Origin of the sequence: Halorubrum aethiopicum, from assembly GCF_001542905.1 — an archaeon.
Lineage (GTDB): Archaea > Halobacteriota > Halobacteria > Halobacteriales > Haloferacaceae > Halorubrum > Halorubrum aethiopicum.
Genome location: NZ_LOAJ01000001.1, coordinates 165,285 through 386,534, shown reverse-complemented (window position 1 = coordinate 386,534; position 221,250 = coordinate 165,285). Strand labels below are relative to the sequence as shown.

General features: G+C 69.8%; 221 protein-coding genes, 6 tRNA genes and 7 pseudogenes (2 of these 234 running past the window's edge). 102 read left to right on the top strand and 132 right to left on the bottom strand.

Going from position 1 to position 221,250, the window contains the following annotated elements:
- The 6 genes from AXA68_RS01905 to AXA68_RS01880 all read left to right on the top strand — a co-directional run.
- Positions 1–377, top strand: the end of a protein-coding gene (locus tag AXA68_RS01905) for a V-type ATP synthase subunit B (protein WP_066412065.1). Its footprint begins 1,048 nt before the window's first position; the window shows 377 of its 1,425 coding nt (coding positions 1,049–1,425); the start codon falls outside the window, past its left edge; the stop codon is at positions 375–377.
- A gap of 133 nt (positions 378–510) precedes the next feature.
- Positions 511–2,172 (top strand): PAS domain-containing protein, encoded by a 1,662-nt coding sequence (locus AXA68_RS01900; protein WP_066412063.1) that lies wholly within the window; start codon positions 511–513, stop codon positions 2,170–2,172.
- Between the two features lie 89 nt (positions 2,173–2,261).
- Positions 2,262–3,011, top strand: a complete 750-nt coding sequence (locus AXA68_RS01895) for a bacteriorhodopsin (protein ID WP_394326466.1) — start codon at positions 2,262–2,264, stop codon at positions 3,009–3,011.
- Between the two features lie 207 nt (positions 3,012–3,218).
- A complete protein-coding gene (locus AXA68_RS01890) occupies positions 3,219–4,052 on the top strand; it encodes a lycopene cyclase domain-containing protein (protein ID WP_080505135.1) in 834 nt (277 codons plus the stop codon).
- Positions 4,053–4,155: 103 nt separating this feature from the next.
- The gene (locus AXA68_RS01885; RefSeq protein WP_066412058.1) at positions 4,156–4,857 is read left to right on the top strand and encodes a V-type ATP synthase subunit D; all 702 of its coding nucleotides are present in this window, start codon (positions 4,156–4,158) and stop codon (positions 4,855–4,857) included.
- Between the two features lie 57 nt (positions 4,858–4,914).
- Entirely contained in the window at positions 4,915–5,304 is a 390-nt protein-coding gene (locus AXA68_RS01880; protein ID WP_066412057.1) for a DUF6276 family protein, read from the top strand.
- A gap of 27 nt (positions 5,305–5,331) precedes the next feature.
- Here the strand turns inward: AXA68_RS01880 and AXA68_RS01875 are convergent, their stop codons facing one another.
- Positions 5,332–5,733 (bottom strand): PLD nuclease N-terminal domain-containing protein, encoded by a 402-nt coding sequence (locus tag AXA68_RS01875; protein WP_066412054.1) that lies wholly within the window; start codon positions 5,731–5,733, stop codon positions 5,332–5,334.
- 200 nt (positions 5,734–5,933) lie between these two features.
- On the opposite strand from AXA68_RS01875, the gene AXA68_RS01870 reads away from it, so the two are divergent.
- The 3 genes from AXA68_RS01870 to AXA68_RS01860 all read left to right on the top strand — a co-directional run bounded on the left by AXA68_RS01870 (position 5,934) and on the right by AXA68_RS01860 (position 8,980).
- A complete protein-coding gene (locus AXA68_RS01870; RefSeq protein WP_066412053.1) occupies positions 5,934–7,328 on the top strand; it encodes a M28 family peptidase in 1,395 nt (464 codons plus the stop codon).
- Positions 7,329–7,436: 108 nt separating this feature from the next.
- On the top strand, positions 7,437–8,489 hold the full coding sequence (locus tag AXA68_RS01865) for a succinylglutamate desuccinylase/aspartoacylase family protein (protein ID WP_066412052.1): 1,053 nt from the start codon (positions 7,437–7,439) through the stop codon (positions 8,487–8,489).
- A gap of 116 nt (positions 8,490–8,605) precedes the next feature.
- Complete coding sequence (locus AXA68_RS01860) at positions 8,606–8,980, top strand: DUF192 domain-containing protein (RefSeq protein ID WP_106388659.1); 375 nt, start codon at positions 8,606–8,608, stop codon at positions 8,978–8,980.
- A 35-nt stretch (positions 8,981–9,015) separates the two neighbouring features.
- On the opposite strand, the gene AXA68_RS01855 is transcribed toward AXA68_RS01860, so the two are convergent.
- The 3 genes from AXA68_RS01855 to serA form a co-directional block, all read right to left on the bottom strand.
- Positions 9,016–10,515 carry a PAS domain-containing protein gene (locus AXA68_RS01855; RefSeq protein ID WP_080505134.1) on the bottom strand — a complete coding sequence of 500 codons (1,500 nt, stop codon included), beginning with the start codon at positions 10,513–10,515 and terminating at the stop codon, positions 9,016–9,018.
- 96 nt (positions 10,516–10,611) lie between these two features.
- Positions 10,612–13,251, bottom strand: a complete 2,640-nt coding sequence (locus tag AXA68_RS01850) for a DNA topoisomerase I (RefSeq protein ID WP_066412050.1) — start codon at positions 13,249–13,251, stop codon at positions 10,612–10,614.
- Between the two features lie 137 nt (positions 13,252–13,388).
- Positions 13,389–14,993 (bottom strand): phosphoglycerate dehydrogenase, encoded by a 1,605-nt coding sequence (serA, locus tag AXA68_RS01845; RefSeq protein WP_066412048.1) that lies wholly within the window; start codon positions 14,991–14,993, stop codon positions 13,389–13,391.
- 351 nt (positions 14,994–15,344) lie between these two features.
- Here serA and AXA68_RS01840 point away from each other — a divergent pair, with 351 nt between their 5' ends.
- Positions 15,345–16,628: a hemolysin family protein gene (locus AXA68_RS01840; protein ID WP_066412046.1), complete on the top strand. Its 1,284-nt coding sequence runs from the start codon at positions 15,345–15,347 to the stop codon at positions 16,626–16,628.
- Between the two features lie 9 nt (positions 16,629–16,637).
- Here AXA68_RS01840 and thpR read toward each other — a convergent pair whose 3' ends face one another.
- The 3 genes from thpR to AXA68_RS01825 form a co-directional block, all read right to left on the bottom strand.
- Positions 16,638–17,243: an RNA 2',3'-cyclic phosphodiesterase gene (gene thpR, locus AXA68_RS01835; protein WP_066412044.1), complete on the bottom strand. Its 606-nt coding sequence runs from the start codon at positions 17,241–17,243 to the stop codon at positions 16,638–16,640.
- Between the two features lie 118 nt (positions 17,244–17,361).
- Positions 17,362–18,441 (bottom strand): hypothetical protein, encoded by a 1,080-nt coding sequence (locus tag AXA68_RS01830; RefSeq protein WP_066412042.1) that lies wholly within the window; start codon positions 18,439–18,441, stop codon positions 17,362–17,364.
- Entirely contained in the window at positions 18,438–19,442 is a 1,005-nt protein-coding gene (locus AXA68_RS01825; RefSeq protein ID WP_066412040.1) for a S49 family peptidase, read from the bottom strand. Before AXA68_RS01825 ends, AXA68_RS01830 begins: the two co-directional genes overlap by 4 nt.
- Positions 19,443–19,588: 146 nt before the next feature.
- Between AXA68_RS01825 and AXA68_RS01820 the strand changes: the two genes are divergently transcribed.
- From AXA68_RS01820 to AXA68_RS01810, 3 genes are all read left to right on the top strand, one after another.
- A complete protein-coding gene (locus AXA68_RS01820) occupies positions 19,589–20,467 on the top strand; it encodes a tetratricopeptide repeat protein (protein WP_066412039.1) in 879 nt (292 codons plus the stop codon).
- A complete protein-coding gene (locus tag AXA68_RS01815) occupies positions 20,468–20,767 on the top strand; it encodes a DUF424 domain-containing protein (protein ID WP_066412038.1) in 300 nt (99 codons plus the stop codon).
- A gap of 98 nt (positions 20,768–20,865) precedes the next feature.
- Positions 20,866–21,567: a TMEM165/GDT1 family protein gene (locus AXA68_RS01810; protein ID WP_066412036.1), complete on the top strand. Its 702-nt coding sequence runs from the start codon at positions 20,866–20,868 to the stop codon at positions 21,565–21,567.
- 99 nt (positions 21,568–21,666) lie between these two features.
- Here AXA68_RS01810 and AXA68_RS01805 read toward each other — a convergent pair whose 3' ends face one another.
- Both AXA68_RS01805 and AXA68_RS01800 read right to left on the bottom strand, forming a co-directional pair.
- Positions 21,667–22,884: a DUF2157 domain-containing protein gene (locus tag AXA68_RS01805; RefSeq protein WP_066412034.1), complete on the bottom strand. Its 1,218-nt coding sequence runs from the start codon at positions 22,882–22,884 to the stop codon at positions 21,667–21,669.
- Between the two features lie 84 nt (positions 22,885–22,968).
- Positions 22,969–24,081, bottom strand: a complete 1,113-nt coding sequence (locus AXA68_RS01800; protein WP_066412032.1) for a pyridoxal-phosphate-dependent aminotransferase family protein — start codon at positions 24,079–24,081, stop codon at positions 22,969–22,971.
- Between the two features lie 154 nt (positions 24,082–24,235).
- Here AXA68_RS01800 and AXA68_RS01795 point away from each other — a divergent pair, with 154 nt between their 5' ends.
- Positions 24,236–24,505, top strand: a complete 270-nt coding sequence (locus AXA68_RS01795; protein WP_066412030.1) for a DUF7533 family protein — start codon at positions 24,236–24,238, stop codon at positions 24,503–24,505.
- Positions 24,506–24,571: 66 nt separating this feature from the next.
- Here the strand turns inward: AXA68_RS01795 and AXA68_RS01790 are convergent, their stop codons facing one another.
- From AXA68_RS01790 to AXA68_RS17225, 5 genes and pseudogenes are all read right to left on the bottom strand, one after another.
- Positions 24,572–25,618, bottom strand: coding sequence for a BGTF surface domain-containing protein (locus tag AXA68_RS01790; protein ID WP_066412028.1), 1,047 nt, complete (start codon positions 25,616–25,618; stop codon positions 24,572–24,574).
- A gap of 84 nt (positions 25,619–25,702) precedes the next feature.
- Positions 25,703–27,189: pseudogene (locus AXA68_RS01785) on the bottom strand (M24 family metallopeptidase).
- Positions 27,186–29,030 carry a UvrD-helicase domain-containing protein gene (locus AXA68_RS01780; RefSeq protein WP_066412026.1) on the bottom strand — a complete coding sequence of 615 codons (1,845 nt, stop codon included), beginning with the start codon at positions 29,028–29,030 and terminating at the stop codon, positions 27,186–27,188. Before AXA68_RS01780 ends, AXA68_RS01785 begins: the two are co-directional and overlap by 4 nt.
- 278 nt (positions 29,031–29,308) lie before the next feature.
- Positions 29,309–29,467, bottom strand: a complete 159-nt coding sequence (locus tag AXA68_RS16995) for a DUF7563 family protein (protein ID WP_179234043.1) — start codon at positions 29,465–29,467, stop codon at positions 29,309–29,311.
- A gap of 88 nt (positions 29,468–29,555) precedes the next feature.
- Positions 29,556–29,735, bottom strand: coding sequence for an HVO_0416 family zinc finger protein (locus AXA68_RS17225; RefSeq protein ID WP_066412020.1), 180 nt, complete (start codon positions 29,733–29,735; stop codon positions 29,556–29,558).
- A gap of 155 nt (positions 29,736–29,890) precedes the next feature.
- On the opposite strand from AXA68_RS17225, the gene AXA68_RS01770 reads away from it, so the two are divergent.
- The gene (locus AXA68_RS01770; RefSeq protein ID WP_066412018.1) at positions 29,891–30,181 is read left to right on the top strand and encodes a PRC-barrel domain-containing protein; all 291 of its coding nucleotides are present in this window, start codon (positions 29,891–29,893) and stop codon (positions 30,179–30,181) included.
- A 49-nt stretch (positions 30,182–30,230) separates the two neighbouring features.
- On the opposite strand, the gene AXA68_RS01765 is transcribed toward AXA68_RS01770, so the two are convergent.
- Positions 30,231–30,773, bottom strand: coding sequence for a CDP-2,3-bis-(O-geranylgeranyl)-sn-glycerol synthase (locus AXA68_RS01765; RefSeq protein ID WP_066412009.1), 543 nt, complete (start codon positions 30,771–30,773; stop codon positions 30,231–30,233).
- A gap of 146 nt (positions 30,774–30,919) precedes the next feature.
- On the opposite strand from AXA68_RS01765, the gene AXA68_RS01760 reads away from it, so the two are divergent.
- Together AXA68_RS01760 and AXA68_RS01755 are read left to right on the top strand one after the other, a co-directional pair.
- Positions 30,920–31,759, top strand: a complete 840-nt coding sequence (locus AXA68_RS01760) for a proline dehydrogenase family protein (protein ID WP_066412006.1) — start codon at positions 30,920–30,922, stop codon at positions 31,757–31,759.
- Positions 31,760–31,883: 124 nt separating this feature from the next.
- Positions 31,884–32,621, top strand: a complete 738-nt coding sequence (locus tag AXA68_RS01755) for a DUF502 domain-containing protein (protein ID WP_066412003.1) — start codon at positions 31,884–31,886, stop codon at positions 32,619–32,621.
- Positions 32,622–32,698: 77 nt separating this feature from the next.
- On the opposite strand, the gene AXA68_RS01750 is transcribed toward AXA68_RS01755, so the two are convergent.
- The gene (locus tag AXA68_RS01750) at positions 32,699–33,628 is read right to left on the bottom strand and encodes a branched-chain amino acid transaminase (RefSeq protein WP_066412000.1); all 930 of its coding nucleotides are present in this window, start codon (positions 33,626–33,628) and stop codon (positions 32,699–32,701) included.
- 187 nt (positions 33,629–33,815) lie between these two features.
- Between AXA68_RS01750 and AXA68_RS01745 the strand changes: the two genes are divergently transcribed.
- Complete coding sequence (locus AXA68_RS01745) at positions 33,816–34,262, top strand: hypothetical protein (protein WP_066411997.1); 447 nt, start codon at positions 33,816–33,818, stop codon at positions 34,260–34,262.
- Between the two features lie 246 nt (positions 34,263–34,508).
- Here the strand turns inward: AXA68_RS01745 and ribB are convergent, their stop codons facing one another.
- Together ribB and AXA68_RS01735 are read right to left on the bottom strand one after the other, a co-directional pair.
- Positions 34,509–35,273, bottom strand: a complete 765-nt coding sequence (gene ribB, locus AXA68_RS01740; protein WP_066411995.1) for a 3,4-dihydroxy-2-butanone-4-phosphate synthase — start codon at positions 35,271–35,273, stop codon at positions 34,509–34,511.
- The gene (locus AXA68_RS01735) at positions 35,273–36,034 is read right to left on the bottom strand and encodes a DUF120 domain-containing protein (protein WP_066411992.1); all 762 of its coding nucleotides are present in this window, start codon (positions 36,032–36,034) and stop codon (positions 35,273–35,275) included. Before AXA68_RS01735 ends, ribB begins: the two co-directional genes overlap by 1 nt.
- Positions 36,035–36,281: 247 nt before the next feature.
- Between AXA68_RS01735 and AXA68_RS01730 the strand changes: the two genes are divergently transcribed.
- From AXA68_RS01730 to AXA68_RS01725, 3 genes are all read left to right on the top strand, one after another.
- Positions 36,282–36,353: transfer RNA gene (locus AXA68_RS01730), tRNA-Ala, on the top strand.
- A 353-nt stretch (positions 36,354–36,706) separates the two neighbouring features.
- Entirely contained in the window at positions 36,707–37,468 is a 762-nt protein-coding gene (locus tag AXA68_RS16585) for an HNH endonuclease signature motif containing protein (protein WP_157884768.1), read from the top strand.
- Between the two features lie 292 nt (positions 37,469–37,760).
- Positions 37,761–38,324 carry a pyridoxamine 5'-phosphate oxidase family protein gene (locus tag AXA68_RS01725; protein ID WP_066411990.1) on the top strand — a complete coding sequence of 188 codons (564 nt, stop codon included), beginning with the start codon at positions 37,761–37,763 and terminating at the stop codon, positions 38,322–38,324.
- Between the two features lie 46 nt (positions 38,325–38,370).
- Here AXA68_RS01725 and sugE read toward each other — a convergent pair whose 3' ends face one another.
- Positions 38,371–38,694 carry a quaternary ammonium compound efflux SMR transporter SugE gene (sugE, locus tag AXA68_RS01720; RefSeq protein WP_066411988.1) on the bottom strand — a complete coding sequence of 108 codons (324 nt, stop codon included), beginning with the start codon at positions 38,692–38,694 and terminating at the stop codon, positions 38,371–38,373.
- Between the two features lie 27 nt (positions 38,695–38,721).
- Complete coding sequence (locus tag AXA68_RS01715; RefSeq protein ID WP_066411980.1) at positions 38,722–40,431, bottom strand: sensor histidine kinase; 1,710 nt, start codon at positions 40,429–40,431, stop codon at positions 38,722–38,724.
- A gap of 129 nt (positions 40,432–40,560) precedes the next feature.
- Between AXA68_RS01715 and AXA68_RS01710 the strand changes: the two genes are divergently transcribed.
- The 8 genes from AXA68_RS01710 (at position 40,561) to AXA68_RS01675 (ending at position 53,001) form a co-directional block, all read left to right on the top strand.
- Positions 40,561–41,877: an MFS transporter gene (locus tag AXA68_RS01710; RefSeq protein ID WP_066411978.1), complete on the top strand. Its 1,317-nt coding sequence runs from the start codon at positions 40,561–40,563 to the stop codon at positions 41,875–41,877.
- Between the two features lie 60 nt (positions 41,878–41,937).
- A complete protein-coding gene (kynU, locus tag AXA68_RS01705) occupies positions 41,938–43,377 on the top strand; it encodes a kynureninase (RefSeq protein WP_066411976.1) in 1,440 nt (479 codons plus the stop codon).
- A gap of 455 nt (positions 43,378–43,832) precedes the next feature.
- A complete protein-coding gene (locus AXA68_RS01700) occupies positions 43,833–46,745 on the top strand; it encodes a DEAD/DEAH box helicase (protein WP_198530009.1) in 2,913 nt (970 codons plus the stop codon).
- A 313-nt stretch (positions 46,746–47,058) separates the two neighbouring features.
- Entirely contained in the window at positions 47,059–48,810 is a 1,752-nt protein-coding gene (locus tag AXA68_RS01695) for an ABC transporter substrate-binding protein (RefSeq protein ID WP_106388641.1), read from the top strand.
- Between the two features lie 94 nt (positions 48,811–48,904).
- A complete protein-coding gene (locus AXA68_RS01690) occupies positions 48,905–49,888 on the top strand; it encodes an ABC transporter permease (protein ID WP_066411974.1) in 984 nt (327 codons plus the stop codon).
- Positions 49,889–49,892: 4 nt separating this feature from the next.
- Positions 49,893–50,873 carry an ABC transporter permease gene (locus tag AXA68_RS01685; RefSeq protein ID WP_066411971.1) on the top strand — a complete coding sequence of 327 codons (981 nt, stop codon included), beginning with the start codon at positions 49,893–49,895 and terminating at the stop codon, positions 50,871–50,873.
- Positions 50,870–51,910 carry an ABC transporter ATP-binding protein gene (locus AXA68_RS01680; protein ID WP_066411968.1) on the top strand — a complete coding sequence of 347 codons (1,041 nt, stop codon included), beginning with the start codon at positions 50,870–50,872 and terminating at the stop codon, positions 51,908–51,910. The genes AXA68_RS01685 and AXA68_RS01680 overlap by 4 nt, the downstream gene beginning before the upstream one ends.
- Positions 51,907–53,001 carry an ABC transporter ATP-binding protein gene (locus tag AXA68_RS01675; protein WP_066411966.1) on the top strand — a complete coding sequence of 365 codons (1,095 nt, stop codon included), beginning with the start codon at positions 51,907–51,909 and terminating at the stop codon, positions 52,999–53,001. The genes AXA68_RS01680 and AXA68_RS01675 overlap by 4 nt, the downstream gene beginning before the upstream one ends.
- Positions 53,002–53,074: 73 nt before the next feature.
- On the opposite strand, the gene AXA68_RS01670 is transcribed toward AXA68_RS01675, so the two are convergent.
- The 7 genes from AXA68_RS01670 to npdG all read right to left on the bottom strand — a co-directional run bounded on the left by AXA68_RS01670 (position 53,075) and on the right by npdG (position 59,684).
- A complete protein-coding gene (locus tag AXA68_RS01670; protein ID WP_066411963.1) occupies positions 53,075–54,535 on the bottom strand; it encodes a metallopeptidase TldD-related protein in 1,461 nt (486 codons plus the stop codon).
- A gap of 85 nt (positions 54,536–54,620) precedes the next feature.
- Positions 54,621–54,863, bottom strand: coding sequence for a hypothetical protein (locus AXA68_RS01665; RefSeq protein WP_066411962.1), 243 nt, complete (start codon positions 54,861–54,863; stop codon positions 54,621–54,623).
- Positions 54,864–54,941: 78 nt separating this feature from the next.
- The gene (locus AXA68_RS01660; protein WP_066411961.1) at positions 54,942–55,196 is read right to left on the bottom strand and encodes a glutathione S-transferase N-terminal domain-containing protein; all 255 of its coding nucleotides are present in this window, start codon (positions 55,194–55,196) and stop codon (positions 54,942–54,944) included.
- A 147-nt stretch (positions 55,197–55,343) separates the two neighbouring features.
- Positions 55,344–56,723: an NCS2 family permease gene (locus AXA68_RS01655; protein ID WP_066411958.1), complete on the bottom strand. Its 1,380-nt coding sequence runs from the start codon at positions 56,721–56,723 to the stop codon at positions 55,344–55,346.
- A 143-nt stretch (positions 56,724–56,866) separates the two neighbouring features.
- Entirely contained in the window at positions 56,867–57,580 is a 714-nt protein-coding gene (locus tag AXA68_RS01650; RefSeq protein WP_066411956.1) for a phosphoribosyltransferase family protein, read from the bottom strand.
- A gap of 126 nt (positions 57,581–57,706) precedes the next feature.
- Positions 57,707–58,549, bottom strand: coding sequence for a polyprenyl synthetase family protein (locus AXA68_RS01645; protein WP_066411953.1), 843 nt, complete (start codon positions 58,547–58,549; stop codon positions 57,707–57,709).
- Between the two features lie 466 nt (positions 58,550–59,015).
- The gene (npdG, locus tag AXA68_RS01640) at positions 59,016–59,684 is read right to left on the bottom strand and encodes an NADPH-dependent F420 reductase (protein ID WP_066411950.1); all 669 of its coding nucleotides are present in this window, start codon (positions 59,682–59,684) and stop codon (positions 59,016–59,018) included.
- 163 nt (positions 59,685–59,847) lie between these two features.
- Between npdG and AXA68_RS01635 the strand changes: the two genes are divergently transcribed.
- A complete protein-coding gene (locus AXA68_RS01635; RefSeq protein WP_066411948.1) occupies positions 59,848–60,153 on the top strand; it encodes a MazG-like family protein in 306 nt (101 codons plus the stop codon).
- 19 nt (positions 60,154–60,172) lie between these two features.
- Here AXA68_RS01635 and AXA68_RS01630 read toward each other — a convergent pair whose 3' ends face one another.
- From AXA68_RS01630 to cheB, 9 genes are all read right to left on the bottom strand, one after another.
- Positions 60,173–61,195: a carbohydrate kinase family protein gene (locus AXA68_RS01630; protein WP_066411945.1), complete on the bottom strand. Its 1,023-nt coding sequence runs from the start codon at positions 61,193–61,195 to the stop codon at positions 60,173–60,175.
- Positions 61,180–62,136, bottom strand: a complete 957-nt coding sequence (locus AXA68_RS01625) for a ribose 1,5-bisphosphate isomerase (protein ID WP_066411943.1) — start codon at positions 62,134–62,136, stop codon at positions 61,180–61,182. The genes AXA68_RS01630 and AXA68_RS01625 overlap by 16 nt, the downstream gene beginning before the upstream one ends.
- A gap of 79 nt (positions 62,137–62,215) precedes the next feature.
- On the bottom strand, positions 62,216–62,875 hold the full coding sequence (locus AXA68_RS01620) for a class II aldolase/adducin family protein (RefSeq protein WP_066411938.1): 660 nt from the start codon (positions 62,873–62,875) through the stop codon (positions 62,216–62,218).
- The gene (locus tag AXA68_RS01615; protein WP_066411935.1) at positions 62,872–63,585 is read right to left on the bottom strand and encodes an HAD family hydrolase; all 714 of its coding nucleotides are present in this window, start codon (positions 63,583–63,585) and stop codon (positions 62,872–62,874) included. Before AXA68_RS01615 ends, AXA68_RS01620 begins: the two co-directional genes overlap by 4 nt.
- A 239-nt stretch (positions 63,586–63,824) precedes the next feature.
- Positions 63,825–64,697 carry a CheF family chemotaxis protein gene (locus AXA68_RS01610; RefSeq protein WP_066411927.1) on the bottom strand — a complete coding sequence of 291 codons (873 nt, stop codon included), beginning with the start codon at positions 64,695–64,697 and terminating at the stop codon, positions 63,825–63,827.
- On the bottom strand, positions 64,698–65,906 hold the full coding sequence (locus AXA68_RS01605) for a HEAT repeat domain-containing protein (RefSeq protein WP_066411925.1): 1,209 nt from the start codon (positions 65,904–65,906) through the stop codon (positions 64,698–64,700).
- Positions 65,906–66,709 (bottom strand): CheR family methyltransferase, encoded by an 804-nt coding sequence (locus tag AXA68_RS01600; RefSeq protein WP_066411918.1) that lies wholly within the window; start codon positions 66,707–66,709, stop codon positions 65,906–65,908. Before AXA68_RS01600 ends, AXA68_RS01605 begins: the two co-directional genes overlap by 1 nt.
- The gene (locus AXA68_RS01595; RefSeq protein ID WP_066411916.1) at positions 66,706–68,943 is read right to left on the bottom strand and encodes a chemotaxis protein CheA; all 2,238 of its coding nucleotides are present in this window, start codon (positions 68,941–68,943) and stop codon (positions 66,706–66,708) included. The genes AXA68_RS01600 and AXA68_RS01595 overlap by 4 nt, the downstream gene beginning before the upstream one ends.
- Positions 68,943–70,031: a chemotaxis-specific protein-glutamate methyltransferase CheB gene (gene cheB, locus AXA68_RS01590; protein ID WP_232745040.1), complete on the bottom strand. Its 1,089-nt coding sequence runs from the start codon at positions 70,029–70,031 to the stop codon at positions 68,943–68,945. The genes AXA68_RS01595 and cheB overlap by 1 nt, the downstream gene beginning before the upstream one ends.
- 102 nt (positions 70,032–70,133) lie before the next feature.
- Between cheB and AXA68_RS01585 the strand changes: the two genes are divergently transcribed.
- From AXA68_RS01585 to AXA68_RS01570, 4 genes are all read left to right on the top strand, one after another.
- Positions 70,134–70,625 carry a chemotaxis protein CheW gene (locus AXA68_RS01585; protein ID WP_066411912.1) on the top strand — a complete coding sequence of 164 codons (492 nt, stop codon included), beginning with the start codon at positions 70,134–70,136 and terminating at the stop codon, positions 70,623–70,625.
- 86 nt (positions 70,626–70,711) lie between these two features.
- Complete coding sequence (locus AXA68_RS01580) at positions 70,712–71,407, top strand: RAD55 family ATPase (protein ID WP_066411910.1); 696 nt, start codon at positions 70,712–70,714, stop codon at positions 71,405–71,407.
- Complete coding sequence (locus tag AXA68_RS01575) at positions 71,407–71,793, top strand: hypothetical protein (protein WP_066411907.1); 387 nt, start codon at positions 71,407–71,409, stop codon at positions 71,791–71,793. The genes AXA68_RS01580 and AXA68_RS01575 overlap by 1 nt, the downstream gene beginning before the upstream one ends.
- 43 nt (positions 71,794–71,836) lie before the next feature.
- Complete coding sequence (locus AXA68_RS01570) at positions 71,837–72,445, top strand: DUF7504 family protein (RefSeq protein WP_066411904.1); 609 nt, start codon at positions 71,837–71,839, stop codon at positions 72,443–72,445.
- Between the two features lie 58 nt (positions 72,446–72,503).
- On the opposite strand, the gene AXA68_RS01565 is transcribed toward AXA68_RS01570, so the two are convergent.
- On the bottom strand, positions 72,504–73,115 hold the full coding sequence (locus AXA68_RS01565; RefSeq protein WP_066411902.1) for a hypothetical protein: 612 nt from the start codon (positions 73,113–73,115) through the stop codon (positions 72,504–72,506).
- 133 nt (positions 73,116–73,248) lie between these two features.
- On the opposite strand from AXA68_RS01565, the gene glmM reads away from it, so the two are divergent.
- Positions 73,249–74,610 carry a phosphoglucosamine mutase gene (gene glmM, locus AXA68_RS01560; protein ID WP_066411900.1) on the top strand — a complete coding sequence of 454 codons (1,362 nt, stop codon included), beginning with the start codon at positions 73,249–73,251 and terminating at the stop codon, positions 74,608–74,610.
- A gap of 361 nt (positions 74,611–74,971) precedes the next feature.
- Here glmM and AXA68_RS01555 read toward each other — a convergent pair whose 3' ends face one another.
- The 6 genes from AXA68_RS01555 to AXA68_RS01530 form a co-directional block, all read right to left on the bottom strand.
- On the bottom strand, positions 74,972–75,715 hold the full coding sequence (locus AXA68_RS01555) for an Sjogren's syndrome/scleroderma autoantigen 1 family protein (RefSeq protein ID WP_066411897.1): 744 nt from the start codon (positions 75,713–75,715) through the stop codon (positions 74,972–74,974).
- An 83-nt stretch (positions 75,716–75,798) separates the two neighbouring features.
- Positions 75,799–77,367, bottom strand: coding sequence for a methyl-accepting chemotaxis protein (locus tag AXA68_RS01550; RefSeq protein ID WP_066411896.1), 1,569 nt, complete (start codon positions 77,365–77,367; stop codon positions 75,799–75,801).
- Position 77,368: 1 nt separating this feature from the next.
- Complete coding sequence (locus AXA68_RS01545; protein WP_198530008.1) at positions 77,369–77,734, bottom strand: hypothetical protein; 366 nt, start codon at positions 77,732–77,734, stop codon at positions 77,369–77,371.
- A 134-nt stretch (positions 77,735–77,868) separates the two neighbouring features.
- Complete coding sequence (sufU, locus tag AXA68_RS01540; RefSeq protein WP_066411893.1) at positions 77,869–78,294, bottom strand: Fe-S cluster assembly sulfur transfer protein SufU; 426 nt, start codon at positions 78,292–78,294, stop codon at positions 77,869–77,871.
- Positions 78,295–78,429: 135 nt separating this feature from the next.
- A complete protein-coding gene (locus AXA68_RS01535; protein ID WP_080505275.1) occupies positions 78,430–78,957 on the bottom strand; it encodes a response regulator in 528 nt (175 codons plus the stop codon).
- 378 nt (positions 78,958–79,335) lie between these two features.
- Entirely contained in the window at positions 79,336–80,613 is a 1,278-nt protein-coding gene (locus AXA68_RS01530) for an aminotransferase class V-fold PLP-dependent enzyme (RefSeq protein ID WP_066411890.1), read from the bottom strand.
- Between the two features lie 775 nt (positions 80,614–81,388).
- Between AXA68_RS01530 and hemC the strand changes: the two genes are divergently transcribed.
- The 4 genes from hemC to AXA68_RS01510 all read left to right on the top strand — a co-directional run bounded on the left by hemC (position 81,389) and on the right by AXA68_RS01510 (position 84,812).
- Entirely contained in the window at positions 81,389–82,531 is a 1,143-nt protein-coding gene (gene hemC, locus AXA68_RS01525) for a hydroxymethylbilane synthase (RefSeq protein ID WP_066411888.1), read from the top strand.
- Positions 82,524–83,375 carry a uroporphyrinogen-III C-methyltransferase gene (cobA, locus tag AXA68_RS01520; protein ID WP_066411886.1) on the top strand — a complete coding sequence of 284 codons (852 nt, stop codon included), beginning with the start codon at positions 82,524–82,526 and terminating at the stop codon, positions 83,373–83,375. Before hemC ends, cobA begins: the two co-directional genes overlap by 8 nt.
- Complete coding sequence (locus AXA68_RS01515; RefSeq protein WP_066411884.1) at positions 83,372–84,181, top strand: uroporphyrinogen-III synthase; 810 nt, start codon at positions 83,372–83,374, stop codon at positions 84,179–84,181. Before cobA ends, AXA68_RS01515 begins: the two co-directional genes overlap by 4 nt.
- A 229-nt stretch (positions 84,182–84,410) precedes the next feature.
- A complete protein-coding gene (locus tag AXA68_RS01510; RefSeq protein ID WP_066411882.1) occupies positions 84,411–84,812 on the top strand; it encodes a hypothetical protein in 402 nt (133 codons plus the stop codon).
- 57 nt (positions 84,813–84,869) lie between these two features.
- On the opposite strand, the gene AXA68_RS01505 is transcribed toward AXA68_RS01510, so the two are convergent.
- Both AXA68_RS01505 and AXA68_RS01500 read right to left on the bottom strand, forming a co-directional pair.
- Positions 84,870–85,856, bottom strand: a complete 987-nt coding sequence (locus AXA68_RS01505) for a bile acid:sodium symporter family protein (protein WP_066411880.1) — start codon at positions 85,854–85,856, stop codon at positions 84,870–84,872.
- A 118-nt stretch (positions 85,857–85,974) separates the two neighbouring features.
- Positions 85,975–87,291 (bottom strand): 5'-deoxyadenosine deaminase, encoded by a 1,317-nt coding sequence (locus tag AXA68_RS01500; RefSeq protein ID WP_066411877.1) that lies wholly within the window; start codon positions 87,289–87,291, stop codon positions 85,975–85,977.
- 127 nt (positions 87,292–87,418) lie between these two features.
- On the opposite strand from AXA68_RS01500, the gene AXA68_RS01495 reads away from it, so the two are divergent.
- Positions 87,419–90,187, top strand: coding sequence for a GAF domain-containing protein (locus tag AXA68_RS01495; RefSeq protein ID WP_066411873.1), 2,769 nt, complete (start codon positions 87,419–87,421; stop codon positions 90,185–90,187).
- 85 nt (positions 90,188–90,272) lie between these two features.
- On the opposite strand, the gene AXA68_RS01490 is transcribed toward AXA68_RS01495, so the two are convergent.
- Complete coding sequence (locus tag AXA68_RS01490; RefSeq protein ID WP_066411871.1) at positions 90,273–90,716, bottom strand: SHOCT domain-containing protein; 444 nt, start codon at positions 90,714–90,716, stop codon at positions 90,273–90,275.
- Between AXA68_RS01490 and AXA68_RS17550 the strand changes: the two are divergent.
- Positions 90,679–91,119 (top strand): annotated as a pseudogene (locus tag AXA68_RS17550) (non-canonical purine NTP pyrophosphatase); the annotation flags it as partial. The gene AXA68_RS01490 and the pseudogene AXA68_RS17550 overlap by 38 nt on opposite strands.
- Before the next feature lie 254 nt (positions 91,120–91,373).
- Positions 91,374–91,526 carry a non-canonical purine NTP pyrophosphatase gene (locus AXA68_RS17545; protein ID WP_394326465.1) on the top strand — a complete coding sequence of 51 codons (153 nt, stop codon included), beginning with the start codon at positions 91,374–91,376 and terminating at the stop codon, positions 91,524–91,526.
- Positions 91,527–91,548: 22 nt separating this feature from the next.
- Here AXA68_RS17545 and AXA68_RS01480 read toward each other — a convergent pair.
- A pseudogene (locus AXA68_RS01480) lies at positions 91,549–92,162 on the bottom strand (DUF7384 family protein).
- Positions 92,163–92,494: 332 nt separating this feature from the next.
- On the opposite strand from AXA68_RS01480, the gene AXA68_RS01475 reads away from it, so the two are divergent.
- Positions 92,495–92,914, top strand: a complete 420-nt coding sequence (locus AXA68_RS01475; RefSeq protein ID WP_066411869.1) for a DUF7475 family protein — start codon at positions 92,495–92,497, stop codon at positions 92,912–92,914.
- Between the two features lie 88 nt (positions 92,915–93,002).
- On the opposite strand, the gene AXA68_RS01470 is transcribed toward AXA68_RS01475, so the two are convergent.
- Both AXA68_RS01470 and AXA68_RS01465 read right to left on the bottom strand, forming a co-directional pair.
- Complete coding sequence (locus tag AXA68_RS01470) at positions 93,003–93,758, bottom strand: CDP-alcohol phosphatidyltransferase family protein (protein ID WP_066411867.1); 756 nt, start codon at positions 93,756–93,758, stop codon at positions 93,003–93,005.
- Positions 93,759–93,868: 110 nt separating this feature from the next.
- A complete protein-coding gene (locus AXA68_RS01465) occupies positions 93,869–94,981 on the bottom strand; it encodes an NAD(P)/FAD-dependent oxidoreductase (protein WP_066411860.1) in 1,113 nt (370 codons plus the stop codon).
- 355 nt (positions 94,982–95,336) lie between these two features.
- Here AXA68_RS01465 and AXA68_RS01460 point away from each other — a divergent pair, with 355 nt between their 5' ends.
- Positions 95,337–95,720 carry a 6-pyruvoyl trahydropterin synthase family protein gene (locus AXA68_RS01460; protein WP_066411858.1) on the top strand — a complete coding sequence of 128 codons (384 nt, stop codon included), beginning with the start codon at positions 95,337–95,339 and terminating at the stop codon, positions 95,718–95,720.
- A 387-nt stretch (positions 95,721–96,107) separates the two neighbouring features.
- On the opposite strand, the gene AXA68_RS01455 is transcribed toward AXA68_RS01460, so the two are convergent.
- The 9 genes from AXA68_RS01455 to AXA68_RS01420 form a co-directional block, all read right to left on the bottom strand.
- Positions 96,108–97,115 carry a zinc-dependent alcohol dehydrogenase gene (locus AXA68_RS01455; RefSeq protein ID WP_066411855.1) on the bottom strand — a complete coding sequence of 336 codons (1,008 nt, stop codon included), beginning with the start codon at positions 97,113–97,115 and terminating at the stop codon, positions 96,108–96,110.
- A gap of 159 nt (positions 97,116–97,274) precedes the next feature.
- A complete protein-coding gene (locus tag AXA68_RS15830) occupies positions 97,275–97,910 on the bottom strand; it encodes an IS6 family transposase (protein ID WP_080505132.1) in 636 nt (211 codons plus the stop codon).
- A 108-nt stretch (positions 97,911–98,018) separates the two neighbouring features.
- Complete coding sequence (locus AXA68_RS01450) at positions 98,019–98,564, bottom strand: hypothetical protein (protein ID WP_066411853.1); 546 nt, start codon at positions 98,562–98,564, stop codon at positions 98,019–98,021.
- Between the two features lie 71 nt (positions 98,565–98,635).
- Positions 98,636–100,117: an ABC transporter ATP-binding protein gene (locus tag AXA68_RS01445; protein ID WP_066411850.1), complete on the bottom strand. Its 1,482-nt coding sequence runs from the start codon at positions 100,115–100,117 to the stop codon at positions 98,636–98,638.
- A complete protein-coding gene (locus AXA68_RS01440) occupies positions 100,110–101,219 on the bottom strand; it encodes an ABC transporter ATP-binding protein (RefSeq protein WP_066411843.1) in 1,110 nt (369 codons plus the stop codon). Before AXA68_RS01440 ends, AXA68_RS01445 begins: the two co-directional genes overlap by 8 nt.
- A complete protein-coding gene (locus tag AXA68_RS01435) occupies positions 101,216–102,481 on the bottom strand; it encodes an ABC transporter permease (RefSeq protein WP_080505131.1) in 1,266 nt (421 codons plus the stop codon). Before AXA68_RS01435 ends, AXA68_RS01440 begins: the two co-directional genes overlap by 4 nt.
- Positions 102,474–103,430, bottom strand: coding sequence for an ABC transporter permease (locus AXA68_RS01430; RefSeq protein ID WP_066411841.1), 957 nt, complete (start codon positions 103,428–103,430; stop codon positions 102,474–102,476). Before AXA68_RS01430 ends, AXA68_RS01435 begins: the two co-directional genes overlap by 8 nt.
- 16 nt (positions 103,431–103,446) lie before the next feature.
- Positions 103,447–105,216 (bottom strand): ABC transporter substrate-binding protein, encoded by a 1,770-nt coding sequence (locus AXA68_RS01425; RefSeq protein ID WP_066418292.1) that lies wholly within the window; start codon positions 105,214–105,216, stop codon positions 103,447–103,449.
- Between the two features lie 298 nt (positions 105,217–105,514).
- Positions 105,515–106,348, bottom strand: a complete 834-nt coding sequence (locus tag AXA68_RS01420) for a DICT sensory domain-containing protein (protein WP_066411840.1) — start codon at positions 106,346–106,348, stop codon at positions 105,515–105,517.
- A gap of 125 nt (positions 106,349–106,473) precedes the next feature.
- Here AXA68_RS01420 and AXA68_RS01415 point away from each other — a divergent pair, with 125 nt between their 5' ends.
- A complete protein-coding gene (locus tag AXA68_RS01415; protein ID WP_066411838.1) occupies positions 106,474–107,544 on the top strand; it encodes a hemolysin family protein in 1,071 nt (356 codons plus the stop codon).
- Positions 107,545–107,561: 17 nt separating this feature from the next.
- On the opposite strand, the pseudogene AXA68_RS17220 reads toward AXA68_RS01415, so the two are convergent.
- From AXA68_RS17220 to AXA68_RS01400, 4 genes and pseudogenes are all read right to left on the bottom strand, one after another.
- Positions 107,562–107,846: pseudogene (locus AXA68_RS17220) on the bottom strand (type II toxin-antitoxin system RelE family toxin).
- Positions 107,839–108,120 carry a ribbon-helix-helix domain-containing protein gene (locus AXA68_RS01410; protein ID WP_066411837.1) on the bottom strand — a complete coding sequence of 94 codons (282 nt, stop codon included), beginning with the start codon at positions 108,118–108,120 and terminating at the stop codon, positions 107,839–107,841. The pseudogene AXA68_RS17220 and the gene AXA68_RS01410 overlap by 8 nt, the downstream one beginning before the upstream one ends.
- A gap of 355 nt (positions 108,121–108,475) precedes the next feature.
- Positions 108,476–108,547, bottom strand: a tRNA-Thr gene (locus AXA68_RS01405).
- A gap of 73 nt (positions 108,548–108,620) precedes the next feature.
- Positions 108,621–109,286 (bottom strand): DUF7114 family protein, encoded by a 666-nt coding sequence (locus tag AXA68_RS01400; RefSeq protein ID WP_066411835.1) that lies wholly within the window; start codon positions 109,284–109,286, stop codon positions 108,621–108,623.
- Between the two features lie 227 nt (positions 109,287–109,513).
- Here AXA68_RS01400 and AXA68_RS01395 point away from each other — a divergent pair.
- Together AXA68_RS01395 and AXA68_RS01390 are read left to right on the top strand one after the other, a co-directional pair.
- Positions 109,514–109,584: transfer RNA gene (locus AXA68_RS01395), tRNA-Gly, on the top strand.
- 257 nt (positions 109,585–109,841) lie between these two features.
- The gene (locus AXA68_RS01390; protein ID WP_066411832.1) at positions 109,842–111,017 is read left to right on the top strand and encodes an inorganic phosphate transporter; all 1,176 of its coding nucleotides are present in this window, start codon (positions 109,842–109,844) and stop codon (positions 111,015–111,017) included.
- A 35-nt stretch (positions 111,018–111,052) separates the two neighbouring features.
- Here the strand turns inward: AXA68_RS01390 and AXA68_RS01385 are convergent, their stop codons facing one another.
- Positions 111,053–111,661: an undecaprenyl diphosphate synthase family protein gene (locus AXA68_RS01385; RefSeq protein ID WP_066411830.1), complete on the bottom strand. Its 609-nt coding sequence runs from the start codon at positions 111,659–111,661 to the stop codon at positions 111,053–111,055.
- A gap of 75 nt (positions 111,662–111,736) precedes the next feature.
- Here AXA68_RS01385 and AXA68_RS01380 point away from each other — a divergent pair, with 75 nt between their 5' ends.
- The 7 genes from AXA68_RS01380 (at position 111,737) to AXA68_RS01355 (ending at position 117,703) form a co-directional block, all read left to right on the top strand.
- Positions 111,737–112,282 carry a hypothetical protein gene (locus AXA68_RS01380; protein WP_066411828.1) on the top strand — a complete coding sequence of 182 codons (546 nt, stop codon included), beginning with the start codon at positions 111,737–111,739 and terminating at the stop codon, positions 112,280–112,282.
- 8 nt (positions 112,283–112,290) lie between these two features.
- Positions 112,291–112,761: a DUF5812 family protein gene (locus tag AXA68_RS01375; RefSeq protein WP_066411827.1), complete on the top strand. Its 471-nt coding sequence runs from the start codon at positions 112,291–112,293 to the stop codon at positions 112,759–112,761.
- A gap of 82 nt (positions 112,762–112,843) precedes the next feature.
- Positions 112,844–113,728: a protein translocase subunit SecF gene (gene secF / locus AXA68_RS01370; RefSeq protein ID WP_066411825.1), complete on the top strand. Its 885-nt coding sequence runs from the start codon at positions 112,844–112,846 to the stop codon at positions 113,726–113,728.
- The gene (locus AXA68_RS01365; protein ID WP_066411823.1) at positions 113,728–115,362 is read left to right on the top strand and encodes a preprotein translocase subunit SecD; all 1,635 of its coding nucleotides are present in this window, start codon (positions 113,728–113,730) and stop codon (positions 115,360–115,362) included. The genes secF and AXA68_RS01365 overlap by 1 nt, the downstream gene beginning before the upstream one ends.
- A gap of 74 nt (positions 115,363–115,436) precedes the next feature.
- Positions 115,437–115,946, top strand: coding sequence for a metallophosphoesterase (locus AXA68_RS01360; RefSeq protein WP_066411820.1), 510 nt, complete (start codon positions 115,437–115,439; stop codon positions 115,944–115,946).
- A gap of 447 nt (positions 115,947–116,393) precedes the next feature.
- On the top strand, positions 116,394–116,522 hold the full coding sequence (locus tag AXA68_RS17415; protein WP_262488572.1) for a DUF7859 family protein: 129 nt from the start codon (positions 116,394–116,396) through the stop codon (positions 116,520–116,522).
- Positions 116,523–116,524: 2 nt separating this feature from the next.
- Positions 116,525–117,703, top strand: a complete 1,179-nt coding sequence (locus AXA68_RS01355) for an inorganic phosphate transporter (protein WP_066411818.1) — start codon at positions 116,525–116,527, stop codon at positions 117,701–117,703.
- A 307-nt stretch (positions 117,704–118,010) separates the two neighbouring features.
- Here the strand turns inward: AXA68_RS01355 and ygfZ are convergent, their stop codons facing one another.
- From ygfZ to AXA68_RS01340, 3 genes are all read right to left on the bottom strand, one after another.
- Positions 118,011–119,162, bottom strand: coding sequence for a CAF17-like 4Fe-4S cluster assembly/insertion protein YgfZ (ygfZ, locus tag AXA68_RS01350; RefSeq protein ID WP_066411816.1), 1,152 nt, complete (start codon positions 119,160–119,162; stop codon positions 118,011–118,013).
- Between the two features lie 74 nt (positions 119,163–119,236).
- Positions 119,237–119,536: a DUF6432 family protein gene (locus tag AXA68_RS01345; RefSeq protein WP_066411814.1), complete on the bottom strand. Its 300-nt coding sequence runs from the start codon at positions 119,534–119,536 to the stop codon at positions 119,237–119,239.
- Between the two features lie 75 nt (positions 119,537–119,611).
- Positions 119,612–120,133, bottom strand: coding sequence for an archaemetzincin family Zn-dependent metalloprotease (locus tag AXA68_RS01340; protein ID WP_066411799.1), 522 nt, complete (start codon positions 120,131–120,133; stop codon positions 119,612–119,614).
- 39 nt (positions 120,134–120,172) lie between these two features.
- Here AXA68_RS01340 and AXA68_RS01335 point away from each other — a divergent pair, with 39 nt between their 5' ends.
- Entirely contained in the window at positions 120,173–120,637 is a 465-nt protein-coding gene (locus AXA68_RS01335) for a UPF0146 family protein (protein ID WP_066411794.1), read from the top strand.
- 81 nt (positions 120,638–120,718) lie between these two features.
- Complete coding sequence (locus tag AXA68_RS01330) at positions 120,719–121,588, top strand: TIGR01548 family HAD-type hydrolase (protein WP_066411783.1); 870 nt, start codon at positions 120,719–120,721, stop codon at positions 121,586–121,588.
- A 32-nt stretch (positions 121,589–121,620) separates the two neighbouring features.
- Here the strand turns inward: AXA68_RS01330 and AXA68_RS01325 are convergent.
- The 3 genes from AXA68_RS01325 to AXA68_RS01315 all read right to left on the bottom strand — a co-directional run bounded on the left by AXA68_RS01325 (position 121,621) and on the right by AXA68_RS01315 (position 122,373).
- A tRNA-Ile gene (locus AXA68_RS01325) sits at positions 121,621–121,696 on the bottom strand.
- A gap of 44 nt (positions 121,697–121,740) precedes the next feature.
- Positions 121,741–122,205, bottom strand: a complete 465-nt coding sequence (locus AXA68_RS01320; protein ID WP_066411774.1) for a group I intron-associated PD-(D/E)XK endonuclease — start codon at positions 122,203–122,205, stop codon at positions 121,741–121,743.
- Positions 122,206–122,265: 60 nt separating this feature from the next.
- Positions 122,266–122,373: transfer RNA gene (locus tag AXA68_RS01315), tRNA-Asn, on the bottom strand.
- A 123-nt stretch (positions 122,374–122,496) separates the two neighbouring features.
- On the opposite strand from AXA68_RS01315, the gene cca reads away from it, so the two are divergent.
- Positions 122,497–123,918 carry a CCA tRNA nucleotidyltransferase gene (gene cca, locus AXA68_RS01310; RefSeq protein ID WP_066411773.1) on the top strand — a complete coding sequence of 474 codons (1,422 nt, stop codon included), beginning with the start codon at positions 122,497–122,499 and terminating at the stop codon, positions 123,916–123,918.
- A gap of 76 nt (positions 123,919–123,994) precedes the next feature.
- Here the strand turns inward: cca and AXA68_RS01305 are convergent, their stop codons facing one another.
- The 4 genes from AXA68_RS01305 to AXA68_RS01290 all read right to left on the bottom strand — a co-directional run bounded on the left by AXA68_RS01305 (position 123,995) and on the right by AXA68_RS01290 (position 126,346).
- Entirely contained in the window at positions 123,995–124,324 is a 330-nt protein-coding gene (locus AXA68_RS01305) for a hypothetical protein (RefSeq protein WP_066411770.1), read from the bottom strand.
- An 84-nt stretch (positions 124,325–124,408) separates the two neighbouring features.
- On the bottom strand, positions 124,409–124,774 hold the full coding sequence (locus AXA68_RS01300; RefSeq protein WP_066411767.1) for a fluoride efflux transporter FluC: 366 nt from the start codon (positions 124,772–124,774) through the stop codon (positions 124,409–124,411).
- The gene (locus AXA68_RS01295; protein ID WP_066411765.1) at positions 124,771–125,118 is read right to left on the bottom strand and encodes a fluoride efflux transporter FluC; all 348 of its coding nucleotides are present in this window, start codon (positions 125,116–125,118) and stop codon (positions 124,771–124,773) included. The genes AXA68_RS01300 and AXA68_RS01295 overlap by 4 nt, the downstream gene beginning before the upstream one ends.
- A 40-nt stretch (positions 125,119–125,158) precedes the next feature.
- Positions 125,159–126,346 carry an ATP-binding protein gene (locus AXA68_RS01290; protein ID WP_080505130.1) on the bottom strand — a complete coding sequence of 396 codons (1,188 nt, stop codon included), beginning with the start codon at positions 126,344–126,346 and terminating at the stop codon, positions 125,159–125,161.
- A 567-nt stretch (positions 126,347–126,913) separates the two neighbouring features.
- Here AXA68_RS01290 and AXA68_RS01285 point away from each other — a divergent pair.
- Complete coding sequence (locus AXA68_RS01285; RefSeq protein WP_066411758.1) at positions 126,914–127,396, top strand: DUF7382 domain-containing protein; 483 nt, start codon at positions 126,914–126,916, stop codon at positions 127,394–127,396.
- Positions 127,397–127,400: 4 nt separating this feature from the next.
- On the opposite strand, the gene AXA68_RS01280 is transcribed toward AXA68_RS01285, so the two are convergent.
- From AXA68_RS01280 to AXA68_RS01255, 6 genes are all read right to left on the bottom strand, one after another.
- Positions 127,401–128,195 (bottom strand): protein-L-isoaspartate O-methyltransferase family protein, encoded by a 795-nt coding sequence (locus AXA68_RS01280; protein ID WP_066411754.1) that lies wholly within the window; start codon positions 128,193–128,195, stop codon positions 127,401–127,403.
- Positions 128,196–128,268: 73 nt separating this feature from the next.
- The gene (gene pcm, locus AXA68_RS01275; protein ID WP_066411751.1) at positions 128,269–128,949 is read right to left on the bottom strand and encodes a protein-L-isoaspartate O-methyltransferase; all 681 of its coding nucleotides are present in this window, start codon (positions 128,947–128,949) and stop codon (positions 128,269–128,271) included.
- A gap of 600 nt (positions 128,950–129,549) precedes the next feature.
- On the bottom strand, positions 129,550–129,990 hold the full coding sequence (locus AXA68_RS01270) for an Hsp20/alpha crystallin family protein (protein WP_066411748.1): 441 nt from the start codon (positions 129,988–129,990) through the stop codon (positions 129,550–129,552).
- A gap of 110 nt (positions 129,991–130,100) precedes the next feature.
- A complete protein-coding gene (locus tag AXA68_RS01265; RefSeq protein WP_066411745.1) occupies positions 130,101–130,571 on the bottom strand; it encodes an Hsp20/alpha crystallin family protein in 471 nt (156 codons plus the stop codon).
- 69 nt (positions 130,572–130,640) lie between these two features.
- On the bottom strand, positions 130,641–132,152 hold the full coding sequence (locus AXA68_RS01260) for a stage II sporulation protein M (protein ID WP_066411744.1): 1,512 nt from the start codon (positions 132,150–132,152) through the stop codon (positions 130,641–130,643).
- Between the two features lie 48 nt (positions 132,153–132,200).
- Positions 132,201–132,827, bottom strand: coding sequence for an MBL fold metallo-hydrolase (locus tag AXA68_RS01255; protein ID WP_066411741.1), 627 nt, complete (start codon positions 132,825–132,827; stop codon positions 132,201–132,203).
- A 130-nt stretch (positions 132,828–132,957) separates the two neighbouring features.
- Between AXA68_RS01255 and AXA68_RS01250 the strand changes: the two genes are divergently transcribed.
- Positions 132,958–133,140 (top strand): DUF5786 family protein, encoded by a 183-nt coding sequence (locus tag AXA68_RS01250; protein WP_066411739.1) that lies wholly within the window; start codon positions 132,958–132,960, stop codon positions 133,138–133,140.
- Between the two features lie 25 nt (positions 133,141–133,165).
- Positions 133,166–133,813, top strand: a complete 648-nt coding sequence (locus AXA68_RS01245) for an endonuclease dU (RefSeq protein ID WP_066411737.1) — start codon at positions 133,166–133,168, stop codon at positions 133,811–133,813.
- Here AXA68_RS01245 and AXA68_RS01240 read toward each other — a convergent pair.
- Positions 133,805–135,466, bottom strand: coding sequence for a molybdopterin-dependent oxidoreductase (locus tag AXA68_RS01240; RefSeq protein ID WP_066411736.1), 1,662 nt, complete (start codon positions 135,464–135,466; stop codon positions 133,805–133,807). The genes AXA68_RS01245 and AXA68_RS01240 overlap by 9 nt on opposite strands.
- Positions 135,467–135,624: 158 nt before the next feature.
- Here AXA68_RS01240 and AXA68_RS01235 point away from each other — a divergent pair, with 158 nt between their 5' ends.
- The 6 genes from AXA68_RS01235 (at position 135,625) to hisH (ending at position 141,486) form a co-directional block, all read left to right on the top strand.
- Positions 135,625–137,034 (top strand): glycerate kinase type-2 family protein, encoded by a 1,410-nt coding sequence (locus AXA68_RS01235; protein ID WP_066411733.1) that lies wholly within the window; start codon positions 135,625–135,627, stop codon positions 137,032–137,034.
- Positions 137,035–137,075: 41 nt separating this feature from the next.
- On the top strand, positions 137,076–137,756 hold the full coding sequence (locus AXA68_RS01230; RefSeq protein WP_080505129.1) for a uracil-DNA glycosylase: 681 nt from the start codon (positions 137,076–137,078) through the stop codon (positions 137,754–137,756).
- A 135-nt stretch (positions 137,757–137,891) separates the two neighbouring features.
- On the top strand, positions 137,892–138,932 hold the full coding sequence (locus AXA68_RS01225; protein ID WP_066411731.1) for a PhnD/SsuA/transferrin family substrate-binding protein: 1,041 nt from the start codon (positions 137,892–137,894) through the stop codon (positions 138,930–138,932).
- A 23-nt stretch (positions 138,933–138,955) separates the two neighbouring features.
- Entirely contained in the window at positions 138,956–139,768 is an 813-nt protein-coding gene (locus AXA68_RS01220; RefSeq protein WP_066411729.1) for a phosphonate ABC transporter ATP-binding protein, read from the top strand.
- Positions 139,765–140,733 carry a phosphonate ABC transporter, permease protein PhnE gene (gene phnE, locus AXA68_RS01215; protein WP_066411728.1) on the top strand — a complete coding sequence of 323 codons (969 nt, stop codon included), beginning with the start codon at positions 139,765–139,767 and terminating at the stop codon, positions 140,731–140,733. Before AXA68_RS01220 ends, phnE begins: the two co-directional genes overlap by 4 nt.
- A gap of 93 nt (positions 140,734–140,826) precedes the next feature.
- A complete protein-coding gene (gene hisH, locus AXA68_RS01210) occupies positions 140,827–141,486 on the top strand; it encodes an imidazole glycerol phosphate synthase subunit HisH (RefSeq protein ID WP_066411726.1) in 660 nt (219 codons plus the stop codon).
- Between the two features lie 446 nt (positions 141,487–141,932).
- Here the strand turns inward: hisH and AXA68_RS01205 are convergent, their stop codons facing one another.
- From AXA68_RS01205 to AXA68_RS01185, 6 genes are all read right to left on the bottom strand, one after another.
- Complete coding sequence (locus AXA68_RS01205; RefSeq protein ID WP_066411724.1) at positions 141,933–142,946, bottom strand: aldo/keto reductase; 1,014 nt, start codon at positions 142,944–142,946, stop codon at positions 141,933–141,935.
- A gap of 85 nt (positions 142,947–143,031) precedes the next feature.
- Entirely contained in the window at positions 143,032–143,478 is a 447-nt protein-coding gene (locus AXA68_RS01200; protein ID WP_066411722.1) for an acyl-CoA thioesterase, read from the bottom strand.
- Positions 143,479–143,527: 49 nt separating this feature from the next.
- Positions 143,528–144,964 carry a cryptochrome/photolyase family protein gene (locus tag AXA68_RS01195; RefSeq protein ID WP_066411720.1) on the bottom strand — a complete coding sequence of 479 codons (1,437 nt, stop codon included), beginning with the start codon at positions 144,962–144,964 and terminating at the stop codon, positions 143,528–143,530.
- A gap of 127 nt (positions 144,965–145,091) precedes the next feature.
- Positions 145,092–145,262 (bottom strand): hypothetical protein, encoded by a 171-nt coding sequence (locus AXA68_RS16990; protein ID WP_198530007.1) that lies wholly within the window; start codon positions 145,260–145,262, stop codon positions 145,092–145,094.
- Positions 145,263–145,347: 85 nt separating this feature from the next.
- Entirely contained in the window at positions 145,348–148,479 is a 3,132-nt protein-coding gene (locus AXA68_RS01190; RefSeq protein ID WP_066411718.1) for an FAD-binding and (Fe-S)-binding domain-containing protein, read from the bottom strand.
- A 66-nt stretch (positions 148,480–148,545) separates the two neighbouring features.
- Positions 148,546–149,463, bottom strand: coding sequence for a hypothetical protein (locus AXA68_RS01185; RefSeq protein WP_066411715.1), 918 nt, complete (start codon positions 149,461–149,463; stop codon positions 148,546–148,548).
- A gap of 158 nt (positions 149,464–149,621) precedes the next feature.
- Between AXA68_RS01185 and AXA68_RS01180 the strand changes: the two genes are divergently transcribed.
- Complete coding sequence (locus AXA68_RS01180) at positions 149,622–151,535, top strand: type II/IV secretion system ATPase subunit (RefSeq protein ID WP_394326464.1); 1,914 nt, start codon at positions 149,622–149,624, stop codon at positions 151,533–151,535.
- Here the strand turns inward: AXA68_RS01180 and AXA68_RS01175 are convergent.
- Entirely contained in the window at positions 151,532–152,221 is a 690-nt protein-coding gene (locus AXA68_RS01175; protein ID WP_066411712.1) for a hypothetical protein, read from the bottom strand. The genes AXA68_RS01180 and AXA68_RS01175 overlap by 4 nt on opposite strands.
- A gap of 1,042 nt (positions 152,222–153,263) precedes the next feature.
- Here AXA68_RS01175 and AXA68_RS01170 point away from each other — a divergent pair.
- The 6 genes from AXA68_RS01170 to AXA68_RS16575 all read left to right on the top strand — a co-directional run bounded on the left by AXA68_RS01170 (position 153,264) and on the right by AXA68_RS16575 (position 157,566).
- Positions 153,264–155,813: a phage/plasmid primase, P4 family gene (locus AXA68_RS01170; protein WP_066411709.1), complete on the top strand. Its 2,550-nt coding sequence runs from the start codon at positions 153,264–153,266 to the stop codon at positions 155,811–155,813.
- Positions 155,810–155,992, top strand: a complete 183-nt coding sequence (locus AXA68_RS01165; RefSeq protein ID WP_066411706.1) for a hypothetical protein — start codon at positions 155,810–155,812, stop codon at positions 155,990–155,992. Before AXA68_RS01170 ends, AXA68_RS01165 begins: the two co-directional genes overlap by 4 nt.
- A 53-nt stretch (positions 155,993–156,045) precedes the next feature.
- Complete coding sequence (locus AXA68_RS01160; RefSeq protein WP_066411697.1) at positions 156,046–156,378, top strand: hypothetical protein; 333 nt, start codon at positions 156,046–156,048, stop codon at positions 156,376–156,378.
- The gene (locus AXA68_RS16580; protein ID WP_157884767.1) at positions 156,375–156,740 is read left to right on the top strand and encodes a hypothetical protein; all 366 of its coding nucleotides are present in this window, start codon (positions 156,375–156,377) and stop codon (positions 156,738–156,740) included. Before AXA68_RS01160 ends, AXA68_RS16580 begins: the two co-directional genes overlap by 4 nt.
- A gap of 187 nt (positions 156,741–156,927) precedes the next feature.
- Positions 156,928–157,194, top strand: coding sequence for a hypothetical protein (locus tag AXA68_RS15820; protein ID WP_080505127.1), 267 nt, complete (start codon positions 156,928–156,930; stop codon positions 157,192–157,194).
- A gap of 189 nt (positions 157,195–157,383) precedes the next feature.
- Positions 157,384–157,566, top strand: coding sequence for a hypothetical protein (locus AXA68_RS16575; protein ID WP_157884766.1), 183 nt, complete (start codon positions 157,384–157,386; stop codon positions 157,564–157,566).
- Positions 157,567–157,969: 403 nt separating this feature from the next.
- Here the strand turns inward: AXA68_RS16575 and AXA68_RS15815 are convergent, their stop codons facing one another.
- The 5 genes from AXA68_RS15815 to AXA68_RS01145 all read right to left on the bottom strand — a co-directional run bounded on the left by AXA68_RS15815 (position 157,970) and on the right by AXA68_RS01145 (position 161,272).
- Entirely contained in the window at positions 157,970–159,238 is a 1,269-nt protein-coding gene (locus tag AXA68_RS15815) for a lamin tail domain-containing protein (protein WP_080505126.1), read from the bottom strand.
- Between the two features lie 61 nt (positions 159,239–159,299).
- A complete protein-coding gene (locus tag AXA68_RS17215; protein ID WP_232745037.1) occupies positions 159,300–159,947 on the bottom strand; it encodes a site-specific integrase in 648 nt (215 codons plus the stop codon).
- Positions 159,944–160,390, bottom strand: a complete 447-nt coding sequence (locus AXA68_RS17210) for a site-specific integrase (protein WP_232745036.1) — start codon at positions 160,388–160,390, stop codon at positions 159,944–159,946. The genes AXA68_RS17215 and AXA68_RS17210 overlap by 4 nt, the downstream gene beginning before the upstream one ends.
- Positions 160,383–160,832, bottom strand: coding sequence for a hypothetical protein (locus AXA68_RS01150; RefSeq protein ID WP_066411695.1), 450 nt, complete (start codon positions 160,830–160,832; stop codon positions 160,383–160,385). The genes AXA68_RS17210 and AXA68_RS01150 overlap by 8 nt, the downstream gene beginning before the upstream one ends.
- Before the next feature lie 2 nt (positions 160,833–160,834).
- On the bottom strand, positions 160,835–161,272 hold the full coding sequence (locus tag AXA68_RS01145; RefSeq protein WP_066411693.1) for a hypothetical protein: 438 nt from the start codon (positions 161,270–161,272) through the stop codon (positions 160,835–160,837).
- A gap of 40 nt (positions 161,273–161,312) precedes the next feature.
- On the opposite strand from AXA68_RS01145, the pseudogene AXA68_RS01140 reads away from it, so the two are divergent.
- Positions 161,313–161,999 (top strand): annotated as a pseudogene (locus tag AXA68_RS01140) (secretion system protein); the annotation flags it as partial.
- Positions 161,996–164,014, top strand: a complete 2,019-nt coding sequence (locus AXA68_RS01135) for a type II secretion system F family protein (protein ID WP_066411683.1) — start codon at positions 161,996–161,998, stop codon at positions 164,012–164,014. The pseudogene AXA68_RS01140 and the gene AXA68_RS01135, both read left to right, overlap by 4 nt.
- A gap of 66 nt (positions 164,015–164,080) precedes the next feature.
- Here AXA68_RS01135 and AXA68_RS01130 read toward each other — a convergent pair whose 3' ends face one another.
- On the bottom strand, positions 164,081–164,533 hold the full coding sequence (locus AXA68_RS01130; RefSeq protein WP_066411682.1) for a pyridoxamine 5'-phosphate oxidase family protein: 453 nt from the start codon (positions 164,531–164,533) through the stop codon (positions 164,081–164,083).
- A gap of 90 nt (positions 164,534–164,623) precedes the next feature.
- On the opposite strand from AXA68_RS01130, the gene AXA68_RS01125 reads away from it, so the two are divergent.
- A complete protein-coding gene (locus AXA68_RS01125; protein WP_066411673.1) occupies positions 164,624–165,154 on the top strand; it encodes a thioredoxin family protein in 531 nt (176 codons plus the stop codon).
- Between the two features lie 98 nt (positions 165,155–165,252).
- Positions 165,253–166,905: a globin-coupled sensor protein gene (locus AXA68_RS01120; RefSeq protein WP_066411671.1), complete on the top strand. Its 1,653-nt coding sequence runs from the start codon at positions 165,253–165,255 to the stop codon at positions 166,903–166,905.
- A gap of 80 nt (positions 166,906–166,985) precedes the next feature.
- Here the strand turns inward: AXA68_RS01120 and AXA68_RS01115 are convergent, their stop codons facing one another.
- Positions 166,986–168,119 carry a hypothetical protein gene (locus AXA68_RS01115; RefSeq protein WP_066411662.1) on the bottom strand — a complete coding sequence of 378 codons (1,134 nt, stop codon included), beginning with the start codon at positions 168,117–168,119 and terminating at the stop codon, positions 166,986–166,988.
- Positions 168,120–168,244: 125 nt separating this feature from the next.
- The gene (locus tag AXA68_RS01110) at positions 168,245–169,318 is read right to left on the bottom strand and encodes an asparaginase (protein ID WP_066411653.1); all 1,074 of its coding nucleotides are present in this window, start codon (positions 169,316–169,318) and stop codon (positions 168,245–168,247) included.
- 266 nt (positions 169,319–169,584) lie between these two features.
- Here AXA68_RS01110 and AXA68_RS17205 point away from each other — a divergent pair, with 266 nt between their 5' ends.
- From AXA68_RS17205 to AXA68_RS01095, 3 genes are all read left to right on the top strand, one after another.
- Positions 169,585–169,941, top strand: coding sequence for a hypothetical protein (locus AXA68_RS17205; protein ID WP_232745035.1), 357 nt, complete (start codon positions 169,585–169,587; stop codon positions 169,939–169,941).
- 146 nt (positions 169,942–170,087) lie between these two features.
- Entirely contained in the window at positions 170,088–171,764 is a 1,677-nt protein-coding gene (locus AXA68_RS01100; protein ID WP_066411650.1) for a DUF255 domain-containing protein, read from the top strand.
- Positions 171,765–171,897: 133 nt separating this feature from the next.
- Positions 171,898–172,704, top strand: a complete 807-nt coding sequence (locus tag AXA68_RS01095; RefSeq protein ID WP_066411648.1) for a TrmB family transcriptional regulator — start codon at positions 171,898–171,900, stop codon at positions 172,702–172,704.
- Positions 172,705–172,740: 36 nt separating this feature from the next.
- On the opposite strand, the gene AXA68_RS01090 is transcribed toward AXA68_RS01095, so the two are convergent.
- The 5 genes from AXA68_RS01090 to AXA68_RS16985 all read right to left on the bottom strand — a co-directional run bounded on the left by AXA68_RS01090 (position 172,741) and on the right by AXA68_RS16985 (position 175,872).
- Positions 172,741–172,998 carry a DUF7542 family protein gene (locus tag AXA68_RS01090; protein WP_066411640.1) on the bottom strand — a complete coding sequence of 86 codons (258 nt, stop codon included), beginning with the start codon at positions 172,996–172,998 and terminating at the stop codon, positions 172,741–172,743.
- 152 nt (positions 172,999–173,150) lie between these two features.
- Positions 173,151–173,366, bottom strand: coding sequence for a CbaC protein (locus AXA68_RS01085; protein WP_066411638.1), 216 nt, complete (start codon positions 173,364–173,366; stop codon positions 173,151–173,153).
- Entirely contained in the window at positions 173,363–175,183 is a 1,821-nt protein-coding gene (locus tag AXA68_RS01080; protein ID WP_066411636.1) for a b(o/a)3-type cytochrome-c oxidase subunit 1, read from the bottom strand. The genes AXA68_RS01085 and AXA68_RS01080 overlap by 4 nt, the downstream gene beginning before the upstream one ends.
- Entirely contained in the window at positions 175,180–175,692 is a 513-nt protein-coding gene (locus AXA68_RS01075) for a cytochrome c oxidase subunit II (RefSeq protein ID WP_066411634.1), read from the bottom strand. Before AXA68_RS01075 ends, AXA68_RS01080 begins: the two co-directional genes overlap by 4 nt.
- A gap of 6 nt (positions 175,693–175,698) precedes the next feature.
- Positions 175,699–175,872 (bottom strand): hypothetical protein, encoded by a 174-nt coding sequence (locus AXA68_RS16985; protein WP_198530006.1) that lies wholly within the window; start codon positions 175,870–175,872, stop codon positions 175,699–175,701.
- A gap of 97 nt (positions 175,873–175,969) precedes the next feature.
- Here AXA68_RS16985 and AXA68_RS01070 point away from each other — a divergent pair, with 97 nt between their 5' ends.
- Positions 175,970–176,182: a hypothetical protein gene (locus AXA68_RS01070; RefSeq protein WP_066411632.1), complete on the top strand. Its 213-nt coding sequence runs from the start codon at positions 175,970–175,972 to the stop codon at positions 176,180–176,182.
- Between the two features lie 53 nt (positions 176,183–176,235).
- Positions 176,236–178,800 carry a heavy metal translocating P-type ATPase gene (locus AXA68_RS01065; protein ID WP_066411626.1) on the top strand — a complete coding sequence of 855 codons (2,565 nt, stop codon included), beginning with the start codon at positions 176,236–176,238 and terminating at the stop codon, positions 178,798–178,800.
- A 12-nt stretch (positions 178,801–178,812) separates the two neighbouring features.
- Here the strand turns inward: AXA68_RS01065 and AXA68_RS01060 are convergent, their stop codons facing one another.
- The 5 genes and pseudogenes from AXA68_RS01060 to AXA68_RS01040 form a co-directional block, all read right to left on the bottom strand.
- The gene (locus AXA68_RS01060; protein WP_066411625.1) at positions 178,813–179,448 is read right to left on the bottom strand and encodes a hypothetical protein; all 636 of its coding nucleotides are present in this window, start codon (positions 179,446–179,448) and stop codon (positions 178,813–178,815) included.
- Positions 179,449–179,554: 106 nt separating this feature from the next.
- Entirely contained in the window at positions 179,555–179,797 is a 243-nt protein-coding gene (locus AXA68_RS01055; protein WP_066411623.1) for a SelT/SelW/SelH family protein, read from the bottom strand.
- Between the two features lie 64 nt (positions 179,798–179,861).
- Positions 179,862–181,285: pseudogene (locus AXA68_RS01050) on the bottom strand (heme o synthase).
- 130 nt (positions 181,286–181,415) lie between these two features.
- A complete protein-coding gene (locus AXA68_RS01045; RefSeq protein ID WP_066411621.1) occupies positions 181,416–181,844 on the bottom strand; it encodes an adenylyltransferase/cytidyltransferase family protein in 429 nt (142 codons plus the stop codon).
- Positions 181,841–182,362: a Mov34/MPN/PAD-1 family protein gene (locus AXA68_RS01040; protein ID WP_066411619.1), complete on the bottom strand. Its 522-nt coding sequence runs from the start codon at positions 182,360–182,362 to the stop codon at positions 181,841–181,843. Before AXA68_RS01040 ends, AXA68_RS01045 begins: the two co-directional genes overlap by 4 nt.
- Before the next feature lie 176 nt (positions 182,363–182,538).
- Here AXA68_RS01040 and AXA68_RS01035 point away from each other — a divergent pair, with 176 nt between their 5' ends.
- The gene (locus tag AXA68_RS01035) at positions 182,539–184,485 is read left to right on the top strand and encodes a DHH family phosphoesterase (protein WP_066411616.1); all 1,947 of its coding nucleotides are present in this window, start codon (positions 182,539–182,541) and stop codon (positions 184,483–184,485) included.
- A gap of 28 nt (positions 184,486–184,513) precedes the next feature.
- Here the strand turns inward: AXA68_RS01035 and AXA68_RS01030 are convergent, their stop codons facing one another.
- On the bottom strand, positions 184,514–186,259 hold the full coding sequence (locus tag AXA68_RS01030) for a phospholipase D-like domain-containing protein (protein ID WP_080505125.1): 1,746 nt from the start codon (positions 186,257–186,259) through the stop codon (positions 184,514–184,516).
- A 100-nt stretch (positions 186,260–186,359) separates the two neighbouring features.
- On the opposite strand from AXA68_RS01030, the gene AXA68_RS01025 reads away from it, so the two are divergent.
- Positions 186,360–186,554 carry a cold-shock protein gene (locus tag AXA68_RS01025; RefSeq protein WP_066411613.1) on the top strand — a complete coding sequence of 65 codons (195 nt, stop codon included), beginning with the start codon at positions 186,360–186,362 and terminating at the stop codon, positions 186,552–186,554.
- Between the two features lie 247 nt (positions 186,555–186,801).
- Here the strand turns inward: AXA68_RS01025 and AXA68_RS01020 are convergent, their stop codons facing one another.
- Complete coding sequence (locus AXA68_RS01020) at positions 186,802–188,280, bottom strand: HEAT repeat domain-containing protein (protein WP_066418283.1); 1,479 nt, start codon at positions 188,278–188,280, stop codon at positions 186,802–186,804.
- A gap of 255 nt (positions 188,281–188,535) precedes the next feature.
- Here AXA68_RS01020 and dpsA point away from each other — a divergent pair, with 255 nt between their 5' ends.
- On the top strand, positions 188,536–189,084 hold the full coding sequence (gene dpsA, locus AXA68_RS01015) for a DNA starvation/stationary phase protection protein DpsA (RefSeq protein ID WP_066411609.1): 549 nt from the start codon (positions 188,536–188,538) through the stop codon (positions 189,082–189,084).
- Between the two features lie 60 nt (positions 189,085–189,144).
- Here the strand turns inward: dpsA and AXA68_RS16980 are convergent, their stop codons facing one another.
- The gene (locus AXA68_RS16980; RefSeq protein ID WP_198530005.1) at positions 189,145–189,306 is read right to left on the bottom strand and encodes a hypothetical protein; all 162 of its coding nucleotides are present in this window, start codon (positions 189,304–189,306) and stop codon (positions 189,145–189,147) included.
- Between the two features lie 142 nt (positions 189,307–189,448).
- Between AXA68_RS16980 and AXA68_RS01010 the strand changes: the two genes are divergently transcribed.
- The gene (locus tag AXA68_RS01010; RefSeq protein ID WP_066411606.1) at positions 189,449–190,534 is read left to right on the top strand and encodes an NADH:flavin oxidoreductase/NADH oxidase; all 1,086 of its coding nucleotides are present in this window, start codon (positions 189,449–189,451) and stop codon (positions 190,532–190,534) included.
- Between the two features lie 64 nt (positions 190,535–190,598).
- The gene (locus AXA68_RS01005; protein ID WP_066411604.1) at positions 190,599–191,441 is read left to right on the top strand and encodes a DUF7547 family protein; all 843 of its coding nucleotides are present in this window, start codon (positions 190,599–190,601) and stop codon (positions 191,439–191,441) included.
- Between the two features lie 9 nt (positions 191,442–191,450).
- On the opposite strand, the gene AXA68_RS01000 is transcribed toward AXA68_RS01005, so the two are convergent.
- From AXA68_RS01000 to AXA68_RS00985, 4 genes are all read right to left on the bottom strand, one after another.
- The gene (locus AXA68_RS01000) at positions 191,451–192,200 is read right to left on the bottom strand and encodes a sugar phosphate isomerase/epimerase family protein (RefSeq protein WP_066411601.1); all 750 of its coding nucleotides are present in this window, start codon (positions 192,198–192,200) and stop codon (positions 191,451–191,453) included.
- 56 nt (positions 192,201–192,256) lie between these two features.
- Positions 192,257–192,844, bottom strand: coding sequence for an NAD(P)/FAD-dependent oxidoreductase (locus tag AXA68_RS00995; protein WP_066411598.1), 588 nt, complete (start codon positions 192,842–192,844; stop codon positions 192,257–192,259).
- A gap of 132 nt (positions 192,845–192,976) precedes the next feature.
- On the bottom strand, positions 192,977–194,050 hold the full coding sequence (locus tag AXA68_RS00990) for a methionine synthase (RefSeq protein WP_066411596.1): 1,074 nt from the start codon (positions 194,048–194,050) through the stop codon (positions 192,977–192,979).
- Positions 194,050–195,063 carry a 5-methyltetrahydropteroyltriglutamate--homocysteine methyltransferase gene (locus tag AXA68_RS00985; RefSeq protein ID WP_066411593.1) on the bottom strand — a complete coding sequence of 338 codons (1,014 nt, stop codon included), beginning with the start codon at positions 195,061–195,063 and terminating at the stop codon, positions 194,050–194,052. The genes AXA68_RS00990 and AXA68_RS00985 overlap by 1 nt, the downstream gene beginning before the upstream one ends.
- A gap of 122 nt (positions 195,064–195,185) precedes the next feature.
- On the opposite strand from AXA68_RS00985, the gene AXA68_RS00980 reads away from it, so the two are divergent.
- On the top strand, positions 195,186–196,133 hold the full coding sequence (locus AXA68_RS00980; protein WP_066411590.1) for an ABC transporter substrate-binding protein: 948 nt from the start codon (positions 195,186–195,188) through the stop codon (positions 196,131–196,133).
- Here the strand turns inward: AXA68_RS00980 and AXA68_RS00975 are convergent.
- The 6 genes from AXA68_RS00975 to AXA68_RS00950 all read right to left on the bottom strand — a co-directional run bounded on the left by AXA68_RS00975 (position 196,102) and on the right by AXA68_RS00950 (position 200,202).
- A complete protein-coding gene (locus AXA68_RS00975; RefSeq protein WP_232745034.1) occupies positions 196,102–196,668 on the bottom strand; it encodes a HemK2/MTQ2 family protein methyltransferase in 567 nt (188 codons plus the stop codon). The genes AXA68_RS00980 and AXA68_RS00975 overlap by 32 nt on opposite strands.
- Entirely contained in the window at positions 196,665–197,822 is a 1,158-nt protein-coding gene (locus tag AXA68_RS00970) for a mechanosensitive ion channel family protein (protein WP_066411587.1), read from the bottom strand. Before AXA68_RS00970 ends, AXA68_RS00975 begins: the two co-directional genes overlap by 4 nt.
- A gap of 51 nt (positions 197,823–197,873) precedes the next feature.
- On the bottom strand, positions 197,874–198,773 hold the full coding sequence (locus tag AXA68_RS00965) for a 16S ribosomal RNA methyltransferase A (RefSeq protein WP_066411586.1): 900 nt from the start codon (positions 198,771–198,773) through the stop codon (positions 197,874–197,876).
- Positions 198,774–198,857: 84 nt separating this feature from the next.
- Entirely contained in the window at positions 198,858–199,463 is a 606-nt protein-coding gene (locus tag AXA68_RS00960) for a DUF655 domain-containing protein (RefSeq protein WP_066411584.1), read from the bottom strand.
- Positions 199,464–199,553: 90 nt separating this feature from the next.
- Positions 199,554–199,910, bottom strand: a complete 357-nt coding sequence (locus AXA68_RS00955; protein WP_066411581.1) for an RNA polymerase Rpb4 family protein — start codon at positions 199,908–199,910, stop codon at positions 199,554–199,556.
- Position 199,911: 1 nt separating this feature from the next.
- On the bottom strand, positions 199,912–200,202 hold the full coding sequence (locus tag AXA68_RS00950) for a 50S ribosomal protein L21e (protein ID WP_066411578.1): 291 nt from the start codon (positions 200,200–200,202) through the stop codon (positions 199,912–199,914).
- 100 nt (positions 200,203–200,302) lie between these two features.
- Here AXA68_RS00950 and AXA68_RS16570 point away from each other — a divergent pair, with 100 nt between their 5' ends.
- From AXA68_RS16570 to AXA68_RS00925, 5 genes are all read left to right on the top strand, one after another.
- Complete coding sequence (locus AXA68_RS16570; RefSeq protein ID WP_066411576.1) at positions 200,303–200,779, top strand: hypothetical protein; 477 nt, start codon at positions 200,303–200,305, stop codon at positions 200,777–200,779.
- A 115-nt stretch (positions 200,780–200,894) separates the two neighbouring features.
- The gene (mptA, locus tag AXA68_RS00940; protein ID WP_066411573.1) at positions 200,895–201,821 is read left to right on the top strand and encodes a GTP cyclohydrolase MptA; all 927 of its coding nucleotides are present in this window, start codon (positions 200,895–200,897) and stop codon (positions 201,819–201,821) included.
- Positions 201,822–201,967: 146 nt separating this feature from the next.
- A complete protein-coding gene (locus AXA68_RS00935) occupies positions 201,968–202,210 on the top strand; it encodes a sulfurtransferase TusA family protein (protein WP_066411571.1) in 243 nt (80 codons plus the stop codon).
- A 1-nt stretch (position 202,211) separates the two neighbouring features.
- Complete coding sequence (locus tag AXA68_RS00930; RefSeq protein WP_066411569.1) at positions 202,212–203,357, top strand: NAD(P)/FAD-dependent oxidoreductase; 1,146 nt, start codon at positions 202,212–202,214, stop codon at positions 203,355–203,357.
- Between the two features lies 1 nt (position 203,358).
- Positions 203,359–204,069, top strand: a complete 711-nt coding sequence (locus AXA68_RS00925; RefSeq protein ID WP_066411568.1) for a DUF1641 domain-containing protein — start codon at positions 203,359–203,361, stop codon at positions 204,067–204,069.
- Positions 204,070–204,169: 100 nt separating this feature from the next.
- Here the strand turns inward: AXA68_RS00925 and AXA68_RS00920 are convergent, their stop codons facing one another.
- Complete coding sequence (locus tag AXA68_RS00920) at positions 204,170–204,757, bottom strand: DsrE/DsrF/DrsH-like family protein (RefSeq protein ID WP_066411566.1); 588 nt, start codon at positions 204,755–204,757, stop codon at positions 204,170–204,172.
- Between the two features lies 1 nt (position 204,758).
- The gene (locus AXA68_RS00915) at positions 204,759–205,013 is read right to left on the bottom strand and encodes a sulfurtransferase TusA family protein (RefSeq protein WP_066411557.1); all 255 of its coding nucleotides are present in this window, start codon (positions 205,011–205,013) and stop codon (positions 204,759–204,761) included.
- Between the two features lie 267 nt (positions 205,014–205,280).
- Between AXA68_RS00915 and AXA68_RS00910 the strand changes: the two are divergent.
- The 4 genes and pseudogenes from AXA68_RS00910 to AXA68_RS00895 all read left to right on the top strand — a co-directional run bounded on the left by AXA68_RS00910 (position 205,281) and on the right by AXA68_RS00895 (position 207,998).
- Positions 205,281–206,482 (top strand): annotated as a pseudogene (locus AXA68_RS00910) (MBL fold metallo-hydrolase).
- 108 nt (positions 206,483–206,590) lie between these two features.
- Positions 206,591–207,115: a YeeE/YedE family protein gene (locus AXA68_RS00905; RefSeq protein WP_066411555.1), complete on the top strand. Its 525-nt coding sequence runs from the start codon at positions 206,591–206,593 to the stop codon at positions 207,113–207,115.
- Positions 207,116–207,132: 17 nt separating this feature from the next.
- Entirely contained in the window at positions 207,133–207,570 is a 438-nt protein-coding gene (locus AXA68_RS00900; RefSeq protein ID WP_066411553.1) for a YeeE/YedE family protein, read from the top strand.
- A gap of 50 nt (positions 207,571–207,620) precedes the next feature.
- Positions 207,621–207,998, top strand: coding sequence for a thioredoxin family protein (locus AXA68_RS00895; protein WP_066411552.1), 378 nt, complete (start codon positions 207,621–207,623; stop codon positions 207,996–207,998).
- A gap of 491 nt (positions 207,999–208,489) precedes the next feature.
- On the opposite strand, the gene AXA68_RS00890 is transcribed toward AXA68_RS00895, so the two are convergent.
- The 5 genes from AXA68_RS00890 to AXA68_RS16975 form a co-directional block, all read right to left on the bottom strand.
- Positions 208,490–209,047: a class I SAM-dependent methyltransferase gene (locus tag AXA68_RS00890; RefSeq protein WP_066411550.1), complete on the bottom strand. Its 558-nt coding sequence runs from the start codon at positions 209,045–209,047 to the stop codon at positions 208,490–208,492.
- Between the two features lie 101 nt (positions 209,048–209,148).
- Positions 209,149–210,267, bottom strand: a complete 1,119-nt coding sequence (locus AXA68_RS00885) for an aminotransferase class V-fold PLP-dependent enzyme (protein ID WP_066411547.1) — start codon at positions 210,265–210,267, stop codon at positions 209,149–209,151.
- A gap of 61 nt (positions 210,268–210,328) precedes the next feature.
- Positions 210,329–210,676: a thioredoxin gene (gene trxA, locus AXA68_RS00880; protein WP_066411545.1), complete on the bottom strand. Its 348-nt coding sequence runs from the start codon at positions 210,674–210,676 to the stop codon at positions 210,329–210,331.
- A 103-nt stretch (positions 210,677–210,779) separates the two neighbouring features.
- Complete coding sequence (locus AXA68_RS00875) at positions 210,780–211,880, bottom strand: sulfite exporter TauE/SafE family protein (protein ID WP_066411542.1); 1,101 nt, start codon at positions 211,878–211,880, stop codon at positions 210,780–210,782.
- Positions 211,877–212,038: a DUF7512 family protein gene (locus AXA68_RS16975; protein ID WP_198530004.1), complete on the bottom strand. Its 162-nt coding sequence runs from the start codon at positions 212,036–212,038 to the stop codon at positions 211,877–211,879. Before AXA68_RS16975 ends, AXA68_RS00875 begins: the two co-directional genes overlap by 4 nt.
- A gap of 404 nt (positions 212,039–212,442) precedes the next feature.
- Here AXA68_RS16975 and AXA68_RS00870 point away from each other — a divergent pair, with 404 nt between their 5' ends.
- Positions 212,443–212,667, top strand: a complete 225-nt coding sequence (locus AXA68_RS00870) for a hypothetical protein (protein ID WP_066411539.1) — start codon at positions 212,443–212,445, stop codon at positions 212,665–212,667.
- A gap of 132 nt (positions 212,668–212,799) precedes the next feature.
- Here the strand turns inward: AXA68_RS00870 and AXA68_RS00865 are convergent, their stop codons facing one another.
- The 3 genes from AXA68_RS00865 to AXA68_RS00855 all read right to left on the bottom strand — a co-directional run bounded on the left by AXA68_RS00865 (position 212,800) and on the right by AXA68_RS00855 (position 215,547).
- Positions 212,800–213,483: a cyclase family protein gene (locus AXA68_RS00865; RefSeq protein WP_066411531.1), complete on the bottom strand. Its 684-nt coding sequence runs from the start codon at positions 213,481–213,483 to the stop codon at positions 212,800–212,802.
- Positions 213,484–214,110: 627 nt separating this feature from the next.
- The gene (locus tag AXA68_RS00860; protein ID WP_066411529.1) at positions 214,111–214,509 is read right to left on the bottom strand and encodes a helix-turn-helix domain-containing protein; all 399 of its coding nucleotides are present in this window, start codon (positions 214,507–214,509) and stop codon (positions 214,111–214,113) included.
- Between the two features lie 186 nt (positions 214,510–214,695).
- A complete protein-coding gene (locus AXA68_RS00855; protein WP_066411525.1) occupies positions 214,696–215,547 on the bottom strand; it encodes a universal stress protein in 852 nt (283 codons plus the stop codon).
- 141 nt (positions 215,548–215,688) lie between these two features.
- Between AXA68_RS00855 and AXA68_RS16970 the strand changes: the two genes are divergently transcribed.
- On the top strand, positions 215,689–215,850 hold the full coding sequence (locus AXA68_RS16970) for a hypothetical protein (RefSeq protein WP_198530003.1): 162 nt from the start codon (positions 215,689–215,691) through the stop codon (positions 215,848–215,850).
- 86 nt (positions 215,851–215,936) lie between these two features.
- Complete coding sequence (locus AXA68_RS00850) at positions 215,937–216,848, top strand: 1,4-dihydroxy-2-naphthoyl-CoA synthase (RefSeq protein ID WP_066411522.1); 912 nt, start codon at positions 215,937–215,939, stop codon at positions 216,846–216,848.
- A gap of 464 nt (positions 216,849–217,312) precedes the next feature.
- On the opposite strand, the gene AXA68_RS00845 is transcribed toward AXA68_RS00850, so the two are convergent.
- Both AXA68_RS00845 and AXA68_RS00840 read right to left on the bottom strand, forming a co-directional pair.
- Positions 217,313–217,397: transfer RNA gene (locus AXA68_RS00845), tRNA-Leu, on the bottom strand.
- Between the two features lie 60 nt (positions 217,398–217,457).
- Complete coding sequence (locus tag AXA68_RS00840; RefSeq protein ID WP_066411519.1) at positions 217,458–217,841, bottom strand: ferredoxin; 384 nt, start codon at positions 217,839–217,841, stop codon at positions 217,458–217,460.
- A 162-nt stretch (positions 217,842–218,003) separates the two neighbouring features.
- Between AXA68_RS00840 and AXA68_RS00835 the strand changes: the two genes are divergently transcribed.
- A complete protein-coding gene (locus AXA68_RS00835; protein WP_066411517.1) occupies positions 218,004–218,375 on the top strand; it encodes a 30S ribosomal protein S8e in 372 nt (123 codons plus the stop codon).
- A 300-nt stretch (positions 218,376–218,675) separates the two neighbouring features.
- Complete coding sequence (rnhB, locus tag AXA68_RS00830) at positions 218,676–219,338, top strand: ribonuclease HII (protein ID WP_066411514.1); 663 nt, start codon at positions 218,676–218,678, stop codon at positions 219,336–219,338.
- Between the two features lie 26 nt (positions 219,339–219,364).
- Here the strand turns inward: rnhB and AXA68_RS00825 are convergent, their stop codons facing one another.
- A complete protein-coding gene (locus AXA68_RS00825; RefSeq protein WP_066411511.1) occupies positions 219,365–220,348 on the bottom strand; it encodes a replication factor C small subunit in 984 nt (327 codons plus the stop codon).
- A 65-nt stretch (positions 220,349–220,413) separates the two neighbouring features.
- Positions 220,414–221,250 carry the 3' portion of a DUF5995 family protein gene (locus AXA68_RS00820; RefSeq protein ID WP_066411507.1) on the bottom strand. 105 nt of this gene lie beyond the right edge of the window, so only the last 837 of its 942 coding nucleotides appear in the window; its start codon lies beyond the right edge, outside the window; its stop codon occupies positions 220,414–220,416.

Genomic DNA, 221,250 nt, shown 5'->3' with positions numbered 1-221,250 from the left:
TGCTTCCCAGCCTCTCGCGGCTGATGGACGACGGCATCGGCGAGGGGCTCACCCGCGCCGACCACGGCGGCGTCTCCGACCAGATGTACGCGGCGTACGCGGAGGGCGAGGACCTCCGCGACCTCGTGAACATCGTCGGCCGCGAGGCGCTCTCCGAGCGCGACAACAAGTACCTCGACTTCGCGGACGCCTTCGAGACGGAGTTCGTCGACCAGGGCTTCGACACGAACCGCGAGCTCGAGGAGACCCTCGAGATCGGCTGGGACCTCCTCTCGATGCTGCCGAAGGAGGAACTCAACCGCGTCGACGAGGAGTACATCGAGGAGTACTACCGCGAGGAGGACTCCGAGCGCGAAGTCGTCGAAGCCGCCGACTAACCTTCGACCCCTTTTCCTCGTCGGTGCGGTCGCGAGCGGCCGCGCCGTCCGCCGACCCATCGACCGCATCGTCGACGAGGAACCCGCGGCGTTCGACCCCCCACGTTTTGGTCGTCCAATGCCATGTAACCACATGACACGGTCGGAGCACCCGGGAGGCGACCCGGAGCCCGAACGAGTGACGCGCGAGGCCGCCCGGACGACGTCGGCGAGCACCGAGGCCGTCGACGAGGCGTTGAAGACGCGGGCGATGGACGAGGCTCCGGTCGGGATCACGGTCGCGGACGCGACGCGGCACGACATGCCGCTGATCTACGCGAACGCCGCCTTCGAGCGGATCACGGGGTACCCGCCGTCGTACGCGGTCGGCCGGAACTGTCGGTTCCTCCAGGGAGAGGCGACGCGCGACGCGCCGGTGGATCGAATGCGCGCCGCCATCGAGGAGGGCACGGCCACGACGGTGGAGCTGCGGAACTACCGGCGGGACGGCGAGCTGTTCTGGAACGAGGTGACGATCGCGCCGCTGCGGGACGAAACCGGCGAGATCGCCTACTACGTCGGCTTTCAACAGGACGTCACCGCTCGGAAACACGCCGAGCGGGCGGCCGCGAACCGGGCGGCGCGGATCGAACGCGAGCGGCTCGCACAGGAGCGCCTGCTCGAGCGGCTCGACGGCGTCGTCGCCGACGTCACCGAGGCCGTGGCTCGCGCGTCGTCGCGGGCGGAGCTCCGGGAGGCGGTCGTCGAGAGCATCGCGAACACGTACGTCGGCACGTGGATCGGCGGGTACGATCCCGCGACCGAGACGGTCCTGCCGGAGGTCGCGGGGGGAACGACGGAGCCGGACGTCGAGGACCGGGCGGTGGCGGTCGACGACCCCGGCGACCGGACGGTCGACCGCGTCGTCGCGGAGGCGGTGGACGGCCGGGCCGTCCGTCTCGAGTCGCTCTCCTCGGAGGGGCCCGAGGAGGCGGCCGCCGTCGCCGGCGTGCCGCTACACTTCGGCGAGGCGACCTACGGGGCCGTCGCCGTCTACGTCCAGACCGAGGAGTTCCGGGACTACGAGCGCGACGTGTTGGCTGCGCTCGGACGGGCGATCGCGATCGGGATCAACGCGCTGGAGAGCCAGCGGACGCTCCGTGGCGACGAGGTCGTCGAGTTCCGGCTGGAGATCGGCGACCACCCGCTGGCCGCGTTCGGGGAGGCGCTCTCCCGTTCGCTCCGATACGCCGGGACCGTCGGCGACCGCGAGGAGCGGTCGTTCCTGTTCGAACTCGACGACGGCGTCGACGCCGAGACGATCCGCGCGGCCGGGAGGGACTCCGGCGTCACGGTACACGCGGTGTTCGCGGCGGCGACCGAGACGCCGGTCGTCGAGCTGTCGGTCGGCGAGTCGCCGCTCGAAGAACTGCTCAGGGAGTACAGCGGCGAGCTGTGCGGCTGGAGCGTCGAGGGGGGCGTCGCGGTCGCGACGGTCGAGGTCGGTCGGGAGGCGCTCGCCCGCTCGCTCGCGAACGACGCCCTCGATCGGTTCGAGAACGCGGACCTCCGCAGCTACCGCCGGCGGGAGCGACGCCACGAGACCCGCCGCGAGTTCGTCGCCGAGATCGAGTCGCGGCTGACCGACCGCCAGCGGGCCGCGCTGCTCCGCGCGCACACGAGCGGCTACTTCGAGTGGCCGCACAGGACGACGGGCGAGGAGCTCGCCGACTCGATGGGCGTCAGTCGGTCCACGTTCCACCAGCACCTGCGGGCGGCGTACCGCAAGATCGCGACGGCGATCTTCGACCGGTGACCGGCCCATGATCGCCGGGGTCGGCCCGGGTTACCAAACTGGTTGTGTACGCTGCTTAGTATTCATTAAATCATATATACAATTGGATCATGATGGCAACACCCGGAGGCGAAGCGCTGTGGCTGTGGATCGGGACGTTAGGCATGTTCCTGGGGATGTTGTACTTCATCGCCAGGGGCTGGGGAGAGACCGACAGACGGCGTCAGGAGTTCTACATCGTCACGATCTTCATCACCGCGATCGCGTTCGTCAACTACCTCGCGATGGCGCTCGGGTTCGGGCTGACGACGGTGACCCTCGGCGGCGAGGAGCTGCCCATCTACTGGGCCCGGTACACCGACTGGCTGTTCACGACGCCGCTTCTGCTCGTGGACCTCGGGCTCCTCGTCGGGGCGACGCGGAACCAGCTCGCCTCGCTGGTCGGGCTCGACGTGTTGATGATCGGCACCGGCGCGATCGCGACGCTGTCGACGAGCGCGGCCGTGCTCTCGGCGGGCGGGACGCGGCTCGTCTGGTGGGGCGTCTCCACCGGCTTCCTGCTCGTGTTGTTGTACATGCTGTACGGCTCGCTCGACGAGAAGGCGAGCCAGCTCTCGGGTCAGGCGGCCTCGACGTTCAGCACCCTGCGGACGCTGATCGTCGTCGTCTGGCTGGTCTATCCGGTGTGGTGGCTCCTCGGAACCGAGGGGCTCCAGATCGTCTCGCTGAACGTCGAGACGGCCGGCTTCATGGTGCTCGATCTGGTCGCGAAGGTCGGCTTCGGGCTCATCCTGCTGTCGAGCCGCGAGGTGCTCGACGCGGCCGGCGCGGCGGCGGCCAGCGCGGAGCCGGCCGACTGAGCGACGCAGTCGAAACGGACGACCGACGACCGATCGCCCGGAGCGGTCGACGGTTCCGGCGCGGACGGCGAAGCGACGCCGTCCGCCGGGCCGGCGTCACGCGCCGACTCGCCGACTCGCCGTCCGCCTCGCGGTTCGACCGAGTGATCCCGTGATCCGACCTACCCGTCCCGTGGCTCGACCGACGCGACCGCTCCGCACTCACCCATGACCGTCCCGTTCACCTACCTCCAGTTCCACCTCGCGTTCCTGGTGCCGGCCGTGTTGTTCCTGATCGCGACCGGCTTCGTGAGCCGGTCGCGGGCCGTCGACACCGACGCCGAGGGGCTGCGTGGGTGGCGACACTACTGGGCGGGGGTGGCGATCGTCACGGTCGTCGCGCTGGCGTACACGACCCCGTGGGACAACTACCTCATCGCCAGGGGCGTGTGGTGGTACGGCGACGGTCGGACGGTGTTCCACCTCTGGCACGCGCCGCTGGAGGAGTACCTGTTCATCGTCGTCCAGCCCTGGCTGACGGCGCTGTGGCTCGCGCATTTCCGTGCCCGAGCCGAGTGGGACCGCAGCCGGCGGCCCGTCGCGTGGCGCGTCGGCGGGTTCGCGCTCGCGGCGGCGCTCGGGGTCGTCGGGTGGCGGCTGCTCGCCACCGACGGGGCCTTCTACCTCGGTGCGGTCCTCGCGTGGGCCGCGCCGGTGTTGGCGCTCCAGTGGCTCGTCGGCGCGCCGCAGCTGTGGGCGCGTCGACGGACGGTCGCGCTCGGGACGCTCGTCCCGACGCTGTACCTCTGTGTCGCCGACCGGATCGCCATCGAGTACGGGATCTGGGTCCTCTCGGAGCGGTACACGACCGGAATGACCGTCGCGGGGCTCCCGGTCGAGGAGGCGACGTTCTTCCTCGTGACGAACCTCTTCGTCGTCCAGGGGCTCGTCCTCTACCGTTTGGTGACGGTTCGCGTGGCCGGACGGACGGCGACCGAGCCGCGCGTCGTCGACGCCGCGGCGCGAGCGCCCGAGACCGACCCCGACCTCGACGGTCGCTGACCGCCGCTGACGACCGAGAGACGGCGGGACGCGGGGCGTCCGCGGCCCGCACGTCCGCGAACAATAAACAGTTAACAGGCTCCGTCCGCAACCCTTCGACAAGATGGCAAAGGACGTCAAACCGACCCGGAAGAACCTGATGGCGATCGAAGACCGGATCGAGCTCTCCGAGCGGGGCCACGACACGCTCGAACAGAAGCGCGACGGCCTCATCATGGAGTTCATGGACATCCTCGATCAGGCCCAGGACGTCCGGTCGGACATGGCGGACGACTACGAGACCGCCCAGCGCAAGATCGACATGGCCCGGGCGATGGAGGGCGACGTCGCGGTCCGCGGCGCGGCCGCGGCGCTGAAAGAGCACCCCGAGATCACCACGCAGTCGAAGAACATCATGGGCGTCGTCGTCCCGCAGATCGAGTCCTCCAAGGTGAAAAAGAGCCTCGACGAGCGCGGGTACGGCCTGCTCGGCTCCTCCGCCCGGATCGACGAGGCCGCCGACGCCTACGAGGAGCTGCTCGAGTCGATCATCCTCGCCGCCGAGGTCGAGACGGCGATGAAGAAGATGCTCGAGGAGATCGAGACGACGAAACGCCGCGTCAACGCCCTCGAGTTCACCCTGCTTCCCCGCCTGTACGAGAACCAGGAGTACATCGAGCAGAAGCTCGAGGAACAGGAGCGCGAGGAGATCTTCCGGCTCAAGAAGATCAAGGCGAAAAAGGAGGAGGAAGAGGCCGAAGCGGAGGCCGAAGCCGAGGCGGCGGCGGCCGCCGGCGCGGTCGAGGAGCCCGAGGCGGCCGACTGACGCGCGCGTCGTCCGGAACCTCGAGCGCTCGTTTCTCTCCCGCCCCGATCACCGAGCATGACCTGCCCACACTGTTCCGCGTCCGCGGTCGCGTTCCTCGTCCCGCCGGAACTCCGCGACCACGCGCCGGCCGACGAGACCGCGATCTGTACGCGGTGCCTCCGAACCGCTCCCGCCGCCGACGCCGGGATCGAGCCGGTCCCGGAGGGACCGCCCGACCTCGCCGCCGTCGACCCGGCGTTTCCCGACGGCGACGCCGGGGTCGCGCTGGCCCTGCTCTGCGGTCACCTGGAGTCGTTCGCGCTGTCGCGCGCGTCGATCGAGGCGCTCGTCGAGCACGCTGAACGGGAGGGGTCGGACGTCCTCGCCTTCCTCGACCGGCTCGACGCCGAGCGAGCGGCCTTCGACCTCGAGCGCCGTCGAACCGCGCTCTTGGACCTGCTTTGAGTTCGGTTCGGCCGATTCCCCTCGCCCTCAGAGGTCGACGCCCGGCGGGTCGTTCCACTCGTCGCCGTCGCCCGTCTCGCTTCCGTCGGCCGTCCGGTCCCCGTCGTTCGATCGACTCCCGTCGACCGACCCGTTCCCGTCGCCGTCGGCTCCCGTCCCGCCGGGATCGAGCAGCTCCTCGCCCCGTCTGGACTCGTGGACCGCGAAGGTCGTGCCCCGCGCGTACGGGTCCTCCTCGGGGTCGTAGTCGCGTTCGTCGCGCTCGAAGAGGTACGCGAAGAAGCCGAACAGCGGGACGAGAAACGAGATCGCGGCCCACTTCCGCGGGTTCATCCCGCGCTTCGGCGCGTCGAGGTACGCGTACGCGGCGAACGCGGCGAGCCACGCGAGCGGGAGTCCGATCAGGATGGCGGCGAGGAAGGGTTCCATACGCCCGCTTCGGCCCGACGGACATAACTTCCTGGGTCGGATCGGCGTCGACGGCTCGCCGGTTCGCTCGGATCGTCGGCTCGTCGGCAGCCCGGATCGTCGGCTCGTCGGCAGCCCGGATCGCCGCGCCCCGCGATCTCCCGGCAATCGCCCCGTCGTGCCCGCAGAATCATATACCGGAAGCGCCTGTACGTGAGCGTATGACATCTCTGCCGTCCGAGACCGTCGGTGACGCGTACACGGATTCGACCGCCTGGGAGCTGCTCGCCGATCTCTCCGACCTCGGCGACCGGATGCCCGGACACGAGGGGGAGGCCGTCGGGGCGTCGCTCGTCGCCGACGCCTTCGAGGAGGCCGGACTTTCCGAGGTCTCGACCACCGAGTTCCCGATCCCCGGCTGGTGGCGCGGGGAGGCGTCCCTGACCGTCGACCACGACGGCCGAACCACGACCTTCGGCGGGAGCCACGAGCTCGTCGAACTGCCGGGGACGCCCTCCGGGGAGGTCACCGGCGAGATCGTCGACATGGGGTACGGCCTCCCCGAGGACTTCGAGGACGTCGATCTCTCCGGCTGTATCGCGATGGCGTCGAGTCTCACCCCCGACGACTACGGCCGCTGGGTCCACCGCAGCGAGAAGTACGACTACGCGGCCGAGTCGGGCGCGGAGGGGTTCATCTTCTACAACCACATCGAGGGATCGCTTCCCCCGACCGGCGACGTGGGTCACACGAACGGGCCGGGCCCGATCCCGGCGGTCGGGTTGAGCAAGGAGCTCGGCAGCCAGCTCGCGCGCCACTGCGACGAGGTGGAGGGTGACGGCGGCATCGACGCGACCCTCTCCGTCGAGGCGCGAAACGAGCCGGCGACCTCCGCGAACGTCGAGGCGGTCGTCGGCCCCGACACCGACGAGGAGGTCCTCTACACCGCCCACGTCGACGCACACGACGTGGGGGTCGGCGCGAACGACAACGGCTTCGGCTCGGCGCTCGTCGTCGGCGTCGGCCGCGTGCTCGCGTCGATCGAGGACGACCTCGAGACGCGGGTGCGGCTCGTCGTCTTCGGGGCCGAGGAGACCGGCCTCTACGGCTCGTACTACTGGTCGCACACCCACGACCTCGACCGCGTGAAGTGCGTGCTCAACGTCGACGGCGCGGGCTACTCGCGGAACCTCGAGATCTACCCCCACGGCGCGTCGGGGCTCGGCGAGGCGTTCGAGGAGGTGAGCGAGGAGTTCGACGTGCCGATCGTCGTCGAGGACGGGCTCCGCCCCCACAGCGACCACTGGCCGTTCGTCCAGCGCGGCGTCGCCGGCGGCCAGGGGCGATCGACCGCCGAGGACAGCGGCCGCGGCTGGGGCCACACCCACGGCGACACCCTCGATAAACTGGACGTCCGCGACCTCCGCGAGCTGACCGTGCTGTGTGCGGCCGGCGTCGCGAAGCTGGCCGAGTCGGACCGCGAGATCGAGGGGCGCGACCCCGAATCGGTCAAGGAGGAGACGATCGAGGAGGGCCACGACGTCGGGATGAAGGCGACGGATTCCTGGCCGTGGGGCGAGGATCGGCCGTGGCCGTGGGCCGACGAGCTGGAGTGATCGGTCGACCCCTCGCCGAAGCACGTACACTCATGTCGACGGGGACACTCGGTCCGGCGTGATGGCATCTCGAGACGGCGGACGCCGGCGACATCGCGGAGGGAACCGATGAAGGTGGGCACGGCCGAGGCCGCCCCCGGCGAGCGGGCGATCGGCCACCGGGCCGTCACCGGACTGCCGACCGGCGGCTCCGAGGAGCTCCCGGTGACGGTCCTCAACGGGGTCGACCCCGGGCCGGTCGTGTGGGTGACCGGGACGATCCACGGCGACGAGCCGACCGGGATGGCGGTGACACACGCCGTCGCCGACCGGATCGACGTCGCCGAGCTCGCGGGAGCGGTGGTCTGTCTGCCGATCATGAATCCCGCGGGGTTCCGGACCAACTCGCGGGCCGCCTACTACCACGGCGACGACCCGAACCGCTACTTCGGCCGCGACGACGCCGACGCGGAGGCCCCGCCCCGCGTCCAGCAGGTCGTCTGCGAGCGGATCTACGGGGACATGCTCGACACCGCCGACGCGATCCTCTCTCTACACACCTCGTGGGTGGCGACGCACCCGTACACGATCCGGCCGCGGGTCCCCTACGGCGAGGACCGGAGCGTGTCGGACGCGGCGGTGCTCCGCGACCGGCTCGTCGAGCTCACCGAGGCGTTCGGGATGCCGGTCGTCAACCAGTACCCGCCGGGCGAGACCGCGACCCGCGACCTCCAGCACTCGCTCACCGGGGCGGCCGTCGCCGACGGGATCCCGGCGTTCACCCCGGAGCTCGGCGGCCGGCTCGTCGTCGAGCGCGACGTCGCCGCGGCGGCCGTCGACGGCACGTGGAACGTCCTCCACGCCCTCGAGATGGTCGAGGAGCCGGCCGACCGACATCCCGAGCTCGCGTTCGATCACGACGGCCAGCTCCGGCGGTTCGACGGCCCGCACGCCGACGTGGCAGGGATCGTCCGCTATCGGGCGACGGAGGGGGAGTTCGTCGAGGCCGGCGAGGTCGTCGCCGAGATACTCGACCCGCACGGCGAGGTGAAACGCGAGGTCGAAGCCGAGCGCGACGGGTACGTCCTCAGCCGTCGCGAGCGCGCCGCGGTCTACGAGAACGACGCGCTCTACGACATGGCGGTTCCCGACGACGACCCGCTTCTGATCGAGTCGGCGTAGGCCGCATCCTCCTCCGCCGCCCCCGTCGCCCCCGCCCCCGTCGCCCCCGCCGACCGTCGGCCACGTCCGGTCGCGGCCCCCTCGACCCACCGGGCTATTTATTCACCGCCGCCGACCTGCCGGACGTGCGACTCGTTCACCGACCCGACCGGGGATCGCCCGCGACCCGCGAGGCGCGGACGCTCGCGAGCGACGTCGACGTGGCGCGCTCGCGGCTCGGGCAGGCGCGCGGGCTGATGTTCCGCCGGTCGATCCCCGACGACTACGCGCTCGTGTTCCCCTTCGAGGAGGTCGGGACGCGGTGGCTCCACATGCTGTTCGTTCCGTTCGCGATCGACGCGATCTGGATCGTCGACGGGGAGGTCACGCGGGTGAAGCGGCTCGCGCCGTTCGTCGGGCTCGGGCGCGGCGAGGCCGACACCGTCGTCGAGCTACCCGCGGGAGCGGCCGACGGGGTCGCGGTCGGCGACGAGGTCGGCTACCGCGAGTGAGCCGGGAGGCGGACGGCGCGCTCCTCGCTCCTCGCTCACCCCTCGTCGGGCACCCGGAGGCTGAGCTCGATCCGGCTCCCGCCGTCGGTGCTCTCGGTGATGTCGAGGCGGCCGCCGCCGGCGGTGACGACCCAGTGGACGTACCAGAGTCCGAGGCCGCTCGTGTGTTTCAACTGCGTCTCCTCGCCGGTGAGCACGGCGCGCTCTGCCGGCGGGATCCCGGGGCCGTCGTCGGCGACAACGAGCGAGACCCACGACTCGCTCGGCAGCTCCGCCGCCGAGACGCGCACGCTCGGCCGGTCGGCGTCGCCGTGGCGGATCGCGTTGTCGAGGAGTTCGGCGATCGCGTCCGGCAGTCGGTCGACCCCGGAGACGGTGAGATCGGCGGGGACGTCGACCTCGACGTCGGCCGCCTCGCGGAGTTCGGCGGGAAGCGACTCGAGCGCGGACGACACGACCCGCGACAGCGGGAGCGGCTCCGGCTCCGGACGCTCGGCGAGCAGCCGTTCGACCTTCCGGGCGGTCTCGCCGAGGTGGAGCAGCCGCCCCGCCGTCTCCACCACGCGGTCGAGCTGTGCGATCGCCTCGGGGTCGTCGACCGCGTTCCGCGCCTGCTCGGAGAAGCCGGTGACGACGTTGAGGTCGTTTCGGAAGTTGTGTCTGAGCACCCGCGTCAACACCGCGAGCCGCTCCTCGCGGACCGACTCGTCCGTGCGGTCCTCGCCGAGCACGACCGCCCCGACGACCTCCGAGCCGTCCGTCACCGGCCCCATCGTCAGCCGGTAGGGCACCTCCTCGCCGGAGCGCGTCAGGAGCGTCGCCTCGCGCTCGACGACGATCCCGTCCCGATAGACCCGCGTCAGCCCCTCGGAGACGGTCGACCCGTCGTCGAACAGGTCGGCGAACGCCCGACCGTCCAGGTCGGCCGCGTCGTAGCCGGCGTCCGCGCTCGCCCGCTCGTTCCATCGGTCGATCGTCCCGCGCGCGTCACACCGGAACAGCGCCAGCGGGAGCGTCGACGCCACCGCGTCGAGGGTCCGGGCGCGAGAGCGGTTCCGCCGCTCGGCGCGGACCCGCGCCGTCACGTCGGTCGCGACCGCGATCAGCCACTCCCGTCCGGCGAGCGTCGCCGCGTGCGCGCGGAGCCGGAGCCGCCGCGTGTCGCCGTCGACCGCGACGTCCACCTCCGCGGAGACCGCCCCCTCGCCGGCGACGACCCCCGAGAACGCGTCCGCGACCGGCTCGCCCGCGACGGTCGTCCCCGACGCGGCGAGATCCGACAGCCCCGACAGCGTCAGCGCCGACGGTTCCCGCGCGAGGAGCGTCGCCGCCGCGTCGTTGACGGCGCGTATCGCGAGGCTCTCCGGGTCGCACGCGAGCGTCGCCGCCGGGATCGCCCCGACGAGCGACCGGGCGAGCGCGACGCCGTCCCCGTCGGACCGCGAGGCTGCCGGGGCGGCCGGCGGCTCGTCGCTCGGGGCGGCCGACCGACCGTCGCTCGGATCGACCGCCCGGTCCTCGTCCTCGCGAGCCATGGCTACCGGAGGGAGTACCCCCGAACGTATATGAATGCGTGTTCGATCGGGCACGTCGACGAGGGGTCGGAGCCGCCCGATTCGTCCGTCCCGCCTTCAGTCCGCCTTCGCCTGCCAGTCGCGGACGGTGTCCGGGCCGACGCCGTCGACGTCGCCGGCGAGGTCGTCGGGGTCGGCCGACTTGAGCTCGCCGATCCCCGCGATCCCCGCCTCCTCGAGCTTCTCCGCGGTCTTCTCGCCGATCCCCTCGACGGTCTGGAGCTCCGAGCCCTCCTCGCGCGCCCGGAACTCCCGGTAGTTACAGATCGGACAGCCGAGCTCCCACGGCTCGTCGCCCGAGTGGACCCGGAGGTGCGGGAGGCCGTGTTCCGCACACCGCTCCTCGGTCACCTCGATCTCGCCGCGGCGCGGCAGCGGCAGCGAGTAGTCGCAGTCGGGGTAGCGCGTACAGCCGACCAGCCGGGAGCCGGAGCGGAGCCGCTTGATGGCCAACTCTCCGCCAGCGTCGGCGGTTTCACCGCCTCCGTCCCGCGGCGAAGCCGCGCCCTCCCCACACTCCGGACACGCCCCGATCACCTCGTCGTCGGCCTCGTCGGCCTCGTCGGCCTTACACCGCGGGCAGCCGTGGACGAACGTCTTCCGCCCGGCGAGCATCTTCACGTGGTGGAGGTCGTGGTCCTCGCAGGCCTCCTCGAGGATGAGCGGCTTCCCGGTGGAGGGAAGCGGGAGGGTGAACTCGCAGTCGGGGTAGCCGTCACAGCCGACGAAGTACGACCCCGCACGCGACTGCCGGACGAGGAGGTCGGAGCCGCACTCCGGACACGGTCCGAGCGTCTTGTCCGCCTTCAGCGACTTCTGGAGCTGGTCGCCGATCGCCTCGCGGGACTCGGTGAGGTCCTCGAAGACGCGCTCGAGCAGCTCGCGGGAGGCGGCGGTCACCTCCTCGTACTCCTTCTCGCCCGCGGCGATCGCCTGCATGTCGCGTTCGAGCTGGGCGGTCATCTCCTCGCTCACGACGTGTTCCGCGAATCCTTCCGCGGCCTCGACGACCGACTCCGCGAGCCGCGTCGGCCGCGGCGGGTCGCTCTCGACGTAGCCGCGGTCGTACAGCTTCTCGAGGGTGCGGTGTCTCGTCGCCTTCGTCCCCACGCCGCGCTTCTCCATCTCCTCGATGAGCCGCGACTGGCCGTACCGCCGGGGCGGCTGGGTCTCCTTGGCCTCCGTCCGGCGGCCCGAAAGCGCCAGCGTCTCGCCGACCTCGACGTCCGGGACGATCCGCTCGTCGCTGGAGCGGTACGGGTACACCTCGTGGTAGCCGGCCTCGAGCAGGCGCTTGCCGTTCGCCTTCAGCCGGAGCCCGCCGTCGGCGGCGAGTTCGGGCGTTCCCTCGGCCTCGTCGGGGTCCCGGAGCGCGGCGACCGGGTCGGCCTCGCTCGCGATCGCGGTCGCCTCGCCGTTCGCGAGCGCGACGACGCGCAGCCGCTCCCACTCGGCGGCCGGCGCGCAGGTCGCGAGGAAGCGGCGGACGATGAGCTCGTACACCTCCCGCTCGTCGTCGTCGAGGTCCGACGCGTCCGGCAGGTCGCCGGTGGGGTGGATCGGCGGGTGGTCGGTGGTCTCCTCGTCGCCCGCCGTGGGCTCGATCTCCCCCTCCTCGCGCTCGAGCAGGGAGGCGGCGTCCTCGCCGAAGGTCGGGGACGCCTCCAGCGCCTCGAGCAGCTCTCGGGGGTCGAGGTCGTCGGGGTACACCGTGTTGTCGGTCCGCGGGTAGGTGACGTAGCCGGCGGTGTACAGCTCCTCCGCGATCGACATCGCCCGCTGGGCGGAGTAGCCGAGCGACCCCGCCGCGCGGATGTACGCGGTGGTATTAAAGGGGGTCGGCGGCTCGTCGGTCCGCGTCCGGCGGCGCACGTCGTCGACGACCGCGTCCCCGGCGGCTGCGAGCGCCTCGGTCAGCGTGTCGGCGACGCCCTCGTTCCACACCCGCTCGGCCTCGTTGCCCGCGTCGTTCCGGAAGAAGTACTGCGCCTCGAAGGGGTCGCCGCCCGCCTTCGAGAGGTCGCCGTACAGCTCCCAGTACGCCTCCGGGTCGAACGCGCGGATCTCCCGCTCGCGGTCGACGATCAGCTTGAGCGTCGGCCCCTGGACCCGACCGACCGAGATGAAGTCGTTGCCGAGCTGGCGGGCGGATAAGGAGAGAAAGCGGGTGAGCGCCGCTCCCCACGTGAGGTCGATCACCTGGCGGGCCTCGCCGGCGGCCGCGAGATCGAAGTCGAGGTCGTCGGGATCCGCGAACGCCTCCGTCACCTCGCGCTCGGTGATCGAGGAGAACCGCACGCGGTCGATCGGGGCGTCCTCGTTCACCTCGCGGACCAGCTCGTACGCCTCCTTGCCGATCAGCTCCCCCTCGCGGTCGTAGTCGGTGGCGATCGTCACGCGGGAGGCGTTGCGCGCGAGCGTCCGGAGCGCGCTCACGATCCCCTCCTGGGTCGGCGTCTTGTGGACCGGCGCGTCGATCAGCTCGACGGGCTCGACGTCGCGCCAGTCGCTGTACTCCGGCGGGAAGTCGACGCCGACGACGTGGCCCGAGAGGCCGATACACCGCTTGCCGCCCCACTTGTACACGTTGACGTCGTTTCTCCGCTCCGCCGTCGCGGAGCCGCCGCTCAGGATCTCCGCGATCCGCCGGGCGGCGTTGTCCTTCTCCGTGATTATCAGTTCGGGGCCGCGACTCATTGGGACTGGGTACGCCGCTCCCGCGTCTAAAGTTTTCGCGACGTGGCTTGAGAACTGTCCGCACGCGGGTCGATCCCGACTCGGCGCGACACGTCGTGGTCCGTGCGAACGCGTGTCAGGTGGCCGCCGACCGCCGGCTACTCCGCCTTCCGCTCCTCGGACCCGTCGAGGGTGATCTCGGTCACCTCGACGATCCGGTCGTCGGCGAGCAGGGTCTCGATCGCCTCGTCGGGGATCGGGTGATCGAGGTTGTACACGGTCAGCGCCTGGCCGCCCTGCGTCTCGCGGCCGTTGAACATCCCCGCGATGTTGACGTCGTGGTCGCCGAGGACGGTGCCGATGAGGCCGATGACGCCAGGCTCGTCGGTGTTGCGCGCGACGAGCATGTGGCCGTAGGGGACGGCGTCGACGCGGAAGCCGTCGATGCGGACGATCCGCGGGTCCTCGCCCGCGAACAGCGTCCCCTCCACGGCGAGCTCGTCGTCGCCGTTGTGGACGGCGACCCGCACGATGCTCTGGAAGTCCTCGGTCTGTCGGGTCTTCGACTCGGTCACCTCGATGCCGCGCTCCTCGGCGAGCCGCGGCGCGTTGACCGAGTTCACCTGCCACTCGAGCGGCTCGAAGACGCCCTTCAGCGCCGACGCCGTGACGAGCTCGACGTCCTCGGCGGCGATGTCGCCCTCGTAGGTCACCTCGACGCCCGTGATCCGGCCGTCGAGCAGCTGGGCGGCGACCTTGCCGGCGGTCTCCGCGACGGCGATGTACGGCTCGATCCGCGGGAACGCGGTCTCGTCGACCGAGGGCGCGTTGAGCGCCGTGAGCACCGGCTCGCCGGTGAACGCCGCGATCACGGCCTCGGCGGTGTCGACGGCGACGTTCTCCTGGGCGGCCTCCGTCGACGCGCCGAGGTGCGGCGTGACGACGACGTCCTCGACGTCGAGGAGCGGGGAGTCGGCGGGCAGCGGCTCCTCGGCGAAGGAGTCGAGCGCGGCCCCCGCGACGACGCCGTCCTCGACCGCCTCGGCGAGCGCGTCCTCGTCGACGATGCCGCCGCGGGCGCAGTTGATCAGGTAGCCGCCCTCCAGCTGGGCGAGCTCGTCCTCGCCGATCATCCCCTCGGTCTCGGGAAGCAGCGGCGTGTGGACCGTCGCCACGTCGGCGCGGGCGAGCGTCTCGTGGAGGTCGTCGACGAGGTCCGCGCCGAACTGCGCCGCGCGCTCCTCGGAGATGTACGGGTCGTAGACGACGAGATCCATCCCCAGCGAGTCGAGCCGCTTCGCGACCTCCTGGCCGACGCGGCCGAGCCCGACGATGCCGAGCGTCTTGTTGTTGAGCTCCGTGCCGAGGAACTCGCCTTTCGCCCACTCGCCGTCCTTCAGCCGGCCGTGCGCCTGCGGGATCGAGCGCGCGGCCGCGAACGTCATCGCGACCGTGTGCTCGGCGGCGGCCCGGACGTTCCCCTCCGGGGCGTTGGCGACGATGACGCCGTGGTCCGTCGCGGCGTCGATGTCGATGTTGTCGACGCCGATGCCGGCGCGGCCGACGATGACGAGGTCCTCCGCGGCCTCGAACACCTCGCGGGAGACGTCGGTTCCGGAGCGAACGACCAGCGCGTTGGCGTCGCTCACGGCGTCCAAGAGCGCCTCGCCCTCGACGTCGTAGTCCGTCTCCACCTCGTGGCCGGCCTCCCGGAGCCGCTCGAGGCCCGGGTCGGCGATCGGGTCCGTGACGAGTACCTTCATGTCCGTACCGACCCTCGGCGCGGTGTTAACGCTTTCTTCATCGCGCCGTTTTTCCGCTCCCGAAATCTCATCCGTATGCCATTTCCGATCCGCGATCGTGGTTATTCCATCCCTCTGTTTCGGGTGGAAACACCTCGTCCGTGCCTACCGTCGTGGACTGGTCGTCGGGAGGTCGGGGGGCCGTCGAGGCGGCGGGGCGTCGTCGGGGCGTCGAGGCGTCGTCGGGGCGTCGGGACATCGTCGGGGCGTCGAGGCGTCGTCGGGGCGTCGGGACATCGTCGGGGTGGCGACACCCCCCGTGGCCCTGGCCGTCGCCGATACACCCTTTCGGGTCGACGCGCATGTGGGGGTATGGACCTCACGCTCTCGTTTCTCGGGGCGGCCGCGATCCTCGCACTGACCGGGATCAGCGCCTTCTTCTCGAGTTCGGAACTCGCCGTGTTCTCGGTCGCGAAACACCGCGTCGACGCGCTCGTCGCGGACGGGACCCCCGGCAGCGCGGCGCTCTCGTCGCTCCGGGAGAACCCGCACCGCTTCCTCGTCACCGCGCTCGTGAGCAACAACGTCGCGAACATCGCGGCCGCCTCCGTCGCGACCGCGGTGCTCGTCCAGTACCTCCCGGCCGGGCAGGCCGCGACCGGCTCCACCGTCTTCACCTCGTTTTTCGTCATCGTCTTCGGCGAGATCGCGCCGAAGTCGTACGCGGTCGCGAACGCGGAGCGACACGCGCTCCGGGTCGCCCGCCCGGTCGTCGCCCTCCAGCGGCTCCTCCGGCCGATCCTCTACGTCTTCGAGGCCGCGAGCGGGGTCGTCACCCGCGTCGTCGGCGGCGACACGGCTATCGAGTCGTACCTGAGCCGCGAGGAGATCCAGACGCTCGTGCTCTCCGGGGAGGAGACCGGCGCGCTCGATCCCGACGAGAGCGCGATGATCCGCGGCGTCCTCGACCTGGGCGCGACCCGCGTCACCGCCGTGATGGTCCCCCGAACCGACATGGTCGCGATCCCCGACACGGCGACGCCCGCCGAGGTCGTCTCGGCGGCCACGGCGGCACACGTCACCAGGCTGCCCGTCTACGGCGAGAACCGCGACGACGTGGTGGGGGTCGTCGACGTCCGCGACGCGATCCGCGCCGACGAGGCGGGCGAGGGGCTCGCGAGCGTGCTCGCGGAGCCGACGTTCGTCCCCGAGACGAAGCCGGTGGACGAGCTGTTCGCGGAGATGCGCGAGACCGGCGCGCGACTGGTCGTCGTCGTCGACGAGTTCGGCGCGGTCGTCGGGCTCGCGACCCTCGAGGACGTGCTCGAGGAGGTGGTCGGCGAGCTGGTCGGGCGGGGCGAGACCGACCACGTCGACGTCCTCGAGCCGGGCGTCGCGGTCGCGCGCGGCTGGACCACCGTGGCGTACCTCAACGACGCGCTCGGGATCGCGCTGCCGACCGACGGCGGGTTCGAGACGGTCGCCGGGCTGATCACGGAGCGCGTGGGCCGGCTCCCCGAGGAGGGCGACCGCGTCGCGGTCGGCGACGTCACCCTCGTCGTCACCGACGCGACCCCGACGCGGGTGACGCGGATCCGCGTCGAACACCCGGTTCCGACTCCCGGCGATGGCGACCCCGCGGCGGAGTCGCCCTGACTCCCGGCGTCACTCCCGGAGGTCGAACGTCGCGATCGGCTCGTAGACCGGCCCGTCCTCCGTGAGCGTCGACTCGATCAGGGACGCCGATCCGACCTCGAAGCTCCCGAGTTCGGGGTCGCGCTCGCGGACGACCTCCCGTACGAGGTCCTTCCCGCGCCCGTCGTCCATCCGGGCGAGGGTGACGTGCGGCGTGAACGCGTGCTCTTCCGGCTCGAACCCGAGCGCGGTCGTCTCCGCCTCCAGCGCCTCGTGGAGCCGAGTCAGCTCCTCGTCGCCCTCCCCGATCCCGGCCCAGACCACGGAGATGTACTCGAGCGAGGGGAAGACGCCGAGCCCCTCAACCGTACAGTCGAACGGCCCGACGCCGGCGCGGTCGACCGCGCGCTCGCCGGCGGCGCGCACCTCCTCGAGGCGGTCGACGGCGACGTCGCCGAGGAACTTCAGCGTCAGGTGCGCCTGGCGCGGGTCCGTGGGTCGGATCCCCGGCGCGTCCGCGAGCGACGACTGGAGGTCGGCGATCGGTTCCGCGAGGTCGTCGGGCAGCTCGACGGCGACGAACGCCCGGACGGACGAGGACGATGGCGACGGCGACGACGATGGCGACGGCGACATGGACGAGGGAGGGTCCGGTCGCCGGGCACTCATGCGTTCCGCCGAGCCGACGCTGCCGGTGCCGGTCGGTCGAAAAAACGGATCCGCGTGGGTCGACGACGAACCGGGACGGCCCTCGTCAGGCCGTCGTGTTCGTCGCGTTCGTCGGCGGTTGGGTCGGCTGGGTGGGCGGCTGCGTGGGCTGTGTCGGCCCGGTCGGGCCGGTCGGGCCCTCCGGCTGGGTCTCCGGCGGCTGCGTCTCCGGGTCCCGGTCGTTCTCCACGAGGAAGTCCGCCAGGTTCCCGATCAGGGCGTCGTTGTCCGCGCGCCGGGCGTTCTCCGGCGAGAGGAAGCCGGCGTCGCCGACCATCACGACGCCGCCGTCGCGGACGAGAAGCGGCGCGTCGGTCGCCGCCCGCGTCGTCGACAGCTCGCTGCCGTCGATCGGGCGGAACTCGTCGCCGCCCTCGGCCGCCGTCCCGACGGGCGTCACCGTCGGGAACATCGCGCGGTCGACCCCCTCCGTCAGCCCGGAGTCGCCGGTCGGCTCCGCGTACACGCGCTGGTAGTTCAGGTCGTTCTCGACCATGTTGTACACGTAGCCCGGCTCGGTGGTGGTTCCGAGGGTGGCGTCGAGCGACGTCGGCCCCGGCTGGCCGAACGCCGCGTCGGGCTCGGTCGCCAGGATCATCCGACCGTCCGCCTCGACGAACGTCTCGATGTCCTCGAGCTCGTCCTCCTCGTAGTCGCTCCGGAACGTGACGAACGCGTCCGCCTCGGCGAGGTCCTCGCCGAGCGGGGTGGGGCCGGACGCGCCCGGCTGGCTCGGGAACCGCGACGCGCTCGCGTCCGGCGTGTACACCCGAACCTCGTGACCGTTCTCGATGAGGGCGTTCGCCAGCGGGCGGATGTCCCGGTCGGCGACGCCGCCGGTTCCGAGTCCGATGAGCGACAGCGGGCTGATCGCCACGCCGCCGCCGGCCGCCTGGACGCCGGGGTCGATGACGATCGTCTGTGACTCCGCGTCGCTGTCCATCGTCACGTTCGCCTCGCCCGGGTCGTCGTCCGCGATCAGGTCCGTCGACTGGTAGTGCTCGTTCTCGATCTCCGGCGCGGGGGCCGCGCCGTCGGCGGTGACGTAGCCGGCGAGCGCCGATCCGCCGGCGATCGTCGCGAACGTCACGAGGAACGCGACCGCGAGGGTGACGGCTCGGCTCACGCGGAAACACCCCCGTTCAGGGAGGCCGCGGTGTCGTTGGCGGGACCGTCCGCGCCGGCGTCCCCGGCGGTTCCGTCGCTCCCGGCGTCGACGCCGAGGTCGCTCCCCGCGAACCGTTCGACCGTGTCGACGTGCGGGACCGCCTCGAGGTGGACGTACGTGGAGGGCATCGGCTTGACGTCGGCGTAGCCGGGGTCGTTCGCGTACACCGCGACGACCTGCGAGTCGGTGCGGAGCAGGATCGGGAGGCCGGTGTCGAGGCCGGTCTCGCGCGTGTCGACCCGGTAGTCGCCGAGTTCGGCGCGGGTCGCGGCCTCGTGGATCGCCTCGTTGAGCGAGCCGATCTCGTCGGCGAAGCCGTTCTGGACGGCCTCGGTGCCGAGGTAGACGTCGGCCTGTGCGACCTGCTCGCGCGGCATCTGGAACTCCTCGCCGCGCTCCGCCATCATCGCGTCGACGAAGGTGTCGGCGAGCGTCTGCTGTTCCGCCCAGCCCTGGATCTCGTTACCGCCGGCCTTGTCGGGGCCGCTCGGGCCCGACACGGGCGGGGTCGTCCGGGGAGCGGGTGCGTTCAGCCCGATGCTCCCGACCTGCGAGGTCGGCAACACGTAGATGTCGTCGGCGGGAGCCATCGCGTAGTAGCCGCCGGAGGCGCTCATCGCTTGAACGCTCGCGATGACCGGCATCCCCTGGCTCGTGCGCTGGACCGCCTTGTACATGCGCTCGGACGCGACCGGCGCGCCGCCGGGCGTGTCGATCTTCAAGACGACGGCACCGACGGAGTCGTTGCCGCGGATCGCTGCGAGTTCGCTTTCGACGTCGTCGGCGAGGGCCGAGTTGACGGGGCCTTCGATTTCGACGACGGCCACCGTGTCCGTCGTCTCGTTGGTCGCCGCGTACACGTTCGGCGCGACCACGACGCCGAGCAACGCGGCGGCCAACACGACGGCCGCGACCTGTCGTCGCGGGGTGATGGCCGTGGAGAGCTTGTTGGTAGACATTACCGGTTAGTCTCACTCGAGTCGGGCACATAAGGTTCCGGGTGATCGTAACGCGAATTTAACCCTGTCTCGTGGTACCGTGAGCCACGCCCCATGGTCGACCGTCGACGTAACGCTTACCCGCCGTGACCGACAGATCCGGGTATATGACCGACGAGCGCGACGCGGACCGCCACGAGTTCTCCGCGGGCCAGGGCGTCGACGCCGACTACGAGGAGTTCACCCTCGACCCCGAGGAGCTGAACGCGGACCCGACCACGGTCGACCCGGTCGACTCGCGGGCCCTCACCGACGTGCTCGACCGGCGGAACGTCGAAAGCGACGCCGTCGACGTCGAGCGGCTGATGGACGTCGGGCTCTCCTACATGGGGATCAACCGCTTCGAGGAGGCGACGGAGACGTTCGAGCGCGCGGCCCGGTTCGCCGACGAGGACTCGCTGGAGGCACAGGAGGCGTGGGTGAACAAGGGGGCGGCCCACGCGGAACTCGAGGAGTACGACGAGGCGATCGGCGCGTATCAGGAGGCGCTACGCATCGACGACGACTCCGAACACGCCGCGAGCGCCGAGACGAACCTCGCGTACGCGCTCTGGGAGTCCGGGCGCGGCGAGCAGGCGCTCGAACACGCCGAGCGGGCCGTGGACATCGACCCGCGGTTCGCGCAGGCGTGGTACAACCGCGGCTTCCTGCTCGTCGAGCGCGGCCTCGCCGAGGACGCGGTCAACTGCTTCGACAACGCGATCCGTCTCGGCTACCGCGACGCCGGCGTCCTGGAGGAGAAGGCCCGCGCGCTGGAGGAGGCGGGCGAACACGAGCAGGCCGAGGAGGTCGCCGACCGCGCCGAGGAGATCCGCCGGGAGGCCGAAGAGCGGATGGTCGAGGAACAGGCCGGGCAGGGCGGCATGGGCGGCCAGCCCGGTCAAGGCGGCGGACGCGCCCCGAACGGTCGGGGCGGCCGCGGCGGGGAGCCCGGGGCGGGCGAACCGGAACGCGAGCTTCACGGAGAGGGTCCAGAGGGCTTTTAGATGCTGCTTCGCGAGCGGGAGACGCCCGAGGGGACGCTCGTCTCGGTCTGTGACGGCGACTGCCTCGGCGAGACCTACGACAACGGGCGCGCCAGCCTCTCGGTGACCGAGGAGTTCTACGGCGGCGACGACGCCGTCGAGGCCGACGCCGAGGCGGTCGTCGCCGCGCTCCGCCGCGCGCAGGTGGGGAACCTCGTCGGTCGGGAGGCGGTCGGCGTCGCGGTCGACGCGGGGCTCGTCGACGAGGGCGCGGTCATGGAGTTCGACGGAACGCGACACGCCCAGCTGCTCTGGCTGTGACCGATCTTCCGTATGCGCAAAACATTTGTTTTAGCCGTCTCTAAACCTTCGGCGTCGGCGCGTCGTTCTCCGCCGCCGCGTCAACGAGTCGATCCCCGATGAGCGAGACCACGTGGCTGACCGTTCTGTTCATCGCCGCCGGCGCGCAGCTCGCGGTCCTGCCCGGCGAGAAGGTCCAGCTGCTGATCGCCGGCCTCTCGACGCGGTACCGCCCCGCCGTCGTCGTGAGCGCGGCCGCGGCGTCGTTCGCCGGCTGGACCGCCCTCGAGATCCGGTTCGGCCGGGTGCTCACCCGGACGCTGCCGGGGATCTACCTGGACGCGCTGACGGCGATCCTGTTCGTCGTCTTCGCGTACCTGCTCGTCCGGAGCGCCCCGGCCCCCGACGCCGCGGACCCGGAGGCGACCACCGCCCCGCTGACCGACGGGGGCGAACTCGACGTGCGGGTTCCCCTGGTCGGCTGGCGGGTGCCGAACCGGTTCGGCGGCTTCCTCCCCATCTTCGCGATGATGGCGTTCGGCGAGTTCGGCGACAAGACCCAGCTCGTCACCATCTCGCTCGCCACCCAGTACGGCGCGTTCCCGACCGCCATCTGGACCGGCGAGATGCTCGCCATCGTCCCCGTGAGCCTCGCGAACGCGTACTTCTTCCACCGCTTCTCGCACCGGTTCGACCTCCGGAAGGCGCACTTCGCCGGCGCCGCGCTGTTCGGCTTCTTCGCGCTCGATTTCGCCGCGAACGTCCTCGTCGGCGTCTCGCTGTGGGAGACCGGGATCGACGCGCTCGCCGGGCTGGCGTGAGCGCTCGCTGGGATGGTTCTCATAGTGGTTATTGTAACCGTTTACCGGCGCTCTGCCGACCCGTCCTGGCAGAGCGCCGGAACTGACTTACAATAACCGCTATCGGCCGATCCGCGCGAGCACCGCCCGCCGGCCGCGCTCCGCGCCGAGCCCCGCGGCGAGCAGGACCGCCCCCGCGACGACGAGCGCCAGCGACCCGGAGATCGCGTCCCCGACGGGGCCGGCGAGGAAGGCGACCACGCCGAGGACGAACCCGAGCGCCGCCACGTTCGCCGGGGCGGCCTCCCGGAGGCCCACCGCGCCGACGACGAGCGCCAACACGACGCCGAGCAGGCAGCCGAGCGCGACCAGCGACCCGGCGAAGTCGCCGACGTGCCGGGGGACGCCCCACGCGACCGCGGCCGCGACGGGGGCCGCGACCGCGGGCGCGCTCGCGTACCGCGCGAGCCGGTCGTCGCCGGCGCGACCCACCGCGACGGCGGCGGCGACGACGCTCGCCGCGACGAGCAGGACGGTTCCGGCGGAGAGCCCCTCCGGCGGCGATCCGACCGCGACGACCGGCACGAGCGCGGCCGCCGCGAACGCCCCGCCGATCCAGCGGAGCGTCGCCGCGAACCGCGGGAGTGCGCGGCTCTCGTCGGCGGATGCCGGCTCGCCGTGGCCGGTGAGCCCGGCGACGTAGAGGAGGCCGCCATACGCCCCGAACAGGAGCACGAACTCCGCCGGGTCGGTCGCCGACGCGAGGGTCGCCGCGCCGAGGATCGCCCCCGCGCCCCCGATCGGCCGCGAGTCGAGTCCGGCCCCGATCGCGACCGCGACCGCGGTCCACGCCGCCAGCAGCCACGCCCGTGCGGCGTCGACGTCGACGACGGGCGTCAACTCGGCGAGCCGAAAGAGGGTCACGCCGGTGAAAAGCGCCGCGAGCAGCCACAAGCCGTGGGCGGTCCTGGGGGAGTCCTCCCGGAGCCGCGTCCCGCCGGCGGCGGCGACGAGGGGCACGCCGACGAGGATCGCGACCCGCGCGACGACCGGGATCGACTCCCAGCGCTCGTAGAGGTACGCGCCGACGCCGACGGCGACGAGGACGCCGCCCATCAGCGCCAGCGCGACGACGACCCGGTTCTCCTCGAGGAGGCCGCCCCCGCGGCCGGCCGACGCGTCACCTGCGTCGTCGGCCTCGGCGGTGTCGTCGTCGTCGTCGGTCTCGGGGACCTCGTCCGCCCGCTCGAACTCCCGGATCCGCGACGCGGTCTCCTCGTCTATCACGCCCGCGTCGGTCCAGCGGTCGAGCGCCGCGCGGAGGGAATCGCGGTCCATGGCGGGAGGAACCGCGGGACGACTCAAGTATCTTGTCGCGGGGTCGGTCGCTCCCGCCTCGACCCGTTGATCGGAAGCCGGCCGCTACAGTCCCGCGACGTCCTCGATGGCGTCGGTGAGTTCCCGCACGCTCTCGACGGTGTGTTCGCCCATGTGCCCGATCCGGAACGTCTCCTCGCCGAGTTGCGAGCCGTATCCGTTCGAGAAGGCCATGTCGTACTCCTCGCTCACCGCCTCGATGGTCCCGGCCACGTCGATCCCCCGCGTGTTCTCGATACAGGCGACCGTCTGCGACTCGTACCCAGCCTCGGGGAACATCGCGAAGTGCTCGTTCGCCCACTCGTGGACGTACTCCATCATCTCGCGGTGTCGCTCGTCGCGGGCGCGGTGGCCCTCCTCGAGCATGTGTTTCATCTGCTTGCGGTAGGCGAGCATGATCGGAATCGCGGGCGTCGAGTGGGTCTGGCCCTTGCGGTCGTAGTAGTCGATCGTCCGGCGGAAGCCGCCGTACCACGATGAGTCGCCCTTCTCGACCTCGCGCTCGTAGGCGTCGTCGCTGACGACACAGACCGCGAGCCCCGGCGGCATCGCGAACGCCTTCTGGGTCGACGCGAAGATCACGTCGATGCCGTGTTCGTCGATGTCGACGTAGTCGCCGCCCAAGGCGGAGACCGCGTCGACGACGAAGTAGGTGTCCGGGTACTCCGCGACCACGTCGCCGATCTCCTCGATCGGGTTCCGGACGCCCGTCGAGGACTCGTTCATGACGGTGGCGACCACGTCGTACTCCGTCTCCGAGGACTCGAGGTGCGCGCGGACGTCCTCCGGCTTGACCGCCTCGCCCCACTCGTACTCGAGGCGGTCGACGTCCTTGCCGAGCCGCTCTGCGACGTTGGCGTGGCGCTCGCTGAAGCTCCCGCAGGTCGGCACGAGGATGTTCTCGTCGACGAGGTTGAGCGTTGACGCCTCCCAGAACTCGGTGCCGGAGGCGGTCAGGATCACGACCTCGTTGTCGGTGCCGAGGAACTCCTTCGTGTCCTCGACGATGGTGGTGTAGAGATCCGTCATCCGGTCCATGCGGTGACCGAACATCGGCTGGGCCATCGCCTCGACGACGTCGTCGCGGACCTCCGTCGGCCCCGGGATGTACAGCGTCTTGTTCCGGTAGTCGTCTCGGTATTCGCGTTTCTTCGTCACTGGGGTCACCCGATACCGTACACCGGGTCGGGAGACGGTATGGTACTTTTGATGCCGTCGTGAGAGCGGTCGGCCCGGCGGATCCGCGGACCGCGCGCTCGGACGGAACGCGCCAACAGAGCCGTTTATCCGGGCCGGGGCGATAGGGGGCCACATGAGCCTCGGGCTGTTCGACATGATCGGGCTGGCGGCGTCGCTCGTGTTCGCGCTGCCGCTCGCGAACTACGCGGTCGTCCGCATCCTCGCCGGCGAGACCGCCCTCGGAGCCGGACTGCTCGTCGTCGCCGTCGCGATGGTCGTGTTGCCGCAGTACTTCCTCGACCCCGGTCGGATCCTCAGGGGACTCCTCCGCGGGCTCCTCCCGCGACAGCTCCGCGGCGACGACGCGGAGTCGGGATCCGACGGCGACGCCGCAGAGAAGTGACCGGTTCGGCGAACCCGTCCTCGGCGACGCGTCCCGCTCGTCTCTCGTTCCGGTCGACGCGTCCGGTTACGCTCGCCGGCGCGCGACGAGCGCGCCCCCGAGGAGCGCGAGCGCGGCCGCGACGACCCCGAAGCCCGGAACGCTGGTAGTGGTTCCGTCGTCGGAGGCGCTCCCGTCCGTCGAGTCGTCCCCGCTCCCGCCGTCCGCCTCCTCGACGCCGATCGACTCGTCGACGACGAGGACCTCGTGCTCGCTCTCGCCGTCGAGTCCGTCGTTGCCACGGACCGTCAGCGTCGCGCGGTCGCCGTGGCTCGTCTCACTGAGATCGAACCTCGCGGTCGCCTCGCCGTCCTCGACCGTCGCCTCCTCGGTCTTGATGTAGGCGGGGCTCGCGTCCGCGGCCGACCGGATCCGGAGCGTCACGGTCTCGCCGTCCGCGAGGTCGACCGGGACGGTCACGTCCGTCTCGGCCGGCTCGACGACCACGTCGGCCGCCTCGACGTCCGATTCGGTGACCGTCGTCTCGGCGGAGTCATCCGACCCGTCGCCCTCATCGGGCGAGCCGTCCTCGTCGTCTCCGGCTCCGTCCCCCGTCGACTCGGGCTCGACCATCAGGTTCCCGATGTCCGCGGGTTCGTCGCCGTCGACGGACACCGACACGTCGTAGGAGCCGGGCGCGATCGGCTCGTCGAGGTCGGTCTCGCTCTCGATCGACACCGCGGCGTCGCCCTCGGCGGTCAGAGGCGTTCCACCTCCGCCCGTCTCGGCGTGGTCGAAGACGAGCCTCGTGGTCCCGTCGTCGTCGTCGGGCGTCACGGTCGCGCGGAGTTCGTACCCGCTCGTCGACTCGTCGCCGATCGCGACCTCGACCTCGTCGACGCCGTCGGTCTCGACCTCGACGGCGGCGGTGTCGCCCTCGGTCACCGTGACGATCGAGGCGTCGAGTTCGGCCGTGCCGTCCGCGGCGGCCGTCCCGACGAGCGCGCTTCCGGCCAGCGCGATCCCGACGACCGCGAGCGTGGCCACGAGGACCGTGCCCGCCGCGGGGAGCAGTTTTCTCGCGATGCGTCGGATCGATCCGGCCTCGTCGGCCGTGGAGGGCTGCGTCGGCATGTGTTTCGGCGATCGAACGGGGTTTCAAAAGGTCCCCCGGTGGCTCAAACGACCGTCGTAGCCATCGAAGCCATCGATCGGCCGCTATCCGTGCGCGTCGAGGTCCTCCCGCTCCTCGGGGGTCGTTCCGAACGGATACGCGGCGAGGAGCTCGTATCCCTCCTCGCGGACGACGAGGAGGTCGCCGAGGCGGACGCCGCCGGTCGCGGGGTCGTACACGCCGGGTTCGACCGCGATCACGTGCCCCGAGCGGAGGGCCGTTCCCCCCGGCAGCGCCGGCGGCTCCCGCCGGGACAGCCCGACCCCGCGGCCGGTGTCGTGGGTGTATCCGGGCTCGCCCGGCGACGCGTTCGGGTCGAAGCCGTACGCGGCGAGCTCGGCGGCGGCCTCCCCGTGGACGGTCGCCGCGGGGGCTCCCGGCTCCACCTCCGCGAGCGCGGCCTCGCGGGCCGCCTCCACCGCGACGTACGCCCGGCGCTCCCAGCCCCCGTCGCCGTCGACGACGAAGGTCCGCGAGAGCGCGCCGCGGTAGCCGTCCGGCCCGCGGGGTGCGAGGTCGACGACGACCGTCTCGCCCGCCCGGATCGGGGCGTCGCGGTCGAGGGCGTCGGGAGCGGTGACGGACCCGGCCCCCCGTGCCGGTCCGCGGCGGCCCGGCCCGCGGCGACGGCGGTGTTTCCGGCGTCGCCGACGCCCCGTTGGGCGAGCGCCGCGTTCACCGCCCGCCGGAGCCGCTCGGTCGTGAGCGGGTCCCCGTCCCAGCGAAGGGCGGGGCGCGCGCCGTCCGGGGCCTCCGACCCGTTCGGCTCCGCCGACTCGCCGGCCGGCTCGCTCCGGGCGAGCACCGTCTCCGCGCGCGCCATTCCGGCGGCCGCGGCGCGCTGTACCCGCCGGAGACGCTCCACTTCGGCCGGGCTCTTGACCGCCCGCGAGTCGGCCACGACCGGCGTCGACGCGGGTTCGTAGCCCGCTCGCTCGAGGTAGACCGCGGCGTCGTGGGGGACTGAGCGCGGGACGAGGACGGGGCGGTCGGCGACCCCGTCGTCGTCGCGACCGTCTTCATCGTCGTCGCGATCGTCCTCGTCGTCGTCGCTGCGGCCCCCCTCGTCATCGTCGCCGTCGCCGCGATCGTTCCCTCTCCCCTCGTCGAGGACCGCCGCGGCGCGGACCCCGAGCGGGTCGTCGTCGCGTTCGGTCCGCACCGCGCGGACGACCCCGTCGTGGAAGGCGGCGGGGTCGTTCCGCGCCGCGCCGTCGCTCGTTTGCCCGTCGGCTCGTCGCTCCCCGTCCGTCGCGTCGACCCGGGCGGCGTCGACGAACGCCCGTTCGGCCCGGATCGCGACCTCGGCGTGTGCGAGGAGGACGGCCCGCGGCGGCGACGACGCGGACCCGGGAGTCACGACGACGCCGTACGTCCGGTCCGACTCGGAAACCCGAGTCAGGTACCGGAGGTCGCCGTCGTCGCCGTCGCCGACCGCGACGAACCCGGCCGCGTCAGCCGTCCCGACCGCCTCGACGACCGGGGAGAGGTCGGTTCGGAGCGGGCGGCGATCCGAGTTCCCGCCGCTCACGGCTCGGGTTCGGGGACCGCCACCTCGTCTTGGACCTCGTCGATGAGCTCCTGTGGCGGCTCGTCGCGGAGCTCGTTGAACAACAGCACGCTGATCGGGAGCGTCGGCGCGCCGCCGATGAGGCTCTCCATGACCACGAGCCGCTCGCGGGCGCGGGACATCCCGACGTAGAACACCCGCCGCTCGTTGTCGGTGAGCACCGGCACGGGGCTCGTGGTCTTCGTGAACTCCTCGACGCCGTCGACGTCGGTGGGGTCGTCGATGGAGGCAGCCATCTGCTCGACCACCTTCTCCGTCAGATCGGTCGCGACGAAGACGTGGTCGGCCTCGCGCCCCTTCGCGGAGTGGATGGTGCCGACGCGGACGCGGGTCGGGTCCATCCCCGCGTACTCGCCCTCGAAGTACGCGCCCATCGACTTCCGCTGGAAGCTCGTCACCTTCCGGACCATGTCGTCGGCGCTCGCCGCGTCGGGCATGAACGGGATCCGGTCGCGGACCTCGTCGGTCGGCACCTCGACCAGCGAGATGTCCTCCGCGTCCGCGGCCTCCTCGCGGTCGTCGATGAAGTCGTAGAACGCCTCGCGGTCGTGGGTGCCGAACGCCGACTCCTGGAGCATGTCCGCCAGCCGGCGGGCCTCGAGCAGCGTGATCGGCTCGTCGTCGTCGAGCTTCTCGATCGCGCTCACGTAGTCCTGGACGCGGTCGGTCCACATCCGCCCGTCGGTCAGCATCGTGAAGGGGATCCCGTGGTCGATGAACTCGTCGATGAAGTCGAACATCTGGTAGCGCGCGCGGAACAGACACATCACGCTGCCCTCGTCGTCCTCGACCGTGTACCGGACGTTCCGGACGAGTTCGAGCATCGACGGCGACTCGATCGCCTCGACGGTGCCGCCCTCCTTGCGCGGGTGGAGGTCCTTCTCCTGCCGCTTGTCGATGTGGCGGATCTCCGCGTTGACGACGTTGAGGATCTCCGAGGGGAGCCGGTAGGAGTTCGGGAGGATGACGTCCTCGTCGACGTCGGTCTCCAGGAGGAGGTCGGGGTCCGCCCCCTGCCACGCGTAGACGACCTGGTCGTCGTCGCCGGCGATCAGCACCTTCTCCATGTGGGGCTTCCACTCCTCGAAGACGCCGTACTGGAGGGTCGTGATGTCCTGGAACTCGTCGATGACGAGGTAGTCGACGTTGGGCACGAGCGAGCGCTGGGCGACGCGCTCGAGCATGTCGGCGAAGCCGACGAGGCCGTGTTCGCCCTTGTACGCCCGCCACGCGCGGATCGCCTCGGGGATGTCGATCCGGTCGTCGTCGGAGGGCCACGTCGGCGTGTACTTGTTCCCCTGTTGGGCGTTGGGGTCCTCCTCGGGCGGGAGGCGCACCTCCTCGACGTTCCACTGGAAGGGCACGTCGTACCAGTCGGCCACGTCGCGCTCGGTGCGCTGGAGCCACTGGGAGGTGGCGATGATCTTGTTGCCGATCGTCGTCGACCGGGCGGTCCGGCGGCCGGCCCCGCCGTGTTGGTCCTCGAATTCGATGCCGTACTCCTCACAGAACCCCTCCTTGTCGTCCTCGCCGACCACGTCCCCCCGCGAGAGGTCGAGCAGTTCGTACGCCTTCGCGTGCATCGTACAGACGTTTCCCTGGAGGGTTCGCGGGGAGACGTCGAGTCGCTCGGCGAGTCGCTCGCGGATCTCCGCGGCGGCCGCGCGGGTGTAGGAGACGACGAGCACGTCGCGGACGTCGGCCGCGTCGTCCTCGAGGATCTCCTCGACCCGATCGAGGAGGGCCGTGGTCTTCCCGCTGCCGGGGCCGCCGAACAGTCGCGTTACGGTGGGGTCGTTCATTACCGACTACTGATCGCGACTCTCCTTAAACGCCGTGGCTCGGTGACGGGGCGTTCGGGCCGCCTACGCCCCCGACGGGCACGGACGCGGGGACCGGTCACGGACGAACGCGGGGCCGTCGCTGACGAACGCGAACACCGTGCCGGACGGACGCGGACCCGTCGGTCGGCGGGGGACCGTGCCGGGCGGACGCGGGACGGAGGGCGGGTCCGAGCGAGCGGCGGGGGTCGGCGGAGGACTCGATCGGTGGAATCGGTCGATGAAGTCGGTCGGAGGCGTCAGTTGCTTCGAGTCGCGCGCGCTTCTCGCACGTCGGCACCGTCACGGACCAGGTCCTCACAGCCCGGACAGACGCGGGGTCGGTCCACGTCGTTCGGCGTGAACACCCTGACGTAGTCGGCCGTGACGAACGAACCGCAGTTCTGGCAGGTCGGCATACGCCCCACTAGCTAATCGTTACATATAATACTGCCGCCGCACGCGGCGGAAAGAAAACCGCTAACCGGTCGATCGGTGCCGTCGGCGTCAGGTCGGCCGCCAGTCGCAGACGGAGCAACTGGCGGTGCCCTCCGGGTGAAGCGCACCACACTCGGGGCACTGAAGCTTGTTATACGATCGCTCCCAGCGTACGATCTCCGTCTCGTGGCCCCGGTCGGACAGGAACTCGTCGAACACGTCGTCGTTCGTGCTGGGTGCGCTAGACATTGCGTGACAACGTATGCCACGGCAGCATAAGTATCTTTCCGTGGTTCCGGATCCGGCCGTCCGTCCGGACGGATCCGATCGATCGGTCACGGACGAACGCCGCCGTCAGCCGATCCAGTACTTTTTTGTCGCGTTCCCGCCCACCTCCCGGTGTCATGTCCACGGTCCTCGCGAGCGCCCTCCCCGAGAAGCCGGTGCTCAGCGCAGACGGCAGGAAGCTCGGTACCGTCCACAACCTCACCATCGACCCGCGATCGGGAGACTTCGAGACGCTCCTCGTCGATCCCGATCCGAACGTACCCGAACCCGACGCGCTCGAGTCAGCCGAACGCGACACGGACGGTGAACGCGACGTCGACGACGAAACCATCCGGCTGCCCGGTGACGCGGTCACTGCGGTCGGCGACCAGGTGATCGTCGATCTCGCTTCCGGTCGGAGTCGGTAACCGCGCGAGCGCTCATCTCCGATCGGGGCTCGCCCTCGACCGGACCCGCTCACCAGGGCTCGTTCTTCAGCCCGAGCGCGTAGGCCGCGACGTTCGTCGCCACGTGGAGGACGGGCGTCATCACGGCCACGACGGCGAGCACCGGGAGCGTGAAGACGGCCGTCGCCCAGTCGGGCGCGACGAGGAAGGCGGCCACGAGCGCGCCGACGACGAAGTCGAGCTGGTCGAGTCCGGGGAACGACGCCCCGCGCTCGCGGCCGGAGCGCCGCTTGAGGAAGGACGCGCCGATGTCGCCGGCCATCGCGCCGAACGCGAGCGCGACCGCCGCGGGGAGCTCGAACGTCGGGAGGTCGACGCCGATGGCGGCGCTCGCGGGGTCGACGACGGCGTTGAGCCCGAGCGCGACGAGCACGCCGACGGCCGTCCCGACCGCGGTGCCCCGCCACGTCTTCCCGTCGCCGAGCAGCCGCGCGCCCCGCCACTCGCGGCCGCCGTCGATGGGGCGACCGCCGCCGGCGAGCACCGCGGCGTTGTTCGGCACGTACGCTGGCACCATCGCCCAGAACGCGGTCGCGACGAGGGAACCGACCATGCCGGCCCCACGCCCGTCCGGGTCATATAAACCGCGGATCCGACGAGAGGGCCGCGGATCCGACGAGGGGACGGGCGGCCGAGCCTCGACGCCCGCTCGGATCGACGGGTGACAACGCTCAAGTCGGGGCGAACCCACCTCCCGGTATGATACCCCCGATCGCGCGCCGGTTCGTCGCCGGCGAGAGCGTTCCCGAGGCGCTCGAGCACGCGCGGGCCCGCAACGAGGAGGGCGTCGGCGTCATCCTGAACCTGCTCGGGGAACACTACGACGCCCGGGCCGACGCCCGGGCCGACGCCGACGCGTACCGGCGGCTCCTCGACGACCTGGCCGCCACGGACCTCGACGCGTGTATCTCCGTGAAACCCTCGCAGATCGGCCTCGACGTCTCCGCCGACCTCTTCGAGGAGCAGTATCGCGACCTGGTCGCACACGCCCACGAGCGCGACGCGTTCGTCTGGTGTGACATGGAGGACGCCGACACCACGGACGCCACCCTCGACGCCTTCGAGTCGATCGCGGCGGACTACCCCTGGAGCGTCGGCCAGTGCGTCCAGTCGAATCTCAAACGGACCCGCGAGGACCTCGAGCGCCTCGTCGACGTTCCCGGCGTGGTCCGGCTCGTGAAGGGGGCGTACGACGAGCCCGACTCGATCGCGTACACGGACAAGGCCGATGTCGACGAGGCGTACCGCGGCGACATCGAGTTCCTCTTCGAACGTCGGGATCGGGGCGTCGCCGTCGGCAGTCACGACCCGGAGATGATCTCGCTCGCCAACCGGCTCGCGGCCGAACACGACACCGACTACGAGATCCAGATGCTGATGGGCGTCCGCGAGGACGCCCAGCGCGACCTCGCGCGACAGGGCGTCGACGTGAACCAGTACGCGCCCTACGGGAACAAGTGGCTCTCGTACTTCTACCGGCGCGTGCGCGAGCGGAAGGAGAACCTGACGTTCGCGTTGCGGGCGGTCGCCGGGGCGTGAGCCGGTGAGCGTCGGCCCGGTGACCGGGGACGAACGACTGCGTCGCTCCGGTCGCCCGCGGACCGCTCGGTCGCCCGACATGAGAAGCCCTCTTAAGCGTCCCCGTCGCATAGCGAGACGATAGATGTCCACGTGGAAACGCGACTTCGCCAGCGGGCTCATCGTGTTGGCCCCGCTCCTCGTTCTGCTCCTCGTCATCCGGTGGATCTACCTCCACATCGCGTCGATCCCGCTCATCGACGCGCTCCAGCCGAACTGGATCCCCGCTCCGCTGGAGCCGATCTCGCGGGTCGTCATCGCCGTCGCCGTCTTCTCGACGCTCGTGCTCGCGGTCGGCTACTTCATGCGGACGACGCTCGGCCGGCTCGCGGAGGCGAAGGTCGACGACGCGATAAACCGGATCCCCGCGCTCCGCGTGGTGTACAACGCCTCGAAGCTGGCGGCCGAGACCGCCATCTCCGGCACCGACGAGCTTCAGAACCCGGTGTACCTCGAGACGTGGCCCGGCATCCGGATGACCGCGTTCCGGACGGGCAAGAAGACCCGCGACGGGAAGATCGTCCTCTTCATGCCGACCGCGCCGAACATCACCACCGGCTTCGTCATCGAGGTCGAGCCCGAGCGGGTCGAGGACACCGGCGAGAGCGTCGAGGAGGGGATGACGCGGATCCTCTCGGCGGGCTTCGGCGAGTCCGCCCACCAGATCCCCGTTGAGGAGGAGCGCCCGCCCGCGGACGACGGACCCGAGGACCACCGTCCCGGCGTCGCCCATCCGGGGAAGGCGGCGGGGGATCGGCCGGAGGGCGACGGGGGATCCGCGAGCGCCGAGGGCGACGAGTCGACCGGGAGTGGCGGTTCGTGACGGCTGGAGGGTGGCGGGTCGTGACGGACCCGCACCGGCGGCTGGCGACGAGAGGGGTTACCGCGCCGTGAGCCGACCTAGAGGTACGTGAACCACTCGTCGTGGTCGTCGGTTCGGCGCTCGATGACCTCGAAGAACGCTTCCTGAAGCTCCTCCGTCACGGGACCGCGCGTGCCGCTTCCGATCTCCGTGTCGTCGACGGAGCGGATCGGCGTCACCTCGGCGGCCGAGCCGGTGAAGAACAGCTCGTCGGCGGTGTACAGCTGTCCGCGCGAGATGACGGCCTCGTCGTGGACGGTGTAGCCGCGCTCCTCGGCCAGCGTGATCACGGTGTCGCGGGTGATCCCCTCGAGGATCGACTGCGCCTGGCCGGTGGTGTACACCTCGCCGTCGTTGACCATGAACACGTTCTCGCCGGGGCCCTCCGCGACGTTCCCCTCCTTGTTTAAGACGATCGCCTCGACGTAGCCGTTCCGGCGGGCCTCCTCGCCCGCGAGCATGGAGTTGACGTAGAGCCCGGTGGTCTTCACGTTCGTCGGGACCTGCGAGGAGGCGTGTTTCCGCCAGGAGGAGACCATCACGTCGACGCCCTCCTCTAAGGCCTCCTCGCCGAGGTACGTCCCCCACGGCCAGGCGGCGAGCACGAGGTCGGTCGGACAGTCCCCCGGGGAGACGCCGAGCGAGTCGTAGCCGTAGTAGGCGATCGGCCGGATGTAACAGGAGGTCAGGTCCTGCCGGTCGAGGAGTTCGAGGATCGCCTCCGTGATCTCCTCGCGGGAGTGGTCGATCTCCATGTCGTACATCTTCGCGGAGTCGAACAGCCGGTCGAGGTGCTCCTCGAGCCGGAAGATCGCGGGACCCTGCTCGGTCTCGTAGCTCCGGAGTCCCTCGAACACGCCGGTGCCGTAGTGGAGCGCGTGCGTGAGGACGTGGGTGGTCGCGTCCTCCCAGTCGAGGAACTCCCCGTTCTTCCAGATCGTGTCGACGTCCATCTCGTCGAAGCCCATACTCGCTCGTTGCGGTCGGCGGGCTTAAAACTGTGACAACCGACCGAGGACTGCCGGAACGGTCGCCGTGCGCCCCGTAGCCCCGAAGGCCTATCACGCGCCGCCACGGCCATATCGGCATGGCCGGGTCCCTCGCAGCCGTCCGCGACGCACTCCGCCCCCGGCGTCAGCACCTCCTCCCCTCCTCGTGGCGGGGTACGTCCTCGGCTACGGCGGACTCGTCGCGCTCGATCCGTGGCCCTTGTTCGTCAAGGCGCTGTTCGTCGCCGCGCTGCCGGTGTTCGCATACGTCGCGGCCGCGGCCGCCGTCGCCCTCGCGCCCGACCGCGTCCCGACGCCGTCGGGGTCGCGGGCGGTCAAGACCGCCGCGCTCGCCGGGGTCACCGCCCTCGGCCTCGTCGTCGCCCTCGCCGACGTGTTGTCGATCGCCGTCGTCGTGATCCCGGCGGCCGCGGTGCTCGCGTGGCCGCTGGTGGGGGGTACGTACCTCGGGATCAGGTTCGGGTGGTCCGGCGCGTCGCCGCTGGTCGTCGTCGCGTCGTTCGCCCTCGGCGCGGCCGGAACGGCGGTCTGGCAGTACTGGCTCGTCGGCTGGGTATCCAGGCGGGTCGCGGCGATACGCACGGATCGGTGACCGGAGGGACGCCGTTCGGAGCGCCGGTGTCGGCCGGATCGAGGGAACCTGCTCGTCGATACAACGCTATACCGGAAAGCTGGCGATCGACGGCTCCGAAGCCCCAGTCGCGAGTCCCGCCCGACCGCACAGCACCTCATGCCTCCCCAGCCTCGTCGCTCACTCTCTTCGCGACTCCCTCGCGCGTGCTGGCTCGCACCCGGTGGGCGCTCGCAGGCGCGCGCCACCGCAAAGCGCGGAGGTCAGTTACCGCAGCGCCTCGACGAGGGCCGCGCCCTCGACGTAGGGGATCCCGCGCCGCTCCGCGTAGGCGGCGGCGTCGGCGGGCGCGAGCGCGTCGCCGGTCTCGTCGTCGAGCATCTCACACACCACGGCGGCGGGCGGGGCGTCGACCGCCTCGGCGAGCGCCAGCCCCAGTTCGGTGTGCCCCACGCGGTCCGCGAGCCCCTCGACCGCGCCGCGCAGGACGTGGACGTGGCCGGGCGCGCGGAACGACGCCGCGAAGTCCTCGGGGGTGTACCCCTCCGGGTCGGCGGCGGCCGCCGCGGCCGCGTTCGCCACCTCCGTGATCGTCAGCGCCCGGTCCGCGTCCGTGATCCCCGTGAACGTCTCGCGGTGGTTCACCGGCAGCGAGAAGGAGGAGCGGTCGTCGTAGGCGGGGTCGTCGTTCACCGCGGGGTGGTCGAGCGCGTCCGCGAGGAACGGGAGCCCGAACGCGTCGGCGACCGCGTCGTCGACGGCGACGCAGATCAGCCCGCCGGCGTCGTTGCGCATGTGCGCCACGGCCGCGGCGTCGACCGCGCCCGCGGGGTAGACGATGTCCGTCTCTCCCTCGCGGTCCGCGAAGTCGTGGACACAGACCGGGTCGCCGGCGCGGAACGCCGCCAGCGCGCGGTCGACCGCGGCGGCCGCGTCCGTGTCCGCATCGGCGTCCCCGTCCGCGTCGCCGACCGCGGCCGGCGCGTCGGCCGGGTCGGGGTCCGCCTCGGGACCCTCGGCGTCGGCGCGCATCAGGCCACCTCCTCGAGCGGCTCGTCGGGGTCGTCGGTGTCCGCATCGAGCGCGTCCGCCCGCGAGGTCGCCTCGACGCGGACCTCGACGGCGTCGCCGTCCGCGAGGTCGAGTTCCGCCCGGAGCTCGTCGGGGGCGATCACCTCGAGCTTGTCGTCGTCGTGGTGGGTGCGGTCGGGCACGATCGCGTGGGCGTCCTCGTAGCGGCCGCCGTCGGCGACGAGGGTGACGGCGTAGCACGCGGCCGCGCCGTAGGTGCGGTCCTCGTCCTCCCAGGCGTCGATCGGGACGGCGTCGATCCCCGCGATCTCGCCGCGCCGGCGGACGCTCTCCTCGTCGAGTTCGAGGTTGAGCGTCCCCGGGAACGGCTCGTACCCCAGCCGGGAAGCGAACTGCTCCGCGTACCCCGGCAGGGTGATGTAGTGACGGCCCTCGCCCATCCCGCCGGTGACGGCCCCCCGAAGCACGAGTTCGACGTCGCTCTCGAAGAGCCGGCGGTAGTCGGCGTACTCGCCACGGAGGGCGGCCTCGCCCGCGTCGGTGACCCGGACCCACTGGCCGTCGCCGACCACGTCGCGTTCGAGCAGCCCCGCGGACTCGAGCGTCTGGAGGCGTCTGGAGGCGGTCTGGGTCGACGCGTCGAGGCGGTCGCCGAGCGCCGCACACGACACCTTCGTCTCCGTCAGCCCGCCCGCGAGCGCGACGTGTTTCAACGCCGCCATCGCCGCCGGGTCGGCGGTCGCCGCCGTCGCTTCTGACATACCCCGATCGAGAACCTCCGCACGCAAAAGCATAACGAATATGCGATGGATCTCAGAATCGTTACGAGAGGTGGGATCGCGCGTCGCGTCCCCCCGTTTCGTGTCGAACTCGGACCGGCGGTCACCTAAGGGCGTCGGTCGCGGCGGTCGCAGTACACCTGGTCGCCGGCTCGCCGGGTGTGAACCTCTCGCTCGCGGATCACAGAAAAGTAAGGTACAAGTACGGACGGCGACTCGTTTCGGGTGCGGGCTCGTAGATCAGCGGCAGATCGCTTCCTTCGCAAGGAAGAGGCCCGGGGTTCAAATCCCCGCGAGTCCACTCGACTCACTTCGTTCGTCTCGTTTCCTCGCGTGCCCCCGCTCGCTCCGCTCGCGGGGACCCCGCGAGTCCATCTGAATTTTACTCGGTCTTTCAGAGACAAGGAGCCGAGGCTGGTGTCTTCTCAGATACACAGTCTGTACTCTGTCGAGAGGTGTTGATCTCGACCGCCACACAAGCGCGACCTCGCCATTGACTGCCGACCAGCGGAGTCGGTCAACTGTTAGAGATATGGCAAAGGTCACACAGTTAACGTACCCAATTCGTTTTCGCGGAGTCAATCGCTCACTGTTAGTGACACAAGTGAGATTGCCACATGTTATTCATTATGCAGGAACGACATCATAGAACAAATGGATCGATATATTCCGGCAGCAGTACGCCGAGACCTAAGAACGGAAGTGAATCATGGCTGTGCTGTTTGCGGTTCTCCATTAGTTGACTATCATCATATCATTCCAAAAAATGAACGAGATCATAATAACCCAGAGCATATGATCACATTATGTCCAAACCATCACAGGCTAGCAGATGATGGCGCAATATCTCGCGAAAGATTATACTATTTAAAAAATAATCCACATAACGATGAAATTGTTGATTCTCTATTCTATTTTGAGTCAGAACAGCCCAAATTTGAAATAGCAGATCTGACTTGCGAAGTACCGCAGGAAGGAGAATATGCTCTAGTCAAAATAAACAAAAAAGATTTGTTTGTATTAGAATATAACTCTGGTTTGATCACATTCAATCTAGAGATATATAATCAAGATAATGAATTAATAGCCGAAGTCACAAACAATGAGTGGAAAGCTTATACAGACCGTGTTTGGGATCTCGTTTATAGAAGCAATGAACTCAAAATATGGGATCCAGATGAAAATATCAGATTAAAGCTAGTATATGACAAAGAATCAGATGTTATTCAGTTTGAAGGTAAATTCTATTATGACAATGAAGAACTGATAATTTATCCTTCTAGGATAACTTCATCGCGAGGAGGGACGGTCAAGGGTAGTGGTAAAATCGTATTAGCATCTCCAAAGAACTGTGTTTTATTCCATATTGCCACCGATAAAGGTGGAATACAGATGGGAAAACCCTTCAATCTTTGACGATCCCACCCACAACACTACCAGATCTCAAACAAGTGGTCGATTAAATAGAATCTACACTTCTCGCGAATGACTCCGCTAGTGCGTGTCTCCGAGCTTCGTCCAGTTCGTGATCTCTAGGTCACGAGTACAGAGTGGCGGCCAACCGATGAGGAAGACGGTTCGGACGACGATCTCGGCTTCGGCGACGCACTCGCGGAACTCGCAGTCGAAGACGCTCCGGACCTCGATCCCGTCGACGCGACCTGCGAATCACGGTAAGATTTTATAATGGTCATCGCTATCACTCCGCATGACCGAACACACGCCCGCCGACGTCTCCGACGAGATCCGCTATCAGGGAAAGGCGATCGACGACCCCGAATGGATCCCGGAGTTCCTCGCCGGTCAGGAGACGGGCGTGCTCGGGCTCGTCGACGACGACACGCCGCACCTCGTGACGCAACTCTTCGTCTACGATCCCGAGGCCGGCGCGATCTACCTCCACGGCGCGCAGGCCGGGCGCGCACACGACCTCGTCGCAGAGGGCGATGGGCCGAAAGCCAGCTTCACGACGAGCGAGAAGGGCCGGTACGTCCCGGCCGACGAGCCGGTGAACTTCACCGTCGAGTACTCGAGCGTCGTCGCCTACGGGACTGTCGACTTCGTCACGGAACGGGCGGACAAACGCCGCGTCCTCGAGCGCTTCATGGCGAAGTTCGCTCCCCAGTTGACGCCGGGCGAGGACTACGAGGAGATGTCCGAGGCGTCCATCGACCGGACCGCGGTCTACCGCCTCGACGTGGACTCCTGGAGCGGCAAGGAGGGGTGGAAGGAGCCCGACCACCCGGACGCCTACGATCTGGACGCGGTGTGAGCCATCGCCGGCGGACCGGTCCCCGACGTGCGATCCTCGGCGCGCCTCAGTGCCCGCCGGACGCCAGGTGGAGCCCGACGATGCCGACGACGATGAGGCCGATACAGCCGGCGCGGACGAGCGTGGCCGGCTCGTCGAAGAGGACGACCCCGAGCGACGCGGTGCCGACGGCCCCGATCCCGGTCCACACCGCGTAGGCCGTGCCCACGGGGAGGTCCTCGACGGCCCGCGCCAGAAGCACCATGCTGACGACGATGGCGACGCCGGTCGCGAGGGTCGGGAGGGGTTTGGAGAACCCCTCGGAGTACTCGAGGCCGATCGCCCACGCGATCTCGAACAGCCCGGCGAGGATCAGGAGGTACCACGACATCTCGGGTCGAGGTTGCGGCCGGCCACGCTATAGGTTCGGGGGATACCTGGGCGGCCGATCCGCGTCGTCCGCCGCACCCTCGGCCCGGTCCGCGTTCACGAGCTCGACGACGAACACCGACCCCTTGGGCTCAGCGTCTTCCACCCACACCTCGCCGCCGAACTGGTTCGTCAACACGTGGACGAGGTACAGTCCGATGCCGGTTCCGGGGCTGTCCAGTCCCTTCTCGCCCTTGCCGAAGACCTCCCGTTTCCGCTCGTCGGGTATGCCGGGCCCGTTGTCCCGAACCGAGATCCTGACGGTCTCGCCGGCGGTTTCGACGGCGACCGCGACCTCGGGCGTCGCCTCGTCGTTGTGGCGAACCGCGTTCTCGAGGAGATTTCGGAGAACCGACGAGAGCATCTGGTTGCCGCGCACCCGCACGTCCGGGATCTCGCCGTCGACGCGAAACGTCGCGTCCGGGAACGACTCGCGAACGGCCGCCAGTTCCGTGTCGACCGTCTCCCGCACGTCGACCGGCCGGAGGTCGACTGCCCCCTCCGTCGACAGCGACTCGATGAAGTCGCGGGCGGTCTCCGTGAGCTCGACGACGTGCGTTCCCTTCCGCAGGACGCGGTCGAGGACCGGCTCGAGGTCGTCGTCGACGCGCCCCTCGAACGTCTCCATCCAGCCGAGGATCACGGCCATGTCGTTCCGGATGTCGTGTCTGACGACGCGGTTCAGCGCCTCGAGCTGCTCCGTTTTCATCTCGAGTCGCCGTCGGTACGCCTCCCGGTCGGTCACGTCCGTGAGCGTCACCAGTCGTCCGGTCGGAACGTCTCCGACGGTGAAGGGCGTGCTCACGACCTCGTAGGAACGCGGCTCGCCCTCTCGGTCGATCGCACACACGCCGTCCGTTTCCAGCCCGTCGGCGACCGCGGCGTTTACCGACTCGATCGGCTCCCCGATCGAGTCCGCGAGCGACGGAAGTATCTCCCGTGCCGACGTGTTGTAGTCCCGAACGCGGCCGTCGCCGTCGAGGTAGATGGCCGGCTTGTCCGACGCGCCGGTGAGCCGGATCGTCTCGAGGCGGTTGCTGTAGACGAAGAGCGTTCCGACCGCGAACAGCGCGACCCCCGGCGGCTCGTACATCAGCGGAAGCAGCCACTCCACCCGGCCGCCGAACAGCGTCGCGACGACGGGGATCCCCGTCACGACGACGAGGGCCGCGAGCGGACGACTGTCGGCACCCGTGTAGTAGAACCGCTCGAGCAGCATGAAGAAGCCGACGCCGATCACGACGTACGACAGTCCGAGGACGACCCAGTAGAGCAACTCGTGGCGGATCGCGAGGTGGGGAAACGGCTCGCTCGTCCACGCGGTGGTGAAGTAGAGGCCGTGAAACGCGTTCGTGAGTTTGAGCGCGGTGAAGACCGAGAAGACGGCTATCGCGGCGTTCCGGTACGGGGCCCGTCCCGGCGGGCGACCCGTGTAGGCGGCACAGAAGTACAGCCACGCGCCGACGGCGACGAACGCGAACACGAACCCCACCGTGTACCACGCGACCTTGCCCGCGGCGCCCGGAGCGAGCAGGTACCCGACGTACCCGATCGACCAGACGGCGACCGAGAGGAGGAGCGCCGCCAGCCCGCGGCGGGTGTCGGCGTGTCGGATGCGTCGCACGCGCGGGAGACTCGCCACGCAGGCGAGCGCGGAGACGGCGAAGACGCCCACGTGACTGAACAGGACGAGGTCCATGTCTGGATCCCGACTTCCTCGTACACGGCGAAAACGGTTGGGAAACGGGAATCGAACCACTCGACCGTCCCGGCAACCTCCTCATGTACCCGCGGGGTTATCACCGTCCCCGATGAACCTCGAGTTCACATGGACGCGAACGAGCGACGCATCGTCGCCTTCACGGCGAGCTCCCACGGGCTCGTCCACACCTACGAGCTATCGATCCCGATCCTGCTCACGGTGTGGATCGCGGAGTTCTCGACCACGGCCGCGACGCTCGGCGCGCTCGTCACGGTCGGCTACGGGCTCTTCGGCGTCGGCGCGCTCCCCGGCGGGGTGGTCGTCGACCGCTTCGGATCGAAGCCGGTCATCCTCGCGTGCCTGCTCGGGATGGGCGGCGCGTTCCTGCTCGTCGGGGCCGCCCCGAGCCTCCCGGTGCTCGCGCTCGCGCTCGCGGTGTGGGGCGTCACCGCCAGCGTCTACCACCCGGCGGGGCTCACGCTGCTCTCGAAGGCGGTCGAGCGCCGCGGGACCGCGCTCGGCTACCACGGCATCGGCGGCAACCTCGGGATCGCGCTCGGCCCCCTCGCGGCGGTCCTGCTCCTCCTCGCCTTCGACTGGCGGGTCGTCGCCGCGCTGCTCACGGTCCCGGCGTTCCTCGTCGCCGCCTACGGCTTCACCGTCGACGTCGACGCCGCGCTCGCGAGTGCCGACGCGGCGCCGGGCAACGCGGCGCTCGACGGCGACTCCGAGCGCGCGAGCGACGAAGACGCCGCGGCCGTCGCCGCGGACGGGAACGGAGACGCGAGCCTGGGGAGTTCGCTCGCCGGCTTCGTCGGCGACACGCGGTCGCTGTTGACGCTCGGGTTCGCGCTCGTGTTGGTGTTCGTCACGTTCAGCGGGCTCTACTACCGGACCTTCCTCACGTTCCTCCCGGACCTGCTCGGGGACGCGCTCGGCGGCTTCGCCGACCTCGGCATCGTCGATCCGTCGGGCGCGCTCGGCGAGGAGTTCGACCCGGCGCGGTACCTCTACGTCGCGATCCTGATGGTCGGCGTCCCCGGCCAGTACCTCGGCGGACGGATCGCGGACCGGATCCCGCCGGAGCGGGGACTCGTCTACCTCATGTCGATCCTGGCCACGCTCGCGCTGGCGTTCGTGCCGGCCACCGGGCAGGTCTGGTCGTTCCTGCTCGTCTCCGGGCTGCTCGGCGTCGCGCTGTTCACCGTCCAGCCGCTCTCACAGGCGACCGTCGCGACCTACTCGCCGCCGGGAACGCGGGGGCTGTCGTTCGGCTACACCTACCTCGCGATCTTCGGCGTCGGCTCGCTCGGGGCCGGACTCGCGGGGTTCGTCCTCACGGTCGCCGGCACCCGGGAGCTGTTCTTCGTGATCGCCGGGATCGCGGTCTGCGGGGCGCTCGCCGCGGGGTCCGTCCACCGGTTCGGCGAGTCCAGGGAGTGAGCCGCCGCGGCCGCCGGCGTTCCCCGGAAGGGCTTAGTCGCCGGCGGCGTCCCTCCTCCCATGGACGACTCACACGGCGACGGCGCTCCCGCCGGGGGCGGTCCGTCCTCGGCCGCCGGGGACGACCCGTACGCCCCCGCGACCGCGGCACTCGACCGCGGCGGGCTCGACGCGGACCCGGTCGAGGTCGCCGCCCGTCTCGACGCGGACGACCCGCTCTCGACGTTCGCGGACCGCTTCTCGGTCCCGGACGACGCGCTGTACATGGACGGCAACTCCCTCGGCCCCGCGAGCGACGCCGCGCTCGCGAGCCTCGACCGGGTTGTCGACGAGTGGCGCGAGCTGCTGATCGGCGGCTGGACCGACGCGGACCCGCCGTGGTTCGAGGTCGGCGAGCGGATCGGTGCGGCGCTCGCCCCGCTCGTCGGTGCCGACCCCGACGAGGTCGTCGTCGGCAACTCGATCACGGTGAACATCCATACCCTCGTCGGGACGTTCCTCGACGAGCTGCGCGCCGGGAACGGGCCGGACCGGGCCGGATTCGACGCCGCCGACGGCGACTGGGATCCCGACGTCGAGCCTGCGGTGTTGGTCAACGACCTCGATTTCCCCTCCGACCACTACGCGATCCGCGCACAGCTCCGCCAGCGCGGGATCGATCCCGAGGAGAAGCTCCGGACCGTCGAGAGCCGCGACGGGCGGACGATCGACCCGACCGACGTCGAGGCCGCGCTCGAGGCGCACGACGACGTGGGGATCGTCTTCATGCCGACCGCGCTCTACCGCTCCGGACAGCTGTTCGACGTGGCGCGGATCACGGAGGCGGCCCACGACGCCGGGGCGTACGCGGGGTTCGACGCCGCTCACTCCGTGGGGGCGGTCCCGCACGCGTTCGCGGACGCGGGCGTCGACTTCGCGGTGTGGTGTACGTACAAGTACCTCAACGCGGGCCCCGGATCGATCGGCGCGCTGTTCGTCGCCGAGCGGCACCACGGCCTCACCCCGGCGCTGGCGGGGTGGTGGGGTCACGAGAAGGCGACGCAGTTCGAGATGAACCTGACCTACACGCCCGCCGACTCCGCCGGCGCGTGGCAGATCGGCACGCCGCCGCTGCTCGCCGCCGCGCCGCTCGAGGGCTCCGTCGAACTCCTCCGGGAGGCCGGCATCGAGCGGATCCGCGCGAAGTCGCTCGCGCTCACCGACTTCCTGATCGCCTCGGTCGACGAGCGGCTCCCCGAGGTCTCGATCGGCACGCCCCGCGAGCGCGACGCCCGCGGCGGGCACGTCGCCCTCGAACACCCCGAGGCCGAACGGTTGAGCGAGGCGCTGACGGACCGGGGCGTCGTCGTCGACTTCCGGCCCCCGAACGTCGTGCGAGTGTGTCCGGCCGCGCCGTACACCGCCTTCGCGGACGTGCTGGAGGTCGTCGACCGGATCGAGGCGCTCCTCGAGAGCGGGGACCACCTGGCGTACGAGGTCGGCGAGGGCGGCGTGACGTAAGGGTACGTCGATCACCCAGTGGCGAGGCGGTGGCGCGCCTGCGAGCGCCCGGCAGGGCGCGAGCAGCACGCGAGGGACGCGGCGAGCCGAGCGAGCCGCGAGGTTGGGGAGGCGTGAGGTCCGGTTGCGGGGCGGTCGGGTGGGACTCAAAGGGGCAGCCGCGAGGAGGTCGTAGGCGACGCAAGCACCGTAACGAGGAAGCGAACGAAGTGAGTGACCGAGTGAGGAGCGCAGCGAGCGTACGACCTCCTCGCGGCTGGGGCTTTGGTGGTGTTCTCCGCGGTCGTATTCGTTGATCAGTACAGCCGAGCGACTGGGGCTTTGGAGGCGTTTGCTACCGATCCGTCGGCGTCCATCGAGGATCGATAACCGGCCTCGACCCCGACAACATATAACCGAACCGCGTACAGCGACGAACTTAATCGGCCGAGCGACCAATGTCCGACGATCAGAGAATGGCGGAACCGTCGGGCATGAACGCCTTCACCCGCCTCGGGAGCGAGGTCCGCGACGCGCTCTCCGAGCGGGGCTTCTCCACGCCCACGGAGCCGCAGCGGAAGGCGATTCCGCCGATCGCGGACGGAAAGAACGCCCTGGTCCTCGCCCCGACGGGGACCGGGAAGACCGAGACCGCGATGCTGCCCGTCCTCGACGCGATCCATCGGGCCCGCGACGCCCCCGGCGACGAGCCCCGAGCGGGGATCTCCGCACTCTACGTCACCCCGCTGCGCGCGCTCAACCGCGACATGATGGACCGGCTGGAGTGGTGGGGCGACCGGCTCGGGATCGAGGTCGCGGTGCGCCACGGCGACACCACCCAGTACGAGCGGTCGAAGCAGGCCGACGACCCGCCGGACGTGTTGATCACGACGCCCGAGACGCTCCAGGCGATACTGACGGGCTCGAAGATGCGGGTCGCCCTCGAGGACGTCGCACACGTCGTGATCGACGAGGTCCACGAGCTGGCGTCGGCGAAACGCGGCGCCCAGCTCACGGTCGGGCTCGAGCGGCTCCGGCGGGTCGCGGGGCCGTTCCAGCGGATCGGACTGAGCGCGACGGTGGGGTCGCCGGAGGAGGTGGGGCGGTTCCTCGTCGGCTGTGGGCGGCGCGATCCGGACCGGGCGGGCGACCGCGCGTTCGAGACGGTCGAGGTCGCCGCCGGGACCCGGACCGACGTGCGCGTGCTCGATCCCGAGATCACCGACCGCGACTCGCGGCTGGCGGGCGAGCTGGCGACCGACGAGACGACCGCGAGCCACGTGCGCACGATCCGCGAGATCGTCGCGGACCACGAGTCGACGCTGATCTTCGTCAACACGCGACAGACCGCGGAGGCGCTCGGGTCGCGGTTCAAGGCGCTCGCGGAGCGAGCGGAGGCGACCGGCGACGAGGCGGTCACGATCGAGGTCCACCACGGCTCGCTCTCGACGGAGGTCCGCGTCGACGTGGAGGACCGGTTCAAGGCGGGCGAGGTCGACGGGCTCGTCTGTACGTCATCGATGGAGCTGGGGATCGACGTGGGTCGGGTGGACCACGTGGTCCAGTACGGGAGCCCGCGCGAGGTCGCCCGGCTGCTCCAGCGGATCGGGCGCGCGGGCCACCGTCGCGACCTGGTCTCCGAGGGGACGGTCGTGACGCAGGGCGGCGACGACACCCTGGAGGCGATGGCGATCGCCCGGCGGGCCGGCGAGGGGCTCGTCGAGCCCGCGAGCATCCACCACGGCAGCCTCGACACGGTGGCGAACCAGATCGTCGGCGTCGTGATGGACGAGGGAGAGGTCCACGCCAGGGCGGTCTACGAGACGGTGACGAACGCGTATCCCTTCCGGGACCTCTCGGAGCCGACGTTCCAGGAGATCGTCCGCGAGCTCGACGGGAACCGCCTGCTGTGGCTCGACGAGGAGTCGGACACCGTAGAGAAGTCCGGCGGGACGTGGCAGTACTTCTACGCGAACCTCTCGATGATCCCCGACGAGTCCACCTACGAGGTGTACGACATGTCCTCGCGGCGGGGGATCGGCACCCTCGACGAGCGGTTCGTCGTCAACTTCGCCGGTCCCGGCGAGACGTTCGTCCAGCGCGGCGAGATGTGGCGGATCACGGAGATAGACGAGGAGGAGGAGCGCGTCGAGGTCACGCCGATCGCCGACCCCGCCGGGGAGGTGCCGTCGTGGGTCGGCCAGGAGATCCCCGTCCCGAAGCCCGTCGCCGAGGAGGTCGGGCGGATCCGCGGCGAGGTCGCGAGCGCGCTCGCGGCCGGGTCGACGCCCGCGGCGGTCGCGTGCGACCTCGCGGACCGGTATCCGGCGGACGAGCGGACGGTCCGGGAGGCGATCGGGACGATCGCCGACCACGTCGACGCCGGCCACCCCGTCCCGACGGACGAGCGGGTCACCATCGAGGGGAGCGCGCGGACCGTCGCGGTGAACGCGACGTTCGGCCACGAGGTCAACGAGACGCTCGCCCGGCTGCTCGCCGCGCTCGTCGGCCAGCGCGCGGGGTCGTCGGTGGGGATGGACGTCGACCCCTACCGCGTCGAGTTCGAGGTGCCGAGCGGGGTCGGTCCCGGCGCGTTCCGGGAGGTCCTCGAGACGACCGATCCGGACGGGTTGGAGGCGTACCTCGAGATCGCCGTGAAGAACTCGGACGCGCTGAAGTTCACGCTCGCACAGGTCGCCGCGAAGTTCGGGTCGGTCAAGCGCTACCGGGAGGGTCGCGGGAAGTTCGGCGGCGACCGGCTGCTCGCGGCGCTCGAGGGAACCCCCGTCTACGACGAGGCGCTCCGGGAGGTGTTCCACGTCGACCTCGCGGTCGCGGAGACGGCCGACGTCCTCGAGGCGATCCGGTCCGGGGAGGTCGCCCTCGAGACCGCTCGCGAGCGGACGCCCCTCGGCACGGCCGGCCGGTCGGCCGGGACGGAGTTCCTCGTGCCCGAGAACGCCGACGCCGACGTGATCGAGACGGTCCGCGAGCGCATCCGGAACGACCGGGTTCGCCTGTTCTGTCTCCACTGTACGGACTGGGAGCGGACCACGAAGGTCAGGCGGGTCGGGGAGCGGCCGGAGTGTCCGGAGTGCGGGTCGACGCGCGTCGCGGCGCTGAACCCGTGGGACGAGGAGACGGTCGCCGCGGTCCGCGCCGCGGAGAAGGACGACGAACAGGAGCGCCGCACCGAGCGGGCACACCGGGCGGCGAGCCTGGTCCAGTCACACGGGAAGCGCGCGGTGATCGCGATGGCCGCCCGCGGGGTCGGCCCGCACAACGCCGCCCGGATCATCAACAGGCTGCGCGAGGACGAAGACGAGTTCTACCGCGACGTGTTGCGCCAGGAGCGCGAGTACGCGCGAACGCAGTCGTTCTGGGACTGACACGTCGCTCCGTCTGGGACTGACACGTCGCTCCGGGACCGACGCGGAACCTTCGTCGACGGAGGTCGTGACGGTCCTCCACCCGCCGTCGTCGACGCGGGACCGTCACGTGATCGATGGCCGAACGCGGGCGCGATATCCCGATCATAGATCAGTAACGACCATTATGAAAAGAAAATCCGTAGTAATACCTTTTCGAGGAGGATATACGCACAGATCATCACTGCTCTCCTTCATGATCCGATAATGGAGGACTGTCGGAGTGGATGAACCACATATTTATATACTTCCTACCGAAACGGTGGGTTGATCCATGGTTAGGTCAGACGCGGACATGAAACGGCGTGACTTCCTGAAAGCGACCGGTGCTGGCGGTACGGTCGGAATTACGGCCCTCGCCGGCTGTTCCGGTGGCGGCGGTGGCGGCGGCGACGGTTCGAGCGGTGACGACGGTTCGAGCGGCGACGACGGCTCGAGCGGCGATGGGTCGAGCGGCGACGACGGCTCGGGTGACGACGGCTCCGACAGCGGTGGTGGGAGCAACCTCCCGACGTACACCTACGTCAACAACTCACAGAGCTACAACCCGCCGCGGCACGACGCGATCAACCTCATCGCGAGCCAGTTCGACGACGAGCTCGGCCTCGATATCGAGGTCGACGTGCTCGAGTGGGGGACCCTGTTCAGCCGGGTCTCCCAGGAGTACGACTACAGCTTCGCGACGTGGCACACGTTCTTCGTCTCGGAGCCGGTCACCGAGCTGAACAACCTGTTCAACTCCAGCAACACCGATCCGGGCCAGGGGAACTACTCGGGGTACGTGAACGAGGACCTCGACGAGCTGATGACCAACTACCTGGCCGAGCCGGACGCCGACACCCGGATCGACCAGTGTCACGAGATCCAGCAGACCCTGATGGACGACGTGCCGACCATGCCCATCGCGCAGATGCCGCAGGCGGGCATCTACAACAGCAACCAGACGTCCAACTGGGAGCCCACCCTCGCGAACGGGTTCAACTCCTACTGGACGATGATCAACGTGGAGATGGAGGGCGGCGAGACCGCTCTGAAGGGCTACTGGCCGGAGACGCTCTCGACGATGAACGTGCTCGGGCACAACGACGAGAGCAAGCACGTCTACCAGTTCAACATGCTGTACGACAAGCTGCTCCAGCTCAACCCCGAGGGCGAGATGGACCCCGAGGTCAGCCTCGCCACCGACTGGACCCGGGTCGACGAGACCACGATGGAGTACACCATCCGGTCGGATCACTCGTGGCACGACGGCGAGGACCTCACGGCCCAGGACGTCGCGTTCACGTACAACTACATCGTCGATAACGAGGTGCCGCTGTACTCCACGCAGGCGCAGTACATCGAGGGCGCGGAGGCCGTCGACGAGACGACGGTCCGCGTCAACATGTCCCAGCCGCTGGGGCCGTTCAACCTCTCCGTCGCGAACATCATCCCGATCATCCCCGAGCATATCTGGTCCGAGCGCGACAACCCGGCACAGGCCAACGTCTCGGAGCCGGTGGGCAGCGGTCCGATGGAGTTCGACTACTGGGAGCAGGGCAGCGAGTTCGGCATGGTCCGGAACGAGGACCACTTCGCGCCCGTCAGCTTCGAGCGGCGCTTCTGGCGGGTCATCCCCGAGGCGTCGACGGTGTGGGAGAACCTCATCGCCGGCGACCTCAACTACGAGCCGTTCGGTCGGATCGACCGCCAGCTCGACCAGAACCAGGACAACGAGAACATCGGGACGCAGTTCGGTACCGCCCCGACGTTCTGGCACTTCACCGCGAACGAGCGTCAGGAGGGACTCGACGACCCGCAGATGCGGAAGGCGCTCGTCGAGACCATCCCGCGGACGCCCATCGTCGACCAGATCCTGTTCGGCTTCCCGGAGCCGGGCTTCAACGTCGTCTCCCCGGCGTTCGGTCCGCTCCACACCGAGGACGTCACGACGTACGAGGAGAGCGTGGACGCCGCGCGCAGCCGCCTCGAGGAGGCCGGCTACTCCTGGAACGACGACGGCGCGATCCAGGCACCGAGCGAATAGAGCGGACAGCAAACAGAGAGCGAATCGGTCGCTCACCGCGACCTTCACGGCGCAATCTTTAAACGAACCACAAGGATATTAGTGACTAAGTAACATGGGAAAAGCTAGCTTCGTTGTCAGGCGCACGCTCCAACTCCTCGTGACGTTGTGGGCGGTCGGAACGGTGCTGTTCGGGCTGTTCAGGCTCATGCCCGGCGATCCGACGTCATACGTCATCTCCTCACAGATGACCCAGGAGGCCCGTCAGGAGCTCATCGAGAGCTACGGGCTCAACGACCCGCTACACGTCCAGTACATCCGGTTCCTCGAGAACCTCGTCCAGCTGAACTTCGGCCAGTCGTTCCACTCGAACCAGCCCGTCACGGACATCATCGCGACGTACATGCCGAACACGCTCGTGTTGATGTTGACGGCGTTCATCGTCGCGTACGCCCTCGGCATCACGCTCGGCGTGTTGTCGGGCTGGTACCGCGGCTCTCGGTTCGAGCGGAGCACGGTCATCACCGCGCTGACCGCCCGGAGCGTGCCGACGTTCTACGTCGGCCTGATCGTGTTGTGGATCTTCGGGGCCGAACTCGGCTGGATCCCGATGAGCGGGATGACCAGTCTGGGGACCGGCGGCCAGTACAGCGGCTTCCTCGACATGGTCTTCACCGTCGACTTCCTCCGTCACCTCATCGCGCCGGCGGCGGTGTTGGGGTTCTACTACATGGGATACCCGCTCCTGATCATGCGTACCAGCATGCTCGAGGTGCTCTCCGAGGACTTCATCGACGTCTGTCGGGCCAAGGGGCTCAAAGAGCGGACGATCATGTTCAAACACGCCGCCCGTAACGCGCTTCTGCCGATCATCACGGCGGCGGCGATCGCCCTCGGTTACGCCGTGGGCGGGAGCGTCCTCATCGAGACGGTGTTCGCGTGGCCCGGGATCGGTCGGGAGATGGTTCGCGCGGTGTTGCGTCGTGACTTCCCGGTCGCGCAGGGCACGTTCATCGTGCTCGCGTCGACCATCATCTTCCTGAACTTCATCGCCGACCTCGCGTACGGCTACCTCGACCCACGGGTGACTTACGACTAGACCAATGGCCCAAGAAGAACAATCAAGTCGGTCGATATACACCGACCTCGACGACGGCGGCTCCGACGAGGAGATAGACAAGTGGCAGCGGACGTTCCGCCTCTGGCGGGAGACGCTCAAGGAACACTGGGGAATGCTGACCGACGAGCTGTCGGTCAAGCTCTCGATGCTCACCGTCGGAGGGTTCGTGCTCATCGCGATCTTCGCGCCGTTCATCGCGACCCACCAGCCGCTACAGCGGCAGTACCAGGGAGAAGCGGGGATCATCATCGAGGACTGGGTCGAACCGTCGCTGCTCGGCGCGGACACCGAGTACCTCCTCGGGACGACCGCGGAGGGGTTCGACATCTTCAGTCAGCTCATCTACGGCACGCGCGCCGCGCTGCTGGTCGGGCTCGTCGCCGCGTTCTTCACCGCGGGGATCGGGACCCTCGTCGGGCTCGTCGCCGGCTACTACGGCGGCAAGATCGACGACGCGCTGATGCGGATCGTCGACTTCCTCTACGGGATGCCGCTTCTGCCGACGGTCATCGTCCTGGTCGCGGTGCTCGGCCCGGACCTGTGGAACATCATCCTCGCGTTGATCATCCTTCAGTGGCGCTCGACCGCCCGCGTCATCCGCTCACAGTCGCTGTCGTTACGCGAGCGCCCGTTCGTGAAGGCCGCGGAGGTCGCCGGGGCGGGCGACTGGCACATCATCAGCAGACACCTCGCGCCCAACGTGCTCCCGATGACGTTCCTCTACGGTTCGTTCGGGATCGCGTGGGCGATCCTCGCGGAGGCGGGCATCTCGTTCATCGGCCTCGGCGACCCCAACACGGTCTCGTGGGGAACGATGCTACAGGCTTCCCGGGCGTACTCGGCGCTCTCGTTCGGCGCCTGGTGGTGGTTCGTTCCGCCGGGGATCTGTATCGGCCTGCTCGTCATCAGCGGTTTCCTCATCGGCCGCGGCTACGAGGACATCACTAACCCCAAACTACAATGAGTCAACTGGAAGTCGAAGACCTGGAAGTCTACTACGAAACGGAAGAAGGGCCGGCACAGGCGGTCGACGGCGTCTCCTTCGAGCTCGAAGAGGGCGAGAACCTCGGCATCGTCGGCGAGTCCGGCTGCGGAAAGACCACGCTCGCGAAGGCGATCATCGGGATCCTGCCCGACGCCGGCTACATCAACAACGGGAGCATCAACTTCAAGGGTGACGACCTGACGGAGATGACCGGCGCCCAACGGCGTCGCCTCAAGTGGGAGGAGATATCCATGATCGCCCAGTCGGCGATGAACTCGCTGGACCCGGTGTACACCATCCGCGAGCAGATCGTCGAGGCGATCGAGACGCACCGGCCCGGAACCGGTCGCGTCGAGTCCGACGAGATCGTCACCGAGATGTTCGAACTCGTCGGGCTCGACCCGGAGCGTGCCGACGACTACCCGCACCAGTTCTCCGGCGGGATGCGTCAACGCGCCATGATCGCGATGGCGCTCGCGCTCGAGCCGTCGCTGATGTTGGCAGACGAGCCGACGACGGCGCTCGACGTGATCATGCAGGATCAGATCCTCAAGCGGATCGGGTCGATCCAGGAGGAGATCAACTCCTCGATGCTGGTCATCACCCACGACGTGAGCGTCGTGGCCGAGACCTGCGACCGCGTCCTCGTGATGTACGCGGGGAAGGTCGCCGAGGAGGGTCCCGTCGAGGAGATATTCGACCGGCCGTATCACCCGTACACGATCGGGTTGAAGCGCGCGTTCCCGAACATCCGGAAGAGCAGCCAGGACCTGCTTTCGATCTCCGGATACCCGCCGGAACTCGTCGACCCGCCGCAGGGCTGTCGGTTCGCCGAGCGGTGTCCGATGGCGACCGACAGGTGCCGCGAGGAGGAGCCTGAGGCCCACTACGAGAACGGGCTTCGCTCGTACTGTCACTACGCCGACGAGATCGACACGGAGCTCCGGCCGTACGCCGACGACTCGGAGACGTGGAGCCAGACCGCCGCGGCCACCGACGGGGGTGTCGAGGAATGAGCGGGAAGGAGGTCCTCCTCGAGGTCGACGACCTGAAGAAACACTTCAAGGTCAACCAGGGATGGATCGCGAGCCTGATGGACGCCTTCGGAAGCGGCGAGCCGGACTACGTCCACGCGGTCGACGGCGTCAGCTTCGAACTCCGCAAGGGAGAGACGCTCGGGCTCGCCGGCGAGTCCGGCTGCGGGAAGACCACCACCGGAATGTCGCTCGTGAAGCTCCACGAGCCGACCGCCGGCGACATCGTCTACGACGACAAGCGGCTCTCGGAGGCGACCGACGCGGAGATCAAGCAGTTCCGGCAGAACGCCCAGATGATCTTCCAGGACCCCTTCGAGAGCCTGAACCCGCGGATGACGGTGTACGACACCGTCGCCGAGCCGCTGCGGATCCACGACATCCGCAACGAGACGGCGCGAGTCAAGCGCGCGCTGGAGTTCGCGGAGCTGCTCCCGGCGGAGCACTACTTCGATCAGTACCCACACGAGCTGTCGGGCGGCCAGCGACAGCGGGTCGCGATCGCGCGGGCGCTCGTGCTCGATCCCGACTTCATCGTCGCGGACGAGCCGGTGTCGATGCTCGACGTGAGCCTCCGTGCGGGGGTGCTCTCGCTTCTCGACCGGATGACCGACGAGTTCGGACTCTCGGTCGTCTACATCAGCCACGACCTCTCGCTGCTCCGGCACATGTGTGACCGACTGGCGATCATGTACATGGGCAAGATCGTCGAGAAGGGACCCACCGAGCAGATCATCGAGAACCCGCAACACCCGTACACGAAGGCGCTCATCAACGCGGTTCCCGTCCCCGACCCGGCGGTGGGTCGCGAGCGGGTCGAGCTCCAGGGCGAGGTCGGAGACGTCATCGACATCCCGACCGGCTGCCGGTTCAAGGACCGGTGTTCGGAGTACATCGGCGACGTCTGTGACCAGGTCGTCCCGCCGCTGGAGGCGAAGGAGAACTTCGAACAGGACATCGCCTGCCACCTCTACGACAGCGCGGAGGGGTACGATCCGTACCAGGAGATGACGGGGACTCCGAGCGCGGCGGAGACGAGCGGCGAACCCGAATCCACGCCCGCCGACGACTAACGCTCCGTCGCCCGCCCCGGTTCGTTCGCCGTCCGACGACCCTTTCCGTTCGACGACCCGTCCTCGACGAGAGTTAGTTCCGCTCCTCGACGGGCGCTTCGAGCCGAACGCCGGGCGCGGTCACCGCGAACGGGAGCTGTGATTTGTGTTTCGCACAGACGCCGGTCACCGTCTCCCGAGCGTCGCCGATCCGCGAGACGGTCCGGAGCACGTCCGGCGAGTACTCGAGGGACACGTCGTCGACGCGGCCGGCCCGCTCGCCGTCCTCGAGCCGATACCCCTCGGCGATCGGGAACTCCGCGGAGCCGCGGTCGGGGCTGTCGACGCTTTTGCGGTCGATGTCCTTCGCGTAGAGGGCGCTCGCCGGGAACACGCCCTGCCGCTGGACCCGTTCGAACTCGTCGTGGAACCACGGCTCCTCGAACCGCTCGACGTACACGTCGGCGTCCGCACGGAGCGCCGCGGCGTCGGCATCGCCGGCGTCGACCTCCAGATGGCGAGCGTGGATCCGCGGCGGCTCGGTGAACCCGAGGCTCGGAACGCTGTTGCCGGCCGGATAGGCGTCCTCCTCCGCGGCGGTGGTGGTGTTGTGGAGCAGCCGCTCGATCCGTCCGTTCGAGACCAGCCGCGTCGGCGTGGTCGGTTTGACTTCCGTGTCGTACGCGCGGGCCGCCCAGGAGCCGGCGTGGACCGTGTCCTCGATTCCGAGCGCCTCCGGCCCGATCCGGTCGCCGACGGCGTAGGGACTCAGCCCCATGTAGCCGGTGTCGGCCTCGAGGTAGTGTGAGACGAAGTGGAAGAGCTGGCCGGCCGCCTCCGGGCTCAACGCGACGGTGGTCTCGCCGGTCGGCGCGTCGACCGAGTCGGCGCTCGCGAGCGCCCGGGCGTCGGCGGCGGCGGCCTCGAACGTGTCCTCGAGCGTCCCGAGGAACGCGGCGCCCGCCGTCGACCCGGCGTGGCGGCTCACCTTCGGCCCGTCGGCGAGCGTGAGGCTGAACTTCACTCGCGCCCGGTCGAGCGTCGTGCGCACGACGCTGCCGGTCGTCGTCCCGACCGCCTCCTCGATGTGGGCGTCCATGTAGTTGGCCCACCGGCGGTCGAGATCGAGGTCGTCGGCCGCCGCGAGACCCTCCTCGACGGCCGCGACCTTCTCGTCGATGTCGCGTTCGTGTATCCCCTCGCTCGCCCAGCCGCCGTGGGTTCCCCGGTGGGTGGTGTAGGCGTCGAAGCGTCCCGGCTCCTCCTGGGCGAGCACCTCGCCGCTTCGGATCGCGCGCTCGGCCACGTCGGTCAGAGCCTCCTCCTCGAGCGAGCTCGTGTAGCGGTAGTCGGCCGCGCCGTCCGCGAAGACGCGGAGCCACACGCCGGTCTCGGTGAACTCGGTCTCGCTCCGGGGACCGTCGCCGGTGACGACGACGTCGGTCTTGTCCTGGTAGACGCCGCCGACCTCCGCGTACGACACCGCGTCGTCGGCTTCGAGAGTATCGAGCAGCCAGTCCATCGCGTCCAACGCCTCCTCGCGTTCGTCGCTCATGAACGTCTGATCTCCATTCTCACACATGAAACCCCTGACTTCCGGGGACGGCGGTCGGTAGGGAGTCTTGAGCGCGCCGCGCGCGTCAGGGACCGCCCTCCCGGCGCTGCTCCTCGGCTTTGGCCTCGTACTGTCTCGCCACCCGCTTCTCCTGGAGCTTCTTTTTGTACTCCCAGTAGCCGGCACCGAGGATGAGGAGGGCGAGGACGGTGCCCTGAAACAGCGAGCCGGCGAGCGCGAGGTAGACGAACGCGGCGACCGCAAAGAGCAGCGAGAGCCCGAGCGTCGCCCTCGCCCACCGCTGTTTCGGCACGCGAGGGAGGTTCATGCCCGTGGATTCGTCTCGGGACGTATCAACGTTGGCCTTCGAAACGCCGCGTTCGACCGGTCGCCGCCTCCGCTGCGTCTAGCTCGCGCCGCCGTACGTCTCCTCGAGGTACTCGACGATGTCGTCGCTCTCGGGCATCGCGTCGATCCCGTTCGCCTCGTCGACGAGGACGGGAACGCCCGTCTGGCCGCTCACCTCCTCGACTTCGGTCCGCTCCCCGTGCGGGCGCGGGACCATGATCGACTCGTACTCGAGGTCGAGCTCGGCGAGCTTCTCTTTGACCTTCGCGCAGTACGGGCACCCCTCCAGCTCGTAGAGTTTCAGCTCCGTCATCGCCCGAGGATACGGGCTCGGGAGGTAAAGAACCTCCGCGGTCGGCGTACGCGGCGCGCACGGGCGACGGTGAGGACGGCGAGAACGGCGGAGACGACGACAAGGACGGCGGAGACGACGATGGAGCCGCGGACGGCGGTCCCGACCCTAGAGGATCACGTCGCGCGTCTGGAGCACGTAGTAGACGACGAGCAGCGCCGCGATGACGTACTGGCCGCGGTCGACGTCGTCGTACTCGCCGGTCGCGACCTTGATCAGCGGGTACGCCACGATGCCGGCCGCGAGCCCGTCGGCGATGGAGTAGGCGAACGGCATCACGGTGACGGTGAGCCCGGCCGAGACGGCCCACGCGGGGTCGCTCCAGTCGACCTCGACGAGCCCCTGGAGCATCATCACGCCGACGACGATCAGCGCGATGAAGGAGGCGTACGCCGGGATGGCGGCCACCAGCGGGATCACGGCGAGCGACGCGAGAAAGAGGAGCGCGACGACGAGCGCGGTGAGTCCGGTGCGGCCGCCCTCCTCGACGCCGGTCGACGACTCGATGAACGTCGTCACGGTGGAGGTGCCGAGCATCGCGCCGGCGGTGGTGCCGACCGCGTCGGCCATCAGCGGCTTGTCCATCTCCGGCAGGTCGCCGTCCTCGTCGAGGAAGTCGCCGAACTGCGAGACGCCGATGAGCGTCCCGGCGGTGTCGAAGAAGTCGACGAAGAAGAACGTGAACACGACCAAGGCGAACGTGAGCGGCTCGACGTCCGCGAGCCCGTCGACGAACGCGCCGGCGAGCGGCGTGATGTCGTACTGGGCGGACGGCAGCGACTCCGGAGTGACGACGCCGCGCTCGAAGAGCCCGGCGAGCGTGAGTCCCCAGCCGACGACGGAGGTCGTCAGGATGCCGATCACGATCGAGCCCGTGATCCCGCGCGCCCAGAGGCCGAAGGTGAACGCGAGCCCGAGGATTCCCAGGATCGCCCACGGGTTCCCGAAGATCCCGCCGAGCGTGACGAGCGTCGCCTCGTCGGGGACGACGATCTGAAGCTCCTGAAAGCCGATGAACAGCAGAAACAGCCCGATACCGGCTCCGACCGAGCGCTTCACCGGCTCGGGGAACAGCCGGATGACGTACTCGCGTGCCCCGACCGCGGTCAGCGCCATGAACAGGATCCCTTCGACGAAGACGGCCGCGAGCGCCGTCTCCCACGGGATCCCGAGGCCCAACACGACGGTGAACGCGAAGAACGCGTTGAGCCCGAGCCCGGGCGCGAGCCCGAACGGTCGGTTGGCGTAAAGCGACATCACGAGCGTCGCGAGCGCCGAGGAGAGGATCGTCGCGATCGCGATCATCTGGACCACTTCGAAGAACTCGTAGCCCGGGATCTGGATCGCCTCGGCGAGGATGAACGGGTTCACCACGATGATGTACGACATCGCGAGGAACGTCGTGACCCCCGCCACCAACTCGGTCCGGAAGTCCGACCCGTGCTCGTCGACGTCGAACCGCGTCGCCAGCGTGTCTGCGATTCCCATTGGTTACTCGTGGATACTCCCGGTGTCGAACATAAATATTACTACCTGAAATACGCAGTTGTACACAAGTATGGATCGGTTAGGGCCTACCGTTCCCCGTCCGAGAGATCGATCGGTCGCGTGACCGGCGCGGTCGGCGACGCCTACTCGAAGGTGGTCAGCGCGCCGACCGGCGCGTCGATTATCTCGCGGGCCCGGCGCATTCCCTCGTCGCCGACGGCGATGAGCGTGAACACGCCGCCGACGTCGGCGTCGGCCTGGAGCGCGATGTCCAGGAGGAGCTCCTGGGTCTCGCCGGAGCGGATCAGGTCGTCGACGACGAGGACGGTGTCGCCGGCCTCGATGGCGCGTCTCGGGAGGTAGTAGGTGAGCTCGATGCCGGATGCGAGCCGCTGGCGCGACTCGATGAACTCCTCGACGGCGGTCTCCTTCGACTTCTTGGCGTACGCCAGTCGGGCGTCGAAGAAGGAGGCCATCGCCGCCCCGAGGGTGATCCCGTCGGTCGCGGCGGTCAACACCACGTCGGGGGAGGCGAACTCGAACGTCTCGGCGGCGACGGGCGCGACGAGGTCGAGGAACGACTGGTCGAAGACGACCTCCGAGTTGTCGACGTACCCCTCGTCGTCGAAGGCGACGCGGGCGACGAGTTCGTCGGCGAGGGCGTCGCGGCCGACCTCGGAGACGACCTCGCGAGCCCGGTCGGCTCCGGGGAGCACGTGGCCGTTCACGTACCGGTTCAGGTCGCCCGCCGGCAACCCCGTCAGCGTCGACAGCTCCTCGTACGTCCGCGTCTCCTTCAGCGTCCGCAACACGGCGACCGCCTGTAGCTGGAGGGCCGCCTTCTCTGCGCGATTCATGGTAATGATCGCGATCGCACAAACATGAATACATCGAAGTCGTTCGGCGCGACGAGTATCCACGAACGAACCACGGGCGGCCGGTCCGGGAACGACCGATCCCGGGACGACCGACCCGTTGACGGGCTACCGCTCGCGGACGACGACGAACTCCGCGAGGTCCCGGAGGTACTCGATCGCCTCGGTCTCGGGCGGGTCCGCGTCCTCGAGCGCGGCGAGCGCGAGCTCGGACTGCTCTCTGGCCCGCTCGTCGACCTCCTCGGGAGAGAGCGAGGTCACCTGGACGACCGAGGGGCGGTCCATCTCGGCGTCCTGGCCGGTGGGCTTGCCGAGGTCGTCGGCGTCGGCGGTGGCGTCCAACACGTCGTCGCGCATCTGGAAGGCGACGCCGACGCGCTCGGCGTACTCGCCGAACGACTCGATCGCCGCGGGCTCCGCGCCGCCGGCGACCGCGCCGAGCTCCGCGGCCGCGCGGAACAGCGCGCCGGTCTTCCGGCGTGCCAGCTCCATGTACTCGGCCTCGGTGGTGGGGCGGGCGGCGAGCTCGGTCGCCTCCCCCTCGCCGAGCTCGACCATCGCCTCGGCGACGGTCCGCATCGCGCGCTCGTCGGCCGAGAAGAGCGCGAACGCCTCGCCGAGCAGCCCGTCGCTCGTGATCATCGCCGGGCCGTAGCCGAACTCGGCCCATGCGGAGGGCGTCCCGCGCCGGACGTCGGAGCGGTCGATGATGTCGTCGATCACGAGCGAGGCGTTGTGGACGAACTCGATGCCGGCCGCGAAGTCGACCGCGTCGTCGGGGTCGCCGTCGAACGCCTCGCAGGCGAGGATCGTCACCGCCGGGCGGACGCGCTTGCCGCCCGCGAGCACGACGTGGGCGAGCTCGTCGGACAGCTCCTCGGGCTCGACGCGGTCGATGACCTCCTCGAGACGGTCCTCGACCAGCGCGACCCGGCGCTCCAGGTACTCCATCCACTGACGAGAGGGGACGGCCGCGCAAAGGCCTAACGGAACGTCCGGACGGGAGGACGACGGACGGAACCGGAGAACGTCTCCGAGGCGTCGACACGCCTCGCCACGCGTGCCGCTCGCACACGTGCTATCGCGGTGGCGCGCCCGGGAGCGGGCCAGAGGCCCGCGACCGGAACGCGAGGGACGCGGCGAGCAAAGCGAGCCGCGTGGCTGGGGAGGCGTGAGGTGCGGTGCTGTGCGGGGCGGGGTGGGACTCAAAGGGGCAGTCGCGAGGGCGAAGCCCGGCGCAGTAAGCACTGGAAGGAGCGAACGAAGTGAGCGACTGAAGCGCACAACAAGCCGCGCGAGTCCTCGCGGCTGGGGCTTTGGAGGTGTTCACCGCAGTCGTCTATTACACTTCGTACAACCGAGCGGCTGGCGCTTTGGAGACGGTCACCGCGCCAGCGATCCCGTATCGATCTCCGACCTACTGGAACCGGATCCCGAGGTCGTGGAGCCCTTTGTTGTTGCTCGCGACGTTGATGAGAAGCGGCGTGAGCCCCTCGATCTCGGGGGCGTTCGCGATCCCACCGGCGTCGAGCGCCCGGAGTCCCTCGATCCCCTCGGCGATGTCGGCCACGATCCCCTTCGCGTCCTCGTCGTCGCCGATCACGAGAGTGTCGATCCCCAAGTCCGCGTCGAGGTTCGCGAGCCGCGCCGCCGCGAGGTTGTGGAACGCGCCGACGACGGCGACTCCCTCCGGGGCCGCGTCCGCCGCGATCCGCGTGACGGAGCCCGCGCCGGGCTTGTGGTAGTGGAACCCCTCCTCGTCACGTTTCATCCCGGTCGCCGGCGAGACGAGGACGTCGCCGTCGTCGAGGGCGTCGGCGATCGCCTCGATGGTGTCGCCGACGTGGTACGGCGGGACCGCGAGCACGACCACGTCCGCCCGCTCGGCGGCCGCGACGTTCTCGAACCCGTACACCTCGCGGTCGAGCCCGCGGCTGTCGAGCTCCGTCGTGTACTCCTCGGCTTTCGTCTCGGCCTTCTCGGCGTCCCGCGAGCCGACCAGCACCTCGTGGGAGGTGTCGGCGGCGAGGCGGAGCGCGAGCCCCTCCCCGATGTCGCCGGTGCCGCCGAGTATCGCGATGTCCATGGGATCCGTCGGCGCGTTACGGCCTTAGGGGTTGCGTGACCGGCCGTCCTCGCCGTCGGCGGTGGCGGTCCTCGCCGCCGCTCGACCCCTCCGCCCCCGTCGACGGCGACGAGCGCGACCGACCTTCGGTGCGTCTATACGCCCCCCGGCCGATCCGGCCGCCATGGACGCGCAGGACCGCGTTTCGGCGTTCGTCGACGAGCACGGGCTGGAGGCCGACCTCGCGTACCGCGTGCTCGACCTCGAGAGCGAGGTCGGCGAGGTCGCGAAGGAGGTGACGACCTCGACCGGCTACGGGTCGGCCCCCGAAGCCGCGGAGATCGCGACCGACGAGGTCGGCGACTGCCTGTTCGCGCTGCTCGCGGTCGCCGAGGCGGCCGACGTCGACGCCGGGGAAGCGCTGGCGGTCGCCCTCGAGAAGTACGAGGAGCGGATCGAGACGACCGGCGGGGCCGGCTCGGGCGAATAGGGCTCGCTCCGCGGTCGGACTACGCGCGGATCTCGATCAGCAGGTCCGCCTCCGGCGACTCGCCCATGATCGATCGGACCCGGTCCCACGAGAGGTCCGCGCGGGCGGTGACGGTTCCGGCCGCGATCGCGCCGCAGGCGTTGGCGACGAGCAGGGGAACCTGGTACTCGCGCGGGTCGTGCGTGAAGCCGCCGTCCGCGATCGCCGGCTCTCTGAGCGCCGCGCCGAGAAAGCCCGCGGCGAACGCGTCGCCCGCGCCCGCGGTGTCGACCGCGTCGACGTCGAACCCCGGATGCGAGACGTCGCCGTGGGGGGTGTGGACGGTCGCGCCGTCGCCACCGTGTTTGACCGCCACGACCCGGTCGTCCGGCGCTCGCGGGTCGATGTCGGTCGCGTCAGCCAGCGCGTCCGCCTCGCGGTCGTTCACGAAGATCAGGTCCGCGGCGTGGAGCGCGGCGTCGTACCCGCGGTCGGTCACCCGGCGGCCGGGGTCGAAGCTCCGGGTCGGCCCGAGTTCGGCCGCGGTCGTCGCCAGCGCGGCCGCGGTCTCCGGCTTCTGGCCGGTCAGGTGGAGGTGGTCGGCGGCCGCGAGCGTCTCCCGGTCGAGGTCGCCCGCCGAGAACGACTCGTTCGCGCCCTCGTTGGCGAGCATCAACAGCTCGCCGTTCCCGTCGACGATCACGTAGGTGACCGAGGTCGGCGCGTCGGCGTCGACGAGGACGTGGCCGGGGTCGACGCCCGCGCTCGCGAGCTCTCGGAGGGCGAGCGCGCCGGACTCGTCGCCGCCGACGCTGCCGAAGACGACCGACTGGCCGCCGAGGCCGACGACGCCGACCGCGACGTTGGCGGCGCTGCCGCCGCCGGACTGCTCGAGCCGCTCGATCCGCGTCTCCCCGTCGCGTTCGGGCAACTCGTCGACGTGGATCGTCACGTCCCAGTTGATGTGGCCCGCGGAGATCACCGCCGGCGGTCCGGTTTCGGCCTCGGGTTCGAGATCCGGATCGACCGTGGGTTCGACCTCGTCGCTCATGGCTCGGCCCACGGCTCGGCGGCCCCCTCCCCGAACAGCTCGCGCATCAGCGTCACGATGCTCTCGGGCGGGAACTGGCCATGTTCGGTCACGATCGCGTCCATGTACCGCGGCGGCGTCACGTCGAAGGCGGGGTTCTCGACCGCGATGTCGCCGATCTCCTCGCGGGTCTCCGGGGCGATCACCTCGTCTTCGGCGCGCATCTCGATCTCCACGGTGTGGCCCGTCAGCGTCTCCGGGTGGAGCTTGATCGTCTGTGCGGCGGTCATGATCGGCACGCCGCGCTCGCGGGCGTTGACGGCGAGCCCCGAGGTGCCGATCTTGTTGATCACGCCGCCGTCGGCGGCGATCGAGTCGGCTCCGACGAGGACGTGGTCCGCCTCGTTCAGGTAGCGCCGCGCCGCGGAGTCGACGATCAGCGTGACGGGAACGCCCGCCTCGCGGAGCTGTTCGGCGGTGATGTGCCCCTGGTTTCGCGGGCGCGTCTCCTTGACTATCGCCTCGATGTGTTTGCCCTGGTCGACGGCCGCCTCGATACACGCGAGCGCGTCCGTCGAGTGGCAGTGCGTCATCACGGTGTCGCCGTCGGCGAGGCGGTTCGCGCCCACCTGTCCGAGGTCCTCCTGGGCGCGGTCGAGCTGCGCGACGAACTCCGTGACCGCGTCGGTCACGCTCTCCCGCAGCGCCTCCACGCTCCGCCCCTCCATCCGTCGGAGGACGTACCGGAGCGCGTTCGGGAGCGAGACGGCGGTCGGGCGCGTCTCGCGGAGCCGCCGGGCGGCCGCGCGCATCGACGCGCGGAACGCCTCGGGAGAATCGGCGTCGGCCTCGCGCGCCTGCGTGGCGAGCGCCTCCGCCGCGCCGGCCGCGATCGTCGCCGCGCCGCGGATCTCCATCGACGCGATCGCCGCCGCGGTCTCCTCGACGTCGGGGGCGAGTCGGTGATCGGTCATGTCGATACCGTTTCCGGCGGGACGGATATAAACCCCGCTCGGGCCGCGCTCGCGTCACCCGCCCTCTCGACCTCCCTACCTACTCGTCATCCGGCTGCTGGCCGTAGCTCTCGAAGCGCTCCTCGACGGTCGCGAGCTGGTCGTCCGTCAGAAGGTTCGGCTCGCCGAGCGCCGAGGCGCGCACGTAGAGCCGACACAGGTCCTCGACGTGGTGTGCGTTCTCGATCGCGGTCTCCAGATCCGGGCCGGTCACCACCAGCCCGTGGTTCGCGAGGATCGCGGCGTCCGAGTCGGCCTCGGCCATCGCGGCGACGACGTTGGCGGCGAGCTCCTCGGTCCCGTAGGGCGCGTAGTCGGCCAGCGGAACCTCCCGACCCACCGCGACGATCATGTAGTGGACGGGGGGGAGCGACAACCCGAGCGTCGCCAGTGTCGTCGCCCACGGCGAGTGTGTGTGGACGATCGCGCCGGGTCGCGCATGCTCGTAGATCCCCGTATGCATCGGCACCTCGCTCGACGGTGCCATCCGCCCCGCGCGACGCTCGCCGTCGAGACCGACGACGGGCACGTCCGCGGCGTCGAAGGCGTCGTAGGCGACCCCGGTCGGCGTGACGGCGAAGGCGTCGCCGTCGCGGACGCTCAGGTTCCCGGTTCGACCGGGCGTCAGCTCCGCCAACGCTGGAGCGTAGTCCACGATCGCCTCGCGGACCGCACGAAAGTCCGCCGAGTCGTCGCTCACGCCACCACCTCCGTGAGCGCCGGGAACGACTCGATCCGGTGGTCCGGCCGCCGTTCGCCGGTCAGTTCGGCGGTCGGTAGGGCCTCTCCCCGGGGATCGAACAGGACGGTGTCCATCCCGACGGCGTTGCCGCCCTCGACGTCGGTGACGGCGTTGTCTCCGACCATGAGCGTCTCGCTCGGCCGACGGTCGAAGCCGGCGAGCGCGGTCGTAAAGGGGAGCGCGCTCGGCTTCTCGCGGCCGACCTCCTCCGAGGTGACGAGTCGGTCCACCCGGTCGTCGAGCCCGAGCCGAGCGAGCTTTCGTAGTTGGACCCGCGTCGTGAGGTTCGTCACGACGCCGACCGCGACGCCGGCGTCGCGGATCGCGTCGAGCGTGTCCGTGACGCCGTCGTACGGTGTCATCTCGTCGATGTATCCGTCCCAGTACGCCTCGCCGATCGCGTGGGCGTCGGCCGCGTCGTGGACGTCCGCGTGGATCCGCAACGCCTGCTTGAAGTAGATGAACCGCTCGTGGGAGGCCGCGGTGCCGCCCGTCTCGCGTTTCGCGTCCCGACGGGCGGTTGCGTAGAGGTCGTCGAACGTCGCGCGGTCCAGATCGTACCCGCGATCGCGGAACGCCGACAGCGCCGCCCGCTTGCCCGCCTCGTTACACGGCGGATACGGGTACAGCGTGTCGTCGAGATCGAAACAGACCGCTTCGTACTCCATGTCCGCTCCTCGTGGGACGGCGACTTAAACGTGGTTCGCCCACCTCGAGCGGAGGCTCGCGGACGACCCGACGGTTCAAGACCGATGCCGCGGCCAGCCGCTCCGTGAAGTGATCGTGGACCCGGTCCGGGCGAGGCGGTCGTCCGGCGACTCGGCCGGGATCGTCGTCGCCGGCCGTTCGCCCACCGATCCGCCGTCGACCGGCAGGACCCGATCGTGTGTCGTCGCCGGATCCGACCTCACTGCTCGTTCATCGCCTCGCTGGCGATGTTGCGTCCGCGTGAGTTGAGCGCCACCTCGCGGCGAACCCGCACCTCCTCGACGACCTCCAGTTCGATCAGCCGCTCGAACGTCTCCTCGACCTCGTCGACGTCGCTGCCCAGGAACGCGGGGATCTCGAACGGCGAGACGCCCGAGTACAGCGCCATCAACACCTCCCGATCCCGACTGGAGAGGTCGACGTTCGTCGAGCTCCGCTCCTCTCCCTTCCGGAGCCACGACTCGACGAACCGCATCCGCCGTGGCGTCCCGGCGAGGTGCGTCTCGATGCTCGTGTCCGCGTCGTCCGTGTGTGACACCTCGATCACGGGCTTCTTCTCGCCGTCGACGGTTCGTCTCGCGGCGTCGAGCCCGCTGATGTCGTCGAGGTCGAACTCCACGAACGCGCCTCCCTCGAGCGCCGCCCCGAGGCCGTTCTCGTCGATCTTCACGCGGGCCTGCTCCCAGCCGGTGTCCTGGACGACGCCGCCCTCGACGGCCGGGTGTTTCGCCATCAGCGTCCGCTGGTCGAGCAGCGCCCGGTAGACGTCTCGCTCGAACGACTCGTGCTCGGCGGCGGCCACTAAGAGCACCTGCTCGCCGAGATCGAAGCTCACGTAGTTGGAGACGCGAGCGATCGACTGGTTGGCGTCGTGACGGCCGCCGAGTCGCTCGAGTCGCGAGAGCGGAACCGTGCGTTTCCCGTCGTTACTCGCGAGTATCAGCCGCCGGTTCGACAACAGGACTCGCCCCGGCGTCCAGGAGACGTCGTTGATGGCTCTCCCCTCGCGGACGGCGACCGCGAACCGCGCCTGGGTGTCCGTGATCTTGTACTCGCCGTCGCCGGTCGGCATTTAGGCTCCCCCCGCCCGGAGCTTCGAGACCGCCGAGAACACGCGTTTCCGGACCGCGGAGCTCTCGTCGTCCGTCAGTTCCTCCAGTCGATTCAGCGTCTCCTGTCCGCCGACCTGGCCGAGCACGAACACCGCCTTCGCGCGGACGTCGTCGGGACGCTCGGTGCCGAGTCGGTCGAGCAGCCGGTCCTCGACGACCGGCCCGCCGAGGTTCGTGAGGCTCGTCGCCGCGAACTGGGCGGTCTGTGCGTCGTCGTCGTCGAGGGCGGCCGCGAGCGCCTCGACGGCCGCCTCGGAGTCGGAATCGGCGACGCGCCCGAGGATCCACGCCGCGTTCCGGCGCTGTCGGCTCTGTTTGCCCTCGGTGAGGATCTCGACGAGGGGCTCGACGACCGTCTCGTCGTCGGCCGCCTTCAGCTCGGAGACGACCCGATCGCGAACCGCGTGGCTGTGTTCGGTCGGCACGTTCGAGAGCAGTTCGATGACCGAGTACACCGCCGCGTTCCTGACGATCGCGCTCTCGTCTCCGAGCGCGCGCGCGAGCGGCTCCACCGGCTTCGGGTTGCTCGCGTTCCCGAGCGCGCCCGCGGCGATGCGCCGGAGCGACTCGTCGGGATCCTCGAGCAGGTCGACGAGCGGATCGAGCGCGCGGTCGGTTCCGACGGCCCCCAGCGCGTTCGCGGCGGCCCGCCGAACCCGTGGTTCGTCGTCGAGGCGTTCGATCAGCCCGGGAACCGCTCTCGAGTCGGCGAACGTCCCGCACGCGTGACACGCACGGAGCCGCACCCGTGGGTCCGGATCCGACAGAGCACCGACGACGGCGGGGAGCGCGCTCGGCTCGTCGAGACGGGCGAGCGCGTTCGCGGCCGCGATCCGAAGCTCGGCGCGGTCCGCCTCGAGCGCGCGGGCGAACTTCCGGGCGGTGACCCACTCGGCCTCCGACCCGCTCCCGCCCGTGAGCTCCGACAGGAGCTGTTCGAGCGCCTCCTGTCCGACCTCGTCGAGGGCGTCGACGGCGGCCCCGCGGACCCCGGCGTCCTCGTCGACCGTCGCCGCGCGCAGAAGTCCGTCTATCGTCGCCTGGTCGTCCTCGTCGGCGAGCTCGCCGAGGAGCTCGACCGCACGCTTCCGGACCGCGGTGCTGTCGCTCGCCAGCGCGTCTCTGAGTCGATCGACGTTCCCCTCGCGAGCGTGCTGGTACAGCGACATCAGCGCCTCCGGAACACCCGTCGACGCTTGTCGATCGCTTCGTACCCGTCGTTGCGGTCCGGCGGGACGCTCTCCGTCATCCCGACGACGAGCACGCCGCCGTCCGCGAGCGACGCCTCGAGCGTGTCGAAGAGCGACCCCTTGTGGTCCGCGTCGATGTAGATGAGGAGGTTCCGGCACAACACCACGTCGAAGGGCCCCCGCGACCCGTCGCTGATCAGGTCGTGGGTGTCGAACGTCACGAGCCGTCTCGGCGCGTCGCGGACGCGGAACGCGTCGCCCTCGCGGTCGACGTAGCGGTCCGGCTCCGAGAGCGGCGAGAGTTCCTCGGCGATGTCCGTCGTCCGCGTCGTGTGGTACACGCCCTCGCGGGCGTGATCGAGCGCCTCCTCGCTGATGTCCGAGCCGAGCACCTCCAGGCGCGACTCGTCGATGGCGCCGTCGTCGCACGCGAGCATCGCGAGCGAGTACGCCTCCCGGCCGTCCGCACACGGCGCGGACCAGACGCGGACCCGGCGCTGCTCGTCGGTGAGGTCGCGCAACACGTCCCGGAGGACCGCCCACATCTCCCCGTTCCGGAAGAACTCCGTCACGTTGATCGTGAGCGCGTCCATGAGCGCCTCGCGCTCGGCGTCCTCCTCGCGAAGCAGCCGGCGGTACTCGCGGTGTGACTCCGTCCCGCGCCGTCGCATCCGTGCGGTGATCCGCCTGTCGAGGTACGACTCGTTGTAGTAGCCGGGTTCGAACGGCACCGAGTCGTCGATCTGCTCGAGAACACCCTCGAAGGCGCTCCCGCCGGTCATAGGCTCACCACGTCGAGGACGGCCACGACGTCGCCGTCGCCGAGCACGGCCGTTCCGCTGAGCCCGGGCGTTCCCGACAGCGGGCCGTCGAGCGGCTTCACGACCACCTCCTCCTGGTCCAACACGCCGTCGCAGTGGAGCGCGACCTTCCGGGTCCCCTCGCGGATCCGGACGAGCATCCCCTCGCCGGCCGCGGCGTCGGAGGCGGTCGGATCGGGATCGCCCCCGACGCCGACGGAGCCGCCGTCGGTCGCGGCGGCCGCGTCGTCGACCGCTCCGGATCCCGGTCCGGCGGCGTCGAGCCGTTCCTCGAGCCGTATCACCGAGTAGAGGTCCTCCTCGTGGCGGACCACCTCGTCGCCGTGGACCGTCTCGACGCCGTCGGCGCGCGACACCTCCGCGATCGATTTTATCGGGATCCCGTACTCCGTCCCGTTCACGTCGACGAACATCACCTTCACGATGGCGACGGTGACCGGGAGCCGGAACCGCACCGTCGTCCCCTCGCCCGGCTCGCTGTCGACCGAGACGGAGCCGTCGAGGTCGCGGGCGGTCGTCCGCACCACGTCCATGCCGACGCCGCGGCCGGAGACGTCGGTGACCTCCTCGGCGGTCGAAAAGCCCGGATGGAAGACCAGGTCGTAGGCCTCCCCGTCGGTCATCGCCTCGACGGTCTCGCGGTCCTCGACGCCCTCCGCGACCGCCTTCTCGCGGAGGCGGTCGGCGTCGAGGCCCGCGCCGTCGTCGGCGACCTCGATGACGACGTGGTCGCGCTCGCGCTCCGCCGTGAGTTTCACCCGCCCGACGGGATCCTTTCCGGCGGCCTCGCGCTCCTCGGCGGACTCGATCCCGTGGTCGACCGCGTTCCGCAACACGTGGACGAGCGGATCGCGCATCTCCGTGAGGATCGTCCGGTCGAGCTCGACGTCGTCGCCCTCGATGTCGAAGGTAACGCGCTTGTCGAGGTCGCGGGCGATGTCCCGGACCAGCCGCGGGAACGAGTCGGACACCTGCGAGAACGGGATGAGCCGCATGTCCATCGCGGTGTCCTGGAGGCTGGAGGCGAGCTTGTCGAGCTCGTCGAGCGTGTCGGGCTCCGTCCCGGTTCCCTCGAGCTCCCGGCGGAGCTTGATCCGGCTCGTCACGAGCTGCTCGACCAACCCGTACAGCTCGTCGACCTGGTCGACGTCGACCCGGATCGACTTGATCTCCTCGCGGTCGACCGATCCCGATGACTTCGATCCGTCGTCATCCGGATCGGCCTCGGTGTCGTCGGTATTGGCGTCACCGTCGCCGTCGTCGATCTCGGGGACGTCTTCGGCGTCGTCTGCGACCTCGCCGTCGTCGCCTGCGACCTCGCCGTCGTCGGAGTCCTCCTCGGCGATGTCCGGATCGGCTCCACCGCCCCGTTCCGATCCGGAATCGCCGCCCGCGAGCGCGGTCCGCACCCCCGCGACCTGCGTGAGCGCCTCGAGTCCCTCCGCGACGACCGCCGGATCGGCGTCGGCGACGAAGGCGTCGAAGGTCCCGTCGTACTCGCCGTCCTCCAGCGCCTCCGCGGCCGGCCGGGTGGCGTACTCGTCGAAGTTCTCCTCGAGCGCCCGGAGGGCGAGCGCCGCGTCGACGCCCGGCATCGCGGTCTCGCCCACGGTCACCTCGGCGTACGCCGCGTCTTCGAAGTCGGCCGCTCCGGCAGGCGGTTCGGGCACGTCGACCTCGGCCTCCGCGTCCTCGTCGTCGGCTTCGTCATCGAGCTCGTCGGCGTCGACCGCGCTGCCGCCCGTTCCGTCGCTCTCGCCGATTTCGACCTCGTCGTCCTCGCTGACGTCTTCGTCCCCGTCGGCGTCGGGATCGACGGTTCCGTGCTCCTCGACCGCCCGGAGTCGGGATTCGAGGTCGGAGGGGTCCGTCGACACCTCGCCGGTCTCCTCGATCTCCGCGACCATGGCCTCGACGGTGTCGACCCCCTCGAATAGCAGGTCCATGAGTTCGGGCGTGACCTCCCGGTCGCCGCCGCGGACCGCGTCGAGGAGGTCCTCGAGGGCGTGGCCGAACGAGGAGACGTCCTCGTACCCCATCGCGGCGGCGTTGCCCTTCAGGGTGTGTGCGACCCGGAACACGTCGTCCATCGCCGCGTCGTCCCCGGGGTCCGCCTCGAGCGCGAGAAGCGCGTTGTTGAGGTCCGTGATCCCCTCTTCGGCCTCCGCGACGAACGCCGCGCGGTGGGAGTCCATCAGGCCGCACCCCCGAGGATCGCGCCGGCGACGTCGTCGAGGTCACACACCGAGTCGATCGCCCCGGTTCCCACGGCTCGTTTCGGCATCCCGTAGACGACGCAGGTGTCCTCGCTCTGCGCGACCGTCCGCGCCCCGGCGTCGGCCATCGCCCGGATCCCCCTCGATCCGTCGTCGCCCATGCCCGTGAGGACTACTCCCACGAGGGGGTCGGAGACGGTCTCCGCGGCCGACCGCATCGTCACGTCGACGGACGGCGTCACCGACGGGGCGTCGCCGCCCACGGCGTCCTCGTCGACGAGCTTCACGCGCAGACGGCCCGCGCGGTAGCTGCCGACTCGCATGTGTCTGCCGCCGGGCGCGACGAGCGCCTCGCCGGCCCCGATCCGCGCGCCGTCCGTCGCCTCCCGCACGTCGTACTCCGCGGCCGCGTCGAGCCGTTCCGCGAACCGCGAGGTGAACGCCGCAGGCATGTGTTGGACGACGAGCACCCGACAGTCGGCCATCGGGAGCGCGGAGAGCACCCGTTCGACCGCCTTCGGACCGCCCGTCGACGCGCCGACCACGGCGGTCAGCGGCTCCGCGAGGTCGACGTCCGACGCCGATCCCGTCGCGGAGGCGGTTCGGGGGGTTCGGTCGCGGGTCGCGGCCTCGAGGTCCGCGTCGGCGACCGACCGGACCGCCTCGACGAGCCGGTCGGCCTCTCGCGAGACGCCGGTCGACACCTCGCCGCCGGGCTTCGAGAAGAAGTCGACCGCGCCGCGCTCGAGCGCCTCGAAGGTCACCTCGGCACCCTCCGCGGTGTGTGCCGACAGCATCAACACGGGCGTCGGCGTCTCCGCCATCAGCCGCTCGACGGCCTCGAGCCCGCCCATTCCCGGCATCTCGACGTCCATGGTCACCACGTCCGGTCGGGTCTCGGCCACCACCGACAGCGCCTCCTCGCCGTCGCTCGCCTCTCCGACGACGGCCACCCCAGCGTCGGTCAGGAGGTCGCCGATCAGCCCGCGCATGAACGGCGAGTCGTCGACGACGACCACCCGCGGGGCGTCGCTTCGGCCGCCGCGCCGATCCGTCGTCCTGCTCATGTCCGAAACCGGTCCCAGAGCGAGCATAAACCCACGGACCCAGGAATCACCGGTGATAATTCAGGGGATACCGTTATCCGCCGTCTCGGCGCGAGTGGAGGTATGCCAGCCACGGAGGCGGACGCCGAACACACGAAGGTACTGGAGTTCGGCCTCGGCGACGGCACGTACTGTCTGGACATCGGGGTCATCGACGAGATCGTCGACGCCGGCGAGCTCACGCGGATCCCCAACTCCCCCGACCACGTCGAGGGCGTGATGGACCTCCGCGGTCGGACCACGACGATCGTCGACCCGAAGACGCTCTTCTCGATCGAGGAGACGGGCCCCCGCGAGCGGATCGTCGTCTTCGACGACGACGACCGCGTCTCCGAGGGCGGGACCGTCGGGTGGATCGTCGACGAGGTGTTCCAGGTCAGGGACGTAGCGCCCGACGACGTCGACGAGGGGACCACCGCCGACGACGAGGGGGTCCACGGGATCGTCAAATCCGACGACCGCTTCGTCGTCTGGGTCGCTCCCGACGTCGACGTCGACGCCGAGGTCGACGTCGCGGAGGACGGCCCGTCGGCCGAGGAGTCCGCGGAGGCGTGATCGACCGGTCGCCGCCGACGGACTCGGGTTCTCACCGCTGAAAAACGGGTGCCAACGCTTATCGGGCCGCCCGCGATGCTCCACGTATGCGAGTCTCCAGCGGGGTTCCCGGGTTCGACGAGCTCGTCGACGGGGGGTTCCCGTCCGACCGGCTGTACGTGGTGAGCGGCCCTCCCGGCAGCGGCAAGACGACGTTCTGCTCGCAGTTCGCGGCCCAGGGCGCCCGAAACGGGGACGACGTGTTGTACGTCAGCATGCACGAGACGAAGGAGGGGATCCGCCGCGACATGGGCGGGTACGACTTCGGGTTCGACCGCGCCCTCGACACCGACCGGGTGACCTTCCTCGACTCCTTCTCGGCCGACGGGCGGCGGTTCTTCGGGCTCCCGGGCGACCGCCGGGACCGATCGGGGGTCACGAACCGGCTCACGGGGTTCGTCAACTCCCGCGACATCGACCGGGTCGTCTTCGACTCGACGATGCTGTTGCGCTTCCTGCTCGACGACGACGAGGACACCATGATCCAGCTGCTCTCCTCGCTGAAGCGGACGGACGCGACGACGATGCTCATCTCCGAGATGACCGATCCCAGCGCCTACTCCGAGGAGCACTACCTCGCCCACGGCGTCGTCTTCCTTCACAACTACCTGGAGGACGAGGGAATGCGCCGCGGGATACAGGTGTTGAAGATGCGGGGAACCGACGTGAACACGGACATTCAAGACGTCGAGTTCACCGACGGGGGGATCCGCGTCGGCTCGGCCGCGACGGTGACCCGGTGATGTACGACCGGACCTTCGGGACGGACTGGGAGCCGGCGGAGCTGACCCGCCAGGCCGCCATCGACCGCGCGTTCGCGCTCGGCGTGGCGGCCGGCTGCGGGAGCGCACGGCCGACCGAACTCGACCGGATCCTCGAGGCGTTCCCCGGCGCGTACGAACGGAGCATGGTCGAACTCGCCTACGACGAGGGGCGGACCAAGGCGCTCGAGGCTCCGGCCGAGGAGCCCGAGGCCGTTTGGGCGGAGCTGGTCGACGGGGTCGGCACGCCGCGGACGCCGCCGCTGCCGGCGGCGCTTCCCGGAGCTCTCAGCGAACTGACGCTCACCCGCTCGCCGCGAACCGGCCCACCGTCCGCGCTTGACCTGCCGAGGTTCCTCCGAAAGTGATCCCTCGGAAGGGTTTTATCGGGGTCGCCCCGATGTGTGAGACATGAGTCCGCTACCCGACGCTGTCGTCTCCGCCGACAGCGTCCTCGTCAGCGGACCACCGATGAGCGGGAAGTACGACCTCTTCAATCGCCTGCTCGCCGCGTGGTCGGACGCGCCCGTCGTCGTCTCGACCGGTCGGACCGCGGAGAAGGTGCGGGCGGACCACGACCGGATCGTCGGGAGCGGCGGCGACGACCTCGTCGTCATCGACTGCGTCACCCACCAGCAGGGCGAAAAGCCCGCCGACACGCCGACGACGAAGTACGTGAGCGGTCCCGGCGACCTCACGGAGATCGGGATCAAGTTCACCGACGTGGTCGAGTCGTCGGCCGGACGCGAGCGGGCGGTCGGCGTCTACTCGCTCTCCGAGCTGTTGATGTACTGGGACCCCGACCGGATCTACCAGTTCACCCGCGTGATGGCCTCCCAGTGCTCGGGGCAGGGGTGGCCGTTCGCGAGCGTCGTCGGCTCGACGGCCCACGACGAGCAGGTGATCCACACGCTGTACGAGCCCTTCGACACGGTCGTCGAGACCCGCGTCGAGGGCGACGAGCGGCAGTTCCGGGTCCGCGACCGGATGGGACACCCCTCCGGCTGGGAGTCGTTTTGAACTCCGGCGGGCGTTTCGAGCGCTCCGCGGCGTCGCCTCACCCGACCGGTTCGAACCCTCACCCGACCAGTTCGAACTCGATCCCGACCGGCGGGGCGTCGACGACCCCCCAGTAGACGAACCGGTGGGGTCCCGAGCCGAGCGGGGGACAGACGTCGAGTTCGCGTCCCGGAACGGCGTCGGCGATCGCCGACTCCTCCAGTTCGATCGACCAGCTGTAGGTGTCCCCCGGCTCGAGCGCGTCGTCCTCGCGGGGGAGGTCCGCGGCCTCGCCGGTCGTCGACCCGCGCACGTCGAGCCACCCCTCGCCGGTCCGGCGCTGTATCGAGTACGCGTGCTCGCCGCGGGTCGCCGCCGCCGCCTCGCCGGTGTTCCGCAACACGAGTCGGAGCGACTGTCCGTACGTCTCGGCGGTCCCCTCCGCGGACAGCTCGACGGTCGTTTCCTCCCCTCCCGTCGTCTCGACGGTCCGCGGTTCGACGCTCCCGTCGAACGGGGCCTCGAGCCGGACGAACCCCTCGTCGGGACACGACAGGGTCTCCGGCGTCCCCTCGGGACCCTGCGGCCCGTCGCCGGCGGCGACGTCGAGACAGCCGGCCGTCGCGATCGGGCCGAGGGCGACTCCGGCCGCGCCGGCTCGCAACAGCAGGTCCCGCCGTGAACGCTTCATGTCCGGGGTACGGACGCGACGGGTTTCAACCCCGCGAGTGCGGTCGGTCAGCGGGCGTCGACGGGGCCCGCGTTCGAGGCCGCGCGCGACCACGTTCGGAACCGCTTTCCCGTCGGCCGGCCCATGGCCCCGTATGGAGCTGTTCGGATCCAGCGGCATTCGCGGGGTCGCACTCCGGTATCTCACGCCGGAGCTCGTCCTCGACATCGCGAAGGCGGCCGGATCGACGTGGGAGTCCGACCGGATCGCCGTCGCCCGCGACACCCGCACCACCGGCGAGCTGTTCGCCAACGCCGCCGCCAGCGGGCTCGCCGCCGTCGGCTGCGACGTCGACCGGCTCGGCGTCGTCCCCACGCCCGCGGTCGGGAACTACTGTGAGTCCGTCGGCGTCCCCTGCGTGCTCGTCACCGCCTCGCACAACCCGGCCGAGTTCAACGGGATCAAGCTCGTCGGCGACGACGGCGTCGAGCTCTCCGTCGACGTGTTGGAGCGCGTCGAGCGGCGCGTCCTCGACGACGACTACGACCACGCCGACTGGCGGACCGCCGGCAGCGAGACGACGGTCGAGGGCGTCGTGGACGACTACGCGGACCAGCTCGTCGCCGCGATCGACCGGGAGGCGATCGCCGACGCCGACCTCACCGTGGCGGTCGACCCCGGTCACGGCGCGGCGTCGGTGAGTTCGCCGCGGATCTACCGCGAGCTCGGCTGTGAGGTGCTGACGGTGAACGCCACGCCCGACGGCCACTTCCCCGGCCGGGACTCCGAGCCGGTGCCCGAGAACCTCCGGGCGCTCTCGCGGCTCGTCGCCACCTCCGACGCCGACGTAGGCATCGCCCACGACGGCGACGCCGACCGCGCGGTCTTCGTCGACGAGACCGGGCGGGTGGTCGACGGTGACACCTCCTTCGCGGCGCTCGCCGACGACGCGCTCTCCCCGGGCGACGCCGTCGTCAGCGCCGTCAACGTCTCCCAGCGGCTCGTCGACGTCTGTGACGCCAACGACGCCGACCTCGAGTTGACGCCCATCGGCGCGACGAACATCATCACCCGGACCCGCGAACTCGACGACGAGGGCGTCACCGTCCCCATCGCCGGCGAGGGCAACGGCGGGGTGTTCTTCCCGCCGTACCGGCTCTCGCGGGACGGGGCGTACATCGGCGCGCGCTTCCTCGAGCTGCTCGCGGACGCCGAGGCCCCCGTCAGCGAGGCGATCGCGCCCTACACCGACTACCACTTCGTGCGCGTCAACGTCGAGTACGACGACGGCGACGAGCGAGAGGACATGCTGTCGGCCGCGCGGGCGTTCGTCGAGACCTCGGAGGCGACGCCGAACACGACCGACGGCTACCGGCTCGACTACGGCGACGCGTGGGTGCTCGTCCGCCCCTCGGGAACGGAGCCGAAGATCCGGATCTACGCCGAGTCCGCCGACCCCGACCGCGCCGAGCGGCTGGCCGAGGAGATGCGCACGGCGGTCGAGAGCGGTCGATAGGGTCGATTTCCACTAAGGCTCCGGCGCGCCTCCGAGCGGCCACCGGCCGCGAGGAGCCCGCGAGGGACGCTGCGAACGAAGTGAGCAGCGAGGCTGGGGAGGCGTGAGGTGCGGGCTGTGCGGGGTGGGGTGGGACTCAAAGGGGCAGCCGTGAGGACGAAGCACGGCGAAGTAAGCACCGCAGCGAAGGAGCGATAGCGACTGAGCGAGGAGCGCAACGAGCCGCGCGAGTCCTCACGGCTGGGGCTTTGGAGGTGTTTTTCCCAGTCACGTTCACCGCGCCGGCAACGACGTACGACCGAGCGACTGGGCCTTTGCCGGCGCTCACCGCGCCGGCAACGAGTAACGGAACCGAGTCGTCTCAGTCGAGCGCCGCGAGCGCCTCCGCCGCCTCCCGCGCCGCGTGCAGGTGATCGCGGGCGCGGCGCGGGTCGTCCGTCTCCTCCGCCGCGCGGGCGAACCGGGTCAGCGTCCGCGTCAGCGACTCCCGAGCCGCGGCGATCCCGCCCGCCGCGTCGTCGCCGGGCGAAGTTTCGACGGGCGCGGCGGTACCCGCCGAGTCCGGCGATTCCCCGGTCGACGGCGGCGTCGACGCCCTCGACGGCGACCGTCCGCCGCCCGCCTCGGGAGCGTCGCGTCCGCCTCCGGTCTCGGCCGGTTCCGCGGCGTTCGGGGTGTTCGAGACGTTCGGGGCGGCGTCGGCCGTGGCGTTCGCTTGGGCGTCGGTCGCAGCGGGAGCGTCACCGTCGGCGTCGCCGTTGGCGGCGGCCGCCGATCCCTCCCGGTTCCGGGTCGTTTCCGGAGCCGCCGACCGGTCGGCGTCCGCGGTCGAGCCGCCCTCGCCCGCGTCGGTCCCGCGGTCTCCGGTCTCGTCGGCCGCTGGGACCTCGAACCCGTCCTCGGTCGCGTGACACGTCGGGCAGAACTCCCGGCCGTCGTGTCGGAATATCGGGTCGCCACACGTGTCGCAGTGGCGGTTCGTCATCGTCGCGCCCTGTAAGAGCAGTTCGGACATCCGCTGGGTGTGCTCGCGCTTTTTCTCGTCCTTCGCGAACTTCTCGCGGAGCTTCTCGCGTTCGGCTTCCTTGTCGAACTCGTCGCTCATGTGCGGGTGAACGTGATTCGCGTGGAAAAACGCCGCGGCCGCGGTTCACGCCCGTGCGTGAGTCACGGTCTCAGAAGTCGATCTCAGAAGTCGAACCCGCCGTCCGCGGCGGCGGACGTCCCATCGCGTTCGCCGGTCACCTGCGGATTCGCGGTCGCCGCGTGGTCGATCGAGAACTCCGAGAGCCGCTCGCGAAGCTCGGTCGCCCGCTCGGCGAGCGTCGACGCGCTCCGTGAGACTTCCGTCAGCGACGAGGTCTGCTCTTCTGCGGCCGCGGACACGTTGTCGGACTCCGCGCTCACCTGTCGGGCGGACTCCGCGACGTCCTCGACCATGCTCGCGACCTCCTCGGTGGAACTCGCCTGGTCGTCCGTCGCGTCGCTTATCTCCTGGATCCCCCGGTTGGCCTCCTCGACGTTCTCGGCGATGTCGTCGAGCGCCGAGAGCGCCTCCTCGATCGTGTCCGCCCCGGTCGTGATCCGGCTGTCGACGGACCGGATCCCGGAGAGGGCGTCGGTGGAGGTCGACTGGATGGCGTCGATCCGCGTCTCGATGTCGTCGGTCGCCTCGGCCGTCTCGGCCGCCAGTTCCTTGATCTCGTCGGCGACGACCGCGAAGCCCTCGCCGGCCTTTCCGACCCGCGCGGCCTCGATGGAGGCGTTCAACGCGAGCATGTTCGTCTGTTCGGCGATGTCGGTGATCAGGTCCGTTATCTCGCCGATCTCCGCGATCTCTCCCGCCAGCGACTCCACGTCCTCGATCGTGTCGCCGGACTCGTCCTCGATGGCGTTCATCTCCTCCATCGCGTTGCCGGCCGCCCGCCGGCCGGTGCGTCCGAGTTCCGCCGTCTCCGCCGACCGCGCCGCGATCTCCTCGGCGGACGACGCGACCTCCTCGACGGTCCCGGAGAGGCTCTGCATCTCCCCGGAGGTCTCACGGAGGCGCTCGGACTGCGACTCGGCGTCGGCCGAGATCGTCTGGATGGACTCGGCCACCTGCTCGCTCGCCCGCTGGCTCTCGCCGGCGCCCGCGGTGACCTGCTCGCTCGACGCGGCCACCTCGTCCGCGAACCCGCGAAGCCGGGCGAACGTCCCCTCGAACTCCGCCATCATCTCGTTGAACGCCTCGGCGATCGCCGCCATCGCCTCGGACCGGGCGTCCGGTTCCATGCGCTCCGTCAGGTCGCCGTCCGCCGCGCGCCCCATCACGTCGCCGAACGCTCGCGCCTTCGTCTGGAGGTGCTCGCTCAACGCCTCCGCCGTCTCCCGCTCCTCCTCGGCGTCGGCGCGGGCGCGTTCGGCCTCCCGTCTGGCCGCCTCGACCTCCCGGCGCTGACGCTCCGTCTCCGCCTGCGAGCGCTTGAGGTCCTGGACGACGGCCATCGTCCCCACCGCACCGATCGAGAAGACGCCGATGACGATGGACTGTAGCGACGTGCTCAGCGAGTCCATCAGCGCGCCCTGGATGCCGATCCACTCCACGGTGACGAGCCCCATCCAGAGCGCGCCGGTTGCCGAGACGCCGGCGAAGACGGCCCAGAACGTCCGTTCGAGGTCCGTGTCGCGGTAGTTCGCGACCCCGATGCCCGCGGCGACGAGGAACCCGAGCGTCGCGACCGCGTCGACGATCGGGATCAGTCCGCCGAGCACCATCTCAGGCCTCCTCCGCGTCGGGATTCAACGGCGCGGCGGCGCCCTCCGCGTCGAGCACCGTCTCGGCCGCCCCGGCCGCGTCGTCCCCGTCGGCGACGATGGTCCGCCGCCGGTACAGGTACGCGGCGGCCGCGAACGAGACCCCGGCGCCGAGGTTACCGACGTAGTGTTCCGCGAGGTTCAACAGGTCGGGAGCCACGAGGTTCTCGACGTTCGTCGCGAACGCGGCGACGACGAGGAACGCGTAGGGCACGAGGAACACCGTCGGCGTCTCGCGCCGGTACAACACGACCGGAACGACGCCGATGGCTGCGATCACGAGCACGACGAACGTTTGAGCGCCGATCGCTCCGAACACGGTTGCCATGGATATTCACGTGGTTCCAGCGACGAGCGTTCCCCTACATATGTGTTCGTGACCGAGTATCAACGCTGGGAACCGAACGGAGAGCCGTCAGAAAGGGCGGTCAGTCCTCGCGGTCGGGTCGACGGAACCGGCGGTCACTCCTCTGTGCGGGTGCGGTCGGCGTCCGGATCGAGCTCGCCGCGGTGGATCTTCGCGCCGTCCTGGGCGACCTGGCGGCCGAGCACGGCGCACTTGATCCGCATCGGGGAGATGTCGACGCCGAGCATCTCGGTGACGTCGTCGGTGTCGAGCGCGTCGAGTTCGTCGACGGTCATCCCGCGGAGCCGCTCGGAGAGCATGCTCGCGGAGGCCATCGAGATGGCGCAGCCGTCGCCGGTGAACGCCACCGTCTCGATCGTCTCGCCGTCGTCGTCGAGGGCGACGTCGACCTTGATCGTGTCGCCACAGGAGGGGTTCTCCCCGACGTGTGTGAAGTCCGGATCCTCGAGTTCCCCGTAGTTGCGCGGGTTCTTGTAGTGGTCGAGGATCTGCTGTCGGTACATGTCCGAGCCCGTTCCCATATCAGGGGCAGATACGCCAGTGCGGGCCAAAAGGGTTCCGTCGCCCGCGGTGTCGTTCGAGTCGAGACCGGCCGAGCGGTTCCCTCGCGGTGACCGAGTGCCGACGATGAGGGGATGACGACGACGAAGGGGCGACTACCGCTCCGAGGACGGCGCTCCCGCGGACGATCCCGGCGTCTCCGGCGAGACCGTCGTCGTGCGGGCGGTCCGAGCGTCGTCGACGAGACCGTGGAGCCGTTCGAGAACGCGGCCGTACTGTCCGCGTTCCGACCGCTTCGAGAAGTAGGCGTCCGCACCGGCCTCGAGCGCCCGCGCTTTCGTTCCGTCCTCGCGACAGGTGGTGTGGAACACGACCGGCGCCTCGACGCCTCGGTTCCGAAGCCGCTCGACCAGCTTGACGCCCGAGCCGTCGGGGAGCCGCTGTTCGGTCACGACGCAGTCGACCTCGTCGACCGCGTCGAGCGCCGGCTCCATCCCGGCGACCGACCGGACCGCGACTCCCTCCACGAACCGCTCCACGAACGCCGCCAGCAACTCCGCGGAGCCCGGGTCCGGCTCGACGTGAAGTAGAACGACGGAGTCGTCGCCTTCCGTCGAGTCACCTGCCGCGGTGTGCGCGTTCGTCCGGCCGTCGGATGTCGGTGGCTGCGTATACTCTGTCATGCGATGGCGATGCCGACGCGAGCGCCCCGGGCGACCGGTCGCCCTCGTGTTCACGCCCTCGCCGAGTACGGTGAACGTCCGGTGTCGAAAGCGGTCGGCTGGAGCCTCCCGAGAGCGGTCGTCCGTCGTCCCGATCGGTGTCATTACGCTTCCCCCGACGCGCTCCGTACGGGTATACCGTAGCGATGCTCTCCCCGGATTTACCCGGATTAAGCCCGTTTAACCGTTGAACGTCGTCGCCGTCGAGCTACCGTCGCCGACCACGCCGGAGAGCGGTCCGATGAGGGAGCACCGATCCGGCGACCGGGTACGAACGGGCCAGAAGCCGCCGTCGTGCTCCAGCGTGCGGAGGGCGTCACGATTCGGTGCCGCGGGCCGTCAGGCGAAGAGGTCGCGGGCCTCGCGGACCGCGTCGACGAGGGCGTCAACCTCCTCGACGGTGTTGTAGAGGTAGAAGGAGGCGCGCGCGGAGGCGGCGACGCCCAGTTCGTCGTGGAGCGGCTGGGTACAGTGGTCGCCCGCGCGGATCGCGACGCCGTAGTCGTTGAGGACGCTCGAGAGGTCGTGGGCGTGGACGCCCTCGACGTTGAAGGCGACGAGGCCGCCGCGCTCGTCGCCCGGCGGGCCGTAGATATCCACCCCGCCGAGGTCGGTCAGGCGGTCGTAGGCGTACTCGGCGAGCAGGCGCTCGTGTTCCTCGATACGCTCCATGCCGACCTCCTCGAGGTACTCGATCGCGGCCGCGAACCCGATCCCCTGGGCGATCGAGGGGGTGCCGGCCTCGAACTTCCACGGGAGGTCCTCCCAGGTCGACTCCTCGAAGGTCACCTTCCGGATCATCTCGCCGCCGTAGAGGTACGGGCTCATCGACTCCAGCAACTCCTCCCGGCCGTACAGCGCGCCGATCCCGGTCGGCCCGCACATCTTGTGACCCGAGAAGGCGAGGAAGTCGACGTCCAGATCGTCGACGTCGACGGGGCGGTTCGGCACCGACTGGGCCGCGTCCGCGAAGATCAGCCCGTCGTGGTCGTGCGCCAGGTCGGCCAGCTCGCGGATCGGGTTGATCGTCCCGAGCGTGTTCGAGACGTGGACCGCCGACACCATCGCCGTGTCGTCGTCGATCTTCGCCGCGGCGTCGGCCATGTCGAGTCTCCCCTCGTCAGTCACCTCGACGAACCGCACCTCCGCGCCCGTCCGCTTGCCGATCTGCTGCCAGGTGACGAGCGAGGCGTGGTGTTCCATCTGCGTGAGCACGACGTTGTCGCCGGGGCCGAGCTCCTCGAGCCCCCACGCGTACGCGACGAGGTTCATCGCCTCCGTCGTGTTCTTCGTGAAGATCACCTCCTCGCGGCCGTTCGCGCCGATGAAGTCGGCGACGACGTCGTGGGCCTCCTCGTAGGCCACCGACGCCTCCTGGCTCAGCTGGTGGATCCCGCGGTGGACGTTGGAGTTGTAGCTCCGGTAGTAGTCGGCGATCCGATCGACGACCGGGTCCGGGGTGTGCGACGTCGCCGCGTTGTCGAGGTAGACGAGGTCGACGTCGTCCGTCTCGTCCTGCCCGGGCGAGGTGGGATCGCCGCCGACGGACCGATCGAGGATCGGGAAGTCGTCGCGGATGGCCCCCACGTCGAACGGGTACTGTTCTTGAACTCCCATTGCCGGCAGTAGAGCCCCGAGCACTAACACACCTTCGGTCCGGTACGTGTTGCCCGTATCGCGGATCTACGCAGACGCGTGGGATCCGAGCGATCCGGCCGATAGACGGTACGGATCGTGGAATCGCGGTACTGGAAACGTCTCCGGTACTGGAAACGTCTCCAACGTTCCAGCCGCTCGGTCGTACGTCGTCGCCGGCTTATAGGGCAGGTGTTACAGGTGGTCTTACTCCGATAGAAACATGATCGTTGCTGGCGCGGTGATTACGATCACGGAGAACATCTCCAAAGCCCCAGCCGGCTCCGGTCGAGGACCTCGCTGTGGTCCTCGTCGCTCACTGCGTTCGCTCCTGCGGTCCTTGCGTCGGTCGTCTTCCCGGAGCCGGCTGCCCCTTTGAGTCCCACCCGACCGCAACCGCCCCGCACCTCACGCCTCCCCAGCCTCGTGGCTCACTTCGTTCGCCACGTCCCTCGCGGGCGGTTCGTGCCCTCCGGGCACTCACCGGCGCGCCACCGCGATCGCTCGTTGCTTCGGCTGTAGTGAGCATCCGCGAACGAAGTGAGCGGTTCACCGACGGCGAGGCGAACGCCGAGCCGTCGGCTTTTTCCCTCCAGGTTTTTCGAGGAGCGGTTCCCGAAGCGAACGGAGTGAGCGAGGGAACCCGACGAGAAAAAGGTGGGAGGGAACCCGACGAAAAAAGGTGGGAGGGTACCCGACGAGAAAAAGGTGGGAGGGAACTGGTGCCCTTTTGAACGCGGGGGGCCTGGATTCGGACATGACCGAGACGCTCACCCTCGCCACCCGCGGGTCGGAGCTGGCCCTCCGACAGGCGGAGACCGTCCGCGACGCGCTCGCGACCCGGAAGCGCGAGGTCGAGATCCGCCGCGTCGAGACCCGCGGCGACCAGATACCCGACGAGTTGATCCACCGGCTCGGCCGCACCGGGGCGTTCGTCCGCGCGCTCGACGAGGAGGTCCTCGCGGGCGACGCCGACCTCGCCGTCCACTCCATGAAGGACGTCCCCACCGAGGGGATGGACGACCTCGTCGTCGCGGGCGTCCCCGAGCGCGCGGCCGCCGGCGACGTGCTCGTCCACCCCGACGGGAGGGCGCTCGCCGACCTCCCCTCCGGGGCCGTCGTCGGAACCGGCTCGCTCCGGCGGACCGCCCAGATCCTGGCGGCGCGCCCGGACCTCGTCGTCGAGCCGATCCGGGGCAACGTCGACACCCGACTCGAGAAGCTGCTCGCGCCCGGCCTCCAGGCCGAACACGAACGACGGCTGGTCGCCGCCGGCGAGGAGGCCGCGTTGACCGCCGAGGGCGACGGCGACGCGGCGGACGAGGCTGACGACGCGGACGACTCCGACGACCCCGACGAGGAGTTCGACGAGAGCGTCGAGGAGTGGTTCGACTCGCTGTCGGACCTCGAGCGCTCGGCGATGGAGCGGAAGGTGGACGACGGGTACGACGCGCTCGTGTTGGCCGAGGCGGGGCTCCGCCGGTCGAACCTGCTCGACGAGGTCGGGACGACCCGGCTCTCCCGCGGGGAGTTCGTCCCCGCGGCCGGACAGGGGGCTATCGCCGTCACCGCGGCGGACGACGAGGTCGCCGAGGCGGTGCGGTCGGCGGTCGATCACCCGCAAACGCGGGTCGCGGCCACCGTCGAGCGGACGGTCCTCGCCGAGCTCAACGGCGGCTGTATCGCCCCGATCGGCGTCTCGGCGCTCGTTCAGGGCGAGCACGTCCACACCCGCGTTCGCGTGCTCTCGACCGACGGCACGGAGGAGGTCGAGGGCACCCGCGACCTCCCGATCCGGTCGCACGCGGCGGCGGCCGCGTCGTTCGCCGCCGACCTCGCCGACCGCGGCGCGGCGGAGCTGATCGCCGAGGCACGCGAGGAGGTCGACGCGGATGAGTGAGGACGCGGCGGGGTCGGCGGGTGATCGCGACCGGGGTCCCGCCGACGACGCCAGCCACGACGACGAGGTCGGAACGGTGTTCCTCGTCGGCTCCGGGCCGGGCGACCCGGACCTCCTGACCGTGAAGGCGGCCCGGCTGATCGAGGAGGCGGACGTCGTGCTCCACGACAAGCTGCCCGGCCCCGAGATCCTCGGCGAGATCCCCGAGTCGAAACGCGAGGACGTGGGCAAGCGCGCCGGCGGCGAGTGGACCCCACAGGAGTACACGAACCGCCGCATGGTCGAGTTGGCCCGCGAGGGGAAACGCGTCGTCCGGCTCAAGGGCGGCGACCCGTTCGTCTTCGGGCGCGGCGGCGAGGAGGCCGAACACCTCGCCGAGGCGGGCGTCCCCTTCGAGGTCGTCCCGGGGATCACCTCCGCGGTCGCCGGCCCGGCGGTCGCCGGGATCCCCGTCACGCACCGCGATCACGCCTCCTCGGTCTCGTTCGTCACCGGCCACGAGGACCCGACGAAAGAGGAGTCCGCGGTCGACTGGGACGCGCTCGCGGCCACCGGGGGAACGATCGTCGTCCTGATGGGCGTCGGGAAGCTGCCCGCCTACGTCGCGGAGCTCCGCGAGGCGGGGATGGACCCGGAGACGCCGGTCGCGCTCGTCGAGCGCGCGACGTGGCCCGACATGCGCGTCGCGACCGGCACGCTGGAGACGATCGTCGACGCCCGCGACGAGGCCGGGATCGAGCCGCCCGCGATCACCGTGATCGGCGAGGTGGCCGCAACCCGCGAGCGCGTGATCGCCTTCCTGCGGAACGCGGACCCGACCGACCCCGGAGGTGACGGCGCGTGAGCGACGACGCGGACCGCCCCGGCGACGATTCCGGCCCACGCGTCGCCGTCTTCCGCCCTGACGACGAGCGGATCGACGAGGCGGTCGACCTCCTCGCCTCGCTCGGGGCCCGCCCCGTTCCGGACCCGATGCTCGCGGTCGAGCCGACGGGCGCGGTCCCGGGCGACGCCGCCGCCTTCGTCGTGTTCACGAGCAAGACGGGCGTCGAACTCGCCGCGGCGGCCGGCTGGGAACCCGGCGACGCGACGCTCGTCGCCATCGGCCCGTCGACCGCGGCGGCCGCCCGCGAGGCCGGCTGGACGGTCGATCTGGTCCCCGAGGAGTACACCTCCGCGGGTCTCGTGGCGGCGCTTCGCGGTCGGGTCGACGGCGAGCGCGTCGAGGTCGCCCGCTCGGACCACGGAAGCAGCGTACTGCTCGACGGGCTCCGCGACGCCGGCGCGGCCGTCACCGAGACGGTCCTCTACCGGCTGACGCGGCCGGCGGACGCCGGCGACTCCGCCGACCTCGCCGCCGCCGGCGACCTCGACGCGCTCGCGTTCACCTCCTCGCTCACGGTCGAACACTTCCTCGCGGCCGCCGACGAGCGGGGGATCCGGGGGGCGGCGCTGGCCGGCGCGAACGACGCGGTCGTCGGCGCGATCGGCCCGCCGACCGCCGAGACGGCGGCGGACCTCGGGATGGACGTCGACGTGGTCCCCGACGCGGCCGACTTCGAGGCGCTCGCCGAGGCCGTCGTCGCGGCGGTCGAGGGCCTTCCGGCCGGGAGCGACGCGCCCGCGGCCGCCGAGGACGGGGGCGACTGATCGGGACCTCTCGGAGCGGGCGGCGCGCCCGACGCCGGACCGCCGATCTCGAGAGCCGAGAATCAGCGCACCGAGAACCGGCGGTCGTCTCCCGTCGAGCTCTCGTGCTCTCCGTGGCTCGTATTCCGAAGGATCGGGTCTATCACGCCGCGGTCGCACCGATTCTCTGGATATCATCTCTGATATATTCACACGAGCGTTTATCTCGATCGAACTGATAGCCGGTGACATGGAACCGGGTGAACGATGGTCGATGCGGGTCGACGAGGGCGTCCTCGTCGTCGAGTTTCCACACGGAACGGGGATCAGTCCCGCGGCCGGTGAGGCGCTCCTCGACCGGTGGCGGAGCCTGATCGTCGATCGCGACGTCGAGGCTATCGTGATCGCCGTGCGGACGAGTCGGCCGTGTTCGGACGCGGGGCGGCGGGCGCTCCGCGAGTCAACGCAGATCGCCGTCGCCCGCGGCGTCGAGCGCTTCGCCGTCGTCGGGGAGCGGTCGAAACGGCAGTACCTCGAGCGAACGATCGCCACCGAGGACATCGCGGTCGAGGCGTTCAACGACGTCGCGACCGCGGTCCGGTGGGCGGGGTCGTCGACCGAACCGCCCACCTCGCTCAGATCGTCTCCCTAGCGGTCGATCGCGGTACGGCTCCCGGCCGTCCCGGGAGCCGACGACGCCGCGGGCCGGTCAGTCCGCGGTCGCCGGCTCCGTCCCGGCGGCGTCGGCGGGCGGGCTCGCCGAGAAGTAGCTCGCCAGCGCCGGCCCCGAGACGTTGTGCCAGACCGAGAACAGCGCCGGAATCAGCGCGGCCTCCGGGCTGAAGAAGGAGGTGGCGAGCGCGACCGCGAGCCCGCTGTTCTGGAGGCCGACCTCGAACGCGCAGGCGCGGGCGCGGTCCTCGGACATCGCGGTCAGCTTCCCGATTCCGTACCCCGAGCCGAGCCCGACCGCGTTGTGGATCACGACGGCCGCGAACGCCAGCGCCGCGGCGGTCAGGATGTTCTCGACGTTGAGGCCGACCACGGCGGCGACGATGGCGACGATGGCCGCGACGCTCACCGCCGGGAACACGTCGAGACCGACCTCGGCGACGCGCGGGGCCGTCCGGTCGAGGACGTAGCGGATCGCGAACCCGAGCACGACCGGGATCAAGACGATCTGGACGATGGTGACGAACATCTCCATGAACGTCACCTGGAGGCTCTCGCCGAGGATGAACACGACCCAGGCGGGCATGACGACCGGCGCGGCCAGCGTGGTGACCGTCGTGATCGCCACCGAGAGCGCAACGTCGCCTTTCCCCAGGTAGGTCATCACGTTCGAGGCGGTGCCGCCGGGCGCGGCCCCGACCAGGATCAGCCCGACCGCGAGCGCGTCCGGGAGGTCGAACGCGACGACGAGCCCCCACGCCGCCAGCGGCATCACGATCCACTGGGCGACCGCGCCGATCGCCACGTCGCGCGGTCGCTCGACGAGCCGCCTGAAGTCCGCGGGCTCGAGCGTGAGCCCCATCCCGAGCATGATGATCCCGAGAAGCGGCGTGATGTACGGCGCGATCGGCGTGAACGTCCCCGGCGAGTACAGCGCCAGCGCCGAGGCGACGAGCACCCAGACGACGAAGTACTTGCTCGCGATCCGGCTCGCCCGCCGGATCCCGTCGGTTCCGATGCTCACGAAACGCCCCTCCGTTTTCGTGTCATACCGGACGTTCGTGGGATCCGGTTTTTGACTCCGTCGCTTCCGGCGAGCCGGCCGTCCGGGTCGTGGCGGGACGGCGACCCGCTCGTCCGAGTCAGCCCTCGATCCCGGCCGCCTCGACGACCCGCTCGGCCTGGCGGGTCGCGCGCTCGCGGACCGCCGCGGCGTCGATCCCGACGTGCTCGCCGCCGTCGTACCGGACCTCGCCGTCGACCATCGTGAAGACCACGTCGTCGCCGTGGGCGGCGTACACGAGGTGTGAGAGCGGGTCGTGGAGCGGGGTCGCCCGCGTCCTCTCGGTCGTGAGACCGATCACGTCCGCCGCGTACCCCGGCGCGAGCCGGCCGATCCGATCGAAGCCGGCGGCGCGCGCGCCGTTCTCCGTCGCCATCCGGAGGACCGCCTCCGCCGGGAGTCTGGTGGGGTCGCGGGCGTCCACCTTCCCGAGGAGGCTCGCCTGCCGCATCTCCGTGAAGGGATCGAGCGTGTTGTTACACGGCGGCCCGTCGTTGCCGAGCGCGACCGCGATCCCGCGGTCGAGGTAGTCGTGGACCGGGGCGATCCCCGAGGCGAGTTTCATGTTCGAGGAGGGGCAGTGCGTGACGACGGTGTCCGTCTCCGCGAGGAGCTCCCGTTCGCTCTCGTCGGTGTGGACGCAGTGGGCGAGCGTCACGTCCGGCCCGGTGAGCCCGACCTCGTCGAGCCAGTGGACGTTCCGTCTCCCGGTGGCGGCCTCGACCGCCTGTATCTCCTCTTCGTTCTCGCTGGCGTGGGTGTGGATCGTCACCCCGTCGTGGCGGTCCGCGAGGTCGCGACAGCCGCGCAGGCACGCCTCGCTACAGGTGACGGCGAACCGCGGCGTGACCGCGTAGCGCACCCGGCCGCCGGCCGCGCCGTGGTACGCCTCGATCAGCGCCTCGCTCTCCGCGAGCGCCTCCTCGGTGTCCTCGAGCAGGCCGTCCGGCGACTCCTTGTCCATCAGCACCTTGCCGAGCCGTCCGCGGATCCCCGTCTCGATCGCCGCCTCGAACGCCTCGGCCGCGTGGTTCACGGAGAGGTGGTCGACGACCGTCGTCGTCCCCGACTCGAGACACTCGAGGTAGCCGAGTTCGGCGGCGGCGCGGGTCGCCTCCGCGTCCATCGCCGCCTCCATCGGCAACACGGCGTCGAAGAGCCAGTCGAGGAGGGCGTCGTCGTCGGCGATCCCCCGCCCGAGCGACTGGACGGAGTGGACGTGCCCGCCGACCAGTCCGGGCGCGACGAGGTCGAACGCCCGCCGCTCGTGGTCGGGGTACGTCTCGCGGAGGGCGTCCGCCTCGCCGACCGCGGCGATCGCGCCGTCCTCGATCGCGACCGCGCCGTCCTCGATGACGGTGTCGGCGTCGGCGACCACGGTCCCGGTTACCAACATGTCCGTCCGTTCCTGGCGCGTGCGGTTCAAGAGTCTTGTCCATCGATCGTGGACCCTCCCGGCCGAGCGGCAGCCGCCCCCGTATCTTATCTATCGCGGCGTCCAACCGCCGGGGGACGGGCCGCCCATGAGCGCATCCTCCGACGCGATCCGTGTCCTCCACGTCGACGACGAGCCGGAGCTCGCGGAGATGGCGGCGACCTTCCTCGAACGCGAGGACGACCGGATCGACGTCGAGACGGCGTCGAACGCGAGCGAGGGGTTAGAGCGTCTCGCCGCCGGCGACGTCGACTGCGTGGTCTCCGACTACGACATGCCCGGCCGGAACGGCATCGAGTTCCTCGAGGCCGTCCGCGAGGAGCACCCGGACCTCCCCTTCCTCCTCTACACGGGCAAGGGGAGCGAGGAGGTCGCGAGCGAGGCGATCGCCGCCGGCGTCACGGACTACCTCCAGAAGGAGCGCGGAACCAGCCAGTACGCCGTCCTCGCGAACCGCGTCGCCAACGCGGTCGAGCAGTACCGGACCCGCCGGCGGGCCGCCGAACTCGACCGCATCCGCACGCTCGCCAGCGACGTCAACCAGGCGATCGTGCGCGCGGACTCGCGGGCGGCGGTGGAGGCTCGCGTCTGTGAGGTCCTCAGCGACTCCGACCCCTACCTGTTCGCGTGGATCGGCGAGGTCGATCCCGAGACGAACCGCGTCGAACCGGGAACGTCCGCGGGCACGGAACGCGGGTACCTCGACGGGATAACCATCACCACGGACGAGAGCGCCACCGGGCAGGGGCCCGCCGGCACGGCGGTCCGCGAACGGCGGGTCGCCGTCTCACAGAACGTCGCCGAGGACCCCGAGTTCGAGCCGTGGAAGGCGAACGCGATCGAACGCGGGTTTCGGGCGGTCGCCGCCCTCCCGCTCGAGTACCGGGACACCCTGTACGGCGTGCTGGCGGTCTACGCCGACCGCCCGAACGCGTTCGACGCGAACGAGCGCGACCTCCTCGCCGAACTCGGCAACGACGTCGCCCACGTCCTCCACTCCTTCGAGGTGCGGGCGAGCCTTCGCGAGGAGCGCGACTTCGTCGAGCAGGCCCTCGATTCGCTCAACGACGTCTTCTACGTCATCGACGCCGACGGGACGTTCCGCCGGTGGAACGACCACCTCACGGCGGTCACCGGTCACACGGACGAGGCGATCGGGCGGATGCGGGCGACCGACCTCTTCCCCGAGGACGAACGGGAGCGGATCGACGACGCGATCGACGAGGCGCTCGCCGCCAGGGAGACGACCGTCGAATCCGCGCTTCTGACGGCGGACGGCGACCGCGTTCCCTACGAGTTCACCGCGTCGCGTCTGACCGACCTCGACGGCGATCTGATCGGGCTCATCGGGATCGGCCGGGACCTCACGGAGCACAGGCGACGCGAACGACGGCTCGAACGGCTCGTCGACAACCTGCCGGGAATGGTCTACCGGTGTGTCAACGAGCCCGGGTGGCCGATGGAGGACGTTCGGGGTGAAGTGACGGCTCTGACGGGGTACCGTTCGTCCGAACTGGAGGACGGGACCGACATCTACGGCGAGCGGATCATCCATCCCGACGACCGAGAGCGGGTCTGGCGTTCGATACAGGCCGCGGTCGACGACCGCGAGCCGTTCGAGATCACCTACCGGATCCGCACCAAGGAGGGGGAGATCAAGTGGGTGTGGGAACGCGGCCGGGGGATCCGTACCGAGGACGGCCGCGTGGAGGCCCTCGAGGGGTTCATCACGGACGTCACCGGGCAGGAGCGGTACACGCGGGTCATCGACGCGCTCCACGAGACCGCACAGTCGGTCATGCGGGCCGAGACGGCGGAACGGGCCGCCGAGATCGCCGTCGAGACCGTTCACGACGTCCTCGACATGCCGGCGAGCGCCATTCACCTCCACGACGAGGACGACGACACGCTGGTGCCGGTCGCGTGGACGGACCTGACCGAGGAGCTCGTCGGCGAACCCCCGACCTTCGCGTCCGGGGAGGGACTCGCCGGAAGGGCGTTCGAGACGGGTCGGCCGGTGATCCACGACGACCTCTCGACGGTCCCCGAACGGTTCAACCCGGACACGCCCGTCAGGAGCGAGATCATCATCCCGCTCGACGATCACGGCGTGCTCCTCATCGGGTCGACCACCCCCGACGCGTTCGACGACGCGGACGTCTCGCTCGCGGAGACCGTCGCCGCGCACACGACGACCGCGCTCGACCGGATCGCACACCAGCGGGAGCTGGAACGGCAGAACGAACAGCTGTCGGAGTTCGCGAACATCGTCTCTCACGACCTCCGGAACCCGTTGAACGTGGCCTCGGGTCACCTCGAACTCGCCCGCGCGGAGCGTGACGACGAGCACCTCGACGCGGTGGCGAAGGCACACGACCGGATCGGGGCGTTGATCGACGACCTGCTGGAGTTGGCTCGCGAGGGAGGCGGCGTGACCGACTCGTCGCCGGTCGATCTGGGCGCGCTCGTCCGGGACTGCTGGGAGAACGTGGACACCGGAGAGGCGACGCTCGACGTCGCCGTCGACCGCACGGTTCGGGCCGACCGGAACCGGCTCGCACAGCTCTTCGAGAACCTGATCCGGAACGGCGTCGAGCACGGCGGCGACGACGTGACGATCTCGGTCGGCGACCTGGACGACGGGTTCTACGTCGCCGACGACGGGCCCGGGATCCCGGACGGCGAGCGCGGACGGGTCTTCGAGTCCGGCTACTCGACGCGCGCGGACGGAACCGGGTTCGGCCTCGCGATCGTCGGAGAGATCGTCGACGCGCACGGCTGGGAGGTGCGGGCGACCGAGAGCGAGGCCGGCGGGGCACGCTTCGAGATCACCGGTCTCGACCCCGACGCGGCGTAGTCCCCCGAGTCCCCGGTCCCCGTCGAGAGGCGATCCGCTCCGGCTCCGATCCCCCGCGGGAGGCTCCCGAGCCCCCCCCCGAGTTTCACGGGGACGTGGAGTTCGACTCCAGCTCCGCCTCTATCTCCGTCAGCTCGTCCGCTCGTCGCCGAGCTTCGTCGCCGTCGACCGTTCCCTCGAGCTCCTCGGTCTCCAGCAGCCGGTCGAGCCGCCGCTCGAACTCCGCCTCGTCGATCTCGCCGGTCGCGTACCGCCGCCGGAGCGTCGCGACCGGGTCGTCCTCGCGGCTCCCCGCTTGCCCGGCGTCCGCGGTCGCCGCCGCCTCGGCCGTCGCGTCCGCGGGCTCGACGAGCGGGAAGTCCTCGCCGAGGACCGCCACCACCGGGAGCAGGATCAGGAAGCCGACCACGAACGTCGCGGGGACGAGCACGCCGAGTTCGAGCACCGCGAAGAGCGAGGTCAGCCCGAACGAGAGCACCGCGACCAGTCCCATGAGCCGCTTCTTCTCGAACGTGGGGAGGGCAGCCATATGCGGAACGTTTCGCCGATATGAAAAAAGCGTGTCGCCGCCGGCTCCTCCGCGGCCCGCCGCCGATCGGGCGGCGGCCCATCGACGGCTATTCCCGTCGCGCCGGCGGACTCCTCGTCACATGCTGCGGTACGTGACGACGAACCCGGGCAAGGTCCGCGAGGCGGAGAGCTACCTGGCGGACGGCTCGGTCAGCCAGTTGGAATTCGACTACGCGGAGATACAGGCGGACGAGCTCGGCCCGATCGCGGCGCGCGGCGCGCGCGAGGCGTACCGGGAGGCGGGCGAGCCCGTCCTCGTCGACGACGCGGGGCTGTTCGTCGAGGCGCTCTCCGGCTTCCCCGGCCCCTACTCCTCGTACGTGGAGGACACCCTCGGGATCGACCGCGTCTGGGAGATCGCCCGCGACCTCGAGGACCGCCGGGCCGCGTTCCGGTGTACCCTCGCGTACTGCGACGGCGAGGGGTTCGCCGCCAGCCCCGACCCGGTCGACCGCGGCGACCGCGTCGCCGCCGCGGCCGCGGGTCCCGAGAGGGAGGCCGATGGCGGCGGGGACGACGAGGGCGGAGACGACGAGAGCGGGGACGTCGACGGCGACCAGGAAAGCCCCGGCCCCTCCCCGTCAAGCTGTTCGAGGGGTACGTTCCCGGCCGGATCGTGGCCCCGCGCGGCGACGGCGGGTTCGGCTACGACCCCATCTTCGAACACGACGGCGAGACGTTCGCGGAGATGGACACCGAACGGAAGAACGCGGTCTCACACCGCGGCCGGGCGCTGGAGAAGTTCGCGGAGTGGTACGCGAACCGCTGACGCGGTACGTGGTCGACCCGGCTCACCACTCCCGGGCGTCCCGGTCCGGTCCGGGGTACTCCCCGCCGACGACCTCGGAGTAGAGCCGCTCGGGCGAGAACACGCTCGCGAACGCGCGCGGCTCGCGCACGCTCACGGGGAACCGACTCGCGAGCCCCGCGGCCGCGCCCGCGCTCGTCAGCGCCGGATCGAGGCTGATCACCTGCATCGCGCCGCCGTGGTACGCCGACGCCAGCGCCGGGTGGTCGCCCGCGGGCTGGGTGACGGGCTCGCGCCAGGCCGCCGCCCGCTCGCGCCAGTCGCGCGCCAGATCCGGATCGGCGAGCGAGGCCACGACCGCCTCGGCGTCGTCGAGGAGGGCGTCGCTGGCGACGAGCGTGGTCCAGGCGTGTCGCCTGAGGTGATCGAGCGCGTCGCGGGCGGACCCGCCGACGAGGAGATCCGCCGCCAACACGTCCGCGTCGGCGACGACCCTGGCGGGACTCGGGTCGGGTCGCGCCTCGGTTCCGGCGTCGCTCATGCGTCCTCGTCCTCTTCCGTGCCCCGCTCCGCGCGCCGCTCCGCGAGCGCCCGCGATATCGCCTCCTCGTCGACGTCGTAGCCGGCCGCGCGCTCGAACAGGTCGCCGAAGGTCATGCCCGGACCGTCGTCCGCCGCACGTATCGACCTTCCGGCCGGCGCGGCGACGGGGGCGGGAGACGGGTTCGCGGGGCGGACCGCCGCCCGCGACGTGGGACGCTCGTCGGACGGAGGGCACACGTCTGACGCGGGTATAAGTCGCTTCGGTCGGTCGATATCGACAGGCGCGTCGCTCCGATCGACCTCGGGGTGGAGTGCCCATTCCCCCGGTTTTTCCGACGACGGGTCACGCCGTCCTCGACGCTCTCCGACGCTCCTCGACGCCCTCGCCCGACGATCCATGCGCCGTCGTACCAAACAACGATGTGGGAGGGGCCCGTACGCGGGGTATGGTAGACGACACGTCCGCGACCGCCACCGCGGGTCGAATGGGGTCGCTCACCTCGACGCACTGGGTCGGTATCGCCGCCGCGGTCGTGAGCGCGCTCGTCCACCTCGCGTTGGGAGTCGGGTTCCTCGGCGACTTCCTCGAGACGGGGCTCGGCGTCTCGCTGGCGATGGGCGTCTCCTTCCTCGTCGCGACCGCGGGGTTTTCGGTCGGCGTCTGGTTCGTCCTCACCGACCGCTTCCGGCCGACGGTCTACCTGCTGGGGATCCCCTTCACCGCCGGTCAGATCGTCCTCTGGTACGCCCTCAACAGCCCCGGACTCCCCGCGCCGCCGGCGATAAACCCGATGTCGGCGGCCGACAAACTCGCGCAGGTCGTCCTGATCGCGGTGCTCGTGGTCCTGTACCGTCGGGAGTCGTGATCCCGTACGGTCGAGAGTCGTGATCCCGCACCGTCGGGAGTCGTAGCCGGGGTCGGGGCGTCCTCACGCGATCGGACTCACGGCCTGCTCACAGCCGGCCGCTGGCGACGAGCCAGTCGCGCGCGAAGGAGGCGACGACCGGCACCGCCACGGCGGTCGTGAGAAGCCGCGAGAGACCCTCCCCCGGAACCGGTGACAGCGCGAGCCACGTCGCGAGCATCGTCGCTCCGCCGATCGGCCGACGGAGCCGGCTCGGCCGCAGGTCGTGCGTCGGGAGCCCCAGTCGTCGTCGTCGGCGGAGCCCGTAGGCGAAGAGCGGCCGGGCGAGCCCGACCGCGAGGAACACGACCGGGGCCGCGCCGGCCAGCACTGCGGCCGTCGCGCCCACGAGGACGGTCGCGCCGTCGACCTCCACGTCCAGTTCCGCGCCGAGGTCGGTCACGGCGTCGGTCGCGCGCGCGACCGCGCCGTCGACCGCGTCGCCGCCGGCCGCGACCGCGAACAGCCCGCCGGCGAGCCAGCCGCTCGCGGCCTCGCCCGCCGCCGGGTCGACGACGAGGTACGCGCCGAGCAGCGCGAGCGCCGACGCGCGGAGGGTCGTCACCGCGGTCGCCGCCGTCACCGGCTCCCCGCCGGCCGCCTCGCGGGCTCGCCCGGTCGCGACCCGGATCGCCGCGACCGCGACCGCCCCGCCGAGCGCGACGCCGCCGAGCGCGACGGGGGGGAGCCCGGCGGCGAGCAGTCCCGCCGCGCCGATCCCGGTCGGGACCGCCCACAGCGCGACGAGCGGGATCCAGCCGCCGTCGATCGGAAGCCGGCGGACGACGCGATCTCTCGGGCCCATCGGTCTCACCAGGGGACCGCCGGGAAAACCCCTTTCGGCGGAGGGCTGCTCCGACGGGTGGGCGACTCCGCCGAACGTCACGCGAACGTCACGTGAACGTCGCGTGACCGTCACGCGAACCGGTCCGGAGACAGGTACGCCGCGACCTCGGGATCGACCGACTCGCCGGCGATCCGCTTCGCGAGGAACTCCCCGATCGCGGGCGCGAGCGTGACGCCGAGGCCGTTCATGCCGGCGGCGAGGTAGAAGCCGTCGACCGCCGACTCGCCGACGGCCGGGACGCCGTCGGGCGTGAGCGTCCGGACCCCGACCCAGTCGGCGACGACCTCGGCCCCCTCGAGCCGCGGGATCGCGGTCTCGATCCGCTCGCCGATCTCGAGGTAGAAGTCGTGATCGACCGATCGGGCGTCGGTCGGATCGAGGCGTCCGGCGTCCTCGTAGCTCGCGCCGAAGCGCCCGCCGAACGCCTGAGTTCGCCCCTCGCCGCGGACGTAGAGCCCGTCGCCGAACTGGACGAAGGGGAGCGAGAACGGCTCCTCCTTCCCGAGCACGACGACCGGCCCGCGGTTGTGTCGGAACGGCAGCGAGACGCCGGCCATGTCGTTCACGGCCGGGGCCCACGGCCCCGCCGCGTTCACCACCGTGGCGGCCGGTCGCGTGCCGTTCGCCGTCTCGATCCCGACGACCGCGCCGTCCTCGACGCGGAGGTCCGTCACGGCGGTACCGGTCTCGACCGTGACGCCGCCGTCGCCCGCGGTCGCCTCGCGGACGTAGTGTTGGACGATCTCCGCGGGGTCGAGGTAGCCGTCGTTCGGGGTCCACATCGCGCCGGTGACCGCGTCGGGGTCGAGCCCGTGGTCGGCGAGCTCGGCCGGCTCGAGGATCGACGCCTCGACCCCGAACTCGGAGAGCGCCTCCGCGGCCTCGCGGCGGTCGGCCAGCCCCCGGTCGGTCCGGGCGACGTCGAGCGTCCCGATCCGCTCGAAGTCGAGGGTGCCGTCCTCGATCAGCGGCTCGTAGTGCTCCCACGCGCGCTCGCGCAGCTCGTGGCTCAGCGGGTCGGGACGCGACTGGTGGCGGACGAAGATCGCCACGGAGTCGCCGGTGGTCCCGGAGCCGAGCGCGTCGCGCTCGTAGAGCGCGACCGGGCGGGGGTGGTCGCGCAGGCGATACGCGAGGCTCGCGCCGACGATGCCGCCGCCGACGATGACGATCGGGTCCATCGAGTTCCCGGTCTCCGTAGTCCGATAAAAACCTCGTGTTCGTCGCGGGAACGTCGGTGGTCGTTCGAGTGATCCGGAGACGCCGAACGGAAGTGCGGTGGCGCGTGCCTGCGAGGCCGCTTTGCAGCCGAGCAGCACTGCGCGAGGGACGCTGCGAGCGCGAACGCGCGAGCAGCGAGGCTGGGGAGGTGTGAGGTACGGATGCGGGGCGGCTGGGGCTTTGGCGGTGTTCGTCGCGATCGCGTCCCTCGATCAGTACGAAGGAGCCATGAGAGTCCCTTTACGGTGGCGTATACTCGAATCGTCTCCGTACGAGCGGGGACACGCTTTTGATCGCTCGGTCCGTGGTGATCCCGTGTACTCGGTTCGCGTCTCCCGGCGGTTCGTCGCCCAGCACTTCCTGACCGTGCCGGACGCCGGCCCGGAGAACGAACTCCACTCCCACCGCTTCGAGGTCGACGTCGAGGTGGCCGGCCCCGAGCTGAACGAACACGACTACCTCGTCGACATCGACGACCTCGCCGGGCGGATCGACGAGCTCGTCGACGAGTACGCCGACGCGACGCTCAACGACCGCCCGCGCTTCGAGGGGTACAACCCGAGCGTCGAGCGGTTCGCCCGCGTCTTCTGTGACCGGCTGCTCGAGGGGATCGAGACCGAGGGGATCGAGACGGCGAGCGTCACGATGTGGGAAGACGAGAGCGCGGCCGCGAGCTACGAGACGGTAGTCGGGGAGTAGATCGGTCGGCGCGAGATCGGTCGATACGGACTTCCCGATGGTGCGTAGTCGCTGGCGCGGTGACCATCGCCAAAGCCCCAGTCGCGAGGCGTGCGCACGCTCGCTGCGGTCCTCGGTCCTTGTATCGCTTGCGCACGCCTCGCGACTGCCCCTTTGAATCCCGCCCCGCACAGCCCCGCACCTCACGCCTCCCCAGCCTCGTCGCCGGCGGCTTCGCCGCCGGCTGCCAGAGGCGCGGAGCGCCTCGCTGCGGCTCCCTCCGCTTCGCTCCGCTCGCCGCGTCCCTCGTGTTCCGGTCGCGGGCCGCCGGCCCGCTCCCGGGCGCGCCACCGCCCACAGACCGGTAGTCGGCGTCGCGGGAATCCGGAAAGCTTCTCGCGACACCGGTCAGTACGTCAACAGCACGCCGACGGCCTCCTCGGGTCGCTCCTCGAGGAGTTCGTACGCGTCGGCGGCCTCCGCGAACGGGATCCGGTGGGTGAGTATCGGGTCGAGATCGAGCCCCGCGAGCCGGTCCCAGGCGACCGCCCGGCGGCGCTCGAGCGACCAGCGGCCCCGGAGCGCCGGCTCGATCGTCGACACCTGGCTGCTCTCGATCGCGATCCGGTCGCGGTGAAAGGTCCGCCCCAGGTCGACTTCGGCGGGTTTCGTCCCGTACCACGAGCCGACGACGACCCGCCCGTCGTACCCGGTGGCCGCGATCGCGTCGTCGAGGGCGTCGGGCGCGCCGCTCAGCTCGTAGGTCAGGTCCCGTCCCGGCGGATCGCCCTCGCGGAGGCGCGCGACCGCGTCCGCTCCGGGGGAGAGGCTCCGGTCCGCGCCGATCCGCTCGGAGCGCTCCCGGCGGGCGGGACAGGCGTCGACGGTGACGAGCTCCGAGAGCGACGCGTCGGACAGAAGCGCCGCCGTCGCGAGGCCGATCATCCCCTGGCCGAAGACGCCGACGCGCTCGCCGATCCGGGGGTTCCCGTCCATGAGGAAGTTGACCGCGGTCTCCACGGTCGGGAACAGCGCGGCCTGCGCGTCGGTGACCCCGTCGGGGATCGGTTGGAGGTCTCCCGGCGACGCCGTGAACGCGCTCGCGTGCGGCTCGAACGCGAACGCTCGCCGGCCGAGCCAGTCGGGATCGACGTCCTCGCCGACCGCGTCGACCTCGCCGACCGCGGCGTAGCCGTACGACAGCGGGAACGAGAGGTCGCCGTCGAGCGACTCCAGCGCCGGGTCCGCCGGGAGGTCCGTCGGTGCCTCCCCGCGGTAGACGAGCCGCTCCGTGCCGGAGCTGATCGCCGAGACGGTCGTCCGCACGCGGACCTCGTCGCTCTCCGGAACCGGCTCCGGGACCGACTCAACCTCGATCGTCCGTGGTTCGGTGAACCGCAGTCGGCGCGCGGTCATCGCCGGGATCGACCCCGGGGGGCGGGTCCGGATCGATCGACCGCCCGGCGTCGAGGTCGAGCCGTCCGCGCGATCGGCCGTGCGACCGGACGGGTGCGTGGATGCATACGTCTCCCACGGGTGTGAGAACCGTAAACGTTGGCCGTGTCGGGGTAGTGTTTAGATAAGCTGATTCCATGCGAAGGCGAACGCTTGTAACCAATTTTCGGCGGTCTTCGCTTCGACGTGGCTAAACGTATTTGAGAATTGGTTTGTTCGGCGTTTTACTTCACGAAAGACACGTTCGACGGCATTCCGATTCCCATGTGTGACGTGTTGGAATCGGAGCCCGTGACGATGGCAGGCTGCCTGTAACCACGGAGCACCATCGACGAGAAAGACCGCGTCGTCCACCTGATGTTTCTCACGCAATTCAGAGAGAAACATCGAGGAGATCGCGTTTGTTCTCGTCGGGTAGAGCCGAACGTGGAGCAGGCGGTTCGTATCGGGATCGACAGCAGCGTACAGCCAATATTGTTCAGAATTGAGCTGAATCACGGTTTCATCGACCGCAACGTGATTCGGATCGGCACCGTCTGTCGGCTGTAGGTCGGCTTTCTGTACCCACCGATGGACGGTGGTTCGATGCCGATCGACACCCAACTTTTCAAGAAATGAGACGGTATCCGAAAGTGATAACCCAGCCAAATGGAGTCGGATACCGAGCTTCATCGCTGGCTCGGGTGTCGCCTCTCGCTCCAGAAAATCTAACTCGATACAACCGCTATCCTCGCTGAGGCGGTCGAACGAGAGCATAGACCACTCGATCTTTTGACCGCCTCATCCTTCGACCTTATCTCAACACTGCCGCCGGGTGCCGGCGACGCCGGGTTCCCCACGAACGAATCGTCACTTCGCGAGCCGTCACTCCACGAGCCGGACCGTCGTCTCCGCGCGCAACCCCTTCGCGCCCGCGTCCGCGACGTTCGCCGCCGCCCCGATGACGTGCTCGCCGGGCTCGGCCGGGACCCACTCCGAGTCGCTCACCCGAAACAGCCCGTCCCACCGCCTGCGGAAGCGCTTTCGCTCGCCGCGGTCGAACGCGAACCGACCCGGCTCGTCGGGCGGGTCGCGGAGGGAAACGTCCGCGGCCGCGGCCTCGACGTCGCCGTCGACGGTCCAGACCCACGGCAGCGGCGACGCGGTCGCGATCGACACCGGGAACGGGACCCGGTTGCGGAAGGTGACGACGAACGGGACCGGCTCGCCGACCGCGAACTCCCGCCGCGGCGTCTCAACGTCGACGGAGACGAACCGATGACGCAGCCCGCGGGGGACGAGACGGTCGCTGAGCGCCGTCGCGGGGACCGAGCGCAGCGCCTGGATCGCTCCCTCGTCTTCCCGTTCCGCCGGCGCGTGCGGGTCGTCGTCGTCGCGCCGGAGCGCGTCCGACTCGTAGATCCGTCGCATCGGACGGGATTGGGCGCGGGGGACCTAAACGGATCCGCCGGGGACGGCGAAACGGATCCGCCGGCGACGACCTACTCCGCCGACCCGGTCGGCTCCGATCCGGTCGGCTCCGCCCCGTCAGCGAACGTTCCGGTCTCCTCGTCGAACCCGTCGTCGTACCGGAGACACGCGATCCCGTGGTCCGTGCCGACCTGGTACTCCGTCGGATGGTGGCGCTCGCAGGGCGAGACGAACGCGGCGTCGAGCAGTTCCGCGGCCTCGTCGATCCGGTGGTCGTGGAGCGCGCCGATCGCGTCGGCGACGGTCGCCTCCGCGTCGGCGTCCGGGAGCGGCTCGGGGAGGCCGAACTCCTCGCGAACCAGCGCGTCGAACGTCTCCCGGGGGACCTCGGTCGGATCGGCCGGGCCGGTCGAGTCGGCCGGGCTGGTGGAGTCGGTCGGATCGCCGGGACTGGTCGGATCGAAGGGATCGACGGCGTCGTCTCCGGCCGGCGATCCGCCTGCCTCTCCCGACGGGCTCACCGCCGTCAGGGACGCCACGCCGTCGGCCTCCCTCGTCCGACGTTTCAGGTCCGTCAGGGAGCGCCAGACCTCCCCGGGGAGGTCGTACTCGGCGGCCGGGACGAGCCGCGGACACCGGGTGTGGAACCGACAGCCTGAGGGGGGATCGACCGGTGACGGGACCGTCCCCTCGAGGCGGATCCCGTCGCCCTCCCACAGCGGGTCGGGCTCGGGGATCGCGGAGAGCAGCGCCTCGGTGTACGGGTGGTACGGCGGTTCGAACACCGCCTCGGTCGGCCCGCGCTCGACGAACTCGCCGAGGTACATTACGGCCACCCGGTCGGAGACGTGCTCGATCACGCGCAGGTCGTGGGCGATGAACACGTACGCGAGCCCGAACTCCGCCTGGAGGTCCGAGAGGAGGTTGAGGATCTGCGCCTGGACGCTGGCGTCGAGCGCGCTCACCGGCTCGTCACAGACGATCACCTCGGGGTCGACCGCGAGCGCGCGGGCGATCCCGAGCCGCTGGCGCTGCCCGCCGGAGAACTCGTGTGGGTACCGGGCGGCGTGACTCGGCTTCAGCCCGACCGTCTCCAACAGCTCGCGGACCCGCGCGTCGCGCTCCGTGCCCGTCGCGAGCCCGTGGACGTCGAGCGGCTCGCCGACGACGTCGCCGGCGGTGAGGCGGGGATCCAGACTCGAGAGCGGGTCCTGAAAGACGTACTGGAGGTCCTTCCGGCGGTCGCGGAGCGCGGCGCTCGACAGCGCCGTCAGGTCCTCGCCGCGGTGATACACGGAGCCGGCCGTCGGCTCGACCAGCCGGAGCACGCTCCGACCGAGGGTCGTCTTCCCGCAGCCGGACTCGCCGACGACGCCGAGCGTCTCGCCCGCGCGAAGCTCGAAGTCCACGCCGTCGACCGCCCGCACCCGCCGCGACCGCCCGAGCAGCCGGTCGAGGAACCCGCCGGTCGAGTCGTAGTGCGTCTTCACGCCCTCGACGCGGAGGACCGGTTCGCCGGCGTCGCTGGCGTCGCCGGCGTCGCCGTCACTCATCGAGACCACCCTCGTCGCGTTCGGCGTCCCTCTCCGTCTCCGCGTCCGGGCCGCCGGACCCCCTCCCCCTCTCGCCGTCGACCTCCACCGAGTAGTCCAGCCCGCCCGAGAGCCCCTCCGTGTACTCGAGGCAGGCGGCCGCGCGGTCGTCGTCGAGCGTCGCCGCCTCGCCCGTCTCGGGGTCGACGAAGGAGGGATGCGTCCGGGTACACGCCTCCTCGGCGAAGGGGCACCGCGGGTGGAACCGACAGCCGGAGGGGACCTCGATCAGGTCCGGCATCGTCCCCGGGATCGTCGCGAGCCGGTCGCGGTCGTCGCCGATCCGCGGGATCGCGCTCATGAGGCCCGCGGTGTACGGGTGTTTCGGGTCGTAGTACAGCTCCTCGACCGGAGCCGTCTCGACGGCCTCGCCCGCGTACATCACCATCGCCCGGTCACAGGTCCCGGCGATCACCCCGAGATCGTGGGTGATGAGCTGGACGGCGACGTCGAACTCGTCGGCCAGTTCGGCGAGCAGATCCAGGATCCGCGCCTCGACGGTGACGTCGAGGGCGGTCGTCGGCTCGTCGGCGATTATCAGGTCCGGATCGCACGACAGCGCCATCGCGATCGTCGCGCGCTGACACATCCCGCCGGAGAACTCGTGGGGGTACGCCGAGTATCGGGCCGCCGGATCGGCGATCCCGACGCGGTCGAGCAGGCGTATCGCCCGCGCCTTCGCCACCGCCGGATCGTATCCCAGGTGGTGTTCGATCGTCTCGGCGATCTGCTCGCCGACGGTGTAGACGGGGTTCAACGCGGCGCGGGCGTCCTGAAAGACCACGCCGATCTCGTCGCCGCGGACCGACCGGAGCGCGGACTCGTCCATCGACAGGAGGTCCTCGCCCTTGAACCGGACCTCGCCGCCTTCGATCCGTCCGGGTCGGTCGATCAGCCCGAGCACCGACAGCGCGGCCACGCTCTTTCCCGCCCCGCTCTCCCCGACGACGCCGAACGTCTCCGCGGCCTCGACCCGGTAGGAGAGCCCGTCGACCGCGGTCACGACGCCCTCCTCGGTGTAAAAGCGGACCGTCAGGTCCTCGACCTCGAGCAGGGCGGTCACGGCTCGCCACCCCGGCTCTCGCGGTTCCCCCCGCCGTCACGCGGATCCCCGTGGCCCCCGCTTGCCCCGCGGGCCACGCCGATCTCGCGCGCGTCGAGCGCGTCGTTGATCCCGTCGCCGATCACGTTCATCGCCAGCACGAAGACGAAGATCGCCGCGCCGGGGTACACCGTCGCCCACCACGGGATCGCCCCGCCCGGCCCCTGGATCAGCGTCTCGCGCGTCGCGTCGAGCATCGTTCCCCACTCGGCGGTGCTCGGGTCCATCCCGAGCCCGAGGAAGCCGAGCGCGGCGACGCCGATCACGACGCTGCCGACGTTGAGCGACGCCAACACGACGAGCGGCGACAGCGCGTTCGGCGCCACGTGTCGGCGGATGACGCCGCGGTCGCGCGCGCCGACCGCCTTCGCCGCCAGCACGTAGTCGCGCTCCGCGATCGACAACACCTCACCCCGGACGAGTCGGGCGTAGCCGGCCCACCCGAAGAGGCTGAACGCGAGCACCAGCTGCCAGTACCCCCCGCCGAGGGTGGCGACGACGACGAGCGCCAACACGAGGCCGGGGAACGCGAAGACCACGTCGACGACCCGCATCATGACCTCGTCGACCGCCCCGCCGTAGTATCCCGAGACCGCCCCGTAGGCCAGCCCGAACGTCGCCGTCAGTCCGACGACCACGAACCCGATCGAGATGCTGTAGCGCCCGCCGACGAGGACCCGCGAGAACAGGTCGCGTCCCGCGCCGTCGACGCCCATCGGGAACCGCGCCGAGGGCGGGTCGTACGGGCTCACGCTCGGGTCCACGGAGAGGTAGAGGATCGTCGTCGGGTCGTAGGGCGCGAGCGCGAACGGCTGGACGACCACGCCGAAGACCTCGACGGGCCGCGCGAGAAGCGAGACGAGCGCCATCGCGACGACGACCGCGAGCGCGACCATCGCCGAACGGTTCCGCCGGAACCGCCGGAGCCCGCGTCGCCACCGGCCGGCTGCCGCGCCGTTCGTCACTCCCTCTGCGTTCGCGCGGTCGTCGCTCTCGCCGGGCGTTCCCCGGCTTTCGCCGGGCGTGCCGTCCCTCTCGCGCCGCTCGGCGAGCGACTCGCGGTCGCGGACGTGGTCCGCGTCGAACCCGACGATCCGGAGCCGCCCCCGCGTCGCGGTCCGGCTTCGCGTTCGGTTCTCGCCCGATCCGACCGACGGGCTCCCCTCCGAGTCGGTCGCCCGGCTGCCCTCCGAGTCGGCACCGCGCTCTCCGTCCTCAGTCATACCTGATCCTCGGGTCGAGCACGGCGTACAGGACGTCCGCGAGGAAGTTCGCGACCACGACGGCGACGGCGGTCACGAGCGTGATCGCCATCACGACGTTGACCTCCCGCCGATCGATCGCTTGAACGAACTCGGAACCGAGTCCGGGCCAGTTGAACACGCTCTCGACGACGACCGAGCCGGCGACGATGCCGGCCGTCAGCGTGGCCGCGAGCGTGACCACCGAGACGAGCGAGTTCCGCAGGACGTGTTTGAACACGACCGTGCGCTCGGGCAGGCCCCTCGCGCGCGCCGCGGTGACGTACTCCGCGTTCAGCTCCTCGGCCATCGACGTCCGCATCACGCGCATGAGGCTCGCGGCCGCCGCGGTCCCGACCGTCACCCCCGGCAACAGGAGGTACCGGAGCGTCTCCGGGTGATACAGCGGCAGCCGCGAGGGGGGTAACACCGGGAACAGCCCGAGGTACAGCGAGAAGACGAGGATCAACAGCAGGCCGAGCCAGAAGTTCGGGATCGAGACCCCCGACAGCGCCAGCACGCGGCTCGCGACGTCGCCGAGTTTCCCCTTGTTCACCGCCGCGTAGATCCCCGTCGGGATCGCGATCGCGACCGCGAAGAGCCAGCCGAAGATCCCCAAGGCGATCGTCTCGGGAAGCCGACGCCACACGATCCCCGAGACCGCCCGCCCCGTCCGGATCTCCCGGCCGAAGTCGCCGACCAGCACGTTCGAGAGCCACTCGAGATACTGCCGCCACACCGGCCCCGAGAGCCCCCACCGCTCGCGGAGGCGCGCCTCCTCGGCCGCGCTCACGTCCGGGTTCAACGCGACCACCTGCGAGACCGGGTCGCCGGGCGTCAGGTGGAACAGCCCGAAGGTGACCGCCGACACGCCGAACAGCACCGGGACCACGGCGAGGGCGCGCCGGAGGACGAACCGTCTGAGACTCATCTGGCGGGCTCCGCGGTCACGACGACTCGCCGTACTCGGCGGCCATCTCGTCGAGCAGCTCCTCCGCCCGCTCGACGTCGTACTCGTTCAGCGGCCTGACGGCGTCCTCGAGCGCCTCGTAGTCGGCCGTCCCCGATCCGCGGGCGATCTGCGGGATGGGCGTCCAGGCGGGCTCGGCCCACCCGTTCAACACGTTGTCGACGATCCGCTGACGGGGAACGAGGTGGTTGACGGCCTCCCGGAGCCGGGGGTCGTCCCACGGCTCGACGTTCACCGGATACTGGAGGTAGTCGTATCCGCCCGCCTCGACGGCGTGTACGAGGAAGTCGTCGGCGTCGTCGAAGTCCTCGAGCGTCCCGCTCGCGACGTCGTAGGTCAGGTCGACCTCGCCGTTCCGGAGCGCGCCCGTCCGCGTCGCGTCGTCGGGGACGACCTCCACCTCGACGGCGTCGATCGCGGGGCCGTCCGGGAAGGCGTCCAGGCCGTCGAACCACGCGAACGCCTCCGCGATCCCCCGCGATCCGACCCAGTAGTCGTCGAACCGCGAGACCTCGAGGTACTCCTCGTCGACGAACTCGCCGAACTCGTACGGCCCGGTTCCGATCGGCGTGACCCCCTCGCGCGGGTCGATACCGCCCTTCTCGACGGCGGCGATCTGGTCCGCGCTGAGGACGAATATCCCCGGCAGCTCGCGTTCCGCCTCCGCGTCGGGGACCTGCGCGTACACGTCGACGACGTAGTCGTCGACCGCGACGGCGGCGAGAACGGAGTCGAACGTCTGCGGGGCGGTCGCCGAGTTCTCGTAGTACTCGTAGCTCGCGACGACGTCCTCGGCGGTCAGCTCGCTCCCGTCGTGGAACGCGACGCCCTCGTGGAGCTCGTAGCGGAACCGCATCCCGTACGTCCCGTCCGCGGCCGCCTCGCGCGCGTCCTCGGGCAGCAGGACGCGGACCTCGTCGTCGGCCGCGGGATCGTCCTCGGGGTGTCGGACGATCACCTGCTCGTCGGCGTCGACCGCGCCCTCCGCCGTGGTCCCCACGGTGCGCATGTACTCCTCGTAGGCGGCACGACCGACGTCTCGAACGTCGAGAAGCTCGTAGCGCTCGGCGAGCCACGGGTGGACGTTTCCCTCCGCGTCGTTGACGACGAGCCCCTCGAAGAGGAGGTTCTGGAGCATCGTCGACGTGGTGTCGCTGCTGTGGGGCGGGTCGAACGAGCTCGGGTTCGTCGAGACCGCCCCCGTCAGCGTCCCGCCCGTCACGAGGTCCGCGAGGTCGGACTCGCCGGCCGGATTCTCCCGGTCGATCCAGGCGACCTGCCCGTCCTGTGGGGAGAACAGGGCGTAGCCGAAGAGCCCCTCCTGGAACGGCCACACCCCGAACCCGTGGACGGCCGCGCTGGTCACGGCGGTCTCCACGCCGAAGTGGGTGAAGGAGGTGTACCGCTCCTCGGCGAGGGTCCGCCAGATCTCGTCGTACGTCTCCGCGCGGAGCTGCGGGTCCTCGACGACATCGATCCCGTACCGGGCGGAGGCGAGCAGCTCGTCCAGCTCGGGGTCCGAGATGCCCGTCAGGTTACAGCACGCGCCGACGTTCGCCGAGTTGTGGATCACGTTACAGAAGCTGTGGGGGTTGAACGTCCCGGAGAGGCCGATGGCGGGGAGGTAGCCGTTCTCCTGGTACGCCGGATTGATCACCCGGTCGAGGTAGGCGTTCCACTCGTAGGTCTCCACCTCCGTCTCGAAGTACCCGGTCTGCTGGAGGGACTCCGCGATGAGCTCGACCATCCGGATCCGCTCGTCCGTCCCGCCGGTCTCGAGACGGACCTGGAGGGGAAACAGCCCGCCGTCGTCCGCGTCGGAGCCGTCGGACTCCGAGGGTTCGGTGGCCCCCTGCCCACCGCACCCGGCGAACCCGGCGGTCCCCGCGGCCCCGATCGTCGCGAGGAGGTTCCGCCGGCCGAGACGCCGACTCGCGTCGGCGGCTTCGTGTCGATTTGCCATGCCGTGAAAAATTCCCCGCCGGTATAATATGTTACGGAGGGACACCCCGTCGGCCGCCGCGGAGGCGCGGCACGTGACCGGCTCAGACGTGATCGGCGATGTAGCGGTCGATCCGGGACACGAGTTCGGGACGGAACGTCCAGAAGCCGTCCCAGACGTTGGGCTCGTCCTCCAGCGCGACGAGCGCGGCGTGGTCGCCGTTTTCTCCGTCGCTCCCGTTCCCGATGTCGCTCCCGTCCCAGTCGTCCGTCCCGCTCTCGGGGTCGCTCTTTCCCGGCGGGGTGAAGACCACGAACCACGACCGGCGATACGGGTACGACGAGCCCGTGTGAACCGTCGCCGGCAGCTCCTCGGCGGGCTCGGCGTCGTCCATCCCGTAGACGTGGACGTCGACGCCGCTTCGCGCGACCGACTCGTACACCTCGTAAGTGCCGCGCTCGTCTCTGAGCCTCGAGAGTCGCTGGAACGACGCCCGGAGCGTCCCGCCGCCCGTCTCGTTCGCGATCCGCTCTATCACCCGCGAGATGACGATCAAGAGCAGCTTCTCCTTGTTGGACTCGGGGTACCCCCGGACCCTGAACGGCATCTCGTCGAGCCCGCGGAGCACGTCGGGGAGTTCCACCTCCCCGAGGTCGATCGCGCCCGTCCGATAGAGGTCCGAGTTGATCAGAAGCACCGACTCCAGCAGGTCGTCGAGCGTCGACTGCGCGAGCACCTCGCCGTCCTCGATCAGCGCGACCACGTCGTCGTCGCCGTCGGGCACCTCCGCGTTGCGTATCGACACGGGCTGGCCCTCGAGCAGCGAGTCGAGCAGCCCCCGGACCGGGTCCGGCGACGACCGGTTGAGCACGACGAGGGAGCGATCGGGGGCCTCGATCTCCTCGAAGAACGCGCGCAGCGACTCCGGATCCGTCATGATACTCTCCCGTGCGTATCCGGGCGAGCCTCGGTAATATGTCTGTCCCCCGTGAAAACCGACGCGGCGGATCGAGCGACGCGTCCACCCGAATATATACCGCCGGACGAGCATACCGCGACGTGATGACCCCGCTCGAACTCGCGATCCGGCTCGTCGCGGGCGCGCTGTTGATTCTGGCGAACGGCTTCTTCGTGGCGATCGAGTTCGCGTTGACTCGGGCCCGGCAGTTCACCGAGGAGGAGTTCGTCGACGGCACCCCGGCGCTCGAACGCGCCTGGGAGATGACGAACGACCTCGAGATCTACCTGACGACGTGTCAGGTCGGGATCACCGCCTCCAGCATCGCGGTCGGGATCGTGGCGGAGCCGGCGCTGGCCGCGCTCTTCGAGCCCTACTTCGTCGGCACGCCGCTCGCGTCGATCGGCGCGGGCGCGCTCCTCGCGTTCGGGATCATCAACCTGCTCCACCTCACGCACGGCGAGCAGACGCCGACGTACCTCGGCGTCGAGCGCTCGCGGATGGTCTGTCGGTACGGGGCCGCGCCGCTCTACTGGTTCAACTGGATCATCTCCCCGATCATCACGCTCGGCGACGGGATCGCCAAGGCCACGCTCCGGCTGTTCGGCATCGAGATGACGGGCGCGTGGCTCGAGACCGAGGAGGACGTGATCGAGTCGCGCGCGCAGCTCCGCCAGCGCCTCGGGTCGGTCCTCGAGGAGGGCGACCTCCCGGCCGAGCGCCGCGAGGAGGTGATGAACGCGCTCGCCATCGGGGAGCAGCCGGTGAGCGACGTGATGGTACCGCCCTCGGAGGTGGTGTTCCTGTCGACCGAGGACGACCCGGAGACGACGCTCGACCGGATGGCCGACCGCCCGCACACCCGCTACCCCCTGATCGGGAGCGACCCAGCCGACTTCCGCGGCATCGTCTACACCCCCGTCCTCCTCAGACGTCGAGCGGCGCTGGCCGCCGGCGACGTCGACTTCGCCGAGTTCGCGGCCCCGCCGGTGACGCTCTCGCCGGACACCGACGTGAGCGACGCGATCGACCTGTTTCAGGCCGAGAGCCAGGAGCTCGCGCTCGTGATCGACGAGGGCGAGGTCGTCGGCATGGTGACCGTGACCGACCTCCTGGAGGCGATCACGGGCGACATCGAGGACCCGATCGACGAAGAGTTGCTCGACGGGGAGTGAGTCGGTCGGGTGGTCGTTTAATCGTCGTCAGCGATGTACGCGCCGCCACGACGCTTGATACGTGCGACGACGAGCCGTCGGTCGTCCTGGCGGAAGCTCACTGAGAGCCGGAACTCCCCGATGCGTATCTTCTTGTACGGGCTGTTCTGGAGCGGCTCGCCGTAGTCCGGCGGGTCGCGCCACGGCGAGGAGACGATTTCATCGAGCTTGTCGAGTATCCGGTCCTGGTCGGCGGGGGACAGTCCGTCGAGGTCGTCTTCGGCGGTCGAGGAAAGTTCCCACGTCTACCCGTCGTCACTCATCGCTCGTGCCGAACCGCTCACGGGCTTCCTCGGCGCTCGTCGTTCGCCCCTCGCGGATGTCCTCCTCGGCTTCGAGCAGGGCGACGAGTTCGTCGCGGTCGAACGTCGGGAACTCGACGGCGTCCCGAAGCGTGTACCGAATGAACTCGCTCCGACTGTTGAACCCGCGTCCCTGCCACGTATCGTCTATCCGTTCGAGGAACGACTCGGTGAGTTTGAAATTCACCGTGGTGATGTCGTCTCCGCCGTCGTCGTTTGTAGCCGCTTCAGACATATAGACGTAATACGCTGGTCTTACCGATAGTCGTTTCGGCGGAGGCTCACTCGCCGCGTACTCGTCGTGGATAACCGAATCGAGGGTGTTCTATTACATTCCTGACTAAGATTCAGTCATTCCTCTGTGAGCGTAGATCAGCGAAATCCGTGGTGTCCTTTGAGAGGACGCGCCCCTGGCCGATCTCGGGTCTATCCCACCGCAGTCTGTGAATTAGTTTGTGTGCCCTGATACTCTCCCGAATCGCAATACGGCGAGGGATGCCCCGTTTAGCGAGAGACGCGAATCTTGAACGGGTTTAATTCAGATGAGTGTAGATATAAAACTGTGCGTACAAGGAGTGTACGGCAGAACAAGCCTAGGCCGGGATTTGAACCCGGGGTCTCGTCCTTACCAAGGACGCGCTTTACCGCTAAGCTACCCAGGCGCGCAATACGTCGTTGACCGGAACCGACTTTAGGGGTTTCGATTCAAGCCGTCGGTGTCGTCGGGTTCCGCGTCTAGCGATCCGTCGCGCTCACGGCGCGGTCGGAGATGTCGGCGATGCGGTCGGCGGTCGTCTCGGGGAGCGCCCGTCCCGGCGGCGGGAACTCCCGGTCGCAGTCGGCGGCGAGCTCGCGGGCGTACTCGAGCAGTTCCGCCGGCGGGTCGCCGCCGACCGCGGTAGTGCCCGCGACGACCGCGAGTTCGAGGGCGTCGACCTCGAGGTTCCGGTCGAGCGCCGTCGCCTCGGCGGGGTCGAGCCCCTCCTCCCCGCGGCGGGTCTGGTCGCGGCCGAACGCGCGCACGACCTCGACGGCGGCGCCCGCCGCGCCGGTGTGTGCGAGAAGCGAGAAGCCGCGGGAGACGAGCACGTCCGCGGCCAACACGTCCATGTCGGCGTCGATGTCCGACTCGCGGGTTGCCGCGGTCGCCCACGGCTCCTCGTGGGCGAGCCAGCGGGTGAGCCGGAGCCCCTCGTAGATGAGTTGGACGCCGGCGGCCCGGTCGACGACCGTCTCGAGGTCGACCTCGGGGTCGAGCGCGCGGGCGGTGACGAGCGACAGGACGCCGGGAGTCACCGCGGCGTCGGCGAGTCGGTCGTCGAGGGTCTCACGGAGGCGTTCGGGCTCGACGTTCGCGAGCGCCTCGCGTGCGGCATCACGCGCCCGCGCGACATCGTCCATTACCGATCCGTTCGGCAGGCAAGGGCAAAGACCTTTGGAAACCGCCCACGCGACGGCGACGATCCGAGCCGCAGCCCGCCGATCGACCCGCCTTCGACCGACCCTCTACCGCCGAGCGACCGTCGCGTGACCGCCCAGAGATTCGGGACCGGATCGTCTCGATCGGGTCGCCGTCGCGATGTGACAGATTTAAATATTCGACCCGACCATCTCCAGTTGCGAAGCACGCACCGGTAGTGTAGTGGTATCACGCAACCTTGCCATGGTTGCAACCCGAGTTCAAATCTCGGCCGGTGCACTCCCTTCGGTCGTGCACCGGCCTGACTCCCGCTCGCGTTGCTCGCGGGAGTCTCGGCCGGTGCATTTCTCGAACGTAGTGAGAGAAATTACTCGGCCGGTGCTTTCTGTGAACGTAATGAGCGAGATCGGTACGTGATCGAACGACCTCTGCGGTCGGTCACGGAACGATCTCACGCTCACGCCCGCGCCGTTTCGGCGGCGTATCTTTCCGGAAAACGGACGGCTTAACCGTGAGAGTGTACTCCGATCGGGTATATGGTCGAACTTCTTCTCGTCGTCGGCTTGGCGGTCTCGGTGTTCGTCGGATACAACGTCGGCGGTTCGACGACGGGGCCGGCGTTCGGGCCCGCGGTCGGTGCCGGCGTGCTCTCGAAGGTCGCGGCCGCGGCGCTGATGTCGGTGTTCTTCTTCATCGGGGCGGGGACGCTCGGCCGGCGCGTCGTCGACACCCTCGGCCGGGATCTGGTCACGCGCGGTGGCGTGTTCACCCTCGAGACGAGCATCGTCGTGCTGTTCTTCATCGGCGGTGCGCTCTTCGTCGGCAACTACTACGGCGTCCCGGCGTCGACCTCGATGACGGCCGTCGGCGCGATAGCCGGCCTCGGCGTCGCGACGGATAGCCTCGACTGGGGCGTGATGGGCGAGATCGCGGTCTGGTGGATCGTCGCGCCGATCATCGGCTTCTGGGTGTCGGGCGTCATCGGCCGCTACTTCTACCCGCGGATCAACCAGTGGGTCGCGATAGAGACCAGCGACGGGCCGCTGCTCGAACTCGACCGGTCCGGGACCGTGCCCGAGCCGACGCTCGGGCCGAACACGACGCGCCGGGAGGTCGGCGGGGCGGTCGTCGTCGTCGCCATCGGCTGTCTGATGGCCTTCTCCTCCGGCACCTCGAACATCGCGAACGCGATCGCGCCGCTCGTCGGCGCTGGCGTCGAGATGGACCCGATGATCCTCCTCGGGAGCGCCGCGGTCGCGGTCGGCGCGTTCACCATCGCGCGGCGCACCCTCGACACCCTCGGCAACGACATCACCGACCTCCCGCTCACCGCGGCGATCGTCGTCGCCGTCGTCTCCTCGGGGATCGTCGTCGGCCTCTCGGCGATCGGGATCCCTGCCTCGTTCGTCATCATCGCGACGATGTCGATCGTCGGGCTCGGGTGGGGTCGCGCGACCCGCACGGTCACCGTCGGCGAGGGGATCCGCGGCGGCGGGGAGACGAACGTCTCCGTCGGCGCGCTGAAGGCGGACGAACCGGGCGAGGAGCCCGAGGGGATCGGCGAGGAGGACCCCGCGGACATCCCGGCGGCGGCGGACCTGTTCAACCCGTCGACGACCGCCCGGATCGTCCTCCTCCAGAACGTCGTTCCCCTGCTCTCGACGATCGGCGCGCTCGCCGCCTTCGGGCTCCTCTTCCGGTTCGTCTGGTGAGGCCGGTTCCGGCTCGCGACGGGTTCCCCACCGACTCACCGACCGAACCGCCGCTGTCTGTCCTGGAAGTCGAGGACCGCACGCAGGTAGTCCCGCCGCCTGAACTCCCGCCAGTTCACGTCGGTGAAGTAGAGCTCGGCGTACACCGACTGCCAGATGGCGAAGTCGGAGAGCCGCTCCGCGCCGGTCTTGATCACCAGGTCGGGCTCGGTCGGGAACACCAGCCGGTCGGTCACGGCCGCCTCGTCGATCTCCTCGGGCCGCAACTCGCCGGCGTCGACGTCGGCGGCGATGTCACGGACCGCGGCCGCGAACTCGGCTTTCCCGCCGAGACCGACGTTCACGCGGATCGGGGCGTCCGCCGACTCGGTGTCGTCCGGCCCGCGGATCGACATCGGCCGCGGCGCGTCCAGGTCCCGGAACTCCCGGACGAGCGAGGGGACCACCGCCTCGTCGAGCACGGAGACGGAGACGGTCACTCGTTCGGCCCCGTAGTCGAACGCCCAGTCCAGCGCCGCGGCGAGGGTGTCGAACGCGCCATCCGCGAGCAGGTCGCGCTCGGTGATGACGATGGCGACGTGCTCGGGGGGATCCCCCTCGTGGAGGCGGTGGCGGACGCCGAGGTACGCGTCGTAGAGACCCACGGTCGCCGATCGCCCCGCGGGGTGTAAAACCTCGCGGACGAGGGGTTTAATCGGTCGTCGCTCCTACCTCGAACGATGACAGACAGCTACCGGGGGGTGTTCGGCGCGATCCCGTACGCGATCCGCACCACCGACTCGTGGACGATGCGCGTCTACGGGGTGATCGGCGCGCTGGCGACCGCGGCCATCGCGCTCGTCGTCACGCTCGCGCTCGTCGTCTGGATGGCGGAGACCGCCGGCGTCCCGAGCGGGACGTACCTGTTCACGCGCTCTCTGTACGTGGTCCTCGGCTTCGCCGCCGTCGCCCCCCTCCTGGCCCCGCTGCTCTTCGTCGCCCGCCGCCACCGTCGGGGGCTCCCCGTCGCGGCCGGCTACGACCGGAAGCTGGCGTACGCGGGCTTCCTCTTCCTGGCCTCGCTGTACCTCGGGCTGATCGTCACCGCGCCCGCGGACCTGCGCGACCCGACCGAGTCCGTGCTGCTGTCGGCGCTGTACGCGCTCCCGCGACCGGTCGGTGCGCTGTTCCCCGTCCTCGCCGCCGCGGTCGTGTTCTGGACGCACTACCGGCTCCGGGGCGGCGGCGAGGACGGCTCGAAACCCCGAAATGGCTCGGCGACCTAGCGCCGGCGATGACCGACGAAAAGGAGGGAACGTTCCTCGTCACCCACGTCGAGGAGGACTCCGCGGTGCTCAAGGACGCCAACGACGGCCAGGTCCACACGCTGAGCTCGAATCCGGGACTGGCGGTCGACGACGCCGTCGAGGCGACCGTCGCGCCCGACCCGCCGATGGAGGTCACCTATCGGGTGATCGAGGTCGCGGAGCGGCGGTCGCTCTCGCTCGAGCGGAGCGAGGAGCCCCCGACGGTTCACGAGCGCGAGCTCGCGGCCGACCTGGAGACGGGCGAGTTGACCCGCGAGCCGCGGGCGGGGATCGGCGAGATCCACGTGCTCTCCCCGCCGGCGGACGCGACCGAGGAGGCGGCCGAGGACGTGCTCTCGGACCGCGAGGGGACGCTCTCGCGGGCCGCGCGGCTCGGCGTGAACCGCGTCGAGGTCCGGGCGGAGCCCGGCGTGCTCAGCGTGCGGTATCTCCCCTGAACGCGCGATCGGTTCGCGGTCCCGTTTTCGACCGACTCGAGAGATAAGAAGGCTTATTCGGGCTCACGGACGAACCCGTTTCATGACAGCGATCGAGGTACCGGAGGTCGATTACACCGAGTATTCGAATCGCCAGCTCGTGCTCGTGCCGCTGGCGGTGCTCGCGGTGGCGGTGCTCGTGATCGGCGGCTGGTACGTCGCAACGGGCGCGCCGGCGACCCTCGGGCTGGAGTTCACCGGCGGCGTGGAGCTCCGGGTCGCCGACGACGGGGGCGGAGACGTCGAGGAACGGATCGAGACGGCGTTCGACCGCGACCCCGACTCGGTCCGCTCGATCCCCGCCGACGACGTGTACGTCGTGACCTTCCGCGCGGCCGACGACGACCCGGAGGGACTGGCGAGCGATCTGGAATCGCAGGCGGACGCGGCGGGGCTGTCGGTCGAGGCGATAGACCAGGTGTCGCCGAGCTTCGCGTCCGACACGGCGCGGACGACGCTGTTCGGGCTCGCGCTCGCGTTCCTCGGGATGAGCGTGCTCGTCTTCGCGCTGTTCCGGACGTTCGTCCCCTCCATCGCGGTCGTCGCCTCCGCCTTCTCGGACCTCGTGATCCCCGTCGCCGCGATGAACCTCCTCGGCATCGAGATGACGCTCGGCATCGTCGCCGCCCTGCTCATGATCATCGGGTACAGCGTCGACTCGGACATCCTGTTGAACAACTCCGTGTTGCGCCGGACCGGCGAGTTCTACGAGTCGGTGAGCCGCGCGATGCGGACCGGGGTGACGATGACGGTCACCTCCATCGCCGCGATGCTCGTGATGGCGGTCGTCGCGACGGTCTTCGGCGTCGGCCTCCTGCGTGACATCGGGATCATCCTCGCGATCGGGCTCTGTGCGGACCTGATGAACACGTACCTGCTGAACGTGGCGCTGTTGCGCTGGTACAAGTTCGAGGGGGTGAAACGCTGATGTTCGAACGAGTCAAGGAGAACTGGCGGGTGCTGCTCCTCGTCGTCGTCGTGCTCGGCGCGACGGTCGCGCTGTTCGCCCCGCAGTTCGCCCCCGAGACCGCGCCGGGCGAGTCCGCCGAGGACGCGACGCAGGGGGTGACGAACCTCCAGTACGGGCTCGATCTGGCGGGCGGAACCCGCATCCGCGCGCCGCTCGTCGGCTACACCGCGACGGGCGTCGACTTCGCGGGCGAGACCCCGACGCAGGTCGCGAGCGACGTCGCCGCCGAACTGGACGGCGTCTCGACGCGCGAGGTCGACGCCGTCCTCGGCGACGGGGGGACCGGGACCGGCGGAAGCGGCGGGACCGGAGCCGTGGAGGTCACGGCCACGTCCGTGAGCGAGACGGAGTTCCGCGAGGCGATGGACGCCTCGGGGTACGACTACGAGGCGATCAGGAGCGGCGTGACCCAGGAGACCCGCGACGCGGCGGTGGAGGTCATCCAGGGGAAGATCAACGAGGCGGGCCTCTCGGGCGGCAGCGTCCAGCAGGTCCAGTCGATCACCGGCGAGTACTTCATCCTCGTCGAGGTGCCCGGCCAGGGTCGCCAGGACGTGATCGACCTCCTCGAGGAGCGCGGGACCGTCGAGATCGCCATCGCGTACCCCGACTCGAACGCGACCGACGGCACGGCGAGGACCGACGGAATCCTGATCCAGAACGACTTCGAGAACATCGGGACCGCGAGCAGGCGGGAGGCGGGCTCCGGCGCGTACGTGCCGGTCTCCGTCGTCAACGAGGCCCCCGAGGGCGAGCGGTCGCCGGCCGAGCGGTTCCAGGCGGCCGCGGTCGAGTACGGCGTCGCGAGCGCCTCGGGCGGCGCGCGCTGTGACTACGACCTGGAGACGAACTCACTCGGCGAGTCCAGCGACTCCTGTCTGCTGCTCGTCGTCGACGGCGAGGTCGTCAACGCGTTCGGGATGGACGACGGTCTCGCACGCAGCATGGCGAGCGGGGGCTGGGCGGACAGCGGGAACTTCCGGCTGACGACCACCTCCTTCGCCGACGCACAGACCATCTCGATCAACCTCCGTGCGGGCGCGCTCCCCGCCGAACTCGACATCAGCGGACAGGGGACCTCCTCGACGATCTCCGCCGCGCAGGGGGAGAACTTCCGGCTCTACTCCGCGATCGCCGGCGTCTTCGCGGTGTTCGCGGTCGCGGGCGTGGTGTTCCTCCGCTACCGCGAGCCGAAGGTGGCACTCCCGATGATCGTCACCGCGCTCGCGGAGGTGTACGCCCTGCTCGGGTTCGCGGCGCTCGTCGGGTATCCGCTCGAGCTCGCGGTCATCGCCGGCTTCATCGCCGTGGTCGGGACGGGCGTCGACGACCTCGTGATCATCGCCGACGAGGTGATGAGCGAGGGCGAGGTCAACTCCCGGACGGTGTTCGACTCGCGGTTCCGCCGGGCGTTCTGGGTGATCGGCGCGGCCGCGGCGACGACCATCGTCGCCATGTCGCCGTTGATGGTGTTGAGTCTCGGCGACCTCTCCGGGTTCGCGATCTTCACCATCCTCGGCGTGCTCATCGGCGTGTTGATCACGCGGCCCGCCTACGGCGACATCCTCCGGCGGCTGTTGACGGTTCGGTAGACCTGTCGCCGATCCGCTCACGTCCGGCTCGTTCACCCGCGACGCTTAACCGCCGCGCGCCGGAAGCCGACGCCATGCTCGTCGTCGTCTCGGACACCCACAGCACCGACGATCCGAAGCTCCGCGGTCGGACCCGCGAGGCGGTCGAGGCGGCCGAGGTCGTCGTCCACGCGGGCGACTTCTACCGCGAGCCGGTCCTCGACGCGTTCGAGCGGGCGGCCGACTCGCTCCGCGCCGTGTTCGGCAACAACGACGGGGCGGCGATCCGCGAGCGGCTCTCGGAGGTCCGCACCGTCGAGTTCGGCGGCGTCCGCCTCGCGGTGACGCACAGACACCGGAGCGGCGACACCGGGCTCGTCATGCTCGCCCGCGGCCGCGACGCCGACGCCGTCGTCTGCGGTCACAGCCACCGGCCGCGCTTCGACGACTCGACCGCGGTCCCGATCCTGAATCCGGGCAGCCACGCACAGCCGCGGGGGAATCGCCCGGCCCACGCGGAGCTCGAACCGACGGACGACGGGCTCGACGGACGGCTCGTCACGCCCGACGGGGAGGTGTTCGAGCGGTTCCGGATCGGGAGGTAGGACCGGGCGACTGCCGGAAGCGGATCGGACGACCGTGGAGAGGAAGAGCACACGCGTCCGTCCCGCGTCTCGACGGAGGGGGGATCGGTCGGACGGATGGGGACGGACGGCCACGACTCCCCGCTTCGGCCCGGTCGGACGGGCGGCCGTCGGGGAGGCGGCCGTCGTCCGGAGGCGTCGACCGTCGGACGAGGGGGGATCGTCCGAGCGGACGGAGGGCGGACGTGTGCCTCGATCGCGGGGGGATTCCCGGGTACCGGCGTCGATCGGTACTCGGCGGAGGGCCGAAGCGGGGGTCGCGGTTGGACATGGGCGGCGTACCATATTATAGGTGTTCGAGGCACAAAGACGCGTTTTAGTGACCGCGTCGGGTCGGCGGTCCGCCCGTCGCGTCCGACCGGCGGGTGGGTCGAAACGCCTAACTCGGTGCCGACGGATATCCGTTACATGATATCGGTCGAGCCGCTGTTCGTGCTCGTTCTCGTCGGCCTCCTTGGGCTGTTCTTCTTCGGCTTCCTCCTCGTCCGGCGCACCCTGATGGGGCTGCGTGAGGGGTACGAGGACGGGCAGCGATAGCGATGGTCGTCGTCACGACCCTCACGCTCCTCGTCGCCGGCGTCGCGAGCCTCTTCATGGCGTGGTCCATCGGGGCCGGTTCCTCCGGCTCGACCCCGTTCGCCCCGGCCGTCGGGGCCAACGCCATCTCGGTGATGCGCGCCGGCCTCGTCGTCGGCGTCCTCGGCCTCCTCGGGGCGATCCTCCAGGGGGCGAACGTCACCGAGGCGGTCGGCACCGAGCTGATCGGTGGGGTCACGCTCACCGCCACCGCCGCCATCGTCGCGCTCGTCACCGCCGCGGTGCTCGTCGCGATCGGCGTCTTCGCCGGCTACCCGATCGCGACCGCGTTCACCGTCACCGGGGCGGTCGTCGGCGTCGGCCTCGCGATGGGCGGCGACCCCGCGTGGCCGAAGTACACCGAGATCCTCACGCTGTGGGTGCTCACCCCGTTCGTCGGCGGCGGGATCGCCTACGGCGTCGCCCGGACGCTGATCGGCGACCGCCTCCCGGAGCGCGGGCTCACGGCGGCGCTGGCCGGCGTCGTCGGCGCGATCGTCGCCAACGTCGGGTTCGCGCTGCTCGGCCCCGACGGCGAACAGGCGTCGATCGCCGAGGCGGTCTCCGTCGAACTCGGCGTCTCCGGCGGAATCGGCGTCGTCGCCGCCACGGCGGCGATGGCGGCGATCGTCGCGGCCGCGGTGTACGTCGACATCGGCCGGGACCGCGAGGGCGCACAGCGCCGCTTCCTGCTCGCGATGGGGGGGCTCGTGGCGTTCTCCGCCGGCGGGTCGCAGGTCGGTCTCGCCATCGGTCCGCTCGTGCCGATCTTCTCCGGGGTGGGCGTGCCGCTGTGGGCGCTGCTCGTCGGCGGCGGGGTCGGCCTGCTGGCCGGCTCCTGGACCGGCGCGCCGCGGATGATCAAGGCGATCTCACAGGACTACGCCTCGATGGGGCCGCGGCGGTCGATCTCGGCGCTGATCCCCTCGTTCGCCATCGCCCAGACCGCCGTCGCGTTCGGGATCCCCGTCTCGTTCAACGAGATCATCGTCTCGGCGATCGTCGGTGCGGGGTACGCCGCCGGCGACGCGGGGGTGAGCCGGTCGAAGATGGGGTACACCGTGCTCGCGTGGGTCGCCTCGCTCGTCGGGTCGCTGGCGCTCGGGTTCGGCGTCTACTCGGTCGTAGCGTTGGCGTTGTGATCGGTGGGTTAGGGCCTCCGATCACCCGTCCGAAGCGGGATTCGTGCTGCGTAGTACGCTTCCAAAGCCCCAGCCGCTCGGCTGTACGGAGTGAAACAGACGACTACGGAGAACATCTCCAAAGCCCCAGCCGCGAGGCGCTACGCGCCTCGGGCAGCCGGCGACTGCCCCTTTGAATCCCGCCCGACCGCAACCGCCCCACACCTCACGCCTCCCCAGCCTCGCTGCTCACTTCGTTCGCAGCGTCCCTCGCGGTCGGGTTCGCGCCCTCCGGGCGCTCACCGGCGCGCCACCGCGTTTGGTCCTCTCAGTCGCTCGGGTACGTCGGCAGCCGCCCGGACCGGGCGCTTCCCTCGACGAACGGGAGGTCGGTCCGGGTCGCATCGACCTCCGCGCCGTCGACGCGCACGGTGACCGACTCCGCCGCGGCGTCGAAGTCGACGAGCGCGAAGGCGATCGGCTCCTCGAGGGCCGGGCCGACCACCGCCCGGGTCACCTCGCCGACCGCCGCGTCGCCGGCGAAGACGGCCGCGCCGCGGTCGGGAAGCCGGTCCGTGACGCCGTCGGGGTCCGCGTCGCCGTCGATCCCGGCGAGATCGTCGACGAGGCCGTCGAGCGCGAGTCCGACCAGCCGGCGGCTCGGTCGGCCCTGGTTCTCGACGCGGGAGACGACCTCCTGGCCCACGTAACACCCCTTCTCGAAGTCGAGGGCGTTGCGGATCCCGAGCACGTTCGGGATCGTTCCCTCGAGTTCGTGTTCGAAGAGCGGCGTGCCCGCCTCGAGGCTGAGCGCGTCCCACGTCCGGTAGCCGAACGGGGCGGCGTTGAGCCCGCGGTTGACGAGCGTGTCGAACACGTCCGGGGCGTCCCCGGCCCCGCACACCACCTCGTACCCCTCCTCGCCGAGCGGCGCGTCGGTCGCGATCACCGTGACGCCGGCGTCGACCATCGACCCGCGTACGAACGACAGCGGCTCCTCCGGCGCGCCCGGCCCGCCCAGTACGGAGGCGATCTTCTCCGTGGATTTCGGGCCGTGGACGCCGAAGACGCCGAACTCCGCGGAGACGTCGGCGATCTCGACGTCCTGGATGAACACCTTCCCCGCCCAGTCCTCGCGGACGGGCTCGGCGCGCTCGGGTGGGACGAAGACGAGCAGCCGCTCCTCGGCGTTGTAGACGTACATGTCCGTCTCGATCCCGCCCTGCGGGTCGCACAACAGCGCGTAGACGCCGCGGCCGTCCTCGGCGGGGACGCGGTTGCTGACGGCGTTGTCGACGAACTCCACTCGGTCCTCGCCCGTGACCGAGAGCACGCCGTATCCCATCTCTATCGCGCCCACGACGTTCCGGACGGCCTTCCCGACGCGGGCGGGCTTGCCGTAGTGGTCGACGACCTGTCTGCCGCCGCGGTCGCGATAGCGCGCGCCGTGACCGTCGTGGGCGTCGGAGACGAGCGTCATGGCTCCCTCCAGTCGCGGCACGGCCAAAAGGTCGCGGTTCGCGGGCGGCGGGGCGGTCGGATCCCCCTCGAGGACTACAGTCCGAGCCGCTCTCTGATGCTTTCGAGGAGCCCGCCGGTCGGCTTCGATTCGTCGGGCTCGGAGTCCGGAACGACCCGGTCGTGCGGGTAGACGCGGACGCGATCGCCGCTCTCGACGGTGATGAGCGAGTCCTCCTTCAGCGCCGAGAGCGCGTCCTCGACCGCGTCGATGTCGGCGTCGACGGCCGCCCGGAGCTCCAGAACCGTCATCCCCTCGTCGCCGCGGTCGACCAGCGCGTCGAGCAGCGCGACCTGGACGTCCGGCCGGTCGCGGTACTCCGACTTTGCGGCCATGTCCCGAACATGGACCGGGCGGGGTTTACCTCTACCGGCGGAGCGGGTCGGCGTGACCCACCGGCGACGGTCCTCTCACCGGACGTGTCGCGAGCAGGTGCCACAGAGGTTCTCCTCTTTCACGTCGACCTCGCGGACCGTCGGCGAAAAGGACATCACGCACTTGCTGTTGTCGCAGTGTTCCAGACCGAGGGTGTGACCGATCTCGTGGACGACCTCCTTGCGGACGCGGTCGGCGAACACGTCGATCGCGGGCTTCGTCGACACGCCGCCGTCGGAGGAGGTCCGGAGCCGGTGCGTCGAGATGACTGAGCCGCTGCCGTTGAGGTACGCCAGCCCGAACACGTAGTTCCGCCGGCGGTAGTAGAGGTCCTGCGGCGTGATCCCGATGTTCTTCTCGCCGCCGCCGACGCGACCCACGACCTCGATGAGGTCCTCCGCGCGGTACTGGCCCCGGCCGTCGTCGTAGGCGGTCTCCGGAACCGCCTGGTCGTCGTGGACCGTCACGTCACAGTCGTATACCGACCGCAGCACGGCGGAGGCCTCCCGCTTCACTCGCGGGGAAACCTCCCCGACGGGCACGATGTCCACGAGCATGGAACGACTTTTGACCGCCGCGGTCATAAACCCCCCGCCGTGGAATCCCCCTCACGTCGTGCGCTCGTCGCCGAACTCGATCGGTTCGACCGACTCCTCGAGGTCGGCTGCGGCGACCGCCTCGGCGTCGCGAGGAACCTCGCCGACCGCGGCCGCGACGTGATCGCGATCGACGTCGAGGTCGACGGCTCCGGCGACGAAGACCCGCGGGTCGACGGCTCGCTCCGCGTCCGCCGCGGCGACGTGGTCGCGCTCGCGGACGCGGCCGATCCGTCGTCGGCGCTCGCGATCGGGAACGAGGACGCGGCGGGGGTCGACGCGGTGTACGCCCGCCGCCTCCCGGCGGAGCTTCAACGCCCCGCCCTCGAGTTGGCGACCCGCCTCGACGCCGCCTGCCTGTTCACCACGCTCGGGTTCGAGGAGCCGGTCGTCCCCGTACGACGCCGGTCGATCCCGGGTACGACGCTGTACGTCGCGCGCGCTCCCGGCGACTCGTTCCCCTGATTCGTTTCCGCGGGACTCGCCTTCCACGGAGCGAACCGCGGGAACCCGAACGTTCATTTTGCCCCCTGCCGGCCTACCGGTATGCAGGTCGACGCCGTCGTGCTCGACATCGATGGGGTGTTGGTCGACGTCGCGGACTCCTACCGCCGGGCGATCATCGAGTCGGTCGACCGCGTCTGCGGCAAGACCATCGACCGCGAGGCGATCCAGTCGTTCAAGGACGCCGGCGGCTTCAACAACGACTGGGAGCTGACGTACGCGGCCGCCCTCTTCGTGTTGGCCCGCCGCGAGGGGCTCCGGATGGACGTCGAGGCGTTCACCGACCGGATCGCGGCCGACGAGGAGGGTGGCGGCCTCGCGGCGGCGAAACGGGTCGTCGCCGACCTCCCCAACGTCGCGCAGGCGCGGGTTCGCGACCAGTGGGACACGGACCGCCTCCACGACGTGTTCCAGGCGCTGTACCTCGGCGAGGAGCTGTACCGCGATCTCGAGGGCGGTGACCCGCCGGTGTCGACGACGGGGTACATCCACGACGAGCCGACGCTCGTCGATCCGGCGACGATCGCGGACCTGACCGATCGCTTCGACGTGGGCGTGTTGACTGGGCGGCCCGCCGCGGAGGCCGAGATCGCTCTGGAGCGCGTCGGGCTCGAGATTCCTGAGACCCACCGGTTCACGATGGACGACTGGGAGGAGGGGAAGCCGCACCCGCGGGCGCTCGTCGAACTCGCCGAGCGGTTCGACGCCGAGCGGGTCGCGTTCGCGGGCGACACCCTCGACGACGTGCGGACCGCCCGGAACGCGGACCTCGAGGACGACTCGCGCGTCTACTACGCGGTCGGCGTCCTGACCGGGGGACTGACCGGCGAGGACGGAACGCGGGCGTTCAGCGAGGCGAGGGCCGACGCGGTTCTCGAGGACGTGAACGGGCTGGTGGACCTCTTGGAGTAGCGTTCACGATTCCGGAACGACTGCCTCGAAAATGGGCCTTGCCGGATTTGAACCGGCGATCACTCCGTTATGAGCGGAGGGCTTTGAGCCAGACTAAGCTAAAGGCCCACGTCGATCTCTGGTACTGGAGGAACGTTCTTTAGGTTACCGCATTACTCCGACCCGAGCCCGTCGAGAACCGCGTCGAGTCGGTACTCCGTGTGCCAGTTGACGTTCGTACGGTTGTTGTTCGCGGCGGGTTCGTACCGGATGGTGGTCGTTGCCGCTCCCGCGTCGTCGATCGGAACGAGATACACCTCTTCCATCCGGACATTCAGGACGGCGAAGTAGTCGATCTCCCCCTCGTAGCCCTCGCGTTCGTATCCCTCGCTTTTCGTCCGGACGCTTCTAGTCCGAAACTCCACTGTACCGTCGTTTCTCCCGTCGTACGCCGTTTTGATCTGTAGCCGATAGAACTCGTCGTCGATCCTGACGACGAGGTCGTACGGTTCGTTATCGTACGCCGGGGTGAGCACGGAAACGTCGCGGGCGATCAGTTCTGCCGTGACGATCGCTTCCGTGGCCTGTCCGCGTTTCTGTGGTTCTCCGAGGCGATCGTACTGTTCGAAACGCGACATACGACGCGTTGTGCCGTCATCGTACAAAACGCGTGGTCGTCATCGGAAGCGTAGGAAGGACGCCGAAGCCAGGACTCGAACCTGGGACCGCCTCGTGACTGCGACGTTCGGGGGAAAACCGCCGATCGTCGTAACAGCGAGGCGCTCTACCAACTGAGCTACTTCGGCTTGATTCATCGTACTCGCGTGGTTTTGATAGGGCTTTCGTTTCCGCCCGACCCGGCTCGAGGGCTCTCCCCTCCCACTCTCGACGACCGACACGCTTTCGGCCGGACCGCGAGAAGCCCGTGTATGGCCGACCTCGACGCGGTGCTGTCGCGCGTCCGTGAGCGCGCCCTGCCGGACGCGGAGGAACGCGAGCGGCTGCGGGCGACGGCCGCCGAGTTGACCGAGCGGACCCGGGCGGCGATCGCGGACCTCCCGGTCGAGGCCGACGTGGTCCAGGTGGGCTCGACCGCGCGCGGAACGTGGGTCTCCGGCGACCGCGACATCGACCTCTTCGTTCGGTTCCCGCCGAACCTCGACCGCGAGGAGCTCGAGGAGTACGGGCTCGCGGTCGGCCACGCGGTCCTCCCGGAGGGCCACGAGGAGTACGCCGAACACCCCTACGTGAAGGGCGTCTTCGAGGGGTTCGACGTCGACCTGGTCCCCTGTCACGACATCGAGACGGCGGGCGATCTGATCTCCGCCGTCGACCGTACGCCCTTCCACGACGCGTACCTCACGGAGCGGCTCGACGACGACCTCGCCGGCGACGTGGTCCTCGCGAAGGCGTTCCTCAAGGGGGTCGGCGCGTACGGGAGCGACCTCCGGACCGAAGGGTTCTCGGGATACCTCACCGAACTGCTCGTCGCCGAGCTCGGCGGCTTCGTCCCGCTCGTCGAGTCCGCCCGGAGCTGGCACCCGCCGGTGGAGTTCGACCCCGAGGGGCACGCCGAACGGACGTTCGAGGACCCGCTCGTCGTCGTCGATCCGACGGACCCGACGCGCAACGTCGCGGCGGTGTTGTCGGCGGCGAACCTGGCGCGATTTCAACACTACGCCCGGGACCTGCTCGCGACGCCCCGCGAGGCGCTGTTCGAGCCGCGGGCTCCCGAGCCGCTCGACGCGGGCGAGGTCCGCGATCACCTCGACAGACGCGAGACGACGCCGGTCGCCGTCGTCTTCGACGCCCCGGACGTCGTCGACGACCAGCTGTGGCCCCAGCTCCGACGGTCGCTCGACGGCGTCGTCCGCGGCCTGAACGAGCACGGTTTCGACGCGCTCCGCGCTCGGGCGATGGTCGCGGACGGCGGCGACGGGGGCGGTGAGAGCGTCCGCGACGGGAGCGCCCGCGACGGAAACGCCCGCGACGAGCGGGCGGCCCTGTACGTCGAGGTCGAGACGGCGACCCGGCCTGCGGTCGAGCGCCACGAGGGGCCGCCGGTCGCCGTGCGGAAACACGCCGACCGCTTCTACGAGTCGTACGCGGACGACGTCGATCCCGACACGTACGGGCCGTTCATCGACGGGAACCGGTACGTCGTCGAGCGCGAGCGGGAGTTCACCACGGTCCGCGGATATCTCGAGAGCGACGCCGCCGGCGACGTCGCGCTCGGCGCGCAGATCGAGCCGGCGTTCACGCACCGGGACGTGCTCGTCGGCGACGCCGTGGCGACGCTCGCCGACCGCTTCGGGAGGGACCTCCGGGAGTTCTACGAGCCGCGTCCGTGAGGCCGGCCGAATCGGTCGACGTCGCGGGTTGGGTCAAGCGCGGTCGGGTCCGGTCGAGTCGACGTCGCGGGTCGGGTCAAGCGCGGTCGAGGACGCGGGTCAGGTAGTAGAGCCCGAGCAGGACGAGGACGACGACGACGCCGACCGCCGAGAACAGCGCGGCGACGCGGGGGAACGCCATCCAGAACGCGATGTAAAACGAGAACCCGAAGGCGAGAAGCACCGCGACCACGACGCCCCGGGTCGGGTTCTGGACGGCCGCGACGAACACCCGCTGTGGCAGCGAGAGGTCCGCGAAGTCCACGTCGGCGACGTCGCTCGGAGCGTCGGATTCGCTCGCGTCCGTGACGCCGGATCCGCCGTCCTCCCTCGCGGACTCCGTCGGTGCGTCGGCGTCGTCGTTCACGCCGCGTCGTACGCCCCGGTCCGCCCTGTACCTGTCGCTCCCGTCGCGGGTACCGCGTCGACGAGTGCCGTCGTCGCGATGGCGTCACGGCGTTGCGACGGCGACGATCGCCGCTCCGAGGAGGACCGCGGCGACCGCCGCGAGGAGGACGCCGAGGGCGAACCCGACGGCGACCCCGGATTCGCCGCTCTCCGCGGCGCTAACCGTCTCGACCGCGAACGACGAGAACGTCGTGAACGCGCCGCAGAACCCGACGCCGATCCCCAGCGCGACGGCGGAGCCGACGGGAGCGGCGAGCACGGCACCGAGCGCGAGGCTCCCGAGGACGTTGACGGCGACGAGCGACCGGCGTCCGGAGACGGCGAGGCCGACCAGGTGGCGACACGTCGCGCCCGCCGCGCCGCCGAGGCCGACCGCGACCGCTCCGAGAAGCGGGCTCGCCGCCGTCACCGTCGCCTCCCGACGGCGAGCCCCGCCAGCGCGGCCGCGAACCCGAGGCCGTAGCTCGCGGCGACGTAGGCCGTCCCGCCGACCGCGCCGAGGGCGACGGCGTCGGTCGCGAAGGTGCTGTACGTGGTGAACGAGGAGATCACGCCGGTTCCGAGGAAGAGGCGCGTCCGCGGACCGACCGCCCGGGTGACGAGAACCCCGAGCGCGAACGATCCGACGACGTTCACGAGGAGCGTTCCGGCTCCGGTGACGTCGCCGGCGGCGACGTCGACGCCGTACCGCGCCAGCGCGCCGACGAACCCGCCGAGCGCGACGAGACCGATCCCCGGAACCGTTCGTTCCATGGCCGTCCCTCCGGGCGGACCGAGTTGTGCGTTCCGATGCTCACCGGCCGTGCTCGGTCGGCGCGATCCGCCCGGTCCCCGTCGCTCGCTTGGCTCGTGTCGCCCGTTCGGCCTGTGCCGCCCGCTCGGCTCGTGTCGCCCGCTCGGCCGCCTCCGTGTCGCCGGCGCGGGGATTTCCGCCGCCGTGTGGCGTTCGCCGCTCCCGCACGCGGACCGCGTGGGCCGTCTCGCTCGCGTCGTCGACGACGAGCGCCTCGCCGGTGCCGGTGGGCAGCCGGGCGGCGAGGTCGCCGGCGAGGTACGTCGCCTCAGCCGTCGCCAGCGCGTCCACGTCGGGGCCGGCCGTGAGCCGGTGTGCCACGAGGAGGTCGGACTGCGAGACGGCGACGTCCGGCAGCGCGCTCGGCCGCTGCGTCGCACAGACGAGCGACACGCCCGGCGCGCGGCCGCGCGTCAAGAGTGTCCGGAGCGCCGGGTCGGCCACGCCGTCGAAGAAGGCGTGCGCCTCGTCCACGAGCAGCCAGGGAAGCCGGTCGACGGTCCCGTTCACTCGCGCGTCGTACAACCCGCGGGCGACCGCGCGGACGACCGCCCCGGCGGCGGCCTCGGGAACCCCCGACAGGTCGATCACGGTCGGCTCGCCGCTCGCGACGAGGGACGCGACCGGCGGGGCGGCCTCGTCGAAGACGCCCCAGGACTCCGCCAGCCGGAGGTGGTTCCGAACCGCCCGGCGCGTTCGGTCGGGGGCGTCGGCCTCCGAGACGGCCCACCGGAGCGCGTCGATCGACGGGGAATCGCCGTCGACTCCCGCGGTTTCGACCGCGTCGGCGACGACCCGCCACAACAGGCTTCCGGGGCCGCCCGCGGGGTCGAGTCCCACGAGGTCGGGCCAGACCGAGGCCGGAACCTCGGTCGGTCGGATCGTGGGATCGACGACCCGTCCGCCGGCCTCGGTCAGCCCGTCGAAGACGCCCATCGGATCGACGACGACGGGAGCGACCCCGGTCGCGTCCGCGAGCCCCTCCGCGATGACGCCGAGGGTGTACGACTTCCCGGTGCCGCGTTTCCCGAGGACCACCGCCGCGTGCGGGGAGTCGGCGTCGACCCCGACGGCCGCCCCGTCGCTGCCGTCCCGCGCCAGAAAGGAGCCGAGACGGACCGTCGCCGGTGATGGGTTCTCCCCGTCATCCGCTCCGTCTCCGTCGTCGTCCCGTCCGAGAACGTTCATGCGCGGGATCGCGCGGCATCGAATAAAAGCCGTCGCGCGGCGGCGAGGACGGTGACTCGCTTGCTTGGATCCGTCGAGATCCTCAGCGGATAATACGCTTTGACTGGCTCCGATCAGTACAGCCGAAGCAAGAGCGATCGCCGGAGTGGTGGCGCGCCGGTGAGCGCCCGGAGGGCGCGAACCGTCCGCGAGGGACGCGGCGAGCGGAGCGAGCCGCGAGGCTGGGGAGGCGTGAGGTGCGGGGCGGTTGTGGTTGGGTGGGACTCAAAGGGGCAGTCGCGAGGGCGAAGACGCGCGAAGCAAGCACCGCAGGGAGCGAGTGAAACGAGCGACCGAGGAGCACAGCGAGCGCATCGAGTCCTCGCGACTGGGGCTTTGGACGTGTTCACCGCGCCAGCAACGATCGCGTTTCTGTCAGAGTAAGACCACCTGTAACACCCGTACCACTAGCACTCGAAATATAGCGGCTGTTTCAGCTCATTCCATATCCGACCGATCGGGTCTCAACGGAACTGCTCTCCCGATCCCGACCGACTACTTATATACTAATCCGCGGCCACCGGTCGTATGCTCGACTCGAAGTCGGACACGTCGGACTCGAAGGCCGGTGTCGGATCGTTTCTCGACGACCGCCGCGCGATCGAGGGGTTGCCGGTCAGGCTGGTGATCGCCCTCGTCGTCGGCGTCGCGAGCCTCAGCGTGATGATGGGGATGATCGGCGACATCGACGGGCTCTCGTCGACGGAGATCGACGCGCAGCCGCAGCCGGAGGTGACGACGCCGGGGTCACAGACGCTCGACGTCGCGGTCGTCGACCCGGACGGCAACCGCGTCTCGGACGCGACGGTGATCGTCCGCGGCGGCTCCGCACGACTCGACGGGCTCGCTACCGCGAAGTCCGACTCGGACGGGATCGCCAGCGTCGACGTGTCGCCGACGCTGGGATCGAATCAGCTCGATGGGACGCTCTCGATCGACGTCAAACCGCCCGCGGGAAGCGACTTCGTCGACGAGCGCGGCAACACGGAGGTGCTCGTCGTCGCGGAGTAGGCTCTCACAGCCGCTCGTCCCAGTCGATCCACTCCTGCTCCCAGCCGGTTCGCGCGAAGTACCCCTGCTCGGCGAACTCGGCGTCCTCGCGGCGTGTCCGGTTCCGCTCGACTCCGGCCTGTTCGCCGTCGACGAGCATCGGACGGAGCCGCGCGGGTCCCGCCTCCTCGACGGTTCGGAAGCCGTCGGGTGCGGGGTCGTCGTTCCCGGCGCGGTCGACGCGATCGGTCGGTTCGACGCCGTCGGCCGGCTCGATCGCGACGATCGTCTGATCACCGGCTCCGCGCGGGTACACGATCCGACCCGCCTCGTCGAGCTGGTCGCGGAGCGCCCGCGGCGGCGTCACGACGGCCGCCTCGACGAGGACCCGGTCGTACGGGGCGTACTCCGGGAGCCCTCCCGCGCCGTCGCGGCGGTCGACGAGGACGGCGTCGTAGCCGGCGTCCGCGAGGTTCGAGCGGGCGAGGTGGACGGCGCGTCGGTCGATGTCGATCGCGTGGACGTGGCGCGCGCCGACGATCTCGGCGAGCGCGGCGCTCGTGTAGCCGATACCGGCCCCGACGACGAGCACGTCGTCTCCCTCCTCGGCGTCAACCGCGGCAAGCATCCGCGCGACGGTCGCGGGCGCGAGCGCCCGCGTTCCGGCCTCCTCGCTCGCGTCGTTCGCGTACGGCGCGTCGTCCACGAACGCCTCGCGGGGGACCGTCTGGAGCGCCGACAGCACCGACGCGCCGAGGGGCTCGCCGAGCTGGTGTTCGAGCCCCTCGATCATGTCGGCCCGGAGCGCCGCTTCGTCCATGCCCGTTCTCGGCGGTCCGTGGTCTAAAACCGCACGCTCCGCGCGGGGTGGCGTAACGGGCGGAATCCGCGACTCACCGCATCGGGACGAACCGCACCCCGCCGTGGTCCTCGCGGTCGACGCCGTCGTCGCGGACGGTCAGCCGGACGAGCCGCTGACTCGCGCCGGATCGACCGGCTCCGATGCTGCCGAGGAGGCCGCTCCCGTCGTCGTTCGACTCCACGGGGGCGACGACGTGGCCCCCGATCCGCGTCCGCTCGACGATCTCGCCGGGAACCTCCCCCGGAGCGGCACAGGTGAGGTAGGCGGCGTCGAAGGGGGCACACTCCTCGAACGCGGTCCGTCCGTCCCCGGCTCGCACGGTCACGTCGTATCCCAGTCGATCCAGCCGCTCGCGAGCGGCGTCGGCGAGTTCCGGGACGTACTCCACGCTGTAGACGTTCCCGGGACCGACGATCTCGGCGACGACCGCGGCGTGATAGCCACAGCCCGTGCCGACCTCGAACACCCGGTCCCCCGAGGAGACCTCGAGGAGGTCGACCATGACCGCCACCATGTGCGGCGCGCTTATCGTCTGTCCGTGGCCGATCGGCAGCGGTCGGTCCGCGTACGCGTGCGAGCGGTCCTCCTCCGGAACGAACTCGTGGCGGGGGACGGCGGCGATCGCCGACAGGGTCCGATCGCTCGCGTCGGTCCGTCGCCGGAGGTGCTCGACGAGTCGTCGGCGCTCCGCGGCGTGATCGACGTCGCCCATGCCACGTCGTAGCATTCCCGTCGTGGAGAAGCTATCGACGTGAAGGAGTTCGGCGTGACGCGGGAGTTCGATCGAACCGTTTCGGAGCGGTCCGGTCCCGTTCGCCGTTCGACGAGGGCGTGATCCGGCGCGTCGAGCATGCTACTGTACGGGTGCTACAGATGGTCTTACTCTGATAGAAACACGATCGTTTCTGGCGCAGTGAACTCTTTCAAAGCCCCAGCCGGCTCCGGTCGAGGGCCTCGCTGTGCTCCTCGTCGCTCGCGTTGCTCGCTCCTGCGGTGTCGCCGGCGGCTCCGCCGCCGGCTGCCCGTGGCGCGTAGCGCCACGCTGCTTGCGTCGGCCGTCTTCCCGGAGCCGGCTGCCTCTTTGAGTCCCACCCTGCAGCGCCCAGCACCGCCCCGCACCTCACGCCTCCCCAGCCTTGCTGCTCACTTCGTTCGCAGCGTCCCTCGCGGTCGGGTTCGCGCCCTATCGGGCGCTCACCGGCGCGCCACCGCACCGCGACCGCTCACTCTGTTGCCTGTACTGACCGATCGTCGGATCGTTTGGCGAGGGTCGGATACCGTTCCGTGCCACCCCCCGTTCGCGGACGATCCGCTATTCGATGTCGATCCGGTGGCCGTCCTCGCGGTCGTCCCGCCTGTTGGGCAGGGTAACGGTGAGGACGCCGTTCCGGTACGTCGCCTCCGCGCCCTCCGGGTCCACGCCGGTCGGGAGGTCGATCGTCCGGGTCACCGACTCGTGACGCCGCTCGCGACGGAGGTACCGGTGCCCGCCGTTTCCGTCGCCCGTCTCGCCGTCCCCCGTTTCGTGCTCCGCGTCGCGCTCGGCGCGGATCGTGAGCCGGTCGTCGTCGACGCGGACGTCGATGTCCTCGCGGTCGTATCCGGGCAGGTCCGCCATCACGACGAGTTCGTCGTCGTACTCGGCCACGTCGATGTCGGCGGTCCGGAGGCCGCGGCGACCCGTCAACCCCTCGCCGAAGGGGCTTCGTCCGAAGAACTGCTCTATCTCCTCGAAGGGGTTGGATCCGTTCATCGTTGTTCGCCCCTAGAGAGGCTCGCTGAGCTATTAAATCGGGATGGAAGGTTGCTAACTGCCGCCGTGGCACGCGGCGAACTCGATCGAATTCGGCCGGGATCCCGCGATCAGTTGACGTCGATCCGGTGGCCGCTCGCGCTGGCGGCGGACCGTTTCGGCAGCGTGACCGTCAACACGCCGGCGTCGTACGTCGCGCTCGCCCCGCCCGGCTCGACCGCCGCCGGCAACGGGATCCGCCGGGAGGCCGACCCGTGACGCCGCTCGCGGAGGTGGTAGCGTCCCCCGTCGTTCGCGTCGTCCGCGTCGCTCGCGCTCGTCGCGTTCGCGTCGCCCGCGTCCGCCTCGCCGCCCGGCGTCGCCCCCACGGTGAGCGTCTCGTCTCTGAGTTCCACGCTGATCTCCTCTTCGTCGAACCCCGGCAGATCGGCGAGCACGGTGACCTCTTCGCCGCCTTCGATCACGTCGACGTCGACGCTCGAGTCGGTCGGCACCTCGAGGCCCGTGCCGAGCTTCTCGAGTTCGCGGTCCATGCGCTCGAACAGCTCCTCGATGTCCTGGAGGGGATCGCGTCGGGTCATACGGGTCAGGATTCGACCCGGATCGACTTGAACGTGTGGGCGTCGGGTCGTCGCCCCCGTCGTTCGCCGCTAGAGGAACGGCCGCCAGTAGTACGGGCTGACGAAACCCTCGATGAGCGCGGCGACCGCGAGGAACGCGCCGATCCCGACGGTCACCCAGAACGCGTTCTCGATCGCGTCCGCGAACCCGACGCGGCTCAGCCGTCCCCGGAACGCCCGCCAGGCGACGACGCCAAGCCGGACCCCGAGCGCGCCCGAGACGACGATCGCCGGGATCTCGAGGAGCCCGTGCGGGACCACGAACGCGACGAGCGCGGGGAGGTTCTGTTCCAGCGCGGCGATCGCGCCGAGCGCGACCCCGTTGAACGCGATCGACGAGAGCGCGGGCAGGACGAGCGCGACGCCGCCGAACGCCGTGGCGATCGTCACCGTCCAGTTGTTCCCGAAGAACTCGAGGGCCGCGGCCGGCGGGAGGTGCCCCGCGAGCCGCGCCTCGATCGAGGTGGGGACGATCCCGACGAACGGCTCGGCCAGCGTCCAGCCCGCGACGCCGCCCGCGACGCCGACGGCGGCGACGAGGAGGTGCGTGCCGGGGGTCCGCCGGACGAACGCGAGCGTCTCGCCCACGCCGCGGCGGACGCCGCCGGTGACCTGCGCGCGCACGCCCGCCTCCGGGGGATCCAGGGGGTCGACCGTGCCCCGGTGGTCGCCGTAGAGGACGGTCTTGAGGAGGTCCAACGCCGGCGCGGCGACGACCGCGCTGGCGAGCGCGACGACCGCGCCGCCGCCGAGGAACGCCAGCGCGGACGCGGCCGAGGAGATCGCGACGACGACGCCGACGGCGACGACGAGGTAGGCGATGGCGTCGACCGGGTTCGCGCGAACGAACCCGCCCGCCCCCTCGACCGCCTCGACCACGCCCGCGTCGTCGACGACGATCGCTGGAGGGGCGAACGCGAAGACGATCCGCACGAGGAGCAGCGCGATCCCTCCGACGACGAACGCGACGAGCCCGACGAGCGCCCCGACGAGCGGCCCGCCGGCGAGCGACGCGACGCCCACGACGACGCTCGCGAGCAGGATCACGCCGAGCCACAACAGGAGCTCCGCGACGTAGAGCCCGAGGAACGTGAGCCAACGACCGCGAACGCCGGCGATACCGGCGGTCAACCCTCGCTCTCCCCGGAGCCGGGCGATCACGGCGCTCATCTGACCGGCCGAGACCGCCGCGTACGCGAGAACCGCGAGGAGGACCGCGGCCGCGCTCCCGACGGCGACGAGCGCGACCGCGGTCGGCGAGACGAGCGGCTCGAGGGCGGGTGCGAGTCCCTCGGCCCACCGCTGGACGGCCTCCGGATCCTCCACGTCCGGCGGCGTCAGGTCGGTTCCCGCGAGCGCCTCGCCGGCGGCGTCGAGCCGTCCGGTGAGCTCGGCGTGGAGGTACGCGCCCGCGAGCGCGACGAGGAGGACTGTGCGGGCGATCACGGGGACGGCGGTCCCGAGGAAGTAGAACGGGAGTAGGTCCGCCGGTCGCCGTCGGAGGGTCGAAACGGTGGCCGTGACGGCCGTCGACAGGTCCATGCCACCCGGTTCGACCGTGTGACACTTAAGAGCGTATGCCGCCGTCCCTCACTCCTCGGGGTACTTCGGTTCGCGGCGCTCGGCCCGCTCGGTCGCGCGCTCGATCACCTCCCGGACGGTGTCGGAGCCCTCGCTCGCCCGGTAGACGTCGCCGTGGCCGGGGTACATCGCCTCGACCGTGTCGGGGAGGCGCTCGAGGAGGGTACGGAGGCTCTCGATCAGGCGCTCGCGCGACTGACCCGCCATGTCGGTCCGGCCGAACGAGCCGTCGTCGAACGCCCCGTCGTTGTAGACGACGACGTCGCCGGTGTAGACGCGCTCGTCGCCCACGAGCGAGACGTGGTCGTCGGCGTGGCCGGGCGTCTCCACGACCGTACACGGCTCGCTCCCGACGAGCACCTCGTCGCCGTCGCGGAGAGCCACGTCGCGGCGCGGGTGGTCGGCGGCCGCCAGCAGTCGTGGCTCGAACCGGTCGAGGACCGCGTCGAGCTCGCCGACGTGGTCGTGGTGTTGGTGCGTGAGGACGACGCGGTCCAGCTCGTCGACGTGCTCGGCGATCACGTCCGCGACCCCCGGCATCGTCCCCGCGTCGACGAGGGTGGTCGCCTCCCCGGGAACCAGGTACGCGTTGCAGGTGAACTCCTCGGCGTCGGCGGTGACGGTGATCGGCTCCATGTACGCACTACCCGGCCCGCCGGACAAAAACGTGTGCGACCGCGCCGCGGTCGCGAGCCGCCGACGAAATCGCCCGACTACTGATCCGCCACGGGATTTATACGCTACGGTCCACTATTCCCGAGTACACATGGGCTTCGGAAGCTACGACGAATCCGAACAGGAGAACCAGGACCTGGATGCGGACTTCGACGACGACGACGGCGTCCGAGCCGCCCAGGAGACCCACGACGGGTCCGTCGAGTACGAGCCCGGCGCGTCGAACGACGAACTGCTCGACCGGCTTCAGGAGATCAAATCCGAAGGGACGTGACGGACCGCGAGGCGTTCTCGAACTCGTGACCGATCCGCCGAGCCGGACGCTCGGCGTCGCCTTCTCCGACGGGGACCGCGTGAGCCGGATCGCCGGCGCGGTCCTCCGAGCCGACGCCACCCTCGACGGGTTGGCCTACGGCGCGTGTACCGTCGGCGGCACCGACGCCACCGACGCGGTCGTCGACCTCGTGGCCGACCTCGACCGCGAGGACGTTCGCCACGTCTGTATCGCCGGGGTCGCGCCCGCGTGGTTCAACCTCCTCGACTTACGCCGGATCCGCGAGGAGCTCGACCGCCCCGTCTCCGCGGTGAGCTACGAGGCCAGCCCCGGACTCGAACCCGCCCTTCGGGAGGCGTTCGGCGGCGGTGAGGGCGACGACGCCGGTGCCGGTAACGACGCCGACGGCGACGACCTCGCGGAGCGACTGGCCGTCTACCGGTCGCTGCCGCCCCGTCGCCGGGTCGAACTCGGGGGGTCGAACTCGGCGGATATCGAGTCGGATACGTCCGATCCCCTCTTCGTTCGCGCGGTCGGCCTCGCCGACGACCGCGCCGCCGCGATCGTCCGGTCGCTCGTCCGCGAGGGGTTCCGCCGGCCCGAGCCGCTCCGGGTCGCGTCGATTGCGGCGAGCGCCCACCGGGAGGCGGTTCCCGACGCTTCCTTATTCTGAGTTCGACGCGACCTCGACGGTCCGCCGGTGCCACCCCGTCGACCCGCCCGGCCGCGGCCCCGTCCGCTCCTCGGTCTGGACCGTCCCGTCGCGGCGGACCGCGCGGACGACGACGTCGAACTCGGTCCGGTCGGGCGCGTCGAACGCGTACCGCCAGCGCCGCCACGCGTGCGGGGCGATCTGCGGCTCCAGCTCCCCCGCGTTCCACGTCTCCCCGCCGTCGACGCTGACCTCGACGCCCGCCAGCTCCTCGAGGCCGGTCTCCAGCCCGCCGAACGCGACCCCGCCGACGAGGACCCGGTCGCCGTCGCGGACGCCGGTCCGCACGTACGACATCGTGTTCGCGACCGCCTCCTCGTCCCAGCCGCGCTCCTCCCAGTACGCCTCGTGGTCGGCGCCCGAGACCTCGATCCGCTCTATCCACTTCGTCATCTTCATGCCGTACCGACCGGGGACGAGCAGTCTGGCCGGGAACCCGTGTTCGGTCTCCAGCGTCCGGTCGCCCATCCCGTAGGCGATCAGGATGTCGTCGCGCTCGACGATCTCCATCGGGATCGCCTCGCTGTAGCCGTCGGCGGCGTGCGTGACCACGTCGACCGCGCCCTCGGCCGGGTCCGCCGCCGCGACGAGGTCGGACAGTTGGACCCCGGTCCAGTGGGCCGTGCCGATCAGGTCGCCGCCGACCTCGTTGGAGATACAGACCATCGTCGTCGTCTGCTCGAGGCTCTCCTCGTGGCCCACCAGGTCGTCGTACGCGAGCGAGTACGGCTCCGCGACCGCCCCGTCGACGTCGAGGCTCCACGACTCGGGATCGACCACCGGCGGGTTCACGTTCACGTCGACGACGTAGTGGTCCGCCGGCGGCGTGACCGCGGGCGGCATCGTCCCGAAGTAGAACCCGGGGTCCCCGCTCGGCGGCGACACCGACCGCTCGAGCGGCTCCGCGACCCGCTCGCTCTCCTCCGGGCCGCCCAGCCGACCGAACAGGAACCGGAGTCCCGCGAGGGGGACGCTCCCCGCGACCGCGAGCCCGCCGACGCGCCGGAGGAACCCCCGTCGCCCCCGAAGCCGGTCGGTTCCCCGGACCCGTCGGGCGACGAGCGCGGGCGGCACGACGGCGACGGCGACGCCGACGACGAGCGCGAGGGAGATCCCCGCGCCGACGGCGAGAAACAGCGGGAGCGTCGCGGCGACGGCGACCGCCGCGACCGCGGAGCCGGTCCGCGCCCGGAGGGCGTTCGGGATCGACCGGTTCCCCGTCCGCTCGTCCGCCGGTCCTCCCGCCCGATCGGCCGCGACGGGGAGGAGGACCCCGACGGCCGCGGCCGCGACGACGACGGCGGCGACCAGGCCGGCGACGAGCGTCGGCGTCGCGTAGAACCCGAGGAGGTCGATCGCGATCGTCGACAGCCAGCCGGGCGAGAGCGCGATCACCCCTTCGGCGACGGGCTCGATCCCGAACCCGCCGACGAGGGGCGCGGCCGCGAACAGCCCGGCGACCCACGCCGCGCCGACGACGCCCCCGCCCAGCGCCCGACGGAGGACCGTCTCGCGGTCGATCGCGGCGGCGGGATCGTCCCCGTTCCCGTCGCCGTCCCCGCGCTCCGTTCGACCCGCGGCGTCGCTCCCGTCGTCGGACGCGCTCGGACCCATGGCGATCACCCGTCACCGGCGGTTCGGGACGGTTCGACCACCGCGGCTCCGCGGTGCGCGTGTCGCGTTCGGTGCATCTACCCTTCGTTGGGCTGTTAGCATATAACGTGTCGGGTCGATGGCGCGGCTATTTGTCCCCGGCCGCCCACGGCCCCGCCATGGGTGAGGTCACCTTCCGCGACCGCGACCGGATCGTCTCGACGCCGGCTCACGGCGTCGCGCTCGACTGTCTCGCCGCGGGGATCGAGGCGGCGCTCCCGGCGAACGTCGTCGCCGACGCGGTCTCGGTAGCGGACGGGACCCTCCGGGTCGCGGCGGTCGACGGCGAGGCGGCCGAGTACGACCTCGACGCGTACGGATCGGTCCGGATCGTCGGAGCCGGCAAGGCGGCCGACGGCGTCGCGACGGCGCTCGCAGACCGACTGGGCGACCCCCTCTGCGACCGGTTCGCCGGCGGGACGGTGATCACGGACGAGCCGGCGTCCCCGGAGTCCACGGAGCCGTCCGGAGCGGATCGCTCGCTCGACGTTCTCCCCGGCGACCACCCGCTCCCGACCGAGCGCGGCGTCGATCACGCGCGCCGCGTCGTCGACGCCGCGGCGGCCGCCGGTCCGGACGACCTCGTCGTCGCAGTCGTCACGGGCGGCGCGAGCGCGCTCCTCGCCGTCCCGGCCGACCCGATCGGCGTCGACGACCTGCGCGAGCTCACCGACGCCCTGCTCGCCTGCGGCGCGTCGATAGACGAGATCAACGCGGTCAGGAAGCACTGCTCGGCGGTCAAGGGCGGGCTGCTCGCCCGGACGGCGGCCCCCGCGACGGTCGTCACGCTCGCCGTGAGCGACGTGGTCGGCGACGACCTCGCCGTGATCGGCAGCGGCCCGACCGTTCCCGACCCCTCGACGTACGACGACGCGCTCGAGGTGGTCGAGCGGTACGGGCTCGACCTCCCCGCCGCCGTCCGCGATCACCTCCGCGCGGGGGCCGCCGGCGAGCGCCCCGAGACGCCGGAATCCGACGATCCGGCCTTCGATCGCGCGCGAACCGTCGTCGTCGGCAACGCGCGGACCGCCCTCGACGCCGCCGCGACCGCCGCCGGCGACCGGGGGTACGAGGGGGTCGTCGTCGCGGACGACGTCGCGGGCGAGGCGCGCGACGCGGGCCGCGAGCACGCCGAACTCGCCGAGGCGTGCGCCGCCGAGGACCGGCCCGTCTCCCCGCCCGCGGTGTTGCTCACGGGCGGGGAGACGACCGTGACCCTCGCGGACGGAACCGGTGACAGTGGAAGCGGCGGGCCGAACGCCGAACTCGTCGCGAGCGCGGGGATCGAACTCGACCGGGAGGGGTCGGTCGTCGCGAGCGTCGACACCGACGGGATCGACGGGGCGAGCGACGCCGCGGGCGGGATCGTCGACGCGACGACGCTCCACGCGCCGGCCGCGCGGGACGCGCTCGACCGCCACGACGCGGCCCCGCTTCTGGCCGAGGCCGACGCCCTGCTTCGGACCGGCCCGACGGGGACGAACGTGAACGACCTCCGGGCGGTCGTCGTCGAGGACGAGACCGGGTGAGACCGTCCGAACTTATACGCCCCGCTCCCGGAGTCGGTGACATGAGCGAGGACGGAGAGGGGGCCGACGCGGCCGACTCCGGCGACGGCGCGCTCGGGGACGGCCCCGGAGACGGCGCGTTGGATTCCGATCTGCGCGTGGGTTCCTGTGAACGATGCCCGGCGCTGGTCGAGTCGCGGAGCCGGATCGTCGAGGGCGTCGGCCCGACGGACGCCGACCTGCTGTTCGTCGGCGAGGGTCCCGGCGCGAACGAGGACGAGGAGGGCGAGCCGTTCGTGGGCCGGTCGGGCGACGTCCTCGACGAGGCGCTGCGGGACGCGGGGCTCGCGCGGGCCGACGTGCGGATCACGAACTGCGTGCGGTGTCGTCCCCCGGAGAACCGCGACCCGACGACCGAGGAGCTGGCGAACTGTCGCGGCCACCTCGAGGCGGAGATCGCCGGACTCGACCCGGAACTGATCGTGACGCTGGGGAAGGTCCCGAGCGAGCACCTGCTCGGTCGCTCGGTGCGCATCACGGCCGAGTCGGGCGACGTCGTCGACGCCCGGATCGGCGGGGAGTCGCGGCGCGTCCTCCTCTCGGTCCACCCGGCGGCGACGCTGTACGACCGGAGCCAGCGCGAGGGCTTTTTCGAGACGATCGCCCGTTCGGGCGAACTGAGCGGCGTCGCCGCGGAGGGGGAGGGAGGCTCCGGCGGCCAGTCGCGACTCGGCGAGTTCTGAGGGCCACGACCGATCCGATCGGTCCACGCGATCCGTTCGATCTCCGGACGCGCGCGGCGTGAGAACCGTTTTCAGGGAAGCCGTCCCTAGTGAACATAGAAAACGATTAGTCCCGTCGCCCGGATTCCCCGGTGTATGTCCGACAACAGGTGGTCGGCGAACCGACGGACGTTTGTTAAAACGGCGGGGGCGAGCGGGGTCGTCGGCCTCGCCGGGTGTACCGGCGGCGGTGGATCCGGAGACGGCGGCTCCGGCTCCGACGGGGGAACGGCGGGCGACACCGAATCCACGCCCACGGCGCAGTTCATCCTGAACCCGGCGGAGGCCGACGTCGAGATCGAACGGCAGTACCAGCCGATGTTCGAGTACCTCGAGTCCGAGGTCGACGTCGAGATCGAGCCCGACCGCGCGGAGAGCTACACCGCGACGCTCCAGGCGATGCGCAACGATCAGGGTGAGATCGCGGACATCTCGCCGTCGGCGGTCATCGCGGGCGAGGACATCCTCGACATCGTCGGCATCCGGATCGCCTACGGCGCGGCCCAGTACTTCTCGACGACCACGACGACGCCGGACAGCGGCATCGAGTCCCTGACCGACCTCGAGGGCGAGCTGATCTACATGGGCGACATCCTCTCGGTGTCCGGCACGCTCGTCCCGCTCACCATGCTCCAGGACGCGGGCCTCGACATCGGGAACGCGCCCGACGGCGACGCGGAGGCCTTCGACGCGGAGTACTCCGACCACACGACGGCCCGCGAACAGATGGTCCAGCGGGACGACGTGATGGCGGCGACAACCGGCGCGTTCTCCTCCGCGCCGTACGTTCCCCAGGAACAGTTCGAGGAGATGTCCCAGGACTTCGTCGACATCTCCGCGGAGTACGAGGGAGCGGGCGACCAGATCGAGGAGTCCGGTACCGAGCTCCAGCTGCTCGCCGTCTCCGACCCGATCCCGCGCGCGCCGCTCGTGACGCGGTCCAACTGGGACAACTCCGTGAAAGGCGAGATCGAGGAGGCCATCCTGAACGTCTCCGAGGACGACCTCAGCCACGGCGAGGACTACGAGGGCGAGCCGCTCTGGTTCACCGGCGTCGAGGAGGGAACCATCGAGGACTACGAGATGATCCGGACCGTGCTCGACGAGCTGGGCCTCGAGTTCGAGGACCTCGCGTAACGCTCCCCGTCACTACACTTCTCATGAGTCGCATCACAGTCGACGGACTCACGAAGCGGTTCGGCGAGACGGTCGCGCTCGACGACGTCTCCTTCGAGATCCCGCAAGGCGAGTTCGTCATCGTGCTCGGCGTCTCCGGATCGGGGAAATCCACCCTGCTCCGGTGTATGAACGCCCTCGAAACGCCGACCGAGGGCGAGATACGGATCGACGAGACGCCGGTCACGAGTCCCCGTGACGACGTCGCGATGATCTTCCAACAGCACAACATCATCGGCCAGATGAGCGCGTACTCCAACGCGCTCACCGGCTCGCTCAACAGGAACACGTTCCTCGACTCGCTTCTCCAGCGGCAGGACGAGGCGGACAAGCTCCAGGCGCTCGACGCCCTCGAGACGGTCGGCCTCCTGGATCAGGCCCAACAGAGCGCCCAGCGCATGTCCGGCGGCCAACAACAGCGCGTCGGGATCGCTCGCGCGCTGGTCCAAGACCCGACGATCCTGCTCGCGGACGAGCCGGTCGCGAGCCTCGATCCGGGCTCCTCCCAGCAGGTGATGGGGTACCTCCGGACCGCCGCGCGCGAACGCGACCTCTCGGCGGTCATCAGCCTCCACCAGGTGAACCTCGCGCGGAAGTTCGGCGAGCGGTTCATCGGGCTGCGCGACGGGAAGAAGGTGTTCGACGGCTACCGCGACGAGTTCGACATGGACGTGATAGACGAGATCTACGGCGACATCGACACGGAGGGCATGTTCGCGCCCGAGGGCGAGGCGGCCGACGGGCCCGACCCGTCCTCGAGCGGCACCGAACCCGCCGAAAGCGGGGTGCCGAGATGAGCTACAGCGATCGCGTCCGCGACCGCTACGAGGAGATCGTCCTCGCGCGGCGGGTCCGCGCGCTCGTCTTGACCGTCGGGGTCGTCGCCCTCGCCGGCGTGTTCTACTACGCGCTGATCTCCGTCGGCTTCTTCGCGGCGAACATTCCGGAGTACCTCCCGAACTTCCTCAACGCACTGCGCGACTTCTTCCCGTTCCTCGCGCCCTCCTTCCCCTTCATCGACCCGAGCGGCTTCCTCGACTACTGGGCGTTCATCCAGGAGCGGAACCTGATCTGGGGCGGCTTCGGCGGCGACGTGCCGCTGCTCGGCGAGGCGGGGATCACGCTCGCGATGGGCTTCGCCGGGACGGTGATGGGGTTCCCGCTCGCGCTGCTGTTCGGGATCCTCGGCTCCGGCCGCGTCACCCCCTTCCCGTTTAACTTCATCTTCCGCGGGATCATGTCCTCCATCCGCGCCATCCCGGCGCTGGTGTGGGGGCTCATCTACATCCCGCTCGGCGGGATCGGTCCGGTCACCGCGACGCTCGCGATCGCCACCGACACGATCGGGAACCTCGGCCGGCTGTTCACGGACGAGCTCGAGGAGATCGAGGATGGCCCGATCGAGGCGATGGAGACGACCGGCGCGAACAAGCCGCAGACGATCACGTTCGGGATGCTCTCGCAGGTGACCACGCCCTTCATCGCGTGGACGCTGTACATCTTCGAGATCAACGTCCGGATCGCCGTCTCGCTCGGGATCATCGGCGGCGGCGGACTCGGCAACGTGCTCTCCGTCCAGCAGGGGCTGTTCGCGTTCACCAACATGATGGCGACGATCCTCGTCATCCTCGTGTTGATCATCTCCGTTGAGATCTTCTCTCAACGGATCCGCTCCGCGCTCCGCGAGGGCGACGAGGCCCAGGGGATCGTGGCGCTGCTTCTCGGCTTCCCGCAGCGGATGGCCGAGGCCGCGCTGAAGTGACGCGCGGGAGCGGGCGCTCCGCCCCGGTCGCCCCCGTCGGCTGACGCCTGCCCCAAGGGAAACCGACTTTTCCGTCCCCCTCCGAGGGGAGGTATGAGCACTTTCGAACCGCCCGCGGAGACGCTGGCGGACGTCGTCCTCGTCGACTACGGGCTCGGGAACCTGCGCTCGGCCACCCGCGGGCTCGAGCGCGCCGGCGCGTCGGTCGAGATCACCGATGACCCCGAGGCGTTCGCCGCCGCCGACGGCGTGGTCCTCCCGGGCGTCGGCGCGTTCCGCGAGGGGATGGAGAACGCCGGCCCGCTGCGGGAGGCGCTGACCGACCACGCCGCGGCCGGCCGGCCGCTCTTCGGGATCTGCCTCGGGATGCAGATGCTCCTCACCTCGAGCGAGGAGGCCGACCACGAGGGCGAAGGCGAGGTGACCGGCCTCGATCTGGTCCCCGGCACCAACGTCCGGTTCGACGTCGACCGCAAGGTGCCCCACATGGGGTGGAACGAGCTCTCGGTCGAGCGCGACCACCCGGTCGTCGAGGGGGTAGACGGGGAGTACGCCTACTTCGTCCACTCCTACTACGCCGCCCCGGACGACCCCGACGCGGTGGTCGCCACCGCCGACTACGGCGTCGACTTCCCGGCGGTCGTCGCCAACGAGGCGGGCAACGTCTTCGGCACGCAGTTCCACCCCGAGAAGAGCGGGGAGACGGGGCTGCGGATCCTTCGGAACTTCGTCGAGTACTGCGCCGAGCGGTAGTCCGACGATCCTGTTAACCTACAACTCCGCACGGGTGTCGTGGAACGGTTCACGAAAGGGTCGTTTGCGTCTTTCCGTATCTGAATCACCTAGCAGAACGGCGTGCTTATAGAGCGGGTGTTTCGTGAGTGATCGGGGTGATACGAAGGAGATCGTTGCTGGCGCGGTGAACTCTTCCAAAGCCCCAGCCGGCTCCGGTCGAGGGCCTCGCTGTGCTCCTCGTCGCTCGCGTTGCTCGCTCCTGCGGTGCTTGCTTCGGCCGTCTTCCCGGAGACGGCTGCCCCTTTGAGTCCCACCCCGCACAGCCCCGCACCTCACACCTCCTCAGCCTCGCGGCTCCTTTCAGTCGCCGCGTCCCTCGCGGGCGGTTCGCGCCCTCCGGGCGCTCACCGGCGCGCCACCGCTCCGGCGATCGCTCGCTCCTTCGCCTCTATTGACCGATTCCGCTACAGCCCCTCGTAGGGGCTCGCCTTCGCGTCCGTGAGCCGCTCTACCTGCTCGTCGGAGAGGTCGATCTCGGCGGCCGCGAGGTTCTCCTCCAGCTGGTCGACGGTGCGCGCGCCCACGATCGGCGCGGTGACGCCGTCGCGGTGGGAGAGCCACGCGAGCGCGACCTGTGCGGGCGAGGCGTCGACCTCGTCGGCGACCCGATCGAGCTCGTCGTGGACGTCGAAGTTCTCCTCGGTGAGGTAGGCGTCTCTGAACCGGCTCGAGGAGGCGACCTTCGACTCCTCGGGCAGGTCCTCCTCGCGGTCGTACTTCCCCGTGAGAAAGCCCTGTCCGAGCGGGCTCCACGGACAGACGGCCAGGTTCCGCTGGCGGGCGAACTCGAGGTAGTCCCCCTCGACCTCGCGGTCGACGAGGTTGTACCGCGGCTGGAGCACGGTGAACGGTTCCCACCCCTCCGCGCGGGCGATCTCGTTGGCGCGGGCGACCTTCCAGGCGTTCGGTCGGTGCGTCGACGCGCCGAGGTAGTGGACCTTCCCCGACTCGACGAACCCGTTCAGGGTCTTCATGGTTTCGCGGGCGTCGGTCGCGTCGTCCCAGCGGTGGATGTAGAGCACGTCGACGTAGTCGGTGCCGAGCCGGTCGAGCAGCGCCTCGAGGCGGTGCCGGAGGTTCTTGCGGTTCGTTCCCCGGCTGTTCGGGTCGCCGTCGCGGATCTGCCAGTAGATCTTCGAGGCGATCGTGTAGCGCTCGCGGTCGCGTCCCTCGAGCCAGTCGCCGATCCACTCCTCGCAGGTGCCGCCGCCGTACACGTCGGCGGTGTCGATGTACCGGCCGCCGGCGTCGGCGTAGGCGTCGAGCAGCTCGTGGGCGCGCTCCTCGCCGATCTCGATCTCGCCCGCCTCGTTCTCCTTGCCGAACCGCCAGGTGCCGAACTGGAGCTCGCTGGTGTAGAGGCCGGTGCCGTCGAGTTTCACGAACTCGAGGTCGGCGTCGTCTGGTGTGGACGTCATCGGGTCGTCGTTCGGGCCCTCGGGGCAAAAGGGCCGAGGAAGCGGCGATGGACGTTTCGTGACTCGATCCCGCACACACCGGCGACTACTCTTCGTCCGGCTCCGCCGCGAGCGCGTCGTCGCGCAGCTCTCGACAGCGCTCTCCGTCGACGGTGAGTTCGGGAACGGGCGTCGGCGATCCCTCGGCGTCGACGGCGACGAAGACGAAGTAGGAGTCCGTCGTCAGCTCCCGCTCGCCGGTTCGGGGCGACTCGCGGAACGCCCGGAGCCGGACCCGGACGCTCGTCCGGCCGGCGGCGTAGACGTACGACTCGATCACGCAGGTGTCCCCCTGCGGGATCGGCCGCTTGAAGTCGAGTTCGTTGATCCTCGCCGTGACGCACGTCTCGCCGGCGTGGCGCATCGCCGACATCGCGCCCACCTCGTCCATCCACTTGACGACGTTGCCCCCGTGGGCCGACGCGTAGTTGTTTGTGTGGGTCGGCTGGACGCGCTGGCGGTTCTCGATGTAGGTGTCGCTGACGCTCGGCATACGCCGACGAGGGCAGGCGGGATCAAAAAGACCGGTCCGGGCAGACCCGTCACCGCTTGCCGAGCGCCTCCTCGAAGACGCGTTTCGCCCGCTCGTAGGCGGCGTCGCGGTCGACGATCGGGTGGGGGTAGTCGGGGGCCAGCTCCTCGCGCTCCTCGGGCGAAAGCGTCGGCCAGTCGACGACGGCGTCGGCCGGCACCTCCCGCAGTTCGGGGACGTACTCCCGGACGAACGTCGCCTCCGGGTCGTACTTCGCGGCCTGGCTCACCGGGTCGAAGATCCGCACGTCGACGGAGTCGGTCCCGGTCGAGGCGATCCACTGCCACATCCCGTGATTCGACGCGTGGTCCGCGTCGACGAGCCGCTTCATGAACCACCGCGCCCCGCGCCGCCAGTCGACGAGGAGGTGTTTGGTGAGGAAGCTCGCGACCACCTGCCGCGGGCGGTTGTGGACGTATCCCTCCGCCTCCAGCTGGCGCATCCCCGCGTCGACGAGGGGATAGCCCGTCTCGCCTCGCTTCCACGCGTCGAACCCCGCATCGTCCTCGCGCCACGCGATGGGGTTCGGGAACGACCGGTAGTTCGACTCGGCCAGATCGGGGGCGTAGTACAGCAGGTGGTACATCCCCTCGCGCCACGTCAGTTCGTCCCGGTACTTCTCGACGTTTCGGCGGGCGTCCTCGTCGCTCGCGTCGTCGCGGGCCTCGGTCGCGGCCGCCCACACCTCCCGGATCCCGATCGCGCCCGCCGCGAGGTAGGGAGACAGTCGCGAGACGGCGCGGGTGGGTGCCTCGACCGCCCGCGCGAGGTCGTCGCGGGTGTCGGCGTAGGTCGCGATCCCCTCCGCCAGGAAGCCGTCGAGCCGGTCGCGGGCGGCGCGGTAGCCGGCCGCCGGCAGGTCGACATCGGTTCGGAACGGGTCGGGCTCGCCGGAGGCGTCGGCGGCGACCGCACGCACCGATCGCTCGCCGCCCACGTCGGCGAACCTCCCCGCCTCCGGCGCCGGGTACGGGTCCGGCGTGGGAACCGCGTCCCAGTCGTCTCGAAACCGTCCGTGGTTCGGGTACGACCCCGCCAGTCGGCCGGGGTCGACCACCACGAGGTCGGTCCGCGCGTTCGTCTCGACCCCGGCGTCGGCGAGCGCCGACTCGACCCCACGCTCGCGCTCCCGCCGCGCGGGCCGGTAGTGCTCGTTGTAGGTGACCCGCCCCGCCCCGTACTCCTCGGCGAGATCCGGGAGGACCGCCGCGGGGTCGCCCGACCGGACGACGAGGTCGCTCCCGCGCTCGCGGTAGCGACGCTGGAGGGCGGCGGCCGTCCGGAGGAGGAACGTCCGCCGCCTCGCGCCGACCGTCTCCAGGAGCTCCGCGTCGTACGCGAAGACGGGGACGACCCGATCGCTCCGCGCGTCCGCGGCCGCCGCGGCCGCCGCCAGTCCCGCGTTGTCGCGGAGCCGCGGGTCGCGCCGGTGCCAGAACAGGTCCATGCGATCGGTTGGGGACGGAGCGGATAGTGTCCTTCGGCCGGCGGAACGACGACTTCAGCCGCGGCTCGTCCCGGCGGTCGTCACGCCCAAAAAGGCGGGATTCGCGGCGGGACGCGCCGCCGTCGCGTCAGTCGTCGGCGGGCGCTCGCGGCTCCGCCGGCCGCTCGGGATCGTCGGTCTCCGCCGGCTCCTCGACCCGCTCGTCCGGCGCGTCGTCGGCTTCCTCTTCCGCCGCCAGCGATCGGTGACGCTCCCGGATCTCCGCCAGGGAGAGCGCCTCGTCTCCGTGGTGACACATGACAATAGTTACCACGGGACGGACGAAGATAAACGTTGGGCGACCGACCGGTTCCTCCCCCGGTCGTCGTCGGTGGCGGCCTCGATCACCTCCGGCGGTCTCGGTCGTCGCCGGCGGCCGTCTCCGCCGGGCCGACGAGCGCCTCGGCGACCTTCTCGATCGGGTGCGGGGGGGTCTCCGCGGCCCCGTCGCGGTCGCCGAGCTGTGACCGACAGGAGGCCCCCGGCGCGGTCGCCGTCTCGGCGGGACTCTCCTCGAGCCGGTCGAAGAGGATCCGGCCGATGGCCTTCGAGAGGTCGTAGTGTTCGGACTCGTAGCCGAACGAGCCGGCCATGCCGCAACACGAGGAGTCGAGCGGGTCGACCTCGTAGCCGGCGCGCCGGAGCACGCCCACCGCGTGGTGGTCCTTGTCGAGCGCCTTCTGGTTACAGTGGCCGTGGTAGGCGAGCGACTCGGCGGGCGCGTCGAATCGGAGTCGCTCGTCGACCCGGCCGGCGTCGAGGTACTCACAGACGCCGTACGCGGCCGCCGAGACCGCCGCCGCGTCCTCGCCGTCGAGCAGGTCCAGGTACTCGTCCTGGAACATGACCGCGTCGGAGGGCTCGACGAAGAGGACCGACTTCCCCTCGCGAACGCGGGGCGCGAGCCGCTCGACGTTCGTCTCGGCGCGCTCGCGGGCCGCGTCGAGGAAGCCGGTCGAGAACGCGGCGCGACCCGAGGGCGCGAGGTCGTCGGGCACCTCGACGCGGACCCCCGCGGCCTCCAACACCTCCACCGCCGCCTTCCCGGCCGCCGGGTAGCTGTAGTTGGTGTAGGTGTCCGGGAAGAGGACGACCGCGTCGGTCGCGTCCGCGGGCGAGACGCTCGAACCGCCCCGCGCCGCGAACCACTCCTCGAAGCTCTCGGAGCGGAACGTCGGCAGCGCGCGGTCGGGCGCGATCCCCGCGACGGCGTCCATCACCCGGCGAGCGCCGGGGACCTTCGTGGCCGCGTTCGAGACCGGTGCGAGCGCGCTCCCGACCGCCGAGAGGCGGTCGATGTCGCGGAAGAGCCGCTCGCGGAGCCCCGCGCCCTCCTTCTCGTGGTGTTCGTGTTTCACCTCCGCCTTGAGCTTCGCGAGGTCGACGCCAGTCGGGCAGTCGCTCTTACACCCCTTACACCCGACACAGAGGTCGAGCACCTCCCCCTGGAAGCGGTCGGAGTGGATCTCGTCGTCGTCGAGGTCGCCGCTGATGGCGGCCCGGAGCATGTTGGCGCGCCCCCGCGTCGTCTGGATCTCCTCGCCGGAGGCGCGGTAGGTCGGACACATCACGCCCGAGTCGGTCTCCCGGCAGGTGCCGCAGCCGTTACACAGCTCCACGAGGTGCGAGAAGCCGCCCTCGTCGTCGAAATCGAGCGTCGTCTGCGGCTCGATCGACTGGTAGGCCGGCCCGTACCGGAGGTGTTCGCGCATGTCCGTGTCGGCGGCGGTTTCCGGGTAGCCGCGCTCGCTTGCGGTCTCGCCGTCGACGTAGACGACCTTCCCGGGGTTCAGCCGCCAGTCGGGGTCGAACGCCGACTTCAGCTCCTGGAACGCGCTCCAGAGTTCGTCGCCGTACATCTTCGGGTTGAACTCGGTGCGCGCGAGGCCGTCGCCGTGCTCGCCGGAGAACGCGCCGTGGTGGTCCAACACGAGGTCGGTGACGTCGTCGGCGATCGAGTGCATCTTCTCTATCCCCTCCTCCTCCTTCAGCGAGAGGATCGGGCGGATGTGGAGGGTTCCGCTCCCGGCGTGCGCGAAGTACGCCGCCGAGGTGTCGTGCGCCTCGAGCACCGCCTCGAACTCGCCGACGTACTCGGCGAGCTCCGCGGGCGGCACCGACGCGTCCTCGATGAACGGGTACGGCTTCGGGTCCCCCTCCATGCTCATCAACAGCGGGATGGCCGCCTTCCGGAGGTTCCAGAGGTCCGCCTGGTCCTCGTCCGCGTACGCCTCCAGGACGTCGAAGGCGTCGCCCCCCTCGAGGAAGTGGTCGTTCGTATCGGCGACCGCCGCCTCGAAGTCGTCGACGAGCTCGGAGTCCCACTCGAGCATCAGCGCCGCCGCGGCGCGGTCGGGGATCGGCTCGGCGTACTCCGCGAACTGCGGGGAGCCCGCCGCGAGCGAGAACACCTCGTCGTCCATCAGCTCGACCGCGCTCACCGGGAACTCCAGCGCCTCGGGGACCGCCCGCATCGCGGCCGGAAGCGAGTCGAAACAGTACAGCGCCAGCGCCGTCTCCTCGGGGCGGGTGACGAGCGACACCTCCGCCTCGACGACGACCCCGAGGGTTCCCTCCGCGCCGACGAACAGCTTCGAGAGGTTGACGACCTCCTCGCCGTCGTCGTTCTCGTAGATCACCTTGTGGAGGTTGTACCCCGACACCGACCGCTTGAGCGTCGGGTACCGTTCCGCGATCTCCGCCTCGTTGCCCTCGACGAGTTCGCGGACCGTCTCGTACAGCGCCGCCTCGCGCTCGCCGCCCTCCTCGCCCGCGACGATCGCCTCGTACTCCGGCGAGTCGAGGACGACCTCGCGGGTGTGGATCAGGGAGCCGTCCGCGAGCACGACCCGGAGCTCCTCGGTGTAGGCGTCGGTGATGCCGTACCGGACCGAGTGCGCGCCGGTGGAGTTGTTGCCGATCCCCCCGCCGACCGTCGCCCGCGCCGAGGAGGCCGGATCCGGCGCGAACTTCAGTCCGTCCTCCGCGAGCCGGTCGTCGAGGCGGTCCTGGACGACGCCCGGCTCGACCACCGCACGGCGGTCCTCGGGGCGGACTTCCCGTATCTCGTCCATGTGTCTGGAGAGGTCCAGGACGACGCAGCCGGGCCCGACGGTCTGTCCCGCGAGCGAGGAGCCCGCCCCGCGCGGGAGCACCGGGACGTCGTGGTCGGCGGCGACCCGCATCGCCGCCCGGACGTCCTCGACCGAGCGCGGGCACACGACGCCCGCGGGCCGCGCGCCGTAGATGCTGCCGTCGGTCGCGTACAGCACCTGCGCGTACTCGTCGAACTGGACCTCGCCGTCGACGCGCTCGCGGAGCGCCGACGCGAGCGCCCGGTAGGCGGGCACGTCCGGCCTGTCGTGACCGAGCGCCGCCGCCGACGCGTCGAGCCCGGACCCGCCCGGACCGAACGCCGCGGATCCCGACCTCCCGGACTCCGAGGAATCGCTCCCCGGCGTGGGGTCTGTTGCCATACGATAACAGGGCGTCGACCGTCGAATAAATCCATCGTTAACGATGATGACGTACGTCCCCGACCGCTACCCGCGGTCGATCGCGATCCCGGAGTAGCCGCAGCCGTCACACGAGAGCGTCTCGCGCGTCCCGAACGCGTACGCCGACAGCGGGGCTCCACAGCGCGGACAGGGGTCGCCGGCGGCGAGCGGCGGGGCGTACTCGACGTCCGCGACGACGACCCGGACGCCGATCTCGCCCTCGGCCGACTCGTCGACCGCGCCGCCCCAGATCACGTTCGCGTCCGCGCCGATCCGCTCGCGGACCGCCGCGATCGCGTCGGTCGCGGCGGCGATGCTGGTCTCCGGGTCGACCACCACGTCGACGAGCGCGGCGCTCGCGCCCGCCGGATCGACGCCCTCCGGCAACCGCCCGAACGCGGCGTCGACCGCGAGCGCGGGCGCCTCGTCCGCGTCCCCGCGCCGCGCGACGGTTCCGGTTCCGACGGCGGCGACGCCGGTCGAGAGGGCGGTCCGGGCGTCGGCCAGGTCCAGGTTGACGAAGCCGGGGCGCTGTACCGCCTCAAGGAACGTCCGGATCGCCTCCGCCGGCCCGCCGTCCCCGGCGAGCAGCGTCGCGTCGGCCCGTCGGCGCACCGCCGCCAGCGACTCCGGGTCGACGCCCGCCGGCGCGACCGCGACGACGAACGCGTCGAGGTCGTCGAGGCCGTCGAGCGCGTCGAGGACGCGGTCCCCCTCGAGCGGCGGATCCACGGCGACCAACGCGGCGGCGACCCCGGCGACGTCGCCGGCGTCGTCGTCCCCCGGATCGGCGTCGTCGTTCCCCGGATCGGCGTCCCGCCCGGAGAGGAGTTCCGGGACCGTCGCGACGCGAGCGCCGGGAAACGCCCCGGCGGGGACGGCGGCGTCGCCGTCGACCCCGCAGACGACCACGGAGCCGTCGAGCGCGGCGGCCCGCCGTCCGAGGTCCTCGCTCGACACCATCACCCCGCCGGTTCCGCGCCCGACGACAAACCTCTTGGCACTCCGGCGGCCGCCGACCCGCGGTCGATCGCGTTTCAGGCCCCTGAAACGACATGTCAGGAAAAGAGAATCGTTATATCCGATGGTCGAACTCCGGTCGAGCAGACGAGCGCAGAGACGTGACGACTCCCACCCTGCGGATCGGCGGCGGCTCCGGCGACGACGACGCCTCGGTTCCCGCCCCGGTCCCGCCCGACGACCCCGAAGCCTGGTACGCACCCGACGTCCGCGCGCAGTACGAGTCCGCGCCCGGCGTCGTCGCGACGATCCGCGAGCGCGACGGCGGCCGGTTCGGCTACGACGTGCGCGAACCGCCCCTCTCGCCCGCCGACGAGCGCGCGCTCGGGCGGGTCAGAGAGCACTTCTCGGCCGTCCGCGGCCGGCGACCGCTCACCCGCGCCGGCGCGGTCGAGCGGGCGGAGGCGGGCTTCGAGCCGAAGTACGAGCGCGTGCTCGACCGCCTCCTCTCGGCGACCGCGGCCGCCCGCCGCCGGATCGACCACCACGCGCTGTGTGAGCTGCGGCTGTTCGGCGACCTCACGCCCGTCGCGCTCGACGGCCGGATCGCGGTCGCCGACGTCGGCGACGATCGCGAACTCGTCGTCCACACGGACGCGTTCGCCCCGCTCGAGACCGGTATCGACGCCGACGCCGAGTACGTCGAGCGCGTCGCCGGCGAGCGGCTCGCCCGGTACGCCGTCGAGTTCGCCGGCTTCGCCGTCGACGTGGTGATCTACCGCGAGCGGCTGCTCGGCTCGGATGCCTTCGAGACGAAGTACGCCGCGCTGGAGCCCGACCTCCTCCCCGGCGACGAGGCGCTCATCTGCGACTGCGAGCGCCGGATCTGGGAAACCCCTGTCGACCGGCTGATCGACGACCGCACCGCCTTCGTCGCCGAGCACGCCCGCCGGTACCTCTCGCGCCGGCTCGCCGGCGGCTCCTCGCCGCGGGGGTGGGTCGCGACCGCCCGCGAGGGCGTCCGGAGCGCCCTCGCCGACCGGGACCTCGCCGCTCCGAGCGTCGACCCGGCGTACGCCGCCGACCGCCTCGACGACCTCGTCTACTACGTGCTCCGCGACTTCGTCGGCGAGGGCGTCCTCACCGTCCCGATCCGGGACCCCCACCTGGAGGACGTCGAGGCAAACCGCGTCGGCGAGCGCGTGAAGGTCGTTCCCCGGCCCGCGGTGTTGGCTGGAGCGGAGAGCGGGAGCGACGCGGCGGCCGGGGATGACGTGGCCGCCGGGAGCGGCGCGGCGGTCGACGGCCACGCGGCCGCGGAGAGCGACGCGACGATCGATACCGACGCGGCCGGCGGTGACACGGTGGCCGGCGGTGACGCGGCGGCCGGCGGGAACGCTGCCGCGACCGACCGGCGCGGACTCGACCCGCTCGCCGGCGGCGGCCGGATCCCGACGAACCTCGCGTTCACCGACGAGTCGCGGTTCGTCGACGTCGTCACGCGACTGGCCGCCCGCGACGGCGTGGAGCTGAACGCCTCGACGCCCTCCGCGAAGGTCAACCTCGACGTTCCCGGCGTCTCCGAGACGATCCGGTGTGCGATCGCGCTCCCGGTCATCTCCGCGGACGGTCCGCACGTCTCGATCCGGAAGCAGGCGGCCGACCCGCTCACGCCCGTCGACCTGGTCGCCCACGGCGCGCTCTCGACCGAGCTCGTCACGCTCCTGTGGCTGCTGTACGAACACCGCGGCGTCGTCCTCTTCGCGGGGCCGACGGGGGCGGGCAAGACGACGCTGATGAACGCCCACATGCCCTTCATCCCGTTCGACGACCGGCCCGTCTCCATCGACGAGGGCTCCCGCGAGGTGCGGCTCCCCCACGAGACCGGCGTGGCGCTGACGACCCGCGACCACGAGAACGCGTACAAGGCGGTGAGCATGGCGACGCTGATGACCGAGGCCAACTACCTCAACCCCGACGTCGAGGTGATAGCCGAGATCAACACGCCCGCCAGCTTCGAGACGTTCGCGGAGACGGTGAACACGGGCTATTCTGAAGAAATGCTAGTATACTAGTCCCGGCGTTCTTCCAGTTTCTTAAGTACCTCGCGAAATCCGCTTGACTCTACCCATTCCTGTGTCTCTTGAAACGACTTATTCTCTTCAACTATGAACTCTCTGAACCGTTCGGGCAATTCCTCAAGATCGAACCTGTCGGCTTGTGCTATGGTGTTGAGGTGACTCATCAGAATATGCTCCTTTAACTCTTCAAGCGACACTTCCTCGTTTTTCATGTACTCAAACGTATCTGCGGGTGTTAGTGCTTCCTCGAATTCCACCTCGAAGTTCAGCTTACTCACGTTGTAACCGTATTTTTGTGCCCCAAGCTGAATCCCGGTTTCTAAGAGTTCTTCAAAATCAGAGAGGTTCGTTTCCTCAACGCCAAAGTAAATGAACGCCAGAAGACTCCCGAGATTGATTTCTAACGTGGATTTCTCGAAGGTGTTCATCAACTCATCGTCCTCACGGAGAGGAATGCCATCGCGGTGTCGTTCGTCCTCCCTTTCTTCCCAATGTCGGAACATCCGACGCCGTTCTTCAATCGAGAGTTCATCAAGCAAAATTCCCCCGTCCTCTCGAAAGCCGGCGTAAACACGTTCACGGATTCGCTTCTTCATCTGGCTCTCGTTGGATGCCTCTTTCTCTCCCTTGAGGTACTCCCGCTGTCCGCTGGTCAACAGCGAAGACGGATAATCACTCATACGATATTTTGTTAGAAGATACCAGTTTATAATGCTGTCGCTAGTATGATCAGTCACGACAAGTCCCGGAGGATCGGGGCGAACGGGGCGGACCCACCGAATCACCGACCCCGCATGGAAGCCTCTCCCCCGCCAGCGTGGGAGTCGGACGTGACGATGATCACGCGCGTTTTTCGGAGGTGCGTGGTTTTGGGCGGCCGGGAGGACCTACAACCGATGGTGGAGCCACCCACCATGAATCCGGGAAGTAGGTATTTGATTTCGTCAAAACAACCAGTCCGACCAGCGTCCCTCGGCATTTTGTAAAAAATACGCTGGTATTGATGAGGGCGTGTAACCCGCTGTGGGGAATAGCGTCCAAGTTGGTTCTGTAGAATTGGTATTTGAATAATCACGATTAAAAACATAATGAGTACGAAACAACATACCACGATTAAGATTAGTCGGGAGAATTGGCAACGACTCAATTCACGGAAGCAGGAACCCGGAGAAGCGTTTAACGACGTAGTGGATCGGCTCCTTGAGGAGTGACGTATCAGAGAACGCCGTCCGGGTGTGGTTGTGTGAGAGTGACCACCCGTTTGACGGCGTTACTACAAAGACGCGGGATCGGCCCCGCGCATTTAGCAATTCTACCGCTAGATAATGAATAATGCTACTACGCGAGAGAGAAGTATCGAGCGGACCGAACACGCACAAGCGACAGTCAACACTACGGCAGACGGAGAGACGCTTGGTGTTTGTCTGTTCCTTGGAAAGACGGATCTGGATAGGCTTGGCGTTGAAAACGCTGATAGTATCCAGTACGGTGTGAGAGACGGTCGACTAGATATTCAAGAGGTGACGGAAGGGTGAGCCGAAGACAGAGCATAGACGGTTGTGGGGTTCCGTCTAAATCAGTAAGCGAACCGAAGGTTGAAAGTCGTTACGCTGGATTCAATTGCCCCGATTGCGACCGGCCAACGCTTGAGTCAACGCCGGACGAATTGACGGATTACCGGTGTGGTGTCTGTGAGCTTCGAGTCCGTGAGGAGGTGGCCCGATGAGCCGAGCGGATTCAACCCCGGCGGATTCGGTTGAACAGTACGGACCAATTCCAGACGAATTGAAGGCCCGCGATCAATGGCTCATGTGGGACGCTTCTGGTGAGACACCTAAGCGGCCGCATTGGAAGGGAGACTTCAACATTAGTTGGTCCAACCCGGAGACATGGCATACGTTTGAAGCGGCGAGAGACGCCGCACAAGCCCGCGAGAGTTGGGGTATTGGTTACATCATGGCCGCCGGAAACGACGACTATGAAACCGGGCGTTATGCCTGTATCGACATTGACGGCGGGATTGCGGATGATGGAAGCCTCAAGAGTTGGGTTCCCGATCTGGACAGATTCGAGGGAACATACGTCGAATATTCAACCAGCGGAACGGGGTTACATATCCCGGTGGAAGGTCGCGAGATACCCGACTGGTGGACCGATGGCCAACTTGGAGAACACGAAGGCGTTGACATCCTACAGAATAAGTTCACGGTGTTTACGGGCGAGCCGCATAGCCTAAGCGGGAGAACGATCGAATCCATCAATCCCGCGCCGTGGCTGTTTGACGCCTACAAGTCGGTTCACGATCGCGCCCCGTCGTTGGGAACAGAAGCGCAATCCAGCCGCGCCGGCGACCGCGAGGAGTACCTTACCGACGAAGACATTGAAGAGGCACTATCCCACGTCGACCCCGATCTACCTCATACCGACTGGATACGGATCGGGTTTGCTGTTCACGACTTTGACGACGGAAGTAGGGGAAAGCGACTGTTCGAGAAGTGGTCGAAACGTGGCGGCAAATTCGATGACGCCGCCGAGAGTAGCATTGAATGGATTTGGTCGGACGCTTCGGAAGGCGCGGGCGTCACACTTGGCACACTAATCCATAAAGCGAAAGAAGGCGGCTGGACGCCGCCGAAGAGTGGATCGTCGGGCGTTGCCCCCGGCGGTCAGACCCGCGAAACACCCTTCGAGAACGCGATTGATTCAACGTGGTTTGATGAACAGGGGCAAGTCGTCAAAGTCCAGTCGACCGAAGAGTACGACGCCGCCGAGCTTGTCAAACGGTTCGAGGATCCGGACCGGTTCACGACAGCCGAAACGATGGCCGTTAATGAGGTAGCGGGAGGAGATAGTTTCCTCAAGAACGCCGGCGACTGGACCGTGAGAGAACGCGACCGGGATCCGTATGCCGACCTCTCCTTACAGGAGTTAAAGAACGTCGCGCTTCGAGAGATTCCGGATGAACGGATCGCGTGGCTGTCAAAACGCGAAGAATGGTACTGGTGCGATACGTCTGGGATCTGGCATAGCCACGGTGAGGAATTTGTCCGGCGGTGGCTGGATTCCGAGTTTGGCGATCACTACAGGAGTCGGTTACGGACGGAAGTGCTGGACCAATTGAAAGCCCGCTCACGCGCCGATGAAACGGCTTTCGGTGGCGGCCCGCCCGGAACCATTGCTACCAAGAGCGGCCTTCTGGACTTGGAGACGCGCGACTGTCGGCCGATTGAGCCGGACGATCGCGTTCGGTGGCGGCTTGAAACGGAATACGACCCCGAAGCGGATTGTCCCCAATGGAAGGCGTTTCTTGGTGACGTGGTCGAACCCGAATCGATCCCGCTCCTACAGGAGTATGTTGGGTTTTGCCTACACCATTGGGATCTTCCGCGGAAGAAGGCCCTAATCCTGTTCGGGCCGACTGACGCCGGGAAGAGCGTGTTCTTAGACGTGGTTCGAGCATTATTCGGCGGCGACGACAGTACCGCCACAAGTAGCACAAGCGTCCAGTACCTCGCTAATGAGCGTTGGGGACCGGCGCGGCTTGTGAACACGGCGATCAATATCCGGAACGATCTGGATAACTCAACGATTGAAAACACGGGGAAGGTCAAAGAGATAATCGCCGGCGACGCCTTGGACGCCGAGCGAAAGCAAAAGCCGGTGTTCAAGTTTTCACCGACGACGAAGCATATCTTCGCGGCCAACCGTGCGCCGGACCGCGACGTTGATGACGACGGGTTCTGGAATCGATGGCTCACCGTGTTCTTCCCTGAAAGCGTTCCCCGCGAGGACCAAGATCCACAGCTCACAGAGAAGTTGATAAGCGAACTTCCGGGGATCCTGAATTGGGCAATAGACGGTTATGTCCGATTGATGGAACAGGGGAAATTCACTAATGAGCCGTACCCCTTCGAGAATCGTCAGAAGTGGGAGCGGTATGGGAACAGTATTGAGCAATTCATCGAGCGATATGCGAACACCGACGACGGTGGGAGCGTTCCGAAGCGAACCACAAGCGGGGGAACCGTTGGGGCATACGACTCATATCTTCGGTTCTCTCGAAACAATGGCTTAGAACGTGAATCACTCCAAAAGTTCACGGCCGAGCTAACCAAACGCGGCGACGTGGTCCAGCGACAGCGGACCGTTGATGGAAGCCGGACCCGGTGTTATGTCGGCCTTGAGTTGACTAACGACGCGCCCCGTCCAGAACCGGAGCCGTCAGACGACAATGCGGAATCCCACGGAACAGGATTAGGAGAGTACCAATGAACGTCACACTATCCGAGTTAGTTGATCGGAACACGGTGGCGGTCGTTTTGGTAGCGATATTAGCCTTCGCCGATCATGCGAACGGGACCGTGGCTGTTCTGACGATCGGCTTGATTCAGATTATCGACCTCCCCGCGTTGGTCGGCGTGATCTGTCAGGAAGCCCGCGAAGGCTGTTAGACACTCGGCCGATGACCCATCGGGGCGAGGACTTAGCAGTTAGAAATTCAACCATGAGTACGAACACTACTGACGAGATTGAACAGAAGCGGAAAGAGTTTCAGGACGCCTTAGAACGCGAGAAAGCAAATTCTGACGGCGACACGTCTCCGGCGGTGGTTGTTGACACTCTCAAGGAGGAGTACGACTTAGATACGCTGAACAGCAACTCGGAGATCCAAGCCGAGATCGACACTTTACAGCGGCGTATTGACCTCATGAAGGGTCGCACGCCGGAACACGCCGAAGAGCTTGAGGATAAGAAGGCGGCACTTGAGACGCTGAAAAACAGCCTCCACTCCCGGAGTTGGCGGAGCGTCCGACAGAAATTGGAGGACAATCTATGAGTAGCTCAGAGTCTATCAGAGGCTTCGATCCAGAGACGGATAACGCAAAGACGCCGAACGGTGGCAAAGTGAAACGGGGCTATGAAAAGCTCAAGGAACGCGGGAGAGATGACGCCGCGAGCGAGGTACGACGCACGGATTCAATTCAGGAACAGCTTCGGCTAATCCGCCAACACCCGGAATTCGATCCGAAACACGATGAATTCCGAACGTCCAGTAAGGGTGACATTCAGCGGGTCTATGCGTGGTTGATTGAGCATGGACATGAAGCGGAGGCGGAGTCGCTTCGATCGCTTGGAACCGTTCGGAAGCAACAGAACCGGGTGGGGGATCTCAAACAGGAGTACGACATTAGCTATTGAATCAGTATCCCGATGACCCGGAAGGCGAGGGACCTACAGGCATGGTATCGGTATCAGTCGGCCGCGGATTTTATTTTTTCAGTACCCCGGTGGCGGTTTTGACCGGGAATCAATTGTCGAGCGTAAGCGGAATCTAAGCGACACATTGTGAGACGGCAATCAGCAAAAATCAGCCGAGTAAATACCTATGACAGACGAATCCGATAAGATACAATCTCAACGCGACGACGCCTTAGCGGAGTTAAGCGACGTAGTCGAACAGGCGCGATACAAATCACTTGGTGAGGGTCGAATCCGTTCGCCGGAGAAGGAACGAATCCGACTGAAATACTTACGTGTGATTATCTCCGCGCTGTCGACCCGGCGGAAGTATCTGGCCGACAAAGACCTCGAAGAATTGTCCGAACGGCTGGACCAACTTGAGGAGCATACAAACGATGGCCCGCAAAAGTAGACGGGAGATCGAAGCGGCATTAGACGATCTGGATTCCGGCGAACAGGTATCGATTCACGCCTATCTATGGGCCGACTTGAAGGCCGCTTACGGTGGTCGATTAACCACACAAGAGCGGGCGATACTGGACTCTCCGGAAGAACACCTTTCCCCCACCGCGCGGGCGACGCTGGACCTATAAACCTGATTATGCCACGCAAATCAAAACGTGAGATCGAATCGAAGATCGAAGAGTTAGACGACGGCGACTTGGTTGACGGCGTCGGTGTGATTGAACAGCATTTTTCAGACAAGTATCCCGATCCGCCCGAACGGTTGGTTCGGGAGGCATGGGCCGAACAGCTACGACCCGACAATGACACGGAAGAGTAAACGCGAGATTAAACAACGACTTGATGAGCTTGACGCTGACCCGGCGGACGAATATCCCACGGTGACGTTGGCTGGACTGTTCTCATGGGAATGGGAAACCGTCGATGAGGACCGTAACTTGAAGCGGCGACAAGAGACGGGCGAGATATACTATCACCCACCGATTGATCTTGAGGAGTTGGGAGAGTCTTAACCAACGCCGGCGGGTTCTGGACCCTCAATGTTGGTTAAGGGTAGCGTCTCTGAATGGATTTTTCTTCAACTATTGCCGGGGATCACAGGGTTCACAGCATTTTCTCATGTCTATTGAATAGTGAGAGTGAAAGAGGAGAGTTGTATATAGAAATAAAGTAGGGTGAAACCCTGTGAACCCTGTTCACTTGAAGGGAAATCTGTGTTCGCGCTATGAATAAGAGTAGTCGATAATTGTATTCCCACTTCTGTCGGTAACGATCACAGTATCTCCACCGTTATTCCAAATGGCAGAGCTACTACCCCAGTACAGTTCTGAATCTGTATCACTCCCTGACCCGGAATATAACGTGATTGTTTGTCCCGAATCGATCTCGGTTCCACTCGGAATTGTATAGGTGTGGTCTGCGTCGTCTTCAACCGTCCATCCGCCAATATCTAGCGTGGAACCTCCCGTATTTTCAAACACAACATATTCATCATTCAGATTCTCATGATCATTACCTTCGGCATCGGCATGGACATAATCCACGGCGAGACTATCTCCGCTACTTGAGGATCCAGTTGACGTGTCGCTTGTAGTAGTCTCTTCTACATTCCTACACTCCCAAACTCCGATCTCACTTCTCTGTGCTTCGCTTTCAGCGGAGTAGAACCGATCTGACTGTTCAAATTCTGAATCGTAGACACGAGCATACCCTTCGGATACAAGTTGGTAATTGAAATTTGAGCCATCAACGACAATGTATGCTAATAATCGGCCATACGAACCCCTTCGAGACGATTGAGAGTCGAATTGAAGCTCAACCGTCTCACCTGATAATCGAGATTCCGCATAGTCACTTGCCTCACTACCTTCTGTTGCGAGACATTGCTCGCCGTTGGCGTTGTTTGGTACTCCCTCAAATTCGGCGGGATCGTTCTGACCGTTCACTTCTGGAGTGTCGACCCCAAGTAAACGTACAGTATCTCTAGTTCCATTTCCAAAGCGAATATCAACCGTATCCCCATCCACGACATCCACAATTGTCACTTGATTCTCCTCTTCGTCGGATGTGGTTTGGTTCGTAGATGTCTCTACGGTTGTATTGGCTTGTATCTCATCATCGGATGATGGCTCGGTTTCATTGTCTCCTTCAGTCTGTGTCGAATTGTTCTGAACCGGAGCCTGTTCCGTTGACGGGTCAGGTGTGGGATTTGTGTTTGAAGTTGGTTCTGCGGTATTGCTTGGCTGAGAAGAGTCTGAACCACCTCCCACGACTATAAGAATAGACCAAAGGACTAACCCATACCCTAGTCCGGCGAGGAATGATTTTAGTGCTTCCTCACTATCGATACCCGGTAAAAAGTCCAATTTATCGGCCGCCCCATGCCAATTTATCGTGATCGCTATTGCGGCGAATAGTGGGAAGAAAGCAAATATAACCGCGATCAGCAAAAAGGCACCAAATATTTTGATTAGGAACCGAGCAATCCCCATTAGGTCAGATAGTCGACTACAGGTACAAATATCCGTCTCTTACCCATAACATGTGGGGTGACTACAGCCCCAACTTATAGATCCGTTCCCGATAGATCGGCTCAATGTCCTCGTAGTAGGTGTGGATGTATTCATCAATCGCCCCACGGTCATCGAGTGTAGCTGAACCAGCGGTATCGCCCCGCATATACTTGATTAGTTCACGGTTCAAGTCCTCTTCAACACGCCAGAACGTCGTGAATCTGTGTCGACCGTAGTGGCTCGTAACGGCTCGGAAATCTTCTGTTTCGGCGTATTCAGGGTGGAAAGCATCTTTCCACACCACATTGACGTTCTTTTGTCGGAGCTGAGTCCGGCCGTTCTTGGAGAGGAACAGCCACGGTTCTCCGTTGTCTGGCCGGATTAGTAGATACTGTAGAAGCGCGTGGCGGAGTTCATCATCGAGCGGGAGAACACGCGGTCGGCGTGACTTGTTACCCTCCCGATCATGCGGGATATACACGGCATTTTCGCGGTTTTTCAAAGCCCTGACCGACCCCATCTCGTCGTAGTGGTTCAGAACGCCGCTATTGGCGAGGTGGATTTCTGAGAGCTTCAGGTTACACACTTCGGTTGCGCGAAGGCCGAGTTTCAACTGAATTAGGACAATCGCCCGGTCCCGGATATGCGTAATATCGACCATTTTGTCCCGAAGCTCTTTGACGGTCAACCGGGGGGTTCCTTTGGGGAAGCGCCGTTCAGTTCGACGGTTTCTTTCGCTAGGTCAATCGGATTGTAATCCTGTGGGTGGGGAAAGGCGGCATCATCCTGCCAATACTGATACGGAGCATTGAGGTACATGAGTCGGTTCTTGATCGTTCCGGCGGCGTTCTCGCGTTCATCCTGTAGGTACTCAATGAACCGCTTGATGTGATTCTCGTTCGGACAAGCGGGATGGCGGCCTTCCCTAGCCATGAACGCCCGCCACTCCTCGAAGGTCCGGTGGTACTCTCCGACAGTCGACTTTGACAAGTCCTTGTTTGAGAGCCGTTCATCGACGTATACCTCAAACGGGTCTACACCAGTCTCTTCGAAAGTTTCCGCGTATTTGGCGAGCGGGTCTAGTTCTCGGTCGAACGCTTCGGCTAGTGCTTCTCTGTCGGAATCAGTCATTGGCTTTCTCGATTTTGCGGGTCCATATCTCACGGGCGCTACTGTCAGGTTCGGAAACGGCCATGTGAAACGGGTTGTAGGTGTGGGGGTGGTCCGTATGCCACTTCAGCCACTCATAGAACCCTTCAATCACGTTCCAATGCTGGTAGGATCTATCCCGGCTGAATTGATTCAGTAGGTCTTCGGACCATGTTTCGACATCCGCCGGCTGAGCTAAGGCGTGGTGCCGTCCTTGGTGGTCCATGTGTTCTTTCCACCGACGAGCGAACCGGGTCCACTCTTCGGCCATACGGTCCGACAGTTCTACCGTCGCCCGGTATTCCATCCACGTATCTTTGCCCTCATACGAGGGTGCGAATTGGTGGAATCGGCGGGCGCTAGGAACATCGGAAAGTTCCTTGAATACGCCGAGGCGGTCCAGCGGCGTCCGTAACTCGGACATATTCAACTCTCCTCCTGTGGGTAGTATTCTTCGCCGTCGACGTACAACACGTCACCTTCGAGTTCGTCCAGATGACGGTTCACCCGTTCGGGAACAGTCTCAATGACGTGGCGGGTAATGTCCTCAAAGGTAGCGCCGGGGTTTTCTTCGACAAACCCCCGAATTGCGGCTTGTTCGCCGTGGTGAAGCTGGTTTTCTAGGTCTTGGATACGCTCGCGGGCGTGGTCCAGTTCCTCCTTGAGATCGTTGCGGTGCTTCCGTACCTCTTGGAGCGTTTCGTCCGGTTCAACGCCGGCGTCGAACTTCTTTCGGCCGGCTTCGACCATAGCCTGAATCCACTCAGAAACCGACATATCCATGTCGGCGGCATCCTCCTTCCATCCCTCATATTGGGGCTTGGTGGGGTAGGTCATGGCCGCTTGTGTTTCAGGATCGCCCATGATACAGGCAAATGATTAGACTACAGGTACTAATAGATATTCACTCTACACGGGCCACGGCGTCGTCGGGACCACCCACGCCGCGGACGTGCGGACGCTCGTCAACCGCGCGATAGAGCGCGGGCTCCCGCCGTACCTGCTCCGGGAGATCGACCTCGTGGTCTTCCCGCGGCAGGTCGGCGGCGACCGCTACGTCGCACAGGCGGTCGAGCCGCTCTCGCCCGCCGAGTACGACGCGCTCGACCCGGCCGCGACGCGGAGCCGGACCGGCGACCCGAAACACGGCGGGGCCGGCGTGATCGAGCGCGACGACACGAGCGTCCACTACAACACCGTCGCGTGGTGCGACCCCGCGGGCGGGTTCCGGATGGACGGCGCGCCGACCGCGGACGCCGCGGGCTCGTACGACGGCGGCCGGCGGCTCCACGCGCTCGCGAGACTCGCCGAGCGGACCGACCGCGACCTCGAGGCGGTCGAGTCCGAGTTCGCCGCCAAACACCGCTACGTGGAGTACCTCGTCCGCGACGGCGTCGACGACTTCGACGAACTGTTCGAGTTCCTCGCCGACCTCCGGGCCGACGAGGCCGCGACCGTCGAGCGCGCCGCGCGGTCGATTCGGCGCGCGACCGACGCGGACGGGAACGCCCGACCCGGGAACGCACGCGCCGGTGACGCACACGTCGACGACGCGCCGCGCGACGACGACCGGTCCGGGGGCGCGCCGTGAGCGGCGGCACGCGGGCGTCGACCCGCGGAGAACGCGGGGTCGGGGCCCGACGCGACGACCCCGCCGACCGTCCCCGCCCCCCTCGGTTCGCCCGGCTCGACCGGCTCCTCGGCGCGCTGTTCGCCCGCCACGCCGACGACCGCCGTCACGACGTCGACAGACAGCGCTACCGCGGGGCGGACCCGTCGACGGGCTTCGAGACGTACCTCGCGCGGACGTACGCGCTCTCGTGGGTCGCGTGTCTCGCGGCGGTCGCTCCGGCCTTCCTCGTCGCCGTCGCGGTCGCTCCCGGCGCGTCCGTCGCGCTCGCGTCAGGTCTCGGCGCACGCGTGCCGGTCCCCGTTCCCGTCCCGCCGCCCGCCGCGCTCGCGGTCGCCCTGTCGGCGGTCGCGGGCCTCCTCGCCAAGCGAGCGACGGTCCGCGCCGGCGGGCTCTACCTCCGGTGGCTGGTCTCCGCGCGCCGGACCCGGATCGAGCGGACGCTCCCCGGCGCGGTCAGGTACCTCGACGCGCTCTCCTCGGGGAGCGACGACGCCCGGACGCTGATCGCGAAGGTCGCGGAGAACGACGCCTACGGCGGCACGGCCGTCTCGTTCCGGAAGGCGCTCAACGCGGCGCGGCTCACGGGCAGCCTCGACGCCGGGCTCCGCCGCGTCGCCCGCGACACGCCCTCGCGGGACCTGCTCGCACCGTTCCTGCTCAAGTTCCGCCAGCACGTCTCCGCCGGCGACGAGGCGCTCGCGGAGTTCCTCCGGACCGAGAGTCGCCTCCTCGCGCACCGACAGGAGCACGCCCGGACGCGGGCGCGGCGATACCTGAAACCGATCGCGGAGCTGTTCGTGCTGGTGCTCGTGTTGCCGGCGCTGCTCGTCGTCGCCGTCACGGTGACGAGCGTGTTCGCGCCGGATCTCTCGCGGCTGGTCGACACGCCGGTCGGGGCCGTCTCGCCGCGCGCGGTCGCCGTCTACGCCTCCGTCGGGTTCCTGCTCGCGGTCGGGCTCGTCGGCATCGCCGCCACCGGCGCGCTCCGCCCCGTCGACTCCCGCACGAGCTACCGGCGGCCGAGGGGGATCCGCGCCGTGCTCGCGTCCGCGCCGTCCAACCCCGCGAGCGCGTCGACCGTCGCGGCCGTCCCCGCGGCGGCCGCGGCCGCCTGGCTCGCGTACGCCGGGTATCCGCTCGTGAACGTCGCGCTTTTGGCGTACGTCGCGTTCGCGCTCCCCGTCGGGCTCGTCGCCGCCCGGCGCGGTCAGATCGACGACGCGAAGGACCGCCGGGTCGCCGACCTCGTCTACGCGGTCTCCGCGCACGCCGCCGTCGGCCGCCCGTTCCCCGAGGCGGTCGCGGCCGCGGCTCGCGAGACGGATCTCGGCGTGTTGCGCGACGACGTCGCCGACCTCGCGTTCAACCTCTCGCTGACGACCACCGGCAGCGGCGGGGCGGCCGTCGTCACGGGCGTCGACGACGGCGGTCGAGACTCTCCGGCCGACGGCCCCGCGGTCGACGCGTCGGCCGCCGGCAGCGACGTGCGCGCCGCGGCGCTCGACCGGTTCGTCGACCGCGTCGGGACGCCGCTGGCCGCCCGGACCGTCGGGCTGGTCGCCGGGGCGTTGAACGCCGGGAGCACCGTCGACGAGGTGTTCGAGACGCTCCAGGTCGAGGTCGACCGGCTGACCCACGAGAAGCGGGCGCTCCGCGGGGCGATGCGCCGGTACGTCGTGGTCGGCTGGGTCGCGGCGCTGTCGGTCGCCGGCGTGGTCGCCGCGATCAACGCGGGCGTGATGGAGACGGACCGCCTGCTCGCGCTCGCGGCCGCGCTCGACGCCCCCGTCGATCCCGACCTCGTCCACCCCGAACTGGAGCGGTTCCGCCTCTACGTGGTCGCGCAGGCGACGATGCTCGCCTCGGGGTGGTTCGCCGGGGCCGCCGCGCGCGGCAGGTACGGGGCGCTGTTCCACTCCGGCGTGCTGGTGGCGGCCTGTTACGTCGGCTTCGTCGCCGTCGGACAGGTCTGAGCGCCGGGGTCGACCCGTCGACTCCCCGCCCGATCCGGGCGGTCCGGGCGATCGCCGGCTCCGATCTCAGGGGTCCATCGGCCGCTCGATCCGGGTGGTGAACCGCTCGGGGTCGAGCCGGTAGAACGCGAAGGTCACCTCGCTCGTGGGCTCGCCGAAGACGTCGACGATCGGGATCCTGCCGGTCCGCTCGAGGCCCTCGATGGTCTCGGCGGCCACGGACTCGTCCGTGGTCGACACCAGCCGCCCGCTCGCCGCGACGCTTCGCCACCGGCCGTCGCGCTCCCCGTAGGTCACGAACGTCGCCTCGCGGCCGTCGAGGTCGCCCTTCGCCCGGTCCGGTCCCACGGAGAGCCGGAAGTAGAGGACCGACTCGACCGGGTCGTAGCCGTAGGAGACCGGGACGCTGTGGGGCGGGTCGCCCGCGGGCGTCGCGAGCGAGATGACGCCGGTTCCGGACCGCCCGAGGAACTCGTCGCGCTCGTCGTCGTCCATGCGGACCGCGTCGGTGTCGCTCATGTGTCATCTGAGGACGTGGCGGCATATAACTCTGCCACGGCGATCCCGCCGATCGAAACGTATATTGTCCAAAAAACACAATACTCTCGCATGAGCGAGGCCGACCGAAGCGACGCCGATCGGGAACCGGGCGACGAGGAACGGTCCGGACGGAGCGAGCGCGAGCGCATCCGCGAGCGAAAACGCAGGGAACTCCGCGAGCGGCTCGAGGGGGAGGGGACCGGCGAGTCCGCGGGCGGCGTCGACGCCGCGGACGACGGCGACGCGGGCGACCCCGACGCCGGAGCCGATCCCGGAACGCCGACCGCGCCGGTCGAGGTCGAGAGCGTCGAGGCGTTCCAGCGGCTCGTCGCCGACCACGACGCCGTGCTCGTGGACTGTTACGCCGACTGGTGCGGACCGTGTCGGATGATGGAGCCGACGGTCGAGTCGCTCGCGGCGGAGACGGACGCGGTCGTCGCGACGGTCGACGTGGACGCGCTGCCCGAACTGGCCCAGCGGCTCGGCGCTCGAGGCGTGCCGACGTTCGTCGTGTACGCGAACGGCGAGCCGGTCGACCGGTTCGTCGGCGCACAGGACCGCACCACGCTCGAGACGGCGATCGCGAACGCCGTCGCCTAATCGGTCGGGGTCTCCGTACAGCCGCCCGCAGCCCCCCGATTATCCCATCTGGGATCTCGCCGCGATCGCTTATATACGGCTGCGGCCGGAGCCGAACCATGGGCTATTCCGGGGAGTACGGACGACACGACTTCGGGCAGGGCGGACTGAACGATCGGTTGGACGTCGAGGAGCTGGTCGGCGAGATCGGCCTCGACGACGACGAGATCGCGTGGCGAAAGGCGTTCGTCGGCTTCGACGAGGAGGACGTTCGTCGGCTCGAGCGGTACGAGGAGGCGTTCGCGGCCAACGCCGATCGGGTCGCCGAGGACTTCTACGACAACCTCACCGACCACCAACAGACGGTCGACGTCATCGGTCGTTCCGAGAAGGGGATCGAGCAGCTCAAACGGACCCAGTCGGCGTACCTCGTGACGCTCGCGGGCGGCGAGTACGGTGCCGACTACTTCGCCGACCGGGCGCGGATCGGCAAGATCCACGACCTGCTGGAGATGCCGATGAAACACTACCTCGGCCAGTACGGCGTCTACTACGACCTGATCCTGCCGATCGTCGGCGACCGCCTCGTCGAGTCGCTCACGGAGCGGCTGACCGGCGCGGCCACGGACGGCGGGCTGGCGGTCGCCGGGGAGGGGTCGAGCGGCTCGACCGCGACCCCGACCGGAGACGCCGGGGGGAACCACGACGGCGCGGTCGGGGAGGACGTCGAGAGCGTCGTCCGGGCGGAGGTCGACGACGCCGTCGAGGACCTCCTCTCGATCCTCCGGATCGTCAACCTCGACACGCAGGTCGTCACGGACACGTACATCCACTCCTACAGCCGGGAGATCGAGGCCGAGTCGCGCCGAAACGAGCGGCTGATGACCGAGGTCCGCGAGGAGCTTCGCGACCCGATCGAGGACCTCCAGACGTCCGCCACCGACGTCGCCGAGAGCGCGGCCACCATCCGCGACGCCTCCGGGGAGCAGTCCGACCGGATCCGCGAGATCGCCGCGGAGGTGGGCAACCTCTCCGCGACCGTCGAGGAGGTCGCCTCCACGGCCGACCAGGTCGAGAACGCCAGCGACCGCGCGGAGACGCTCGCGGGCGACGGCCGGGACGCCGCGGACGACGCGGCCGAGGTCATGGACGACATCGGGGAGGCGGTCGACGAGGCCGCCGCGGACGTGGCCGCGCTTCAGGACGGCGTCGGCGAGATCGACGAGTTCGTCGACGCGATAAACGGGATCGCGGAGCAGACGAACCTGCTCGCGCTCAACGCCTCCATCGAGGCCGCCCGCGCCGGCGAGGCCGGCTCCGGGTTCGGCGTCGTCGCCGACGAGATCAAGTCGCTCGCCGAGGAGTCAAAGCGCCACGCCGGCGACATCGAAGAGATGGTCGCCGGGATCCAGGCGGACACGGAGGAGACCGTCGAGAGCCTGACGGCGGCGAACGAGCGGGTCTCCCGCGGGGTCGCCCGCGTCGAGGACGCGATGTCGGATCTGACCGCCATCGCGGAGGCGGTCTCGGAGACCGCGGCGGGGATCCGCGAGGTGTCCGACGTCACCGACGACCAGGCGGCCGCGGCGGAGGAGATCGCGGCCACGGTCGACGAGATCGTCGAGCGGTCGGCCCACGTCACCGACGAGATCCGGGAGTTGGCGGCCGCCAACGAGCGACAGGCGGAGATGGTCGAGGAGGTCGAATCCGCCGTGACTCGGCTCTCGGCCGAGCGGTCCGCCGTGGACGCCGGGCGGACCGGGTCGGTCTGAGACCCGGTTCGCCGATACGCGTCCACTCGCGCGACAGTTCCGCTCTCACGCGACAGCCGCCCTTACGCGACAGTCCGCCCTTACGCGACGTGATCGAACGCGACGGCGACGTCGTCGGCTCCGAAGAGGACGAACCGATACCGTCCCGACCGGAGGTCCGGACACACCCGAAGGTCGTCGTTCGGGTGTTCGGCAACGATCCCCGCCTCGTCCATCGCGAACGACCACTCGACCGTCTCGCCCGGCCGGACCGGGACCAGTTCGTCGGTGTACTCGAACCGGCCGTCGTCGCTCCCGCGCACGTCCGTCCAGCCGCCCTCCGTCTCCGCCTCAAGGTTGTACTTCGAGCGGTTGCCGACGCCGACCGGCCGCGCGGAGACGTTCGTCATCTCGACGCGGAACGCGTCGCCGCGCTCGAACCGGAGCGCGTCGTTCGGGTCGTCGGAATCGCCGTCGTCCTCCGGATCCACGACCCTGAGTTCGAGCCCCGACCCGCCGCCGCCGCCGCCGCCCGAGCCCCAGTTCACCTCCCCCTCGTAGGCCGCCGGGTGGCGCTCGAACCCATCGTCGGGACACGAGAGCGCGGGCGGGACGTTCGGCGGGTCGTCGTCGGGTCGGACGAACCCGTCGAGCGCCGCCGGGTCGCGGACGCCGTCCTCGCCGGTCAGTTCGGTACTGGTCCCCCAGCCGTCGGTCACCTCGACCCGGATCGACGCCGGGAGCGGGTCGGCCGTGACCCGGAGGAACGCGCCGGCGTACGTGATCGCCTGGCCGCAGCCGACGTCCCCCTCGGCGTCGTCTCCGGCGGTCGCCTCGGCCGTCGCGGTCAAGGTGTCGTCGTCGACCGCGACGTCCGCGAACTCGACGAGGCGCTCGCAGGTGTTCCGGCCGACGGACTCGACGTAGGCGAGCACCGACTCCTCGAAGTCGGTGTCGTCCACGAACCCGACCGTCTCCGGCGGCGCGTCCCGGAGGAGCCACTCGACCGCGTCGCGTTCGTCGAACAGGGTCACGAAGCCCGGGCGCTCCGTCCGCCGCCACGCGGGCCCGGAGAGCGCGCCGCCGACCTGGTGGACCGCGGTCTCCGGGTCGGGATCGCTTCCGCCGTCGGCTCCGGTGCCGGGGTCGCCGAGACAGCCACCGAAGCCGGCGATCCCGGCCGCTCCGGCGGCCGCGATGCCGCGAAGCGTCGATCGTCGGCTGATCCGTCTCATGGGCGGCCGTACGCCGGTGTCTGATAAGGGCTTCGTGGAGGCACAAACGACTCTCTGTGCTACCGGTCTCCGTCCCTCGGATCTCCGCCCGCCGCGTCGCCGCGACTCGCCGACCCGCCGACCCGCTACGGTCGACCGAACAAGCGGGGCAGATCCCCGCGCTCGACCCCGGCGGCCAGCCCGAGCGCCAGCCCCACGCGGGCCTTCGCGGCCGGGAGGTCGCCGGCGAAGACGACGCCGTGGTCCGCGAGCGTGACCGCCCCGCCCGGCGTGCCGTACACCGGCTCGGTCGGACCCGCCGGTCGCCCGGCGACGACGACGGGTACCTCCTCGATCGCCTCCGCGACCGCGTCGCCGATGGCGGCCGTGGCGTTCCCGAGGCCGGTCCCCTCGATCACGAGCCCGCCCACGTCGGCCGCGAGCGCGCGCTCGATCCCCGCCGCGGTGGCCCCCGTCCCCGAGTGGATCACGGGCACCTCGGGGACGCGGTCGGCCGCCGCGGTCGGATCCGACGGGTCGATCGGCCCCTCGGGACCACAGAGCGGGTCGACCGCGACCCGTCGGCGCGGCTCCCGGATCAGATCGGAGGCGGCGCGGGTGAACGTCGCGACCGGCGCGGTCGCCGGCGAGGTCATCGTCGAGAGCGCGTTGCTGTGGCCCTTCACGACGTCGCGGCCGGCGTGGAGCTCGTCGTCGAACGCGACGTGGACGCCGCCCGCGAACCGGTCGTCCGCCGCCGCCCGAACCGCGAGCGTCAGGTTCGCCGGCACGTCGCTCGAGGGCTCGTCGAGGCGGCGCTGTGCGCCCGTCACCACGACCGGCGCGGGCAGGTCCGTCAACACGTCGAGCGCGTAGGCGGTGTCGGAAAGCGTGTCGGTCCCGTGCGTGACGACGACCCCGTCCGCGCCCTCCTCGACCGCCTCCCGGGCCGCGGCAGCGGTCGCGAACACGTCGCGCCAGCGCACGTCGAACCCCGGCTGTGAACACACCTCGCGGGCCGACACGGTCGCGTACCGCTCGACGCCGGGAACCGCCTCCACGAGGTCCGCTCCCGTCTTGGCCGGCGCGACACCGTCGTCTCCCGGCTCCGACGCGATCGTCCCGCCGCAGGCGACGACGCACACGTGGGGTCGCCTCCCGTCGCGCTCGCTTCCACCCTCCTCGTGCTCGTCACCCTCGTCGACCTCGTCGCGTGTCATGGCCGACGGTGGCCGCGGGAGGGGTAAATCGCTTCGCCCCCCGGCAGCCGGGCTCCGTTTCGTCCCTGAGAGCCGCAGTTCGCCCCCGATCGGCCGGATCGTGGAATCACCTTCGGATACAGTGAAAGAATCTTCTGAGAGCGTTTTGAACCTTTTAACTATTTTTGAGACGATTTTAAAACGTCGCGAAACCCCGTACAAGGTGTGAATTACGTCGAACCCTCGGCGGGCTATATGTGGGTACCGCCCCTTGTCCCGGTCGTCAGATGTCCACCCGCGTCCCCCTCAACCGACTCGCCTTCGACCTCCCCCTCGCGGAGCGGATGGTTCGCGCCGTCCGCGCCGCCGCGTTCTGGGCGGCGATCGTCCTCCCGATCGGCTACCCGTTCCTGCTGTCCGCGGGGCTCGACGGGACGAACGGCCTCTACTTCGTCGGGCTGCTGGCCGCGAACGCGGTCGCGCTCGCGGTCGGCCACGACTACGACCCCGGCTCCTCCGACGCCGGCGGCGTGACGGACCGTCCCGACGTGACGGATCGTCACGGTCGCACGGACCCCCCCGCGTCGAACGCGCGCCGCGGAGCCGGCGACGCCCGGAGACGAGCCGACGACGCCGACGCCTGATCGGAACCGATCGCCCTCCGCCGGCGACGCTGCCCTCCCGTCGTCCGCCCTCCGACGGCTCTCTCCCCCCTCCGACCCAGCGCCGGCATCCGGATCCCGCCCGGCGTCTCGAAGCGCTTACCCACCCGCCGACCCGAGCGTGAGCCATGACCGACGCGACGCGGGTCGAGTGGCGCGAGTGGGGCCGCGAGGCGTTCTCAGAGGCCGACGAGCGGGACCTGCCCGTCCTCCTCTCGCTTTCGGCCACCTGGTGTGAGGGCTGTCACGAGATGGACGCGACCACCTACGCCGAGCCGCGGGTCGCCGCCAACGTGAACGAGTGGTTCGTCCCGGTCCGGGTCGACGTCGACCGGCGCCCGCGCGTCCGCGAGCGATACAACATGGGCGGGTTCCCGACGACCGCCTTCCTCACGCCCGACGGCGAGCTGCTCACCGGCGCGGGCTACTTCGGCGTCGACGGGATGCGCCAGGTGCTCGAGTCCGTCCACCGAATGTGGAACGAGGACGGCCGCGAGGCCGGCCGGATCCCGCGCGCGCTGAACGGCGACCGCCCGCCCGCGGGGGAGCTCTCGGAGGCGATCGAGAGCCACCTCGCCGGCCAGCTCGAGACCAAGTACGACGCCGAGTACGCCGGCTGGGGCACGGACGCGAAGTTCCCGCTGCCCCGAACCGTCGAGTTCGCGCTGAAGCGCGACCGCGACCGCGCGCTCCGCACCCTCGACGCCGTCCGCGACCACCTCGCCGACGAGGTCGCCGGCGGCTTCTTCCGGTTCGCCGGCGCGCGCGACTGGAGCGACGTGGCCTACGAGAAGCCGGCGGATACGAACGCGGCGGTGACGCGAGCGTTCGCGAACGCCTACCTCTACACCGGCGAGGCGGCGTACCGCGAGCCCGCCGCGGCGGCGGTCGAGTTCCTCACCGACGACCTCTGGACCGGCTACGGCGTCGGCGGGAGCCTCGGACCGGGGCTCGGCCGGGCCTACTACGCCGCCCCCGCCGACGAACGCGCGGACCTCGACCCGCCCCGGCGTGATCTGACCGTCTTCGCCGGCGCGAACGCGCTCGCGGCCGACGCGCTCCTGGCGGTCGCGGCCTACACCGACGACGACCGCGCCCGCGAGTACGCCGAGCGGATCCTCGACGGCCTCGAGCGCGACCTGATCGACCCCGACTCCGGCGTCGTGACCCACTATCGACCCACGGACGTCGACGACGGGACCGGCGACGACGCCCCGCGCGACCTCCTCGAGGACATCTCTCGCGTCGTGGGCGCGTACGTCCGCGCCGCCGGCGTGCTCGGCGAGGGGGCCGACGTCGCCCGCGCGGTCGCCGATCGCGCGATCGCGGAGCTCCACGTCGACGGCTCGTTCGTGGACGGCCCGCGCTCGGGTGCCGGGCTGCTCGACCGCCCCTTCAGGCCGCTCGACGGCAACGTGGAGCTCTCGTCCGCGCTCGTCGACCTCGCCGCGCTCACCGGCGAGGACCGCTACCGGGACGTCGCCCGCGAGACCGCAGAGGCGTTCGCGGGCGCGACCGACCGGCTCGGCGTTCAGGTCGCCGGGTACGGGAGCCTCGTCGGGCGGCTGCTCCGCGGGACGACCGTCATCGCCGTCGGCGACGAGCCCGGAAGCGACCTCCACCGCGCGGCCTGGCGCGTCGCCGACCACGAGAAGGTCGTCGTCCCGAACGCCCACCGCGAGGACGCCACCGCGCCGCGAACCGTTCCCGAGGGGGCCGCCGTCGTGGCCGCCGGCGACGCCGTCTCCGCCCCCGCGACAACGCCGGACGAGTTGATGACTCGGGTCGCCGAGACGGTCGAGTGACCGCCGCGACCGACGGCGTCAGGCGGCCGAGACGCGGGGCCGATCGGTCCCCTCGTCCCGCCGACGCGCTCCGGCCGACGGAACGACCGTAAACGTCCGACGCGTTTATACCGACACCGAGACACGTGAGGGTATGGCATCCCTTCGTGACCTCGGTCTCTCCGAGTACGAGGCCCGCGCGTACCGCGCCCTGTTGCGGACCGGGCCGACGACGGCGAAGGACCTCTCGCGGGCCAGCGAGGTCCCGATGGGTCGGATATACGACGTGCTCAACAGTCTCGAGGGTCACGACCTCGTCCGCAGTCAGGCGGCGAGCCGACCGAAGAAGTACGTCGGCGTCGAGCCCGACGCCGCGCTCGACCGCCTGCTCGAGGAGAAGGAGCGGGAGCTCGAAGCGCAGGCGGAGCAGTACGCGTCGGTCGTCGAGGAGCTGTCGACGGAGCTCGACGCGACCGACCCCGTCGACGGCGAGTTCTGGACGGCCGCCGTCGGCGCGGAGGACGCCACGGACCTCCTGTTGGAGCGGATCGCGGCCGCGGAGCGCCGGATGGTCGTCGTCGCCGGCGCGCCCGCGACCGGCTTCGACCTCGGCACGGTCGGCGAGCGGGTGACGGAGGAGCTGGAGGCGGCGCTCGACCGCGGCGTCGAGGTCCGGGTGTTGCTCTCGCCGGAGACGGTCGACGAGCTCCCGCGCAGCGTCGGCCGCCGCTACACCGCCGAACTCGCCGACAACGAGGGATTCTCGGTTCGGACGACGCCGGGCGTCGAGGGGACGTTCAACGTCTTCGACGGGCTGGAGGTGTGTATCGAGGTGCCACACCCGCTCTCCGGCGAGGAGCCGTTCGCGATGATCGACATCAAGGACGCCGAGTTCGCCGCCAGCGTGAGCGAGGAGTTCGAGCCGCGGTGGGCGGAGGCGGAGTCGCTCTCGATCGGGTAGCCCTCGGGAATCCGCTCGGCGCGCGACGACTCGGCCTCAGGGGTCGGAGATGTCCCGATCGGGATCCGGATCGACGAGCGGGGAGTCCCCGTTCGAACGCTCCGGGAGGCCGCACACGCCGGCGTCCGCGCCCGCGCGCTCGACGCCCGGCGCGAGCGACTCGATCCGCCAGTCGACGGCGTGACCGGCGTCGGCCTCGTGGGCCGTGAGCGTCTCCCTCGCCGACCGGAGCCGGTCGTGGATCGACTCGAACCGGCAGTCCGCACAGCGGACGACGACGCGCGTTCGGGCCATACGGAAGGGAGGGTCGGGGTCGGCAAAACCGCACCGGTCGGAGAGCCACCGGCGACCCGGATCGCCCCGTCGGTCCGGATCGCCCCGTCGACCCGGATCCGCCCGTCGGGCCGGGTCGATCCGGCCTCGTCGGATCAGTCGGCCTCGCCGAGTCAGCCGGCCTCGTCGGGTTCGGGCTCGGTCCGCCATCCGCCGGTGAGCACCACGAGCCAGATCGCCACGCCGGCGAGGACGAACACGCCGGCCATGTACGGCACGATCGGGAGGCTGACGCCGAGGGCGTCGAGCACGGTCCGGAGCTCGTAGACGATGACGCCGAATATCGCGAGCCCGACCAACAGCCCGCCGCGGGTGACGTCGAGGCTCACGCGACCACCCCCGAGGCGACCGCGTCCAGGAGGCGGGAGCCGAGGAGCGCGAGCGCGTCGACGAGCGACCACGCCGCCGGGAGAGCGACGTCGGCGAGCGCCCCGGCCGCGGCGTCGATCCACACCGGATACGTCCCGACGCCGGGACCGAGCAGCCCGCCGTCGCTGATGATCGCCGCGAGCGGGAGCGCGTACGCGAGCACGACGAGGGTGACGGCGATCCCGCTCCAGATCCGGAGGTCGTCGAGGACCTCGGGGGCGTCGTCGGGGCCGGAGAGCGCGGGACGGAGGGTCTCCGCGATCCCCGAGACGCGCGGGTTCCCCATCGTGAGGACGAGGTTCCCGATGAAGAGGACCGTCGAGAGAAACAGCAGCGTCCCGCCGATCGCGATCTGGACGTTCAGCTCCTCGAAGCCGCCGAACGCGACCGGGTAGTCGAACCCGGAGTACTCCGGCTCGGCGGTCCGCCGGGGGACGCCGAGGAGCCCCTGGGCGTGCATCGCGTTCGACATGAGCGCCATCCCGATGAACCAGAGGACGACTTGGAACAGCCCGATCTGGCTGCTGTAGATCGGCTTGTTGGTGATCTGCGGCCAGAGCCAGTAGGTCGCCGCCATGAACGTGAGCGCGACCGCCGTCCCCACGGTGAGGTGGAAGTGGCCGGGCACCCAGATCGTGTTGTGGATCATGTAGTTGACGTTCATGCCGGCGTTGACCATCCCGGAGAACCCGCCGGCCGCGAACATCAGCCCCGCCAGCATCATCCCGGTGAACGCCGGGTTCCGCCAGGGGAGCGCCCGGAGCCAGCCGAAGATCCCGGTGCCGCCGCGCCGGCGCGCGCCGTACTCGACGCTGGCGACGACCGTGAACGCCGTGAGCAGGCTCGGCAACAGCAGGAACATCGTGTTCGTCATCGAGATGAACTTGAACCCCTCGGCGATGCCGGGGTCGAGGTATTGGTGATGGATCCCCACCGGCGTCGAGAGGAGCAGGAAGAGGACGAAGACGACCCGCGCCAGCGGGTCGCTGAACAGCCGCCCGCCGGCGATCGAGGGGAGCACGGTGTACCACAGCAGGTACGCGGGCATCAGCCAGAAGTAGACGACGGGGTGGCCGAAGAACCAGAACAGCGTCCGGGTGAGCGTCGGGTTCACCGACTCGATCAGCCCGAGCGACCACGGCAGGAGGAAGATCAGCACCGACGCGGCCACCGCCGAGGAGGCGATGTACCACATGATCATGGTGGTCAACACCATGAACGTCTGGAGCGGGATCCGCTCGTTCGGGTTCTCCTCGCGCCACGCGAGCCACGTGCGGAACCAGTCCGCGCCGGCGAGCCACGTCCCGACGATGAACACGGCGAGGCCCGTGTAGAAGAGCGGGTGCGCCTGAAGCGGCGCGTAGAAGGTGAAGAGCACGTCCGCGCTCATGTCGACGGCGTCGACCAGGCCGGCGAGGATGGTGACGCCGGTCATCGTCATCCCGCCCGCCATGAGCGCGTACCACGTCCAGGTGATCTTGATGTTCACGAGCGGCCGGTCGAGGCTGCGAACGACGGCCCACGTGAACAGCCCGGCGAGGAAGAACGTGGTGAAACTGATCGCCAGGAACACGCCGTGTGCGGTGAGCAGGGTGTAGTAGTCGGTCGAGGCGATGATCCCGCGGAAGATACCGGTCCGGTGGAGCGTCTGGATGATCCCGAAGATCGCTCCGAGCGTGAGCGCGAGGAACGCGCCCAGAAGCGACGACCGAACGACCCTCGACTCCGCGGGGAACTCGTCGTAGAACGTCTGTTCCGCCTCGAGCGCGTCGCTCATGCGCTCTCACCCCCGTCGGACGACTCGAACTCCTCCCGCGGAACGACGTGGAGTTTCCCCTCCATGGCGTGGTGGCCGGCCCCGCAGTACTCGTTACAGAGGAGGCCGTACTCCTGCGGCTCGCCCACTTCGACCGTGATCTCCGAGACCTCGCCCGGCACGACCATCGTGTTCGCGTTCGTTCCCACGACCTCGAAGCCGTGGATCACGTCGCGGGAGGTGACGTGTAGCGTCACCCGGCTGTTCGCCGGGACGACGATCGGGTCCGGCTCGAACCCGAACTGGTAGGCGACGACGTACGCCGCGTAGTGGTTCTCGCCGACCTGCTCGACGCGCGGCTCGGCGAACCGCTCGTCCTCGTCGAGCGCGGTCGCGTCGATCTGTCCCTCGCTGTCGGCGACCATTGCCACCCCCGGCCCGACCGCTCCGTACGTCACGGAGCCGAGGAGCAACAGGATCAACACGATGGCGAACGCGAGCCAGATCTTCTCGTAGGCGTGAATGTGCATCCGGTATCACCCCACCACGACCAGGTCACGGCCGAGGAACTCGATGTAGTAGATGTACACCCACGCGATCACGAGGATCGCGAAGTACACCGCGATGAGCGCGAGCGTGCCGACGGGATCGAACTCCTCGTCGCCGCCCGCGTCGTCCGTCGGCGCGCCTGCCGTCTCGGTTCGGCTCATGGGTCCGCTTACGGGTAGCCAACCATATAATATCCATCCGTTCCCGCGGCATGAAAATCCGCTTGGACTATATGGTGGCGGCCGCACACTCCCCCGTATGGACTTCTCGCTCCAGCACGCCGTCTTCCTGGTGCTCGGCGGCGTGCTCCCGGCCGCGGCCTACATCGCCTCGCGCGCCGAGTACGTCGTCGCCGTCACGTTCGTCAACGTGGTGCTCATCTGGGCGAGCCTCCGGGTGGCCACCGGCGGCAGCCTCCGGCCCGGCGGCGACGACGACAGGCTCGAGCCGAGCGACATCGAGGACGCGTAAGCGGATCCGCGCCGGCGACTCCGATCGGAGCCGGGCGGACGAAGCCACCACCAATGCCGAACTGTACCCTCTGTGAGTTGCCGACGGGACCCGACCCGCACACTGACCCGGCCGTCGAGGGCGAGTACTGCTGTCAGGGGTGTCTCGCGGTGGCGCGCTCGCTCGAGGACGTGGACGACCTCGAGGACCTCGAGGCGCGGGCCCCGGACGCGGAGCCGCCCGACGACTTCGAGGGCGAGACGACGTTTCTCCACGTCGACGGCATGCACTGTGCGACCTGCGAGTCGTTCCTCGAGATGACCGCCGCCGAGCGCGAGGGCGTCGCGGCCGCGGAGGCGAGCTACGCCACCGACACGATCCGCGTCGAGTACGACCCCGATCGAGTGACCGCCGACGAGCTGCCCGACGCGCTCTCGGTCGCCGGCTACACCGCGAGCGACCGGGCCGACCCCGAGCCCGCGGGCGACGACGTCGACGTGGTGCGGTTCCTGATCGGCGGCGGCTTCTTCGGGATGATGGCGATGCTGTGGTACGTCCTCTTCCTGTATCCGACCTACTTCGGCTACGACCCCCTCCTCGATCTCGGCGGCGTGAGCGGGCTCTACCTCTTCACGCAGATCTGGCTTTTCACCTCGATCGTGTTGTTCTACACGGGCTACCCGATCCTCCGCGGGGCGTACGTGAGCCTGCGGGCGGGCCGGCCGAACATGGATCTGTTGGTGTCGCTGGCGGCCGTCAGCTCCTACGCGTACAGCACGCTCGCGATGCTCGTCGGCCGGACCGACCTCTACTTCGACGTGACGATCGCCGTGATCCTCGTCGTCACCGCGGGCAACGAGTACGAGTCGCGGATCAAATCGCGCGCGACCGGGATGCTCTCGGAGCTGACGACCGCGGCCGAGAGCGAGGCGCGCCGGGAGTCGGGCGAGACCGTCCCGACGGAGGCGGTCGAGCCGGGCGACCGGCTGCTCGTGCGCCCCGGCGAGCGCGTCCCGTTCGACGGGACGGTCGCGGAGGGGACCGCCGCCGTCGACGAGGCGCTCGTCACCGGCGAGTCGCTGCCGGCGACGAAACACCCCGGCGACGCGGTCCGCGGCGGGACCGTCGTCACGGACTCGCCGCTCGTGGTCGAGGTGGGCGAGGACGCCACGAGCACGCTCGACACGCTCGTGCGCCTGCTGTGGGACATCCAGAGCTCGCGGTCGGGGATCCAGCGGCTCGTCGACCGGCTCGCGACCGTGTTCGTCCCGCTCGTCGTCGCGGTCGCCGCGATCGCCGGCGCGGGCACGCTGGCGTTCGGCGGCGCGCCGACGGACGCGGCGCTCGTCGCGCTCACGGTGCTCATCGTCTCGTGTCCGTGCGCGCTCGGGCTCGCGACCCCGCTCGCGGTCGCCGCCGGGATCCGCGACGCCGCCCGCCGCGGGATCGTGATCGTCTCCGACGCCGTCTTCGAGGCCGGCGCCGAGATCGACGCGGTCGTGCTCGACAAGACCGGCACGCTCACCGACGGCGAGATGCGGCTGCTCGAGACGGTTCTCGACGGCGGTTCGGAATCGTCCGACTCCGGCTCCACCGGCTCCACCGCCGACTCCGCCACCTCCGACACCGATCCCGACGCGGACGCCGACCGGGTCCTCCGGCGGGCGGCCGCGCTCGAGCGCGCGTCCGCCCACCCGATCGCCGAGGCGATCGTCGACGCGGCCGCGGCGGACCGGGACGCGGCCGGCCGGCGGTCATCCGCCTCCCCCGCAACCGTCGCCGACGGTGGGACCGAGCCCGCGACCGGGACGGGCCGCGCGGGAGGGACTGAGCCCGATCCAGCGGGCGAGTCGATCGATCCCGACGATCCCCCGGACGGGGTAGCCGTCGACGCCGCCGACGCCGCCGACGTCGAGGTCACCGACCGCGGCGTCGCGGGGAGGATCGACGGCGACCGCGTCGTCGTCGGCCACCGCTCGCTGTTCGTGGACCGCGGGTGGGCGCTCCCCGACCGACTCCGCGAGGCGGGCGAGCGCGCGACGGCGGACGGGAACGTCCCCGTCTTCGTCGGCTGGGACGGACGCGTCCGGGGCGTTCTCGTCGTCGGCGACGGGGTCCGCGAGGGATGGGAGGCGGTCGTGACCGACCTCGTCGAGCGCGGGAAACGCGTCGTCGTGCTCACCGGCGACTCGGCCGCGGCGGCGCGGCGCTTCGAGGAGCACCCGGCGATCGACGAGGTGTTCGCGGGGGTCCCGCCGGAGGCGAAAGCCGAGACGGTACGGCGGCTCGGCGCGCGAGAGCGCGTCGCGATGGTCGGCGACGGCAGCAACGACGCGCCGGCGCTCGCGGCGGCCGACCTCGGCGTCTCCGTCGCCAGCGGGACCGACCTCGCGACCGACGCCGCGGACGCCGTCCTCCTCGAGGACCGCCTCTCCGCGATCCCGGAGCTGTTCGACGTCACGAGCGGGACGAACCGGCGGATCAGGGAGAACCTCGGGTGGGCGTTCGCCTACAACGCGATCGCGATCCCGCTCGCGGTCTCCGGGGCGCTCAACCCGCTCCTGGCCGCGCTCGCGATGGGGACGAGCAGCCTGCTCGTCGTGAGCAACTCGGCGCGGTCGGTCGCCGGCGGGGAGTGACCGCGTCCCGCCTCACCTCGACGGATCCGGTTCGGACCGGTCGTCGTCGGCGTCCGATTCGGACGACTCTCCGTCCGCCTTCGATCCGGATCCGCCGTCCGCGTCCGTGTCGTTCCCGTCGCTGCGCCCGCCCGGCAGGAGCCGGCGCGCCAGGGCGCCGAGCCGCTTGTACGCGAGGTTCACGTACAGCCCCGCGAGGAACACCGTCCCGGCGACGAGGGCGTCGTTGGTCGCGGCCTCGCCCAGAACGACGTCCGACAGCAGGAAGACCCCGATGCCGAGCGGCAGCGCGGCGAGGAGGTGGAAGTTGTACCGGAGCAGCCTGCCGGCCGAGCCGTCGAACCGCTCGATCAGCGTCGTGAAGACGAACCCGAGCGCGCCGAGCAGGCTGAACACGGGGACGTACGGTGGAACGAGACCGGCGGACAGGTCCGCCACCCCGGCGAACGAGCCGTCGTAGGTCACGGTCGCCGCCGCCACGAGGACGACGGTCAACAGGAGATCGCCGACGGCGATCGCGATCCCGACCCCCGATCGGTACCACGTTCGGTCCAGCCACTCGGGGCCGTCCGCCCCGCCGAAGCCGCGGCTCTCGTCCGAGGTATCGCCGCCGAGTTCGTTCGGGTCCCGTTCCGTTTGGCCCGCCATCGGCTCCGGGTTCGTCAGCGAGGAACAATTAACTTCCCCCGGCGGTCGAGGAGCGGTCTCGGAACGATCCCGGACCGGTCGACGGCCCGAGCGGGCGGGTCGTAGCCTACGCGGCCGCGCCGACGTGTGGCTTCACCGCGCGGACGATGTCGTCGACGTCGTAGCCGTCCTCGTCTTTGTCGTAGACGACCTCGCCGTCCACGCGGACGATGAACACGCCGTGGTCGCCGGTCACGAGCGCGACCTCCTCGAGTTCCTCCCCGAACTGCTCGAGGACCGCCCGCGAGACGTCCTGTGCCCGGTCCAGCATGCCGCACGGTACGCAGTACTCGATCTCGACTCGCGTCATACGCGCGAGTAGGACCTCGAACGGCATAAAACGGCTGCCCCGGCGATCTCCGGGTCGATCGGATTCAGACGACGAGCGCGTCGAGGACGACGGCGAACAGCAACAGTCCGAGGTACGCGTTCGACGCGTGGAACGCCCGGAACGCCGCGGACTCGCTCCGCTCGTAGTGGAGTCGGACGACGGTCCAGAGGAAGACCGCGCCGAGCGCCACGCCGACGAGCGAGTACAGCGCGCCGAGCGGGTCGGCGACGGCCGCGAGCGCGACCGCAGCGACGAGCGTCGCCCCGAGGTACCAGAGGATGTGTCGGCGGGTGGCGGTCTCGCCGCGGACGACGGGCATCATCGGGAACCCGCCGCGGGCGTAGTCCTCCTTGTACGCCAGCGCGAGGTTGTAGAAGTGCGCGGGCGTCCACAGGAAGATCACGGCCGCGAGCAGCAGCCCGCCGCCGCCGATCTCGCCGGTGACCGCCGCCCAGCCGATGAGCGCCGGGAGCGCGCCCGCCGCACCGCCGAGGACGGTGTTCTGGACCGTGTTCGGCTTCAACACGAGCGTGTACACGACGCTGTAGAACAGGATCGCGACTAGCCCGAGCGCGGCGGTCAGGGCGTTCACGCTCCAGAACAGTCCGAGGGAGACGGCCGTCAACAGCCCGCCGAACGCGAGCGCGTGCGGGACCGGGACCAGGTCGGTCGCCAGCGGCCGGTCGTTGGTCCGTCGCATCCGCCTGTCGACGTCGCGTTCGAACACGTGGTTGAACGTGCCCGACGCGCCGATGGAGAGCGCCCCGCCGACGAGCGTCGCCGCGACCGCGTACGGCGTGAACCCCGGACCGCCGGCGAGCGCCATCGCGGCGGCGGCCACGAGACAGAGCAGCCACATCAGCCGCGGCTTCATCAGCCGGAAGTACGCGGCCGCGGTCGCGCGCAGTCGCGGCACCGTCGCCGTCGGCACGGACGGCTCGGGCGCGTCCTCGACCGGCGGCAGGTCGTCGGTCCCCGGCTCGAAGTCGGTCGGAGTGTCGTCCGCGTCGCCGGTCGCGGCCTCGAGCCACCACGCCAGCGCGGCGAGGACGCTCGCGAAGATGGCCACGCCGAGCGCGAGGTGGGTGAGCCCGAGCGGGACCGTTCCGCCCGGCACCGAAAGCGAGGTGTCGCCGAGGGCGACGACCGCGCCGATCCCGGCCTGCGCCGGGAACAGCGCGAGCGCGAGGAGGAGCGCGGCCCGGACCCGACGGTCCGCGTCGGCGAGCCACGCCAGCGCCGCGGCGGCGACGACGAGCCCCCGACGACGGCGGCGGCCGCGCGGTGGCCGAGCGCGATCCAGGCCGCCGGCTGGTCGGGGAGCGCGTAGCCACCGCCGCAGGCGGGCCAGCCGCCGCAGGCGGCTGCGGCGTCGGTGAGCGAGGTCGTCGCCCCGACGACGACGAGGAGGTACACGCCCATCGCCGCCGCGGCGAGGACCGCGGGGAACCGGTCGGGTATCGTCACGTGGATCGGCTTGGGCGTCGGTCCATATATGTCCCGCGCTTCCGCCGGTCGCCGGGAGGTCGCGGTCGCAGGGGAGTCGCGGACGCCGGGCCGACCGCGCGGCGATCGGTCGCGGCCGCGCCGGATCCCCTCACCCGCGGCGCTCGAGGACCCGGTCGATGATGTCGCCCGTCGAGAGCAGCTCGTCGTCGTGGCGGGGCTTCCGGCCGGACGCGCGCTCGAGGCGGCAGTCGATGCCCCGATCCGCGAGCGCGGCCGCGATGGCGTCCTCGTCGTGGTGCTGGTCGTAGCCGAGCACGATGACGTCCGGGTCGATCGCCTCGATCGGCACGAAGATGTCCTCGGTGTGACCGAGGTGCGCCTCGTCGACGGCGGCGAGCGCGGCGACCATGTCCCGCCGCTGGCGGTCGGAGAGGATCGGCTTCGCCTTGTGGGTGACGTTCGCCTCCCGGGCGACGATCGCGTGGAGCTCGTCGCCGTACGTCGCGGCGTCTTCCAGGTAGTGAACGTGGCCGGGATGGAGCAGATCGAAGGTCCCCTGCGCGACGACCCGGGTCATCGCAGCCACGAGAGGAACCCGCCCCGGTCGTCGTTCGCGTCGCCCAGCTCGCGGTCGATGTCCTCCTGGGTGAAATCGAAGAAGTGCTCGTCGGGCATCTCGACGTCGAGGACCTCGAGGGTGCGCCGGTTCCCCTCGTTGTCGAACGCCTTCCAGTCGCCCCACCCGTAGGGCGCGCCGACGATGATGTGGACCTCGCCCTGGCCGAACGTCGCGAGGTCGGCGTCGCTCGGCCGGAGCACGCCGTTCGGGTGCGAGTGAACCGACCCGACCGAGCGCATGTCGTTCGGCTTCATGTGCGAGCGGACCGACGCGCTCGTCGGCGACGACTCCGTCCCGGGGATGACGAGCACGTCCGTGATGACCTGTCCGTCCCGGTCGATGTCGAGGTCTCGAGCGTCGTCGGCGCGGAGGAACCCCATGTACTCGTTGGGGTGGGTCTCCTCGCTGGCCTCGAGGACGAACTCCATCGTCTCCCGGGCGATCCCGAGGAGGTCGTCCGACCGGAACAGTCGCATGTCTCGAGGGAGTCGCCGTCGACTCATATGGGTTCCGGACCGCCGGGGAGCGGCCGGACGCGACCTCGTCTCGAGGTCTTCCGCCTCGAGATACCCTCGTCGCGGACGGGTCGCCGCTCTCGGCGTCGCGAGCGCAACATAACAAGCTTAACACCGTCCGATCCCGAACGGCGTGTATGAGCGAGCACACCGCCGGGGATTCCGGCATGCGGGACGATTCGAGTCCCGAACCCGACGCCGTGAGGGCGGAGGGGGAACGCGACGACCGAGACGTCGTTCACGATCTGGCACCCGACTGTACCCTCGAGGACGTCGAGACCGGCGCGCTGTATCACGCCGCCGTCAACGGCGTCGTCGACTACGGGATCTTCGTCGACGTCTCCGACGCCGTGAGCGGCCTCGTCCACGAGTCGAACCTCGACGGCGAGTACGCGGTCGGCGACCGGCTCATCGTTCGGCTGACCGAGGTCAAGGAGAACGGCGACGTCGCCTTCGAGGAGGCGTCGCCGGGCGGCTACACGACCGAGACCGTCGAACACGAGCCGACGATCTCGCGGGTCCGCGGGCTCGTGCCGGGCGACGAGGTGACGGTCGAAGGGGAGGTCGTCCAGACGAAACAGACCGGCGGCCCGACGATCTTCGGCGTCGCCGACGCCTCGGGCGTCGTCTCGTGTGCCGCCTTCGAGGAGGCCGGCGTGCGGGCGTATCCCGGCGTCGAGGTGGGCGACCTGGTCCACGTCTCCGGGACCGTCGAGACGCGGGAGGGCGGCCTCCAGATCGAGGTCGACTCGCTCTCGGCGCTCTCCGGCGACCGGGCCACGGAAGCGCGCGACCGGTTCGAGGCGGCGCTCGAGGAGCGCGCGGAGCCGGCCGACGTGGACCCGCTCGTCGAGTGGGAGGCGTTCGAGTCGATCCACGACGACCTCCGCGACCTGGCCCGGCTGCTCCGGAGAACCGTCCTCGCCGGACGGCCGATCCGGGTCCGCCACCACGCCGACGGCGACGGGATGTGCGCGGCGATCCCGGTCCAGCTGGCGCTCGAACGGCTCGTTCGCGAGGTCCACGAGGACCCGGACGCCTCGCGACACCTCTTCAAGCGGCTCCCGAGCAAGGCACCCTACTACGAGATGGAGGACGTCACCCGCGACCTCAACTTCGCGCTCGAGGGGCGCGCCCGCCACGGCCGGAAGCTCCCCCTGCTTCTCATGCTCGACAACGGGTCGACCGAGGAGGACGTCCCCGCCTACGAGAACCTCACGCACTACGACATCCCCATCGCGGTCGTCGACCACCACCACCCCGACCCCGAGGCGGTCGCGCCGCTCCTGGACGCCCACGTCAACCCCTACCTCCACGGCGAGGACTACCGGGTCACCACCGGCATGATGTGCGTCGAGCTCGCGCGGCTGATCGACCCGTCGCTCACCGAGGAGCTCGAACACGTGCCGGCCGTCGCCGGCCTCTCGGACCGCTCGAAGGCGGAGGCGATGGACGACTACGTCGAGCTCGCCGCCGAGGCCGGCTACGGGAAAGAGGACCTCCTCGACATCGGCGAGGCGCTCGATTACGCCGCCCACTGGCTGCGCTACTCCGAGGGGAAGACGCTCGTCAACGACGCCTTGAACGTCGGCTGTGACGACCCCGAGCGGCACGAGGAGCTCGTCGAGTTCCTCGCCGAGCGCGCCGAACGCGACGTGGACCGCCAGCTCGAGGCCGTCGACGACCACGTCGAACACGAGCGGCTCGCCTCCGGCGCGCACCTCTACCGGATCGACGTCGACGAGTACGCCCACCGCTTCACCTACCCCGCGCCGGGGAAGACGACGGGCGAGCTCCACGACACGCGGGTTCAGGAGACGGGCGACCCGGTCATCACGATCGGCTACGGGCCGGACTTCGCCGTCCTCCGCTCGGACGGCGTCCGGCTCGACATCCCGACGATGGTGACGGAGCTGAACGAGGAGCTCCCCGAGGCCGGCGTCTCCGGGGGCGGCCACCTCGTCGTCGGCTCGATCAAGTTCGTGAAGGGCCGTCGCGAGGCCGTCATCGACGCGCTCGTCGGGAAGATGGCGGAGGCGGAGATCGACGAGACGCTCTCCTCGACCGCCGTCATCGACGACTGAGCCGGCGTCTCGAGCCGATCGACCCGGCTCACACGAACTCGATCTCCCGACGCGCGACCGCTCCCGAGACGACGACCGTGCCGACCAGTCCGACGACCGTGCCGACCGGCAGGTGGACGCCGCCGCCGCGCCAGTCCGCGGCGTACGCTCGAGCGTAGAAGTCGGCGACCTCGGCGTTCTCGACGGCGAGGAGCACCTCGCGGTTCTCCGTCCTCGCCCCCTCGTTCCAGTTGAGACTCCCCACGACCGCGGCGTCGTCAATCACGAGCCCCTTGGCGTGGATCTTGCCGTACCGGCCGCGCGGCTCCGCGACGGCGACCTCGATCGGCTCCGCGGCCAGCGTCTCAGCCAGCTTCCGGTTCGTCTCACGGTCGTACCACGCGTTCGACAACAGGAGGTGAACGTCGACGCCGCGCGCGGCCGCCCGCCGGAGCGCCCGGACGATCCGCTCGTCCGGGCCGCCCGTCCGCGGGACGACCGCGAGGACGCGGTCGTCGGCGGCGTCGATCCGGTCGACGATCCGGTCGCCGGCGTTGCCGGGGGCGGTGAGCAGTTCCACGTCGGCGGGAGCCGGAGGCGGCGGATCGAACCGCACGGGGTACGGTCGGTCCTCGACGTCGGCCCCGTCCGTGTCGTCTCGACCGCTCGCACCGCCGTCGCCACCGCCGTACGCGGGCGGTCCGTGAAACGTCGCGTCGGCGCGAAACTCCCTCCAGGACCGGGTGTCGGGGCCGGTCGCGTCGTTCTCGAAGAGCGTCGCGAGGTCCGCGGCGACCGCCGGGTCGTCCGCGATCACGCCCCAGCCGCGGCTCGATCCGCCGCCCGTCCCCGACCGCTTCCAGTTCTCGGTGAGCACGACCGCCCGGTCGTCGGCGACCGCGTACTTGGCGTGGTGAAACCGGAACCGGTTCGGCTCGCCGTCGAGGACGCGGACCTCGACGCCGGCGGCGACGAGGCGGTCGGCGACGCGCGCGCCCCGCTTCGGGAAGCCGCCCACGGGGGAGCCTTCGAGGAGGACGCGCACCTCCGCCCCGCGGGCGGCCGCGTCGACGAGGCGCTTTACGACCCGGTCGGACTCGACCGTGTAGCCGGCCAGCAGGATCCGGTCCTCGGCGGCTGCGAGCGGGTCGACGGGAACGTCGGGGCTGTCCGGGAGGACGAACGGCGTCACGGACGCGCCGGCGACGCGCTCCGGCGTGCGCGGCGCGTACCCGTTCGGCCGCCACTCGTCCCACGCCGCCCGCCAGCGGTACCCCTCGCGGACCCGGTCGTACGCGACGACGTCGACGGGGTCACCGTCCAGGCGGAGAACGATCCGGTCGCCGCTCGCGGACAGCGGGAAGTGGTCGTCGAGCGCGCGGACGGGAACGTCGCGGCCGACGAGGTGTTCCCGCGTGAGTGCCGGTTCCATCGAGAGCGCGACGGTCCCGGTCGCGTTCGACGGGATCGACGCCTCGTGGTGGCCGTCGGAGAGCGACCAGTTACCGGGCTCCGAGAGCCTGACGACGAGGTACTCGCCGCGGTTCCCCTCCGTAGTCGGGTTGGGGTACAGCTCGACGATCCGGGGACCGGTCGCGTCGATGGTGGCGGTCCGCGACGGATCGGCGGCGTCCGAAGCGGCCGACGGCCCGGTCGCCGCGCCGGCGACGCCCGCGGCCGGTCCGACGGCCGCGATCAGGACCGCGACCGCGACGACGACTCGGACGGTGACTTCGACTCGAACCGCGGATCCGCCCCGGATGACTCGGCGGACTCGGCCGATCGAGGGTCGCATGCGCGCTCTGGCCGCGGCATCAGGGATAAACGACCGGCCCCCTCGTGGTACCACGACCCTCGCAAGGGTTATCCCCCGATCGGCCGTACGTTTGATTGCAATGGCAAACGGAAAGGTTGATTTCTTCAACGACACTGGCGGCTACGGTTTCATTTCGACTGAGGACGAGGACGATGACGTGTTCTTCCACATGGAGGACGTCGGCGGTCCGGACCTCGAGGAGGGACAGGAGTTAGAGTTCGACATCGAGTCGTCGCCGAAAGGCCCCCGCGCGACGAACGTCGTCCGCAACTAAGCTCCCCCCGGGCGATCGTCGCCCCGAGATCTCACACGACGAAAATCGAGCCCGTTTCGTTCTCATCGGAGGACGCCGGACGCGACCCGCTTTCTCACGCATATCGCACACAGAGCAGCGCAGACGCCCGATACCGAGGCGTCGCTGAGGTCGATATCGACGCGTCATCGAGTCGGCTACGAGCGTTCGGAACCGATTCGAAAGCGGCTCGGCGGCGGTTCGAAACGAAGAGGCCGAGATCCCCCGGCTACGCCGGCGTCGCCGCGGCGTCGAGGGCCGCCTTCGCCTTCTCGGCTTCCGTCTGGACGATGAACGAGCGCTCGTCGGCGTAGTCGGCGACCGTCTCGAGCGCCTCCCGCGTGCCGATCTGCCGGAGCGCCCAGCCGGCGGCCGCGCGGACGTCGTCGGAGTCGTCCTCGGCGAGCGCGTCGGCGAGCGGGTCGACCGCCCGCGCGTCGCCGATGAGCCCGAGCGCGCGCGCGGCGAGCGGGCGGACGTGGTCGTCCTCCATCTCCAGCTTCCCCGCGAGCGGGCCGACGGCGTCTGTCGCGCCGATCTCGCCGAGCGCCTTGAACGTCGCCTTCTGGAGCTGCGGGTTCGAGTCCTCGTCGACGTACTCGAGGAGCGTCTCGACCGCCTCCTCGGCCGCCATCTTCCCGAGGATGCGGATCGCGAACTGGTCGCGCTTGCCGGCGCGGCCGACCAGCTCCTCGAGCGACGCCTCGGTCTTGCCGCGTTTGCCCATCCGCTCGAGCGCCTCGAGACAGTGGCGCTCCATGAAGTCCGACTGGAGGGAATCGAGCGCGAGCAGGATCATGTCGACGTTGCCGCGCGCCTCGTGTTCCTTCAGCGCCGCCCACTCGACGGGATAGTCCTTGTAGTGGCCGAGCACGTCGTAGTACCCCTGCGCGCGGAGCTGCTCGTGGGTCTCGAGGTCGTCCCACTCCTCGGCGTCCTCCAGGCCGTCCTCGAGCGCGCCGGTCGCCTCCAGGAGCGCCGCGATCGTCTCCGCGTCGTCGTCGGGGTCGAGGTCCGCCTCGCCGATCGCGCCGGCGACCGCGTCGAGCGCGGCGACGAGGTCCGCGATCGGGACCTCCCCGTCCGGACCGTCGGCCGTCTCCGGACCGTCCGCGTCCGCCGTCTCGCCGTCGTCGTCGCCGTTTCCGCCGTCTTCGTCGGCCGCCTCCGCGACCTCGTCGAGGAGCGCGTCCGCCGCGTCCCCGTCGGTTTCGCCGTCGTCGACCGCCTCGACGTCGACCGCGTCGGCGGCCGCGTCGACGAACGCGCGGACCGCCTCCGCGGCGTCCCCGTGCCCGTCGGCGGTCCACTCGGTGTCCTCGAGCGTCGAGGCCGCCGTCTCGATCGCCTCGACGACGTCCTCGGCGTAGGGGCCGCGCGCCTCCTCGACGCTCTCGCGGAGCGCCGCGATCCGGTCCTCGAGGTCGCCGCGCGGGTCGTCGGCGTCCTCGTCGTCCTCGTCGGGCTCGGGGAGGTCGGCGTCCGCCAGCGCCCCCTCGGCGTCGTCGAGCAGCGCCTCGACGTCGTCGAGGTCCGCCTCGGTCTCGGCGTCGTCGAGCAGCGTCTCGATCTCGTCGAGGTACTCGGTCAGGGACTCCTCGGTGGCCTCGTCGGGGAGCGTCGGGGCGGTCGCCTCGGGCTCGTCGGCCGCCGCGTCGCCGTCGGCCCCCTCGGAGCCGTCGGCCGGATCGTCGTCGCCGTTGCTCATATACCGGAGAATGCGCGCGTAGTCCATTAAGACGTTTCCCTTCGCGGCCGCGCCCGCCGACCCCGAACGCGGGGTCGGAACCGATCCGGTCGGGAACCGCCGCCGACTCCGCGAGAGTCGAAGCCGACGCGATCGCGGGATGGTTCGATGTTCGATGATCTCACCGAAGGACATGAGATATTTCCTTTCAATATCAGAAACGAATTTTTCCATAATAGAAGAATTAAGTGGGTAGAGGTCGTATCCGAAGTCACGATGAGTTCCCAAACGCGGGCCCGTCAGCGGTACGGAGAGGTACACGAGAGCGAGGCGCTTCGGATCTCGGAAGAGAAGGCCGAACAGCTCGTCGACGCGCTCAACACCGACCTCGCGGCCACGTACGTGTTGTACCACCAGATCAAGAAACACCACTGGCTCGTCGAGGGCGCGGAGTTCCACGACGTCCACGAGTACCTCGGCGAGGTCGCGGCCGACCTCGAGGAGGGTGCGGACGCGATCGCCGAGCGCGCGCAGGCCCTCGGCGGCGTCCCGCTCTCGGGCGGCGCGAACTACGAGGAACACGCGCCGGTGACCCCCGAGGACGCCGACGCCTACGACGTTCGCACGTCGCTCGAGCACGACCTCGAGATGTTCGGCGATGTCGTAGAGAGCGTACGCGAGCACGTTCGGCTCGCCGACAACCTCGGCGACTACGCCACGGAGGAACTGCTCCGCGACGTGTTGGTGGATGTCGAGGAACACGCCCACCACCTCGAGCACTACCTCGAGGACGACACGCTCGTCAGCCGCGAAGCGCTCGACTGATCGGGTGGCTTCCGGAGGGTCGGGAGTCGGCGATCGACGATCGACGTCCGCGTTTCTCCGTCAGCGCTCGGGTTCGACGGTGAGGTCGGTCGCGATCCAGGCGTCGGTGTTGCCCTCCTCGATGAAGACGGTGCGGTCGGGAGTGGTGTGGTTCGTCGCCACGGCCGGCGGCTCGTCGTCCGGAGCGTCGAGGTCACGTTCGACGCGTTCTCCGCTACTCATTAGCGACCGCTCGGGGGCGGGTATGGTTATAGGTTTCGGTCGACCTAAATCGAACCGGAACGCCGGCGACGACGGTGAGGATGGCGGCGATCCGGGCGGGTTATCGGAGGGCATTACCGCGACGGCGGCGTCGGTCCCGACGATGACGGACTCGCTTTTCACGCCGTTCTCGCTGCGCGACACGGAGATCCCGAACCGGGTCATGCTCTCGCCGATGTGTCAGTACTCCGCGGAGGAGGGGATGCCGAACGAGTGGCACCGCGTCCACCTCGGGAGCCGGGCGGTCGGCGGCGCGGGCGTCGTGATGACGGAGGCGACGGGGGTCGAGCGTCGCGGCCGCATCACCCCCGGCTGTCTGGGGATCTGGTCGGACGAGCAGGCCGAGGCGCTCGAACCGGTCACGTCGTTCGTCCGGTCGCAGGGCGCGGTCCCCGGGATCCAGCTGGCCCACGCCGGCCGGAAGGCCTCGCACGCTCCGCCGAGCGAGGGCGGCCACGCGCTCCCGCTCGATCACGAGGAGGGCTGGGAGACGATCTCGGCGACCGACGAGCCGTACCCCGACGAGGAGCCCGCCGCGACCCGGCGCATGGACGGCGACGACGTCGACGACGTGATCGACGCGTTCGCCGCGGCCGCGGAGCGCGCCCTCTCCGCCGGCTTCGAGATCGCGGAGGTCCACGCCGCCCACGGCTACCTCCTCCACCAGTTCCTCTCGCCGGTCACCAACGACCGCGGAGACGAATACGGCGGGAGCTTCGAGAACCGGACGCGGCTGGTCCGCGAGGTCGTCGAGGCGGTCCGCGGCGTCTGGCCCGACGACAAGCCCGTCTTCGTCCGGATCTCCGCGACCGACTGGCTCCCCGACCGCGACTCGTGGGACGTGGACGACTCGGTGCGGCTGGCCCCGCTGCTCGCCGAGGCGGGCGCGGACCTGATCGACGTCTCCGGCGGCGGGATCCACCCGGACCAGGAGCTCCCGAACGCGGGACCGGGCTACCAGGTGCCGTACGCGGAGGCGATCCGCGAGGGAACCGACGTGCCGGTCGCCGCGGTCGGCGGGATCACGGAGCCGACCCACGCCGACGCGCTCGTGCGCAACGGACGCGCCGACCTCGTCGCGCTCGGCCGCGAGCTGCTCCGCCACCCGTACTGGCCGCTCGAGGCCGCCCACGAGCTCGGCGCGGAGATCGAGTGGCCGGTCCAGTACCGCCGCGGCCGGTTCGAGTAGCGACGGGATCGGCGTCTCGGCCCGCCGGCCGGCCTTTTTACCTCCCGGCCGCGTACGGGCGGACATGAGTTCCCGTGGCTCCCGCGACGGCCCGCGCGACGACGACCTCGAGGAGCGGCTCGACGAGCTCGAGGACGTGCTCTCCGACCTCCGGCGCGACCTCCGGGAAACCGAGCGCGACCGCCGCGGTCCCCCGCGCCCGCCGCGGCTCTCCGAGCTGGTCCGGTTCACCGAGCAGTACACGATCCCGACGCTGATCGCCCTCCTGGAGACGACGATCACGTCGCTGGAGCTGGTGCGCGGAACCCTCCGATTGCTCGATCCCGGTCGGGAGTTACGGGAGGACGCGGACGCGACGGCGGGCCGGCTCGCGGACGCTCGCGACGGCGCGGCGACCGGCCTCGCGCGCTCGCTCTCGGAGCTCCGGACCGCGCTCGCGGAGGCCGACCTCCCCGAGGAGGCCGCCTCGCGCTCCATCATCGAGGACGCGCGCGACCTCTCCGCGGAGATCGAAGCCCGGATCGAGGAGGGCCGCCGGGAGGCGGACGCGGCGAGGCGGTCGGAGCGCGGGGCCGCCGACCGTGCCGGGAGCGACGAGCGGACGGGGGGCGACGAGCGGACGGGGGGCGACGACCGCTCCGACGACGGGGCGGTCCGCATCGACGTGACCGACCCGGACGACGACCGCCCCGACCGCCCCACGGACGGGGGCGACGCGCCGGCGGACGCGAACCGGTCCGCCGACGAGGGCCGACCCGAGGTCGACGTCGAGTCGGAGCTGGAGTCGATCAAGCGCCAGCTCGACGACGGAGCGGAGGACGAGAGGAGCGACGACGGGGCGGACGCGGGCGACGACGACGCGGGCTCCGACGCCTCCGCCGGGCCCGGGGGGGACGACGAGCGCTGACGGACTCGGTCACCACTCCGCGCCGAGGTGGTCGGCGACGCGCTCGGCGGAGTCGCAGAGCAGCGCGTCGTCGTCGGTGAACACCTCCAGCGCGACGGTGCCGTCGAACTCCCCGAGCGCGTCGCTCGCGCCCTCGTAGTCGACTTCACCCGCGCCGACCGGGATGTGCGTGTCGCCGCGCCGGCGCACGTCGTGACAGTGGAGGTGTGAGACGCGGTCGCCGTGGCTCCGGAGGAACCGCCGTATCGCCTTGTTTCCGCCCTCCATGTAGGCGTGACCCACGTCGAAACAGACCGCGGTGTCCGTCTCGCGGGCGACGTCGCCGAGCACCGACAGCTGGATCCCGCGGTGTTGGTGCCCCACGTTCTCGACGACGACCTCGACGCCCGCCTCGCGTCCGGCGTCGGCGACCCGACGGAGCTGGTCGGCGGCGACCTCGCGGAACTCGACGTCGTCGCGGTCGGCGGAGGTGGCGTGGAGGACGGCCTTCTCCGCGCCGAGGTCGCCGGCGGCCTCCAGCAGCCGCCGCTGGTAGGCGACGATGGCGTCGTTGACCTCGGGCGCGTAGCTCGTGAGCAGTTGGCTGTACGGCAGGTGGACCATCAGATCGCGGCCCGCTAACGCCCGGTCGAGCCGGTCCGGGTCGATCGATTCGGGCGGGAGGCTGCCCGCGCCCACGCCGAGTTCGACGAAGTCGAACGCCGCCGGCGACGACGCCAGCCGGTCGAGGTCGTCGCCGACGGTCACGCCGATGTCCATACCGATCGGCTGCGCCGCGGGGGACTTAAGAAAACGGACGGCGGAACTCGGCCGCGCTACTCCTCGTCGACGAGCGAGCCGAGCACGCGCTCGGCGTCGGCGGGCACGTCGAAGTCGTGGTAGTGTTCGCCCTTCTCCTTCGAGAGGACGTTGAGCGCGGCCGCCGCGCCGTCGCCGGCGGAGATGACCGCCTGCCACTCCTCGGCGCGGACCATCGCGCCCGTCGCGTAGGCGTCCTCCACGGAGGTCTCCATGTTCACGCCGACGTCGACCGTGTCGTCCTCGGAGAGGTCACAGCCGAGCTCCTCGGCGAGGTCGCGGCTCGCGCCGGTCGCGAGCACGACGTAGTCGGCGTCGTACTCCTCCTCGGCGGTCGAGACGACGAAGCCGTCCTCGCTCTCCTCGACGCCGGTCACCTCGACGCCCTGGTGACGCTCGACGCCGAAGTCGTCGGCCTGGTCCCGCATCGTGTCGACGAGGAGGCTGCCGTCGACCGACCCGATGCCGGGGTAGTTGAACAGGTGGGCCTTGTGCATCCACGTGCCGTCGGTGTCGAAGACCGCCGTCTCGAGACCGTTCTTTGCCGTGAAGAGGGCTGCGCTCAGGCCGGCGGGGCCGCCGCCGACGACGATGACGTTTGCCATGTCGGAGACACGGGCTCGCCCCGCATAAACGCGTGGTAACGGTGGTGTGATCGGGTGACTGGGGTGGAATCGAGAGATAGCGTCGGGATCGGCGTCGGACCCCGACGGGCGACCGCTCCCCGACCCGACCGCTCAGTCGTCGGCGAGCGGCGCGTCGAGGTCGATCTCGCCGGCGTCGATCTCGGCTTCGACCTGCCGGGCGGCCTCGACCATGTTCTCGGTCTTGCCGTAGGCGATCTCGCGGGGCAGCAGCTTCAGCCCGCAGTCGGGCGAGATCGTCAGCTTCTCGGGGGGAACGACGCGCAGGCCCTGGCGGATGTTCGCTTTGATCTCCTCGACCGGCTCGATCTCGGCGGTGTGGGCGTCGACGACGCCGAGCGCGAGGTCGGGCTCGAACTCGGGATCCTGGAACGTCGGGATCTGCTCGTAGTCGCCGTTACACAGCTCCACGTCGAACTCGTCTATCGGGAAGTCGTTGATCTCGGGGTAGATCCGCGAGTAGTCGCCGTAACAGACGTGGAGGCCGATCCGCACGTCCTCGTCGATGCCCGAGACGATCCGGTCGAGCGCCTCGCCGACGATGGCGTGGTCCTCCGGCGTCGTCGCCAGCGCGGGCTCGTCGATCTGGACGTAGCGCGCGCCCGCCTCCACGAGCTTCTCGATCTCCTCGTTCACGAGGTCCGCGAGGTCGTACACGAGCTCCTCGGTGGAGGGGTACGCCTCGTTGAACGCCCAGAAGCCGAGCGTGTACGGCCCCGTGATCGGGACCTTCACCGGCCTCTCGGCGACGTTCGTGGTGAACGCGAACTCGTCGACGAGCCACGGCTCGTCGTAGGCGACGTCCTCGACGACGCTCGGCTTGTCGAAGTAGTTGTGACCCCACACCTTTACCGGCCCGTTGAACTCGTAGCCGTCGATGCGCTCGGCGAAGAACTCGACCATCTCGTTGCGGCGCATCTCGCCGTCGACGACGGTGTCGAGGCCGGCGCGCTCGTGCTCGTGGGTGATCAGCCGGCAGGCGTCGTCGTGGGCCTCCTCGAGGTCGTCGTCGTCGAACTTCGAGTCGGGATCCTCGACGAGTTCGTCCGCGCGGTTCAGCCACTTCGGCTTCGGGTAGGAGCCGACGACGGTCGTGAGCAGGAACGACTCGTTCGGGTGGTCGGTCGGGCGGAACTGGGCGCGGTTGGCGGACGGGTTGCGGACCATTACTCTAACACCTCCGTGGCGGCGGCGAGCGCGTTCAGCTTCGCGCGGTACTTGTTCTCCGGCAGGTAGAACAGCTCGGTGTTCGGCGTCAGGTAGGTCGTCTCGAAGTCGGCGGCCGGGACCTGTCCCTCGAACCACTCGACGCGCTCGGCGACCGTCTCCGGCTCCTCGATCAGGGTGTTCTGGCCGTCGACGAGCCCGAGCGAGACCGAGTCGGTCGCGCCGTACTCCTGGACGTTGTACACGGTGTCGTCGCGGTCGCCGGCGACCAGGTCGAGCCCGAGCGCGTCCGCGTCCGCCTCGTCGACGAGGTGGGCGTACAGCTTCTCGTCGAGCGCGCCCCAGTAGGTCTGGACGACCACGTCGGCGTCCGTCGCGCCGGCGACGGTCGCGATCGCGTCGGTCGCCCGCTCCTCCGTCCCGTCCGCCGGCGGGTTCGTCACCAGCGACGGCTCGAGGAGGAACAGCGTCTCGTGGGCGGGGAACGCCTCGAGTTCGCCGGCGAGGAAGTCGGCGATCGCCGCCTGGAACGCCCCCTCGTCGCCGTAGTGCTCGTCGGTCGCGAGCGTCGCGAGCGAGTACGGGCCGGGCAGCGTCGCCGCGAGCGGGGCGTCGCCGGCGTCCGTCCCGGCGATCAGGTCCGCGGCCGCCTCCAGTTCGGCGGCGACGTCGCCGGAGAAGCCGAGGTCGTCGACGACGCGCGGGTCGCGGTAGAAGTTGTTGTTGTCGTAGTACCGCACGATCCCGCCGGTCTCGACGCTCTCGTGGACCGTCAGCGGGTGCGCGATCATGTCGTCCCAGCGGCCCTCTCCCTCGACGACGCGGTCGAGGCCGGCCTCGAGCTGGTCGTCGACGAACTCCGCGCGGACCTCGTCGTATGTTTCGGCGATCTCCCCTCCCTCGTCGCCGCTCAGGAGGTCGCCCTTCTGGTGGCCCTTCAGGTCCGAGAGCGTCCCTTTCGCCCAGTCCGGGAGCGGATAGATCCCCGGCGTGGCCGCGACTCGTTCAGTCATCACCGAGCGTTAGATATGCCGTTGTATAATATTTGCGAACCTGTTTCATGCTTCTCGGTTATCCCATCGATCGGGGAGATCGGAGCCGAACCCTTAGTACGCGTCGCGTCGAACCGCGATCCATGTCCGTCGTCTCGCTTTTCCCCTCGGCGACGGAGGTCGCGGCGGCGCTCGGCGTCACGCCCGCCGCGGTCTCCCACCAGTGCGATCACCCGCCGGCGGCGGCCGCCCGGCCGACGCTCACCGGACTCGTTCGCGACCTCGAGAGCGATCCCGACGGGATCGACCGGATCGCCGTCCACGACGACACCTACTACCTCGACGGCGACGCGCTCGCCGCGGCCGACCCGGACGCGATCCTCACGCAGGGCGTCTGTGCCGTCTGCGCGCTCGACGCCGGCCTCGCCCGCCGGGCGGTCGAGCGGCTCGACCTCGACGCCGCGGTGCTCGACGTCCACGCCGACGACCTCGCGGACGTGCTCGCGAACGTCGAGCGGATCGGCGGGGCGGTCGGTCGCCCGGACGCGGCGGCCGACCTGCGCGCCAACCTCGAGACCCGCATCGACGCCGTCGTCGACGCGGTTCCGGGCGGAACCGCGGGGACGAACGACGCGGGCGATCGACCCGCCGGAAACCCCCCTCGCGTCGCCGTCCTCGACTGGACGGACCCGATCCGCCACGGCGGGCTCTGGATCCCCGGCCTGGTCCGCCTCGCCGGCGGCGAGCCCGGCCTCGTGGCGGCCGGCGAGCGGTCGCGCAAGGTCGACCCGGACGAGTTACGCGCGTTCGACCCGGAGGTGCTCGTCGTCGGCCCCTGTAGCGCCGACGTCGACGAGGCTCACGGACGGGCGCGCGACCTGCTGGACCGCGAGTCGCTCGACGAGGTGGCCGCGGTGCGGGAGGGACGGGTGTTCGCGATGGACGGCACCGCCTACCTGAACCGCCACAGCCACCGCGTCGTCGACACGCTGGAGGCGCTCGCGGCCCTGATCCACCCGGACCGGTTCGAGGCGGATGGAACCGGCGACGACGCGAGGGTCAGACGCGTCGTTCGAGCCGCAACACGCTGAGCGTCTCGAACGGGAACGACTCCTCGACCGCGACCTCGTGGCCGAAGCCGGCCGCCTCGACCAGCGCCAGCACCTCCTCGTACCCCGTGAGCGAGGAGACGAGCAGGAGGACGACGCCGTCGGGCGCGAGCACCCGACCCACGTCGTCGAGGAACGGCTCGATGAGCTCCCGTCCGGACTCGCCGCCCGAGAGCGCGCGCTCCATCCAGTCGTCCCACTCGTTTTCGGGGTCGGTCGGGAGGTACGGCGGGTTGAAACACACCGTGTCGAACGCGTCGGCGCGGAACGGGTCGAGCAGGTCGGCGACGACCGCCTCCACGCCGCGACCGCGCGCCTCCCGCGCCGCGTGGGGGTTGCGGTCGCTGCCCACGACGCGGAGTCCGCGCTCCGCCGCGACGCGTTCGGCGACCCAGCCGGAGCCGGTACCGACCTCCAGCACGCGGCCGTGTGCGGTCTCGAGGGCCGCCTCGGCCAACAGTCCGGAGTCCTCGGCGGGCTGATACACCGTCGGCCCGTCGCGGTCGAGGCGGTTCACGATCCCTCCGAGCCGTCGGATCCCTTGGCGGGCGTGGGTTCGCCCTCGGCGGCACCGCCGATCCTGGCCTCCATCTCGGCGTCGGCCCCCTTCGTGCGGCTCGAGAGCGTCTGCTGCGGGAAGGGGATCGTGATCCCCTCCTCCTCGAACGCGGTCTTGATCGCGCTCATGACCGCGGTCTGGGTCCGCCAGCGCTTGCGCATGCTCGGGTTCGTGATCCAGTAGCGGACGCCGAAGACGACCGCCGAGTCGGCGAACCGCTTCGTCACGACGTCCGGCTGGGGCATTCGAGCCACCCCGTCCAGCCCCGAGACCGCCTCCTCGACGACCTCCGTCGCCCGGTCGAGGTCGGTCGCGTAGTCGACGCCGACCTCGACCTCGATCCGGAGCCGGTTGCGCCGCGACCGGTCGATGACCGCGCCGGCGCGCACCTCGTCGTTGGGAAGCGTCACGACCTCCCCGTCGAACGAGCGGAGCCGCGTGCTGATGATCGATATCTCCGTGACCGTCCCCTCGTGCTCGCCGATCGACACCCAGTCGCCCACCTCGAAGGGGCGCGAGAACATCAGCACGAACCCGGCGAGGACGGCCCCGAGCGTCTGTCTCGCGGCCATCCCGATCACGATCCCGAGGAACCCCGCCCCGACGAGGAGGCTGCCGACGTTGTCGGTGAAGAGCCCGATGGTCACGAGCCCGACGAGGGTGTACACGGTCAACTGGACGATCCGTCGGAGCACCTCCTCCTGGTGTTCGGAGATCGCCGTGCTCTCGACGGAGAGCTCGCGGATCACGCCCCCGAGGAAGTCGGTGACCGCGTAGGCGCTCGCGAGCAGGATCACCGCGAGCACGACGTTCGACAGCTGGTCCGCGATCGCGGCCGACTGGAACGCGTCGACGAGCGCCCCGCTGCGCTCCCAGACGACGAGAAGCGAGAGCACCCCCGCGGCGGTGGTCCCGGCGACGGCCGTCGAGAGCGCGAGCCGCTGTTTCGAGGAGAGCTCCTCCTCCCGTCGTTTCACCCGTCCGACGACCAGCCTGCTGCCGACAACGACCGCGAGGATCGCCGCGCTGATCAGAATGCGCCGGGCGTTCCCGCTCACGAGGCGCTCGACGTCGGCGAGCACGCCGACGAGGGTCTCCGCTCCGGCCGTCATCGGTCGCCTCCGGTCCGATACCGTTCGGTTCGAGTCCGGTCGGTCATCGTCTCACGCCTCCGCCGGCGACCCGTGCTCGCGGGCGAGTTCGGCCAACGCCGCGAACGCCGGGGGGTCGAGCGTCCCCGGTCGCCGGGAGAGCAGGTCCTCCGCCGCCGCGTCGACGACCGCGTCGGGCCGGTCGAGCCCCGAGATGTGCGCCGTGTTGCGGATCGCGTTCCGGACCGTCTTGCGCCGCTGGGTGAAAAGCGCCTTCACGAACCGCAGGAAGAACGCCTCGTCGCCGACCTCGTAGTCGGGGTCCCGCGGCGTACACCGGACGACCGCGCTCTCGACGGCCGGTTGGGGGTCGAACGCCTCCTTGGGGATCCGCTCTACGACCTCGAGGTCCGCGTAGTGCTGTGCGGACACGGAGAGCCGGCCGTACTCGGACTCGCCGGCCGACGCGACCATCCGGTCGGCGAACTCCGCCTGGAAGGTCAACACGAGCGGCCGCTTCTCGGGGAGGAGCCGGAAGGCGATCTCCGAGGAGATCCCGTACGGGAGGTTCGCGACGCAGGCGGTGAACGCGGGCAGATCGACCGACAGCGCGTCCCCCTCGATCACCTCGAGGGTCCCCGACTCGACCGCGTCGGCGAACTCCTCGCGGAGGAACGCCGCGAACGGTGGGTCGCGCTCGATCACGGTCACCCGGCCGGCGGGGTCCGGGTCGTTCGCGCCCGCCGCCGCGAGCAGCCGGTCCGTGAGCGCGCCAGCGCCGCCGCCGACCTCGAGGAGGTGGCTCGCGTCCGCGTCCTCCGGGAGATACGTCGGCAGTCGGTCGAGGACCCGGTCGTCGACGAGGAAGTGTTGATCGTTGTCGGGGTCCGCGCGGGTGCCCGCCCGCCGCGCGAGCGCGTCGGGGTCACGGGTTCCGTACGCGTCCGCGGCCCCCGCCGATCGATCGGTCATGGCCGCGCTACACGTCGGTTCGGGGTAAAAGTCCCGTTTCGGCGCGGTCGGGCGCGGGCCGCCGTGCCGCCCCCGGAGCCCGCCTCACTCCCCGCGGTCGACGAACGTCCGGTACTTCAGGTCGTCCTCGCGGATCTCCTCGACGATCCGTTCGAGGATCACCTCGCGGGGGCTGTGGAGCCCCGAGATCCGGTCTTCCACCTCCTCGAAGCTCTCGAAGGGGCCGCGCTTCCGCTCGTCGAGGACCCTGTTCCGGAGCTTCTTGCCGATCCCGGGGAGGAGGTTGAGCTGGTGGAGCCGGAGCGTGATCGGCTCCGCCTCGTTGTAGAAGTCGACGAACCGGCGCTCGTCCGCGTCGACGATCGCCTCGACGGCGTACTCGATCTCGGCGGCCGCGTTCCGGGTGAGGTCCTCGAACTCGACCCTGCGGTACCGCGAGACGGCCGGCCCGTCGAGGTCGATCCGGTCGCTCACGGAGACGTCCGCGTCCTCCTCGAGGGACAGCTCGTACAGCCCGAACGACGGCTCGCCGAGCGCGTACGCGACCGGGGACTTCTGGTAGCCCGGTCGGCCGTCGTCGGGCCGGCCGTTCGGGAGAACGTCGAGGAGGACGGCGACGGAGCGCTCCTCCGTCCCGCCCTCGGGGGCCGAGTCGCGCTCGTCGGCGGCGTCCGTCGAGTGGTCGCTCATGCCAACAGGGTGCGCGTCCGAGGGGTAAAAAACCGCTGCCGTCGGGGAAACGCCGGGTACCGACCGGGGCGACGCAGCCGATCCGTCGTCTCAGGCGTACTTCGCGACGACGTCGAGGACCTCGTCGAGCTCCTCGCCGTCGAGCGAGTACCGCTCCTGTGCGAAGACGGAGCGGAGCTCCGTGCGGTCCTCGGGAAGGAGGTCGGCGATCTTGACCGCGGTCGGGACGTCGATCCGCTCGAGGTCGGCAAGCTCCTCGACGAGTTCGCGGGACTCCTCGGCGTCGAGGTGGCCGAACCGGTTCACGTGTTCGATCGCGCGGGCCAGCTCGTACCGGAGCTCGCGGTCCTCGTCGGCGGCGCGGTCGGCCTCGATCTCGCCGAGGATGTCCTTCGCCTCCGCGGTGGTGAGGTACTCCTCGTCGAGCTTCTCCTTGAAGATCGTCATCTTACTGCTGGCGGCTCATGTGGGCGGCGCGGACGATGAGCGTCTTGGTCTTGCCGCCGTCCGTGATCTCGACTTTGAACGCCGCGCCCTGCTTGCCGATCACGGTGCCGGTTCGGCCGTCGAAGCGGGGGTGAAAGCGACCCTCCTGGACGCTCGGGTCGATCTTGAGGTGGACTCGGCTGCCCTCCTCGAACTCCTGGATCGCGCGCTGGGGCGGCGAGGTTCCGCGGTCTCTCGGCTTGTTCGACAGCTTGTCTCGAGTGGCCTTCTGGGGTCCATTGGAACTCGGCATGGTCGTTGGGGTACGGTTCCGCTGCCGCAGTTATAAATGGTGCGTTACGCGCCCGAGCGGCGAGCGACGCGGCTTTGAGCGCTCGGACCGAATCCGAGCCATGGACAGAGCCGTTCCGTTCGCCACCGCGTTTCTCGTCGGCGTCTGCGTGTTCGCGTGGCTGGCGGGGCCGATACTCGAGGCCCGGTTCGGCGCGGAGGCGCTGCTCGTCGCCTACGGCGGCGTCGCCGTCGGTGCCGCGGGAACCGTCTACGTGCTCGTCCGGCGGCTCGACGCCCGTCTCGGCGGCGGCGGCGCGGCCGCGACCCGGAACGAGAGCGACGCGAACGTCGGCGGCGACGACGGCGAGCCCGCCGACGGCGACGGGGGAAGCAGCGCCGATCGCGACGCCGGAGGCGACGATCGCGCGGGTCGCGCGGCCGGAAGCGGCGACGCCCACGGCACCGACCGCGCCGGCGACGCGGTGAGTGCGAGCCTCGACGAGCTGGACGCCCTCGACGTGGAGCGGGAGGTTCGCGAGCTCAAAGCCGAACGGCTGGACGCCGAACGGGAGTCGAGCCGCGACGAGCGGGAGTGAACACGACCGGATGACCTTCGACGGCGGACGAAGCGACGCTTCGCTCTCCAGGAGAACCCGACGCGAGACCCTTCATCGAAAGCCATAATCACGCGTCTCCCCTGGTACGTTCGTAATGAGTCATCAGCTGCCGGACGTACAGGCGTCGGCCCCGGACGTCACCGTCGGGCTCTCGCAGGTCGGCGTCACCGGCGTGGAGAAACTCGTCAAGATCGCCCGCGGCGACGACCGACCGATCGTTCTCATGGCCGAGTTCGAGGTGTTCGTCGACCTCCCGAGCGGCCGCAAGGGGATCGACATGTCACGGAACCTCGCGACGATAGACGAGATCTTGGAGGACATCACCCGCGAGGAGGCCTACCGCGTCGAGGACGTCTGTGGCGACGCCGCCGAGCGGCTCCTGGAGAAACACGACTACACCACCACCGCCGAGGTGTCGATGTCGGCGGAGCTCGTCACCCGCGAGGAGACCCCGGCCTCCGGGCTCGAGACCCAGAGCACGGCGACCATCGTCGCCAGCGCGACCGCGACGGAGGAGGGAACCCGCGCCGAGATCGGTGCGGAGGTCACGGGGATGACGGTGTGTCCCTGTTCGCAGGGGATGAGCGAGTCTCGTGCCCGCGAGAAGCTCGCCGAGCTCGGCGTCGACGAGGAGACGACCGACGCCTTCCTCGAGGCGGTCCCGCAGCCGGGCCACTCCCAGCGCGGCCACGCCACCCTGACGATCACCACGGACGGCAGCCCCGAGGTCGACCTCCGCGACGTGATCGACGTCGCCCGCGACTCGATGAGCGCGCGGATCTACAACATGGCCAAACGCCCCGACGAGGACCACATGACCTACCACGCACACGCGAACGCGAAGTTCGTCGAGGACTGCGTCCGCGCGCTCGCCGAGGGGACGCTCGCGGAGTTCGGGCACCTCGCCGACGACGCCGTGATCCGCATGAAACAGTCGAACGACGAGTCGATCCACCAGCACAACGCCCACGCCGAACGCGAGGTCACGATGGGCGACCTCCGCGACGAACTCGGCGAGTAGCCGTCGTTCTCCCCCGGAGTCGTTCCGAGTTCTCCGGACGCTCGCGTCCGCCGCGTCGGCGGGGTATATAAGTTCCAGCACGATTCCATAATTTTGGAACTTCTATACAATACTATCTCCGCGGCGGTCGAACCTCCGCGCGTACCATGACCGACATCGACATCGAGCCCACGGACACGGTCGACGCGCGCGCGGCCGCCTGCCCCGGTCCGCTGATGGATCTCATCGGCCGGGTCCGCTCGGCGGCCCCCGGCGACGTGATCCTGCTCTTGAGCGACAACGACGAGTCGCTCACGGACGTCTCCGAGTGGGTCGACGAGACCGACAACGAGCTGCTCGCCCTCGACGAGTCGGGCGACGACTACGGCTTCTACGTGGAGGTCGCGTAGGATGGTCGACCGGATCGCGATCCTCGGCGGCGGCACCGGCGGGACGGTGCTCGCGAACGACCTCGCCGACCGGCTCGCCGCGGAGATCGACGCCGGCGACGTCGAGGTGACGCTGATCAACGACGGCCCGGACCACGTGTACAAGCCGGTGTGGCTGTACGTCCCGTTCGGGCAGCGCGAGCCCGCGGACGGCCGGCGGCCGCTCCGGGAGCTCGTCGACTCCCGGGTCGATGTGGTCGTCGACCGGGTGACCGGGATCGACACGGACGCGAGGGAGCTCGCGCTCCGCGACGGTCCCGGTCCGCTCGCGTACGACCACCTCGTCGTCGCGACGGGGTCGACGCTCGCGCCGGCCGAGGTCCCCGGACTCGCCGAGGGCGGTCACGACTACTACTCCGAGTCCGGCGCGGTCGCGCTCCGCGAGGAGCTGCTCTCGATGACGGCGGGCCACCTCGTCTTGAGCGTCGTCGGCACGCCGCACATGTGTCCCGCGGCGCCCCTCGAGTTCGTCTTCATGGCGGACGACTGGTTCCGCGAGCGCGGGCTGCGCGAGGACGTCGACATCACCTACACCTACCCGATCGGCCGCGTCCACGGGAACGCGAACATCGCGGAGTGGGCGCGACCGCTCATGGACGAGCGCGACATCGGCGTGGAGACGTTCTTCAACGTCGAGGCGGTCGATCCCGACGCGGGGACGATCGCCTCCATGGAGGGGACCGAACTCGACTACGACCTCCTCGTCGGCGTCCCGCCGCACCGCGGCGTCGACGTCGTCGCGGAGGCCGACCTCGGCGACCGCGGGTGGGTCGACGTCGACAAGCACACGCTCGAGGCCGAGCGCGCCGAGGGCGTCTACGCGATCGGCGACGCCGCGACGACGGGCGTCCCCAACGCGGGCAGCGTCGCCCACTACCAGGCGGGCGTCGTGGCCCGGCGGATCGCGAGCGAGGTCCGCGGCCGCCCCGCGACGGCGACGTACGACGGCAAGACGCTCTGTTTCGTCGAGACGGGGATGGACGCGGCGTCGTTCGTCGAGTTCGACTACGAGAACCCGCCGTCGCCCGCGCCGCCCTCGGAGAAGCTCCACTGGTCGAAGCTGGCGTACAACGAGGCCTACTGGCTCACCGCCCGGGGGTTGCTCTGAGATGTCGGGGGAAGACGCCGAGGAGGCGGACGACGTCGCGGAGGCGAACGACGCCGGGAGGGCGGACGACGCCGGGAGGGCGGACGACGTCGGTCGGGAGGACCTCGACCGCGACGAGCTCGAGGCGCTCGTCGCCGAGAACCCCGAGGCCGTCGCGACGTTCCTCGACCGGCTCGACGCGGTCAACGACCTGCTCGACGTGCTCGCGCTCGGCGAGGCCGCGCTCACGGACGAGATGGTCGTCGAGCTCGCGGGCACGGCGTCGACGCTCGCGGAGTCGGCCGACGGGCTGGCGACGGCGGAGACCGTCGAACTCGCGGCGACCGTCGGCGACAACGGCGACGAGCTCCGGGAGGCGATGGAGACGCTGATCGAACTCCAGCGGAGCGGCACCCTCGACGAGCTCGCGGAGCTGGGGCAGGTCGGCTCGCTCGCGACCGCGGCGCTCGACGACGGGATGGTTCGGTCGCTCGCGGGCACCGGGGCCGCCCTCGGCGAGGTCGCGGACGCCGCGGCCGACGAGGAGGTCCGCGAGGGAACGAAGACGCTCCTGGCGGGGCTCGGCGCGGCCCAGCGGAGCGAGCCGTCGAAGGTGGGTGCCGTGGGGCTCGCACGCGGGCTCCGCGACCCCGAGATACAGTACGGGCTTGGCTACGTGCTCGCGCTCTCGAAGGCGATCGGGCGGTCGCGGTCGCCGGAAAACGAGTCCTGACGGATCCGTTCGCTTCGCTCTGGCGAAGCGAGTCGGGTCGAAGCGAGTCGGGCCGAAACGGCTCAGTCGAAGCGGGCCGGTCGCGTGCCGCCTGGGCGGTTCAAACGAGGAGTTGGACGTCGGCCTCGGCCATGTCCCGGAAGGCGGAGGCCGCGCCCACGCCGGTCGTCACGCCGTCGTAGAAGTCGTCCTCGTCGTAGCCGAGGAGATCGATCGTCATCTGACACGCCTGGAGGTCGACGCCGCTCGCGAGGGAGGTCTCGATCAGCTCCTCGACCGAGGCCACGTCGTTGTCCTCGATCCGGTTTCGCATCATCCGCGCCGTCATCCGGTCCATCCCCGGGAGCGCGGCGATGGCGTTCGGAACGGGCATGTTGGGGTTGCCGACGGAACTCAACCCGAGGTCCTTCGAGTTCTCCTCGTGGAGGATCTCGAGGCCCCAGAAGGTGTGGAAGACGGTGACGTCGTAGCCGAACGCGGCGGCCGTGCTCGCGAGGATCAGCGGCGGGTACGCCATGTCGAGCGTCCCCTTTGTCGCGATGATCACCATCCTTCCGGGGCCTCCGTCGTCGACCTCGCTCCGGAGGTCGTCGACCTCGGTCTCCAGCGCCTCGACCTGCGCGCGCAGGTCGGCGACGTCGTCGGGCGAGAACTCGCCGTCCTCGGACGACTGTGTGTCCGCGCTCATCTCACTCCGCCTTCCGGACGTAGTGTTTGTACACCGCCGTCCCGTCCTCGGTGGCCTCCTCCTGGTCGACCAGCTCGGCACCCGCGGTCGATTCCGCCCACCCCTCGATGTCGCTCATGCTCCCCGAGTCGGTCGAGACGACCTCGAGGACGTCGCCGACCTCGAGGCCGTCGAACGCCCCCTTGGTCTCGATGACCGGCATCGGGCAGTTCTTTCCCTTCACGTCGAGCGTCTCGGTCGCGGTTTCCGTGCTCATGGTTGCGGTCCCCGTGTTGGGGATGTAGCACAATATTGAATGTTCGGAGATAAGTGTGTCGATTCTTGTGATTGACCTGAACTACTGAACGACACCACGTTTCGATTCGGCCGTATCTCGGAGTACTTCGCGTGAATCCCGACTAAACTGCTGTTTCAACTCGTTTAGGTTCGAGTATCGGTTCCTCGTCCAACATCTAAATATTGTATATATTGTACATTATCATGAGAAAGCTTAAGCCGATACGTCCGATAGTGGAGGGCGTACATGGACGCAGACGAGATGGACTTTCCGACGCCGGACTCGGACGTCGACTCGATCGCACCCGAAACGCTCAAAGACCGCATCGACGCCGGAGAGTCGGTGATGCTGCTCGACGCGCGGACGTCGAGCGACTACGAGGAGTGGCGTATCGACGGCGAGAGCGTCGACTCGATCAACGCGCCCTACTTCCACTTCCTCGACGAGGAGATCGACGACGCCGTCCTCGGGCCGATCCCCGACGACGAGCACGTCACCGTGCTGTGTGCGAAGGGCGGCGCGAGCGAGTACGTCGCCGGCGCGCTCGCCGACCGCGGCTACGACGTCGACCACCTCGAGGACGGCATGAACGGCTGGGCGTCGATCTACGAGGCCCACGAGGTGACCGGCTACGACGGGCCGGGAACGCTCCTCCAGTACCAGCGTCCCTCGAGCGGCTGTCTCGCCTACCTGCTGTACGACGACGGCGAGGCCGCCGTGATCGACCCGCTCCGCGCGTTCACCGACCGCTACCTCGCCGACGCCGCGGAACTCGGCGTCGAGCTGACGTACGCGTTCGACACGCACGTCCACGCGGACCACGTCTCCGGGCTCCGCGAGCTGGCCGCCGAGGGCGTCGAGGCGGTCCTGCCGTCCGCCGCCGCCGACCGCGGCGTCACCTACGCGGACGAGGTCACGCTGACGACCGACGGCGACGAGTTCGCGGTCGGCGAGGCGACGATCGAGACCGTGTTCACGCCCGGCCACACCACCGGGATGACCTCCTATCTGCTCGGCGGGAGCCTGCTCGCGACCGGCGACGGGCTCTTCGTCGAGAGCGTCGCCCGCCCCGACCTCGAGGAGGGCGACGAGGGCGCTCCCGCGGCCGCCCGGACCCTGTACGACTCGCTTCGGAACCGCGTGTTGACGGTCGGCGACGACGTCCTCGTCGGCGGCGCGCACTTCAGCGACGCGGCCGAGCCGGCCGCCGACGGCACCTACACCGCGTCGATCGGCGACCTCCGCGAGCGCATGGACGCGCTCTCGGCCGACGAGGCTACCTTCGTCGAGACCGTCCTCGCGGACATGCCCCCCGACCGGCCAATTACGAGGAGGTCATCGCAACCAACCTCGGGCGGAACCCCGTCGACGACGACGAGGCGTTCGCGCTCGAGCTCGGCCCGAACAACTGCGCCGCGAGCCAGGATGCGCTCACGAGCGACGACTGACCCGACCGTGACTCCCGATCAGATCGCGATCCCCGAACCGATCGCGGTCCGCGACCCGACCGTGACCCGGCACGCGACGGGCCCGACCACGACCGGCGGTGATCGCCGATGATCGCCTCCGCTCTCGCAGACCTGCTCGGGGCCGGCACCGTCGACGCGCTGTTTCCCAACGGGGTCTCGCGGTACGCGATCGGCGGGCTGCTCGTCGGGCTCGGCACCGTCCTGATCTACCTCGGAACGGGGATCGCGGCGGGCGCGAGCACGTTCCTCGAGTCGACGCTCTCGTACGTCTCGGGGCGCTCGCGGTTCGCGCAGTACCGTTCCTCGCGCGACTGGCGCGTCGTCTTCACCCTGGGGATAATCGGCGGCGCGGCCGTCTACGCGCTGATCTACCAGGGCGACCCCTGGTCGGTCGCGGGCAGCGCCTGGACCACCGGGGTCTCGCCGTGGCGACTGTTCGTCGGCGGGGTCCTCGTCGGGATCGGCACCCGCGTCGGGAAGGGGTGTACCTCGGGCCACGGCATCTGCGGCGTCGGGTCGGTCTCGCGCACCTCGCTCGTCGGCGTGGCGACGTTCCTCCTCGTCGCGATTTTGACCGCGAACGCCGTCGCGGCGCTGGGGGTGGCCCCGTGAGCCGACACCCGCTCTTCATGCCGCTCGTCCTCCTCGGCGGGCTCGTGTTCGGCTTCGGGCTCGGGTTCAGCCACATGGCCCGGCCGGAGGTCGTCCTGGCCTTCCTGACGTTCGACGACCTCGGCCTCCTGTTCGTGATGTTCGGCGGCTCGATCGTCGCGGGGATCGCGTTCTGGACGCTGCCGAGGCTGCGCGAGTCGGCCCCCTTGACGGGTCGACCGTACCGCCGGCGACTGAAGTCGTTCGACCGGAACGTCCTCGTCGGCGGCTCGGTCTTCGGCGTCGGCTGGGGGCTCTCCGGGATCTGTCCCGGCGCGGCCTACGCCAGCCTCGGCGTCGGCAACTGGCCGATCCTCTACGCGATCGGCGGCATGTTCGTCGGCGCGTACGCTCAAGGGCTCTGGCGCAGCCGGAACGCCGAGGGCGCGCCCGCCGCCGCGCCGAGCGACGACTGACGGGTCCTTCGGAAGCGAGCCTTTATGCCGTCTCGACATCAATAGTGTGTATGAACTCCAATACTGTGTCGTCCGGCGGCGACGATCGCGTCGGGAACGGCTCCCGCGATCGGCCGACCGCGCTGGCCGACGAGGTCGCTCTCGACGAGTTCCTCGCCGGCACCGACGCCGCGCTCGTCGAGTTCTACACCGAGGGCTGCGGGATCTGCGCGAGCATGGAGCCCGTCCTCGGGAACGTCGCGCGCACGGTCGACGTCGACGTGGCGCTTCTCAACCCCCGCGACGACCCGCCGCTCGTCGAGCGCTTCGACGTGCGAAGCGTCCCGCTGTTCGTCCTCTTCGTCGACGGCGAGCCGGTCGCCCGGCGTGCGGAGGGGTTCATCCCCGGCGACGACCTTGCCGCGTGGGTGGACGAGCACGTAGAGTGACGGGTCGAGATCCGGATTCTGATCCGTTTGAATACGTTTTTCGACAGGATTCGTTTGAAACGCCCGCTCGTTGGAGCGTGCTTATAGAACGGTTGTTTTGAGAGATATCGGGTCGATCGGTTCGGGATCGTTGCTGGCGCGGTGAACGTCTCCAAAGCCCCAGCCGCGAGGACTCGCGCGGCTCGGTGCGCTCCTCGCTCAGTCGCTCCCGCTCCTTCGCTGTGGTGCTTCCGTCGCCGGGCGTCGTCCTCGCGACTGCCCCTTTGAGTCCCACCCAACCGTACCGCCCCGCACCTCACGCCTCCCCAGCCTCGCCACTCGCGCTTTTCAAGCGCTCGTGGCGTCCCTCGCGGGCGGTTCGTGCCGCTCCGCGGCACTCACCGGCGCGCCACCGCTCCGGCGATCGCTCGTTATTTTGACTGTACTGATAGAAATCGGGCCGGAACGTACCGCCCGTCGAGAACTCACAAAGGATATTCAGATCCTCGCTCTCACGGTGCCAGCGCGACGACCGCGAACGTCTCCGTGCGGGTCGTTCCGTGGACGACCTCGAAGCCGGCGTCTTCGAGCATCTCGGTCGCGTCCGTGAGGTCGTACCGCTCGTCGAGCGGCGGTCCGGCGACCCCGTCGCCGTCGGCGGTCCAGTCGAAGGTCGCGAGGCGACCGCCGGTCCGCAACACCCTGGCGAGTTCGGCGACCGCGTCGTCGTCGGCGAACTCGTGGAACGTCATCGTCGAGAAGGCGGCGTCGAGCGCGCCCGCGTCGAACGGCAGGTCGGCCACGTCGCTCTCGACAAGCTCGACGTTCTCGGGGAGCCCCTTCTCGCGGTAGCGGTCGTGCATCGCCGCCTGGACGTCGACGCCGTACACCGTCCCGGCGTGGGGCGCGACGTCGTCGGTGTAAAAGCCCGTGCCGCTGCCGAGGTCGGCGACCGTCCCGTCGGGGGCGGGGTCGACCGCGTCGATCAGCTCCTCGCGGGAGACCCAGGCGTAGCGCTCGGGGTCCTCGAGCTTCGCCGCCCGGTCGGCGTCGAACGTGTGAAATCCCATACGACTGTATTGTGCCGACCGCGCAAAAATCGGTCGGTCCCGTCGTCGACGGCGGAACGGCGGTCGTGCCGTCGACGGAACGGCGGGCGTCTCGTCGCCGTCTACGGCTCCTCGGAAAGCGCCGCGACGACGTCATCGATCTCCCGCTCCGTCGAGACCGCGTGGACCGACACGCGGACCGCGTCCGGGTGCGGAAGGTCCCGGATGACGATCCCCCGCTCGAGGAGTCGCTCGACGGTCGCCTCGGGCTCCGCGACGTCGACGGTGACGAGCCCGGTCTCGTACTCGGTCGGGCTCAGGAGCCGCTCCCCGTCGAGGCCCGCCTTCAGGCGGTCGGTGAGGTCCTCGATCCGGCTCGTGATCGCGTCGAGGCCGACCGACTCGATCGCGTCGATCCCCTCGAGCAGCCCGACGTGCGCCGCCGGCGTCGTGGTGCCGACCTCGAAGCGCTTCGCGCCGGGCGCGTACTCGATGTCGTGGGCGGTCGGCGTCTCGACCCCGCGGTAGCCGACGGAACTCGGCGTCATCCCCTCGGCGACCGCGCGGTCGACGTAGAGGAAGCCCGCTCCCCACGGCCCGAGCAGCCACTTGTGGCCGGCACCCGCGACCGCGTCCGCGCCCCACTCGTGGAGGTCGACGGGGACCTGCCCCGGTGACTGGACCGCGTCGACGAGGGTGAACGCGCCCGCGTCGTTCGCGATCTCCACGAGGTCCCGGACGGGAAGTCGGGTGCCGTGCGTCCAGGTGATCGCGCTGAAACAGACGAGCCGCGCGTCCGCGACCGCGTCGGCGTAGGCGTCGCGGTCGATCCGACCGTTCTCGGTCTCGACGACGCGGACCTCGATCCCGGCCTCCTCCTCGAGCTGCCGCCAGGGCAGCACGCCGGCCGGGTGTTCGAGGTCGGTCCGGACGACGACGTCGCCGGGTTCCCAGTCGATCGCGGCGGCGATCCGCGCGATCCCGTCGGTCGTGCTCTCCGTCAGGGCGATCTCCTCGGCGTCGGCTCCGAGGAAGTCGGCGATCCGCTCGCGGACCGTCTCGTAGGTGCCGAACGCGCGCTCGTAGGGGTCGGTCCCGATCGGGTCGTACTCGTGGTCGGCGAGGAAGTCGGCGGCGGCGTCGACGACGTACTCCGGGCTCGGCCCGTGCGCGCCGTAGTTGAGGTACGCCGTCTCCTCGTCCAGCGCGGGAACGTCCGCCCGGATCTCGCGCGGCGTCATGCGGGCCCCTCCCGCGTCGTCGGGCTCGTCGGGCTCGTCGGGTTCGTCGCGCTCGCGGCGATCATGCGCTCGATCGCCCGGCGACGGCCTCCCGGAGGGCGTCCTCGGTCTGCGCGCCGACCATCCGGTCGGCGATCTCGCCGTCGACGAACACCAGAAGCGTCGGGATCCCCTGGACCCCGTACTCGCCGGCGAGCCCCTGATGCCGGTCCACGTCGACCTTGAGGACCGCCGCGTCCGTCTCGGCCGCCACCGCCTCGACCGCCGGCTCCATCATCTGACAGGGCCCGCACCAGTCGGCGTGGAAGTCCACGAGCACGACGTCGTGGTCGGCGACGAAGTCGTCGAAGTCGTCGGCGCTCTCGAGCGCCACGGGTTCGGTCGGCACGGATTCGCTGGTTTGCGTCATCACCGATAGGTACACGCCCCACGCTCATAACGGTTTTGGATATTCGATACAATACTCTCATCCGGGGGAAAAACGAGGGGGAATCCACCGCCGAACGGGCCGCTCACTCGCCGCGCCGGGGAGAACCGGGGACGCCGCGGGTCCGCCGCACCGCGAGCGCCCCGTGATAGAGGATGGTCGCACAGACGAGCAGCGCGGATCCGATCAACAGGACGAAGCTGAGCCGGTCGAGGACGGGCATCGCGAGCCACACGGAGAGCTCGCCGATCCCGACGGCGGCGCTGGCGACGAGCAGCATGAGCCCGAAGTAGACCGTCACGTCCTCCTCGTCGACGTAGGCGGTCGCGCTCGAGCCGATCCGCGCGCCGAGCGCGCTGCCGACGAGCAGCGCCGTGACGATCCCGAGGTCGATCACGCCCGCGCGTCCGTAGGTGAACGCCCCCACCGCCCCGGACATGAGCCCCCCGAAGAGGCTCGTCCCGACGGCGGCCGCGAGCGAGGTGCCGATGGCGTAGTAGATCGCGGGCATGCGGACGAATCCGCCGCCGACGCCGAGGAAGCCGGAGACGAGTCCCACCACGCCGCCGACGCCGGAGATCGTCCACAGCGACGCCCGACTCCCGTCCGCGAGCGTCGTCATCGGCGGGACCTCGTACGACTGGATCCGCCGGGCTAGCGCGGGGACCTCGTCGGCGTCGTCTTCACCGTCGCCGTCACTTCGGCCGTTCTCGTCGCTTCCGCCGTTCTCGTCGTCTCCCTCGCCCGTGTCACCGCCGTCGTCCTCGGCGTCGAGCGCGCTCCGCGTGAACAACACGCCTATCGCCGCGAGCAGTATCACGTACGCGACGCCGACCACGACGTTCGCGATCCCCAACACCTCGAGCCCGAAGACGAGTCGGCTCCCGATCTGGATGCCGACGGTGAGTCCGACGAACATCAGCGCGCCGAGCTTGTAGTCGACCTGCCCGGCGTCGTGGTGTTTCATCGTCGCGATCGCGGCGGTCCCGAACACGAACGCCATCGAGCTGCCGATGGCGACCGGGGCCGGGTACCCCAGGATCAGGAGCGCGGGCGTGACGAGGAACGACCCGCCCATCCCGAAGAACCCGAAGAACACGCCGACCATGAAGCCGAAGGCGACGAACAGGCCGAAGATCTCCGGGCCGAGTCCGAGGGGTTCGACCGTCCCGAACGGGCCGATCATCTCCCGTTCGCGAGCCGGTCCAAGACGGCCGACCCGACCGCCTCCTCGACGGCCCCGTACCCGGCGTAGAGGGCGATCGCCTCGAGGAGGACGACGCCGATCACCGCGAGCGCCCGTACCGACGGCGACGCGCCCGCGAGGAGTCCCGTCCCGGTCATCGGCTCCCTCCGCCTCTCGCCGCCCGCGTTCCGCGTCGAGTCGGTCGATCGATGTCGGTCATGTACCCGACGGTAGCCGACAGGGAGATATAACGGTTTTGGGTTCTTAGCACAATACTATATTCGCGTGAGAGACGGGAAACGATGGATAACGTACGAATACTATTTACGGATACTCGAACCAGAGACGACGATCCACGGACTGGGAGCCGATCCGCTTCGGCGAGTCGGCCTCCGCGTCGCGGCAGGGTCCGATCGTCGATCGGGGCGTTCCAGTGGCCAGTCACGTATGCCCGCTTCCGTGGGATCTCTCTACACGATCTGTCGTGACTCCGAGCCGACGTGTTCTCCGCGCGTGAGAATCCGCATCCGTCCATTTATGTGTGGAACGCGTACCCGGAGGTATGAGTCACTCATCGCGTTCCTCGCGTATCGACCTCGACGCGGCGTTCAAGGCGTTCGGCGCGGTGACGATCCTGATCGGCGTCGTCCTCACCGTGGGCGTGATCGCGCTTACCGACCCGTTCGGCCAGTACGTCACGACCACGCCCGCCGCGACCGGGAGCCTGCTCTTCACCGGGCTGCTCGCCGCGGTCGGCTACGCGGCCTACGCGCTCCGCCGTCGCTGAGTCGCGATCCGACGAATCGATCCGACGAATCGATCCGACGAGTCGAACGGACGAACCGATCCACCGGGATCGGTCCGGCGACCGTTCGGCGACACGACGGCCGGTTCTCACTACGCATCGATCCTCGTCCGCTCACTTCCCGGCGGTCTCGTCTCGCTCTCGGCCGAACTCCCGGTCCGCGTCGGTTTCCGCGACCGCCCGGATCGGCGCGCCGTCGGCGTCGACGGCCAACGGGTAGGCGTGGAGGGTGACTCGCTCGGGCAGCCGCTCGAGCCCGGTCAGGTTCTCGACGACGAACCGCCCCGCACCGAGCAGCGCGCGGTGGGCCGGCACGCCCGAGGGCTCGTCCGGACTCGCGCGCTCGGTCGGCGTCGGGTCGGGATTGAGCGTGTCGGTGGCCACGTGGTGGCCGGCCTCGGCGCAGCGCCGGGCCGTCGCGGGAGCCAGGTAGGGATGGTCGAGGTACCGCTCGGTCCCCCAGCGGTCGTCCCAGCCGGTCCGAAACGCCAGCAGCTCCGCCTCGGTCTCGGGAACCGCGTCCGGCGGGATCGCCTCGCGTGCGCCGAGGCCGCCACAGTCGACGAGGCGCGCGTCGAACCGGAACCTCTCGACGTCGTACGCCCCGAGCGTCCGCCCGTCGGGTTCGGTGTGGCGCGGCGCGTCGATGTGCGTCCCGGCGTGGCTCCCCAGTTCGAGGGCGGTCACCTCGTAGCCGTCCGCCTCGTGGGTCGCGTGGGGGGAACACGACACGTCGGGGTCGCCGGGATACGTCGGCATTCCCGTCTCGACCCGGTGTGTACAGTCGTACAGCGTCATGGTTCAGGTCCCGGTACGTCGCGTATAACCCTGTCCCCGACCGTAGGGGGTCGTCGGTATTCCAGTCCGCGTGCGGATACGTCGTCCGAGGCTCTCGATCGCTGAAAGTTGCTTGTTGTACGGGGGTTTCGTGAGTGATCGGGGTGATGAGAACGGGATCGTTGCTGGCGCGGTGACCACCACCAAAGCCCCAGCTGGCTCCGGTCGAGGGCCTCGCTGTGGTCCTCGTCGCTCACTCCGTTCGCTCCTGCGGTCCTTGCGTCGGCCGTCTTCCCGGAGCCGGCTGCCCCTTTGAGTCCCACCCGACCACTGGAAGACGGTCCTGCTCGCTCACTCCGTTCGCTGCGCGGGCTGCGACTTCCATGCTCCCGCTCGCTTCGCTCGCGGGAACGCAACCGCCCCGCACCTCACACCTCCCCAGCCTCGCGACTCCCTTCGGTCGTCGCGTCCCTCGCGGGCGGTTCGCGGGCCTTCGGCCCGCTCACCGGCGCGCCACCGCCCCGGCGATCGCCCACTCCCTCACCCGTACTGACCACCCCGAATCAAACCGGGTCCTGCTGTAGAACTCGACGAAGTCGGCCGAAAAAAGCGGTTCCGGGTTGCGCGTTTCGATCCGGTGCGGACCGATCAGCTCGAGGCGGTCGCCGACTCGGCACCCTCGTACTTGTCCTCGAACTCCTGGATGAGCTGGCCCATCTTCGCGTACCAGTCGTTCAGCATCCGCTGCATCTCCCCCGAGATCTTCTCGGGGTCGGTCGGCTGGTAGACGTGGTAGTAGCCGCCCTGGTCGTAGTTGATCTGCTCTTTGCTGATGAACCCGGTCTGGAGGAGCCGCTGGACCGCCCGGTAGGCGGTCGAGCGCTCCCGGTCGACGGCCTCGCCGATCTCGTCTATCGTCAGCGGCTCCTCGCTCTCGACGAGCACCTGGAAACACTCCCGGTCGAGCGGTTTGAGCCCGTGGAAACACTCCAGTAACCCCTCACACTCCATGTCGCTCCGGAGCTGTTCGGCCAACGAGTCTGGCATGATATTGCCCGCGAGTACGCCCCGTGTGCCTAAAAGGCTTGTGTATGGAACACACAATTCCGTGCGAGAGCCCTCGAATCCGCCGATGTTCGGCGCGGTGCGTTCATGGCGTTTATTGCAAGTCGTTTCCGGCGCTCCCCCGGCCCGTCCCGGCGACGCACCGGTAAACAGTTACGATAAACGCTATCAGGCCGACCGCGGCGGCGGCACCAGGAGGACGTTGCCGGTCGCGTTCACGACGACCTCCTCGCTCACGCTGCCCAGGAGCAGCCGCCGCAGCCGGCTCCGGCCGCGCGAGCCGAGGAGCAGCGTGCTCGGCTCGTGGTCGCGCTCCGCGGCGAGGATCTCCGTCGCGGGGTCGCCGCGCCTGACATCGATCCGGGAGTCGAGTCCCCACTCGTCGAGGCGGTCGGTGAGCTCGCCGAGCCGCGCCTCCACGTCGCCCTCGTCTCCGGTGTCGTCCTTCGGCGAGCGAACGTGGACCAGCGTGACCTCCTCGGTCGCGTGTCTGAGGTACGCGAACGTCTCGAAGGCGCGCTCGGCGTTCTCGGAGAAGTCGGTCGCGAACAGCGTCCGCCTGAACAGGTGCCGTCGCACCGTCTCGGGGTCGTCGACGCCGCGTTCGATCCGGTCGACGAGCAGCGGCACCACCGTGGTCCGGGCCAGGTTCCGCGCCGTCGACCCGATGACGCGGTTCTCGAGCGGGCTCTTCCCGCGGGAGCCGACGAGTATCAGGTCCGCGCCGACCGCGCCCGCGATCCCGTTGATCCGGCGGTGAGGCGTCCCCCGGACGACGTGCGTCTCGACGTCGAAGCCGGCGGCCTCGATCGCCTCCCGGTAGCGGCGAAGCCCGCGCTTGCGCCGCTTCTCGAAGTCGATCCCCGGCATCCCGGAGTGGACGTTCGAGGGAACCACGGTCACGAGGTGGATCCGGTCGACGCCGATCCGCGAGAGGCAGTTCAGCCCCGCCTCCGACTCGACCATCGTCTCGCTCGCGGTCGAGAGGTCGGTCGCGAGCACGGCGGACTTCCCGCTCATCGGCGCTCCCTCCGATCCCGCCCCTCTACCCAGGCCTCTCGAACAGTATTCTTCATATTGTACAATACTATTTATCGGAGATAAACCCCGCGGTCGGGCGGCACCGGGAGATATACCCCGCCGGCGAGCGTGTCCTCGGGCATGACCGACGACGAGGCCGACCTCGCGGAGGCGGTCGACCGCTTCCTCGAGGGGGCGGACGCGGCGTTCGACCAGTACGACCAGGGGTACGCCGACGCCGACGCGACCGTCTCGGTGCTTCGGCGCCACGCCGACGACCTGCGGGACGCCCTCGAGGACTGAGGGGCGGGTCGTCCGCGTGTCGCATCGTCGATCGCCGGGCGTCCCGACTCGCCGCCGTTTATGTCGCCGCCGTCCGACTCTCCGGCATGGTCTCGGAGATCTTCGACCCCGACGCGTGGGAGCCGGTCACGGACGAGTTCGAGGACGTGACGTACCATCGCGCCCGCGACGCGCCGGTCGTCCGGATCGCGTTCGACCGCCCCGAGGTCCGGAACGCCTTTCGTCCCGGAACCGTCGACGAGCTGTACGCCGCGCTCGATCACGCCCGCAAGCAGGCCGACGTGGGCTGTGTCCTCCTGACGGGGAACGGCCCCTCCGAGAAGGACGGCGGCTGGGCGTTCTGCGCCGGCGGCGACCAGTCCGTGCGCGGCGGCTCCGGCTACGAGTACCGCGACGACGACGAGGCCGACGAGGCGGACGACCCCCTCGTGCGCGAGGCGAAGGCCGGCCGGCTCCACGTCCTCGAGGTCCAGCGGCTGATCCGGTTCATGCCCAAACCCGTCGTCGCGGTCGTCCCCGGCTGGGCGGTCGGCGGCGGCCACTCGCTCCACGTCGTCTGTGACCTGACGCTCGCGAGCGACGAGCACGCGAAGTTCCTCCAGACCGACCCCGACGTGGCCTCCTTCGACGGCGGGTTCGGCTCCGCCTACCTCGCCAAGCAGGTCGGCCAGAAGAAGGCCCGCGAGGTGTTCTTCCGCGGGAAGACTTACTCCGCCGCGGAGGCCGTCGACATGGGAATGGCCAACGAGGCGGTCCCCCACGAGGACCTCGAGAGCGTCGCCCTGGAGTGGGCCGAGGAGATGACGAGCAAGTCGCCGACCGCGATGCGCATGCTGAAGTACGCGTTCAACATGACCGACGACGGCATGGTCGGCCAGCAGGTGTTCGCGGGCGAGGCGACCCGGCTCGCGTACATGACCGAGGAGGCCCAGGAGGGCCGCGACGCCTTCTTAGAGAAGCGCGACCCCGAGTTCGACGAGTATCCCTGGCACTACTGATCAAGCATCCCTCGCACGAGCTCCGTCGCGGTGGCGTGCGCCTCCGAGCGGCCCGGCGGGCCGCGAGGAGCCCGCGCGAGGGAGTCGGGCGGCCGGAGCGACGCGGAGGCCGGCCGACGAGGCTGGGGAGGCGTGAGGTGCGGTCGCGGGCGGGGTGGGACTCAAAGGGGCAGTCGCGAGGACGAAGACGCGCGACGTAAGGACCGCAGCGAAGGAGCAAAGCGACTGAGCGAGGACCTCAACGAGCGCATCGAGTCCTCGCGGCTGGGGCTTTGGCGGTGTTGACCGCAGCCATCCGTCTCGCTTCACTCACGCCTCGCTCACCTCTCGCCGCAGGGATGCGGGGGAAGGGATTCGAACCACGGTCGCTCCCGTTCGCTCGCGATGCTCGCTCACCTCCCGCTCCCTGCTTCGAATCCCTTCCGGCCGAGCCGCGGCGCTCACGATGTGTGAGCGCCGCGACGTGCGGGGGAAGGGATTCGAACCCTCGAACCTCTACAGGAGCGGATCTTAAGTCCGCCGCTTTTGGCCAGGCTCAGCCACCCCCGCGCGGATCCGGGTACCGCCGGCGGGGTCAAACCCCTTTCGGAAGCCGGTCCGGACCCCGATTCACCAATCGACCGACAGCGTCCCGTCGCCGTGCGGGTCCGGCGCGATCTCCTCGTCGGTCCGCCGGTCGACGACGTGGATGACGCCGCGCTCCTTCTTCGCCGGACACACCTCGGCGGCCCGGACGTTCTCGGCCAGGTCGTCCTCGCCGATGTAGTAGGTCCGCGGCTTCGCCATCCCGCTCACCACGTCCATCTCCCAGTTGTCGGCGACCTCCGCGCACTTGCCCGCGCCGAAGCACTTGTTCGCCTCGAAGACGATCTTGTACGGCTTCTCCTCGATCGGCGGCCCCTCGCCGCCGAGGTCGCTCGCGGCGAGGACGCCGTCGTCGCTCCCGTCCTCCCCGTCGGCGTCGTCGGGTTCCGTCCCGCGCGCGTCGCTCATACCGGTCGATCGGTGACGGCGGGACTTTCGTCTGTCGGTCGCGTCGACTCGTCGGTCCCAGATCTCTACCCCGGAACGGTCCGGATCGGTCGGGATCGGCCGCGAGACGCCGCCCCGTCCGGAGTCGAACGGTTCAAGTATTCGCTGGCTGTTCGTAGGGACATGAAAGACCAGGGACGCTCCACGCGCAAGCGAACCGGCGGCCGACTGAAACACGCCTCGAACAAGAAGCGCCACCAGCTCGGCCGCGAGCCCGCCGAGACGACGGTCGGCGAGACCCGCGTTCAGTACATCGACTCCCGCGGCAACGAGCGGAAGGTCCGCGCGCTCGCGACGAACGTCGCGCAGGTCGCCGACGGCGACGAGGTCGTCGAGGCCGACATCGAGGACGTCGTCGAGAACCCCTCGAACGTCAACTACGTCCGCCGGAACATCGTCACCAAGGGTGCCGTCATCGAGACCTCGGAGGGCCGCGCCCGCGTCACCTCCCGACCCGGCCAGACCGGCCAGGTCAACGCCGTCCTGATCGAGTAGAGTCGGCTTCCTCGGTTTCGTTTTCCGCCATCGTGAGTCCGTAGCATCGACCGTCGCCACCGATCCGGGCTCCAAGCGTGGCGAGCTGTTGGCGCGGTCACCACCAAAGCCCCAGCCGACCGCCCCGCACAACACCGCAACCGCACCTCACGCCTCCCCAGCCTCGCGGCTCCTTTCAGTCGCCGCGTCCCTCGCGGGCGGTTCGCGCCCGCGGGGCGCTCACCGGCGCGCCGACTGCTCCGACGACCATCCGGCCGCCCGATCTCAAGCTATTTGTCCGTTCCCGCCCCGGGTCGAGACGTGTACGTCGGCGTCGACGAGGCCGGAAAGGGGCCCGTGCTCGGGCCGATGATCGCCGCGGCGGTGCGCGCGGACCCGGAGAGCCTGCCGGCCGACGTCGACGACTCGAAGCGCGTCGCCCCCGATCGCCGGCGGGAGATCGCGGCGGAACTGCGGGCGAGCGACGCGGTCGATGTCGCGGTCGCGACCGTCGAGACCGCGGAGATCGACGCGCCCGACACGGACATGAACACGCTCACCGTCCGGGGACAGGCGCGGGCGGTGCGTGGCGCGGCGCGGGCCGGCGACCGCGTCGTCGCCGACGCGGGCGACACCTCCGAGGACCGGTTCGCGCGGCGGCTGCGGGAGTTCGCCACCGACACCGGTACCGCCGAATCCGTCACCGTCGACGCTGCCCACGGCGCGGACGAGTCCGACCCCGTCGTCGGCGCGGCGAGCGTCGTCGCGAAGGTGGCCCGCGACGCCCGAATGGCCGCCATCGACGCGGCGTACCCCGACTACGACGGCGTCGGCAGCGGCTACCCGAGCGACCCGACGACGCGGGCGTTCCTCCGCGCGTACGTCGCCGACCACGGGGACGTCCCGCCGCACGCCCGCCGCTCGTGGTCGACGTGCGCGGACGCGCTCGCGGCCGCGGAACAGTCCGGCCTCGACGAGTTCTGAAATCGGGTCGCTCCTCCGATTCACGCCTACTCCTCGCGCAGCGCCAGCGCCGCCAGCAGCGCCTCGAGTTGGACCTGCTCGTTCGCGCCCTCGGCGATCCGGTAGTCGGCCTCGCCGATCCGCTCCATCAGCCGGACGGCCTCGCGCTCGTGGAGGTCGAACTCCCACACCGAGCGGTGGAGCTGGTCTATCACGTCGCCGCCGGCCATCCCGGTGTCGGTGAGCAGGGTGTCGAGCGTCGCGCGCGCCTTGGTGAAATCGCCCGCCAGCGCGTCCGTCACCATCGACTCGATCTCCTCGGGGCGGGCGGTCGCCGTGATCGCGTACACCGCCTCCTCGTCGACCACCTCGCCGGTCGTCGCCGCGGCCTGAAGCGAGTTGATCGCCCGGCGCATGTCCCCGTCGGCGGCGTAGACGAGCGCCTCGACGCCGGCGTCGGTCACCTCGATCCCCTCGGCGGCGGCGATCTCGCGGGTCTGGGCGGCGACCGCCTCGTCGGACAGGGGCGAAAAGCGGAACACGGCACACCGCGACTGGATCGGGTCGATGATCTTCGAGGAGTAGTTACACGAGAGAATGAAGCGGGTGTTGTCGGAGAACTGCTCCATCGTCCGCCGGAGCGCCGATTGTGCGTCATCCGTGAGGCTGTCGGCCTCGTCGAGGAACACGATCCGGAAGTCGCCCCCGAACGACGACCGCGCGAACCCCTTGATCCGGTCGCGGACCACGTCGATGCCGCGCTGGTCGGAGGCGTTGAGCTCGAGGAAGTTCCCGCGCCAGTTGTCCTCGCTGTAGATCTCGCGGGCGATGGCGGTGGCGGCGGTGGTCTTCCCTACGCCGGCAGGACCGCTGAAAAGGAGGTGCGGCACGTCGTCCTGGTCGATGTAGCTCTGGAGCCGTTCGACGATCTCCTCCTGGCCGTGGACGTCCGATAGCGACTGCGGGCGGTACTTCTCGATCCAGATCTCGCGTCCCGTCGCGGTCGCCGCCGGCGAAGACCCCTCGCTCATACACGGATCGAGGGGTCGGCGGGGTGATAAACGAACCGAGAACCCGGCGGCGGGGGACCCCTCGCTCACTCGTCCGGCACCGGCGGGGGCAGCCGTCGCTCGAGTTCGTCGTGGAACGCGGTCAGCGTCAACACGTCGTCTTCGGCCTCCTTCAGCGCGCTGCGCGTCTCCGCGTCGATCCGCGGCGCGAGCACGAGCGCGGCGGCTCCGGTCGATGCGGTGTGCGTCCGCCAGCCGACGTACCGCTCGCCGAGCCACGCCGGCAGGTCGGCGAGCAGCACGGCGTTGCGCCACGCGAACTCCCGGCTGCCCTCCAGCCCGAGGAGCATCAGTCGGTCGTCGAGCGGGTCGAAAAGCGCCTCCGCAGCGGCGACGCCCGCGGCGTCGTACACCGCGACGAGCGCCTCCTGGACCGCCGCGACGAGGCGGGCGAGGACCGCGTTGATCCGGTCGTGGTCCGCCCGCTTTCGGCCGCGGTTCGGGTCGATCCCCACGTCTCGAAGCGTGTACGTGAGGTCGTAGGTGATGTGGGCGTTGATCCCCGAGAGGGCGTCTTGGAGGACGAGCCCCTCGCCGCGGACCGCGGCCGCGAACCCCAACAGCCACGCGCGCGGAAGCGCGTCGAACTCGCGGCGCTCGAAGGCGACGAGCGCCCGCCGATACCGCTCCGCGAACGCGACGAGGTACGCCTTGACCCACTCGTCGTCGGCGAAGAAGTTGGCCTCGATCGCGTCCCCGACCGCCCCCGTCATCCGGGCGTACACCGTGAGAAACACCGCGCGTCGGTCGTCGCGCTCGCGGAGGTACGCCTCCGCTCGGCGCAGCCGGTCCGCCACGTCCTCCACGGAGGCGAACGGTTCGGCGAGCAGATCGAGCAGCGTCGGATCCGGCTCCTCTCCGAG

Coding starts and splice junctions, on each gene's coding strand:
- AXA68_RS01900 (WP_066412063.1), top strand. CDS start 511: ATGACACGGTCGGAGCACCCGGGAGGCGACCCGGAGCCCGAACGAGTG.
- AXA68_RS01895 (WP_394326466.1), top strand. CDS start 2,262: ATGATGGCAACACCCGGAGGCGAAGCGCTGTGGCTGTGGATCGGGACG.
- AXA68_RS01890 (WP_080505135.1), top strand. CDS start 3,219: ATGACCGTCCCGTTCACCTACCTCCAGTTCCACCTCGCGTTCCTGGTG.
- AXA68_RS01885 (WP_066412058.1), top strand. CDS start 4,156: ATGGCAAAGGACGTCAAACCGACCCGGAAGAACCTGATGGCGATCGAA.
- AXA68_RS01880 (WP_066412057.1), top strand. CDS start 4,915: ATGACCTGCCCACACTGTTCCGCGTCCGCGGTCGCGTTCCTCGTCCCG.
- AXA68_RS01875 (WP_066412054.1), bottom strand. CDS start 5,733: ATGGAACCCTTCCTCGCCGCCATCCTGATCGGACTCCCGCTCGCGTGG.
- AXA68_RS01870 (WP_066412053.1), top strand. CDS start 5,934: ATGACATCTCTGCCGTCCGAGACCGTCGGTGACGCGTACACGGATTCG.
- AXA68_RS01865 (WP_066412052.1), top strand. CDS start 7,437: ATGAAGGTGGGCACGGCCGAGGCCGCCCCCGGCGAGCGGGCGATCGGC.
- AXA68_RS01855 (WP_080505134.1), bottom strand. CDS start 10,515: ATGGCTCGCGAGGACGAGGACCGGGCGGTCGATCCGAGCGACGGTCGG.
- AXA68_RS01850 (WP_066412050.1), bottom strand. CDS start 13,251: ATGAGTCGCGGCCCCGAACTGATAATCACGGAGAAGGACAACGCCGCC.
- serA (WP_066412048.1), bottom strand. CDS start 14,993: ATGAAGGTACTCGTCACGGACCCGATCGCCGACCCGGGCCTCGAGCGG.
- AXA68_RS01840 (WP_066412046.1), top strand. CDS start 15,345: ATGGACCTCACGCTCTCGTTTCTCGGGGCGGCCGCGATCCTCGCACTG.
- thpR (WP_066412044.1), bottom strand. CDS start 17,243: ATGTCGCCGTCGCCATCGTCGTCGCCGTCGCCATCGTCCTCGTCCGTC.
- AXA68_RS01825 (WP_066412040.1), bottom strand. CDS start 19,442: ATGTCTACCAACAAGCTCTCCACGGCCATCACCCCGCGACGACAGGTC.
- AXA68_RS01820 (WP_066412039.1), top strand. CDS start 19,589: ATGACCGACGAGCGCGACGCGGACCGCCACGAGTTCTCCGCGGGCCAG.
- AXA68_RS01815 (WP_066412038.1), top strand. CDS start 20,468: ATGCTGCTTCGCGAGCGGGAGACGCCCGAGGGGACGCTCGTCTCGGTC.
- AXA68_RS01810 (WP_066412036.1), top strand. CDS start 20,866: ATGAGCGAGACCACGTGGCTGACCGTTCTGTTCATCGCCGCCGGCGCG.
- AXA68_RS01805 (WP_066412034.1), bottom strand. CDS start 22,884: ATGGACCGCGATTCCCTCCGCGCGGCGCTCGACCGCTGGACCGACGCG.
- AXA68_RS01795 (WP_066412030.1), top strand. CDS start 24,236: ATGAGCCTCGGGCTGTTCGACATGATCGGGCTGGCGGCGTCGCTCGTG.
- AXA68_RS01790 (WP_066412028.1), bottom strand. CDS start 25,618: ATGCCGACGCAGCCCTCCACGGCCGACGAGGCCGGATCGATCCGACGC.
- AXA68_RS01780 (WP_066412026.1), bottom strand. CDS start 29,030: ATGAACGACCCCACCGTAACGCGACTGTTCGGCGGCCCCGGCAGCGGG.
- AXA68_RS16995 (WP_179234043.1), bottom strand. CDS start 29,467: ATGCCGACCTGCCAGAACTGCGGTTCGTTCGTCACGGCCGACTACGTC.
- AXA68_RS17225 (WP_066412020.1), bottom strand. CDS start 29,735: ATGTCTAGCGCACCCAGCACGAACGACGACGTGTTCGACGAGTTCCTG.
- AXA68_RS01770 (WP_066412018.1), top strand. CDS start 29,891: ATGTCCACGGTCCTCGCGAGCGCCCTCCCCGAGAAGCCGGTGCTCAGC.
- AXA68_RS01765 (WP_066412009.1), bottom strand. CDS start 30,773: ATGGTCGGTTCCCTCGTCGCGACCGCGTTCTGGGCGATGGTGCCAGCG.
- AXA68_RS01760 (WP_066412006.1), top strand. CDS start 30,920: ATGATACCCCCGATCGCGCGCCGGTTCGTCGCCGGCGAGAGCGTTCCC.
- AXA68_RS01755 (WP_066412003.1), top strand. CDS start 31,884: ATGTCCACGTGGAAACGCGACTTCGCCAGCGGGCTCATCGTGTTGGCC.
- AXA68_RS01750 (WP_066412000.1), bottom strand. CDS start 33,628: ATGGGCTTCGACGAGATGGACGTCGACACGATCTGGAAGAACGGGGAG.
- ribB (WP_066411995.1), bottom strand. CDS start 35,273: ATGCGCGCCGACGCCGAGGGTCCCGAGGCGGACCCCGACCCGGCCGAC.
- AXA68_RS01735 (WP_066411992.1), bottom strand. CDS start 36,034: ATGTCAGAAGCGACGGCGGCGACCGCCGACCCGGCGGCGATGGCGGCG.
- AXA68_RS16585 (WP_157884768.1), top strand. CDS start 36,707: ATGGATCGATATATTCCGGCAGCAGTACGCCGAGACCTAAGAACGGAA.
- AXA68_RS01725 (WP_066411990.1), top strand. CDS start 37,761: ATGACCGAACACACGCCCGCCGACGTCTCCGACGAGATCCGCTATCAG.
- sugE (WP_066411988.1), bottom strand. CDS start 38,694: ATGTCGTGGTACCTCCTGATCCTCGCCGGGCTGTTCGAGATCGCGTGG.
- AXA68_RS01715 (WP_066411980.1), bottom strand. CDS start 40,431: ATGGACCTCGTCCTGTTCAGTCACGTGGGCGTCTTCGCCGTCTCCGCG.
- AXA68_RS01710 (WP_066411978.1), top strand. CDS start 40,561: ATGGACGCGAACGAGCGACGCATCGTCGCCTTCACGGCGAGCTCCCAC.
- kynU (WP_066411976.1), top strand. CDS start 41,938: ATGGACGACTCACACGGCGACGGCGCTCCCGCCGGGGGCGGTCCGTCC.
- AXA68_RS01700 (WP_198530009.1), top strand. CDS start 43,833: ATGGCGGAACCGTCGGGCATGAACGCCTTCACCCGCCTCGGGAGCGAG.
- AXA68_RS01695 (WP_106388641.1), top strand. CDS start 47,059: ATGGTTAGGTCAGACGCGGACATGAAACGGCGTGACTTCCTGAAAGCG.
- AXA68_RS01690 (WP_066411974.1), top strand. CDS start 48,905: ATGGGAAAAGCTAGCTTCGTTGTCAGGCGCACGCTCCAACTCCTCGTG.
- AXA68_RS01685 (WP_066411971.1), top strand. CDS start 49,893: ATGGCCCAAGAAGAACAATCAAGTCGGTCGATATACACCGACCTCGAC.
- AXA68_RS01680 (WP_066411968.1), top strand. CDS start 50,870: ATGAGTCAACTGGAAGTCGAAGACCTGGAAGTCTACTACGAAACGGAA.
- AXA68_RS01675 (WP_066411966.1), top strand. CDS start 51,907: ATGAGCGGGAAGGAGGTCCTCCTCGAGGTCGACGACCTGAAGAAACAC.
- AXA68_RS01670 (WP_066411963.1), bottom strand. CDS start 54,535: ATGAGCGACGAACGCGAGGAGGCGTTGGACGCGATGGACTGGCTGCTC.
- AXA68_RS01665 (WP_066411962.1), bottom strand. CDS start 54,863: ATGAACCTCCCTCGCGTGCCGAAACAGCGGTGGGCGAGGGCGACGCTC.
- AXA68_RS01660 (WP_066411961.1), bottom strand. CDS start 55,196: ATGACGGAGCTGAAACTCTACGAGCTGGAGGGGTGCCCGTACTGCGCG.
- AXA68_RS01655 (WP_066411958.1), bottom strand. CDS start 56,723: ATGGGAATCGCAGACACGCTGGCGACGCGGTTCGACGTCGACGAGCAC.
- AXA68_RS01650 (WP_066411956.1), bottom strand. CDS start 57,580: ATGAATCGCGCAGAGAAGGCGGCCCTCCAGCTACAGGCGGTCGCCGTG.
- AXA68_RS01645 (WP_066411953.1), bottom strand. CDS start 58,549: ATGGAGTACCTGGAGCGCCGGGTCGCGCTGGTCGAGGACCGTCTCGAG.
- npdG (WP_066411950.1), bottom strand. CDS start 59,684: ATGGACATCGCGATACTCGGCGGCACCGGCGACATCGGGGAGGGGCTC.
- AXA68_RS01635 (WP_066411948.1), top strand. CDS start 59,848: ATGGACGCGCAGGACCGCGTTTCGGCGTTCGTCGACGAGCACGGGCTG.
- AXA68_RS01625 (WP_066411943.1), bottom strand. CDS start 62,136: ATGACCGATCACCGACTCGCCCCCGACGTCGAGGAGACCGCGGCGGCG.
- AXA68_RS01615 (WP_066411935.1), bottom strand. CDS start 63,585: ATGGAGTACGAAGCGGTCTGTTTCGATCTCGACGACACGCTGTACCCG.
- AXA68_RS01610 (WP_066411927.1), bottom strand. CDS start 64,697: ATGCCGACCGGCGACGGCGAGTACAAGATCACGGACACCCAGGCGCGG.
- AXA68_RS01605 (WP_066411925.1), bottom strand. CDS start 65,906: ATGTCGCTGTACCAGCACGCTCGCGAGGGGAACGTCGATCGACTCAGA.
- AXA68_RS01600 (WP_066411918.1), bottom strand. CDS start 66,709: ATGACCGGCGGGAGCGCCTTCGAGGGTGTTCTCGAGCAGATCGACGAC.
- AXA68_RS01595 (WP_066411916.1), bottom strand. CDS start 68,943: ATGGACTCCCACCGCGCGGCGTTCGTCGCGGAGGCCGAAGAGGGGATC.
- cheB (WP_232745040.1), bottom strand. CDS start 70,031: ATGAGCAGGACGACGGATCGGCGCGGCGGCCGAAGCGACGCCCCGCGG.
- AXA68_RS01585 (WP_066411912.1), top strand. CDS start 70,134: ATGCCAGCCACGGAGGCGGACGCCGAACACACGAAGGTACTGGAGTTC.
- AXA68_RS01580 (WP_066411910.1), top strand. CDS start 70,712: ATGCGAGTCTCCAGCGGGGTTCCCGGGTTCGACGAGCTCGTCGACGGG.
- AXA68_RS01575 (WP_066411907.1), top strand. CDS start 71,407: ATGTACGACCGGACCTTCGGGACGGACTGGGAGCCGGCGGAGCTGACC.
- AXA68_RS01570 (WP_066411904.1), top strand. CDS start 71,837: ATGAGTCCGCTACCCGACGCTGTCGTCTCCGCCGACAGCGTCCTCGTC.
- AXA68_RS01565 (WP_066411902.1), bottom strand. CDS start 73,115: ATGAAGCGTTCACGGCGGGACCTGCTGTTGCGAGCCGGCGCGGCCGGA.
- glmM (WP_066411900.1), top strand. CDS start 73,249: ATGGAGCTGTTCGGATCCAGCGGCATTCGCGGGGTCGCACTCCGGTAT.
- AXA68_RS01555 (WP_066411897.1), bottom strand. CDS start 75,715: ATGAGCGACGAGTTCGACAAGGAAGCCGAACGCGAGAAGCTCCGCGAG.
- AXA68_RS01550 (WP_066411896.1), bottom strand. CDS start 77,367: ATGGTGCTCGGCGGACTGATCCCGATCGTCGACGCGGTCGCGACGCTC.
- AXA68_RS01545 (WP_198530008.1), bottom strand. CDS start 77,734: ATGGCAACCGTGTTCGGAGCGATCGGCGCTCAAACGTTCGTCGTGCTC.
- sufU (WP_066411893.1), bottom strand. CDS start 78,294: ATGGGAACGGGCTCGGACATGTACCGACAGCAGATCCTCGACCACTAC.
- AXA68_RS01535 (WP_080505275.1), bottom strand. CDS start 78,957: ATGACAGAGTATACGCAGCCACCGACATCCGACGGCCGGACGAACGCG.
- AXA68_RS01530 (WP_066411890.1), bottom strand. CDS start 80,613: ATGGGAGTTCAAGAACAGTACCCGTTCGACGTGGGGGCCATCCGCGAC.
- hemC (WP_066411888.1), top strand. CDS start 81,389: ATGACCGAGACGCTCACCCTCGCCACCCGCGGGTCGGAGCTGGCCCTC.
- cobA (WP_066411886.1), top strand. CDS start 82,524: ATGAGTGAGGACGCGGCGGGGTCGGCGGGTGATCGCGACCGGGGTCCC.
- AXA68_RS01510 (WP_066411882.1), top strand. CDS start 84,411: ATGGAACCGGGTGAACGATGGTCGATGCGGGTCGACGAGGGCGTCCTC.
- AXA68_RS01500 (WP_066411877.1), bottom strand. CDS start 87,291: ATGTTGGTAACCGGGACCGTGGTCGCCGACGCCGACACCGTCATCGAG.
- AXA68_RS01495 (WP_066411873.1), top strand. CDS start 87,419: ATGAGCGCATCCTCCGACGCGATCCGTGTCCTCCACGTCGACGACGAG.
- AXA68_RS01490 (WP_066411871.1), bottom strand. CDS start 90,716: ATGGCTGCCCTCCCCACGTTCGAGAAGAAGCGGCTCATGGGACTGGTC.
- AXA68_RS01475 (WP_066411869.1), top strand. CDS start 92,495: ATGGTAGACGACACGTCCGCGACCGCCACCGCGGGTCGAATGGGGTCG.
- AXA68_RS01470 (WP_066411867.1), bottom strand. CDS start 93,758: ATGGGCCCGAGAGATCGCGTCGTCCGCCGGCTTCCGATCGACGGCGGC.
- AXA68_RS01465 (WP_066411860.1), bottom strand. CDS start 94,981: ATGGACCCGATCGTCATCGTCGGCGGCGGCATCGTCGGCGCGAGCCTC.
- AXA68_RS01455 (WP_066411855.1), bottom strand. CDS start 97,115: ATGACCGCGCGCCGACTGCGGTTCACCGAACCACGGACGATCGAGGTT.
- AXA68_RS15830 (WP_080505132.1), bottom strand. CDS start 97,910: ATGCTCTCGTTCGACCGCCTCAGCGAGGATAGCGGTTGTATCGAGTTA.
- AXA68_RS01450 (WP_066411853.1), bottom strand. CDS start 98,564: ATGCGACGGATCTACGAGTCGGACGCGCTCCGGCGCGACGACGACGAC.
- AXA68_RS01445 (WP_066411850.1), bottom strand. CDS start 100,117: ATGAGTGACGGCGACGCCGGCGACGCCAGCGACGCCGGCGAACCGGTC.
- AXA68_RS01435 (WP_080505131.1), bottom strand. CDS start 102,481: ATGACTGAGGACGGAGAGCGCGGTGCCGACTCGGAGGGCAGCCGGGCG.
- AXA68_RS01430 (WP_066411841.1), bottom strand. CDS start 103,430: ATGAGTCTCAGACGGTTCGTCCTCCGGCGCGCCCTCGCCGTGGTCCCG.
- AXA68_RS01425 (WP_066418292.1), bottom strand. CDS start 105,216: ATGGTCGAGCTCATCGCGGAGTCCCTCCAGCAGACCGGGTACTTCGAG.
- AXA68_RS01420 (WP_066411840.1), bottom strand. CDS start 106,348: ATGACGGATCCGGAGTCGCTGCGCGCGTTCTTCGAGGAGATCGAGGCC.
- AXA68_RS01415 (WP_066411838.1), top strand. CDS start 106,474: ATGACCCCGCTCGAACTCGCGATCCGGCTCGTCGCGGGCGCGCTGTTG.
- AXA68_RS01410 (WP_066411837.1), bottom strand. CDS start 108,120: ATGTCTGAAGCGGCTACAAACGACGACGGCGGAGACGACATCACCACG.
- AXA68_RS01400 (WP_066411835.1), bottom strand. CDS start 109,286: ATGGACGATGTCGCGCGGGCGCGTGATGCCGCACGCGAGGCGCTCGCG.
- AXA68_RS01390 (WP_066411832.1), top strand. CDS start 109,842: ATGGTCGAACTTCTTCTCGTCGTCGGCTTGGCGGTCTCGGTGTTCGTC.
- AXA68_RS01380 (WP_066411828.1), top strand. CDS start 111,737: ATGACAGACAGCTACCGGGGGGTGTTCGGCGCGATCCCGTACGCGATC.
- AXA68_RS01375 (WP_066411827.1), top strand. CDS start 112,291: ATGACCGACGAAAAGGAGGGAACGTTCCTCGTCACCCACGTCGAGGAG.
- secF (WP_066411825.1), top strand. CDS start 112,844: ATGACAGCGATCGAGGTACCGGAGGTCGATTACACCGAGTATTCGAAT.
- AXA68_RS01365 (WP_066411823.1), top strand. CDS start 113,728: ATGTTCGAACGAGTCAAGGAGAACTGGCGGGTGCTGCTCCTCGTCGTC.
- AXA68_RS01360 (WP_066411820.1), top strand. CDS start 115,437: ATGCTCGTCGTCGTCTCGGACACCCACAGCACCGACGATCCGAAGCTC.
- AXA68_RS17415 (WP_262488572.1), top strand. CDS start 116,394: ATGATATCGGTCGAGCCGCTGTTCGTGCTCGTTCTCGTCGGCCTCCTT.
- AXA68_RS01355 (WP_066411818.1), top strand. CDS start 116,525: ATGGTCGTCGTCACGACCCTCACGCTCCTCGTCGCCGGCGTCGCGAGC.
- ygfZ (WP_066411816.1), bottom strand. CDS start 119,162: ATGACGCTCGTCTCCGACGCCCACGACGGTCACGGCGCGCGCTATCGC.
- AXA68_RS01345 (WP_066411814.1), bottom strand. CDS start 119,536: ATGGCCGCAAAGTCGGAGTACCGCGACCGGCCGGACGTCCAGGTCGCG.
- AXA68_RS01340 (WP_066411799.1), bottom strand. CDS start 120,133: ATGCTCGTGGACATCGTGCCCGTCGGGGAGGTTTCCCCGCGAGTGAAG.
- AXA68_RS01330 (WP_066411783.1), top strand. CDS start 120,719: ATGCAGGTCGACGCCGTCGTGCTCGACATCGATGGGGTGTTGGTCGAC.
- AXA68_RS01320 (WP_066411774.1), bottom strand. CDS start 122,205: ATGTCGCGTTTCGAACAGTACGATCGCCTCGGAGAACCACAGAAACGC.
- cca (WP_066411773.1), top strand. CDS start 122,497: ATGGCCGACCTCGACGCGGTGCTGTCGCGCGTCCGTGAGCGCGCCCTG.
- AXA68_RS01295 (WP_066411765.1), bottom strand. CDS start 125,118: ATGGAACGAACGGTTCCGGGGATCGGTCTCGTCGCGCTCGGCGGGTTC.
- AXA68_RS01290 (WP_080505130.1), bottom strand. CDS start 126,346: ATGAACGTTCTCGGACGGGACGACGACGGAGACGGAGCGGATGACGGG.
- AXA68_RS01285 (WP_066411758.1), top strand. CDS start 126,914: ATGCTCGACTCGAAGTCGGACACGTCGGACTCGAAGGCCGGTGTCGGA.
- AXA68_RS01280 (WP_066411754.1), bottom strand. CDS start 128,195: ATGGACGAAGCGGCGCTCCGGGCCGACATGATCGAGGGGCTCGAACAC.
- pcm (WP_066411751.1), bottom strand. CDS start 128,949: ATGGGCGACGTCGATCACGCCGCGGAGCGCCGACGACTCGTCGAGCAC.
- AXA68_RS01270 (WP_066411748.1), bottom strand. CDS start 129,990: ATGAACGGATCCAACCCCTTCGAGGAGATAGAGCAGTTCTTCGGACGA.
- AXA68_RS01265 (WP_066411745.1), bottom strand. CDS start 130,571: ATGACCCGACGCGATCCCCTCCAGGACATCGAGGAGCTGTTCGAGCGC.
- AXA68_RS01260 (WP_066411744.1), bottom strand. CDS start 132,152: ATGGACCTGTCGACGGCCGTCACGGCCACCGTTTCGACCCTCCGACGG.
- AXA68_RS01255 (WP_066411741.1), bottom strand. CDS start 132,827: ATGGAGCCGATCACCGTCACCGCCGACGCCGAGGAGTTCACCTGCAAC.
- AXA68_RS01250 (WP_066411739.1), top strand. CDS start 132,958: ATGGGCTTCGGAAGCTACGACGAATCCGAACAGGAGAACCAGGACCTG.
- AXA68_RS01240 (WP_066411736.1), bottom strand. CDS start 135,466: ATGGGTCCGAGCGCGTCCGACGACGGGAGCGACGCCGCGGGTCGAACG.
- AXA68_RS01235 (WP_066411733.1), top strand. CDS start 135,625: ATGGGTGAGGTCACCTTCCGCGACCGCGACCGGATCGTCTCGACGCCG.
- AXA68_RS01230 (WP_080505129.1), top strand. CDS start 137,076: ATGAGCGAGGACGGAGAGGGGGCCGACGCGGCCGACTCCGGCGACGGC.
- AXA68_RS01225 (WP_066411731.1), top strand. CDS start 137,892: ATGTCCGACAACAGGTGGTCGGCGAACCGACGGACGTTTGTTAAAACG.
- AXA68_RS01220 (WP_066411729.1), top strand. CDS start 138,956: ATGAGTCGCATCACAGTCGACGGACTCACGAAGCGGTTCGGCGAGACG.
- phnE (WP_066411728.1), top strand. CDS start 139,765: ATGAGCTACAGCGATCGCGTCCGCGACCGCTACGAGGAGATCGTCCTC.
- hisH (WP_066411726.1), top strand. CDS start 140,827: ATGAGCACTTTCGAACCGCCCGCGGAGACGCTGGCGGACGTCGTCCTC.
- AXA68_RS01205 (WP_066411724.1), bottom strand. CDS start 142,946: ATGACGTCCACACCAGACGACGCCGACCTCGAGTTCGTGAAACTCGAC.
- AXA68_RS01200 (WP_066411722.1), bottom strand. CDS start 143,478: ATGCCGAGCGTCAGCGACACCTACATCGAGAACCGCCAGCGCGTCCAG.
- AXA68_RS01195 (WP_066411720.1), bottom strand. CDS start 144,964: ATGGACCTGTTCTGGCACCGGCGCGACCCGCGGCTCCGCGACAACGCG.
- AXA68_RS16990 (WP_198530007.1), bottom strand. CDS start 145,262: ATGTGTCACCACGGAGACGAGGCGCTCTCCCTGGCGGAGATCCGGGAG.
- AXA68_RS01190 (WP_066411718.1), bottom strand. CDS start 148,479: ATGGCAACAGACCCCACGCCGGGGAGCGATTCCTCGGAGTCCGGGAGG.
- AXA68_RS01185 (WP_066411715.1), bottom strand. CDS start 149,463: ATGGTGTCGAGCGAGGACCTCGGACGGCGGGCCGCCGCGCTCGACGGC.
- AXA68_RS01175 (WP_066411712.1), bottom strand. CDS start 152,221: ATGAGTGATTATCCGTCTTCGCTGTTGACCAGCGGACAGCGGGAGTAC.
- AXA68_RS01170 (WP_066411709.1), top strand. CDS start 153,264: ATGAGCCGAGCGGATTCAACCCCGGCGGATTCGGTTGAACAGTACGGA.
- AXA68_RS01165 (WP_066411706.1), top strand. CDS start 155,810: ATGAACGTCACACTATCCGAGTTAGTTGATCGGAACACGGTGGCGGTC.
- AXA68_RS01160 (WP_066411697.1), top strand. CDS start 156,046: ATGAGTACGAACACTACTGACGAGATTGAACAGAAGCGGAAAGAGTTT.
- AXA68_RS16580 (WP_157884767.1), top strand. CDS start 156,375: ATGAGTAGCTCAGAGTCTATCAGAGGCTTCGATCCAGAGACGGATAAC.
- AXA68_RS15820 (WP_080505127.1), top strand. CDS start 156,928: ATGACAGACGAATCCGATAAGATACAATCTCAACGCGACGACGCCTTA.
- AXA68_RS16575 (WP_157884766.1), top strand. CDS start 157,384: ATGCCACGCAAATCAAAACGTGAGATCGAATCGAAGATCGAAGAGTTA.
- AXA68_RS15815 (WP_080505126.1), bottom strand. CDS start 159,238: ATGGGGATTGCTCGGTTCCTAATCAAAATATTTGGTGCCTTTTTGCTG.
- AXA68_RS17210 (WP_232745036.1), bottom strand. CDS start 160,390: ATGACTGATTCCGACAGAGAAGCACTAGCCGAAGCGTTCGACCGAGAA.
- AXA68_RS01150 (WP_066411695.1), bottom strand. CDS start 160,832: ATGTCCGAGTTACGGACGCCGCTGGACCGCCTCGGCGTATTCAAGGAA.
- AXA68_RS01145 (WP_066411693.1), bottom strand. CDS start 161,272: ATGGGCGATCCTGAAACACAAGCGGCCATGACCTACCCCACCAAGCCC.
- AXA68_RS01130 (WP_066411682.1), bottom strand. CDS start 164,533: ATGAGCGACACCGACGCGGTCCGCATGGACGACGACGAGCGCGACGAG.
- AXA68_RS01125 (WP_066411673.1), top strand. CDS start 164,624: ATGAGCGAGGCCGACCGAAGCGACGCCGATCGGGAACCGGGCGACGAG.
- AXA68_RS01120 (WP_066411671.1), top strand. CDS start 165,253: ATGGGCTATTCCGGGGAGTACGGACGACACGACTTCGGGCAGGGCGGA.
- AXA68_RS01115 (WP_066411662.1), bottom strand. CDS start 168,119: ATGAGACGGATCAGCCGACGATCGACGCTTCGCGGCATCGCGGCCGCC.
- AXA68_RS01110 (WP_066411653.1), bottom strand. CDS start 169,318: ATGACACGCGACGAGGTCGACGAGGGTGACGAGCACGAGGAGGGTGGA.
- AXA68_RS17205 (WP_232745035.1), top strand. CDS start 169,585: ATGTCCACCCGCGTCCCCCTCAACCGACTCGCCTTCGACCTCCCCCTC.
- AXA68_RS01100 (WP_066411650.1), top strand. CDS start 170,088: ATGACCGACGCGACGCGGGTCGAGTGGCGCGAGTGGGGCCGCGAGGCG.
- AXA68_RS01095 (WP_066411648.1), top strand. CDS start 171,898: ATGGCATCCCTTCGTGACCTCGGTCTCTCCGAGTACGAGGCCCGCGCG.
- AXA68_RS01090 (WP_066411640.1), bottom strand. CDS start 172,998: ATGGCCCGAACGCGCGTCGTCGTCCGCTGTGCGGACTGCCGGTTCGAG.
- AXA68_RS01080 (WP_066411636.1), bottom strand. CDS start 175,183: ATGAGCGACGCGCTCGAGGCGGAACAGACGTTCTACGACGAGTTCCCC.
- AXA68_RS01075 (WP_066411634.1), bottom strand. CDS start 175,692: ATGCACATTCACGCCTACGAGAAGATCTGGCTCGCGTTCGCCATCGTG.
- AXA68_RS16985 (WP_198530006.1), bottom strand. CDS start 175,872: ATGAGCCGAACCGAGACGGCAGGCGCGCCGACGGACGACGCGGGCGGC.
- AXA68_RS01070 (WP_066411632.1), top strand. CDS start 175,970: ATGGACTTCTCGCTCCAGCACGCCGTCTTCCTGGTGCTCGGCGGCGTG.
- AXA68_RS01065 (WP_066411626.1), top strand. CDS start 176,236: ATGCCGAACTGTACCCTCTGTGAGTTGCCGACGGGACCCGACCCGCAC.
- AXA68_RS01060 (WP_066411625.1), bottom strand. CDS start 179,448: ATGGCGGGCCAAACGGAACGGGACCCGAACGAACTCGGCGGCGATACC.
- AXA68_RS01055 (WP_066411623.1), bottom strand. CDS start 179,797: ATGACGCGAGTCGAGATCGAGTACTGCGTACCGTGCGGCATGCTGGAC.
- AXA68_RS01045 (WP_066411621.1), bottom strand. CDS start 181,844: ATGACCCGGGTCGTCGCGCAGGGGACCTTCGATCTGCTCCATCCCGGC.
- AXA68_RS01040 (WP_066411619.1), bottom strand. CDS start 182,362: ATGCGACTGTTCCGGTCGGACGACCTCCTCGGGATCGCCCGGGAGACG.
- AXA68_RS01035 (WP_066411616.1), top strand. CDS start 182,539: ATGAGCGAGCACACCGCCGGGGATTCCGGCATGCGGGACGATTCGAGT.
- AXA68_RS01030 (WP_080505125.1), bottom strand. CDS start 186,259: ATGCGACCCTCGATCGGCCGAGTCCGCCGAGTCATCCGGGGCGGATCC.
- AXA68_RS01025 (WP_066411613.1), top strand. CDS start 186,360: ATGGCAAACGGAAAGGTTGATTTCTTCAACGACACTGGCGGCTACGGT.
- AXA68_RS01020 (WP_066418283.1), bottom strand. CDS start 188,280: ATGAGCAACGGCGACGACGATCCGGCCGACGGCTCCGAGGGGGCCGAC.
- dpsA (WP_066411609.1), top strand. CDS start 188,536: ATGAGTTCCCAAACGCGGGCCCGTCAGCGGTACGGAGAGGTACACGAG.
- AXA68_RS16980 (WP_198530005.1), bottom strand. CDS start 189,306: ATGAGTAGCGGAGAACGCGTCGAACGTGACCTCGACGCTCCGGACGAC.
- AXA68_RS01010 (WP_066411606.1), top strand. CDS start 189,449: ATGACGGACTCGCTTTTCACGCCGTTCTCGCTGCGCGACACGGAGATC.
- AXA68_RS01005 (WP_066411604.1), top strand. CDS start 190,599: ATGAGTTCCCGTGGCTCCCGCGACGGCCCGCGCGACGACGACCTCGAG.
- AXA68_RS01000 (WP_066411601.1), bottom strand. CDS start 192,200: ATGGACATCGGCGTGACCGTCGGCGACGACCTCGACCGGCTGGCGTCG.
- AXA68_RS00995 (WP_066411598.1), bottom strand. CDS start 192,844: ATGGCAAACGTCATCGTCGTCGGCGGCGGCCCCGCCGGCCTGAGCGCA.
- AXA68_RS00990 (WP_066411596.1), bottom strand. CDS start 194,050: ATGGTCCGCAACCCGTCCGCCAACCGCGCCCAGTTCCGCCCGACCGAC.
- AXA68_RS00985 (WP_066411593.1), bottom strand. CDS start 195,063: ATGACTGAACGAGTCGCGGCCACGCCGGGGATCTATCCGCTCCCGGAC.
- AXA68_RS00980 (WP_066411590.1), top strand. CDS start 195,186: ATGTCCGTCGTCTCGCTTTTCCCCTCGGCGACGGAGGTCGCGGCGGCG.
- AXA68_RS00970 (WP_066411587.1), bottom strand. CDS start 197,822: ATGACGGCCGGAGCGGAGACCCTCGTCGGCGTGCTCGCCGACGTCGAG.
- AXA68_RS00965 (WP_066411586.1), bottom strand. CDS start 198,773: ATGACCGATCGATCGGCGGGGGCCGCGGACGCGTACGGAACCCGTGAC.
- AXA68_RS00960 (WP_066411584.1), bottom strand. CDS start 199,463: ATGAGCGACCACTCGACGGACGCCGCCGACGAGCGCGACTCGGCCCCC.
- AXA68_RS00955 (WP_066411581.1), bottom strand. CDS start 199,910: ATGACGATCTTCAAGGAGAAGCTCGACGAGGAGTACCTCACCACCGCG.
- AXA68_RS00950 (WP_066411578.1), bottom strand. CDS start 200,202: ATGCCGAGTTCCAATGGACCCCAGAAGGCCACTCGAGACAAGCTGTCG.
- AXA68_RS16570 (WP_066411576.1), top strand. CDS start 200,303: ATGGACAGAGCCGTTCCGTTCGCCACCGCGTTTCTCGTCGGCGTCTGC.
- mptA (WP_066411573.1), top strand. CDS start 200,895: ATGAGTCATCAGCTGCCGGACGTACAGGCGTCGGCCCCGGACGTCACC.
- AXA68_RS00935 (WP_066411571.1), top strand. CDS start 201,968: ATGACCGACATCGACATCGAGCCCACGGACACGGTCGACGCGCGCGCG.
- AXA68_RS00930 (WP_066411569.1), top strand. CDS start 202,212: ATGGTCGACCGGATCGCGATCCTCGGCGGCGGCACCGGCGGGACGGTG.
- AXA68_RS00925 (WP_066411568.1), top strand. CDS start 203,359: ATGTCGGGGGAAGACGCCGAGGAGGCGGACGACGTCGCGGAGGCGAAC.
- AXA68_RS00920 (WP_066411566.1), bottom strand. CDS start 204,757: ATGAGCGCGGACACACAGTCGTCCGAGGACGGCGAGTTCTCGCCCGAC.
- AXA68_RS00915 (WP_066411557.1), bottom strand. CDS start 205,013: ATGAGCACGGAAACCGCGACCGAGACGCTCGACGTGAAGGGAAAGAAC.
- AXA68_RS00905 (WP_066411555.1), top strand. CDS start 206,591: ATGATCGCCTCCGCTCTCGCAGACCTGCTCGGGGCCGGCACCGTCGAC.
- AXA68_RS00900 (WP_066411553.1), top strand. CDS start 207,133: ATGCCGCTCGTCCTCCTCGGCGGGCTCGTGTTCGGCTTCGGGCTCGGG.
- AXA68_RS00895 (WP_066411552.1), top strand. CDS start 207,621: ATGAACTCCAATACTGTGTCGTCCGGCGGCGACGATCGCGTCGGGAAC.
- AXA68_RS00890 (WP_066411550.1), bottom strand. CDS start 209,047: ATGGGATTTCACACGTTCGACGCCGACCGGGCGGCGAAGCTCGAGGAC.
- AXA68_RS00885 (WP_066411547.1), bottom strand. CDS start 210,267: ATGACGCCGCGCGAGATCCGGGCGGACGTTCCCGCGCTGGACGAGGAG.
- trxA (WP_066411545.1), bottom strand. CDS start 210,676: ATGACGCAAACCAGCGAATCCGTGCCGACCGAACCCGTGGCGCTCGAG.
- AXA68_RS00875 (WP_066411542.1), bottom strand. CDS start 211,880: ATGATCGGCCCGTTCGGGACGGTCGAACCCCTCGGACTCGGCCCGGAG.
- AXA68_RS16975 (WP_198530004.1), bottom strand. CDS start 212,038: ATGACCGGGACGGGACTCCTCGCGGGCGCGTCGCCGTCGGTACGGGCG.
- AXA68_RS00870 (WP_066411539.1), top strand. CDS start 212,443: ATGAGTCACTCATCGCGTTCCTCGCGTATCGACCTCGACGCGGCGTTC.
- AXA68_RS00865 (WP_066411531.1), bottom strand. CDS start 213,483: ATGACGCTGTACGACTGTACACACCGGGTCGAGACGGGAATGCCGACG.
- AXA68_RS00860 (WP_066411529.1), bottom strand. CDS start 214,509: ATGCCAGACTCGTTGGCCGAACAGCTCCGGAGCGACATGGAGTGTGAG.
- AXA68_RS00855 (WP_066411525.1), bottom strand. CDS start 215,547: ATGAGCGGGAAGTCCGCCGTGCTCGCGACCGACCTCTCGACCGCGAGC.
- AXA68_RS16970 (WP_198530003.1), top strand. CDS start 215,689: ATGACCGACGACGAGGCCGACCTCGCGGAGGCGGTCGACCGCTTCCTC.
- AXA68_RS00850 (WP_066411522.1), top strand. CDS start 215,937: ATGGTCTCGGAGATCTTCGACCCCGACGCGTGGGAGCCGGTCACGGAC.
- AXA68_RS00840 (WP_066411519.1), bottom strand. CDS start 217,841: ATGAGCGACGCGCGCGGGACGGAACCCGACGACGCCGACGGGGAGGAC.
- AXA68_RS00835 (WP_066411517.1), top strand. CDS start 218,004: ATGAAAGACCAGGGACGCTCCACGCGCAAGCGAACCGGCGGCCGACTG.
- AXA68_RS00825 (WP_066411511.1), bottom strand. CDS start 220,348: ATGAGCGAGGGGTCTTCGCCGGCGGCGACCGCGACGGGACGCGAGATC.